The organism is Cupriavidus sp. HE11, assembly GCF_056097175.1.
In genome coordinates this window covers 514,382-738,310 of sequence record NZ_CP184464.1, presented here as the reverse complement: position 1 = coordinate 738,310, position 223,929 = coordinate 514,382, and the positions used below count along the sequence as shown (strand labels likewise).

The 223,929-nt window shown below is 63.4% G+C and carries 213 protein-coding genes and 14 tRNA genes (2 of these 227 only partly in view); 128 read left to right on the top strand and 99 right to left on the bottom strand.

Translation table 11 applies throughout. The features are described 5' to 3' along the window. The 3 genes in view from pdxJ to nagZ are tightly spaced (at most 6 nt apart) and all read left to right on the top strand, a layout consistent with a single transcriptional unit that may run on beyond the window. Positions 1-53: the 3' end of a pyridoxine 5'-phosphate synthase gene (pdxJ, locus tag ACOABP_RS03470; protein ID WP_474226983.1), read on the top strand. The gene continues 730 nt to the left of window position 1, outside the view; the window shows 53 of its 783 coding nt (coding positions 731-783); its start codon lies off the left edge, out of view; it ends in the stop codon at positions 51-53. Continuing rightward, complete coding sequence (gene acpS / locus ACOABP_RS03465; protein WP_474226982.1) at positions 50-478, top strand: holo-ACP synthase; 429 nt, start codon at positions 50-52, stop codon at positions 476-478. The genes pdxJ and acpS overlap by 4 nt, the downstream gene beginning before the upstream one ends. Before the next feature lie 6 nt (positions 479-484). After that, positions 485-1,534 (top strand): beta-N-acetylhexosaminidase, encoded by a 1,050-nt coding sequence (gene nagZ, locus ACOABP_RS03460; protein ID WP_474226981.1) that lies wholly within the window; start codon positions 485-487, stop codon positions 1,532-1,534. 94 nt (positions 1,535-1,628) lie between these two features. Here nagZ and efp read toward each other — a convergent pair whose 3' ends face one another. Next, positions 1,629-2,189: an elongation factor P gene (gene efp / locus ACOABP_RS03455; RefSeq protein ID WP_474226980.1), complete on the bottom strand. Its 561-nt coding sequence runs from the start codon at positions 2,187-2,189 to the stop codon at positions 1,629-1,631. Between the two features lie 131 nt (positions 2,190-2,320). Further along, positions 2,321-3,472 carry an elongation factor P maturation arginine rhamnosyltransferase EarP gene (gene earP, locus ACOABP_RS03450; protein WP_474226979.1) on the bottom strand — a complete coding sequence of 384 codons (1,152 nt, stop codon included), beginning with the start codon at positions 3,470-3,472 and terminating at the stop codon, positions 2,321-2,323. Positions 3,473-3,601: 129 nt separating this feature from the next. On the opposite strand from earP, the gene uvrC reads away from it, so the two are divergent. The 6 genes from uvrC (at position 3,602) to ACOABP_RS03420 (ending at position 8,688) form a co-directional block, all read left to right on the top strand. Further along, complete coding sequence (gene uvrC, locus ACOABP_RS03445; protein ID WP_474227765.1) at positions 3,602-5,716, top strand: excinuclease ABC subunit UvrC; 2,115 nt, start codon at positions 3,602-3,604, stop codon at positions 5,714-5,716. A gap of 137 nt (positions 5,717-5,853) precedes the next feature. Beyond that, positions 5,854-6,453: a CDP-diacylglycerol--glycerol-3-phosphate 3-phosphatidyltransferase gene (pgsA, locus tag ACOABP_RS03440; RefSeq protein ID WP_474226978.1), complete on the top strand. Its 600-nt coding sequence runs from the start codon at positions 5,854-5,856 to the stop codon at positions 6,451-6,453. A gap of 180 nt (positions 6,454-6,633) precedes the next feature. Next, positions 6,634-6,709: transfer RNA gene (locus ACOABP_RS03435), tRNA-Gly, on the top strand. Between the two features lie 84 nt (positions 6,710-6,793). Next, positions 6,794-6,869 (top strand) — tRNA-Gly (locus tag ACOABP_RS03430). Positions 6,870-6,981: 112 nt separating this feature from the next. Continuing rightward, positions 6,982-7,055, top strand: a tRNA-Cys gene (locus ACOABP_RS03425). Positions 7,056-7,443: 388 nt separating this feature from the next. Continuing rightward, complete coding sequence (locus ACOABP_RS03420) at positions 7,444-8,688, top strand: cation:proton antiporter domain-containing protein (RefSeq protein ID WP_474226977.1); 1,245 nt, start codon at positions 7,444-7,446, stop codon at positions 8,686-8,688. Here the strand turns inward: ACOABP_RS03420 and ACOABP_RS03415 are convergent. Further along, positions 8,685-9,605, bottom strand: coding sequence for a LysR family transcriptional regulator (locus ACOABP_RS03415; RefSeq protein ID WP_474226976.1), 921 nt, complete (start codon positions 9,603-9,605; stop codon positions 8,685-8,687). The genes ACOABP_RS03420 and ACOABP_RS03415 overlap by 4 nt on opposite strands. A 104-nt stretch (positions 9,606-9,709) precedes the next feature. Between ACOABP_RS03415 and ACOABP_RS03410 the strand changes: the two genes are divergently transcribed. Next, positions 9,710-10,801 (top strand): YeiH family protein, encoded by a 1,092-nt coding sequence (locus ACOABP_RS03410; RefSeq protein WP_474226975.1) that lies wholly within the window; start codon positions 9,710-9,712, stop codon positions 10,799-10,801. Between the two features lie 47 nt (positions 10,802-10,848). Here the strand turns inward: ACOABP_RS03410 and ACOABP_RS03405 are convergent. Next, a tRNA-Leu gene (locus ACOABP_RS03405) sits at positions 10,849-10,935 on the bottom strand. 180 nt (positions 10,936-11,115) lie between these two features. Between ACOABP_RS03405 and ACOABP_RS03400 the strand changes: the two genes are divergently transcribed. The 3 genes from ACOABP_RS03400 (at position 11,116) to ACOABP_RS03390 (ending at position 12,663) form a co-directional block, all read left to right on the top strand. Beyond that, positions 11,116-11,457, top strand: a complete 342-nt coding sequence (locus ACOABP_RS03400; protein WP_474226974.1) for a hypothetical protein — start codon at positions 11,116-11,118, stop codon at positions 11,455-11,457. Positions 11,458-11,773: 316 nt separating this feature from the next. Next, positions 11,774-12,040, top strand: coding sequence for a hypothetical protein (locus ACOABP_RS03395; RefSeq protein WP_474226973.1), 267 nt, complete (start codon positions 11,774-11,776; stop codon positions 12,038-12,040). 215 nt (positions 12,041-12,255) lie between these two features. Then, positions 12,256-12,663: a heme-binding protein gene (locus ACOABP_RS03390; RefSeq protein ID WP_066730950.1), complete on the top strand. Its 408-nt coding sequence runs from the start codon at positions 12,256-12,258 to the stop codon at positions 12,661-12,663. Between the two features lie 228 nt (positions 12,664-12,891). Here the strand turns inward: ACOABP_RS03390 and ACOABP_RS03385 are convergent, their stop codons facing one another. The 4 genes from ACOABP_RS03385 to ACOABP_RS03370 form a co-directional block, all read right to left on the bottom strand. Then, positions 12,892-13,239 carry a hemin uptake protein HemP gene (locus ACOABP_RS03385; protein WP_474226972.1) on the bottom strand — a complete coding sequence of 116 codons (348 nt, stop codon included), beginning with the start codon at positions 13,237-13,239 and terminating at the stop codon, positions 12,892-12,894. A gap of 285 nt (positions 13,240-13,524) precedes the next feature. After that, complete coding sequence (locus tag ACOABP_RS03380) at positions 13,525-13,938, bottom strand: ExbD/TolR family protein (protein WP_474226971.1); 414 nt, start codon at positions 13,936-13,938, stop codon at positions 13,525-13,527. Positions 13,939-13,971: 33 nt separating this feature from the next. Beyond that, the gene (locus tag ACOABP_RS03375; RefSeq protein WP_474226970.1) at positions 13,972-14,700 is read right to left on the bottom strand and encodes a MotA/TolQ/ExbB proton channel family protein; all 729 of its coding nucleotides are present in this window, start codon (positions 14,698-14,700) and stop codon (positions 13,972-13,974) included. Between the two features lie 50 nt (positions 14,701-14,750). Continuing rightward, a complete protein-coding gene (locus tag ACOABP_RS03370) occupies positions 14,751-15,407 on the bottom strand; it encodes an energy transducer TonB (protein WP_066730944.1) in 657 nt (218 codons plus the stop codon). A gap of 454 nt (positions 15,408-15,861) precedes the next feature. On the opposite strand from ACOABP_RS03370, the gene ACOABP_RS03365 reads away from it, so the two are divergent. Further along, positions 15,862-18,177 (top strand): AAA family ATPase, encoded by a 2,316-nt coding sequence (locus ACOABP_RS03365; RefSeq protein WP_474226969.1) that lies wholly within the window; start codon positions 15,862-15,864, stop codon positions 18,175-18,177. Here the strand turns inward: ACOABP_RS03365 and murI are convergent. The 4 genes from murI to ACOABP_RS03345 form a co-directional block, all read right to left on the bottom strand. Then, positions 18,167-18,988, bottom strand: coding sequence for a glutamate racemase (murI, locus tag ACOABP_RS03360; RefSeq protein WP_474226968.1), 822 nt, complete (start codon positions 18,986-18,988; stop codon positions 18,167-18,169). The genes ACOABP_RS03365 and murI overlap by 11 nt on opposite strands. Positions 18,989-19,061: 73 nt before the next feature. Beyond that, positions 19,062-20,585, bottom strand: a complete 1,524-nt coding sequence (locus tag ACOABP_RS03355) for a fumarate hydratase (protein WP_474226967.1) — start codon at positions 20,583-20,585, stop codon at positions 19,062-19,064. A 143-nt stretch (positions 20,586-20,728) separates the two neighbouring features. Continuing rightward, positions 20,729-21,298, bottom strand: a complete 570-nt coding sequence (locus tag ACOABP_RS03350) for a TIGR00645 family protein (protein ID WP_474226966.1) — start codon at positions 21,296-21,298, stop codon at positions 20,729-20,731. 122 nt (positions 21,299-21,420) lie between these two features. Continuing rightward, a complete protein-coding gene (locus ACOABP_RS03345; protein ID WP_474226965.1) occupies positions 21,421-22,314 on the bottom strand; it encodes a DMT family transporter in 894 nt (297 codons plus the stop codon). Between the two features lie 399 nt (positions 22,315-22,713). Between ACOABP_RS03345 and acs the strand changes: the two genes are divergently transcribed. Then, the gene (gene acs, locus ACOABP_RS03340; RefSeq protein WP_474226964.1) at positions 22,714-24,696 is read left to right on the top strand and encodes an acetate--CoA ligase; all 1,983 of its coding nucleotides are present in this window, start codon (positions 22,714-22,716) and stop codon (positions 24,694-24,696) included. Positions 24,697-24,812: 116 nt separating this feature from the next. Beyond that, positions 24,813-26,864: a sodium:solute symporter family protein gene (locus tag ACOABP_RS03335; protein ID WP_474226963.1), complete on the top strand. Its 2,052-nt coding sequence runs from the start codon at positions 24,813-24,815 to the stop codon at positions 26,862-26,864. Between the two features lie 2,592 nt (positions 26,865-29,456). Here the strand turns inward: ACOABP_RS03335 and ACOABP_RS03330 are convergent. The 3 genes from ACOABP_RS03330 to ACOABP_RS03320 form a co-directional block, all read right to left on the bottom strand. Next, positions 29,457-29,819 (bottom strand): hypothetical protein, encoded by a 363-nt coding sequence (locus tag ACOABP_RS03330; protein ID WP_474226962.1) that lies wholly within the window; start codon positions 29,817-29,819, stop codon positions 29,457-29,459. A gap of 104 nt (positions 29,820-29,923) precedes the next feature. Continuing rightward, a complete protein-coding gene (locus ACOABP_RS03325) occupies positions 29,924-30,217 on the bottom strand; it encodes an excisionase (RefSeq protein ID WP_474226961.1) in 294 nt (97 codons plus the stop codon). 9 nt (positions 30,218-30,226) lie between these two features. Then, positions 30,227-30,448, bottom strand: a complete 222-nt coding sequence (locus ACOABP_RS03320; protein ID WP_474226960.1) for an excisionase — start codon at positions 30,446-30,448, stop codon at positions 30,227-30,229. Between the two features lie 208 nt (positions 30,449-30,656). On the opposite strand from ACOABP_RS03320, the gene ACOABP_RS03315 reads away from it, so the two are divergent. After that, a complete protein-coding gene (locus ACOABP_RS03315) occupies positions 30,657-31,373 on the top strand; it encodes a hypothetical protein (protein WP_474226959.1) in 717 nt (238 codons plus the stop codon). A gap of 1,434 nt (positions 31,374-32,807) precedes the next feature. Here ACOABP_RS03315 and ACOABP_RS03310 read toward each other — a convergent pair. From ACOABP_RS03310 to ACOABP_RS03290, 5 genes are all read right to left on the bottom strand, one after another. Further along, positions 32,808-33,011 carry a helix-turn-helix transcriptional regulator gene (locus ACOABP_RS03310; protein ID WP_474226958.1) on the bottom strand — a complete coding sequence of 68 codons (204 nt, stop codon included), beginning with the start codon at positions 33,009-33,011 and terminating at the stop codon, positions 32,808-32,810. Further along, complete coding sequence (locus ACOABP_RS03305) at positions 33,004-33,333, bottom strand: hypothetical protein (protein WP_474226957.1); 330 nt, start codon at positions 33,331-33,333, stop codon at positions 33,004-33,006. Before ACOABP_RS03305 ends, ACOABP_RS03310 begins: the two co-directional genes overlap by 8 nt. Beyond that, positions 33,323-33,805, bottom strand: coding sequence for a hypothetical protein (locus tag ACOABP_RS03300; protein WP_474226956.1), 483 nt, complete (start codon positions 33,803-33,805; stop codon positions 33,323-33,325). Before ACOABP_RS03300 ends, ACOABP_RS03305 begins: the two co-directional genes overlap by 11 nt. 544 nt (positions 33,806-34,349) lie before the next feature. Beyond that, positions 34,350-35,084 (bottom strand): hypothetical protein, encoded by a 735-nt coding sequence (locus ACOABP_RS03295; RefSeq protein ID WP_474226955.1) that lies wholly within the window; start codon positions 35,082-35,084, stop codon positions 34,350-34,352. A gap of 44 nt (positions 35,085-35,128) precedes the next feature. Further along, on the bottom strand, positions 35,129-35,734 hold the full coding sequence (locus ACOABP_RS03290) for a S24 family peptidase (protein WP_474226954.1): 606 nt from the start codon (positions 35,732-35,734) through the stop codon (positions 35,129-35,131). Positions 35,735-35,852: 118 nt separating this feature from the next. Between ACOABP_RS03290 and ACOABP_RS03285 the strand changes: the two genes are divergently transcribed. From ACOABP_RS03285 to ACOABP_RS03085, 41 genes are all read left to right on the top strand, one after another. Beyond that, positions 35,853-36,149 carry a helix-turn-helix domain-containing protein gene (locus ACOABP_RS03285; RefSeq protein WP_474226953.1) on the top strand — a complete coding sequence of 99 codons (297 nt, stop codon included), beginning with the start codon at positions 35,853-35,855 and terminating at the stop codon, positions 36,147-36,149. A 121-nt stretch (positions 36,150-36,270) separates the two neighbouring features. Continuing rightward, entirely contained in the window at positions 36,271-37,281 is a 1,011-nt protein-coding gene (locus ACOABP_RS03280) for a ParB N-terminal domain-containing protein (protein ID WP_474226952.1), read from the top strand. Further along, positions 37,278-38,825, top strand: coding sequence for a DEAD/DEAH box helicase (locus ACOABP_RS03275; protein ID WP_474226951.1), 1,548 nt, complete (start codon positions 37,278-37,280; stop codon positions 38,823-38,825). The genes ACOABP_RS03280 and ACOABP_RS03275 overlap by 4 nt, the downstream gene beginning before the upstream one ends. After that, positions 38,812-39,672 (top strand): toprim domain-containing protein, encoded by an 861-nt coding sequence (locus tag ACOABP_RS03270; protein WP_474226950.1) that lies wholly within the window; start codon positions 38,812-38,814, stop codon positions 39,670-39,672. The genes ACOABP_RS03275 and ACOABP_RS03270 overlap by 14 nt, the downstream gene beginning before the upstream one ends. Further along, positions 39,669-39,914, top strand: coding sequence for a hypothetical protein (locus ACOABP_RS03265; RefSeq protein ID WP_474226949.1), 246 nt, complete (start codon positions 39,669-39,671; stop codon positions 39,912-39,914). The genes ACOABP_RS03270 and ACOABP_RS03265 overlap by 4 nt, the downstream gene beginning before the upstream one ends. A gap of 161 nt (positions 39,915-40,075) precedes the next feature. Further along, complete coding sequence (locus ACOABP_RS03260) at positions 40,076-40,219, top strand: hypothetical protein (protein ID WP_474226948.1); 144 nt, start codon at positions 40,076-40,078, stop codon at positions 40,217-40,219. Continuing rightward, positions 40,216-40,521 (top strand): hypothetical protein, encoded by a 306-nt coding sequence (locus ACOABP_RS03255; protein ID WP_474226947.1) that lies wholly within the window; start codon positions 40,216-40,218, stop codon positions 40,519-40,521. The genes ACOABP_RS03260 and ACOABP_RS03255 overlap by 4 nt, the downstream gene beginning before the upstream one ends. Then, entirely contained in the window at positions 40,518-41,141 is a 624-nt protein-coding gene (locus ACOABP_RS03250) for a DNA-binding protein (protein ID WP_474226946.1), read from the top strand. Before ACOABP_RS03255 ends, ACOABP_RS03250 begins: the two co-directional genes overlap by 4 nt. Next, positions 41,138-41,338, top strand: coding sequence for a hypothetical protein (locus ACOABP_RS03245; protein ID WP_474226945.1), 201 nt, complete (start codon positions 41,138-41,140; stop codon positions 41,336-41,338). Before ACOABP_RS03250 ends, ACOABP_RS03245 begins: the two co-directional genes overlap by 4 nt. Then, positions 41,335-41,526: a hypothetical protein gene (locus tag ACOABP_RS03240; protein ID WP_474226944.1), complete on the top strand. Its 192-nt coding sequence runs from the start codon at positions 41,335-41,337 to the stop codon at positions 41,524-41,526. Before ACOABP_RS03245 ends, ACOABP_RS03240 begins: the two co-directional genes overlap by 4 nt. Before the next feature lie 283 nt (positions 41,527-41,809). Further along, positions 41,810-42,202: a ubiquitination-like system serine protease family protein gene (locus tag ACOABP_RS03235; protein ID WP_474226943.1), complete on the top strand. Its 393-nt coding sequence runs from the start codon at positions 41,810-41,812 to the stop codon at positions 42,200-42,202. Positions 42,203-42,204: 2 nt separating this feature from the next. Continuing rightward, positions 42,205-42,606, top strand: coding sequence for an HNH endonuclease (locus tag ACOABP_RS03230; RefSeq protein WP_474226942.1), 402 nt, complete (start codon positions 42,205-42,207; stop codon positions 42,604-42,606). Next, positions 42,603-42,857 (top strand): hypothetical protein, encoded by a 255-nt coding sequence (locus ACOABP_RS03225; RefSeq protein ID WP_474226941.1) that lies wholly within the window; start codon positions 42,603-42,605, stop codon positions 42,855-42,857. The genes ACOABP_RS03230 and ACOABP_RS03225 overlap by 4 nt, the downstream gene beginning before the upstream one ends. Before the next feature lie 265 nt (positions 42,858-43,122). Next, positions 43,123-43,602, top strand: coding sequence for a terminase small subunit (locus tag ACOABP_RS03220; protein ID WP_474226940.1), 480 nt, complete (start codon positions 43,123-43,125; stop codon positions 43,600-43,602). An 80-nt stretch (positions 43,603-43,682) separates the two neighbouring features. Then, entirely contained in the window at positions 43,683-44,192 is a 510-nt protein-coding gene (locus ACOABP_RS03215; protein WP_474226939.1) for an HNH endonuclease signature motif containing protein, read from the top strand. Further along, complete coding sequence (locus ACOABP_RS03210) at positions 44,185-45,876, top strand: terminase large subunit (protein ID WP_474226938.1); 1,692 nt, start codon at positions 44,185-44,187, stop codon at positions 45,874-45,876. The genes ACOABP_RS03215 and ACOABP_RS03210 overlap by 8 nt, the downstream gene beginning before the upstream one ends. Before the next feature lie 94 nt (positions 45,877-45,970). After that, a complete protein-coding gene (locus tag ACOABP_RS03205) occupies positions 45,971-47,194 on the top strand; it encodes a phage portal protein (RefSeq protein ID WP_474226937.1) in 1,224 nt (407 codons plus the stop codon). Further along, positions 47,172-48,008 (top strand): head maturation protease, ClpP-related, encoded by an 837-nt coding sequence (locus tag ACOABP_RS03200; protein WP_474226936.1) that lies wholly within the window; start codon positions 47,172-47,174, stop codon positions 48,006-48,008. Before ACOABP_RS03205 ends, ACOABP_RS03200 begins: the two co-directional genes overlap by 23 nt. A gap of 10 nt (positions 48,009-48,018) precedes the next feature. Next, complete coding sequence (locus ACOABP_RS03195) at positions 48,019-49,251, top strand: phage major capsid protein (protein ID WP_474226935.1); 1,233 nt, start codon at positions 48,019-48,021, stop codon at positions 49,249-49,251. 68 nt (positions 49,252-49,319) lie between these two features. Next, positions 49,320-49,604: a HeH/LEM domain-containing protein gene (locus ACOABP_RS03190; RefSeq protein WP_474226934.1), complete on the top strand. Its 285-nt coding sequence runs from the start codon at positions 49,320-49,322 to the stop codon at positions 49,602-49,604. A 3-nt stretch (positions 49,605-49,607) separates the two neighbouring features. Beyond that, entirely contained in the window at positions 49,608-49,952 is a 345-nt protein-coding gene (locus ACOABP_RS03185) for a head-tail connector protein (protein WP_474226933.1), read from the top strand. A 4-nt stretch (positions 49,953-49,956) separates the two neighbouring features. Then, positions 49,957-50,286, top strand: a complete 330-nt coding sequence (locus tag ACOABP_RS03180) for a phage head closure protein (RefSeq protein ID WP_474226932.1) — start codon at positions 49,957-49,959, stop codon at positions 50,284-50,286. Beyond that, entirely contained in the window at positions 50,276-50,626 is a 351-nt protein-coding gene (gp17, locus tag ACOABP_RS03175) for a tail completion protein gp17 (protein WP_474226931.1), read from the top strand. The genes ACOABP_RS03180 and gp17 overlap by 11 nt, the downstream gene beginning before the upstream one ends. Positions 50,627-50,680: 54 nt before the next feature. Continuing rightward, entirely contained in the window at positions 50,681-51,322 is a 642-nt protein-coding gene (locus tag ACOABP_RS03170; RefSeq protein ID WP_474226930.1) for a phage tail protein, read from the top strand. Positions 51,323-51,325: 3 nt separating this feature from the next. Continuing rightward, a complete protein-coding gene (locus ACOABP_RS03165) occupies positions 51,326-51,730 on the top strand; it encodes a hypothetical protein (protein ID WP_474226929.1) in 405 nt (134 codons plus the stop codon). Positions 51,731-51,774: 44 nt separating this feature from the next. Then, entirely contained in the window at positions 51,775-52,023 is a 249-nt protein-coding gene (locus tag ACOABP_RS03160; RefSeq protein ID WP_474226928.1) for a phage tail assembly protein T, read from the top strand. After that, positions 52,023-52,466, top strand: a complete 444-nt coding sequence (locus ACOABP_RS03155) for an HK97-gp10 family putative phage morphogenesis protein (protein WP_474226927.1) — start codon at positions 52,023-52,025, stop codon at positions 52,464-52,466. Before ACOABP_RS03160 ends, ACOABP_RS03155 begins: the two co-directional genes overlap by 1 nt. Then, positions 52,456-55,242, top strand: a complete 2,787-nt coding sequence (locus ACOABP_RS03150) for a phage tail tape measure protein (RefSeq protein ID WP_474226926.1) — start codon at positions 52,456-52,458, stop codon at positions 55,240-55,242. The genes ACOABP_RS03155 and ACOABP_RS03150 overlap by 11 nt, the downstream gene beginning before the upstream one ends. Further along, a complete protein-coding gene (locus ACOABP_RS03145) occupies positions 55,239-55,601 on the top strand; it encodes a hypothetical protein (protein ID WP_474226182.1) in 363 nt (120 codons plus the stop codon). The genes ACOABP_RS03150 and ACOABP_RS03145 overlap by 4 nt, the downstream gene beginning before the upstream one ends. Next, the gene (locus ACOABP_RS03140) at positions 55,601-56,077 is read left to right on the top strand and encodes a DUF1833 family protein (protein ID WP_474226925.1); all 477 of its coding nucleotides are present in this window, start codon (positions 55,601-55,603) and stop codon (positions 56,075-56,077) included. Before ACOABP_RS03145 ends, ACOABP_RS03140 begins: the two co-directional genes overlap by 1 nt. A 20-nt stretch (positions 56,078-56,097) precedes the next feature. After that, complete coding sequence (locus ACOABP_RS03135) at positions 56,098-56,460, top strand: hypothetical protein (RefSeq protein WP_474226924.1); 363 nt, start codon at positions 56,098-56,100, stop codon at positions 56,458-56,460. After that, complete coding sequence (locus ACOABP_RS03130; RefSeq protein WP_474226923.1) at positions 56,451-60,089, top strand: TipJ family phage tail tip protein; 3,639 nt, start codon at positions 56,451-56,453, stop codon at positions 60,087-60,089. The genes ACOABP_RS03135 and ACOABP_RS03130 overlap by 10 nt, the downstream gene beginning before the upstream one ends. Positions 60,090-60,148: 59 nt before the next feature. Next, entirely contained in the window at positions 60,149-61,183 is a 1,035-nt protein-coding gene (locus ACOABP_RS03125) for a hypothetical protein (protein ID WP_474226922.1), read from the top strand. A 13-nt stretch (positions 61,184-61,196) separates the two neighbouring features. After that, positions 61,197-61,385, top strand: coding sequence for a hypothetical protein (locus ACOABP_RS03120; RefSeq protein ID WP_474226921.1), 189 nt, complete (start codon positions 61,197-61,199; stop codon positions 61,383-61,385). A gap of 61 nt (positions 61,386-61,446) precedes the next feature. Beyond that, on the top strand, positions 61,447-61,980 hold the full coding sequence (locus ACOABP_RS03115) for a glycoside hydrolase family 19 protein (RefSeq protein WP_474226920.1): 534 nt from the start codon (positions 61,447-61,449) through the stop codon (positions 61,978-61,980). Positions 61,981-62,009: 29 nt separating this feature from the next. Next, positions 62,010-62,312: a hypothetical protein gene (locus tag ACOABP_RS03110; protein WP_474226919.1), complete on the top strand. Its 303-nt coding sequence runs from the start codon at positions 62,010-62,012 to the stop codon at positions 62,310-62,312. Position 62,313: 1 nt separating this feature from the next. Next, on the top strand, positions 62,314-62,577 hold the full coding sequence (locus ACOABP_RS03105) for a hypothetical protein (RefSeq protein ID WP_474226918.1): 264 nt from the start codon (positions 62,314-62,316) through the stop codon (positions 62,575-62,577). Further along, positions 62,564-63,016 carry a DUF2514 family protein gene (locus ACOABP_RS03100; RefSeq protein ID WP_474226917.1) on the top strand — a complete coding sequence of 151 codons (453 nt, stop codon included), beginning with the start codon at positions 62,564-62,566 and terminating at the stop codon, positions 63,014-63,016. The genes ACOABP_RS03105 and ACOABP_RS03100 overlap by 14 nt, the downstream gene beginning before the upstream one ends. A gap of 81 nt (positions 63,017-63,097) precedes the next feature. Next, positions 63,098-64,618, top strand: coding sequence for an IS21 family transposase (gene istA / locus ACOABP_RS03095; RefSeq protein WP_474224628.1), 1,521 nt, complete (start codon positions 63,098-63,100; stop codon positions 64,616-64,618). After that, the gene (gene istB, locus ACOABP_RS03090) at positions 64,608-65,396 is read left to right on the top strand and encodes an IS21-like element helper ATPase IstB (protein ID WP_066736875.1); all 789 of its coding nucleotides are present in this window, start codon (positions 64,608-64,610) and stop codon (positions 65,394-65,396) included. Before istA ends, istB begins: the two co-directional genes overlap by 11 nt. A gap of 69 nt (positions 65,397-65,465) precedes the next feature. After that, on the top strand, positions 65,466-65,540 hold the full coding sequence (locus tag ACOABP_RS03085) for a DUF2514 family protein (protein WP_474227764.1): 75 nt from the start codon (positions 65,466-65,468) through the stop codon (positions 65,538-65,540). A 167-nt stretch (positions 65,541-65,707) separates the two neighbouring features. On the opposite strand, the gene ACOABP_RS03080 is transcribed toward ACOABP_RS03085, so the two are convergent. The 7 genes from ACOABP_RS03080 to ACOABP_RS03050 all read right to left on the bottom strand — a co-directional run bounded on the left by ACOABP_RS03080 (position 65,708) and on the right by ACOABP_RS03050 (position 73,782). Further along, positions 65,708-66,298 carry a hypothetical protein gene (locus ACOABP_RS03080; RefSeq protein WP_474226916.1) on the bottom strand — a complete coding sequence of 197 codons (591 nt, stop codon included), beginning with the start codon at positions 66,296-66,298 and terminating at the stop codon, positions 65,708-65,710. 1,250 nt (positions 66,299-67,548) lie between these two features. Beyond that, on the bottom strand, positions 67,549-68,076 hold the full coding sequence (locus ACOABP_RS03075; protein ID WP_474226915.1) for a helix-turn-helix domain-containing protein: 528 nt from the start codon (positions 68,074-68,076) through the stop codon (positions 67,549-67,551). A 1,150-nt stretch (positions 68,077-69,226) separates the two neighbouring features. Continuing rightward, positions 69,227-70,024, bottom strand: coding sequence for a hypothetical protein (locus ACOABP_RS03070; RefSeq protein WP_474226914.1), 798 nt, complete (start codon positions 70,022-70,024; stop codon positions 69,227-69,229). Between the two features lie 179 nt (positions 70,025-70,203). Next, positions 70,204-70,428 carry a hypothetical protein gene (locus tag ACOABP_RS03065; protein WP_474226913.1) on the bottom strand — a complete coding sequence of 75 codons (225 nt, stop codon included), beginning with the start codon at positions 70,426-70,428 and terminating at the stop codon, positions 70,204-70,206. 580 nt (positions 70,429-71,008) lie between these two features. Next, complete coding sequence (locus ACOABP_RS03060; RefSeq protein WP_474226912.1) at positions 71,009-72,331, bottom strand: tyrosine-type recombinase/integrase; 1,323 nt, start codon at positions 72,329-72,331, stop codon at positions 71,009-71,011. Between the two features lie 240 nt (positions 72,332-72,571). Next, positions 72,572-72,662 (bottom strand) — tRNA-Ser (locus tag ACOABP_RS03055). 166 nt (positions 72,663-72,828) lie between these two features. Continuing rightward, positions 72,829-73,782 carry a hypothetical protein gene (locus ACOABP_RS03050; protein ID WP_474226911.1) on the bottom strand — a complete coding sequence of 318 codons (954 nt, stop codon included), beginning with the start codon at positions 73,780-73,782 and terminating at the stop codon, positions 72,829-72,831. A 130-nt stretch (positions 73,783-73,912) separates the two neighbouring features. Here ACOABP_RS03050 and ACOABP_RS03045 point away from each other — a divergent pair, with 130 nt between their 5' ends. Next, positions 73,913-74,038 carry a hypothetical protein gene (locus tag ACOABP_RS03045; RefSeq protein ID WP_474226910.1) on the top strand — a complete coding sequence of 42 codons (126 nt, stop codon included), beginning with the start codon at positions 73,913-73,915 and terminating at the stop codon, positions 74,036-74,038. 61 nt (positions 74,039-74,099) lie between these two features. On the opposite strand, the gene ACOABP_RS03040 is transcribed toward ACOABP_RS03045, so the two are convergent. From ACOABP_RS03040 to bcsB, 13 genes are all read right to left on the bottom strand, one after another. Further along, on the bottom strand, positions 74,100-74,816 hold the full coding sequence (locus ACOABP_RS03040) for a GGDEF domain-containing protein (RefSeq protein ID WP_474227763.1): 717 nt from the start codon (positions 74,814-74,816) through the stop codon (positions 74,100-74,102). A 32-nt stretch (positions 74,817-74,848) separates the two neighbouring features. Then, positions 74,849-75,238: a DUF1987 domain-containing protein gene (locus ACOABP_RS03035; RefSeq protein WP_474226909.1), complete on the bottom strand. Its 390-nt coding sequence runs from the start codon at positions 75,236-75,238 to the stop codon at positions 74,849-74,851. A 24-nt stretch (positions 75,239-75,262) separates the two neighbouring features. Next, complete coding sequence (locus ACOABP_RS03030) at positions 75,263-75,835, bottom strand: SiaB family protein kinase (protein ID WP_474226908.1); 573 nt, start codon at positions 75,833-75,835, stop codon at positions 75,263-75,265. A 30-nt stretch (positions 75,836-75,865) separates the two neighbouring features. Further along, positions 75,866-77,113, bottom strand: a complete 1,248-nt coding sequence (locus ACOABP_RS03025) for a SpoIIE family protein phosphatase (RefSeq protein WP_474226907.1) — start codon at positions 77,111-77,113, stop codon at positions 75,866-75,868. Positions 77,114-77,261: 148 nt separating this feature from the next. Then, complete coding sequence (gene bcsR, locus ACOABP_RS03020) at positions 77,262-77,510, bottom strand: BcsR/BcsP family cellulose biosynthesis protein (protein WP_474226906.1); 249 nt, start codon at positions 77,508-77,510, stop codon at positions 77,262-77,264. Beyond that, a complete protein-coding gene (bcsG, locus tag ACOABP_RS03015; RefSeq protein ID WP_474226905.1) occupies positions 77,507-79,063 on the bottom strand; it encodes a cellulose biosynthesis protein BcsG in 1,557 nt (518 codons plus the stop codon). Before bcsG ends, bcsR begins: the two co-directional genes overlap by 4 nt. Positions 79,064-79,073: 10 nt before the next feature. Continuing rightward, positions 79,074-81,659, bottom strand: a complete 2,586-nt coding sequence (bcsA, locus tag ACOABP_RS03010) for a UDP-forming cellulose synthase catalytic subunit (RefSeq protein ID WP_474226904.1) — start codon at positions 81,657-81,659, stop codon at positions 79,074-79,076. Next, positions 81,656-82,462, bottom strand: a complete 807-nt coding sequence (bcsQ, locus tag ACOABP_RS03005) for a cellulose biosynthesis protein BcsQ (protein WP_474226903.1) — start codon at positions 82,460-82,462, stop codon at positions 81,656-81,658. Before bcsQ ends, bcsA begins: the two co-directional genes overlap by 4 nt. An 8-nt stretch (positions 82,463-82,470) precedes the next feature. Beyond that, a complete protein-coding gene (locus tag ACOABP_RS03000; protein ID WP_101683087.1) occupies positions 82,471-82,668 on the bottom strand; it encodes a hypothetical protein in 198 nt (65 codons plus the stop codon). A 2-nt stretch (positions 82,669-82,670) separates the two neighbouring features. After that, positions 82,671-84,455, bottom strand: a complete 1,785-nt coding sequence (gene bcsE, locus ACOABP_RS02995; protein ID WP_474226902.1) for a cellulose biosynthesis protein BcsE — start codon at positions 84,453-84,455, stop codon at positions 82,671-82,673. An 8-nt stretch (positions 84,456-84,463) separates the two neighbouring features. Next, on the bottom strand, positions 84,464-88,258 hold the full coding sequence (locus tag ACOABP_RS02990; RefSeq protein ID WP_474226901.1) for a cellulose synthase subunit BcsC-related outer membrane protein: 3,795 nt from the start codon (positions 88,256-88,258) through the stop codon (positions 84,464-84,466). Continuing rightward, on the bottom strand, positions 88,240-89,418 hold the full coding sequence (bcsZ, locus tag ACOABP_RS02985; protein ID WP_474226900.1) for a cellulose synthase complex periplasmic endoglucanase BcsZ: 1,179 nt from the start codon (positions 89,416-89,418) through the stop codon (positions 88,240-88,242). Before bcsZ ends, ACOABP_RS02990 begins: the two co-directional genes overlap by 19 nt. Position 89,419: 1 nt before the next feature. Beyond that, a complete protein-coding gene (gene bcsB / locus ACOABP_RS02980) occupies positions 89,420-91,696 on the bottom strand; it encodes a cellulose biosynthesis cyclic di-GMP-binding regulatory protein BcsB (protein WP_474226899.1) in 2,277 nt (758 codons plus the stop codon). A 332-nt stretch (positions 91,697-92,028) separates the two neighbouring features. Between bcsB and ACOABP_RS02975 the strand changes: the two genes are divergently transcribed. After that, complete coding sequence (locus ACOABP_RS02975; protein WP_474226898.1) at positions 92,029-92,877, top strand: D-amino acid aminotransferase; 849 nt, start codon at positions 92,029-92,031, stop codon at positions 92,875-92,877. A gap of 72 nt (positions 92,878-92,949) precedes the next feature. After that, a complete protein-coding gene (locus ACOABP_RS02970) occupies positions 92,950-93,225 on the top strand; it encodes a hypothetical protein (protein WP_474226897.1) in 276 nt (91 codons plus the stop codon). 27 nt (positions 93,226-93,252) lie between these two features. On the opposite strand, the gene ACOABP_RS02965 is transcribed toward ACOABP_RS02970, so the two are convergent. From ACOABP_RS02965 to yfiR, 4 genes are all read right to left on the bottom strand, one after another. After that, a complete protein-coding gene (locus tag ACOABP_RS02965) occupies positions 93,253-95,799 on the bottom strand; it encodes an EAL domain-containing protein (RefSeq protein ID WP_474226896.1) in 2,547 nt (848 codons plus the stop codon). A 318-nt stretch (positions 95,800-96,117) separates the two neighbouring features. After that, the gene (gene yfiB / locus ACOABP_RS02960) at positions 96,118-96,633 is read right to left on the bottom strand and encodes an outer membrane lipoprotein YfiB (RefSeq protein ID WP_474226895.1); all 516 of its coding nucleotides are present in this window, start codon (positions 96,631-96,633) and stop codon (positions 96,118-96,120) included. An 11-nt stretch (positions 96,634-96,644) separates the two neighbouring features. Continuing rightward, complete coding sequence (gene dgcN, locus ACOABP_RS02955; protein ID WP_474227762.1) at positions 96,645-97,841, bottom strand: diguanylate cyclase DgcN/YfiN; 1,197 nt, start codon at positions 97,839-97,841, stop codon at positions 96,645-96,647. A 131-nt stretch (positions 97,842-97,972) separates the two neighbouring features. Continuing rightward, positions 97,973-98,608 (bottom strand): regulatory sequestration protein YfiR, encoded by a 636-nt coding sequence (gene yfiR / locus ACOABP_RS02950; protein WP_474226894.1) that lies wholly within the window; start codon positions 98,606-98,608, stop codon positions 97,973-97,975. 259 nt (positions 98,609-98,867) lie between these two features. On the opposite strand from yfiR, the gene ACOABP_RS02945 reads away from it, so the two are divergent. The 3 genes from ACOABP_RS02945 to ACOABP_RS02935 all read left to right on the top strand — a co-directional run bounded on the left by ACOABP_RS02945 (position 98,868) and on the right by ACOABP_RS02935 (position 99,996). Beyond that, on the top strand, positions 98,868-99,071 hold the full coding sequence (locus ACOABP_RS02945; protein ID WP_474226893.1) for a hypothetical protein: 204 nt from the start codon (positions 98,868-98,870) through the stop codon (positions 99,069-99,071). Positions 99,072-99,221: 150 nt separating this feature from the next. Then, positions 99,222-99,665 carry a YXWGXW repeat-containing protein gene (locus tag ACOABP_RS02940; protein WP_474226892.1) on the top strand — a complete coding sequence of 148 codons (444 nt, stop codon included), beginning with the start codon at positions 99,222-99,224 and terminating at the stop codon, positions 99,663-99,665. A 106-nt stretch (positions 99,666-99,771) separates the two neighbouring features. Then, positions 99,772-99,996 carry a hypothetical protein gene (locus tag ACOABP_RS02935; protein ID WP_066735801.1) on the top strand — a complete coding sequence of 75 codons (225 nt, stop codon included), beginning with the start codon at positions 99,772-99,774 and terminating at the stop codon, positions 99,994-99,996. Between the two features lie 106 nt (positions 99,997-100,102). Here the strand turns inward: ACOABP_RS02935 and ACOABP_RS02930 are convergent, their stop codons facing one another. The 3 genes from ACOABP_RS02930 to glpK all read right to left on the bottom strand — a co-directional run bounded on the left by ACOABP_RS02930 (position 100,103) and on the right by glpK (position 103,751). Continuing rightward, positions 100,103-100,486, bottom strand: a complete 384-nt coding sequence (locus ACOABP_RS02930; RefSeq protein WP_197497492.1) for a hypothetical protein — start codon at positions 100,484-100,486, stop codon at positions 100,103-100,105. Positions 100,487-100,595: 109 nt separating this feature from the next. Continuing rightward, positions 100,596-102,200 carry a glycerol-3-phosphate dehydrogenase/oxidase gene (locus tag ACOABP_RS02925; RefSeq protein WP_474226891.1) on the bottom strand — a complete coding sequence of 535 codons (1,605 nt, stop codon included), beginning with the start codon at positions 102,198-102,200 and terminating at the stop codon, positions 100,596-100,598. Between the two features lie 21 nt (positions 102,201-102,221). Next, complete coding sequence (glpK, locus tag ACOABP_RS02920; protein WP_474226890.1) at positions 102,222-103,751, bottom strand: glycerol kinase GlpK; 1,530 nt, start codon at positions 103,749-103,751, stop codon at positions 102,222-102,224. Between the two features lie 33 nt (positions 103,752-103,784). On the opposite strand from glpK, the gene ACOABP_RS02915 reads away from it, so the two are divergent. Together ACOABP_RS02915 and purU are read left to right on the top strand one after the other, a co-directional pair. Continuing rightward, on the top strand, positions 103,785-104,630 hold the full coding sequence (locus ACOABP_RS02915; RefSeq protein ID WP_474226889.1) for an NUDIX hydrolase: 846 nt from the start codon (positions 103,785-103,787) through the stop codon (positions 104,628-104,630). Positions 104,631-104,677: 47 nt separating this feature from the next. Next, on the top strand, positions 104,678-105,544 hold the full coding sequence (gene purU / locus ACOABP_RS02910; RefSeq protein ID WP_066735811.1) for a formyltetrahydrofolate deformylase: 867 nt from the start codon (positions 104,678-104,680) through the stop codon (positions 105,542-105,544). A gap of 72 nt (positions 105,545-105,616) precedes the next feature. Here purU and ACOABP_RS02905 read toward each other — a convergent pair whose 3' ends face one another. Further along, complete coding sequence (locus tag ACOABP_RS02905; protein WP_197497493.1) at positions 105,617-106,387, bottom strand: DeoR/GlpR family DNA-binding transcription regulator; 771 nt, start codon at positions 106,385-106,387, stop codon at positions 105,617-105,619. A 158-nt stretch (positions 106,388-106,545) separates the two neighbouring features. Between ACOABP_RS02905 and ACOABP_RS02900 the strand changes: the two genes are divergently transcribed. From ACOABP_RS02900 to ACOABP_RS02870, 7 genes are all read left to right on the top strand, one after another. After that, positions 106,546-107,664, top strand: a complete 1,119-nt coding sequence (locus ACOABP_RS02900; protein WP_474226888.1) for an ABC transporter ATP-binding protein — start codon at positions 106,546-106,548, stop codon at positions 107,662-107,664. Position 107,665: 1 nt separating this feature from the next. Further along, on the top strand, positions 107,666-108,766 hold the full coding sequence (locus tag ACOABP_RS02895; protein ID WP_474226887.1) for an ABC transporter ATP-binding protein: 1,101 nt from the start codon (positions 107,666-107,668) through the stop codon (positions 108,764-108,766). Beyond that, positions 108,763-109,647, top strand: coding sequence for a carbohydrate ABC transporter permease (locus tag ACOABP_RS02890; RefSeq protein ID WP_474226886.1), 885 nt, complete (start codon positions 108,763-108,765; stop codon positions 109,645-109,647). The genes ACOABP_RS02895 and ACOABP_RS02890 overlap by 4 nt, the downstream gene beginning before the upstream one ends. Then, positions 109,640-110,470, top strand: a complete 831-nt coding sequence (locus ACOABP_RS02885; RefSeq protein WP_066735817.1) for a carbohydrate ABC transporter permease — start codon at positions 109,640-109,642, stop codon at positions 110,468-110,470. Before ACOABP_RS02890 ends, ACOABP_RS02885 begins: the two co-directional genes overlap by 8 nt. 9 nt (positions 110,471-110,479) lie before the next feature. Further along, a complete protein-coding gene (locus tag ACOABP_RS02880) occupies positions 110,480-110,788 on the top strand; it encodes a DUF2160 domain-containing protein (protein WP_474226885.1) in 309 nt (102 codons plus the stop codon). 175 nt (positions 110,789-110,963) lie between these two features. After that, positions 110,964-112,694: an ABC transporter substrate-binding protein gene (locus tag ACOABP_RS02875; protein WP_474227761.1), complete on the top strand. Its 1,731-nt coding sequence runs from the start codon at positions 110,964-110,966 to the stop codon at positions 112,692-112,694. A gap of 182 nt (positions 112,695-112,876) precedes the next feature. Then, positions 112,877-114,157 carry an AAA family ATPase gene (locus ACOABP_RS02870; RefSeq protein WP_474226884.1) on the top strand — a complete coding sequence of 427 codons (1,281 nt, stop codon included), beginning with the start codon at positions 112,877-112,879 and terminating at the stop codon, positions 114,155-114,157. Here the strand turns inward: ACOABP_RS02870 and ACOABP_RS02865 are convergent. Both ACOABP_RS02865 and ACOABP_RS02860 read right to left on the bottom strand, forming a co-directional pair. Continuing rightward, positions 114,106-116,070 (bottom strand): diguanylate cyclase domain-containing protein, encoded by a 1,965-nt coding sequence (locus tag ACOABP_RS02865; RefSeq protein ID WP_474226883.1) that lies wholly within the window; start codon positions 116,068-116,070, stop codon positions 114,106-114,108. The genes ACOABP_RS02870 and ACOABP_RS02865 overlap by 52 nt on opposite strands. A gap of 263 nt (positions 116,071-116,333) precedes the next feature. Continuing rightward, a complete protein-coding gene (locus ACOABP_RS02860) occupies positions 116,334-117,194 on the bottom strand; it encodes a LysR family transcriptional regulator (protein ID WP_474226882.1) in 861 nt (286 codons plus the stop codon). An 86-nt stretch (positions 117,195-117,280) separates the two neighbouring features. Between ACOABP_RS02860 and ACOABP_RS02855 the strand changes: the two genes are divergently transcribed. Continuing rightward, the gene (locus tag ACOABP_RS02855; RefSeq protein WP_474226881.1) at positions 117,281-117,895 is read left to right on the top strand and encodes a cysteine hydrolase family protein; all 615 of its coding nucleotides are present in this window, start codon (positions 117,281-117,283) and stop codon (positions 117,893-117,895) included. Between the two features lie 163 nt (positions 117,896-118,058). Next, the gene (gene waaC / locus ACOABP_RS02850; protein WP_474226880.1) at positions 118,059-119,078 is read left to right on the top strand and encodes a lipopolysaccharide heptosyltransferase I; all 1,020 of its coding nucleotides are present in this window, start codon (positions 118,059-118,061) and stop codon (positions 119,076-119,078) included. Here waaC and ACOABP_RS02845 read toward each other — a convergent pair. The 6 genes from ACOABP_RS02845 to ACOABP_RS02820 form a co-directional block, all read right to left on the bottom strand. Beyond that, positions 119,051-119,764, bottom strand: coding sequence for a hypothetical protein (locus ACOABP_RS02845; protein WP_474226879.1), 714 nt, complete (start codon positions 119,762-119,764; stop codon positions 119,051-119,053). The two genes, waaC and ACOABP_RS02845, sit on opposite strands and share 28 nt — an antisense overlap. 120 nt (positions 119,765-119,884) lie before the next feature. Beyond that, a complete protein-coding gene (locus ACOABP_RS02840; protein WP_474226878.1) occupies positions 119,885-121,099 on the bottom strand; it encodes a c-type cytochrome in 1,215 nt (404 codons plus the stop codon). Positions 121,100-121,120: 21 nt separating this feature from the next. Further along, positions 121,121-121,903, bottom strand: a complete 783-nt coding sequence (locus tag ACOABP_RS02835) for an ABC transporter ATP-binding protein (protein ID WP_474226877.1) — start codon at positions 121,901-121,903, stop codon at positions 121,121-121,123. Further along, entirely contained in the window at positions 121,897-122,943 is a 1,047-nt protein-coding gene (locus ACOABP_RS02830) for an ABC transporter permease (protein ID WP_474226876.1), read from the bottom strand. The genes ACOABP_RS02835 and ACOABP_RS02830 overlap by 7 nt, the downstream gene beginning before the upstream one ends. Positions 122,944-122,958: 15 nt before the next feature. Continuing rightward, complete coding sequence (locus ACOABP_RS02825; RefSeq protein ID WP_474226875.1) at positions 122,959-123,981, bottom strand: ABC transporter substrate-binding protein; 1,023 nt, start codon at positions 123,979-123,981, stop codon at positions 122,959-122,961. Between the two features lie 36 nt (positions 123,982-124,017). Beyond that, positions 124,018-125,109: an LLM class flavin-dependent oxidoreductase gene (locus ACOABP_RS02820; protein ID WP_474226874.1), complete on the bottom strand. Its 1,092-nt coding sequence runs from the start codon at positions 125,107-125,109 to the stop codon at positions 124,018-124,020. A 202-nt stretch (positions 125,110-125,311) separates the two neighbouring features. On the opposite strand from ACOABP_RS02820, the gene ACOABP_RS02815 reads away from it, so the two are divergent. From ACOABP_RS02815 to ACOABP_RS02800, 4 genes are all read left to right on the top strand, one after another. Further along, the gene (locus ACOABP_RS02815) at positions 125,312-126,520 is read left to right on the top strand and encodes an acyl-CoA dehydrogenase family protein (protein ID WP_474226873.1); all 1,209 of its coding nucleotides are present in this window, start codon (positions 125,312-125,314) and stop codon (positions 126,518-126,520) included. A gap of 86 nt (positions 126,521-126,606) precedes the next feature. Beyond that, positions 126,607-127,221, top strand: coding sequence for a cysteine dioxygenase family protein (locus tag ACOABP_RS02810; protein WP_474226872.1), 615 nt, complete (start codon positions 126,607-126,609; stop codon positions 127,219-127,221). Continuing rightward, a complete protein-coding gene (locus tag ACOABP_RS02805) occupies positions 127,218-128,819 on the top strand; it encodes a rhodanese-related sulfurtransferase (protein ID WP_474226871.1) in 1,602 nt (533 codons plus the stop codon). Before ACOABP_RS02810 ends, ACOABP_RS02805 begins: the two co-directional genes overlap by 4 nt. A gap of 183 nt (positions 128,820-129,002) precedes the next feature. Then, positions 129,003-129,620 carry a DUF6932 family protein gene (locus tag ACOABP_RS02800; protein WP_474226870.1) on the top strand — a complete coding sequence of 206 codons (618 nt, stop codon included), beginning with the start codon at positions 129,003-129,005 and terminating at the stop codon, positions 129,618-129,620. A gap of 154 nt (positions 129,621-129,774) precedes the next feature. Here the strand turns inward: ACOABP_RS02800 and ACOABP_RS02795 are convergent, their stop codons facing one another. The 7 genes from ACOABP_RS02795 to ACOABP_RS02765 all read right to left on the bottom strand — a co-directional run bounded on the left by ACOABP_RS02795 (position 129,775) and on the right by ACOABP_RS02765 (position 135,126). Further along, complete coding sequence (locus tag ACOABP_RS02795) at positions 129,775-130,233, bottom strand: MEKHLA domain-containing protein (protein ID WP_474226869.1); 459 nt, start codon at positions 130,231-130,233, stop codon at positions 129,775-129,777. A gap of 24 nt (positions 130,234-130,257) precedes the next feature. Next, entirely contained in the window at positions 130,258-130,488 is a 231-nt protein-coding gene (locus ACOABP_RS02790; RefSeq protein WP_474226868.1) for a hypothetical protein, read from the bottom strand. Between the two features lie 28 nt (positions 130,489-130,516). Further along, positions 130,517-130,792: a DUF3562 domain-containing protein gene (locus ACOABP_RS02785; protein WP_474226867.1), complete on the bottom strand. Its 276-nt coding sequence runs from the start codon at positions 130,790-130,792 to the stop codon at positions 130,517-130,519. 193 nt (positions 130,793-130,985) lie between these two features. Beyond that, positions 130,986-131,351 (bottom strand): response regulator, encoded by a 366-nt coding sequence (locus ACOABP_RS02780; protein ID WP_474226866.1) that lies wholly within the window; start codon positions 131,349-131,351, stop codon positions 130,986-130,988. 36 nt (positions 131,352-131,387) lie between these two features. Then, the gene (locus ACOABP_RS02775; protein ID WP_474226865.1) at positions 131,388-131,927 is read right to left on the bottom strand and encodes a hypothetical protein; all 540 of its coding nucleotides are present in this window, start codon (positions 131,925-131,927) and stop codon (positions 131,388-131,390) included. Between the two features lie 8 nt (positions 131,928-131,935). Beyond that, positions 131,936-132,655 carry a methyl-accepting chemotaxis protein gene (locus ACOABP_RS02770; RefSeq protein ID WP_474226864.1) on the bottom strand — a complete coding sequence of 240 codons (720 nt, stop codon included), beginning with the start codon at positions 132,653-132,655 and terminating at the stop codon, positions 131,936-131,938. Between the two features lie 89 nt (positions 132,656-132,744). Next, entirely contained in the window at positions 132,745-135,126 is a 2,382-nt protein-coding gene (locus tag ACOABP_RS02765) for an ATP-binding protein (RefSeq protein WP_474226863.1), read from the bottom strand. Between the two features lie 231 nt (positions 135,127-135,357). On the opposite strand from ACOABP_RS02765, the gene ACOABP_RS02760 reads away from it, so the two are divergent. Further along, the gene (locus ACOABP_RS02760; protein WP_474227760.1) at positions 135,358-136,152 is read left to right on the top strand and encodes an AadA family aminoglycoside 3''-O-nucleotidyltransferase; all 795 of its coding nucleotides are present in this window, start codon (positions 135,358-135,360) and stop codon (positions 136,150-136,152) included. Between the two features lie 783 nt (positions 136,153-136,935). On the opposite strand, the gene ACOABP_RS02755 is transcribed toward ACOABP_RS02760, so the two are convergent. The 14 genes from ACOABP_RS02755 to ACOABP_RS02690 form a co-directional block, all read right to left on the bottom strand. Beyond that, entirely contained in the window at positions 136,936-137,361 is a 426-nt protein-coding gene (locus tag ACOABP_RS02755; protein ID WP_474226862.1) for a response regulator, read from the bottom strand. 1 nt (position 137,362) lies between these two features. Continuing rightward, positions 137,363-138,091 carry a sensor histidine kinase gene (locus ACOABP_RS02750; RefSeq protein ID WP_474226861.1) on the bottom strand — a complete coding sequence of 243 codons (729 nt, stop codon included), beginning with the start codon at positions 138,089-138,091 and terminating at the stop codon, positions 137,363-137,365. After that, entirely contained in the window at positions 138,078-139,001 is a 924-nt protein-coding gene (locus ACOABP_RS02745) for a restriction endonuclease (protein ID WP_474226860.1), read from the bottom strand. Before ACOABP_RS02745 ends, ACOABP_RS02750 begins: the two co-directional genes overlap by 14 nt. Before the next feature lie 454 nt (positions 139,002-139,455). Further along, complete coding sequence (locus ACOABP_RS02740; RefSeq protein ID WP_474226859.1) at positions 139,456-140,616, bottom strand: IS30 family transposase; 1,161 nt, start codon at positions 140,614-140,616, stop codon at positions 139,456-139,458. Positions 140,617-140,838: 222 nt separating this feature from the next. Beyond that, positions 140,839-142,218: an SIR2 family protein gene (locus ACOABP_RS02735; protein ID WP_474226858.1), complete on the bottom strand. Its 1,380-nt coding sequence runs from the start codon at positions 142,216-142,218 to the stop codon at positions 140,839-140,841. A gap of 91 nt (positions 142,219-142,309) precedes the next feature. Further along, positions 142,310-142,558: a hypothetical protein gene (locus ACOABP_RS02730; RefSeq protein WP_474226857.1), complete on the bottom strand. Its 249-nt coding sequence runs from the start codon at positions 142,556-142,558 to the stop codon at positions 142,310-142,312. A gap of 196 nt (positions 142,559-142,754) precedes the next feature. Beyond that, a complete protein-coding gene (locus ACOABP_RS02725) occupies positions 142,755-145,556 on the bottom strand; it encodes a toprim domain-containing protein (RefSeq protein WP_474226856.1) in 2,802 nt (933 codons plus the stop codon). A gap of 8 nt (positions 145,557-145,564) precedes the next feature. Continuing rightward, positions 145,565-145,906 carry a DUF1484 family protein gene (locus ACOABP_RS02720; RefSeq protein ID WP_474226855.1) on the bottom strand — a complete coding sequence of 114 codons (342 nt, stop codon included), beginning with the start codon at positions 145,904-145,906 and terminating at the stop codon, positions 145,565-145,567. After that, a complete protein-coding gene (locus ACOABP_RS02715; protein ID WP_474226854.1) occupies positions 145,899-146,075 on the bottom strand; it encodes a hypothetical protein in 177 nt (58 codons plus the stop codon). Before ACOABP_RS02715 ends, ACOABP_RS02720 begins: the two co-directional genes overlap by 8 nt. 282 nt (positions 146,076-146,357) lie before the next feature. Next, on the bottom strand, positions 146,358-146,567 hold the full coding sequence (locus ACOABP_RS02710) for an ogr/Delta-like zinc finger family protein (protein WP_474226853.1): 210 nt from the start codon (positions 146,565-146,567) through the stop codon (positions 146,358-146,360). A 341-nt stretch (positions 146,568-146,908) separates the two neighbouring features. Continuing rightward, the gene (locus tag ACOABP_RS02705) at positions 146,909-147,643 is read right to left on the bottom strand and encodes a hypothetical protein (RefSeq protein ID WP_474226852.1); all 735 of its coding nucleotides are present in this window, start codon (positions 147,641-147,643) and stop codon (positions 146,909-146,911) included. A 10-nt stretch (positions 147,644-147,653) separates the two neighbouring features. Beyond that, entirely contained in the window at positions 147,654-147,827 is a 174-nt protein-coding gene (locus ACOABP_RS02700) for an AlpA family phage regulatory protein (protein WP_474227759.1), read from the bottom strand. A 504-nt stretch (positions 147,828-148,331) separates the two neighbouring features. Then, positions 148,332-148,835, bottom strand: a complete 504-nt coding sequence (locus ACOABP_RS02695; RefSeq protein ID WP_474226851.1) for a hypothetical protein — start codon at positions 148,833-148,835, stop codon at positions 148,332-148,334. Next, positions 148,832-149,119 carry a helix-turn-helix transcriptional regulator gene (locus tag ACOABP_RS02690; RefSeq protein WP_474226850.1) on the bottom strand — a complete coding sequence of 96 codons (288 nt, stop codon included), beginning with the start codon at positions 149,117-149,119 and terminating at the stop codon, positions 148,832-148,834. Before ACOABP_RS02690 ends, ACOABP_RS02695 begins: the two co-directional genes overlap by 4 nt. Positions 149,120-149,506: 387 nt before the next feature. On the opposite strand from ACOABP_RS02690, the gene ACOABP_RS02685 reads away from it, so the two are divergent. After that, positions 149,507-149,905, top strand: a complete 399-nt coding sequence (locus ACOABP_RS02685) for a hypothetical protein (RefSeq protein ID WP_474226849.1) — start codon at positions 149,507-149,509, stop codon at positions 149,903-149,905. A gap of 193 nt (positions 149,906-150,098) precedes the next feature. Here the strand turns inward: ACOABP_RS02685 and ACOABP_RS02680 are convergent, their stop codons facing one another. The 6 genes from ACOABP_RS02680 to ACOABP_RS02655 all read right to left on the bottom strand — a co-directional run bounded on the left by ACOABP_RS02680 (position 150,099) and on the right by ACOABP_RS02655 (position 154,502). Continuing rightward, the gene (locus ACOABP_RS02680) at positions 150,099-150,809 is read right to left on the bottom strand and encodes a hypothetical protein (protein ID WP_474226848.1); all 711 of its coding nucleotides are present in this window, start codon (positions 150,807-150,809) and stop codon (positions 150,099-150,101) included. After that, complete coding sequence (locus tag ACOABP_RS02675; RefSeq protein ID WP_474226847.1) at positions 150,809-152,065, bottom strand: tyrosine-type recombinase/integrase; 1,257 nt, start codon at positions 152,063-152,065, stop codon at positions 150,809-150,811. Before ACOABP_RS02675 ends, ACOABP_RS02680 begins: the two co-directional genes overlap by 1 nt. A gap of 169 nt (positions 152,066-152,234) precedes the next feature. Next, a tRNA-Val gene (locus tag ACOABP_RS02670) sits at positions 152,235-152,309 on the bottom strand. Positions 152,310-152,449: 140 nt separating this feature from the next. Continuing rightward, positions 152,450-153,187 (bottom strand): DNA polymerase III subunit epsilon, encoded by a 738-nt coding sequence (dnaQ, locus tag ACOABP_RS02665; protein ID WP_474226846.1) that lies wholly within the window; start codon positions 153,185-153,187, stop codon positions 152,450-152,452. Between the two features lie 49 nt (positions 153,188-153,236). After that, the gene (gene rnhA / locus ACOABP_RS02660) at positions 153,237-153,674 is read right to left on the bottom strand and encodes a ribonuclease HI (protein ID WP_215528077.1); all 438 of its coding nucleotides are present in this window, start codon (positions 153,672-153,674) and stop codon (positions 153,237-153,239) included. A gap of 27 nt (positions 153,675-153,701) precedes the next feature. Then, complete coding sequence (locus ACOABP_RS02655) at positions 153,702-154,502, bottom strand: class I SAM-dependent methyltransferase (RefSeq protein WP_474226845.1); 801 nt, start codon at positions 154,500-154,502, stop codon at positions 153,702-153,704. Positions 154,503-154,512: 10 nt separating this feature from the next. Here ACOABP_RS02655 and gloB point away from each other — a divergent pair, with 10 nt between their 5' ends. The 16 genes from gloB (at position 154,513) to ACOABP_RS02575 (ending at position 175,208) form a co-directional block, all read left to right on the top strand. After that, a complete protein-coding gene (gloB, locus tag ACOABP_RS02650) occupies positions 154,513-155,313 on the top strand; it encodes a hydroxyacylglutathione hydrolase (protein ID WP_474226844.1) in 801 nt (266 codons plus the stop codon). Positions 155,314-155,506: 193 nt separating this feature from the next. Next, positions 155,507-157,210, top strand: a complete 1,704-nt coding sequence (locus tag ACOABP_RS02645; protein ID WP_474226843.1) for a transglycosylase SLT domain-containing protein — start codon at positions 155,507-155,509, stop codon at positions 157,208-157,210. Between the two features lie 124 nt (positions 157,211-157,334). Further along, positions 157,335-158,294, top strand: a complete 960-nt coding sequence (locus ACOABP_RS02640) for a glycerophosphodiester phosphodiesterase family protein (RefSeq protein ID WP_474227758.1) — start codon at positions 157,335-157,337, stop codon at positions 158,292-158,294. Between the two features lie 85 nt (positions 158,295-158,379). After that, positions 158,380-160,269 (top strand): propionate--CoA ligase, encoded by a 1,890-nt coding sequence (locus ACOABP_RS02635; protein ID WP_474226842.1) that lies wholly within the window; start codon positions 158,380-158,382, stop codon positions 160,267-160,269. Positions 160,270-160,445: 176 nt separating this feature from the next. Further along, positions 160,446-162,821 carry a bifunctional salicylyl-CoA 5-hydroxylase/oxidoreductase gene (locus ACOABP_RS02630; protein WP_474226841.1) on the top strand — a complete coding sequence of 792 codons (2,376 nt, stop codon included), beginning with the start codon at positions 160,446-160,448 and terminating at the stop codon, positions 162,819-162,821. Positions 162,822-162,823: 2 nt separating this feature from the next. Further along, a complete protein-coding gene (locus tag ACOABP_RS02625) occupies positions 162,824-163,618 on the top strand; it encodes an SDR family NAD(P)-dependent oxidoreductase (protein WP_474226840.1) in 795 nt (264 codons plus the stop codon). A 149-nt stretch (positions 163,619-163,767) separates the two neighbouring features. Then, positions 163,768-164,619, top strand: coding sequence for an enoyl-CoA hydratase family protein (locus tag ACOABP_RS02620; protein WP_474226839.1), 852 nt, complete (start codon positions 163,768-163,770; stop codon positions 164,617-164,619). Between the two features lie 9 nt (positions 164,620-164,628). Next, positions 164,629-165,801, top strand: coding sequence for an acyl-CoA dehydrogenase family protein (locus tag ACOABP_RS02615; protein ID WP_474226838.1), 1,173 nt, complete (start codon positions 164,629-164,631; stop codon positions 165,799-165,801). 31 nt (positions 165,802-165,832) lie between these two features. Next, the gene (locus ACOABP_RS02610) at positions 165,833-167,536 is read left to right on the top strand and encodes an AMP-binding protein (RefSeq protein ID WP_474226837.1); all 1,704 of its coding nucleotides are present in this window, start codon (positions 165,833-165,835) and stop codon (positions 167,534-167,536) included. Further along, on the top strand, positions 167,533-167,964 hold the full coding sequence (locus ACOABP_RS02605) for an acyl-CoA thioesterase (RefSeq protein WP_474226836.1): 432 nt from the start codon (positions 167,533-167,535) through the stop codon (positions 167,962-167,964). Before ACOABP_RS02610 ends, ACOABP_RS02605 begins: the two co-directional genes overlap by 4 nt. 60 nt (positions 167,965-168,024) lie before the next feature. Continuing rightward, the gene (locus ACOABP_RS02600; protein WP_474226835.1) at positions 168,025-168,438 is read left to right on the top strand and encodes a RidA family protein; all 414 of its coding nucleotides are present in this window, start codon (positions 168,025-168,027) and stop codon (positions 168,436-168,438) included. Between the two features lie 330 nt (positions 168,439-168,768). Further along, positions 168,769-169,917, top strand: coding sequence for a glutamine-hydrolyzing carbamoyl-phosphate synthase small subunit (gene carA, locus ACOABP_RS02595; protein ID WP_474226834.1), 1,149 nt, complete (start codon positions 168,769-168,771; stop codon positions 169,915-169,917). Positions 169,918-169,964: 47 nt separating this feature from the next. Beyond that, positions 169,965-170,648 (top strand): leucine efflux protein LeuE, encoded by a 684-nt coding sequence (gene leuE, locus ACOABP_RS02590; RefSeq protein WP_474226833.1) that lies wholly within the window; start codon positions 169,965-169,967, stop codon positions 170,646-170,648. 68 nt (positions 170,649-170,716) lie between these two features. After that, complete coding sequence (gene carB, locus ACOABP_RS02585) at positions 170,717-173,965, top strand: carbamoyl-phosphate synthase large subunit (protein ID WP_474226832.1); 3,249 nt, start codon at positions 170,717-170,719, stop codon at positions 173,963-173,965. 247 nt (positions 173,966-174,212) lie between these two features. Continuing rightward, the gene (gene greA, locus ACOABP_RS02580; RefSeq protein WP_474226831.1) at positions 174,213-174,689 is read left to right on the top strand and encodes a transcription elongation factor GreA; all 477 of its coding nucleotides are present in this window, start codon (positions 174,213-174,215) and stop codon (positions 174,687-174,689) included. Between the two features lie 15 nt (positions 174,690-174,704). Further along, positions 174,705-175,208, top strand: coding sequence for a DUF4149 domain-containing protein (locus ACOABP_RS02575; protein WP_474226830.1), 504 nt, complete (start codon positions 174,705-174,707; stop codon positions 175,206-175,208). Positions 175,209-175,316: 108 nt separating this feature from the next. Here the strand turns inward: ACOABP_RS02575 and ACOABP_RS02570 are convergent, their stop codons facing one another. After that, a complete protein-coding gene (locus ACOABP_RS02570; protein ID WP_066735910.1) occupies positions 175,317-175,820 on the bottom strand; it encodes a YhbY family RNA-binding protein in 504 nt (167 codons plus the stop codon). Positions 175,821-175,980: 160 nt separating this feature from the next. On the opposite strand from ACOABP_RS02570, the gene ACOABP_RS02565 reads away from it, so the two are divergent. The 11 genes from ACOABP_RS02565 to phoR all read left to right on the top strand — a co-directional run bounded on the left by ACOABP_RS02565 (position 175,981) and on the right by phoR (position 188,287). Next, positions 175,981-176,652 (top strand): RlmE family RNA methyltransferase, encoded by a 672-nt coding sequence (locus ACOABP_RS02565; RefSeq protein ID WP_474226829.1) that lies wholly within the window; start codon positions 175,981-175,983, stop codon positions 176,650-176,652. Positions 176,653-176,859: 207 nt separating this feature from the next. Then, the gene (gene ftsH, locus ACOABP_RS02560) at positions 176,860-178,761 is read left to right on the top strand and encodes an ATP-dependent zinc metalloprotease FtsH (protein ID WP_474226828.1); all 1,902 of its coding nucleotides are present in this window, start codon (positions 176,860-176,862) and stop codon (positions 178,759-178,761) included. Between the two features lie 115 nt (positions 178,762-178,876). Next, positions 178,877-179,746, top strand: coding sequence for a dihydropteroate synthase (gene folP, locus ACOABP_RS02555; protein WP_474226827.1), 870 nt, complete (start codon positions 178,877-178,879; stop codon positions 179,744-179,746). Positions 179,747-179,750: 4 nt separating this feature from the next. Further along, positions 179,751-181,097, top strand: coding sequence for a phosphoglucosamine mutase (gene glmM, locus ACOABP_RS02550; protein ID WP_474226826.1), 1,347 nt, complete (start codon positions 179,751-179,753; stop codon positions 181,095-181,097). Between the two features lie 311 nt (positions 181,098-181,408). Then, positions 181,409-182,440 carry a phosphate ABC transporter substrate-binding protein PstS gene (gene pstS, locus ACOABP_RS02545; protein WP_474226825.1) on the top strand — a complete coding sequence of 344 codons (1,032 nt, stop codon included), beginning with the start codon at positions 181,409-181,411 and terminating at the stop codon, positions 182,438-182,440. A 143-nt stretch (positions 182,441-182,583) separates the two neighbouring features. Further along, entirely contained in the window at positions 182,584-183,549 is a 966-nt protein-coding gene (gene pstC / locus ACOABP_RS02540) for a phosphate ABC transporter permease PstC (protein WP_474226824.1), read from the top strand. After that, positions 183,546-184,448, top strand: coding sequence for a phosphate ABC transporter permease PstA (pstA, locus tag ACOABP_RS02535; RefSeq protein WP_474226823.1), 903 nt, complete (start codon positions 183,546-183,548; stop codon positions 184,446-184,448). Before pstC ends, pstA begins: the two co-directional genes overlap by 4 nt. 54 nt (positions 184,449-184,502) lie before the next feature. After that, positions 184,503-185,291: a phosphate ABC transporter ATP-binding protein PstB gene (gene pstB, locus ACOABP_RS02530; RefSeq protein ID WP_061959259.1), complete on the top strand. Its 789-nt coding sequence runs from the start codon at positions 184,503-184,505 to the stop codon at positions 185,289-185,291. 56 nt (positions 185,292-185,347) lie between these two features. Then, positions 185,348-186,052 carry a phosphate signaling complex protein PhoU gene (gene phoU / locus ACOABP_RS02525; protein ID WP_066735943.1) on the top strand — a complete coding sequence of 235 codons (705 nt, stop codon included), beginning with the start codon at positions 185,348-185,350 and terminating at the stop codon, positions 186,050-186,052. Positions 186,053-186,087: 35 nt separating this feature from the next. Beyond that, complete coding sequence (gene phoB / locus ACOABP_RS02520) at positions 186,088-186,795, top strand: phosphate regulon transcriptional regulator PhoB (RefSeq protein ID WP_066735924.1); 708 nt, start codon at positions 186,088-186,090, stop codon at positions 186,793-186,795. 139 nt (positions 186,796-186,934) lie between these two features. Beyond that, complete coding sequence (gene phoR / locus ACOABP_RS02515) at positions 186,935-188,287, top strand: phosphate regulon sensor histidine kinase PhoR (protein WP_474226822.1); 1,353 nt, start codon at positions 186,935-186,937, stop codon at positions 188,285-188,287. A 120-nt stretch (positions 188,288-188,407) separates the two neighbouring features. Here phoR and ppk1 read toward each other — a convergent pair whose 3' ends face one another. Further along, positions 188,408-190,528 (bottom strand): polyphosphate kinase 1, encoded by a 2,121-nt coding sequence (ppk1, locus tag ACOABP_RS02510; protein WP_474226821.1) that lies wholly within the window; start codon positions 190,526-190,528, stop codon positions 188,408-188,410. A 113-nt stretch (positions 190,529-190,641) separates the two neighbouring features. Here ppk1 and ppx point away from each other — a divergent pair, with 113 nt between their 5' ends. After that, positions 190,642-192,174 (top strand): exopolyphosphatase, encoded by a 1,533-nt coding sequence (gene ppx / locus ACOABP_RS02505; protein ID WP_474226820.1) that lies wholly within the window; start codon positions 190,642-190,644, stop codon positions 192,172-192,174. 221 nt (positions 192,175-192,395) lie between these two features. On the opposite strand, the gene ACOABP_RS02500 is transcribed toward ppx, so the two are convergent. The 3 genes from ACOABP_RS02500 to infA all read right to left on the bottom strand — a co-directional run bounded on the left by ACOABP_RS02500 (position 192,396) and on the right by infA (position 194,362). Beyond that, positions 192,396-193,247: a GNAT family N-acetyltransferase gene (locus ACOABP_RS02500; protein WP_474226819.1), complete on the bottom strand. Its 852-nt coding sequence runs from the start codon at positions 193,245-193,247 to the stop codon at positions 192,396-192,398. Between the two features lie 234 nt (positions 193,248-193,481). Further along, positions 193,482-193,958: a SixA phosphatase family protein gene (locus tag ACOABP_RS02495; RefSeq protein ID WP_474226818.1), complete on the bottom strand. Its 477-nt coding sequence runs from the start codon at positions 193,956-193,958 to the stop codon at positions 193,482-193,484. Between the two features lie 182 nt (positions 193,959-194,140). Then, positions 194,141-194,362 carry a translation initiation factor IF-1 gene (gene infA / locus ACOABP_RS02490; protein WP_008641674.1) on the bottom strand — a complete coding sequence of 74 codons (222 nt, stop codon included), beginning with the start codon at positions 194,360-194,362 and terminating at the stop codon, positions 194,141-194,143. A 665-nt stretch (positions 194,363-195,027) separates the two neighbouring features. Between infA and ACOABP_RS02485 the strand changes: the two genes are divergently transcribed. Further along, positions 195,028-195,273: a hypothetical protein gene (locus tag ACOABP_RS02485; RefSeq protein WP_474226817.1), complete on the top strand. Its 246-nt coding sequence runs from the start codon at positions 195,028-195,030 to the stop codon at positions 195,271-195,273. Between the two features lie 73 nt (positions 195,274-195,346). Here ACOABP_RS02485 and ACOABP_RS02480 read toward each other — a convergent pair. Next, a tRNA-Pro gene (locus ACOABP_RS02480) sits at positions 195,347-195,423 on the bottom strand. A 422-nt stretch (positions 195,424-195,845) separates the two neighbouring features. Here ACOABP_RS02480 and ACOABP_RS02475 point away from each other — a divergent pair. From ACOABP_RS02475 to hmpA, 4 genes are all read left to right on the top strand, one after another. Continuing rightward, positions 195,846-197,129, top strand: a complete 1,284-nt coding sequence (locus ACOABP_RS02475) for a GGDEF domain-containing protein (RefSeq protein ID WP_474227757.1) — start codon at positions 195,846-195,848, stop codon at positions 197,127-197,129. A 133-nt stretch (positions 197,130-197,262) separates the two neighbouring features. Beyond that, a complete protein-coding gene (locus ACOABP_RS02470; RefSeq protein ID WP_474226816.1) occupies positions 197,263-197,916 on the top strand; it encodes a class I SAM-dependent methyltransferase in 654 nt (217 codons plus the stop codon). A gap of 137 nt (positions 197,917-198,053) precedes the next feature. Next, a tRNA-Arg gene (locus ACOABP_RS02465) sits at positions 198,054-198,130 on the top strand. A gap of 369 nt (positions 198,131-198,499) precedes the next feature. Further along, complete coding sequence (hmpA, locus tag ACOABP_RS02460) at positions 198,500-199,711, top strand: NO-inducible flavohemoprotein (protein ID WP_474226815.1); 1,212 nt, start codon at positions 198,500-198,502, stop codon at positions 199,709-199,711. Positions 199,712-199,929: 218 nt separating this feature from the next. On the opposite strand, the gene ACOABP_RS02455 is transcribed toward hmpA, so the two are convergent. Beyond that, positions 199,930-201,579 carry a GMC family oxidoreductase gene (locus tag ACOABP_RS02455; RefSeq protein ID WP_474226814.1) on the bottom strand — a complete coding sequence of 550 codons (1,650 nt, stop codon included), beginning with the start codon at positions 201,577-201,579 and terminating at the stop codon, positions 199,930-199,932. 36 nt (positions 201,580-201,615) lie between these two features. Then, positions 201,616-203,598, bottom strand: coding sequence for an alkyl/aryl-sulfatase (locus ACOABP_RS02450; protein WP_474226813.1), 1,983 nt, complete (start codon positions 203,596-203,598; stop codon positions 201,616-201,618). A gap of 101 nt (positions 203,599-203,699) precedes the next feature. Between ACOABP_RS02450 and ACOABP_RS02445 the strand changes: the two genes are divergently transcribed. Beyond that, on the top strand, positions 203,700-204,599 hold the full coding sequence (locus ACOABP_RS02445; RefSeq protein WP_474226812.1) for a LysR family transcriptional regulator: 900 nt from the start codon (positions 203,700-203,702) through the stop codon (positions 204,597-204,599). 90 nt (positions 204,600-204,689) lie between these two features. Here ACOABP_RS02445 and fabI read toward each other — a convergent pair whose 3' ends face one another. Next, on the bottom strand, positions 204,690-205,472 hold the full coding sequence (gene fabI / locus ACOABP_RS02440) for an enoyl-ACP reductase FabI (protein WP_066734412.1): 783 nt from the start codon (positions 205,470-205,472) through the stop codon (positions 204,690-204,692). Between the two features lie 215 nt (positions 205,473-205,687). On the opposite strand from fabI, the gene ACOABP_RS02435 reads away from it, so the two are divergent. The 5 genes from ACOABP_RS02435 to ACOABP_RS02415 all read left to right on the top strand — a co-directional run bounded on the left by ACOABP_RS02435 (position 205,688) and on the right by ACOABP_RS02415 (position 212,462). Further along, complete coding sequence (locus ACOABP_RS02435) at positions 205,688-207,574, top strand: extracellular solute-binding protein (RefSeq protein ID WP_474226811.1); 1,887 nt, start codon at positions 205,688-205,690, stop codon at positions 207,572-207,574. Between the two features lie 34 nt (positions 207,575-207,608). Further along, positions 207,609-208,658: a microcin C ABC transporter permease YejB gene (locus ACOABP_RS02430; protein ID WP_066734400.1), complete on the top strand. Its 1,050-nt coding sequence runs from the start codon at positions 207,609-207,611 to the stop codon at positions 208,656-208,658. After that, positions 208,655-209,773, top strand: coding sequence for an ABC transporter permease (locus tag ACOABP_RS02425; protein ID WP_474226810.1), 1,119 nt, complete (start codon positions 208,655-208,657; stop codon positions 209,771-209,773). Before ACOABP_RS02430 ends, ACOABP_RS02425 begins: the two co-directional genes overlap by 4 nt. A 17-nt stretch (positions 209,774-209,790) precedes the next feature. Then, the gene (locus tag ACOABP_RS02420; protein ID WP_474227756.1) at positions 209,791-211,440 is read left to right on the top strand and encodes an ABC transporter ATP-binding protein; all 1,650 of its coding nucleotides are present in this window, start codon (positions 209,791-209,793) and stop codon (positions 211,438-211,440) included. Positions 211,441-211,787: 347 nt separating this feature from the next. Next, a complete protein-coding gene (locus ACOABP_RS02415; RefSeq protein WP_066734394.1) occupies positions 211,788-212,462 on the top strand; it encodes a C40 family peptidase in 675 nt (224 codons plus the stop codon). 200 nt (positions 212,463-212,662) lie between these two features. Here the strand turns inward: ACOABP_RS02415 and ACOABP_RS02410 are convergent, their stop codons facing one another. Beyond that, positions 212,663-213,613 (bottom strand): patatin-like phospholipase family protein, encoded by a 951-nt coding sequence (locus ACOABP_RS02410; RefSeq protein WP_474226809.1) that lies wholly within the window; start codon positions 213,611-213,613, stop codon positions 212,663-212,665. Positions 213,614-213,833: 220 nt separating this feature from the next. On the opposite strand from ACOABP_RS02410, the gene gltX reads away from it, so the two are divergent. The 7 genes from gltX (at position 213,834) to ACOABP_RS02375 (ending at position 216,313) form a co-directional block, all read left to right on the top strand. Then, the gene (gene gltX, locus ACOABP_RS02405) at positions 213,834-215,231 is read left to right on the top strand and encodes a glutamate--tRNA ligase (RefSeq protein ID WP_474226808.1); all 1,398 of its coding nucleotides are present in this window, start codon (positions 213,834-213,836) and stop codon (positions 215,229-215,231) included. Positions 215,232-215,438: 207 nt separating this feature from the next. Continuing rightward, positions 215,439-215,514, top strand: a tRNA-Ala gene (locus ACOABP_RS02400). An 8-nt stretch (positions 215,515-215,522) separates the two neighbouring features. Next, positions 215,523-215,598, top strand: a tRNA-Glu gene (locus ACOABP_RS02395). Between the two features lie 69 nt (positions 215,599-215,667). Continuing rightward, a tRNA-Asp gene (locus ACOABP_RS02390) sits at positions 215,668-215,744 on the top strand. A 167-nt stretch (positions 215,745-215,911) separates the two neighbouring features. Beyond that, positions 215,912-215,987, top strand: a tRNA-Ala gene (locus ACOABP_RS02385). A gap of 111 nt (positions 215,988-216,098) precedes the next feature. Then, positions 216,099-216,174 (top strand) — tRNA-Glu (locus tag ACOABP_RS02380). A 62-nt stretch (positions 216,175-216,236) separates the two neighbouring features. Then, a tRNA-Asp gene (locus ACOABP_RS02375) sits at positions 216,237-216,313 on the top strand. 362 nt (positions 216,314-216,675) lie between these two features. On the opposite strand, the gene ACOABP_RS02370 is transcribed toward ACOABP_RS02375, so the two are convergent. The 6 genes from ACOABP_RS02370 to trxA all read right to left on the bottom strand — a co-directional run bounded on the left by ACOABP_RS02370 (position 216,676) and on the right by trxA (position 223,229). Beyond that, positions 216,676-218,058, bottom strand: a complete 1,383-nt coding sequence (locus ACOABP_RS02370; protein ID WP_474226807.1) for an MATE family efflux transporter — start codon at positions 218,056-218,058, stop codon at positions 216,676-216,678. A gap of 84 nt (positions 218,059-218,142) precedes the next feature. After that, complete coding sequence (locus ACOABP_RS02365; RefSeq protein ID WP_474226806.1) at positions 218,143-219,927, bottom strand: ArnT family glycosyltransferase; 1,785 nt, start codon at positions 219,925-219,927, stop codon at positions 218,143-218,145. Positions 219,928-220,083: 156 nt separating this feature from the next. Next, positions 220,084-220,341, bottom strand: coding sequence for a type B 50S ribosomal protein L31 (locus ACOABP_RS02360; protein ID WP_061959698.1), 258 nt, complete (start codon positions 220,339-220,341; stop codon positions 220,084-220,086). A gap of 173 nt (positions 220,342-220,514) precedes the next feature. Continuing rightward, a complete protein-coding gene (locus tag ACOABP_RS02355; protein WP_474226805.1) occupies positions 220,515-221,360 on the bottom strand; it encodes a M90 family metallopeptidase in 846 nt (281 codons plus the stop codon). Positions 221,361-221,457: 97 nt separating this feature from the next. After that, on the bottom strand, positions 221,458-222,720 hold the full coding sequence (rho, locus tag ACOABP_RS02350) for a transcription termination factor Rho (RefSeq protein ID WP_066734373.1): 1,263 nt from the start codon (positions 222,718-222,720) through the stop codon (positions 221,458-221,460). Between the two features lie 182 nt (positions 222,721-222,902). After that, a complete protein-coding gene (gene trxA / locus ACOABP_RS02345) occupies positions 222,903-223,229 on the bottom strand; it encodes a thioredoxin TrxA (protein ID WP_066734371.1) in 327 nt (108 codons plus the stop codon). A 462-nt stretch (positions 223,230-223,691) separates the two neighbouring features. Here trxA and ACOABP_RS02340 point away from each other — a divergent pair, with 462 nt between their 5' ends. Then, positions 223,692-223,929: the 5' portion of a hypothetical protein gene (locus ACOABP_RS02340; protein ID WP_474226804.1), read on the top strand. The gene runs 32 nt beyond the window's last position; only the first 238 of its 270 coding nucleotides appear in the window; its start codon is at positions 223,692-223,694; its stop codon lies off the right edge, out of view.

Sequence of the window (223,929 nt, the reverse complement as noted above, 5' to 3'; positions counted from 1 at the left end):
TGGTGGCGGCGCGGCTGGGCACCCGTTATCCGGTGCCGGGGCGGGCCGCGTGATCTACGGCATCGGCACCGACATCATCCAGATTGATCGCGTGCAAGGCGTGATGGATCGCACGCGTGGGCGCTTTGCCGAAAAGGTACTGGGCCCGCGCGAACTCAAGATCTATCACGCGCGCAAGGCGCGCTCCGAAAAGCGCGGACTGGCGTTCCTGGCTACGCGTTTTGCCGCCAAGGAAGCCTTCTCGAAGGCGATTGGACTGGGCATGCGCTGGCCGATGACCTGGCGCGCGATGGAATTGCTGAATCTGCCGTCTGGCGAGCCCACCCCGCAATGCACGGGTGAACTTGCCGAGTGGGTTCGGGAACGCGGCCTGACCATTCGGGTCAGTGTCAGCGATGAGCATGAGTATGCGGTCGCCTTCGCGATCGCGGAGCGGACGGGCCAGCCCGGTCCGCTGCCTGAACCAGCCTCGAACTGAACCGATATGAACAATAAAGTGTCCGGCAAGCGTCCGGGTCCCGTGGTGCTCGACGTGGTGGGCAAGCAGCTCAATGCCGAAGACGAGCGCCGCATCGCGCATCCGCTGACCGGCGGTGTCATCCTGTTCGCGCGCAACTTCGAGTCGCGCGCTCAGCTGGTGACGCTGACCAGTGCAATCCGCGATGTTCGCGACGATGTACTGATCTGCATCGACCACGAAGGCGGCCGCGTGCAGCGCGCCAAGACCGATGGTTTCACGCACCTGCCCGCCATGGCGAAACTGGGCCAGCTGTGGGACCGCGATGTGATGGTGGCTACCAAGGCTGCCATCGCCTGCGGCTATGTGCTGGCAGCCGAACTGCGCGCCTGCGACATCGACCTGAGCTTTACGCCGGTGCTCGATCTGGACTTCGGCCGAAGCGGCGTGATTGGCGATCGCGCCTTCCACGCCGATCCGCGCGTGGTCACGATGCTGGCCAATCACCTGACGCATGGCCTGTTGCTGGCCGGTATGGCCAACTGTGGCAAGCATTTTCCGGGTCACGGCTATGTGGAAGCCGATTCCCATGTGGCAGTGCCCGTGGACGAACGCACGCTCGACGAGATCCTGGCGCACGACGCCCGCCCGTATGACTGGATGGCCCAGGCGCTGGCGTCGGTGATGCCGGCGCACGTGATCTACCCCAAGGTGGACCCGGCTCCGGCGGGCTTTTCGCGCTTCTGGCTCCAGGACATCCTGCGCGCCCAGCTTGGTTTCGAAGGCGTGATTTTCAGCGACGACCTCAGCATGGAAGGGGCCAGCGTTGCGGGCACCGTCACGCAGGGCGCCAAGGCTGCGCTCGACGCTGGTTGTGACATGGTCTTGATCTGCAACAACCCGGAGAAGGCCGACCAGCTGCTGGCCGAGCTAGGCACGTCGATCTCCAAGACGTCGCAGCGCCGTATCCGCAAGCTGTTTGGCCGCCGCAAGCCGCTGGACTGGAACAAGCTCGAGCAGGAGGGCGAATACCGTGCCGCGCTGCGCCTGCTGAAGGACCTTGATCTGGTCAAGTAAGGATCAGGCCGGCGGCTGGCAAGTCGCTGGCAGGCCACGGACGACAAAAAGGGCAGCCGAAGCTGCCCTTTTTTATCGCGTGGCGCCGTGAAGCTTAGTTGGCGCGGCTGCGGTATTCGCCGGTACGCGTGTCGATTTCGATCTTGTCGCCGATGTTGCAGAACAGCGGTACTTGCAGTTCGAAGCCGGTGTTGATCTTGGCGCCCTTGAGCACCTTGCCCGACGACGTGTCGCCCTTGACGGCCGGTTCCGTGTAGATGATCTCGCGGACCAGCGTCGTCGGCATTTCCACCGAGATGGCCTTTTCGTTGTAGAACACGACTTCAACAGCCATGCCGTCTTCGAGGTAGTTCAGCGCGTCGCCCATGCTGTCCTTCTCGACTTCGTACTGGTTGAATTCGGTGTCCATGAACACGTACATCGGGTCGGCGAAGTACGAGAACGTGCATTCGCGGCGCTCCAGCACCACGACTTCGAACTTGTCGTCGGCCTTGAAAACCGACTCGCCCGGGGCGTCCGTCAGCAGGTTCTTGTACTTCATCTTGACAACAGCGGCGTTACGGCCCGACTTGTTGTACTCGGCCTTTTGAACCACCATCGGGTCGGAACCGATCATGAACACGTTGCCGACGCGGAGTTCCTGTGCGATTTTCATCTGAACTGTCTTCCTGAAAAAAATGGTCCGGGCACTAGGTAGGGGTAGCCCGGAAATCGGTATGGCGAAGGCGCGCAGCCGGCAGCTTGTTCTTGGGCCTTGAAACTTGGCTCGCCATCAAAATCAACCGGCTATTTTACCTGATTTTCGCCAAAGGCCACGAGATTCGCTGCGAGGTCGCCCAAGTGCTGCAATTGCCGCTGCCAGCGGTCCATGCCTGCGGTCAGGGCCGGCAATTGTGCCTGTAACGCGGCCCAGTCGGGCGCCGTGCCGTAGCCGTTCCAGGCATGGGAAAACTCGACCAGGGCGGCGGAGGCCTCGGGTGCCACGCCGGCACGGGCGAACCTGGTCAGCCAGGCATCGAGCTTTGCGTGGTGCGCCTGGTCGTCCTGCGGGTAGATGTGCCAGACCATCGGCCGTGCGGCCCAGTGGGCGCGCACGCAGGAATCCTCGCCGCGCACGAAGTTGATGTCGCAGGCCCAGAGCAGTTCGTCGTAGTGTTCCTGGCGGACGAACGGAATGCCATGGACGATCAGATTGCCGCGATGGTGCGTGGTGCCTGGCGTGGGCGCCGCGCGCAGCCACTGGCCCACCTGCGTCGCCGCCAGCCCCTGCGGCACGAAGCACTCGATGGGCGTGGCGCCATCGCGCCATTGGTCAAGCAGAACCGGCGTGGCCGGATTCTCATAGGCAAAGAAGCTGACCTGCAGCGCCCCGGGCGTGGGCCGCACGCCAAGCCGGTGCCACAGCGTGGCCTGTGCGGCGGGGCTGCTGCGGAAGGCATCGCGCGAGGCGCCGATCATCGATTCGCGCAACAGGCCGCCGGTGCCGCGCGCGAAGCCCGGGAAGAAGAAATACTTGGTCAGCGGCAGGCGCGGATGGGGCGATGCCATTGCGTGGTGATCGGTGACCCAGTCCTCGGCGCTCAGGTACTCCAGGTTGATCCAGACAGGCTTGCGCGGGGCGGCCGACATGGCTGCCAGGAACGATTCGGGCGGGTGACAGGCGAATGCCTCGATCACCACGTCGTGCGGGGCCGGGGCATCGAAAGCGGCGTCGGGCCGTGGGTCCCAGCGCCGCACATCGACCCCTGCCAGACGCTGATGCGTGGCGGCGGGATCGATTTCCGGCGCGAGGCGGGCAAAGCTGGCAAGATCATCCACCCAGAGCCGGACCGCATGCCCGTGCTCCTGTGCCAGCTGGCGTGCCAGCCGCCAGCAAACGCCGATGTCCCCGAAGTTGTCGATGACCGTGCAGAAAATGTCCCAGGAACGGATTGGCATGATGGAGAAATGGCGAGGACGCCCGTCGGAAAAGTCTCGCGGACGAATTGCTCTAAACTTGCGATTCTAGGCCAGCGCCCTATGTGGGCGTACATACATGGCGCACCTTATTCGTCCAATCCGCCCGCGATGCCCGAGCAGGAACCCATCCCCCAGACCGACCCCGTGACCCTCGAACCCGAAGCCGCCCCCACGCAGGCGCAGGCTCCGGAGCCACCCGATGTGCCGGATTTCGATCCGCGCCCGATCCTGGCGCGGATGCCGGGGCTGCCCGGCGTCTACCGTTATTTCGATGCCGACGGCAACGTGCTCTATGTGGGCAAGGCCCGCGACCTGAAGAAGCGGGTGTCGAGCTACTTCAACAAGACGCAGCTGTCGCCGCGTATTGCCATGATGGTGGGCAAGATCGCGCGGATCGAGACCACCGTTGTACGGACCGAGGCGGAAGCACTGCTGCTTGAGAACAATCTCATCAAGGCGCTGGCGCCGCGCTACAACATCCTGTTTCGGGACGACAAGTCGTACCCATTCCTGAAGCTGACGGGCCACAAGTTCCCGCGCATGGCCTACTACCGGGGCGCGACCGACCGCAAGCACCAGTATTTCGGGCCGTTCCCGAGCGCCCATGCGGTGCGCGAGAGCATGCAGATCCTGCAGAAGGTGTTCCAGCTGCGCACCTGCGAGGACACGGTGTTCAACAACCGCACGCGGCCGTGCCTGCTGCATCAGATCCACCGCTGCACGGCGCCCTGTGTAAACGCGATCTCGCAGGAAGACTATGCGCGCGACGTGGGCAATGCGGCGAGCTTCCTGCAAGGCCGCGAAACCGAGGTGCTCGAGGGCCTGCAGCAGAAGATGGAATCGCACGCGGTGCAATTGCAGTTCGAGCAGGCGGCCGCCGTGCGCGACCAGATTGGCGCGCTGTCGACCGTGCTCAAGCGCCAAGCCGTGGAGGAAGTGGGCCAGGCGCGCGATATCGACGTGCTGGCCGTGGCCGTCCAGGGCGGGCGCGCCTGCGTGAACCTTGCGATGGTGCGCGGCGGGCGGCATCTGGGCGACAAGGCGTACTTCCCGGCCCATGCCGACGAGGCGGCGATGATCGTCGAGGAAAGCGACGACACCGGCGAGGTGGCGGAGGCATCCGAAGCGTCAGGTGCGTCCGAGGCCTCCGGTGATCAGGCCGCGGCCGAAACAGCAACTGCAGCCTCCAGCGCCCCCGTCACCCCCACCGGGCCGCTGTCCGTCGACCGCATTGCCGCGCGCGTGCTGTCCGCTTTCATGATCCAGCACTATCTCGATCAGGCGCCCCCGCCGATCATCGTGGTCAGCCATATGCCGGCCGACGGTGCAGTCGTCGAGGCGTTGTCGATGCAGGCCGGCCGCAAGGTGGCACTGGTGCGGCAGCCGCAGGGCCAGCGCAAGGTGTGGCTGGAGATGGCCGCACAGGGCGCGGACCTGGCGCTCGCCAGGCGCCTGGCCGAGCAGGGTAGCCAGGAGGCCCGTACGCGTGCGCTGGCCGAGACCATCGGCCTGGACATGGAAGACCTTGCCATGTTGCGCATCGAGTGTTTCGATATCAGCCACACGGCCGGCGAGGCCACGCAGGCGTCGTGCGTGGTGTTCCATCATCACGAAATGCAGAACAGCGAGTACCGGCGCTTCAATATCACCGATATCACGCCCGGCGACGACTATGCAGCCATGCGCCAGGTGCTGACGCGGCGTTACCAGAAGCTGGTCGAGCAGATCCAGGAAGATGGCGGCGATCCGGACGCTGCCGGCGCCGAGGGCGTGCCCCGCATGCCGCGCGTGGTGCTGATCGATGGCGGCAAGGGCCAGGTCGAGGTGGCGCGCCAGGTATTCGAGGAGCTTGGCCTCGACATTGGCCTGCTGGTGGGTGTCGCCAAGGGCGAGGGCCGCAAGGTGGGCCTGGAGACGCTGGTATTTGCCGATGGGCGCCCGTCGCTGGAACTGGGGCAGGGCAGTGCCGCCCTGATGCTGGTGGCGCAGATCCGTGACGAGGCGCACCGGTTCGCGATCACTGGCATGCGCGCCAAGCGGGCCAAGGCGCGCACCACGTCGCGGCTGGAAGAAATCGAAGGGGTGGGCGCCCGGCGCCGCCAGAAGCTGCTGACGCGATTTGGCGGCCTGCGCGGCGTGACGGCCGCCAGCGTCGACGAACTCGCCAGCGTGGAAGGCATTTCACGAACGCTGGCCGAGGAAATCTACCGGCAACTGCACTAAAGCCTGGCGTTTGCACGTATTGGGCGGCTTTCGGCCTGAAATTAACGGGCTCAGGCCGAAATCGGCGACAATCGCGCAATCCGCCTTGGCGACCACATCGCACACCAGCCAGTTTCTGGCGCACGAACGCACCGCCCATGCCACTGAACATTCCCATCCTGCTGACCTGGCTTCGCGTGGCCATGATCCCGCTTGTCGTCGGGGTCTACTACCTGCCCGAGGCCTGGTTGCCGATGCATACCAAGAACGTGACGGCGGCGTCGTTCTTCATCATCGCGGCGGTCACGGACTGGCTGGACGGCTTTCTGGCACGGCGCTGGAACCAGACATCGGCCTTCGGCGCCTTCCTGGACCCCGTGGCCGACAAGCTGATGGTGACCGCGGCCTTGTTGTCGCTGCTGGCGCTGGGGCGCGTGGCCGACCTGATTGCGCTGGTCATCATCGGTCGCGAGATCACGATTTCGGCGCTGCGTGAATGGATGGCGCAGATCGGGGCGTCGAAGAGCGTGGCCGTGAACTTCCTGGGCAAGCTGAAGACCACCGTGCAGATGATCGCCATCCCGTTGCTGCTGTTCAACGACACGCTGTTCGGCTTCGATGCGTCGCTGCTGGGCACGCTGATGATCTACGTGGCGGCCGTGCTGACGCTGTGGTCGATGATCTATTACATGAAGCTCGCGTGGCCCCAGATTCGCGAGCGCAGCGATGCGCTGAGCGGGGCACGCACACAAAAATGAAATTCCCTGCAAAAAGTTGTTGACGAGCCGGTTCCTCCTTTGCAATAATCTCGTTCTCGCTGCTGACGACGCAAACGAAAGCAGCAAGATAAGCGGTACTTAGCGCGAATTGCCAGCATAAAGCTGCGTAGTTAAAAGAAGTTGCGCGATAGTCTGCTTTTCGGTATGATGCAGGGCCCTGCGGGAGTAGCTCAGTTGGTAGAGCGCAACCTTGCCAAGGTTGAGGTCGCGAGTTCGAGACTCGTCTCCCGCTCCAGGTTAATGGCATCCGGTGGCATGATGATGTTCGGTCAGGTCGGCGGAGCGGCAGTGAAAGCTGCCACAGCAGTAAAAGTTGTACGCGGGAGTAGCTCAGTTGGTAGAGCGCAACCTTGCCAAGGTTGAGGTCGCGAGTTCGAGACTCGTCTCCCGCTCCAATCCCAAAGGGAAGCAACGCTTCCCTTTTTCTTTAGCGGGATTGCATCCCGTCGCAGTGTCGGCAGTCACGACGTTCGCGGCGAATCCGGATACAATCCAGCATCGTCACCTGGCGGGGTGGCAGAGTGGTTATGCAGCGGCCTGCAAAGCCGTGTACGCCGGTTCGATTCCGACCTCCGCCTCCAGTTTCAAGCCGACGGCGCCCATGTGGCGCCGTTGTGCTTTTCAGCGCCGGCATTCGCCGAACTTCCCCAGTTTTTTGCGATTGTTCTCATCCGGAGTGGGGTGCGTCGCGTGTTACATTACGTCAATGCCGTACGCATCCGGGACGGCGCCTGGCGTGGCAAGCCACCTCGCGTAGTCGTATTCCGATGCATTCCCTCCTGCCGCGGCGCATGGCGATTTTGTTATGCACCCGCGGTCTGCGGCCGCTCTTCCCGTACCACCAGCAACGTTCAGGGTCCTTTCTCTGTCCGCGACATGCCAATGCGCATGATGCGTCGGCGGATGGTGCGTGGGCGCTGCGGTGATTCATCCAGATTATCGAGACAACCGGAAAGGAACCCCAGACGCATGCATCACGCCACCCCGCTTATCAGCACCATCGTCGGCGGTATCGTGCTGGCATTCATTCTGGGTGCCATCGCCAACCGGTTCCGGCTGCCGCCGCTGATTGGCTACCTGTGTGCTGGCATCGTGGTGGGGCCGCATACGCCCGGCTACACGGCCGATCAGGCGCTGGCGCCGGAGTTGGCGGAGCTGGGCGTGATCCTGCTGATGTTTGGCGTGGGCCTGCATTTCTCGGTCAAGGACCTGATGGCGGTGAAGAAGATCGCGATTCCGGGCGCGATTGTGCAGATCGGTATTGCCACGGCGCTGGGTATGCTGGTGGCCTGGGGCTTCGACTGGCACTGGGGCCAGGGCCTTGTGTACGGCCTGGCGCTGTCGGTGGCGAGCACCGTGGTGCTGCTGCGGGCGCTGCAGGAGCGTGACCTGATCGAATCGCAACAGGGACGCATCGCGGTGGGCTGGCTGATCGTGGAAGACCTGGCGATGGTGCTGACACTGGTGCTGCTGCCGGCGATGGCCGGTCTGCTGGGAGGCGGCGCCGAAGGCGGGGCAGGCGCCGCATCGGCGCCGACCACGATGGATGTGCTGGTCGAGATCTTCTCGACGCTGGGCAAGGTCGCGGCGTTCGTGGCCGTGATGATGGTGATTGGCCGGCGCTTTATCCCGTGGATGCTCGAACGCATCGTGTGGACCGGCAGCCGGGAACTGTTCCGCCTGGGCGTGCTGGCCGTGGCACTCGGCGTGGCGTTCGGCGCCTATTCGCTGTTCGGCGTATCGTTCGCGCTCGGTGCGTTCTTCGCCGGGATGGTGATGGCCGAATCGGAATTCAGCCATCGTGCCGCCGAAGAATCGCTGCCGCTGCGCGACGCGTTCGCCGTGCTGTTTTTCGTCTCGGTAGGCATGTTGTTCGACCCGATGGTGCTGGTGAACGACCCCTGGGGCGTGCTGGCGACGCTGCTCATCATCCTGGTGGGCAAGTCGCTGGCGGCGCTTGGCATCGTGCGCGCATTTGGCCACAACAATCGCGTAGGCCTGACGATTGCCGTCAGCCTGGCGCAGATTGGCGAATTCTCGTTCATCCTGGCTAGCCTGGGCGTCTATCTCAATATCCTGCCCGAGCGCGGCCAGGCCCTGATCCTGGCTGGCGCGCTGTTGTCGATCCTGCTCAATCCCGTCATGTTCCATCTGCTCGACCGCTATACGGCGCGCGTGGATGGAGACGGGCAGCGTGACGCTCAGCCGGCCTAAGGCGGTGGCAGCACCGGCGCGGCGCCGCGCAGATATTCGCTAAAGGCCAGCAGGCCCTGCGTGGGAAACTTGTCCTGGTGGACGACCAGTTGCAAAGGACGGATCACACGCGGCAGGCCGTTGCGCAATGCCACCAGCAGGCCACGGTCGATTTCGTCGCGAACAACGTGAAGTGACAGGCAACTGACGCCAAAGCCGCTCATGACCGCGCGCTTGATAGCTTCCGCGTTGCCCAGTTCCAGCGCAAAACGTAGCGCGCCGATTTCCGGCACCAGGCGCGCCTCGATGATTTCGCGTGTGCCCGAGCCGGGCTCGCGCACGATCCAGTCGGCTTCGCGCAGCAGGCGGTGCAGCACTTCAGGGCGGTCTGTGGCTGTCGCCAGCGGATGCGACGGGCCGACGATCACCACCATTTCGTCGTCGCACCAATGCACGCTGCGCAGGTCGCGTTCGTGGCTGGTGCCTTCAATCAGCCCGATATCGACCTCGAACTTCAGCAGGGATTGCAGCACGTCGTGCGTATTGCCAATGCGAAGGTCAAGCGCGCAAGGGCCGGTCTGGGCATGACGAAAGCCCGCCAGCAGCGCGGGCAGGATATAGCTGCCGATCGTGTTGCTGGCGGCAATGCGCAATTGCACCCCCCCTTCGGAGGCAAATCGCTCCAGTTCGTGGGCCTGGTCCAGCAGGGACAGCGCTCGCGGAAAGAACTGGCGGCCGGTTTCGTTGATGGCTAACCGGCGCGCTACGCGGTCAAAAAGTGCGCCATTAAGCGCACGCTCCAGCTCCGCCAGCGACGCGCTGACTGCCGATTGCGACATCGCCAGCGACTCCGAGGCCGCAATCGTGCTGCCATGCTGGGCAACGGCAACGAACACCTGCAACTGGCGCAGGGTCAGGCGAAGCGGGCGTTGTTCCATGTCTTATCGATATATCTGATTACGCATAACGATATTACCCGTTTTACGGGTTAGCAGCCGGTGCGTACTCTGCAAGGCATTGAACAAAGACCAGTGTTGCTGCCATGTCTACGGCTCCTGCCCCGCATTCGATTTCTGTTGCCATTGCCCCGTCCACGCTGACGTTGTGGCGCAAACGCATCCTGACGCTTCTGCCGCTGGGCGCCATTGCCTGGCTGGCCCAGGTGCTGGCCGATCATCCGGCCATCTCGCAATATGGCTTGTCGGCCCTGACACTGGCGATGTTCGCCGGCATGATCGCCGCCAACACCATGCCCAAGCACTGGCTGACGCCGCTGGCCCCGGGCATGCAGTTCGCGCGCCATCACATGCTTCGCCTGGGCGTGGCGCTGTACGGCTTGCGCCTGACCTTCGGCGCCATTGCGGCGCTGGGCGTAGGCGGCATTGTGGTGCCCCTGCTGATGCTGGTGGCAACGCTGCTGTTCGGTACCTGGGTGGGTTCGTCGTTCTTCGGCCTGAGCCGGCGCGAAGCGATTCTGGTGAGCGCCGGTAGCGCGGTCTGCGGTGCCGCGGCGGCCATTGCGGTGTCTTCGGTGGTGCGCACCGACGATCGTCAAACCGCCGTTGCCGTGGCGACCGTCGTGCTGTTTGGCACAGCCGGCATGATGCTCTATCCGTGGATGTACGAGCTGGCTACGCAGCACTGGCATCTCGCGGTAAGCGAGCGCGCGTTCGGTATCTTCACGGGCGCCACGCTGCACGAAGTGGCCCAGGTGATCGCGTCGGGCAAGATGGTGAGCGATGCCACCGCCGATGCCGCAGTGGTAGCCAAGATGGTTCGTGTGCTGGCGCTGGGCCCGCTGCTGCTGATCATGGCTCTGTGGCCGCGCACGAGCTGGTCGCAGGAATCCGGTGCCTCGCGCAACCTGAAGGGTTTGCTGCGCTCGGTGCCCTGGTTTGCGGTGGGCTTTGTCGCGGTGATGGCGCTGAATTCGGCGGCGCTGGTGCCCAGCGACTGGAAGCCCGCGCTGACGGCGCTGGACAACTGGCTGCTGGCCTGCGCAATGCTCGCCATCGGCCTGCATACGCGGATTGGCGACCTGCTGCGCGCTGGCCGCAAGCCGCTGGCACTGGCTGGCCTGCTGTTCGTCTTCCTGATGGTGGTGGGCGCTGGCCTGTGCGCGGTTCTGGTGTGAACGGCAAGGGGCCCAGTAGCAAGGGATCCTGGATGAGGCGGAGAGGCTGGTGCGGCCGACGGGACTCGAACCCGTAAGCCTGGAAAGGCGGCAGATTTTAAGTCTGCTGAGTCTACCAATTTCTCCACGGCCGCACGGCAAGCCCGGTATTGTGGTGGCTTCGCCCGCAGGAAGCAAGCTGGACACGTACCTGCGATATGTGATCTGCCTGTTACCGACGGTAACAATGTCGATACCGCCGTTGCACCTGCAAGTTCGTGACCTCGTACAATAGTGAGTATCAGGATTCTTCCTAACTCATAGAGAGCACGATCATGAAACGTTGGTTGTTCGCAGCATTCGGCGTAGCCGCCGCGCTGGCGTCGGGCGCTGCAATGGCGCGGGTGAACGTCGACGTGGCGATCGGTGTTCCGGGCGTTGTCGTGGGTGGCCCGGCGTACTATCCGCCGGCACCTGCCTACTACGCGCCGCCCCCGCCGGTAGTGGTGGCCCCGGCTCCGGTTTATTACGGCCCGCCGCCGGTGGTGGTTCGTCCGGCTCCGGTCTACTACGGCTACGGCCCGCGCTATTACGGTGGCCCGCGTTACTACTACGGCCCGGGCTGGCATGGCCGCGGCTACTACGGTGGCGGTCACGGCCATGGACATCACCACTGACAGGTGTGCCTTTCCAAGGCCATTGAAAGGTGTTTGTTAGAAAAAGCCCCGGAATGGGGCTTTTTCTTTTGTCAGGCGCCGTATGGCGTTCATCCTGGCCATCTTTCCTGGAAAGACTTGGCGGAACATTGCGCATGTTGGTTCCCGCGCGAATTCGTCGCTCAAAGTTTTTGATGCGAACGCTCAAGCGATCTGGATATTCGGCTAGGGGTTTCCCCCTAAACTGCCTCACGTGACGCCGCTCCCACAGTAACGCTCCCAGCAGGTCACATGCTGATGGCGCGGCGCCCGTCGTCAAACAGAACAAGGGGATCACATGGCTCTCAAACAACGTCTGGCGGCTATGGCCGCAATCGGCGCGCTGGCCGCGCTCTCGACATCGGTTTTCGCTGCACCGGTCAAGTACGACATCTACAGCGGCGGCCAACGGGCTGTGGATACGCGTGATGTCTACACCGATGGCGCCCGTATCACCAACCGGGATGTCTACACCGATGGTGCGCGCGTGGCCGGCCCGCGCGATGTGTATTCGGATGGGGCGCGGGTGACTGACCGCCGCGACGCATTCAGCGACGGCGCCTGATCCGACAGCAGGCAACCCGACAGTCAGGCAAGGGCCCGCGGTATCGCCAACGATATCGCGGGCCTTTACGTTTTCGGCGTGCGGGCCCGCCGTAACATGACCGTCAAGCCTTGCGAAGGTGAAGCAGTTTCACCTCCGAAAGGCGCGGATTACGTCATTTCGCGGTGGAGCGGCGCGATATACTGCAGCCTCAACCCTGAACGATGGAGAGAGGTATGCAGCAAAAGACCGTACTGACGGCTGACGACGTGAAGAAGGTGCTGGTCGCCGCCGAGGCCGAAGCCACGGCAAACAACTGGGCTGTCACGATCGTGGTTGTCGACGACGGTGGTCATCCGCTTGGCTCGATTCGCCTGGATGGTGTCGCCCCGATCTCGGCCTACATCGCCACGGAAAAGGCGCGCACGGCGTCGCTGGGCCGTCGCGAATCGAAGATCTACGAAGACATGATCAACAACGGCCGCTACTCGTTCATGACGGCGCCGGTGCTGCAAGGCATGCTGGAAGGCGGCGTGCCCATCGTGGTGAACAACCAGGTGGTGGGTGCGGTTGGCGTGTCCGGCGTGAAGTCGACCGAAGACGCGCAGATTGCCCGCGCCGGCATCGCCGCACTGGGTATCTGACCCGTCGTTGCTCCAAGGCGCCAACGCGCCGACAGGAAGCAAAAAGCCCCGCAGGCGCAACGCCTGCGGGGCGGTATAAAAAGTGGCATGGCTGGCATCGGCCGTTCAGGCAAAGGGTCTGGAATGTTTGCCTGACAGGGGAATCCGATCGTCTGGCTACTGCCGAACACCCGTTGGACGGGTGGTCCCCACAAAAGTCTTTACAGAAGCATCCGGCTGCTTTTCCTGTTACTTGGTCAGGATCAGCTTGCCGTAGCGCGTGACGCGCAGCGTATAAACCTCGCCGTTATGCAGGATTGGCAGCGTCGTGGCGCCTTGCATGATCGCCTCGAGCGGCACGGCGGGGGTGTCGGTACTGCTGGCCGGCGCCTGGCGCATCAGCGCTTCCAGGCGGGCGGGCAGGGCGGCGACCGCCGACTTGACCGACTCCAGCGCGGACGAGGCCGTCGACGGAGCGCCGGACGACGCAGCTGCCGAGTCGCGGCGCGCCTGCGGGGCAACTTCCACGCGGCGCAGGGACAGGCGGCGGCGCGTGACTTCACGCGGTTGCGACAGCGGCAGGCTCAAGGTGCTCATGGTCTTCTCCGTTCGAAGTTCCGGTGTTCCGTCTGGCGACGGAAGGTGGATGTCTGCTCGATCCGCGTGTTGCGAATCACGATGAGACGATCTTAAATGAGAACCGTTATCATTACAAGCCTCTTCGCATGAAGTTACATCTGTGACGCAATCGTTGCCGGGATGGACAAGCGAGACAGGTCACGCCGCCCGATGCAATCGCGCTTCCCAGTGCAAAAAGGGCACCCGAAGGTGCCCTTTTTGCTGCCAAAACGAAGCGGTCGACAAGAACTGGCTGACGCCGGCTCAGTGCTTCGGTTCGGTGATGAAGCCGATCTTGCCCAGGCCGCCGTGCTGTGCGGCGGCCATGACTTCGGCCACGCGCTCGTAGCGCACGTCGCGGTCGGCGCGCAGGTGCAGTTCAGGCTGCGGCTGCAGTTGCGCTGCACTGGCAATGCGCTGTTCCAGCTGCGTCTGATCCACTTCTTCCTGGTTCCAGAACACCTTGCCCTGAGCATCGATGGAAACGTTGATGTTCTGCGGCTTGGAGTCGTTGGGCTGGTTGGTCGCACGCGGCAGGTCGATCTTGACCGCGTGGTTGATGACGGGAATCGTGATGATGAAGATGATCAGCAGCACCAGCATGACGTCCACCAGGGGGGTCATGTTGATTTCGCTCATCACCTCGTCATCGTCGCCGTCGAGGGTGCCGAATGCCATGATGCTTTCCTTCAGGCGCTTGCGGAGCAGCGCTTAGTTCTTGACGGCCAGGCGCATCGCATCGTCGCTGGCGCGATTGGCGGAGGTCGGACGCACGCGGGCGCCGGTCACGAAGTAGGCGTGCAGGTCGTGCGCGAAGCGGTTCAGCTTGCTGATCACGCCCTTGTTGCCGCGGCTCAGGGCGTTGTAGCCCAGCACGGCAGGAATGGCCACGGCCAGGCCGAAGGCAGTCATGATCAGGGCCTCGCCGACGGGGCCGGCCACCTTGTCGATGGTCGGCACGCCCGAGGCGCCGATGCCGATCAGGGCGTGATAGATGCCCCACACGGTGCCGAACAGACCCACGAACGGTGCCGTGGAACCCACCGAGGCCAGCACGGCCAGGCCCGACTGCATGCGGGCAACGGCTTCGTCGATCGAGCTCTTCAGCGAGCGGGTCAGCCAGTCGGAAATGTCCAGTGCGTCATGCAGTTGCGGCTGGCTGGCGCGATGGTGCTGGGCGGCTTCCTTGCCGGTGACGGCCAGCGTGCGGAACGGGTTGGCGTCGCTGGCGCCCAGCGTGTCGAGCGCGTGGTCGAAGTCGTCCGAGTGCCAGAAGCGCTTCTCCGCGCCATGCGCCATCTTCTTGAGGCGAACCAGATCCCACGCCTTGGTGAGAATCACGATCCACGACAGCAGCGACATGATCAGCAGAATGATGGCGGTCGCGCGCATGACGAAATCGCCTTGCGACCAGAGGTGTGAGAGTCCGAGGTCCTGCATGGTGGTTCCTGAAAGTGTCAGTGTTTAGGGTATCGGAAAATTCCGGGAAATCAGTTCAGCTCGAATTTGATCGGTTGCTGCGCGGTGGCGGCCATGGCGCGGCCGTTCTCCATGTACGGCTTGCAGCGGATCGCCTTGGCGGCGGTCAGCGCGGCATCGTCAAGGCGATCGGACCCGCTGGTCTTCGACACCACGGCCTTCACGACCTTGCCGGTATCGTCGAAATTCAGACGGATCACGGCGGTACCGGTCTCGCCCATGCGTTGCGACTGGCGCGGATACACCGGCGCGGGTTGCGAACATGCCATTTCACCAATGCCGACCGCGCGCGGTGCCGCATTCGTGGCGGCCGGCGGCGGCGCGGGCGGCTCAGGTGCCGGCGGGGCAGGCGGAGCAGGCGGCGCCTCGATGGCGTTCGGTGTCGGCGGCAGGTTGGCGACCGGTGCCGGCGTCGGTTGAGGCTTGGGGGGCGTCGGACGCGGCGTTACTACTTTGACCTGCTTGGGCGGCGTAGGTTGTGCCTTGGGAGGTTCGGGGGCGGGCGGCTCGGGCTTCGGCTGCTCCATCGGGATGATGCGGGCGATGATTTCAGGGGCGATGACGGCTTCCGTCATCTTGCGGGCCAGCCCGCTCTGGATCAAATACAGCAGTCCGACGTGGAACAGCAGGACCGCAACGGTGATCTTCAAAAATCGTTGATCGAACATGAGAGGAACGACAGGTGTCCGGCCTCGCGGCGCAATCACTTGCGGTAGAACAGGATCAGCGAGATTCCACATCCAACCAGCAGGCTCAATAGCAATTCCATGATGATAACGCTCCAAAGAAACACAGCCGTCTAGAAACCGGTTACAGGGGGAGCGCCACTCTTGGGCAGCGTATCAGCGGGATAGTATAAACGATAATGATTCTTATTTGTTGCACATTGTGCAATGCGTGAGGATATTCTGCGCCTGCTTCATTGCGGAGTTCGCAGCAATCCGGCGAGGATGTCGATCCGGCGTTACGTGGGGCAGAGCGCGCGCCGGCATGCCGCCAATGCCCCACCCGCGGAAATCCGCGCTACGATTATTAGGAATCCCCAGTTAGCGGCAGACACGGCACAGGCCAGGCGATCCCCGCGGTCCGGACGCCCCGCGCCTCGTGCGAAGGGAACCAGCCATGGATTTCACCCGTTTTGCTGAAGACGACCGCATGATGGACGACCGCAGCACGCTGCTGCGCGCATCGTCCGGCACGGTGGGCACTTCGGCGCTCGACTGGATGTGCGCCCAGTTTGCGCTGCGCGTGGTCTGCGCGCTCGGGCCGCGCTTCAATCTGCGCAGCAATATCAATGACGTGCTGACCGTCAGCGCGCAGGAAATGGTGTGGCCGTACGGCGTGGTGCTGCGCGTGCAGCGCTTCCTGTCCGCGCGTTGCGCCGACATGCCTGTATGGAAGGGCGCCTCGCGCCTGTCGCCCGAGGAATTCCTGGAGCGCCACGGCCAGTGGAACAGTGCTTTCGACGAAAGCGCGCTGTTTTACTATCTGGACGAATACGTCAAGCATCACGCCAAGGACATGTTCGCGGTATTTGCCGCATCGTCGGCCGCGATTGCGGCGCGGCTGGATGGCGAGCGCGTGCTGCTGGTGCGCAATATCGACATGCTCAGCCATGTGCTGAACCTGCCCGAGCACGAGCGCAAGCTGCTGCTCTACGCGGCGCTTGCCAAGTACAAGCGTGACCTGCGCGCGGTGATGGTCGATTGCAAGGTTGCGCACAGCCAGGAAGCGTTTCAGATCCTGGCCGGCCTGACCGCCGCCAACCCTGGCGATATCGCGGCGTCGCTGCGGCCGGGATCGCGCCTGGAGACGCTGAACCTGATCGAGCAGCCGCTGCCGGAAAACAGTGTGACGGACCTGGGCGACCTGATGCGCCTGTCCGACCGCCTGCTGCACGTGCTGCTGGGCAACTACGCCAGCGAGGCCGAGATGATGGCGGTCTTCACGCGGCCCGCCGCGCCGCCCACGCTGGGCACCACCGACTATCCGCATGTCGAGACCGATGCCCGCTATCTGACGGCCTTGCTTGGCAACGCCACGCGCCAGAATGCCTCGGGCGTGAACGTGCTGATCTATGGGCCGCCCGGCACAGGCAAGACCGAGTTCGCGCGGCTGGTGGCGCGCGAAGCCGGTTGCGAACTGTATGAAGTGGACTGCTTCGACCGCGATGGCAACAGCCTGTCGGGCAAGGATCGATACCGGTCGTTGCAGGTGTCGCAGGCCTTCCTGCGCGGGCGGCCGCGCACGGCGCTGCTGTTCGACGAGGTCGAGGACGTGTTCCCTGGCAGTGCGCGCGAACTGATGAGCCTGTTCGGTCAGGAAGACACGCGTGCTTCCGTCAACGGCAAGGCGTGGGTCAACCAGACGCTGGAGCAGAACCCGGTGCCGGTGATCTGGATTTCGAATTCGATCCGGCAGATCGACCCGGCCTATCTGCGGCGCTTCCAGTTCCATCTCGAACTGAAGATTCCGCCACCTCAGGTGCGCGAGAACATTATCCGCAAGCACCTTGGAAACCTGGCGGTCAGCGATGCGTTCGTGGCGACGCTGGCGGCGCGAAAGACGCTGACGCCGGCACAGGTGCAATCGGCCGCGCGATTCGTCGAACTTGCGCGGCCCGATGTCGATGAGCCGGTCGAGGCGCTGATCCTGCGCCAGCTCGAACATGCCGACCGCGCGATGGGCCTGCGTCCAGAGGCCGAGGCACGCCCGGTGGTGACCCACTACCGGCTGGACAACCTGAATCTGGAAACGCGCTACGCGGTGGACAAGATCGTGCAGGCGCTGGGTGCGCGTCAGCGGGGCACGCTGTGTTTCTACGGGCCGCCCGGTACCGGCAAGACCGCGCTGGCCGAGCATATCGCGGCGGCGCTGGACCTGCCGCTGATGATCCGGCGGGCCTCTGACCTGATGAGCAAGTACGTGGGCGAGACCGAGCAGCAGATCGCGGCCATGTTCGCGCGGGCCGAGGAGGATGGCGCGGTCCTGCTGCTCGACGAGGCTGACAGCTTCATGCAGAGTCGCCAGCAGGCGGTACGCAACTACGAGGTGTCGGAGGTCAACGAAATGCTGCAGGGGATGGAGCGCTTCAACGGCATCTTTGTCTGCACCACGAACCTGTTCGACCGCATCGACGAGGCTGCGCTGCGGCGCTTTTCGTTCAAGATCCGCTTCCTGCCGCTCAAGCCAGCGCAGCGCGAGACGATGTTCGTCGACGAGGCGCTCGATGGCGATGCCGGGCGCATGACGGATGCGATCCGGCGCGATCTCGACGGCATGGATTGCCTGACACCTGGCGATTTCGCCACGGTGAAGCACCAGTCAGTGGTGCTGGGCGAGGCGCTGACGCCCGACGAGTTCCTGGCCCAGTTGCGCCAGGAACATTCCGTGAAGCCCGAGGTGCGGCATCACAAGCCGGTGGGGTTTATTCAGTAGCGTCGATGGCGGGCGCCGGCTCGATGACCACCGTCTCGGCGCCGGCCTCCACCTGTAGCAGCGCCCACGCCATCTCGCGCAGATGGGCGGCGTCCTTGGTCGACAGGTAGCGCACGGCCGGCGCGGCATCGGGGCTGGCCGCCAGGTCGAACTCGGCAAGCTTGCGGGCCAGCTGGCGTGCGATGGCCGTGCCGGTGTCGATCAGCGTCAGGCGGCTGCCGACCATGTCGCGGATCGTGTCCGACAGGAAAGGGTAGTGCGTGCAGCCCAGCACCAGGGTATCGGCCCCGGCGTCGAGCATCGGACGCAGGTAGGCGTCGAGCTTCTCGCGAATCGCCGGACCCGACACGTCGCCCTGTTCGATCAGCGAAACCAGCCCGTGACCGGCCGCGCACAGGTACCGGCTTTCGTGCGACAGCGCTGTCAGCAACCGGTTGAACTTGGCGCTCTTGAGCGTGTTGGCGGTGGCCAGTACGCCCACCACCTTGCTCTGGCTCAGCGATGCCGCGGGTTTGAGCCCAGGCTCCACGCCGATGATCGGCACGGCCAGGCGCTCGCGCAGCGTCTGCACGGCATGCATGGTTGCCGTGTTGCAGGCGATCACCAGCGCCTTGCAGCCCTGCGCCACCAGCCATTCGCAGACCTGCAGCGTGCGGGCCTCGACAAATCGCTCGGGCTTGTCACCGTACGGTGCGTAGCGCGAATCGGCAAAGTAGATCAGCGACTCGTGCGGCAGCATGGCGCGCACTTCGCGCAGGACCGACAGGCCGCCAAGGCCGGAATCGAAGATGCCGATGGGGGAGGGGTTCACGCCTTTGACTCGGGAATGAAAAAAGCCGGACAGCAATTGTCCGGCTTTGCACTGCAATTGACCAGTCTGGCGATCAGGCTGCCGCGACCGGAATCTTGCCGATCTTGGCCTGCCACTCGGCGGGGCCGGTCTTGTGGACCGACGTGCCCGAGCTGTCCACGGCCACCGTCACCGGCATGTCCTTGACGTCGAACTCGTAGATCGCTTCCATGCCCAGGTCTTCGAAGGCCAGCACCTTAGCGCCGCGAATCGCCTTCGACACCAGGTAGGCGGCACCGCCCACGGCCATCAGGTAGGCCGACTTGTGCTTCTGGATCGATTCGATCGCCACCGGACCGCGCTCGGCCTTGCCGATCATGGCGATCAGGCCGGTTTGCGACAGCATCGTCTCGGTGAACTTGTCCATGCGGGTGGCCGTCGTCGGGCCGGCCGGGCCAACCACTTCGTCGCGCACTGGATCCACGGGGCCGACGTAGTAGATCACGCGGTTCGTGAAGTCCAGCGGCAACTGCTCGCCGTTTGCCAGCATGTCGGCGATACGCTTGTGCGCGGCGTCGCGGCCCGTCAGCATCTTGCCGTTGAGCAGCAGCGTCTGGCCCGGCTTCCACGATGCCACTTCTTCCGGCGTCAGCGTGTTCAGGTCGACGCGCTTCGACGTCTCGGTGTTCGGTGCCCACTCCACCTTCGGCCAGGCCGACAGGTCAGGTGCTTCCAGCTTGGCCGGGCCGCTGCCGTCCAGCGTGAAGTGCACGTGGCGGGTGGCCGCGCAGTTCGGGATCATTGCCACGGGCTTCGACGCGGCGTGCGTCGGCGATGCCATGATCTTGACGTCCAGCACGGTCGCCAGGCCGCCCAGGCCCTGCGCGCCAATGCCCAGCGCGTTGACCTTCTCGTACAGCTCGACGCGCATTTCCTCGATCCAGTCCTTCGGGCCGCGGGCGATGATGTCCTGGATGTCGATGGATTCCATCAGCGATTCCTTGGCCATCACCATCGCCTTCTCGGCGGTGCCGCCAATGCCGATGCCGAGCATGCCCGGCGGGCACCAGCCGGCGCCCATCGTCGGCACGGTCTTCAGTACCCAGTCGACGATCGAGTCGGACGGGTTCAGCATCACGAACTTCGACTTGTTTTCCGAGCCACCGCCCTTGGCGGCTACCTGGATGTCGACGGTGTTGCCCGGCACCACTTCGTAGTGGATCACGGCCGGGGTGTTGTCCTTGGTGTTCTTGCGGGCGCCTTCGGGCGGGCTGACGATCGACGCGCGCAGCACGTTGTCGGGGTGCGTGTAACCGCGGCGCACGCCTTCGTTGATCATCTCGGTCAGGCCCATGGTGGCGCCGTCCCAGCGCACGTCCATCCCCACCTTGACGAAGATCGTGACAATGCCGGTGTCCTGGCACAGCGGGCGCTTGCCTTCGGCGCACATGCGGCTGTTGGTCAGGATCTGGGCAATCGCGTCCTTGGCGGCCGGACTCTGTTCCAGCTCGTAGGCACGGCCCAGGCTGGTGATGTAGTCCATCGGGTGGTAATAGCTGATGTACTGCAGCGAGTCGGCGACGCTCTGGATGAGGTCTTCTTGCTTGATGACTGTCATTTTGTGGGGGGAGGGCAGCGGTGAAACACAGCCCGGGATGATACACCCTGGCGGCGACGGCTGTACGGGATGCATACAGCCGTCGACACCTTTGGTCGGGTATTGCTGCGAGGCGGATGAATCACCTCGGCGGGGCGGCGTATTCAGTGTGCCTGCTGCGCCGCACCATCGGCGTCATGGCCGGCTGCGGGGTGCGGATGCGACACCATGCGGTCCACCCAGGCCATGGCCAGGGCCGATGCCAGGAACGCCACATGGATGATCACCTGCCACATGATCGTGTGCGTGCTGCGCTGCTCGGCGTCGATAAAGGTCTTCAGCAGATGGATCGACGAGATGCCGATCAGCGCCATCGAAAGCTTGACCTTCAGAACGCCGGCGTTCACGTGGTCCAGCCATTCGGGCTCGTCCGGGTGGTTGTCGATGCCCAGGCGCGAGACGAATGTCTCGTAGCCGCCCACGATCACCATGATCAGCAGGTTCGAGATCATCACCACGTCGATCAGGCCCAGCACCACCAGCATGATCTTGGTTTCGTCATAGGTGGTGACGTGCGCCAGCAGGTGCCAGACCTCGGCCAGAAAGTGGTAGACGTAGACGCCCTGGGCGACGATCAGGCCAAGGTACAGCGGCAGTTGCAGCCAGCGCGAGGCAAAGATGATGCGGGGAATCGGACGAAGCGGGGCGGAGCGTAGCGGGGTGTGTTGGGCCATGGGCGATGCCGGGAGAAGATGTAAATATCAGCAGACAATCGAAGCGGGGGTCGATTGTACCGTGCGGCCCATGACACCTGACATCGCGGCCAGGTAACGTTTGGTTAGTGCTGCGGGCCGGATCAGCGCGATTGGCTGTCCAGCGCGCGGCGCGCGATCGGCCCCGGCCAGCTGGCGAGCACAATGCCGCCCAGCACGCAGGCCAGCGCCACGCCATGGGCCCAGCCGGGCCGCTCGCCGAGCACCACGATGCCGTAGACGGCGGCCGCCACCGGCAGCACCGAGGTAAAGACCCCGGCCAGCTGGGCGGGCACATGGCGAATGCCCTTCATCCACAGCCAGAACGAGAACACGCTGGCCGACAGCGCGTACCAGACCAGCATGGCCCAGGTGGTGCCGTCCACGCTGCCGAAGTCGAAGGTCAACAGCGGCACGATGCCCAGCGGCAGCATCAGCGCGCCGCCGATCAGGTGGGTGTAGGCACAGATTTCGATGGCCGCCAGCGTTTGCGACAGGCGCCGCGACAGGATCACGTAGATCGATTCGCAGACTACGGCGCCCAGGATCATCAGGTTGCCGGCCAGTGCGTCGCCGCCGCCCAGGCCCGCGTCGGCCTGGCCGCCATGGCCGCCGCCACGGGAGATATTGAGCACGGCGATGCCTGCGACGGCCAGCAGCACCGAAAACACCGTGCGCCGTGACAACCGCTCGCGCAGCCACAGCCACGACAGGATGGCTACCGTCGCCGGGATGGTGCTGGTGATCACGCCGGCGGCCATCGCGCTGGTCAGCCGCACGCCGCCGAGCATGAGCAGCGTGAACATGAAGGTGCCGAAGAAGGCCATCAGGAACAGGTTCAGCCATTCGCCGCGCGACACCGCGCGCATACGGGCCGGCCGATACCACGGCGACAGGCACGCGATGGCGATCAGGAATCGCATCAGCGCGAACAGCAGCACGGGCACATGGGCAATGATCGATTTGCCAAGCCCGACATTGCTGCCGACAAGGGCCATGGCGGCGATCAACAGGAGGGCGTGGATGGGCAAGTTCGTCCGATGTCGTCCGATGGGGAGCGTCGCGCCCGGCATGCCGGGCGGCCGCCGTCGCATGCCACTGGCGGGACGCGATGGCCCGGCCTGTGCAAGCCAATTGAAAGGGCGTGCGCCGCGTTCGGGTATTTGGGTCCGGCGCATTATAGCTGTGCTAACTTAGTAGAGCCGACTGCACTTGTGCCCCCAGTCTCCCGTGCCTTGCCATACCTGCTGCGCCGCAGCATCGCCAGCGCGATGGATGCCCGCCAGCATCCGCCCGATCGTCAGACTTCGGTAGCCGGGTCTGAATAGTCAGGTTTAAGTAAGGCGCCGGGCGTACCTTGCACCCAAAGCAGTCAAAGCCAAACCAGGAGACAACCCATGTCCGCCATCGAGTCGGTAATGCAGGAGCATCGCGTTTTCAATCCCCCGGAGTCGTTCGCGAAGAACGCCGCGATTCCGAGCATGGAGGCGTACAACGCCCTGTGCGCCGAGGCCGAACGCGACTACGAAGGCTTCTGGGCGCGCCACGCCCGCGAGCTGCTGCACTGGCACAAGCCGTTCACCAAGGTGCTCGACGAGAGCGACGCGCCGTTCTACAAGTGGTTCGAGGACGGCCAGCTCAATGCGTCGTACAACTGCCTTGAGCGCAATATCGAGAAGGGCAATGGCGACAAGACGGCCATTGTCTTCGAAGCCGATGACGGCGCGGTCTCGCGCGTCAGCTACAAGGAATTGCTGGCAAAGGTCAGCCGCTTCGCCAACGGGCTGAAGGCGCTGGGCGTCAAGAAGGGCGACCGCGTGGTCATCTACATGCCGATGTCCGTCGAAGGCGTGGTGGCCATGCAGGCCTGTGCGCGTATCGGCGCCACGCATTCGGTGGTGTTCGGCGGTTTCTCGGCCAAGTCGCTGCAGGAACGCCTGGTGGACGTGGGCGCCGTGGCGCTGATCACGGCCGACGAACAGATGCGCGGCGGCAAGGCGCTGCCGCTCAAGGCCATTGCCGACGAGGCGCTGGCGCTGGGCGGCTGCGATGCGGTCAAGCACGTGGTGGTCTATCGCCGTACCGGCGGCAAGGTGGCCTGGACCGAGGGCCGCGACCGCTATATGGAAGATGTGTCGGCCGGCCAGCCGGATCATTGCGAACCCGAACCGGTAGGTGCCGAACATCCGCTGTTCGTGCTCTATACCTCCGGCTCCACCGGCAAGCCGAAGGGCGTGCAGCACAGCACCGGCGGCTACTTGCTCTGGGCGCTGATGACGATGCGCTGGACCTTCGACGTCAAGCCGGAAGACATGTTCTGGTGTACCGCCGATATCGGCTGGGTCACCGGCCACACCTATATTGCCTACGGCCCGCTGGCCGCCGGCGCCACGCAGGTCGTGTTCGAAGGCGTGCCGACGTTCCCGAACGCGGGCCGCTTCTGGGACATGATCCAGCGCCACAAGGTCAGCATCTTCTACACGGCGCCCACCGCGATCCGCTCGCTGATCAAGGCGGCCGAGGCCGACGAGAAGATCCACCCGAAGCAGTACGACCTGTCCAGCCTGCGCCTGCTGGGTACCGTGGGCGAGCCGATCAACCCCGAAGCGTGGATGTGGTACTACAAGAACATCGGCCAGGAACGCTGCCCGATCGTCGACACGTTCTGGCAGACCGAAACCGGCGGCCATGTGATCACGCCGCTGCCGGGCGCCACGCCGCTGGTGCCGGGTTCGTGCACGCTGCCGCTGCCGGGCATCATGGCGGCGATCGTCGATGAAACGGGCCAGGACGTGCCGAACGGCAGTGGCGGCATCCTGGTGATCAAGCGTCCGTGGCCGGCCATGATCCGCACGATCTGGGGCGATCCGGAGCGCTTCAAGAAGAGCTACTTCCCCGAGGAACTGGGCGGTACGCTGTACCTGGCCGGCGATGGCTCGATCCGCGACAAGGACACGGGCTACTTCACGATCATGGGCCGTATCGACGACGTGCTGAACGTGTCGGGCCACCGCATGGGCACGATGGAGATCGAATCGGCGCTGGTGTCGAACCCGCTGGTGGCGGAAGCCGCGGTGGTGGGGCGGCCGGACGATACGACCGGCGAGGCCATCTGCGCGTTCGTGGTGCTCAAGCGCTCGCGTCCGACCGGCGACGAGGCCACGAAGATCGCCGCCGATCTGCGCAACTGGGTGGGCAAGGAGATCGGCCCGATCGCCAAGCCCAAGGACATCCGCTTTGGCGACAACCTGCCCAAGACGCGCTCGGGCAAGATCATGCGCCGCCTGCTGCGGTCGCTGGCCAAGGGCGAGGAAATCACGCAGGACACCTCGACGCTGGAGAACCCGGCCATCCTGGATCAACTGAAGCAGGCGCAGTAACGCCGCCGGTTCATGCACGCTATCTGGCTGCGTGACCCACGTTGTGCCCGCCCCGGCTTCGCCCGGGGCGGGCACAATGCTTTTTTTCACACCGATTTCCACCTATCGTTGCGCTGATGCCAGACACCCAGTCGCGCTTTCGCCGCCGGCTGATGCTGTACTACGGCCTTTTTACGCTCGGACTGCTCGGCTTCGTCGGCATGATGGGCCTGCTCGAGCATTCGAATGCCGATGCGCTCTGGCTGGGCTACGTCTTCCTGTTCGTGACGATCGCGATCTATGCGTGTATCGGACTGATCTGCCGCACATCGGATCTCAACGAATACTACGTGGCCGGGCGGCGCGTGCCCGCCATGTTCAACGGCATGGCCATCGCGGCGGACTGGATGAGCGCCGCCTCGTTCATCGGCCTGGCCGGCATCATCTTCGCGTCGGGCTACGAAGGCCTGGCCTATGTGATGGGCTGGACCGGCGGCTATTGCCTGGTGGCGTTCCTGCTGGCGCCGTACCTCCGCAAATATGGCGGATATACGATTCCCGATTTTCTGGCGGCACGCTACGGCAACGGCAAGCCGGGTGGCAATATTCCCGTGCGGGCGATTGCCGTTCTGGCGGCATCGCTATGTTCGTTCGTCTACCTGGTCGCCCAGATCCAGGGGGTGGGACTGATCGTCACGCGCTTTATCGGCGTGGAATTCGCGGTGGGCGTGTTCTTCGGGCTGGCCGGCATCCTTGTGTGCTCGTTCCTGGGCGGCATGCGCGCGGTGACGTGGACGCAGGTGGCCCAGTACATCATGCTGATCGTGGCTTTCCTGCTGGCGGTGTCGCTGATCGCCTGGAAGCATCATCACCAGGTATTGCCGCAGGTTGGCTACGGTGGGCTGCTCCAGCAGATAGACGCCGCCGAGAAGCAGCTTGATCGCGATCCGGCGGAGCAGCAGGTGCGCGAGATATTCCGCCAGCAGGCCATCGACCTGCAGGATCGCATTGCGCGGCTGCCGATGTCGTTCAACGAGGAGCGGCAGTTGCTTGATGCGCGCCTGCTTGAGCTGCGCGCCCGTAATGCGCCGCTGCGCGAAATCAAGACGGTGGAGCGTGAACGGCAGGCGTTCCCGGCTGATGCGACGGCCGCGTTGCAGCAGTGGACGCAGCAGCGCGAGGAAGCCCTGGCGCGCAGCCAGCCGTCCACGCCATCGACCGAGCCTTATCCCGCGGCGTCGGAGCAGGAGCGCAAGACGCGCCGGCTCAACTTCGTGCTGCTGGTGTTCTGTCTGATGGTCGGTACGGCCAGCCTGCCGCATATCCTGACGCGGCTCTACACGACGCCATCGGTCAAGGAAAGCCGCAATTCCGTGGCGTGGGCGGTGTTTTGCATCGCGCTGCTATATGTGTCGGCGCCAACGCTGGCGGCACTGGTCAAGGTCGAGTTTTTTCAGCATCTGGTGGGCACGCCATACGCGGAACTGCCGCAGTGGGTGGTGCAATGGCGCAAGGTCGACCCGCCGGTCTTCGGCATCCGGGACATGAACGGGGACGGCATCGTGCAATGGGCCGAAATCCTGATCCAGCCCGACATGATCGTGCTGGCCGCGCCCGAAATCGCCGGGCTGCCCTATGTGATCTCGGGCCTGGTCGCCGCCGGCGCACTGGCCGCGGCCCTTTCGACGGCTGACGGGCTGCTGCTGACCATCGCCAACGCGCTGTCGCACGACGTGTACTACCACATGATCGACCGCCAGGCGACCCACCAGCGCCGCGTGACCACGGCCAAGGTGGTGTTGCTGGGCGTGGCACTGTTCGCGTCGTACGTCACATCGCTGCGGCCCGGCAATATCCTGTTCCTGGTGGGCGCGGCCTTCTCGCTGGCGGCATCGAGCTTCTTCCCGGTGCTGGTGCTGGCCATTTTCTGGCGCCGCACCACGGCCGCCGGCGCCGTCGCCGGCATGGCCACCGGCCTGGGCGTGGCGGTGTACTACATCTTCGTGAACTACCCGTTCTTCACCCGCATGACCGGGATCTTCGGCAACCGATGGTTCGGCGTCGATCCAATCGCCTCGGGGGCGTTCGGCGTACCCGCAGGATTCGCGGCCGCCATTCTGGTCAGCCTGATCACGCCAAGGAATGCTCCAGTGATCGATCGGCTGGTGAATTATTTGAGGAAGGGGTAGGGCGGGGGCGGGGTCTTCAGCGTGCTGCGCCATGGCATGCTGATCGCCCAATTCGCACCGGCCGAGCTTTCCACGGGAAGGCGTGTCGGCCCGACGAGATCATGGCGACGCTGGAGGTATGGAGGAGATGCGTCGCCTTCCATGGGCTCGGCGAACCGGTCCACGCGTCGCAGACGTCCTATTCGCGTGGCGTCCGCGATGCTCGTCAGATCCTGACGGAAAAGCCTGAAATGCGCGACGCGGCCCGGTCCGGTGGCTGCGAGAACAGCACTGGCACGAAGCCGACATGGCTGTCGTCTGCGATCTGCACAAATCCGTCAAGCTGCTTCGATTGCCCCAGCGGCCGTGCCTGAACGAGGCCGTCGACGCCCCCATGGTCGCGAGAGAGCCGAAATGAGCACGCAATTCCCGACCGAGCGCCAGTGCCCGAAAGCCAAATCGACCTAGTCGAAAGGCGGATTTCCATTTTTGGGAAAACTTGGTATCTTGCAGACTGTAAGAGAAGTACAGATCGGCTACATAACGCCGACCCGGGTCGCATTGCATGTTGTTCCTCTCAATCAGTATGCGTGCACAAATGGCCACTATCTTCAATTTCTTCCGCCGTCTCCCAGTGTGGGTCCTTTTTCTCGCACTCGCGCTTATTTTCGCGCTTGTCTATTCCCTGGATCGTATCGACGATGTTCGCCGCTGCGATAGTCCGGACTCTTACAAGGATTGGCCTGCTCAGCAGGCCGCAGCGAAGGCTTGCCTCACTTCGTTCTGGGCGCGGTTCCGCTGAAGTTTTGGCGATACCTCACCTGGATTGGCGGGAGACGTCGAAAGCACGCGACAGGTGTAGCGCTTGGCCTGTTGCGCTTCTCGAATTCAGGCGGCAGGGGCGTTCGCCGCTGCAGAAATACGGACGAAATAGTCTCTCCCTGGCCTTTCGATATTTTGTGTCGAAACTAAGCCTCATTCTGATACGCCGCAGAATTGCCTCCAAAGCCCGCCAAGCGAAAGCCCTGCGGGCTTTTTCATGTAGCTGACCGCGCTTCTGTCGCGGATAGAGTCATATCTTGACGAAGTAGATGACCTTCGCCGCTATCCATGCGAAAGGGGAATAAGCAGCAAGACATACGGTCACGATCGCTGCTGGTCGTATTGCCTGGGCCTCGGATTTCCATTGGTGGTTGGCTAAGACGTTCATTTAAGCCGGCGACTGCACTGCCTTTGATTTCGTCTTCCCGTTTGTCTCCTCCCGGTATTGTCTTGGGTTTGGATATGCCGGCCGCTGGCCGCAGTACCTGTTTCTTCTTCACACTTGCGGATCCCACCATGATGCCTCCCATCACCAGCCCGCCCACGTAGTGCCGGGAGCACCAACGGATTGAGACCCAGCGGTGCAATGGACAGTGCATTGGCCCACCTGCGCACCGTGATCAAGTCACTGGCCTATGGATTTCGTACTGGCAGCCCACCGAGCAGGACATCCATGAACTTCCTGGCTGATAGGCCTAGTCGGCGTGGACGGACGAACTTGGACGTCTACGGAGGAATCACCGTTGAAAGGTGAAAAAACATGGAAGTGGAAGCAAAAAAGCCGTCCCATTGGACGGCTTTGGATTGCTGCGGACGGTGTTCTGGCGGAAAGAGGGGGGATTCGCCTACACATGCGCAGGCCGCGGATTCGCTTGCAAGCGAATCATCTTCGAATCCCCCGCGCAAGCCAAACTATTGGCTTGCTTCTCTCCGGAAACGACGATGCCCGCTGGCGCGGGCATCGAAATTCTGGCGGAGAGAGGGGGATTCGCCTACACATGCGCAGGCCGCGGATTCGCTTGCAAGCGAATCCCTTCGAATCCCCCGCGCAAGCCAAACTATTGGCTTGCTTCTCTCCGGAAACGACGATGCCCGCTGGTGCGGGCATCGAAATTCTGGCGGAGAGAGGGTCCTCGGAAACCCAATGTAGACGCGCGATTCCTCCAAATCGAAATCTTTCAGGAATTTGTACCCCGCTTTGTACCCCGACTCTGGCGGACGGGCTTGATGCGGAGGGTTCTAGAGCATCGTATCGCGGGTAGAGCTGCCAGGGCTTTTGCGAAGCCGCACAGCACCTTCGAGAACCGCAGCGATGGCACCCTTGGCTCCTCTCATTGAGAACCGATAGACTTGGAAGCGCCCGCTGTCTAACGCCACGGCGATTCCCAAAGGGGTTGCCGACTCGACGATTCCGTCCATCAGGTCCGGATTGTGAAGAAGGTAGCGATACATTGGTAGGCCGGAGGGCGCAGATCCCTGTACCGGCCCGTCACAGCTGATGTCCACTGAGGCGGATCCTCGAGAGGACGAAAGCAGGGCGGGCGCGGTCGTTGTGCCGTCACAGCGGGTGGCAGTCACAAGAATCCAGCGGCATAGACCACTCCCCGGGTGACAACTCTTCATTAAAAATCCGCCACTCTCGTTGGTCACGCCAGCGTAAAGCTGTCCGTCGTCGGTTGAACCGGTAAACCAGTCCCCGATCGTGGCCGAAGTGGCCTCGTAGGGCGCCAGCAGTAGTAAAGTTGCAAGTAGGAGGACTGAAATCTTCTTCATGGCAGCAGGTAGATCTGCTTAGTTGCACCCATACGGCCCGCACTGTCGGCTGAAGCTGCGTCCGCGCGAATCGCTCCCATACGTGCTGCTGTACCCGTTCCCGTAGCTCTGGGTAGTGCTGTTCCAACTATTGCCGTTGGCGGCATTGCCATGGGTGTAGGTGCTATTGCCCACATGCTGGGACGTCTGGTTCCATGACGAGCCGGTCTGGGAGTTGTATCCGTTCACCGTCGTGGTGTTGCCCATGCGATTGACCTGGTACGAATTGCCTGAACTGTCGTTGCAGGTGTACATGTTCTGCGAGCCAAAGCAAGCCGCGGATGCTTGCGACGTCGCAATGAGTGCCGCCGCCGCGAGCGCGGCGCGAATGGTTGTCCCCATGATTCTTCTCCCGGAAATCTTCTTGTAAGTCGAGTTCGAATGTCTCGACATCACAAGTTCAGCGCCTGGCTCACCGTCGGACAATACCCCTTGTGTGGGGTGGGCTAAGCTCCAGACCGTTTCCTTGGGAACGGCTGTTCTATGATCGGGATCTTTGCCCGCTCCTCTTCTTCGAGCCTTAGGCGTTCCACAAGTGGCAATCTCGTGCCGCCCCGGGGCTGAGCCGGAGGGTCATATGCGTAGTCGAAGTACTTCGTGTCGTCTTCGAGGTAGTAGTAACTCCCGACCTTTACTGGAGGCGGATATAGTTTTCCTTCTCTGATCCAGCGGCGAGCGATATGTTTGCTGGGAGGCGGATCGAAGTAGCGTTCCAGCCATAGATCCAGGCGGACTTTCACGCTCGAAACCTATTTGAAGATGCGGTCGACGAGTCGGGGGCGACGCGGGGTGTAGTTGTCATCGATGTACTCGGCGTTCTGCTCGACGTAGTAAGCGCGACCGACCTTCACGGGAGGCGGGTAGATCTTTCCCTGTCCAACCCACCGCCGAGCGGTCACAAGGGAAGGGGGTGGATCGAAGTTCAATGCCAGCCATTTTTCGAGACTTACCTTGGGCGGTTTGGTCGCCATCAGATTTCCTCTAAACGTGAACCCCACGAAATGAGCGCTGGCGCTCTGGTGGTACTGCCGACTGGTTTGTGGCGAGTTTGCCATCGTAGCCGACAACTCCGCTCCCAGCGAGGCTGATGGTCCGAAATCGAAAACGTAGCATAGTGGTAAAGCATGCTTAACCGCATTTCCAGTAGAGTGCCGTTTTTCACTGATCCGGCCTCTTGGTATGCCCATACGGTCCGCAGGCAGCTTTTTCGCGCAGTTGATCCCCGCGATTCTTTCCGACCTGAAGCGGATTGCGGGTCGGTCGAACGGGGAGGTTACCGTCGATGACTTGCAGTCTGAAGCGTGGCTGGCGGCCGAGGAGATCGGTAGCCAAGGGACTGCCAGACCAGATCCTACGGACAAGTCATTCCACAAACAGATTCTCTCTCGCCTGTACAACCGGTTCGTGAAGTTTGCGGACAAGCGACTGCGCTTTGCAGTACGGCTCGATGAGGAACGTGAGGATGAGGAGGGTGAGTCGCGAGCAAGCCCCGTTGCCGCAGCTCTCGCAGCCCCGGAGGAATACAAGCCAAGCCGAGCTATCGAAGCGCGTGAGAGCGAACATGAGCGTGACCTCGAACTGCGAAGACGATTCGCCGAAGCTGTGGCATACGTGAGATTGTTCTCCAATTTGAAGAGTGATCAATCGGCAGTTTGTGACCACCTATCAGTGACCGCAGGCACCCTGCGATCTCGTTTGCGTCGAGCGGAAGAGGCGCTGACATCTCAACCATCTCTTTTTGATGGTGTCGTGGAAATTGCCGAGGATTTCATGCCACCTCGTGTCGCATCCATGTACACGCGCACTCGCGCGAAAGATGCAATACGGCAGTTCAACTGTGTTCAAGCGAGACTGTTTGCTCGCGCTTATGTCCCTATTCGGAAGATCCTGCGTTGACGGAAGCCGACCTGGCTGATTAGGCTCCATTAGATTCAGATTGAGCAGAAGCTTCCATGCCTTCAACGGGCGATGCGCATTCATCGTTTTACGTGGATGATCAGTGTCACTTCGCTTTTCGAAAAGTCCCGCTACGAGATATAGACGTAGGTGATGTGGAATCAGAGCCAACAATGGTCGGGACTGCCTCGAGCCCACGACAGAGTATGTACGGTTCCGAACTGAAGCGGGCAGGATCAATGCTCGAGCATCGCGTGAATTTCATCGGATCGTGAGGAAGAATGATGGCTCGGCTGACAACACAAGAGATCCTTGCTCGTTCTGGTTTCGCCACTAGTCCTCTCGGACCAGGTGAAATAAATCTAACCACGAACGCTCACACTATCAGTGCAAATGCAGTGGATCCGCAGGTTATCGCGGCGATCAAGGCCGCACCACTTAGAGATCTCTTTCCTGTTTCCGGTATCGTCCCATTCGGAGAGGTAATACTTCGCGCGAAGAGCGTCGTGTTCAATCCAAAAAGCTCTTTGGAGTGGTACGTCAACGACGCGGGAGAGGCTGCATTTGTGGCCATCGCGGCTGAAGAGCTTGTGCTAAATGGCGCCAATCAGCTCTCGGAAATCCCAAAGCTGATACTGAGACCACGCGTCACCCGTAAAGAGCTTAATGGGGCCGACGGGGGCGTGGGGCGTACCGGATGGACTTCACCATTTGAAGACGGCACAGAGGGTGGCCCCGGAGACCCAGGCGAAACAGGTCGTCCCGGGAAGACGTATCGCTATCCGATTGTTTTTCTTTTTTATCAGCGAATTATCTTGAATACGGCCAATCCTGCCGTCGTGCCTGTGATCCGCGTCGAAGGAGAAGGGGTAGAAGGCGGGAATGGCGGGAGAGGCGGGCCTGGCGGGCCGGGTGGGCCAGGTGCTAGAGGTCCCGCTGAAGAGCTTAATTGTTTCATGTTTGTTTGCATCTGCGAACACGAGGCTGGTGACGGTGGAGTCGGAGGCCCGGGAGGATCCGGTGGAAAAGGGGGCGACGCCGGTCGGGGAGGAGACGGAGCAACGCTATTCTTCGTGGGCCCGAATACGGGACTTTCAAGTGTGCAGCGCTTTGATATCTACCAGCCATCGGCCAAAGCGGGATCGCCAGGGCAGCCCGGCGTGCCAGGTCCCGGAGGTCGCCCAGGCGGAGGAGGTACAAAAACTTCGTGGTGTCTCAGCGGCGGACTGCATGGAGTGCCCGGACCGGGGCCGACAGTTCCCGACCTCGGACGGGGAAGTACGCGCCCCGACGGCGTCTACGGCAGCGTACTTATCGCAATGCGGGATAACGCAGACCTATTTTAGTGAGGGCGACAATATGGAGATCCGGCAAAGAACGTCGGAGACTCCGGGCCTGAACTCTGAACGCGCAAATACGCGTTGTCGGAAACCATTAATCAGAGGCTCTGGTTGCCGCGATCTGCTTATCGATCCATGCCTGGACCTCAGCCTCGACCCATCCGCTGGCCGTGCCCATCTTGATAGGCGATGGGAATGTGCCAGCCTGGATCCGTGCGTAGATGCCACTGCGGCTCAGGCCCACCAGATCACGGACGGCTGGCAGACGAAGGATGCGCCTTTGGGTTTGTTCAACCATGGGGCGCCTCCGCTTGCCGGTTGATCTCGTCAAAGAGTTCTTCCATCTTTTGATCGAGCATTTCGTTAGCCGCATGAGCCAACGATTGGAGGGCGAACAAGCCTGTCCGGCTGATCTGTGGCTCGGGGCCTGTACTGTTGCGCAGGACGTCTTCATTGATGCCCATTGCCAGGAGCGTTGCAGTTCCGGAAGACACGTCGCGTGCCAAGTCGAGTGTCTTGAGCATGCGCACAACCTGTCCCGTCGGCAGCCGACCGGCACGGGCTGCCGCCATTGCATCGTCCGAGCAGAAGCTATAGCGCTTCGAAAGTTCAGCAGCCATGGCGCACCTCCTCGAAAAGTCCGGTGCAAACCTGGCCTAGGTCAGTAACCGCGTTCTCCAGCGTTGCGCCCAGTCGCGGGACGAGCTCCAGCGCCAGTGCGTGGAATTGCTCGAAGTCGTGAGCGTCCTCGCACTTCTTGCCGGCCCACTGCAGCGTGTGGAGGAGGCAGGTGACTTTGTTCACGTCGAGCGCGGCGGACGGCTGGTCGCGGGTCGATCCTTTCGCCTGTTCCTGCTCCCAAACCTGGTATGCCTGCATGTCGGCCGCATTAAGTTCGCTGCGTTCCGCGCAATGACGCAGGGCACTCAGGATGCGACGACGCTCGTCAGGCCTGATTTGGTTGAGCAGGATGAGTGTGCTGGCGACGGAGGCGTAGATGTGCTGGCCGTTGCTGTCCCGCAGGTCGATCGCGACAGAGGCGCCGGCTTGCGAGCCGATGTTGTCTCCGATCCAAGTGAGTGATCTGCTCATCTGGTCCCTCCTATCGTCGTCAGGTGGTTGCTTCTGAGGACGGCAAAACCATGTGCACGCTCTCCAAGCGATTGGCATAGAGCACGAGCAGCACTCCAGGCGCGGCTTTTTGATGCCGTGCTCGTTCCGCGATGTTCCGTAAAATTGGTAAAAGTGCTTCCCGTGAGCTTCTCGTAAGCGACCGGCGTCCAGAATGATGTGATAGCGACATTCGACTTGTTTGTCGCGGCCGCATTTGCTATTGTTTTCGATGTGGGTCCTCCCACCGGCCGTTCATCGGCAGTGTCTTTCGGCATGGTTTCACCCCGTGCTAGAAGGTTAGTGGTCGGCAGTGCGAATGCCGTCCTCCGAAGAAGCCGCAGCCAGTGCTAACTGCTGCGGCTTTTTCGTTTTCGAGTACTACGGCGACTAGGTTAGAAATATCTAACCGGCGTGTCAAGAAATATCTAACTCTTGATCGGCGGCGTGAAGGAAGAATAGCGATACGGCGAGGAGCTTGTAACGGCTGAGCTGAGGGGAATGCGCACCGTGCTGAGCACAGTGCTTACTCAGCGCTGTGGGGTGCGTCTTGTTTGGCCCAGTCTCGGCACCAGCGTTCTATGACGGGTTGACTCTCGAGCAAAGGAAATTTGTCGAGCATGTCGCGAGCAAAGGCGGCGGTGCTCGCATAGAGCCATTTCTTTTGCTGCCAATTGTTCCAGAGTAGAAGAACCTCATTCTTGGCTTGCTGCTTTGGATCCTTTAGTTTCCGAGTCTCCGCCATAGATTTGGCCTTATCGGTCTTCTCTCGGCGTGTGATTTGCAATTGCCGCGTCATCCCATTCATGTGTTCAACATCGCAAGCGACGTTCGCCACAATCGCAAGATCGTTCGCAGCTGCAATGACGTCGCCCTCAGCAAGCTTCGTCAGGGCGATATCAAGGTGATTGAGTCCGAAAGCAATCATGATCCTTGACCACAAATCCTCGTCCAATGGCGTGACGAGCAGATCGGGCAGAGCTTCCATGTTTGCGCCGCCTTCTATCAGAAGCCAATCAGATAGGACGACCGAAGCTGCGAAACGCTCGTTGCTTTCCCGGTCTGCGACAGCTCGTTTCAACTCTTGGTTGGCGTAATCAGCCAGATCCTGAAGGTCGAGCCATGCGCCGCCGAGATCATCGCTATGAATATTTCGGCGATAGTAAAACCACAACCGGAAGGCGAGGTGGGCGAGGTCTTTGCCGCCGACACTTAACTCTGGAAAGCCGGTGTTTTGACGAATATTGGTGAACTTGGCCAAGCTGATCTCACCATTGACTCAGTTTCAGGACCGGATGCAGACAGCTATTGGGCGGTACGGGTTACAACGCCCGTTAGTCGGTGCATCGACGTGATATCACCTTCGGAAATAGTTGTAGGCGGGAAGTTACTGGTGATATCGCCAAACGTCACTTCGCCGTCGCGTTCCCAGAGGAACTCAAGGAGTGCTTGGGTGCCGTCAGAGAACTTGGCCAAAACGTCATCGCCAGGAGCGACTTTCGCTGTTGGCTCCAGGATGAGAACCTCGCCGCTGCGAAAGCGGGGGCGAAGCTCGCCTCCGCGAACTTGAAGTGCATACGCTTTCGAGTCGGTCGTCGGGAATGACACGAAACCGTCCGCGTCACCTGCCGTCGTAACGACAGCTCCAAGCACACCGCGCTCAGCCGAGATAGCACCGACTACAGGTATTGAAGGGAATGTAGTAAGCGCCGTGGCTTGGATGCCCTGTGAGAAAGGTTGGTCCAACCAACCCTGTGGGACGCCTGTGCGCTCTTCGAGCGTTCTGGCCGCCCTTTCTCCCAAGCTCCGTCCACCGTTGTAGGTATCAGACAAATACTGCGACATCTGGGAGCGGGTGTAGCCGTAGCGCTGAGCAAACTCCGCAATAGACGATGCCTTGAGTTGGTCCATCAGCTCCCGTAGACGTGCGCGGCGGGCAGCGAATCGATCTTCCATAGGTTGCCTTTAGAAATTTCTAACAGCATACGAAAGATTTTTCTTGACGTAAAGCGTTAGATTTATCTAACCTATGGATATGGAACTCGCGATATTTCTAAGCAGATTGCCTCGGCCGGAGCGGGATGGGTTTGCCGCAGCTTGCGGTAGCACCTTCGCGCGCTTGCGCCAGATTGCCTATGGCAACGAGGCTGCAAGCCCGCAGCTTTGCGTCGCAATTGACCGGGAAAGTATGGGAGAGGTCGCTTACCACGAAGTGAATAGCGTCTGGTTGCGGCGTGGTGGCCAGAACGATGGTCGACGCCGAATCCAGATGGATTGGCGTTACATCGAAGAAAAGGTTGCGAAATCGCTGGGGCAGGAGCCATGAATCACCTTGCTTTTCTTCATAAGCGGTGCATTAAGCGGCTCTCTATGTGGGCATATTGTCGTGGCTGGATTTCCGCTGCGGTGGTCGCGCGACTCTTCGCTATGTTCAACCTCGCCGAAGCATGAACTCCACCATTTCGATCGACCCTGAGTTTCGCGACATGATCCCGCCGCTCGCCGCGGAGGAGTATGCCCAGCTCGAACAGAATTTGCTGCGCGACGGTTGCCGCGATCCCCTGTCGATGTGGCATGACGTGCTGTTGGACGGCCACAACCGCTACGAGATATGTACGAGGCACGATGTCCCGTTCGAGACTGTTCAGATAGAGGGGCTAGCGACGCTCGAAGACGCGCTGTTGTGGGTCGTTCGCAATCAGCTGGGCCGCCGCAACCTCACGGACTTCGTCCGCGCAGAACTGGCGCTGAAGAGCAAGGAAGCGCTTGCTGCTATCGCATTGGCGAACTACGAGGCGTCGCTTGCAAAGCCCGGCCAGCAAGTCGGTGCTGACGTTGCTCAGGCGCGTCCGAATTCAGACGCGCCTATGAAGATGCGAACGGACGAGGAAGTGGCGAAGTTGGCGGGGGTTGGGCGAGACACTATTCGCAAGGTCGAGAAGATCCAGCAGGACGCTGTGCCGGCGGTCGTGGAGGCGGCACGCAGCGGTGCAGTTTCGATCAATGCGGCGGCCAAAGTGGCTGCATTGCCGGCCGAGCGGCAACAGCTGATCGCTTCTTCGGGGCCGCAAGCTATCAAGCAAGCCGCTTCCGAGCAGCGTCCGGCAGACCGTGCTGCTTCTGCGAAGACGGCGCCGGCCGAACCGGCCACCGATCTTTCTGCAGTCAACGACCGCCTGGAGGCGTTGGAAGAGCAGCTTGGCGAATCGCTGTCGCAGATATCGGCACTGCGTACGGAAAACGAGTCGCTACAGCGCATTGTAGCTGCCGAAGATCGGGTCGTCGCGGCGTTGGCTGAGATTCAAACCGCCCGCGATGAAGCTGCGCAAGCCATTGCACAGAAAGAGGCTGAGATCTCATCGCTGCGAGACCGGCTGGCAGGCCTGATGAATGAGAAGAACGAGGCTGTGCGGATGGTCAAGTCTCTGCAGCGCAAGCAGGGGAGGGCTGCGGCATGAGCTACGGCCTTTTCGAGGATGCGATCACCTACGCCAATCCAAGCTTCCCACCTCCGCGTGAGTTCCAGTCTCAGGCACATGAACGGCTGCGAGACGGCCGCCGTGCGGGCCACAAGAATCAGCTTGTGATGGCACCTACCGGTGCGGGCAAGACATACCTCGGCCTGCGGGTCGCCCATGAGGCATTGGTCAAAGGTAAGCGCGCCATCTTTGTCTGTGATCGGACCACGTTGATCGATCAGACGAGCCAAGCAGCGGATCGCTACGGCCTTAGTGCTCACGGTGTCATCCAGGCTCAGCACTGGCGCTATGCGCCGGATATGCCATTCCAGATAGCCAGCGCGCAAACACTTGCGCGCCGCCAGTGGCCGGACGCTGACGTGATCATTATTGATGAAGCACACACCCAGCTTCGCGCCTGGACTGAACATATTCCTTCGTCCCGCGCGTCCGTGATTGGATTGTCCGCTACCCCGTTCTCGAAAGGTTTGGGCCGGCTGTTCTCGAATCTCGTGAACGCGACGACCATGCACGATCTCACCGAGGCCGGCGTGTTGGTGCCGATGCGCGTCTTCAGTTGCAAGAAGGCGGACATGGCAGGCGCTGCGACGGCCGGAGGCGAGTGGACCGACCAAGCAGCCGAAGAGCGTGGCATGGAGATCGTCGGCGATGTGGTCACTGAATGGATCAAGTTCGGCCAAGGTCGGAAAACGATCGTGTTTGGCGCAACCATCAAGCACTGCGAAGAGATCTGCCGCCAGTTCGTCGATGCGGGAGTGATGGCTGCCGTCTTCACGTCGGAAACCACGCCGGCTGAGCGCCAGATGCTATTGGCCGAGTACCAGAAGGCGGACTCGGCGTTGCGCGTGCTGATCAGTGTTGAGGCGTTGGCCAAGGGCTTTGACGTTCCCGATGTGGGATGCGTCGTCGATTGCCGGCCCCTCCGCAAGTCGCTGAGCACTGCTATCCAGATGTGGGGCCGCGGACTGCGCTCGTCGCCTGACACGGGTAAGGAGGATTGCTTGCTGCTCGACCACAGCGGCAATATCCAGCGCTTCCTCGATGACTTCACGGACATCTTTTACAACGGCCTTGACGCACTGGATGCTGGCGAAAAGCTGGATAAGACCATTCGGCAAGAGCCCAAAGAGAAGGAGGTCTGTGCGTGTCCGTCCTGTGGCTACAAGCCGTTCGGCCGGCGCTGCATGTCCTGTGGTTTCGAGCCGAAGTCCTCTTCGCTGATCGAAACGGTGCCTGGCGCCATGCAGGAGGTCATGCTTGGCAAGAAGAAGCTCGCGGACAACAAGCCCCATCTCTACGCGCAGTTGGTGACCTATGCCCGCGCACATAGCACCCCCGACAAGCAGAAGGGGCGGGCGGCCCATCTGTTCAAGGACATCACCGGTGAGTGGCCGCCCGCCCATCTTTCATTTGATGCCACGCCAAACGTGCCGATCGAGCGCAACATCGCGAACAAGATCGAATCCCTGAAGCTGGCTTTCCTCAAAGGAAGGTCGAAGGAGCGTGTCGGTGCAACGGTTTAGCGACTTCGCGGCGGCGCATGGGGTCCTAGTTGGCGAACTCTTCGCCAGCGACCGTATTCGCCGGTGCGCGACGGTGGAGCACCCGCGCAAGAAGAATGGCTCCTACTTTTGGGACGGCCGGCGTGGCTGGGTGCTTGCGTGGGATGGCGAAGGCGAGGTGCGCTGGTACAACGACCCGGACGCCAAGCCGTGGACCGATGCTGAGAAGCGCGTCTTCGCCCAGAAGCGCGCCGCTGAACGGGCTCGCATAGTCGAGCGACGGAAGCAAGCCGCGCGGCGTGCCGAGGACATGGTTCGGAGCGCGATCCCTGGAAAGCACGGCTACTTGGCGCTTAAAGGGCTTCATGCGTGCAGCGGCCTGGTGCTGCCGGATGAGTCGTTGATCGTGCCGATGCGGAACGTCTCGACCAATGCTATGCAGGGCGTACAAGTGATTCGATGGCTCGCGAACGAGCGGGTTTGGGAAAAGAGGATGCTGCCCGGCACGGTTGCCAAGGGCGCAGTCCTACATGTTGGGCCGCCCCGCCCCAGCGAGACGATTCTCTGCGAGGGTTATGCGACCGGACTGTCGATCGATGCCGCTGCGCGCCAGATGCGCATCAACGCCGCAATCCTCGTTTGCTTCTCCGCTGGAAACCTGAGTTACGTCGCCTCTATGGTCAAGGGGCGCAAATACGCCTTTGCCGACAACGATGCATCGGGGACCGGAGAACGGTCTGCGAAGGATGCAGGCCTAGCCTACTGCATGAGCGAGGTTGTCGGGGAGGACGCCAACGATCTCCATGCTCGTGCAGGGCTGATGGCTGTGTGCCAGAAGCTTATGGCGGTGCGGAGGACGCTCAAATGAACGTCTTGACGTATCTGCAGCGGAAATACGGGATGGAGCGGCCTACGGTCCTTCTCGCGCGTGAGGCGGCCATTCTGGCGATCCCATATCCGCTTCGTCCAGGCTGGCTCGATGAGCACGGGTCGCGCGAGATCACCCGGGACCAAATCACTCTTTTGATTCGTTCCCTGACTGGCAAGGACGGCTACTACGTCGCTCGTGCCTTGAATGCGCTTTCCGAGGCGAGAGGAGGGCGGCGCTAGGCATACGGCGGCAAAGCACCGTGCTGGACGGGCGAAAGCATACACCAGCGGCACGGGAAGAACCGGTACTGGGGGGAGATCTGAAACACCGGTGTGGGCGGCGAGGTTAGCACCCTAGATCGTAAGGCTGACGGGTTATGCGGCTCCGGACGGAGAAGTATATGAAGGCCAAAGCTAAGGAAGGCTTTGGTCTTGCTCACCAGACAGAGATGCATGTGGGTTGTGGTGTTGAAGTTGAACTACTGAGTATCTGGTGGGTACGCGAGGCGTCCGCCGCAGATTTGATGAAAAGGAGCAGGGAATGAAGGTCACGATCACAGAAGCGATGGTTGACGCGGCGATCGCTGCTGGCAGCAGGCGTGGTGTGCTGGCCCGGGGAGATAGCGAAGCAGTGCGCGCGATGCTACAGGCGGCGCTATCGCTGGCCGGTCGCGGAGAACTCGGCGTTGCGTTTCCGCTGGAAGTGGTGGGGCCTGTGCGCACTCGGCTCCGGGCCAGGTTCGTCCGCATGGGTGAGCAGCGCGGCTACATGACCGTGGAGACGAAGGATGGCCAACTGCTGAACATCCACGCCAACGAAGTGTTTAACCGTCGGGGTGATCGATGAACGAAGCCGAACCGCTTTTCACCAGCGTGGACAGTGCGCTGCGCTTCGCATTCTCGTACTCGACGCAGCAGTACAGCCCGACGCCGATGGCGCGGGCGATGCGTGGCGGCAACGTTGGTACGGGCAAGGGGCTGGTGGGGGTGGACGGGGCGGCCCAGGCGGGGATGATCCGGGCGGAACTGAAGGCGATCAGCGAGCTGGACCGGTCGCTGCTGATTGCCCAGTTCGCGCCGGTGGAGTTGCCCTGCGCCTGCACCAGGGCATGCTGCTCGGGCAACCGGCCCAACGTGGAGTGGGCGGACGCGGTGAGCTACCTGACGGAGCACACCACCTATCTGTTCGCCGGCCACCTGTCCAGCTACAGACTTAGACGGACGCTGGTCGAGCGACATTTCGGCGCGCACCGGGACATCCACGGGAAGAAGAAGACGATCGAGCGGCTGGCGCAGGAGTGCGACATCCACCGCCAGACCGTCTCGGCGCACCACCAGAAGCTGATGGCGTACTTCCGAGGGACCAAGGGCGTGAACGGGGCGGTGGGCGCCCAGGCGGTGGCGCTGCAGCGGGCGGACGAGCAGTTGCGCGACCGTGGCTTTGTGGGGATGGAGGAGGCGGCATGAGCTACAAGCAGCAGAGGGAAGAAATCGCCGATCTGATCCTCGGCCATGCCGAAGGGCTGAAGGTCTCGACGCCCCTGGAGGTGAGGCAGGGGATCGGCACCGACACGGAATACACCTTCGAGGTCAGCAACTGCGCGGAGCGGTACGGTGTCGTGATCATCCTTTCGAAGCTACGTGCGGCAAAGGAGACGGCATGAGCCACGACCTCACGGCAACGGCGGAGAAGATCGCCCGGGCGCTGCTGGGCGATGCACGAAAGGTAGATTGCGACATCATCGAAAGCCACATCCGCGAGCTGCTCGCCGAGATGGGCGAGGTTGCCATCCAGCCTGGCAACTGGGATGCCTACGTCCGCGCAGCCGCTGAGATTGGGAAGGTGGCATGATGGCAAAAGGAAAGTTCGATTTTGAGGTTCGTGAGCGACCGATTTGCAACTCCTCTTGACCTTTCGACATTTTGTGTCGAAAATAGGGCTCATTCTGATACACCGCAGAATTGCCTCTAAAGCCCGCTAAGCGAAAAGCCAGCGGGCTTTTTTGCGTTGGTGCATCGGGTTTGTGGTGCCCGAGTTCTGCTGTCCCGTCTGTCTCCTCCCGGTAGTTGCCTCGGGTTTGGGTATGCCGGCCGCTGGCCGCCGTACCCGTTTCTTCTTCCATGCTGGTGGTCCCATGAATCGAGCCTACACCGTTGAGTTCAAGGCCGAAGATGGTGCAACGCACCCGCATACCAAGGTCTGCTTCACATGCCCAGGATGTGGGATGGACCACGGGGTGAACGTCTCCCTTGGTGCGCCGTATCCGTGCTGGACATGGAACGGCTCGCTTGGGTTGCCCACCTTCAGCCCGTCCATCCTCGCGCAATGGCCGTCATTGAGCCGAGAGGGGCGCGAGAAGCGCCAGGCGTTCTACGAAAAGCACGGTCGCTATCCCACCGCTGAGGAGCAGCCGTACGATAAATCGAACGTCTGTCATAGCTTCGTGCGAGAGGGTCGCATTGAGTTCCTAAGTGACTGCACGCACCACCTCGCAGGCCAGACCGTCGATCTACCTGCGCAGGAGTGACTATGGATGCCAAGAGGCGCGGGAAGCTGGCCATGCTTGGCGGGCGCGTAGCTGTGGCGGGCGGCCGTACTCAAACTGTGCAGCCTGGCTCGTGGCGCACCAGTGGCCAGACCAGTGGTCAGCGTGGCTACGACTATCGCTGGCAGAAGGCGCGCGCGGCATACCTCCGGCTCCATCCGTACTGCGTGTACTGCATGCGCGAGGCGCGCATCGAGGCCACTGGCTTGGCCGAGGTGATACTCGAGTGCGCGGCGCGTGCTCTGATCGTGCCGCATGGCAACGTGGTCGACCACATCGTCCCGCACCGTGGCGACCAGGCTCTGTTCTGGAATGAGTCGAACTGGCAGACGCTGTGCCAAGCGCACCACAGCCGCGACAAGCAGCGGCAGGAGAACGCGACATGATGCAGCCTATTCTGACGGACCACACGACGATGGTGCTCGGCGCACCAGCCGACTGGGATCGCACGAAGCATGGTGAATGCATCGGCCTGCCCGTACATCGGGACGAAGCGAATGGCCGCTGGCTCTCGTGGTACCAGCCGACCGAGCAGGACATCGCCAACATCCTCGCGGGGCTGCCTATCCGGCTGTCGATCTTCGGATCCGGCCATCCACCGGTCGCGATCGCCGTGACCGCAGGCGTCGACGGCTGAAATGTGATGCGTGAGGCGCGACACGTGCGTGAAAAGCGGCTTTTGCGCCACGTGTGGCGATAGGGAGGGGCGGGTCGAAAGTTCAGGTGATCTATACGGCCTAGACCACCCGTTCCCTCACGCGCAGAAAATTTCCCCTCCCATGGAATTTGTTAATGGGCTTAACACGGCTACCGCGTTAAGAAATAGGCGCAAACCGTTGAGCGCAAACGGTAAACGTCCTGCGCGATGTTTAACTTTTGACCTGCGTTGAGCGGGATTTCACATGGCTCTTACCGGCAAGAAGCAGAAGTTTGCCGCGGCTAAGGGCCGGGGCATGTCCAACAAGGACGCCGCAATCGAGGCGGGCTACAGCCCCGCGTCGGCGGGCGCGGCGGGCTCGCGCTTGGCGAAGGATCCAGACGTGTTGGCGCACCTGGAGCGGAAGAAGCGCGTCAAGAAAGTTCCCCCTGAGCCGGGGCAGGTCGATCCAGAGGTGAAAAAGGCTGCTGCGGCTGCTGGCTTTGATGTTGCAAAACCATTCAGCAACAGAGATGCGCTGGAATTTCTAATCGGCGTCTACAACGATCCGATTTACGAGCCTCGACTCCAGATAGATGCCGCGAAGGCGGTCGTGCCGTACCAGCACGCGAGGAAGGGCGACGGCGGCAAGAAGGATGCGCAGGTCGAGGCAGCCAAGAAGGCGGCTGGCAAATTCAGTTCTCTGGCCCCGCCTCTAAAGGTGGTTGGCGGCGGCCGGAAATAGCTCGAAGCAGAAAGAAACGAGCCCACTCAGCGTTGACGCGCTGCGTGGGCTCTTGCCATTTCAGACTATCAGGAGTCTTCATGGCCAAGACCGATATTACCGTAGACCGTGTCCGAGAGGTTCTGTCATACGAGCCGGCGACGGGCGTTTTCACGTGGCTAAGAACCCAAAGCAATCGCGCGGTCGCGGGATCAAAGGCGGGAACGAACCGCGGAGGCGGGTACCGGCGAATCATGGTCGATGGGGTGCGTGTCTACGAGCACCACCTGGCTTGGCTTCTATGTTACGGCCACTGGCCGACTGCCACGGTGGACCACATAGATGGGAACCCGTCGAACAACGCTATTGCGAATCTGCGGGTAGGCAGCCATGCGGAAAACTGTCAGAACCTTGGGCTAAGGAAGACCAACACCAGCGGGCACACAGGAGTTTCCTGGCACCGTCGAACGAGTAGGTGGTGCGCCTACATCTTCAAGGACTGCAAGAAGATTCATTTGGGGCTTTTCGATACGAAAGCGGATGCGGCTGCGGCATATGCCAGAGCAAAGGCGGAGCTGCACACGTTCCAACCGGTTCTGCGTGATGCCTGAATGGAAAACTTCGTGCCCCGATTGGGGTGATCGGATCAAGCGAGGGGAGTCGATTATCCCTCCGCCGATCTTCCCGGATCAGGCCGAACAGGCGCTTGCGATCTTCAAACAGTTGAAGATCGTTGATGCGCCGGGTTCTCCGACCTTCGGTGAGGCTGGAGCGCAGTGGGTATTTGATCTTGTGGCGTCTGTGTTTGGCGCCTACGACGCCGAAAGCGGTCGCCGCCTGATCACGGAATGGTTTGTCTGCATCCCGAAGAAGAACTCGAAATCGAGTTTGGCCGCAGGGATCATGATGACGGCGATGATCCTGAATTGGCGGGTATCTGCTGAGTACGCGATCTTGGCGCCGACGATCGAGGTGGCGAACAATAGCTTCGCGCCAAGTCGCGACATGGTGAAGCATGAGGATGAGCTAGACGACCTCTTCCAGGTGCAGACGCACGTTAAGACGATCACCCACCGCACCAGCGGTGCGACGCTGAAGGTTGTGGCGGCCGACGCTAACACCGTAGGCGGCAAGAAAAGCGTCGGTACCCTGATCGACGAGCTTCACCTGTTCGGGTCGCAGTCGTCGGCAGAGCAGATGTTCCGAGAGGCTATCGGCGGGCTGGCGTCGAGGCCAGAGGGCTTCGTCATTTACCTGACAACCCAGTCGGCTGATCCGCCGGCGGGCGTCTTTAAGCAGAAGCTGCAGTACGCGCGAGACGTCCGTGACGGGAAGATCGAGGACAAGAGCTTCGTCCCGATCATCTTCGAACACCCACCAGAGCTGGTGGCTCGCGGTGAGCACCTGGAGGTTGGAAACCTCGCCATGGTCAACCCGAACCTAGGGTATTCGGTAGACCAGGCATTCCTTGAGCGGGAATACCGAAAGGCGAAGGAGGAGGGCGAGGCCTCGTTCCGTGGCTTCCTCTGTAAGCACGCGAACGTCGAGATTGGCCTGAATCTTCGTTCCGACCGATGGGCAGGCGCTGACTTCTGGCAAGCCCAGGCAATGCCAGCGCTATCGCTGGAGGAGCTTCTGGCGCGCTGTGAGGTCGTGGACATCGGAATCGATGGCGGTGGGCTCGATGACTTGCTTGGCTTTGCCGCTGCGGGCCGGGAGAAAGACACAGGAAACTGGCTGTCATGGGGGAAGGCGTGGGCACATCCAGCCGTGCTTGAGCGTCGAAAAAGTGAAGCGTCCCGCTTGAGAGATTTTGAGCGGGACGGTGACCTTGTGATCGTCGAGCGCATCGGGCAGGACGTCGAGCAGCTGGCCGAGATCGCTTTTCGGATCTATCAGTCCGGACTTCTGGACAGGATCGGCGTTGACCCTAGCGGTATCGGCGCCATCCTGGATGCGATCCTCGATGCGGGCGTGCCGGAGTTGGATGGCGAAGATAAGCCGATGATCGTTGGTATTTCGCAGGGGTGGAAGCTCGGCGGAACGATCAAGACGACGGAGCGGAAGCTAGCAGAAGGCGGCTTGTGGCATTCGGGGCGCCCCATGATGGCTTGGTCGGTAGGGAATGCGCGTGTTGAGCCGCGAGGCAATGCCATCCTGATCACGAAGCAGGCCAGCGGCACGGCCAAGATCGACCCGTTGATGGCGTTGTTCAATGCCATCTCACTGTTGTCGCTCAATCCAGAGGCGAAGAAGTCCTCTGTCTACGAAAAACGCGGTATTCGATTCCTCTGAGGTGGCGATGGGCTTTGGGAACTTATTCCGACGCGGAGCAGCGCCGGAGGCCGGTGCTCGTCCTGTGGAGTCGGCCACCCGTGCGGAGCCGACGATGTCCGCGGTCGGTTCTGGCATTCGCGCCGAGTTGGCTGCGGGAATGACGTTCAACGGTCTCGACGATCCAGCACTGCTCGAGTACATCCGTCATGGTCAGAATGGCCTGGGCGATCTTCGTGCGAAGCGCCTGCGAAATATGGCGGTCCTGCGCAGCGTAACGCTGATCTCTGGCGCAATCGGGAGGTTGCCGCTTAACTTGCAATACAACGGGCCAGAGCGCCTGGTGGCAAAAGACCACCCGGCCTACCGGTTGCTGAAGATCAAGCCGAACGACTGGCAGACGCCGAAGGAATTCAAGAGCCTGCTCCAGCTGCATACGCTGGTGGACGGCCAGGCGTTCGCAAGAATCATCTGGTCAGGCTCTCGGCCAATTCGAATGATTCCGCTGCCGCGTGGCTCCGTGAAGCCAAAGCTGACCAGCGACTGGACGATGGTCTACGACTACACGCGGGCAGACGGAGGTGTCGTCGAGCTCCCCGCGCGTGAGATTTTCCATATCCGCGACCTGTCGCTGGATGGGGTGGACGGCCTGTCTCGCATGCGGCTGGCGCGTGAGGCGCTTGATCTGGCAAGCGAGGCCGAGCGCGCAGCGTCAAGGACGTTTCAGACCGGCGTGATGGCTGGTGGCGCGGTGGAGGTTCCAAAGGAACTGTCCGAAAACGCCTACCAGCGCATGAAGCAGTCCATGGATGAGAACTACTCCGGCTCAGAAAACGCCGGGAAGTGGATGCTCCTGGAGGAGGGTGCCAAGGCCAACAAGTGGTCTAGCACCGCCTCCGAATCCCAGCAAATCGAGAACCGCGACCACCAGATCGAGGAGGTCGCTCGGATGTATGGCGTTCCACGCCCGCTCCTGATGATGGACGACACGAGTTGGGGAAGCGGCATTGCCCAGCTTGGCATCTTCTTCGTTCAGTACACGCTGGCGGACTGGTTCACGGCGTGGGAGGAGGCGTGCGGGCGCGCCTTGCTGTCGGAGCGCGAGTTGGACGGCATGCAGTTCAAGTTCAACGAAGGAGCGCTCCTACGCGGCACCCTGAAAGATCAGGCTGATTTCTTCGCAAAGGCGCTCGGCGCTGGCGGACAGGCGCCATGGATGACCCAGAACGAAGTTCGGGACTACTCCGATCTTCCTGAATCCAACGATCCCCAAACCAACCAGCTTCGCAACCCGATGACCCAGTCAAGGACAAGCAATGAGCCTGCTGCAACTGCCTGAGATCCGGGCCGACCATCGCCTGACTGGTGCGCAATTCGATCTGCGTCCGGATGCAGTCGAGCGTTGGCAGCCCGACGTGCGCGCCGCGAAGAGCGACGAAGAGGCCTCCATTTCCATCTACGACTCGATCGGCGAGAACTGGGAAGGCACCGGCATTACCGCGAAGCGGATCAGCGCAGCGCTGCGAAACATCGGCGCGCGCGACGTCACCGTCAATGTGAACTCGCCTGGTGGTGACTTCTTCGAGGGGGTGGCGATCTATAACCTCCTGCGAGAGCACAAAGCCAAGGTCAGCGTACGCGTGATGGGCGTTGCTGCGTCCGCGGCGTCGGTCATTGCCATGTCGGGTGACGAGATCCTGATGGGGGAGGGTGCCTTCCTCATGATCCACAACGCGTGGGCTGTGGCCATCGGTAATCGTCATGACATGGCGGCAACGGCCTCCATTCTGGAGCCGTTCGACGCTGCGATGGCGAAGGTGTACTCGCAGCGTGCCGGTATTACCCAGGCCGAAGCCGCGACCATGATGGACAAGGAGAGCTGGATTGGCGCGGATGAAGCCGTCGAGCTCGGATTCGCGACTGGCCTTGTCGACAGTGCGGAAATATCTCGTAGCACGAACGCGTCAGGTGAGCGTCGAGCCATGGCAATGATCGAGGCATCCATGGCAAAGGCTGGCTATTCGCGGTCGGCACGTCGGGATGCATTTAAAGCCCTTTTCTCTGGCAAGCCGGGCGCTGCCGGAGATCCTGCCACGCCGCGCGCTGGCGCCAGCGACATCGATTGGGTCGCAAAAAACCTCCTGAACTTTTAAGGAAATCGAAATGAGCAAAGTAATGCAAGTGCCGCGCGGCATCATGGCTGTTCGTGCCGAAGGTTCCGTGACGCCTGAGATCAAGGCGCTCGTGGATAGCGTCAACAAGGCGTTCGAGGCCTTCAAGGCAGAGCACACCAAGCAGCTCGACGCCATCAAGGCTGGTCTGCCTACTTCGGACATCACGGCGAAGGTCGAGAAGATCGATTCGCACGTGGCCGAACTGCAGAAGTCGGTTGACGATGCAACGGTAAAGATGGCGGCCGCGCAGATGGGTGCGGGCGGGAAGCAGCTGGCCGATGCGGAGTACTCAGACGCCTTCCGGGCTCACTTCAAGAAGGGCGATGTTCAGGCGGCCCTGAATAAGGGCGCAGACGCCGAAGGCGGATACACGGCGCCTGTTGAGTGGGACCGTACCATTACCGACAAGTTGGTGCTCGTATCGCAGATGCGCCAGCTTGCAACGGTGACGCCTGTGTCTGGCGCCGGCTTGACGAAGCTCTTCAACCTGGGCGGGACGGCCTCGGGCTGGGTCGGTGAAGCGGATCCGCGCCCGCAGACCGGTACCGGGACGTTCGCACCGCTCGGCTTTGGCTGGGGCGAAATCTACGCCAACCCTGCAGCGACGCAGCAGATCCTCGACGATTCGGCCATCGATCTCGAATCGTGGCTTGCTGGTGAAGTCGAAACCGAGTTCTCGAAGCAAGAGGGTGCTGCCTTCTTCTCGGGCAACGGCTCGAACAAGCCGTTCGGCATCCTGACTTACGTTACGGGCGCAGCAAACGCCGCCAAGCACCCGTTCGGCGCGATCAAGGTGGTGAACAGCGGGGCCGCAGCGGCTCTGGCCGCTGACGGCATCATCGACCTGATCTACGACCTGCCGTCGGCGTTCACCGGCAACGCTCGCTTCTCCATGAACCGCAAGACGCAAGGCGCGGTCCGAAAACTGAAGGATGGCCAAGGTAACTACCTGTGGCAGCCGTCCTATGTGGCGGGTCAGCCGGCCACTGTGGCTGGCTTCCCGGTCACGGAAGTGCCGGATATGCCTGACGTTGCTGCGAACTCGACGCCGATTCTGTTCGGCGACTTCAAGCGCACGTACACGGTGTACGACCGCGTCGGCGTTCGTGTGCTGCGTGACCCGTTCACCGCCAAGCCGTACGTGCTGTTCTACACCACGAAGCGGGTGGGTGGCGGAGTGCATAACCCCGAGCCGATGCGCGCCCTGAAGGTTTCGGCCTAATCGCTAGGGCGGCCACAAGGAGGGGCGGCCAGCACGGCGCCCCGTCGTTTCATTCATAGGAGGCTGAAATGCCGCAACTGATCAAAGCATTTCTGGGTGTTCTCGACGGCGAGATCTATCCCCGTGAGTTCGAGCCGGGTGATGAATGCCCGCCAGAGCTGATTGCCGGGGCGCAGTCTGTAGGTGCGTTGGGCGACGAAGATGGCGGTGGCCAGCCTGGCATGACCGCCGCGCAAATCCGTGCGGCGCTAGACGAGAAGGGCATTGCGTACAAAAGCAACGCGAGCAAGGCGGAACTGGCAGCGCTGCTGGACCAGTCCGGAAGCGACACGAACGGCGCCGCAGCGGAGTGAGCCATGGCCCTGGTAACCCTTGATCTGGCGATCGGGCACTGCAGGGCGAACCCCGGAGAAGAGGACGAACTGATCCAGATTTACCTGGATGGGGCGGAGCAATCCGCTGTCGACTACCTCAATCGCCAAGTATTCCGGGACCAGGAATCTATGGATGCGGCTGTGGCAGCGGGTACGGCCGGGGACTCTCCTATGGTAGTCAACTCGGCCATAAAGGTAGCGATCCTGAAGACAACGGCAGAGGTGTATACCAACCGGGAAGACTCAGTGGTTGGCGCCACGGTTGTGGAACTGCCGATGTCTGCCAAGGCGTTCTTGAGGCCGCATCGAATCGTGCCGGGGGTGTGACATCGTGCGTGCCGGAAGACTCAACAGGCTGGTAACGATTCAGCGGCCGGACGCGTCCGACGACGCTATCGGGCAACCCATTCCCGTCTGGACGGATGTAGCGAAAGTGTGGGCCGACATAGTCCACAAGAATGGCGTCGAAGTGATTCGCGCCGATTCGCCGACCTCCATCGTGCAGGCGAGCATCCGTATCCGGTACCGGTTAGGTCTCGATGCGGGAATGCGCGTGTTATGCGATGAGGCCGTCTACGCGATCACTGCAGTGATGCCGGACCGCGCGCGGCGACAGTATGTGGACCTGGTCTGCGAGACAGGAGCATCTGATGGCAGCTAACTCGGCGGAAGCGGTGGTGGAGGCAGCTCTGAAGAATATCGGGGTTAAGGTCTATCCGGATGTGGCCCCGAATAACGCACCGCGGCCCTATGTCACCTACCAGGCTGTCGGCGGCCAAGACAACAACGACTTGAGCGGACCGACGGACCTTCGGAATCAGAGAATGATGATGAAGGTGTGGTCTGCAACGAGGGCGGCCACAACGGCCACAATGGACGCGGTTTTTGACGGCCTGGTTGCCGTCGGTGCCATCCCAATCGGCGCGCCGGCCAGCGTGCACGAAAAGGATACGAATCTGTACGGCAGCAGGCTCGATTTCAGTATCTGGTACCGGCCCTGATGCACGTTTCACCCGCCCGCTCTGCGCGGGCTTTTTCATTTCTGAGAGGTCAAAATGCCATCTACCGCAATCTCCGCGCAGGGATCGAAACTCGAAATCTCCAGCACCGCCGGCGCGGCTAAGACAATCACCGGCATCGCGCTGGGCTTCCCGACGATTCTTACCATGGCCGCGCATGGCATGGTGAACGGCGACGTCGTAACGCTCGCGGGTCTGACGGGCGCGGACGCCGCGCTGCTGAACGGGCAGACGGTTGTGGCGAAGAACCGGACGCCCAACACCATCGCCGTGGACATCGACACCACTGGCAAGACGGTCACGGCGGCTGGCACGGCTACCCCGTTGGGCTGGACGAAGATCGAGAACCTGGTGTCATTCAAGGGCTTCGATGGCCAGTCCGGTGAGCTCGACGCGACCGACATGGACTCCACGGCGAAGGAATTCATTCTCGGTCTGCAGGACTGGGGCAACTTCAGCTTCGACGTCAACAAGGACTTCAACGACGCCGGCCAATTGGCTTTGGACGCCGCCAAGCGCGCCAGCGCTAAGAAGTCGTTCCGGCTCACGCTGCCGAACCTCAAGACGAAGACCTGGGACGGGTACGTGAAAAACACGCCCCTGGAAGGTGGTGTGGACGCGATCCTGAAAGCCACTGGAGTAACCATCCGGATCACCGGTGACGTGACGGACGCATAAGACATGACGATTCTCTCGAAAGCAGCAATTCTGGCCGCAGTGGACCTGATGACGAAAGACGTTCCGGTCCCTGAGTGGGGCGGCACTGTGCGCGTTGCGGTGATGTCCGGGAAGGCTCGTGACGATTTTCTGGCCCATGGGGATGGCAAGGACGAGCCCTACAGCCTGTTCTGCGCTCGGATCTTGTGCGCGACAGTCGTTGATGAAAGCGGAAAGCCGATCTTCGAGCAGGCCGACATTGAGCCACTGCGGGCGAAAAGTCAGACTGCCACCAACCGCGTTGTGTCCGCTTCGCTGTTGCTGAATGGACTTGGGGCCGAAGCTATCAAGGACTCGGAAAAAAACTCCGACGCCGCCCCGAGCGGCGATTCTGGTTCCGGCTCGCCCTCGCCCTCGGAAAATCCGTAGAACAGGCGCAAGCCGAGATCTCGAGCGCGGAGTTCGTGGAGTGGATGGCCTACTACGAGATGGAACCGTGGGGAAGCCACTATGACGATCTCCGCGCCGGGTCTGTGGCGGCGGTAGTCGCAAATATCCACCGCGATAGAGATAAACACCCTGAAGCGTTTGGCTACCTTGATTTCGCGCCGTGGAACGACCAGTGTCGCGAGGAGCGCTCAACGGAGCCAGTGTTCCTGGCGGATCCGGAAGCACAGTCCAACCTCATCGAACAGATGATGTTCGCTCCGAAGAGGCAGTGATGGCTAAGCCGAGAGCAGTCACGGTCGAGAACGCGGAGGCTCTAAAGGGTCCGCTGGACGTGTTGGACGAAATCGCCAGCGAATCGGTCCTTCGCCAGGCTGCCGTGGCCGGGGCGCGCGTAATTCACGCGGAAGTGAAGCTGCGCGCACCGGTTTCGGAGATCGTCTACGAAGGCCGCAAGCGGAAGAACCCTCCGGGCTTCCTGCGCGATCACATCATCGTCGCCTATGACGACGAGCAGTCCATTCCTGGACGGCTGGCGTCATATCTGGTGACGTGGTCAAAGGAAGCCTTCTATGGGTACTTCGTGGAGTATGGAACGTCGACGATGGCGGCCCAGCCGTTCCTGCGGCCGGGGTTCGAAACAAAGCGTAAAGCCGCCGCAGCTGCTGTCGGTGAAGTGATTCAGCGGAAGGCAACGGAGCTATCCAGTGTCAAATGAAACCGTAGTTCGCGTCACTGCAGACGCCACCGGGTACAGGGCGGAACTGGATAAGGCGCGCAGCAGCGCTGATGCTTTTATCGCCAAACAGGAGGAGGCCGCGCGCCGGACCAAGGCGGCGCAGGATGCGGTTGCTGAGGCGGCTCGGAACGGTTCTGACGCCAGCGCGCGAGCCATCAAGTCGCTCGTCGACCAGGCGGCGCGGATGGCCGAATCGGCCGGCAAGACCCGTACTCAGCTCCTGGAAGAGAAGGCGGCACGGCTGGGCGTCACGGATTCGATTTCCGACTACATCAGCAAGCTGAAGGAAGTCGAGCGCAACGCAAGCGGTGGCAAGAAGGTGCAGGAATCCCTGGAGAATGTTGGAATCTCCGCGCGGCAGACGGCCGCGGCGATGCGTATGGTGCCGGCCCAGATGACCGACATCGTCACGCAGCTGGCCGGCGGCCAGAGCCCAATGCTCATCCTGACGCAGCAGGGCGGCCAGCTTAAGGACATGTTCGGCGGGATTGGGCCAGCGGTGCGTGCCGTCGGCACCTATGTTGCTGGTCTCATCAACCCGCTTTCGCTTTCGGCAGTCGCTGCGGCTGCGCTTGCCTATGCGTTTTCGCGGGGGGAGAGCGAGTCGAAGGCGTTCAATCAGTCCTTGATCACCACCGGCTACTATGCCGGCGTGTCGGCGGACCAGATGTCGACAATGGCGGCCGCCGTGAGCAAGAGTATTGGCACCCAGGGAAAGGCTGCTGAGGTCCTGGCGCAAATCGCGTCGACGGGCAAGATTGCCGGTGACCAGATGGTCGCCATCGGGTTGGCGGCCGAGTCGATGGAGAAGGCGACCGGGACGGCGGTCAGCAAGACGATTGAGCAATTCGTGTCGTTGGCGGACGAGCCGGTGAAGGCGTCAGTCAAGCTGAACGAGCAGTATCACTACCTGACAGCAGCGGTCTACGACCAGATCGTTGCTTTGGAGGAGCAGGGCAAGAAGGATCAGGCCGCTGCGCTTGCCCAGCAGACGTATGCGGAGCAGATGAAGGCGCGCGCGGACAAGGTGATCTCGAACCTTGGCTTCATGGAGCGAGCCTGGAACTCGGTCACCGGCGCGGCGAAGAGCGCGTGGGACGCAATGCTGGGCATCGGCCGAGCGGCAACGCTGGACGACATTCGCGGCGCGATCACTCGCACCCAGCAAGAGATCGCGAAGCTGGAAACGTCGCCGACTTCCCAGCCTGGCGGCAGCAACTTCAACCGGGCGGCGCTCACGCGGCTTCGTCAGAACCTGGAGCAATTGCAGGCGCAAGCGAAGACGCTGGAAGCCTCGAACGGCCAGGACGTGGCCAGCGGGGAGCAGCAGCGCCAGCAGGACGCCATCATCGCGGCCAAGGCACGGCTGGATGCACAGGCGAAGGCCACTCGCTCGCGTGCTCAAATGCGCAAGGAGGAAATCGACCAGCTGAAGGTAGACGCGGCGACGGTCGGTATGGCTGCGGACGAGTACAACAAGCGCGCTGCAGCGATCGAGGAAAAGTACAAGGACCCTAAGACGGCCAAGCCGAAGGCCTATCAAGACGACGCTGCAACCAAGTTTCTGCAGCAGTTGCGGGACCAAGACGCCGCCACGCGAGCAGCGTTGGACTCGTCGCAGAAGTTGACGGCGGCTGAAAAGCAGCAAGCAGAGTTCCAGCAGAAGATCGCCGACCTGAAGGGAAAAACGATCCTGACCGCCGAGCAGAAGAGCCTGCTGGCGAGCCAGGATGCAATCAAGCAGCAGTTGGCGATCAACGTCGAGAATGAGCGGGCGCTGAAGCTGAAGGAGGACATCTCCAAGCTGGAGGAACGCTCGGCGGCCGTCAATGCCCAGATCGGAACCTACCAGAAGTCACAGGGTGAGCAGTACCAACGGCAACTTGAGGCGCTTGGGCGGGGGACTGAGGCGCAACGCCAGGCGGAAGCTGTCAAGTCGATCTACACGCAGTACGAAAGCCTTCAGCTTCAACTGGAGAAGGCCACGCCAGCGGTGGCCAGGAAGTCGGACGCTTACCGAAAGGCGCAGGAAGACATTCGGGACGGCCTGAATCAGTCGCTGCAAGCCTACGACGACTATTACTCGGCGCTCCGGGATAAGCAGTCGAACTGGGTGAACGGCGCAGCTGAGGCGCTGGCCAACTATGCAGATTCGACGCGAAACGTGATGGCGCAGGCCAGCAGTTCTGCTACGAACGCATTCAAACGCATGGAAGATGGAATCACCAGCTTCGTGACGACCGGGAAGTTGAACTTCGGCGACTTCGCACAATCTGTGATCGCCGATCTGGTGAGGATCCAAACGCGAGCCGCACTGTCCGGGATCTTCGGGCAGTTGGCCGGGATGATTGGGAATATTGCCGGCGGCGCGTTGTTCGGCGGCGCACAGGGCAGCACGGACATGGCCGGAACGCCCGTCGACATGAGCAGCCCGGTTGGTGTCTCAATCGATGGTGCGCGGGCTGCTGGTGGTCCCGTTGGTGCTGGCGGCACTTACCTGGTTGGCGAGCGGGGTCCTGAATTGTTCGTGCCGTCGTCGTCCGGATCGGTCGTTTCCAACAGTGCCATGAGCGCGGTAGGGGCGGGCGGCGGGAACGTCAGGGTTGAGATCGTGAATCAGGGTTCACAGCAGTCTCAAGTGAAGAGCGCCACGCCGCAGTTTGATGCCCAGGGCATGGTGCTGAAGATTGTGCTGGACGACCTGCAGAAGGGCGGGCCGGTTCGCTCTGCCATTCAAAACTTGCCTCGATCATGACGACACCGACGTTCCCAAGCTATATGCCGGCGCCGATGGTGTCCGGGTTCCAGCAGAGCCCGGACTTCGGCATGTTGGTGACGCAAATGGATTCCGGTCCGGACAAGCAGCGCCCTCGAAACTCCCGAGCGATCATCCAGCGGACGGTGCAGTTCATCGTGGGAAGCCTATCGTTTCGCAACAGCTTCGAAAGCTGGGTTCGGGACGACTTGTCTGGCGGGTCCCTGTGGTTCAACTGGCCGGACCCCCTCAGTGCGACCACGAAGCTGGCGCGCATCGTCGGCGGAAAGGTCGAGTATGCAACCGCTGATTCCCGGCAGAGCTGGATCATCAAGTTTACGCTGGAGACATACGGCTAATGGCGCGCATCTACTCACCGCAATACAGGGAGACGATCAATGCCCTGTCCGCGCCGGAGTCGCCACTACTGTTGCTGCAGATTGATCACCCAGCGCTCGGGGCACCGATCAGGGTTGTCAACGACACGCAGGACGTCACAAGCAATGGGAATCTTTACCAGGCGCTGGCATTCACTTGCACTGTGCCGGACGACCAGCAGGGGCAGTTGCCCCAGGGGCGGCTCGAAGTGGATAACGTGGGGCGCGACCTGGTCCAGTGGCTGGAGGTTAGCCAAGGGGGCCTTGGCGCCACAGCCACGCTATCGGAGATCCTGCGCAGTAATCCGAACTTGGTCGAGTGGAGCATGACGCTGGATATGACGGGCATCAGCGCGACACCGCAAAAGGTGTCAGCCGCGCTGAGCTATCTCGACATGCTTAACCAGCAGGCCGTGGCGGTCCAATACCGCCCGGACACCGCACCGGGGCTGTTCTGATGCATTGGAGTGATGCCTACATGTTCCGCCCCTATGTGGTGGGGCAGTTCGACTGCGGGGATCTGGCTCGCCTGGTGCTGGCGGAAGTATTCGGACGTCATGTCGCCATCCCGTCCGCCCGCGGCGCGGGCCCATTTGCCGATTCCGCGCTGGTGACACAGTGCTGCGACGAGATTGGCGAGCGGACTGCCAAGCCGGCCGATGGTGACGCAGTTGTGATGATTGCGCGCGGCCGGCTCGCACATGTCGGCGTCTATTACGAAATCAACGGGGTGGCGTGGGTGCTGCATAACTCGCGCGAGGCCCGGCAGGTAGTTCGCCACCGCATCCGGGAACTACCCGGCACCGGCCTTATTCTTGACGGGTTCTACAAATGGAAGTGATCGAACATCGCGCGCCGTCGCTGGTGCACCTTCCGCACCCGATGACATCGGAGGGGCGCCGCGTCCACGTAGCCGGTTTCCTCGAGGGGGAGACCGTTGGTGAATATCTGAAGCGACAAGGCGCCGAGTTGCCCCATGGCGCGGTTTCTCTGTGGTGCAACGACATTCCGGTACCGTCGGAAAACTGGGGACTGCTGATGCCGCGTCAGGGCGACCGTTTGGTCATCCGTGCAGCGGTCGAGGGCGGTGGGGGCGCCGGCAAGGTGCTGCGTACCGTAGCGATGATCGCCGTGGTCGTGGCATCGATCTACACTGGGCAGCTGTATGGCGTGCAGTTGGCGGCCACTCTCAGTACTACTACTGCCACTGGTACGGCATTAGTTTCGGCGGCCGCGATGATCGGCGGCTCGCTGATAGTCAATGCACTGTTGCCACCGCCGAAAGCTACGCTATCGTCGTCGGCGTACCAGTCCAATAGCCAGACGCCGACCTACGCGCTCAACGGTGGCCGTAATTCCGCTCGGTTGTACGAGCCGCTTCTGCTTTGCGTGGGCTACAACAAGGTCGTTCCGGATATGGCCAGTACTCCCTACGCGGTCTTCGAGGGGAATGACCAGTACTTGTACCAGGCGTTCAACTTCGGTTTGTCTGACGTGACGCTGAGCGACTTCAAGATCGGCGACACGCCGCTCAGTAGCTATGCTGGCGTCAGCATTCAGACAAGTGGGCCCGATGGCAAGCTATCTATGATTCACGGGAACGTGGACAGCTTGGGAGTCCAGGAGTTGAGTTCGGTCGCCAGTTGGGCCCAACGGTCGACCTCGGTTGATACCGTGGCGATCGCACTCGATATTGTGACGACGCTGTACTTCGTCAACGACAAGGGGGGGATGGATCCGCGCTCCGCGACTTTCGAGATGCAATACGCTCCGACTGGATCGGGCGCTTGGGTGCCGTTCGCCAATGGTTCGTACACGATTACTGGCGCGTCTCAGACGCCGGACCGATTCACATTCCAGATCGATGTGCCGAAAGGCCAATACGATGTGCGAGTGCGGAAGCTCACGCCAGATGTTGCGACCACGCAAGAGTCAAATTCAGTCAGCTGGTCGCAAATGCGCAGTTTCCAGGCGGATACCGCTGACTACACCGGACAGGTACGCGTCGGCCTGAAGATCCGCGCTTCGGCGCAGCTGAATGGCACAGTGGACACGCTGTCGGCGAAGGCGCAGGCCGTATGCCCAGTGTGGACCGGCGTGGGCTGGGTCACTCAGGCGACGAGCAACCCTGCATGGTGGTTCCTGTGGTGGGCGCGCGGAAAGTTCATCAACGGCAAGCGCGTGTATGGCGCGGGGCTGCCGGATAGCCGTATCGACATCGAGGGCATCAAGGAGTTTGGTGCTTATTGCGATGCGAAGGGATTGACGTGCAACTTCGTCCAAGGCGCCGCCACTAGTATTGCCACGATGCTCGACCAGATCGCGCTTTGCGGTGATGGCTCTGCCACGTGGATGACTGGCAAGTTGGGGGTGGTATGGGACGCACCGGGCCAGCAGCCGGTGATGCAGTTCGGTCCATTCAATATCAAACGAGACAGCTTCCAGGTCGAGTACAACACCCAGAAGCTGGCCGACGAGATCGTCGTCAGTTTCACCAATCCGGACAAGGACTGGGCGACGGACCAGGTGCGGGCGAAGGCGCCGAACGTGACAGCGCCGTCCAACCCTGTGACGCTGGATTTCACTGGTTGCACCAGCGCGGCGTTGGCCGGCCGGAAGGCCAATCTGATGGCCGCGGCACAGTATTACCGGCGTCGCAAGGTCACCTGGGTATCTGATCTTGAGGGTTTCGTCGCGCAGCGGGGCGACGTGGTGGTGCTGTCGCACGACATGACGGCATGGAGTTACGCAGGGCGCCTAGTGGGTGGCGATCGCACTACGCTGCAGCTTGATCGGGCAGTTCCGCTGAACGCGACGCCAGGCTATGTCGGGATCCGATTCCCGGATGGAACGTATCAGGTGTTTGGAGTGCAGGGCGGTAGCGGGGAAGTGACCACGCTCACGCTCACGGCGCCGGTCCCGGCGGCGTTTCCGGTGCCATCGGAGAACCCGGACATGCTGCCGTACGACTGGGCTTTTTTCTTCGATCCACGGGCGACGCCCGGGAAGCTCGTCAAGATCATCGCCGTTATCCCCCAAGCTGGTGGCGACGAAGTGCAGATCATCGCCACCGACGAAGAGCCGCTTTACTATGCGGCAGCTTCGGGCGCGTATGACTACATGCCGCCGAAGATCTACAGCCATCTAGATGGCAACGTTTTGTCGATCAGCTTCAGGGAGCAACTGCTGGACGGCATCACCGGGCGGACTCGCGTAACTGCTTCCTGGGTCACCGGAATGCAGAGTTCGGCGGACGTGACGTTGACGATCAATGGTGGTTCGCCGCAAAAGTACAGTGCGACGAATAACAGTCTGGAGATCGAGGCCTATACGAACGACATCGTGGCGGTGATGGTCAACCCGACTCCGCTCGTGCAGCTGCGTAGCCCACCGGTTGGAAAGGGCGATCGCTATGTCGTGCAGGGCTTGATCGCGCCTTTGCCGCAGCCCGAGAATGTTACGACGGTATTTCGGGATCAGCTCACGCACATCACCTGGAGTCCTGTCGTAGACATCAGGTCGCCAGGGTATGAAGTTCGCATTGGGTCATCCTGGCAAAGCGCGGCGGTGGTGACCACAACACCAGTTCCCGATGTTGTGGCAGTTGGAGATGGCACGTACTGGGTAGCGTCAAGGTATGTAACCCCCAGCGGCTCGACGCTTTACTCTCCAGCATCATCCATCGTCATCGAAGGTGCCACGCTAGTGCGCAATGTCCTGGTGACGCGGGACGAAGCGCCGACTTGGCCTGGGGCATTGACCGGAGGTGCCGCCGTCAACAAGGGAAGTCTTGTTTTGGCGGGTTCGGGCAACATCTTGGCGGAGATAGATGTGCTGCCGGTGGTGAATGTCCTCCAGTACGGCGGAATCGCATCGTCAGGGAGCTATACGCTGCCAGCAAGCCACGAGGTGAACGTTGGCCGAGTGGCGCCATGTCAGTTGATCCTCAAGATGTCGGTCCATGGTGTGCGCTCGACCGATAACGTTCTGACGTTGGCGAACATCTTCGATAACCTCGACGTGCTGGGTGAGGCGCTGGGCGCAGCGGTCACAGCAAGAGCCCAGATCGCGATTGCGCAGGCCGATGGGGTATTCGGAGCGTGGCGAGACTTCGTGCCGGGTGTCTACAGCGGGCAGTACTTCACGGCGCGTGTGTTGCTCACGTCGAGCGATCCCGAGATTCATCCGGAGATAGATCAGTTCAGTTTCACTGTGGACATGCCGGACCGTATCGACACGGGTACGAACATCGCTGTCGGCACGAGCGGTCTCCATATTGGCTTCACTGATCCTTTCAATGCTGGGCCGAACGGTGAGAGCCAGCCGCACGTCCAGGTGACGCTGTTGAATGCGCAGGCTGGAGACCGCGTCGTCATTACGGGAATCGGGCTGACCGGCTTCGACGTGCAAGTCATGAATGGCGCGACAGCAGTTGCCCGAAACATCAACTGGTCCGCACAGGGTTACTGACCCACGCAATCGTCCACTCATGGCCACCGTTCGGTGGCCTTTTTCTTTTTGGGGAAACCATGTCGCAAGACAGTATCAGCATCCCGACTACCGGAACCCTGTCCGGGCTGCAGCTCGTGCTGGACATCAATGCCGCGCTCGCGAATCTGGCGAGCCTGGCATCGGGGACAACCGATCCAGCCGGGTTGCCTGGCGGCGTGCTTCCATACTCGCTGTGGATGGACACCTCCGCCACGCCGCCCGTTATTCGACAGCGCAACGCGGCCGGCACGGGGTGGTCTGCGCTGTCGGTACAGTCGGCGACGCAGGCCCAGCATGCTGCGCAACTTGCGCAAGTGATTGCTGGTTCGGGCCCGCAATGCGCGCTTTCCTATACGAACACCAGTACGCTCACGCTTTCGCGCGTCCGTTCAGGGCTGGTTTATAGCCCGGGGTATGGCATCGTCACCGTGCCGAGCGGCGGAGTGACTTTGGCTGCGTCAGGCCTGACGGCCAGCACGCTGCACTACATCTATCTGAACCCGAATTCCGGAGTCCCGTCGCTGGTAGCCTCGACCACGGGGCACGTGACCGACCCGACGGGTGTCGAGGTGCAGAGCGGAAACAACTCGCTCGTGCTGGTGGGTATGGTCTATGCATTGACTGCAACGACATTTGAGCCGACTGTGCGGTCATGGGTCAACGACCCTGGCTACTCAGCGGTGACGAATCTGCAGTCGAACTCAGGATCAAACTCCTTGACGCCCACGAACGTCAATTCGAACCTGAGTACGCCATTCTTGCTATGGGCAAAGGAAATTCCCCAGCTTTCCTTGACGGCGCTCATGGCTGTAAGTACGGCAAATTACACGGTTGCAAGCAATATCGCCGTGGATGGTGCGGTAGTAACGGGACCATTGGCCTCAGTCGCACCAACCCTCGCCGGCCAGCCGGTCAGCGGCACCGTCTCGATACCGGTATCGGGTCTTTCTGAGGGGCGGCACACGGCAAATATGTTCGGATTCGTATCTGGCGCCGTTACGGGTACTTGGTACGGCACCGCCGGTGCATCAAGCGGTACTGGGGTGACGGTCAATATTCCTTCGCGCAAATAACGAGAGGTGCACCATGACACAAAAAGCAATCGGACCGACTTTCCCCGCTGAAATCGAGGCCGCAGGCTTGCAGGGCTTGCCATTCTCATGGGACTTCAACGGGAATGTCTATTTCACCTACCCCGCTATGACGATAGGACAGATCAGTGCTGTTACCGCTGTTGTCGATGCACACGACCCGACAAAGACCGCCCTCGACTAGTTAGCGCTTTATCGGATTCCACAGCCCGCCTCACGCGGGCTTTTTCATTTCTGGAGCATTCATGGACCTGCAGACCTTCCGGGTCGCCGCCGGCCTGTCGTCGGCGCTCGCGGCGCGCTGGTGGCCACACGTCGAGCCAGCTCTGTTCGAGCGGGGCATTTTGCTGCCCGCGCGTGCGGCCGCATGGATCGCTCAGGTGGGCCACGAGTCCCTCGGATTCACTTGCACGCGCGAGATCTGGGGGCCAACGTCGGTGCAGTTACGGTACGAAACCCGTGGCGACCTGGGCAACACCCAACCGGGGGACGGCAAGCGTTTCATGGGCCGAGGCCTAATCCAGATCACTGGCCGTGCCAATTACCGAGCATGCGCGCAGGCGTTGGGCATAGAACTGGAAGCGGCCCCAGCCATGTTGGAGACGGATGGGCTCGCGGCGCGCTCGGCGGCGTGGTTCTGGTACAGCCGCAACTTGAACGCGCTGGCCGATTCCGGCGACTTTGTAACGCTGACCCGGCGCATCAACGGGGGCACGAACGGACTCGCCGACCGACAGGACCGGTGGGCGCGTGCGAAGAGCGCGATGGGAATTCAATAATGCCGCGGCAGCGGTGACCGGGGTCATCAATGAATGAAGAAGCAATCGTGGTAGCGAAGGTCGGCGGTGCGGCGGCACTGGGCGCGGCAATCGCATTGAAGTTCATTCCGGGGAACTGGTGGCAGCGCGGCGTCTCCTTTCTGGGGAGTATGGGTGTCGGTTGCCTGGTTGGCGGCGCGGCAGTGGAACGCTTCGGCCTGGTGCCAGGCAGCTACACCCACATGCTTGCAGTGGCCGCTTCAGCGGTGTTCGGGTTGGCGATCGTCAACAACGGGATGCAGCAGATCCCCGAGTGGATGAACGCGGTCCGTCGCCGCTTCATCGGGAGCTGAGATGCAGACGATCAACCTGATGGCGAACGCCATCATCTTTGCCGGTTCGATCTGGGCAGTACTCACGCAGAAGGTTCCGAACCGGACGGGCGGGGCGCTGATCCTGTTGCTGGTGAACTTTGCAGCCTTCGGCAACATGGTGTCGCCGTGGTCGTGCCACAGTGATCCGGAGGTGGCACTGAATGCCGCCGTGGCGTTGGGAGTGCTCTGGGGCGTATGGAGGCTGGAGCTGCGTCATCACTGGAGATGCCATGAGTCTTCTTGATCCGCGCGTTTGGTTGGCAGTGATTCTTGGATTGGCCCTGGCCTACGGCGTCGGCCGGTGGCAGCAATCCGGCCATGACAAGGAGGTCTACGCTGCCGAGCGCACGAAGGCGGCATTGTCAGCTGCCGTCGACCAGGTGAAGGCCGTCGACCGTGCGCGCACCGAAGAACAACGCCGCACAGCGGCACAAACGGAGATCGCGAATGTTGCGAAACAGGATGCGGACACGGCACGCGTTGATGCCCGCGCTGCTGGCGATGCTGCTGACCGGCTGCGGCAACGTGTCGACCAGCTACTTGCAGCCGCCCGAGCCACCAAGGATCCCAGCGCTGCCGGCGGTGGCCAGGACAAGCCAGGTGGAGACCCCCTCGATGTGCTCGTCGACGTGCTCGGACGGTCTGACAAGACTTCGGGAATGTTGATTTGCACTGAGAACTGACCCACCTGACCCGGTAATTTGCATCGAATGTTGACCCACGTGTAGAACACTGTCCTGCTCGGCAACGGGCGGGAGTTCGGAGTGATCGACGTGGCCATTTTGAGCATCATTCGACGCTGGCACCTGCGCGACCAGATCCCGCTTCGCGAGATCGCCAGGCGCCTTGGTATTTCCCGCAACACTGTTAGGCGTTACCTGCGTGCAGACGTCACGGTGCCTGCCTATCCGACGCGACACAGCCCCAGCAAGCTCGACGGCTACGCCGCCAAGCTGTCGGCCTGGCTTAAGACCGAAGCCAACAAGCCGCGCAAGCAACGGCGTACTCTCAAGCAAATCCACGCTGACTTGTGTGCACTCGGATTCACCGGATCCTATGACCGCGTGGCGGCTTTCGCACGCCGCTGGCGCCAGGAGCTACAGCAGCAATCGAAGGCCGCGAGCAAAGGCACGTTCATTCCTTTGCGTTTTGCCGAGGGCGAAGCCTTTCAGTTCGACTGGAGCGAGGACTGGGCAGTCATTGCCGGCGAGCGTACAAAGCTGCAAGTCGCGCAATTCAAGCTCAGCCATAGCCGGGCATTTTTCCTACGCGCATATCTCCTGCAGACTCACGAGATGCTGTTCGATGCCCATCAGCACGCCTTTACTGCCTGGGGTGGCATCCCGCGGCGCGGCATCTACGACAACATGAAGACGGCGGTGGATCGGGTTCGGCGCGGCAAGCTGCGCGACGTGAACCTGCGCTTCAGCACCATGGTCAGCCATTACCTGTTCGATGCCGAGTTTTGCAATCCGGCCTCTGGCTGGGAGAAGGGGCAGATAGAGAAGAACGTCCAGGACAGCCGCCATCGCATCTGGCAGCGGATCCCGTCATTTGGCTCGCTCGACGCGCTCAACGACTGGTTGGCCGATCAGTGCGTGCTGCTTTGGCAACAGACCCGTCACCCCGAGCTCGACATGACGATATGGGAAGCGTGGTCTCAGGAACGCCCCCATCTCATGCCCGTAGGTCAGGCGTTTGATGGCTTCGTGGAGCACACCAAGCGCGTCTCGCCGACCTGCCTCGTACACTTTGATCGCAACCGTTACAGCGTGCCAGCCTCATATGCCAATCGGCCCATCAGCTTGCGTGTTTATGCCTCGCGCCTGGTGTTCGTTGCCGAAGGGCATGTCATTGCCGAGCACGTACGCTGCATCAGTCGAAGCCACGGCCATGGCAGCACGATCTATGACTGGCGTCACTATCTGGCCGTTCTGCAGCGCAAGCCCGGTGCACTACGCAACGGCGCGCCATTCGCCGAGCTTCCCGATGGATTCAAGCGTCTGCAGCGCATCTTGCTGAAGCGAACCGGTGGCGATCGCGAGATGGTGGAGGTGTTGGCGCTGGTCCTGTTGCACGATGAGCAGGCAGTGCTGATGGCCGTTGAGCTTGCGCTGGAGACCGGCGCGCCTTCCAAGCAGACAGTCCTCAATATTCTTAGCCGTCTGCTGCAGGGCGAGCCCATTTCGCCCATTACCGCCCCGCAGGCGCTGGCATTACGCGTCGAGCCCGAGGCCAATGTTGGCCGCTACGACACGCTGCGGGAGGTCAATCATGCAGCATGAGGTCATGGTGGAGATGCTCAAGGCGCTGAAGCTTCATGGCATGGCGCAGGCGCTTGGCGATCTGGCGGAACAGGACTCACCCGCTTACCAGGCTGCGGTGTCCATTCTGTCGCGGCTGCTCAAGGCCGAACTCTCGGAGCGCGAGGTCAGGTCCCTGGCCTACCAGATGAAGGTGGCCAAGTTTCCGGCGTATCGGGATCTGGTCGGCTTCGATTTCAGTTGCAGTGAAGTGAACGAGGCTCTTGTGCGGCAACTCCATCGATGCGAGTTCCTCGAGTCGGCCCACAACGTCGTCTTGGTAGGTGGACCGGGTACGGGCAAAACGCACATTGGGACCGCCATCGGCGTGCAAGCTGTGGAGCATCACCATCGCCGGGTCAGGTTCTTCTCGACGGTCGAACTGGTCAACCTGCTGGAGCTAGAGAAGTCGACCGGCAAACCAGGCCACATGGCCACGCGACTTATGTACACGGATCTGGTGATCCTGGACGAATTGGGCTATCTACCATTCAGCCAGGCTGGAGGCGCCATGCTGTTTCACCTTATCAGCAAGCTATACGAGCGCACCAGTGTGATCATCACGACAAACCTGAGCTTTGGCGAGTGGTCGGCCGTGTTCGGTGACGCCAAGATGACCACCGCCTTACTGGACCGCCTCACACATCACTGCCACATCGTGGAGACAGGCAACGACAGCTACCGCTTCAAGCACAGCACCACTCAACCCAAGAAGGAGAAACGGACCGCCAAGCAAACACCGCCTCAAGACGAAGCATGAACCCAGGGTGGGTCAATTTTCGATGCAAATGCTGGGTCCGTTTTCCGTGCAAATCAACATTCGGGAATCTTGGCTGACTACGCCGACCAGCTCAAGGTAGCGGGGTTGGCGTGCGAGCGCTCGTACGACGCGCTCACGCCGTGACCCACTAAAGAAAAAACGCCACGGCCGAGTGGTCGTGGCGCGAAGTGAATGAAAGAAGTAGTGCCGGTTTCCCGGCAAGGCAGAGAATGGCACGCGGCGTCCGGCGGTGCCATCACCCGAACGGGTCAATTCTTACGTGGAAACGCTATAAAACCGTGGTTAGCACTTCAAGTGTCCCAGCCGTCTGCCTCTAGTCCTTTAATGATCACGTCATAAAAGGAAACGCCAAGCCGCGCAAACTCAATGAGGGTTGGATTTCCTATGGGTTTCCCATCGTGTTCCACGGGAACGTCATACGTCCGCCCATGGTTGGCGACTGGCAAAGGCGCTATCTCTGCGGGCGCAAACGTCACCGTCGCCCCTAATGGGGCATCTAGGCTCACCGCATTGCCGTCAATCTTGATATTCCGAAGGTAAACCATGCCCCCGTTCACAGGAGCGCTTATTTGGATTCCGCCAGGTACGTGTTGGGTCACGTCATTGAGGCCATGCTCGTCCGCGTGTCTAGCATGGAAGATGTACTGGATGAGCGGATCCTTTTTTCTTGCCGCTTGCACTCGTTTTGCCCAAGGGGAATTGTAGAACTTGGGATCGCCTTTCAGCGAGGCTTCGGTCTTGAACCAGAATCTGGCGAGCCGACCGATGCAGTCTTTCCAGGCCTCATCAAGGAGAGGCAGTGATGCCGCGCTTTCCATTCGAGATACAGATTCGCGTGCCTTCTGTAGTTCTTGCTTGGCGGCGTTGAGGCGTTGACCCAATGGGTATCTCTGTAAAGGTTTAGGGGGAGTTAGAGGGAGAGAGTCGCAAGCGAAGCTAGCGGTTGCGGGGGTGAATGTTGAACGGCAAGCTTAACGTTTCATCGTCAACCTCGACGTTAAATTTGTAGTTCACTCGTATGCTCGTCGACGTGGTCCCGTCGACCGGAGACGGCAGCTGCCCGTGTGCGTGGGCCATATTCGTGAGCAATGGCTTGCGCTTCTTCAGGAGTCATCGTCGATCCCATCCCCTTATCTGGCTGCATTGAGGAAAACTCGCTGCCACAGTTCGGTCAGTGGCAGGGAAAGGCCTTGATCAGTTCTCCTAGCAGTATGGTGCTAGTCGGAACATTCCGATTCTCTTTGGTAACAGCGACCTGACGCAGCATTTCTCGGGCATTCTCAGCCAGCAAGTCGGGGACTGCGGGGGCGCAGTAGATGCGCTCCTGGTTCTTTGCAGTCAGGGTGATATTTCCTGACCAGTATGCCTCTAGTACGCCTGTAAGGTAGAGCATCAGTGCCGAGCGGGCCTCGCCGGCAGGATGTCCTTGATCTGCCAGGCCTTGCCCTCGCAGCACTGCCACATGGAATGCTCGGTGTAGAGGCGATGCCATGATGGGAAATAGCCTTTGAGGCGCGAGCCTATGTTGCCTTGCTTCATACCCTGATAGGGCCCGGCAGTCCGTGGCTAAACAGCGGTGCCGGCACGAGGCTTCCGCTTGGGAGCTGAACGCTTCTTTGGTGAGGATTGCTCAATGGATGGCGTCGGTCCGGGGTCCGGATCAGAGACCTCAACCAGTGGCATTACAGTTGAGGGAAGATTCATTCTGACCAAGCTGCTCTGGCAAACTTCTCGCCAATAGGGCCACGCATGCAAGAGGCCGTGGCGTTGTACCCATGCCTTACGCCGGGCCTCGTCAGGCTGGGCCGCGCGATTGATGGCGTAGACAATGGCAATCGAGGCCTGCACTTCCGCTGCTACTTCGACCTCGCTTTCGTCATCTGGAATTGAGGCCTGACCTTCAGGCACCTTGACGTATCTGAATCCAAATCGGCAAGTCACCACCAATTCCTCGGAGTGGTTCTGCTGGGGGTCGCTGACAGTTCTCTCTTGCCCCGTTCCATCGTGAGCCATGAACTGGCCGATCAGACGTACCCCGCCAGTGCTGGGGTCGAAGCCAGGTGAGACGGTAGCCTGTAGTTCCGAAACGTAGATGCTCTTTAGGTTGAATGGGTGCGCCACGCTACTGACCTCAGTTGCAGAGAAGTTCTGGCTCTTCTTCGGTGGCTACTGCAACCGTTTGCCAAATTCCTGGTTTGCTAGTCGGCCTAGCAGGTTCGCGCAGGGCTATCACCGTTGCTAGTTGCGGCCGGTTTGTGGACGTCCACTGTCCATTCTTGTGAAAGAACGTATGGCGACAAAAGTCGTCAAGATCCTCTTGGCGAGATGCAACTTTGAGGCGATCTTTGTTGAGGTTGACAACGGTCATGATCGCTTTGCTGAACGGCTCGAAACCGGCGCTCACAGTTACATCGAAGGCTTCAGCGATGGCGCGCAGAGTCTTGAGCGTCCAAGAGTCGTAGTCAGTGTCCTCAAGAACAGAAATTCGCTCTTGTTTCATTCCGGCGCGCCGTGCCAGTTCTTCTTGAGTCCAACCTCGTTGTTCTCGCAGGGCCTTGATCTGCGCAGCGAGCCTCATGTTCACTGCTTCATTAACATAGGCGTGCGCATATTCCTTGCCTCCGAACTCTTCGGCAAGTGTCCTAGCTAACTCGCTCATGGTCGCACCTCTTGTCTTCCTGATCCTGAAGGATGTGGTCTTTCCGCGTTACGGCTTGCGCAGCAACATCAGCCGGCCGGAGTTTTCCCCCAACCTCGCGCGCTCCTACAAGTAACGTGAACTCCGCTCCAACCTTAAGTGGTCCGTCGCATAAATGCGGGCGCAACTGGACGGAACCTTTAACTCTAAGCTTGTAGATGCCTGCGGCATCGCTTCCGGTGAGTACGTGCGGGACGAGCTCGGTACCGTGAGTCGCGAGCATGTCGAGCTTGGCATTGAGCTTCCCACGCTGCGCAGGCTGGAGTGTTCGTGACCATGCCTTTACCTCGTTGACCCCTTGCTGGTTCTTGTAGTCGTAGAGCTTAAACGCCATCGTATAATAATAATATTATCCTTGCCAGTGATTCTTTGCTTGGGCGTGTCTTAGCGCACAAGGTCTCGCTCGAGGGGAGCTTATTGTCTGGCTGCGCGCCACAGCACCCCCAAGAAGTAGGGGCAGTCTTCCGTCATCCCTAACTGGGACCGGTAGCCACCGCCAATCCGTCGGGATGCGAACGAGGCAACAACCCGCCGGCGAAGGGCAAAGAGGAGTCCAGTGTCGTGGGAGCATGGCTTGGGGGAGCTCACGTCGTGATAGCTCGATTTCTGACCGATTACGCTTGAATTACGCTTTTGTATCTGAGATGCCTTATCTTTGGGTATGTTCGAGCCCCCTCCCTCGCACCAATACTTCCATAATAATCAAGGGTTTAGCCTGTTGATTCTGGTCGGAATCGAGCCCGTTTTTGCCAGTTCGACTACACGCGGGCGATCATCGTCCAGGCAGCGTGCTCCCATCTGCTTTGCCATCCACATCGGGTGCTCTCCCATCGACAGCACCACCGACGCGTACGCGCACCGCCTCCCGGCGGGCAGTGGACGAAAAAAACGGCCATCGCAGGGTTGTGCGTGGTCGCCTGAAAGGGATCAGAAAGATTTGCCTTCGCGACGGATTCTGCCGAATGGTGGACCAGCCACAGCCGTCCGGCGAGCTAGGTGTCTGTCCTCCGTCCTTGCAGGGCAGGGGAAGTAGATCATTTCCATCGCACGAAGGTGCTTGTCCTCGGCTCGCTACCAGGTCTCCGGCCCGAAGCATTTGTTCAGGCAGTTGCTATGGCTTCGTGCCAGTGAAGATGAACGCCATGGTTTTGTCCGATCTAAGCGCTGCGCCGGTGAACCGGTTAGTGGCCGAGTCAAAGTAGCCGATGCCTGCAAATGTCAGGGTGCCAACGGCGCAAACGTTATTTGCAACAAACGTAATTGAAAGATCGTAGATGTTGCCTTTCGCATGGGGGATCACGGTTCCCGTGAACTGGCAGCCGCCACTGCTCCTGCTGATGGCGCCATTTGAAGTGATCACGATGGTCGCAGCTTCCGTGCCGCCAATTCCTGCGATGCCGGTATAGGTGCCCGCAATGGCCGTCAGGCTAGGTGTTTGCTCGTACGCCGAGTTGTATGTCGTGGTGAACGATACTGACTGGTTCAATTGAGGGTACGTATCCGACCCGTTCAAGGTCTGCTTGGCGACGTAGCTTCCGGATACCGTGACGGCATTGACGCCGAGGCCTTCCAGATTGAAATCCACGCCTCCGGCAGAGGAGAAGCTGCCGTTCATCGAAGTGCCACTGCCCTCGATAACGCCAGCAACGGGCGACGAGTTGTTCTGCCCAGTGTAGAAGGCCCAGAACGTATCATTGTCCAGAACGGCTATGGTGAGTGAACGGCTGCTGCTTGTACTGCCGTTCCACAATCCCTCCGCCGTTCCGACTGGCGTGGGCGTGGGCGTTGGCGCCGGGGCTGGTGCAGCCCCACTGCTACTACTTCCGCCGCTGTCACCGCCGCCGCATGCCGTAAGCGCAATCGCACAAAAGGCTGACGCCACGACAAATCCGAATGAAGTGCGGTTCATAGTTACCTCCCGCATTTTTGTTGGGGCAGAGACGCGATCGCTGTATTGCAGTTTAGATCGTTTGTATTTTTTTCCAATATTGCGGTGCGACCCACGATTGCGTGGGTGTTTTTTCAACTTGTTGCTGCCGCATCGGCCGGCTATGAAGGCTCGGTTTCACATCTCGGGGAGGCCAGGCACTACGCGCCAACGCCGATCGACCCCATCAGCCCCGCCACATTCCCCACCAGCAACACCTTCTCCTGCATGCCCGACAGAAGCTTCTCGCGGACCTCGTCGAGCAGTCGCGCCATACCCAGAAGTACGTGATGGGCCATCTCGAGGAAGACACGACGTCGCCGGCATCCATTGCGGCGTAGGCCGAGATTGCTTTGCTTTTCGGCGGCCTTGACCAGGGCCAGCACGTCGATCGTGCGGGACTTGTGCCGCTTGGGTACCGATCAAGCGTTCCGATCTTTCCATACATCGGCCAAGGGAGTCAGTAACCGGACCGCAAGTTCGATTCTTGCTTCCGTGCCCGTGTTCGGGAGGCTGGCCTCGTAGTTCCGCGCATCGATCAGAAGATAGGAGGCGAGATCGTACATCTCGGTGTACGTGGGTAGATTTGCTGCCTTCAAAACTGCGTCAGCGCCGGCAATGGCGTCAAGTATTTCTTGCTTACGAGGCTCGCCCATTTCGACCACCCACGGTTGTTCTACGAGCAATCAGCTTAGATACGTAGAATCATTTTTCAAGAGGGAGATGTGCAAGAGCGCCCCCGCGACGGGATGCCACCAAAGCCGGGGCTATTCTGGATTTGCGTTTATGCCGCGGGGGCGAGGGCGGCTGCCCGGTCAAGCGCCCGACGCTGCAAGTGGATTTGCCAGCTTTTGCCAGAAATCCGCATGCTTGAGCCAGATTGCTGGGGTTCGAGTACCCTCCGCTGCGTCGGATGCACCAGTCTTGCAACTTGCCCCACAGAGGAAGTGGGCGGGCCGGCCAGCCCTATGGCAAGCTTGCAGCAATTGTCTCCAGGCGATCTGAATACCACTGAAGCATGTTTCGACGCTCTTGGAGGTACTCGGCGCGGTTGTATGCCGCTTCGACTTTGTCGCCAATCTCGTGAGCCAAAGCGCGCTCGATTACTGCTGTCCGATAACCTGCTTCATTGAGGATGGTCGAGCCAAGCGCGCGGAAACCATGCCCGGTCATGCGACCGCGATATCCCATTGACCACAGTGCGTAGAGCATGCCGTTTTCGCTCAAGGGCTTGTCTCGCTTGCGCTCATGCGGAAACAGATATTCGCAGTTGCCAGTGAGTGGTCGAAGCTCGTTGAGAACCGCAACAGCCTGACTGCTAAGCGGTACGTCGTGCGCCTTCTTCGCTTTCATCCGTTCAGCGGGAACTCTCCAAATAGGCTCTTCGCCATCGAGGCCATGAAACTCTGCCCAAGTGGCGCCGCGGATTTCCGTTGTACGCGCCAGCGTTAGCATCATGAGACGAAGCGCCAGGCGGACTACGATGCCGGGGTATGCACCCATGACGCGCAATAGAGCCGGCAACTCTTCCTTGCCGATGCAGGCGAATGATTCGCTCGGATTGAGCTTCAGGGCTTGAGCACGAAGCTTCGTAAATTCCTTGGAGACCAGAGGTACGGGATCGCGGTCAACATACTCGCGCAGCGCTGCAAACTGGAAAACTCCGGCCAGGCGTTGGCGGACCCGACGGGCTGTTTCGGCCTTGCCTTCTGTGAGCAAAGCCTGCAGGACGTCAAGAATGTCGGCCGTACCCACAGAGCGGATGGGGTGGGACCCAATTGCTGGGTAGACGTGGTCGCGGAGGGACTGATGGTTTTGATGGGCATGCTTCACCGACCATCCTGTCCGATAGGATTCAAGCCATTCCTCAGAGACGACTCTGACAGTCCGCTTCGCATCGTCGGTCGCAATCTTTTTGGAAATTGCCTCGGCCCTGCGCGCCCGACGGGCGTCGCTGGCCGCCGCCTTTGCCCGTTCAGCCTCTAATCTCAGGCGTGCCGACTCTGCTTGGCGATGAGCCGCGGGGTCTGTGCCGCGACTCAGCATCTCGCGCAGTTCGTCGCGACGCTCTCGCGCTTCGGAGAGTCGCATCGTTACTCGGTCGGTGCCCTTGCTTCGGTACACGCCCAGTTGGGTCAACTTTTCCTTACCGTCAAGGATGTACCGGACCCGCCAATACATCGAGCCGTCCGCATTGACGAGTAGGAAGAGGCCTCGCTCGTCATACACCTTGCGGGCCTTTTCCCCAGGTTTCTCGTTTTTCAGCTGAACTTCAGTGAGCCTCGGCATCTATCCAATCCCCTGGGGTACATCAGATTTCGAAGGTGCCAAGGGGTACCCCGGCGCTGATCGACGACCGAGTATATATCGCGGTGTACCCCGATAAGTACCCCGGCTTTCGGTAGGCTGTGGACGGACGAACTTGGACGCCTACGGATGAGTAACCGTAGAAAAGTTGAGGAAAAACAAGGGATTGGAAACAAAAAAGCCGCCCAGTTGGACGGCTTTGGATTGCTGCGGACGGTATTCTGGCGGAGAGAGGGGGATTCGAACCCCCGATAGGCTATTAACCTATACACGCTTTCCAGGCGTGCGACTTAAACCACTCATCCATCTCTCCGGGAAGTCCGCGATTATAGCAGAGCCGGTGAAGCTGTCCAGCAGCGATGCGTACCGTGCTGCCGAGGCGCGGCGAATTGCGTTGGCAGACCATCACGGGCCTGCTTTACCCAAAAAAATGCCCGCTGCGCGGGGCGAGCGGGCCGGGTGAAGTGTCATGGGGTCAATCATGACTGAGAGCGATTGTCTTCTAATGTATCTTTCGCGTCTTCCCTACGGTGGTGGGGCGTGTGAGTGCTAACGTCCGCCGACGCATCCGGTTCGCCGGGGCGGTCTGATGGCACGTTTGTCATCTTCGCGGGTCCGGGCCGTGGCGCGGGTGCCCCGGCGTGCCGGGCAGAAGCCACTGATGCGCTTCGCCCCGACTCGAACGCGCTGATGATGACCGAGTTCATCGCCGACATGGCGCCCGCCACGCCCAGGACCGTCGTGCAGGCCGCGATCCAGATATTCCATCGCAGCAATTTCGATTCCTTGCGGATTTCCACGACGTCCTCGCGTATCGCCGTCACCTGGGCGGTGAAATGTTGCTTCATGTCGTCAATGCGGGTGTCCATTCGACGCATATTGACGTCCATCATTTCGCGGAAATTATTCAGATCGACAGTCATCCGCTGGTCCATGCCCTTCAACAACTCGTCGGCCCGTCGATTCGACTCTTCAGTTCGTCTTTCGGCTTCTTTTCTGTTCCGCTCGCTTTCCCTCTTGAACTGTTCGCTCCGCGCCTCGCATTCGCGCTTGAGTTGTTCGCTCCGCGCCTCGCTTTCCCGCTTGAACTGTTCGCTACGTTCCTTGCATTCCTTCCGAAATTCCTCGTCCCGCTTCTCGCGCTCCAGCCTGCGCTGTTCGTCCCGCTTCTCGCACTCCAGCCTGCGCTGTTCGTCCCGCCTCTCGCACTCCAGCCTGCGCTGTTCGTCCCGCCTCTCGCACTCCTGCCTGTGCTGTTCGTCCCGTTTCTCGCACTCCTTCCTGTGCTGTGCCGCCCGTTCGTCGCTTTTGGCGAACATGCGATTCATCCGTTCGTCGAAACGGCGCAGGTTGGCGTCAAACTCGCCGCGCAGGATTCCGCTATCGCGTTGGGTGCGGTGTCTTTTCGAGCGTGACCGATGTCTTTGCTGCATGCCTGGGGCCTCCGGTTGAAAAATGTTCAACCTCGACTGTCAGGCATCGGGCCGGGAATCGCTATAAGACAGTTCGCAAAGTGCGGTCGTGGCGCCTACCATGCAAGAACATTCATCCACGGAGGTTCGCATGTCGAAGGAATGCCGGGGTATTGCCATGCCCACACTGATTGCCTTTGCCGTGGCCGGCATGGCGCTGACCGCGTCGCTGCTGCTGGCGTATTACGCCACGCATCCGGAGCGGATCAGGCAATAGGAAATCACGCGGAAGGTATCGGGGGTATCGGGCGGCGGCGCGGCGGGGGCGGTGGAGCCGCTTACGTCATGATGGCGCGGGTCACGCGGTTGCGGCCGCTGCGCTTGGCTTCGTACAGGGCCTCGTCGGCGCGGCCGTAGGCGTGCTCGAAAGTGCGGCCCTGAGCTGACCAGCTTACGCCAAAGCTGGCCGTCACCTGGCGGTTCACGGGCGACGGAAAGTCGTGGCTGGCGATGGCGCAGCGCATCCGCTCGGCCAGGTCCAGCGCCTCGTCCATCGAGAAATCTGGCAGCAACGCGGCGAATTCCTCGCCGCCCACGCGGCCGATTGCGCCTTCGGCCCGGACCGTGTCTTTCAGGCAGGCCGTGACGCCACAGATCACCGTGTCTCCGGCCGGATGGCCGAAATCGTCGTTGAGCCGCTTGAAATAGTCGATATCGAGCACGATCAGCGCCAGGCTGCCGCGGGCCAGCGCGGCTGTGGCGCGATCGATCACGGCACCACGGTTCAGGGCGCCGGTCAGCGTATCGTGCGTGGCGCGATACTCCAGTTCCTGGGCCAGCTCCTGCAGCCGGTGGTTCAGCCGGTTCATTTCCAGCTCTTCGCGGTCGCTGCGGCGGATCAGGCGGCGGGTCTCGCGCATCAGCCGTTCGTAATAGCTGATCAGCTGACCGAGCGTATGGCGATAGGCGTCCTCCCCGGCGTCGACATCGCAGAACACGGCCTTGGCATGGGCCAGGGCGCTGTTCTCCGATTCGAACAGGTCGGGTTCCGACATGGCGGCGGCGGGGGGCATGTCGCGCGGCGCGTTCAACTGCTGGTGGTCACTTCGTCGATGAAGTCGATGGCGGGGAAGTCGTCGTGCAGCTCCTGGCCAAACTCCAGGATGGTGTCGTCGTCTTCGTCGTGGAACCAGTGCAGCGTCACGTGGTTGCCGCGTTCGGCCGCATCATTGAGCGCGTCGAACATGCTGAACAGCATCTTGGTGCTCGAGCTGTTGAAGTACGTCAGGGCCACGTTCACGGTCACGTCAGTGTCGTCGCAGTCGGCCAGGTACTTGCGCAGGCGGCTGATTGCCTCGCCGTAGAACACGGCGGCATTCTCGGGGTAGGACTCGCCCTTGAGCGAGAGCGTGTGTCGCGCGAAGTCGAAGCTCACTTCGGGCGAGCTTGGCGTGGCGGCGATAAACAGGTTTTCCATGGCGGTTCGGTGCGATCGGTCGGGTCAGATGGTGGCGACGAGCTGGAACATCGTCGAGACCGGGTCCGTGTCGATCGGCTGAAAGTTGTACTCCAGGGGCGCGCTCGCATCGCGCGCCATCGTCAGGATGCCAAGCCCGGCACCCTTGCTGCCTTCGGGGGCGTCGGCGCGCAGCGTTTCCTTGTAGGCCCGCTTGATTTCTTCCAGGGTCATGGTCCGCACCTTCTCCAGCGTGCCGCGCAGCTGGTCCACGCGCGCCGAGGATACCGGATTCGAACACATCAGGCGGTAGTGCTCGTCCACCATGCTGATGCAGACCGAGCCGTGGCGCAGTTGCCCGTCCGGCTGCGACGGCGACGTGAGCGAGTCGGACGAATAGTGAACGATGTTCTGCGCCATCTCCACGAACGACGAGAACAGCTTGCGCCGCGTGGTGCCGTCCACGCCGCTCACGGTAAGCTGCAGTCGCACCGCATCGGACATGGCGGCGATGATGTTCTGCGAAAAGTAGCCGACGTAGTAGAAAATCACGTTACGTTCCCGAGCCATCTGGAAGAACGGCTCATATTCCTTGTCAATCGATTGTGCGGCGGTCATGGGCAAGCGGTTGGGTGCGCAGGTCGAATGTCATTGCGCACGGAAGCAGAAGAATGTCAGGTCGTCGCGGCGGCGCTGTTCGCCTTGCCACACGCGATGCACGTCAAGCACGGCGTCGCTGATCTGTGCCGCCGACGCGTCGCGCCGGGCGCAGATTGCCTCGCGCATGCGGCGCTTGCCGAATGCGATTTCCTTGGGGCCGCCGATCTGGTCGATCAGTCCGTCGGTGGTCACGAATACCAGTGTGCCGGCCTGCGTCTGCACGGCGCTGTTGTGCCAGGCATAGTCCATGGCCGTGTCGACGTAGCCCACGCCCATGCGCGCGCCATTGATCATGGCGCCTTCGGCGTCGCCGGGCTGCAGCACGAACAGCGACGACTTCGCGCCGGCAAACGTCAGCTGCCGCGTGGCGTTGTCGAACCAGAAGAACGCGGCATCGAGGCCATCGTCCGATTCCGAGGCATCGGGCATCTGGCGCGGCTCGCGGTCGTTCTGGGCCAGCATCTGCTTGATGCCGCGGTTCACGGCCATCAGCAGCGCGCCGGGGTCGCGCGGCCCCAGTTGTTCCAGCGCCTGGGTCAGCAGCGATGACGCGATCAGCGTCATGAAGGCGCCTGGCACGCCGTGGCCGGTGCAGTCGGCCAGCGCGGCGAACCAGCCGTCCCTGAAGGCGGCAAAGTGGTAGAAGTCGCCGCCCACCACGTCACGCGGCTCCCAGACCAGGGCGGCGTCGGCCAGCGTGGCGGTGAGTGTTTCGCGCGACGTGCGCAGCATGGCCCGCTGGATCGTGCTGGCGTAGTCGATGCTGTGCATGATCTGGCGGTTGCGCTCGGCCTGCATGTCGGCCACCACGCGCATCAGCTGCAGGCCGTGGCCCAGCCCGATGTACTGGCCCGCGCGCGCCACGATAAAGCCATCGGCCAGCGCCTTCTCGCCGTATTCCACCGTGCGGAACGTCAGTGCATCGATGCTCATCTCGGCGTCGACGATGAGCGGCTCCTTGTCCATGAACGCGATGCAGCTCTTGCGGTTGTAGAGCTCGCGGTGATACGGCTTGCTCATCTGCGACAGGAAGATCGACCGGTTGATCAGGCCGATGGGCCTGCCTTGCTCGGTGACGGGCAGGCAGGCCAGTTCCCGGTGCATCGCAAAGACCTCCAGCACGTCCTGGTTCGTATGGTCAGTGGTGACCGACGGCGTGGCGACGGCCAGATCCTCCGCGCATGGCTGCCGGAAGCGCGGTCGCGCAGCGGGAGAATCCACCAGGATGCCGGACATGACGAGGCGAGCAGGGAATTGGAAAATGGCCCAGAGTCTAGGCGGCCTTTATGTCGAATCCATGACGAAAAGCCTTGAAAATCAAGGCTTAAGGCCCTACTCGCGAGGGGTGGCGGCATTAGCGGTTTAAGCGGTGCCAGATCCGGCATCAAGTGCCGTCGTTTTGCGATGCGGAAAGTGTGCCGGTTGGCGGATGGCGCGGCGACGATGTCAGCCCCATGACGCGCGCCAGCAGCGGCCAGCGTTGCGCGGCCTCGGCAGTCTCCACTTCGCCCTGCTGGTCGAAGTAGTGGCGGCCGTCGAAGCCGTCCACCTTCTGGGCCAGCGCGTCGATGTCGTTGTAGGCGATGGCCGCCTTGCGCGACGTGATGGGCTTGGTAATCGGGCGGGCGCTCATTTCTGCTCCACCCAGACACCGTCAGGCGTATGCACCACGTAGCCGTCGGTGCGCTTCATCGTGATCGTTCCTTCGTTCTCGCCCACCATCTGGGTTTGCGGCAGATCGTCGGAATAGTGCGACAGCCCCGGCGCGCCCTGGCGGAACGGGCTGTCGGCGACGAGGTTGAACACCAGCTGCGACAAGCCCAGGAAGCTCATCGGCGCGTCGATGGTCACGGGCTGGGGTGTCTCGGTGCCGGGCAGGCCCACCAGCTTGACGCCGACCGGCACGTGGATGATGTTCGGCGTAGGAATCTCACGCAGGCCCGAAATCTGGTTCTTGTCGCCGCGCAGCGCCGCGCCGTGCTCGGGCACGAATACCACCACGGCCTTGCGGCCGGATTTGGCGATGGTGTCGATGATCCGGTCCACGTCGTCCAGCAGCGCCTTGAGCCGCAGCGGATACGATTCCAGGCTGGTCAGCCGCTTGCCCGGCAGCCGGTTGCCGTCGTGCAGCGTCACGGTGTTGTAGTACAGCGCCACCGGCTTCTTGTCCTGCGCCAGGCGTTGCCTGTACCAGTGGTCGAACGTGTCGAAGTCGCCCAGCACCGGCGAATCGTCGAACGCGCGCATCGCCACCGGTACCCCGTCAGTGGCTTCGGGCTGCACGCCCGGCACGCCGATTTCCTTGTCCACGAAGCCGCGGAAATTGTCGAAGCGGCCGTCGTGGTTCATCAGCACGTGCGGCGTAAAGCCGGCCTGCGCCAGGTCGGCGAAGACGTGGCATTCGGCAGGGGCGGGATCGTACAGGTTCTTGTGCGGCTCCTGCCCGCACGCGCCGCGCAGCACACGGATCGCGGCGGGGCCGCTGTAGCTGGCGGCCGAGCTGAAGTTCTTGAGCAGGTAGTCGAAGCGCGACAGCAGCGGGTGGTTCAGGCTCTTCGCCACATCCAGGTCATCCCATGACAGCGAGCAGATATGCAGCACGATCACGTCGAATTGCGCGTCGGGGCTGGCGGTCAACGGCGCCACGGTGGCCGTGCGTTGCGCCTCCTGCTCGCGGAACGCGGTCAGGATGGCGTCGTAGTTGTTGGTGGCGTTGATGTCCGCGCGCGGGCTGTCGGCGGCCTGTGCCACGGCCGCGCCCCGGCCCGGCAGCGTCACGCCCAGGCCGTACCAGAAGGGCATCGCGAACAGCGCGATCAGCACGAACGTAGTGGTCCGCAGCCACCGGTTGACCAGCAGGAAGATCGCCAGCACCAGCAGCATGGCCACCACCATCTGGATCGTCACAAGCCGCTGCAGCAGCTCCATCAGGTAGGCTGGCGTGAACGCGCTGATGTTCGAGAACTGCGAGATGACGCGCTCGAACGGCGGCAGCGTCGATTCACGCCATGCCAGTGCCGCCCCTACGCCGATGGCCAGCACCTGCCGGATCACCCGCAGCGGGCGCGACTCCATCGGCATGACCAGCAGCAGCGCGAAAACGATGTTCAGGATCCATATCGGCTTCATCTGCCCGGTGTGGAACAGGTAGAGCTTGGCGAGGAAGTAGAGGTTCCAGAGTCCCATGTTGTCTCGATCAGGGCTGGCGCGAGCGGCGTCGCGCCATGACCAGGTCCACTGCATCCATCAGGGCGTCATAGAGCCGCAGCAGGCCCTGGTAGCCCATCTCCATGACTTCCTTGAGGCTGCGCAGCGGCGCGTCCACGCGCTCGTCGTCCAGCCAGTCGACCCAGGCGTCGGCGCGGCCGAACGTGCACTGGATCAATTGCGTCTCGCGCGCCATGGTCAGGTCTTCCATGCGCACGCCGAGATGGCGGTTCACGTTGCGCGTGACCACGGCCGGAAAGTGATACGTGCGTGGTCCGCGCGACAGGCACACGCCCACGCGCGCGCCTTCCTGCAGCGGCACGTCGATCGGCAGCACCACGCCCAGCCCGCCAATCGAGTAGTTCTCCGTCTTGCAGGCCAGCGTGCGGCCGTCGGGCAGCAGCAGCGTCGCGGGCACGCGCATCGGGATGCGGTGCGAAACGCGCACCTGGCGTGCCTCGCGTGCCACGCCGATGGCCGCGCCCAGCATCATCAGGTTGAACAGCGCCCACGCCATGTTCATCAGCACCGTGGCCGGCTCCTCGGTGCCCCAGAACAGCAGCCGCGCAATGCCCGCGCCAAGCCCGATCACGTTCAGGGCCAGCAGGAACAGGTAGGGCTTGGAGATGGTCCAGTCCAGGTAGTCGTCGGCAATCTGGCCGCCCTTGGCGGTCACGTTGAACTTGCCCGCGCGGGGGTTGATGAAGGCCACGGTCGTGGGCAGTACGATGTACCACGCCAGCACCGACTCGTAGACCTCGGCCCAGAACGAATGGCGGTAGCGCCCCTGCAGCCGCGAGTTGGTGATGTTGGCGATCAGCAGGTAAGGCAGCACATAGGCCATGATCAGCAGCGCCGACGTGTTGATCACATGCAGGCCGAAGTACAGGTACGCGATCGGCATCGTCAGGAAGATCAGCCGGGGGATGCCGTAGAAGAAGTGCAGCATGGCGTTGCTGTAGCACAGACGCTGGAAGAACTTCAGGCCGCGGCCCAGCATAGGGTTGTCCAGCCGGAAGATCTGCGCCATGCCGCGTGCCCAGCGGATGCGCTGGCCGATATGGCCGGACAGGCTTTCCGTGGCAAGCCCCGCCGCCTGCACGGTGCGCAGGTACGCGCTGTTGTAGCCGCGCCGGTGCAGCTTCAGCGCCGTGTGCGCGTCTTCGGTCACGGTCTCCACGGCAATGCCGCCGATTTCCAGCAGCGGCGCGCGCTTGATCACCGCGCAAGACCCGCAGAAGAACGTGGCGTTCCAGAAATCGTTGCCGTCCTGGATCAGCCCGTAGAACAGGCTGCCTTCATTGGGCACGCGGCGGAACGTGTCGAAGTTGCGCTCGAACGGATCGGGCGAAAAGAAGTGATGAGGCGTCTGCACCAGCGCGCACTTGGGGTCGGACAGGAATTCGCCCATCGTCATCTGCAGGAACGAGCGCGTGGGGATGTGATCGCAGTCGAAGATGGCAATGTAGTCGCCGTCGGTCTTCGGCAGCGCCGCATTGATGTTGCCGGCCTTGGCGTGGCGGTTGTCGGTGCGGGTCAGGTAGCCGACGCCAGCGGCCTCGGCAAACTCCCGGATATGCGGGCGGCGGCCATCGTCGAGGATGTAGACCCGCAGCTTGTCTGCCGGCCAGTCCATGCTGCGCGCAGCGTAGACGGTGGGCTGGATCACGCTCAGCGACTCGTTGTAGGTCGGGATAAAGACGTCCACGGTCGGCCATTGCCCGGGGTCGGCCGGCAGCGCCTTGGGCTTGCGGTGCAGCGGCCAGGCCGTCTGCAGATAGCCCAGCGCCAGCACGATCCACGTATAGATTTCGGCCGCGTACAGCACGTAGCCTACCGCGGCCTCGATGGCGCTGGCGAACTGCAACGTCTGGGTCGATCGCCACCAGATATAGCGGCCCGCCATCAGCGTGGAAATGGCGATCATCGTGATCGTGGCAAGGTGCCCCGGTATGCGTCGCACCACGCTCAACACTAGCCAGACCACCGCGAACAGCAGCACCTGGTCTTCGAAGCGCAGCGGCGTGGTGCTGACGGCGAGAACGGTGATGGCGGCCAGTACCAGCGACACCGGCAGCACGAACGGGATGCGGCCCACGCGCGCCGACACCGCCTCCGTGACATACGCTACGCGATTCCAGTCAGGGCGCGGCAGGTGCGTCAGCACCTTGTGCCGCAACCGCGACGTGGCATGCCACACCGGCTCCAGCACGCGATCCATCCACCGGCGCAGCCAGCCGGTGCGTTCAGGCTGCACCGCAGCGCGCTGCTTGCGCGGGTCTGCGGCAAGCCGCACGCGTGGCTTGGGCGGGCGGACGAACAGGCGCCAGGCCCAGGTGCCGGCCGACGGGCGCTTGCCAATGCCCAGGCGCGCCACCGAGCGCCGGTAGATCAGCGTGGCCCACTCCGCGGGAATGTCGGGCTTGCCGGGGCGTGGCGGACGGAAGAACAGACGCAGCAGCCAGTCGCCGGCATGGGGCACCGGACTGGTGCTGGTGCCTACGCCCAGATCGCGCGCCAGCCGCTGGCGGGCCGACGCCATCCACTGCCACGTCCGGGCCATGCGCGTGCTCATGCCGGGCTCCCTGTCAGTGCTCTCGATTCGATCCACGCCGACAGCCACGACGCCAGCCCGTTCAGGTCGTGCGCGGCCTGCGAATGCGGCGTGCTGCGGCTGAAGCACTCGCTGCGCGCCAGTGCTTCGGGCACGCTGCTGTCTTCATGCACGTGGTAGGGCAGCATGGCCAGGCCCAGCGTTGCCTGCAGCATGGCGACGATATCGACGTGCAACTGCCGCGCCGGCTGCAGCCGCGTCGCCAGATAGCGTACGGTCTTGCCACGCGCGGCCAGGCTGTCGGTCAGGCGACGCAGCGTCAGGCAGGTTTCAGGCTGGGCCGGCACCAGTACCAGCACCAGGTCGGCTGCATCGATGGCCTGGTCGGCATACGCCGAAGGCCAGGGGGCGGTGTCGATCAGCACGGCGCTGCGCGACGGCAGGTCCACCTGTGCGACCTGGCGCGCCAGCCAGTTGGCGGCCAGCCGTTCGATGGCCCCCAGTTCGGCGCTGTCGCCCCATGGCACAAACAGCACGCCATCGTCGCTGCGCTGTCCGCTGGCTGCCCATGCCGACGGCGACGCATCGTGCAGATGGGTGCCGATGCCATTGGCCGGGATATCGCGCAGGCCGAAGTGGAAGCCCAGCACGTTGCGCGGGTCGCATTCCACTGCCAGCACGGCATGCTTGCGCCACGTCAGCAGCGACGCCAGTTCGGCGGTCAGCGTGCTGCGGCCGGCCCCGCCCGTGGTGGAGACGATGGCGATGGTGGCGGCTTCGGCCTGAACCGGCGCAGGCGTCGACGCGCTGATGGGTGTGCTCATCGGCGTGCTCATCGGCGTCCCCCGCCAGACTGACGCTTGCCGCGGATCACCAGCGCATCGAGTTGCGGCGGCAGCCGTACGGCGCGGCGCGGCCGTGGTGCGGTCCAGCGCGGCAGCCAGCGCAGCAGGTCGAAGCGCCAGGTCAGCCAGGCCAGCGGCGCGGCCAGGATCAATCCCCAGATGAAGTAGCCAAGAAAGGTTGCCATGATCAGCCCTGACGTTTGAGGGGCACCGGATGATGCTCGGGCAGCGCGCGTGGTGCCGCACTCGGGCCGGCGCGTCGCGGCGCCATCAGGGGCAGCGTGACTGGTGCCGCTTCCGGTGCGGGTGCGATGGCAGGGGCCGCGGCGTCCACGGGTGCCGCATTTTCCGGAACCGGTTGCGGCGGCAGCCATGTGCTGTAGTCGGGCGGCGGAATCTCGGCGATCTCGGCCTCGAACCGCGCCAGCTCGGCGGCAATCGATTCGTTGTCGCCGCTGCGCAGGTCGCCCTGGAACAGGTCGGCCATCGGGCGCCTGAACACGCGCTGGCAGACCGCGTCCACATCGTCCATGCGGCAGGCGAAGAAGAATGCATAGAGACTGTCGCTGCCGGCCGTGCACAGGTCGCCTGCGCGGCTCATCTGGCAGGCGCGCAGCGCGTCGATATGGGCCACTTCGGGCAGCAGCGGCAACTGCAGCAGTACATGCGGCAGGCGGATCATGCGGCTACGCTCGACAGCATCGCGTACCAGCGCAATGAAGGTGGATGCCGTGACATAGCCGCTGGCCGTGGTGGTCAACACGGCCGACAGGGCGTTGTGGTAGTCCGCCAGGATCGGCCGCGAGAACACCTGGCCCTGCAGCCCGTCGATCATGGCCTGCATGCGGGCGAACGGCGTGCGCTGCGCAACCACGGCGTTGGCGCCCAGGTTCAGCATCAGCAGCTCGTAGTGCTGGCGCATGGCCTCGCGATCCTCGCGAATCACGATCTTGAGCGCACGTCCGGCACTGCGGCGCAGCCGGTGGACCTGGCCGGCCAGGGTCTCCAGGTCGCGCATGCCGGCATAGTGCAGGATCACCGTGGCGGCTACCGACTTGCTGGCAGTGGCGACGGCGGCCTCGTTGCTGTCCACTACGCGCCAGTCCTCGGGGATGTAACGCTCGCGCAGTACCGCCTCGCGGCTGGCGATCACCCGCTGCTCGTCGGGTGCCAGCATGCCGGCTTCCTCGATCGCGTCGCTATAGGTGTCCGATGCCACCATCAGGCGATGCTCGTTGGGCGCGAAACGCAGTCGCAGCACCTCGCCGGCCACCACGGCCTGGTTGTCGCGCCAGAAGGCCACCTCCCAGGTGTACTGGCCCTGCTGCTGCGACAGTTGCACCGCGCCGGCAAAGCGACCGTGAAAACCGTGCAGGTCCGGTGCCGGATGTCCGTCATCGGCGGCCGGCGGTGCCAGCACCAGCAGCAGTGCGCAGCGTTCGCCCGCGCACCATTCGCTGAGCCGCACGCCGTCAAGTGCCAGCGCCGTTGCGTCGTGCCAGGTGAAGAATGCTTCCGCGCCCTCCAGCAGGAAGGTCGTGCCGCGCGCACCGCACTGCTCGACGAGTGCGTCCAGCGCTTCGATCAGCGCGTCGATGCCGGTGCGCCCGGCGGCCGGCCGCAAGGCGCACAGGTTGGCCCGCGCGTGGAGCGCGCGGTTCACCTCGATATCGAGGCCATGCTCGCGCAGCGCAGCGGCGATGTTGTCGGCGTCGCGCGTGGACAGCACGCAGGCGGGGCCGCGCAGTGCGGTGGCGGCGGTTTGCCAGAACAGCGCATCGCGTGCCGGCGACGGGCGGGCATAGACCACGTGCGCACGGCCTGGCGCCAGCGTGGCAAGGGCCGGAGCCAGGCCTTCGATGGCAAGCGTTGCGCGCGCGTGCAGCCGCGCGGTCAGCGGCGTGCGCTGCGGTGCAGTGCGGGTTGGGGCGGAGGTGCGTACGGCGTCGTTCATCGCGGGTCCCTGGCTCATGGTGCCGCTCAATAGGCCGAATATGGCCGCACGGGCGTTGGCGGGAACGGCACCGGCAGCTGTCGCTTGTCGAACAGATAGCGCAGCCAGGCCATGGCGCGATTCGGCGCGTAGTCACGCGAGCGGTCGATCGAGAATCCGGCGCCAACCACCCAGTGCGGCGCAAACGTGTATTCGACCGTCGCGCCAAGCGTGTAGCTGAAGCCGCCGCCCGATCCACCGCCGTAGGTGGCGTTGCCGCTCAGTGCCTGCAGGTCCGGCCGCGTCGGGAAGAACGGGGCGGCGTCTTCATAGGTCCACGACCATCCGGCGGAGCCCAGCAGGCGCCACGACCACTTGGCGTAGCGGCCGGTCCAGTCCAGTGGCACGCCGATCGAAATATAGCGCTGCGGGCTGTAGTAGCCCCCATGTCCAAACGTGTAGAAGCGCTGGTTGTCCGAGTAGTGCCACCAGTTGAAGACAAGACCGCTCGTCACACGCTGGTCGCGCTTTGCGTAGACCGGCACGTCGAATCCTGTCCGCAGCGTCACTTCGCGGTTGTTCTTGACGTTGTCACCAGTGTAGAGGCCGGCGCCGACGTCGGCAAACAGCCCCAGGCGGCCCACGTCGCGCGCATATCGCAAGTGGACGCCATTGCGCACGATGCCACCCCAGTGCTCGCCCGTGACCGGATCGCGCGCGCCAGCGTACGAGATCAGCGAACTTGTCTGCGCGCGGCGCGACACATCGACGGTCACCGACTGCACCCCCAGGTCGGCCCGATACCGCAGGCCGCCCACCACCGTGGTCTCCAGGAAGCCGAGCGGCGTGGTGCCGATATCGGCGCGCCAGCTGTTATAGGCGCCGTCGTATTCGTAGCCGGCGGCCAGGGCCACGCCCTTGTCGGTCTGGCCGATGTTGCCCAGCCCGGCATTGCCGAGCGCGGGAATCTTGCCGAACTCCAGGCTGCTTGCCGGTGCCCCGCCGCGCAGCGTGCCGGCATCGAGCAGCACCGTGTCTGCATGGAAGAAGGCGTGGCCAGTGTAGCCGTGCGGAATGCGCACATAGAGCGGAATCTCGGTGGCGTGCAACCGCGAGATGCCGTCGTCGCCCGACTTGTTCGACTGCATGACGGCGGTAGCCACTTCGCCCTGGCGGCGCGCCTCCAGGCCGGCCAGCGCGCGCTGGGCCGGGGTGCCGTCGGGGCCGGGCAGCACGCTTTCGCGCTGCTCCAGCGGCAGGGCCGCTCGATAAATGCCGGCGGCTTCGTCGAAATCGCCGCGCGACTGCGCAATGCGGCCGCGTTGCATGGTGATGTCGGCGCGGTTCGGAAAACGCGCATCCAGGTCGTCCACCACTTGCGCCGCTTCGTCCTCATGCCGCATCGCGGTGAAGCGGCGCGCCACCGACAGCCGGGTATCGATATCGTCTTCCGGTGTTTCTGCCAGCACCGTGCGCACGATATCGAGCGCCTGGCCTGTCTGGCCCATCAGTTCGTACTGGCGTGCCAGCGTGAGCTGGGCACCGGCATCGTGCGGCCGCGTAGCCAGCACCTGGCGCGCGGCTTCTGCCGCACCCTTGTAGTCGCCAGCGGCCTGCCGCAGGTCCGCCAGCTCCAGCAGCCAGCGCCGGTCGGTCTGCTGTTCGGCCGGCACGGTGTACAGCACCTGTTGGGCGCGCCGCAGGTCGCCTGCCGCGATCTGGCGATCGGTCTCGCGCAGCGCCAGCCGCAGCGACTGGTCGGCAAAATCCGCGCGCTGTTCGGCGGTAATACCGGGCAGGGCGGTCGATTCGGCGATCCATTGACGCAGGGCTTCGTCGCGGTCGGCGGCCGCCAGCAGTTCGCCGTAGCGCAGGCGGATATCGAGATTGGGTTCCTGCGGATGGGCGGCCAGCCAGTCGCTGACCAGGCGCAGGCCCTTGTCGGTTTCGCCCAGCGCAATCCATTCGCGGCCGATCGACGCCAGCATATGTGGATCGTCGCTGGCTTCGACGGCCGCCTGGTCCAGCAGTCGGCGCGCTTCGTCGTCACGGCCTTCGGCCACGCGCTGGCGCGCATCGCGCAGCATCTGCTGGGCGGCCAGGTTGTGGGCCAGATTGCGCATGCCTTCGGAGCGGCCGGCTTCGGGCACGGCGGCCAGCGTCGCGGCTGCCCCGTCGATATCGTCGACACTGTTCAGATAGAGCGCGCTGGCATAGCGCATCTCGTTGCCGGGCGCGGCGCGCATGCCATCGTCCATGACGCTGCGGCCCAGCGCAGGCAGGGCCAGGTCACGATAGACGCGCGCCAGCGTGAAGCGCATCCACGGGTCGTCGGGCCGCAGGCGGATTGCCTCTTCCAGGTCGCGGATGGCCGGGCTGCGCTTCTGCCGGGCCAGCGACTGGTCCGCGCGTACCGACAGCAGGTCGGCCCGCATGGCGCGCAGCTCGGCTTCCGACCCTTTCATGCGCGACGCCTGGCTGGCGATCAGCGGCTCCACTTCGGTATCGCGGCCTTCCTTCTGCAGGATACCCACCAGCGTGCGCAGCGCGCTGATGTCTGGCTTGGGCCGCGCCAGCATCTGCCGCAGCAGCGTCTCGGCTTCGCGATTCTTGTTCTGGGCGACGAGCGCTTCGGCCAGGATGTTCTGTGCATCCTCGTTGCCCGGCTGCTGGGCCAGCGCCTGGCGTGCGAGCTGTTCGGCCTCGGTGGGCTTGCCCTGGCGGTTGGCCTCGCGCGCCTTGGCCACCGTGCCCCAGAACGTGGCGGTAGCAATCAGGCTGCGCCATTTGTTGCTGGGATCGATCTGGTTGGCGCGCGTGAACAGTTCGCGGGCCTCGTCGTGCCGGCCTTCGCGCAGGCGCACCAGCCCCAGGCCGCCCACCACTTCGGCATCGTTACGGCGCTTCTGGTAGGCCTGCTGCAGCGCGATGTCGGCGTCCTTGAGCTGGCCGCGCTCCAGTTGCGCCAGTCCGCGTTGTCGTGCCCGGTAGGCGGGGTCGGCTTCCAGCTGCTTCTGCGCCGCCACCTTCTTGCCCAGCGCGGCAACTGTGTCCTGCGCGGCCTTGTCGTCGGGCGCTTCCTTCAGATAGCGCTCGAACCAGACGTAGTAGGCGGGATCCTGGTTGACGCGGTACAGCGTGCGCCGCCAGATATCGAGTGCCGTGGTGCGGTCGCCTTCGGGCCGTTGCGTCACTTCGTACAGCAGGGCGATGCCTTCCTGCCGGGTGGCCTCGCGGTCGGTCAGCAGGTCGCCCAGCGCAAGCTTGAGCTGCATGTCGTCCGGGTTGGCGCGCGAGCGCTGGCGCAGTTCGGCGATGGCCCGCGTGCGTCCGTCCGGCGTGCCAGCCAGGATGCGATAGTAGTCGCGCGCCAGGCTGCCGGCCGGGGCGCCGCGCGGGAACAGCTTCTGCAGCCGCTGCACCGCCTCGTTGTCCTGTCCGCTGCGCGATAGCAGCCGGACATTCGCCATCTCGCGCTTGTCGCGCGTGGCGATGCGGTATGCGTCTTCGAGTTCCTGCGTGGCGGGGCTGTCGGGCGCCACGGCGCGCAGCTTCTTGAGCTGTTTCTCGGCCTCCGCAGGCCGGTTCGAGCGGATTTCTATCAGGCCCAGCAGCTTCAGGGCCTCGGGCTGGTTCGGGTCGATCAGCAGGGCTTTGTCCAGGACGCCGCGCGCCATGTCAGTCCGGTTCCGGGCCTCCCACATCCTTGCGGACGCCAGCAGCTGCGCCATCTGTGGAGAAGGCGCGGCGCGCGAGGCGGGGACGGGGTCTGCGGCAAGGGCAGGCATGGCGGAACTGGCCAGCAACAGCGCCAGCGTGGAGGCTAGCGCGTTGCGGGGCATGTGGATTTCCAGGCCGGCACCAGCGTGCCGTCCGCTTCGAAGCGGAAGTGTCCGTCAAGATGGCCCAGGCCGAACAGCGCCAGCACCTGGCTGTAGTAGCCGAGCGGCGTCTGCGTGCCCAGCGTGCGCACGCGGCCCGCCTGCGCGCTTGCCGCATCGCCCAGGCCCAGGGCGGCCAGGTAGGGGGCCACGGCGGCCGAGAAGCCCGCGTTGCCGGCGTTGGGGCCGAACGTGCCAGCCTGTGTGTCGACGTGCTCGGGCGGGTGGCCGTGGGTGACCACATAGTCGGCCATCGGGCGGAAGGCGTGCAGGACAGAGGTTCGAGACGGATCTCGGGCGGCGGTCATGCCGGCCCACAGGTAGACGCGGATCGCGTTGTACGAGCCGTCGGCCTTCGTCTCGGTGTCGGGCTGGAAGCCATGGCCCTTCCGGTAGACGACCCAGTCCGGCGAGAACCCCTTCGGGGCCGTATCGACGATCAGCCGCGCCGAGGTATCGGCCAGCGTCTTCCAGCCGCCGTCTTCGGCGCCTAGCACGGCCGCCAGCCGGCGCATCACGGGTAGCGGCACATAGCTCGGGTTCAGTCGCCAGGTGTCGGGCGCGGGATGAAATCCGGCCGGGCCGGGCAGCAGCGTCCGGCCCAGGCCCGGCAGCACGGCCGTTTCCTCGCGTAACACGCGCCGCGCCACCACGGTGCCCAGCGCGGTGTAGCGCCGCTCGTTCCAGAGCCGGCCGGCTTCCAGCAGCGCGTAGGCGATCCACAGGTCGGCGTCCGATGCCGGATTCGGGTCGATCACGCCCCAGGTGCCGGCGGGCTCTCCCTCGGTGCGCTTGCCCCAGACCCAGGCAGGCAGATGAGTCGTCAGGTCGCCCTGGGCGAGGTTGTTCTCGGTCCAGGCCAGCAGCTTGTCGAAGGTGGCGCGGTCGTTGGCAACCAGCGCGAAGAACAGCCCGTAGGATTGTCCTTCGGACACCGTGACCTGCTGGCTGGTGCTGGCATCGATCACGCGACCGTCCTGGCTGATCGTGTCGCGGCGGAAGGCGTCCCAGTCCGCCCACGGGCATTGGGCCGCCATGGCGGACAAGGCCGCGCCGCCCATCGCGCAAGCAATGGCGCAGCGCAGGGATACGCGTCGCAGCCAGGCCCGTGCCGGCCGCATGTCAGCCTCCGTTGCGGCGTGCCGCCAGACGGCTCAGCGCCCAGAACAACGTCAGCGCCACCAGAAGGCCGGCCAGGATGCCCGCAATCGCCAGCAGGGCAGGGTGCGCCGACATCTGCATCCACAGGCGCGCGTACCAGGGCAGGTTGCCGACATAGTAGGTCTCGCCCAGGCGCAGGCCCTCCAGGTCGCGCTGGCGGATCACGGTCAGGTCGCCACGGATCTGTGCCACCTTGCCCGGGTCCTCCAGCACGTCGAGCACATCGCGTACGCGGTCGTCGGTCGAGGCGGTCAGTGCCACCACGCTGCGGCGTTCGGCATAGGGCGATTCGAAGCCGATCAGTGCCGCCAGCGGGCCATCGGCAGTCAGGATCGCGCGTCCGGCCGGCGAGATGTTCTCGGCGTCCAGGCCGCTCAGCCAGTTCGACCAGGCGTGCGAACGCTGGTCGCGCAAGGCGATCTCGGTCTTGCCGCGCTCGATCAGCAGCGGCAGCGACTTGCCCCATTGCTGCAGTACCTGCGCGGCGCTGCCGGTACCGATAATCACCAGGTCGCGATCCTTGACCGAGTCGATGGCCTTGGCCGGCGTCACGGTCACGCGCAGCGACGGCAGTCCGGTCCACTTGCCCATATGGCCCAGTACGGTCAGCAGGGCTTCCTGGTCGATGGTGCCCGGCGCGTCGGGAATCACCACGGCGGTATCGGCCAGGTCGGCCATCCGCGTGAACGGGTAGCCGCTATTGGCGAAGAACGCCAGGTTCGGAAGCCGCGCGTAGTGCAGGAAGCCGCTGAAGTCGATCGACGAGTCGGGGTCCACCGCGGCGCGTGCCACGTTGGCGGCGCTGGACGAACAGAGCCCGGTCTTCTGCGAATCGATGTGGAAGCGGAACTGCATCTGGTTGTTGCTGCCTACGCGGAACGCCGGGATCAGGATCTCGTTGCTGACGCTGGCGCTGCCGCCGGACAGCAGCGGCACGCTGACCAGGTTCTCGTCGGTCTGCGCGGTCAGCGGCTTGAGCCGGTACGACCGCACGAGCTGGTCGTTCACGTCGATGCTGAGTACCGAGTCGTTGTAGGTGGAAGGCGCCGTGTAGCGGTATTTCATGTTCATCGGCACCGCGCGGTCATTCCAGCCGAACAGGTCGGCGGGCACCTTCAGGTTCACGCGGATCGCATCGGGGCTGGCGCCCGACACCTGCAGCTGCTGCGGATCGGTTACCAGTTCGCGGAACATCACCGGGCGATCCACCGGCGCCCAGGCCGGCGCGTCATAGGGCCGGCGCGGCTTGCCCAGGTCCACGGTCTTCACCATGGCGCTGGCGCCGGCCATGCCGGCCTTGCCCAATACCACCGCGTTGGCGGCCACTTCCAGTTCCTGGGGCGTGCGGCCGGCCAGCACCAGCAGCTTGCGCGCCGGGTTGGCGGGGTTCGGCACCACGCTGACGGTGGGGCCTTCGATCTTGTCGATGCGGATGCCGTCAGGCTGGGCGTTGGGCAGCACCAGCGCGATGGCGTGGGCGTCGGCCGGCGCGGTGCGCGTCACCGGGAAGCGCAGTTCGCGATAGCTTGCCAGCGCGCCCAGCCACGAAGCCACCACCCCCGCGGCGCGCAGCGTCACCGGATCGGCATTGGCCGGCAGTACGAAGGGCACGGTCACGCGACGGTTGTCGCGGCGGTCGAAGAATGGCGCGGGCAGCAGGGCCAGGTTGTCGGGCAGCGTGACGGTGGACTTGGTCAGCGTCAACGTGCTGGTGGGGCTGATATCGGTCCACAGGCTGGAGTGGTACGGGTCCTCGCAATGATCGAGCGTGTAGTGCGCGATCATCTGCACGTTGATGCGGTTGAAGTCGGTAAAGAAGCGCGGATCGAGGTCGATTTCGCGGGAAATCTGCTGGCCCGCATGCTGCTGGTCGAGCGGCAGCGTGGCCACCACTTCGTCATTGAGCCGGATCTTCAGGTGCGAGAGCGGATAGACCAGCGACGGCGAGTATGTAAAGACGAGCTTCAGCTTTGCTGCCGTCACCACCTCGTCGAGCCTGACCCCCACGTTGACGGTACGGTCGGGATCGACGCCGCGTAGGGGAATGGTGTAGTTGGCGCCCATCTGGGCGAAGGTCAGCGTTTGCGTCCGGCCGGGCGGCGGTGGCGCGGCATCCGTTGCTGCCGCTGGTGCGGCCGGTGTTGCCGGTGTTGCCGGTGCTGCCGGTGCTGCAGCCTGGGCGGCGGCTTCCTGGGGAAGTACGGTCGGAAGGAAGGCCAACAGGAAGGCCATTGGCATCACGGCCCTCCGCATGCAGCCACTTAGCAGGCCTGACACGAGTTCCGTCATATCGGGGCGCCCTGTGAATGTCGCGCAGCAAAAACTGCATTCGAGGAATACTGCGTGGCGAATATAGCACGCCACTTTCGGCCTGCAGCAAGGGTTTGCAGGAAGGGGCGACTGAATTAAGAAAGATTCAATTCATACGGCCGACAGTATCTAAAAACTTTTAATTGCTTCCTGCGGCGACCTCGCGAACGCCCGTGTAGGACCATGCCGAATTTGCATAAAGGCAGCGTCGGCCATGTGAAAAAATGCCGTTATTCCTCCTTTATTCAAAGAGAATCACCATGTCCGAAGCCGTCGTCCTGCTCAACGGGGATCTGCTCCCGCTGTCCGAAGCCCGCATTCCAGTACTCGATCGCGGGTTTATCTTTGGCGACGGCATCTATGAAGTGATTCCGATGTACAACGGCAAGCCGTTTCGCGGCGCGCAACACCTGGCGCGCCTGGCGCGGAGCCTGGCCGCGATCGGCATTCCGAACCCCTATGCCGAATCGGAATGGCTGGCGCAGATCGAGCGCGTGGTGCAGGCCAATGGCATGTCTGACCAGATGATCTACATGCAGGTCACGCGCGGTGTGGCAAAGCGCGCACATGCATTCCCGAAGGAAGTCACCCCGACCGTACTCATCATGACCAACCCGATGGCGCTCCCGCCGACGGCGTCGGTGGAGCAGGGCGTGGCCTGCGTGACGATGGAAGACCGTCGCTGGCTGAACTGCCAGATCAAGTCGACGTCGCTGCTGGGCAATGTGCTGGCCGCCCAGGTGGCCGCCGAAGCGGGCGTGACCGAGGCCATCCAGTTCCGCGATGGCATGCTGACCGAGGCATCCGCGTCCAACGTCTGGGTCGTGAAGCAGGGCCGTGTGGCCGCGCCTCCCAAGGACAACCTGATTCTGGAAGGTATCCGCTACGGCCTGATGGAAGAATTGTGTGCTGCAATGGACATTTCGTTCGAAGCCCGCCGCATCACCCGTGACGAGGTGTTTGGTGCGGACGAAGTGATGATCTCGTCGGCCAGCAAGGAACTGCTGCCGGTGGTGACGATCGACGGCAAGGCCATCGGCCCGGGCAAGCCCGGCCCGGTCTTCCAGCGCCTGTATGCCGCGTACCAGGCGGCCAAGGCGGCGCTGTAATCACATTCGCGCTGGCGCCGTGGGTGCGTGCTAGGATGGCCGCTGCGGGAGACCCCCGATAGGAGGCTGCTCATGGCCAAGCGCGAACGCAGCCGGCGCGTCATCAAGGAAGAGGTGAGCCGGCGGATTCAAAACATCGACGAGATCGCGGACGACGGCGCAAGGGTTCGGGTGCCTGACCCGGTGCCGCACGATCGCGATGCCAGTGGGCGCAACTGGGACATGGCCCGCTTTGGCAATGCGCGTGGCTACGAGGCGTCGATTCGCGCGGTGGTCGACGAGGTACGCGACGAGTTCGATCTGGTCGACGATCCCGCCAGCACGGTGCCGAACCCGTTCGGCGACTGAGGCGCCCCGGCGGTCCCCTGACTCACCTCAGGACGGCAGGCCGGTCGTGACCGGCTGGGGCTGCCATCCCTCGATGGCCTTGGCCGGCAATGGCTGGGCAAACAGGAATCCCTGCCCGACGTGGCACCCCTGGTCGAGCAGGAACTGGCGCTGATACGTACTGGTCACCCCTTCGGCCACGACATTCAGCTGCCGCGCACGGCCGATGCGGATCACGGCCTCCACCAGCGTGCGCGTGGCCTCGCTGGTTTCCAGATCCAGCAGGAAGCTGCGGTCCAGCTTGATTTCCTCCACCGGCAGGCGCGTGAGCTGGCTCAGGCTCGAAAACCCCGTTCCAAAATCGTCGATCGACAGCCGTACGCCCAGCCTGCGCAGTGCGCCAATGGTGGCTTCGGCCTCCGGCGTCTGTTCCAGAAAGACGCCTTCCGTGATTTCGATGGTCAGGGCGCCCGGCGGCAGGCCGTTCGACTCTAGCGCCTGGGCAACCAGATCGGGCAGGCCCGGGTCCCGGATGCAGATGGGCGACAGGTTGACCGACACCGCCGGCACGGCCGCGCCGGCGTCGCGCCAGCGCGCCAGCTGGGTGCAGGCTTCGCGCACGGCCCAGTAGCCGAGCGCCACGATCAGCCCCGATTCCTCTGCCAGCGGCACGAAGACCGACGGCGACACATCGCCGCGGCGCGGGTGCGGCCAGCGGGCCAGCGCTTCCACTGCCCAGAGGTTGCCGGTGCCCAGATGAATCTGCGGCTGGTAATGCATGCGCAGGCGACCATCGGCGATGGCTTCGCGCAACTCGCCTTCGAGCGTGCGGCGGTCGCCCAGGCGGCGGGCCAGCGCGGCATCGTAGAGGCAAACCTGTTTGCCGGGGTCCTGCAGCCGCTGGCGCTTGGCCTGGTAGACGGCCAGGTCGGCATGATGCAGCAGCGTTTCGCGGTCACGGGCCTGCTCGGTCAGCAGGCTGATGCCGATGCTGGCCGATGGCGACAGGCTGAGCCCGTGGCCGATAGCGACCGGCGCGCCCAGCGCCTGCAGCAGGTGCCGGGCGGCCGCCAGCGCTGTCTCGCAGGTGTGGTCCGGCAGCAGCACTGCGAATTCGTCGCCGGAGAGGCGGCCGACCATCGCATCGGCATGTTGATCCTGCGCCGTATGCTGCAGCCGCGTCGCCACCTCGATCAGGAACCGGTCTCCCGCCACATGGCCCTGGATATCGTTGACACGCTTGAAGTCATTGAGATCGATAAACAGCAGCGCCAGCGGCGTGCCGTCGGCATTGGCGCGGGCCACGGCGTCGTCGGTGCGCGCCAGCAGCAGCTGGCGATTGGGCAGTCCGGTCAGGGCGTCGTAGTAGGCGAGCCGGTGGATGCGTTCCTGCGCCAGGTCGCGCGACAGCGCCAGCGCGCACAGATCGGCGGCCACCGCCACCAGGTTTTCGTGAAAGGCATCGGGCAGCCGCGGCTCTGTAAAGCACAGGCCGAAGGTGCCCAGCACCCGGCCATCGGCGGCCCGTACCGGCGTGGACCAGCTTGCGGCCAGCCCGGCGGCCTGCGCCACGTCGCGCAATGTTTCCCAGCGCGGATCGCGGGAAATGTCGCCAACCGCCACGGGCTTGCCCAGAAAGGCGGCGGCGCCGCACGAGCCCGATTGCAGGCCGATCGGCATATTGTCCAGGGCCGCTACGGCGGCTGCGGCGGCGGACGGCATCGCCACATGCTTCAGGCGCCCGTCCGCCACGCGCATCACGGCGGCAATGGCGCCCGGCGCCATGCGCTCCACGCGGCGGCACAGGTCGGCCATGATGTCGGCGGTGGGCAGGTCGCGCGCCAGCGCTTCCAGCGTGCGATGCTGGATCGATTCGCGCACCTTGGTGGCGGTGATGTCGGTCAGTACGCTGACCGTGTTCGTCATGACGGCGGTCGGCGGCGGGGCCATGATCGGACTGACGGCCACCGACAGCCAGCGCGGCTGGCCGGCCTTGTCGGCCACCAGCGATTCATGCTGGAGCGGCTTGCCCTGCGCCAGCGGCGCCAGCAGGGCGCCAATCACGTCGGCACGCGCGTTGAGCGGTTTCAGCAGTTCATGCCAGAGCCGGCCCACCGCCTGATGCCGGGCATAGCCCAGCAGGCGCGCGAAACCGCCATTGACGTGGCAGATGATGCCGCGCCCGTCGGTGATCATGACCGGGTTCTCGGCGTGGTCCAGGCACAACGACAACATGCGCAATCCGGCCGGGCTCAGCGTTTCGCCACGCTCGTCCTGGTGATCGCACAGGAAGGCGGCGAACTGTACTTCCGATCCGGCGTCGCCATCCAGCGGCGCGAAGGCCGTTGTATGGATCCATACATGACGCTCGGTGTTGTCGGGCCGGGGGATGGCGATCTGGCGCGCGGCCTCGGTCTTGCCAGTGCCCGGCGCGCTGAGCGTGCCGAGCGACAGGGTGCTGGCGCATTGTCCGAGCACCGCCGATCGCTGGATACCCCACAACGCCTCGGCAGCGGCGTTGAACAGGGTGACCTGGTTGCGCGCGTTGACCGCGACCACGGCATCGATCGCCTGTTCCAGCGCCTGGGTACGCATCTGTCTGACTTTCTCGTTATCTTTGGGAATTCGCGGCGCGCTACCGGCAAGCTCCCTCGATTGCCGTCCCTCCGCGCGCACCCCGGGAGTGTAAGGCCGAATCCCTACTGCCGAAGGGCAGGGTTTGCCCGGTCTTTTGTAGAAATTGCAACGGCGCCAACCCCGCGCCGGGCGTGAGCGTTGCCGGGGGAGCGGGCCCGGCGTGCCGCCCGATGGGCGCGCGGGACGGGATTAGAGGGTTTGTTCGGTATCCGCGATATCCCAGTATCCCGGTATCCCGGTATCCCGGTATCCCGGTATCCCGGTTTCGGAGGGAGGCTAGTCCACCGACACGATGATGGCGACGCGCCGGTTCTCGGCGCGCCCGGCCGCGCTGCGGTTATCGGCGACCGGATGGCCCTTGCCCAGCCCACGCACTTCCAGGTGGTCGCGCGGAAAGCCGCAGGCCGCCAGCACGCGGGCCACGGCCTCGGCGCGGCGCCGGGACAGCAGCAGGTTGTATTCGACGGTGCCGGCGTCGTCCGTATGACCGTCGATGCGCAGCGATTCGATGCCGGCTTCGTGCAGCATGCGTCCCATGCGCTGCAGTGCTTCCTGGCGCTCGGGCGTGATCACGTCCTCGTCAAATCCGAACAGCACCTTGTGCGGCAGCCCCAGTTCCCAGCCGCTGTCGGTCAGCGCGAATCCCTGGCTTTTCAGGACCGCCACCTGGGCGGGGGTGAGCTTGCCCGGTGGGGGAGGACTGGCGCAGCCGGCAAGTACCAGGCACGCCGCCAGCATCGCCGCTGCGGCGTGGCGCAGGTACAGGCGGCGGGCGGCGTCGAACTCCGGCATACCGGGGGCAGCTAAACGTGGGATTCCGGTGGGGCGGCCTCGGCGCTGCGCCAGGTGGCGCCAGACTGGCGCTTGGCGCCGTACATCGCGGCGTCGGCCGCATGCAGCAGCGCCGTGCCGTTGCGGGCGTGGAGCGGGTACACGGCCACGCCGATGCTGAGCGGTGCCACGATCGAGCCGCCGTCGGGCAGGCCCATCGGGCTGGTCATGGCGTCGAGGATGCCTTCGGCGATATGCACGGCGTCGTCGGGTTGGCGCAGCGCGCCGATCAGCACCGCGAATTCGTCGCCGCCCAGGCGGGCCACGCAGTCGCTGTCGCGCAGGCAGGTGCGGATGCGCTGGGCAATGCCGATCAGCACGGCGTCGCCGGCGGCGTGGCCGTGGCGGTCGTTGATGCCCTTGAAGTCGTCACTGTCCAGATAGAGCACGGCGGCGTACTGGTTGCGGGCCGCCGCTGCGCGCACGGCCAGGTCGAGCGCCTCGGTGAAAGCGGCGCGGTTGAGCAATCCTGTCAGGCTGTCATGTGTCGCGCGGTGCGCCAGCGAACGGTTCTCGTGCTGCAGCTGCTTCTGCCAGGCCTCCAGTTCGTCCAGCAGCACATTGAAATCCTCGGACAGCGCGTTGAGTTCCTCGATGCGGGCCGGCGGCATGCGCTGGCCGAACGCGCGCTCGGATCGCACGGCGTGGGTCACGTGCATCAGGTTTCGTAGCGGATCGACGATATTGGCCAGCATCCGGCTGGTCATATAGTGCGCGCCCACGGCCGTCAGCAGCAGGCAGGCCAACAGCCCCAGCGCCCCCTGCAGCAGGAAATGGAGCAGGGCGACGGGGTCGCCGGTCACGCGCACGCTGCCCACCTGCTGGGATTCGTGGATGACCGGCTGATTCACCGGCCCGGACGTCAGCAGGTCCCCGGCCAGCGCGCGCAGGCCCGGGAACCGGTCCTGGCCGGGCCGCTGCCACGTCGCCAGCGGCTGGTCGTCGCGATCGAAGACCGCGACGGCGGCCAGGTCCTCTGCGGCGGCGATGGCCGACAACGTATCGGCGGCGGCCGCTTCGTCGCGGAACACCACCGGAGCCTCGACCGTGTAGGCAATGGATCGTGCCACCAGCCGCAGGTTGTGATCGGCATAGGCGCGCAGCGCCGTCAGGCCCAGGAACGTCAGGGAAATGCCGGCAGTGAGCACGGCGATAAGCGCCACGCCCATGTGGATGCGGCGCAGCGCGCGATACAGCGTCGGCCGCGGGTGGACGCCAGGCGCTGGCCGGTCAGGCTGGCCGGCCTGGGCAGGCTGGGCCGCCTGCGGGGGGCGGGCGGAGGGGCGGCGGCCGGGCAGGTTCATGATGCCGGCACCTTGCGGCGTCCCAGTTGCAGGACGCCCGGATGCACATGGATGCCGCTGCGGGCGATGGCATCGAGATTGATACGGAACGATACCTGGTGCTCGCGGATGCTCAGGCAGAACATGCTGCCGCCCTCACACTCGAAGTCCTCTTCGGTCATTACCAGCACGGGCTTGCCGATGAAGTAGGCCGTCAGCGCCCGGCGGCGGGCGTCGTTCATCGCCCCCAGGTACAGGGCGTCGCATTCGGAGGCCAGGGATTCCGGCAGCGTATCGACCCGGCGGGCCTCCACGAGCCGGCCGGTGGACAGCGTGCCGCCTTCCATCAGCTTGCCGGCATAGCGCGCCGAACTGTCGATGCACAGCCGCACGGTTTCACGCTCGCCCGGCCAGCGCGCGTAGCTGAGCAGGCTCATGACCACGCGGGCGACGGCGTCGGGGCGCGAAACCGGCGCGGCCGGCACCGCTGGCGCGGACTGGCTGGCAGGCCCGGACGGGGCCATCGCCGGCAGGGGGCCGGATGCGGGGCCTGGCGGCGCCGACGCCTGGGCGGGCAGCGGCTGATAAACAGCCACCAGCAACGCCAGCAGCGCCAGGAACGCCGGCGGGGCCAGGCGTACACGGCGGCGCACGGCGCAGGAACGGGAAGATGGGCGTAACGCGGAGCGCGGCAATTGGGCGGCGGGCGAAGGTACGGTCGGACCGGCGGAACTGGCGGGTAGGAGACTCCATGAAGGTTTCGGCAGGATCTGCAAAAACTGTAGCCACAAACGCCTGCGTCCGCATCGGGGCCAGATGCCCTGGGCCGGGCGGCGGGATGGATGTGCTAGAGTTTTTGGCAACGCGCGCCTGCCAGCGTCTTGTCCTGTCGTGTTCGAACGGAGATACATCATGACGAGTGAAACCAGACCGCAACTGAAGGCATTTGTGCAAACCGCGCCCCAGGCCGGGCGCTATGTGTGGGTTATCGCGCTGGTGGACTTCGGCGCGCAGCAGATCCGGCGCGCCATGGTGTCGGACGACACCTTCACCACCGCCGACGCCGCCCGCGTGGCCGGCGAGGCCGAGCTGAAAGCGATGGCCGCCGATCACTGAGTCGGGCCGCCGCCTCCCCGGCACCCCAATCCCCCGGGCGGTAACGCCCAGACACGCTTTCTTACATCACACCGGACGGACGGTGGGTACACTGCTGCCCATTCGCGCACATTTTGTCTACGGTGTTTTTTAGAAAAAGAGGGGGTCACCTTGAATCGCCACGTTTTCCTGCGCGCCGCCGCCGGCGCCGCATTGCTCTGGTCGGCCGCGGCCTTCGCGCCCGCCGCGCTGGCCCAGGTCAATATCAATATCGGCATCGGTACGCCGCCGCCGGCGCCGATCTACGAGGCCGTGCCGGCGCCACGCGTTGGCTATGTCTGGGCACCGGGGTACTGGGTCTGGGATGACCACTATCGCAAGCACGCGTGGAAGCAGGGCCATTGGGTGTCCGCGCGGCCGGGCTATGTCTATGAGCAGCCGCGCTGGGTGCGGGCCAGCAACGGCTGGGTGATGCAGCCCGAGCGCTGGAACCGCGGTCCCGACTACGACCGCTATCACGGTCACGGGCACGATGACTACGACGGCGACCGCCCGCGTGGCGGCCCGCGCGGCTACCACTGCCCGCCGGGACACGCCAAGAAGGGCGAGTGCTAAGTCGCTGACTGCCGCGCCCGATGCCGTCGATCTCACGATGCGGTGCCGGGCGGTGGCAAGGCCATGCTAGGATTTCCGGGCTCAGCCGATCATCCGGAGACTCAACATGGCCAAGCAGGTCTTCTCACGCTCGCAGTACCTCGACATTCTGAATGACAGTCTGCGCCGGCATCCGGGTTTCCAGCCCGGCATGGCATTCGTGTTCCTGCCGCCGGGCGCCCACGCCAGCCAGGCGTCGGGCGTGGGATGCACCGGGCCGCTCGAGGCGTTGCCGGTCTATTGCGAGATCGAACGCGTGGCGTCCGGGCTGATCGAGGTGAAGGACCAGTAAGGTGGCGTTCGGCCAGGCGCGGGGCGGCTAGAGGTTACGGCACCAGCCCCCGGCCGTTGGCCCCGGCAATAAAAAAGCACCCCGCGGGGTGCTTTTTCGTTTGGCTTCAGCCTTCGTCTTCCTCGTCGTCGAGGAATTCGCGACGCAGCATCCAGTTCTTGATGGCTTCGTCGCAGACCTTCTTGAGCCGGCTCTTCTCGGGCAGCTTGTCGAACATCTGGAAGTTGACCAGCGCCATGCCGGCATCGGTGATGTAGAACAGGCGGTCCGGCTCGTCGTAGTGGACGAGGCGTCCGTCGATGCCCGACTCCTCGCTGTCGGCGGGCACGTCCTCCAGCTCCACGACGCGGCACGAGAAGCGCGGGTTGTGGGTGTGGGTCAGGTACTCGAATTCGTCGTGACTGACTTCACCGCCCTTGCTGGCGGTGATGGCGAAGCCCCAGATGAACCGGGGCATCGGCAGATCGGACAGATCATCAATCTCGTCCATGTCATCCATGTCGTCCATGGTGTTCTCCCTGATGCAATAGCCGGCATTATCGCCGAAGTCGCGCACCAAGGCAGCCCATTTGCTGCCTTTCAGGGGAATCCAGGGCGATTCAGGCGATCATGTAACCGCGAGCGAGCGCGCCAAAGTCCTCCAGTTCCCTGGCCTGCCAGGCGGCATCGTGGCCCAGTTCCTCGGCAAGGATCTCCGCCACGCGCGGCGCCCCGGCCAGTGCAGCACCGGCGTCGAGAAACAGCGCACGATTGCGCCGGCCCAGCACGTCTTCCACGCGGCGCGCCAGTTCGTGGCGGGCCGCGAAGCGGACGTGGGCCTCGGTCAGGCCCGAGGCCGCCACAACCATGGTGTCCGCGCCCGGCAGCGCATGCACCAGCGGCAGGTCCGCGCCGTAGTAGCGGTCGGGCGAGCCGGAGTTGGCGGGTGGCAGGTCGGCCGGCATGCCCACCGCGCCATGCAGCGGCAGGTCGGCGGTGCGGCAGGGCGCGGCGCGCAGCATCTGGCGCTGGATCGCGGTCTCGATCACGTCCTCGGCCATCTTGCGGTAGGTGGTCCACTTGCCGCCGGTGACCGTGATCAGGCCAGCCTTCGACACCACGATCGTGTGCTCGCGCGACAGCGACGCCGTGGACGATTCGCCGGTGGCCTTGACCAGCGGGCGCAGCCCGGCCCAGACGCTGGTGACATCGGCGCGCGACGGATCGCGCGCCAGGTAGCGTGCCGCGGTTTCCAGGATGAAGTCGATATCGTCGCCAGTGGCGCGCGGCTCCAGCGGCAGGTCCTTGCGCGGGGTATCGGTGGTGCCGACGATCACATGCCCGTTCCAGGGCACCAGGAACAGCACGCGGCCATCGTCGGTCTTGGGGATCAGGATGGCGCGGTCGCCGGGCAGGAAGCTGCGCGGGATGGTCAGGTGCACGCCCTGGCTGGGCGCCACCATCGTGCGGGCCTGGACGTCCTCCATCTGCCGTACCGCATCGACCCATACGCCGGTGGCGTTGATCACGCAGTCGGCGCACAGGTGGAAGGTGCCGGAGCCCAGCGCGTCTTCGGCAGTAACGCCGGTGATCACGCCGTTGCGCTGGGTCAGGCCCGAGACGCGCATGTAGTTCACCGCCGTACCGCCTACGTCGAACAGCGTGCGCATCAGTGCCATGGCCAGGCGCGCGTCGTCGAACTGGCCATCGAAATACAGGTTGCCGCCGCGCAGCGGACGGCCGCCCACGTGTTCGGCCAGGGTGGGTGCGGCTTCCAGCGTTTCGCGGTGGCTCAGCCAGCGGCTGCCTGACAGGTTCAGCCCGCCGGCCAGCATGTCGTAGACCTTCAGGCCGATGCCGTAGAACGGCTGGTCGAACATCTGGTAGGCCGGCACCACGAATCCGAGCGGCCACACCACGTGCGGTGCGTTGCGGGCCAGCAGGCCGCGTTCGTGCAGCGCCTCGCGCACCAGGCTGATATTGCCCTGGGCCAGGTAGCGTACGCCGCCGTGTACGAGTTTGGTGGCCTTGCTCGACGTGCCCTTGGCAAAGTCGGCTGCCTCCAGCAGCAGCGTGCGGTAGCCGCGCGCGGCGGCATCGAGCGCGGTGCCCAGGCCCGTGGCGCCGCCGCCGATGACGATGACGTCCCAGCGGGCCGTGCGCGACAGCGTATCGAGCAGTTCGGGGCGGGTGGGCGGCTGGACCGCAGGTACGGAGATTGGCATGTGTTCTTCAGGCAATCGGATTCAATGTGTGGTGTCTTCGCGGGCCCAGTCACGCGCGCGGTCCACCGCGCGATGCCAGCGGGCGATGCGGTGTGCGCGTTCGTCGGCCGACAACTTCGGCTCGAAGCGTTGCTCCACCTGCCACTGGCGGGTAATTTCCTCGGGATCGGTCCAGTAGCCGGTAGCCAGCCCGGCCAGGTAGGCCGCGCCCAGCGCGGTGGTCTCGGTCACGCGCGGCCGCACGACCGGCGTGCCGAGCAGGTCGGCCTGCATCTGCATCAGCAGGTCGCTGCGCGACGCACCGCCGTCCACGCGCAGTTCGGCCAGCGAGATGCCGGCGTCCTTCTGCATGGCATCGAGCACGTCCACGCTCTGCAGCGCGATCGACTCCAGCGCGGCGCGGGCGATATGCGGGCCGCCGGTGCCGCGCGTGATGCCCACCATCGTGCCGCGAGCAAAGGGGTCCCAGTGTGGCGCGCCCAGGCCGGCAAACGCGGGCACCAGCACCACGCCGCCGGTGTCCTCGCACTGGCGCGCGAGCGGGTCCACCTCGGGGGCGCTGTGGATCAGCCTGAGCCCGTCGCGCAGCCACTGGATCGTGGCGCCGCCCATGAACACGCCGCCTTCCAGGCAGTACTGGGTGTCCTGGCCGATCTGCCAGCCGATGGTGGTAATCAGCCGGTTGCGCGACGTCACCGGCTTGTCGCCCGTATTCATCAGGATGAAGCAGCCGGTGCCGTAGGTGTTCTTGGCCATGCCGGGGCGCAGGCAGGCCTGGCCGAACGTGGCCGCCTGCTGGTCGCCGGCGATCCCGGCGATGGGCACCTCCACGCCGAACAGGCGCCCCGACGTGCGCGCCACCTCGCCGCTGGACGGGGCTACCTCGGGCAGCAGGCTGCGCGGGATATCGAGGATGCCCAGCAGTTCGTCGTCCCAGCGGAAATCGTGGATATTGAACAGCAGCGTGCGCGACGCGTTGGACACATCGGTCACATGGCGCGCGCCGTCGGTCAGTTGCCAGATCAGCCAGCTGTCCACCGTGCCGAACGCCAGCTCGCCGCGCTCGGCGCGCTCGCGGGCGCCGTCGTAGTGGTCCAGCATCCAGCGCAGCTTGGTGCCCGAGAAGTAGGCGTCGATGATCAGGCCGGTCTTCTGCTGGAAGGTGCCGCCATGGCCGGCCGCCTGCAGCTCTTCGCACATCGGTGCGGTGCGGCGGTCCTGCCAGACCAGCGCGCGGCCCACGGGCTCGCCGGTCTTGCGGTCCCACAGCACCGTGGTTTCGCGCTGGTTGGTAATGCCGATGGCGCGCAGCTGCGAACCGCTGACGTTGGCATCGCCCAGCACCTCGTGGGCCACGGCCAGCTGCGACTGCCAGATTTCGTAGGGGTCGTGCTCGACGTGCCCGGGATGCGGATAATATTGCCGGAATTCGCGCTGGGCGATCCGAACCACATTGCCGGCGTGATCGAACAGGATGGCGCGCGAGCTGCTGGTACCCTGGTCCAGGGCCAGTACGTACTGCGGCGATTGCGTGGAATGCGTGGGTGTCATGCGGTCCATCCGTAACGGTGAATGTGTTTTCCCATGTCCGATATCGTTAGCGTAGTCGTTGCCGGCGTTGCCGCGCGCAGCCCCTTCGATCCCGCCGCGCACCTGCGGCTGCTGGCAGATGGTGTGCAGGTGGGCTGGTTGCCGCGGCACCATGCCGCCATCCTGCGCGCCATGGGCGATGTGCTGGGGCCGGAAAACGGGGCGGAAAGCGGCCGGGAGCCAGGGCAGGGCGCCGTGACGCTGCTGCCCGGCTGCACCACGCCGGCCGCGCGCAATGCCGCGCTGGCGACGCTGGCCCGGCAGCTGGCCGATGCGGGCCACGTGCGCGGCTGGCGCAACGAGCTGTTTGCCGTCACGCCGGCGCTCGACGCGGTGCCGTTCGCGGTGATCGAGCGGGCCGCCGCCCGCTTCCTTGGGCTGCTGACCTTTGCGTCGCACATGAACGGCATCGTGGCCGGGCAACGGGCGCTGTGGATCTCGCGGCGCAGTGCGGCCAAGTCGGTGGACCCAGGCATGTGGGACAACCTCGTGGCCGGCGGCATGCCGGCGGGCAGCGATCCGCTGGAGACGCTGGTGCGCGAATGCGACGAGGAATCGGGCATTCCGCCCGCGCTGGCAGGCCAGGCCGAGGCCCACGGAGTGATCGATGTGCTGCGTGAAATCCCCGAGGGCGTGCAGTGGGAACGCGTGTATGTATATGACCTGGTGGTGCCGGCCGACTTCGTGCCGCATAACCGCGACGGCGAAGTGGCCGAGCATCGCCATATCGATCCGGAGGCATTGCTTGCTATCATGGCGGGTCGTGCCATGACCGTCGACGCCACGCTGGTGACGCTGGATGCCCTCCGCAGACGCGGCTGGGCCGCCGTCCAGCCCTGAACACCAGGCATCGCGGCCAGGGCTTGCCTAACCCCGATTTGCCCAAGATGAGCACCACCGGATTTATCCTGACGCTTTCCTGCCCGGACCAGCCGGGCATCGTGCATGCCGTTTCCGGCCTGCTGTTCCAGCACGGCTGCAATATTGTCGATTCTGACCAGTACGGCGATGCGTTCACCGGCCGCTTCTTCATGCGCGTGCACTTCAGCACCGCCGCCGGCGGCCCGGAACTGGCCGAGCTGCGCGCCGCCTTCGCGCCCGTGGGCGACCAGTTCGGCATGCAGTGGGAAGTGTTCGACGCCACCGTGAAGCCGCGCGTGATGATCATGGTGTCGAAGATCGGCCACTGCCTGAACGACCTGCTGTTCCGCGCCAAGGCTGGCGGCCTGCCGGTCGAGATTGCCGCGATCGTGTCGAACCACCGCGATTTCTACCAGCTGGCCGCGTCGTACGACGTACCGTTCTTCCACCTGCCGCTGATGAATGCGTCGGCCGAGCAGAAGGCCGCGCAGGAAGCGCGCGTCTTTGAAGTGGTGCGCGACCAGAACATCGACCTCGTGGTGCTGGCGCGCTACATGCAGGTGTTGTCCGACGACCTGTGCCGCAAGCTGCAGGGCCGCGCGATCAACATCCACCACTCGTTCCTGCCCAGCTTCAAGGGTGCCAAGCCTTACTACCAGGCGCATGACCGCGGCGTGAAGCTGATCGGCGCGACCGCGCACTACGTGACGGCCGACCTGGACGAAGGCCCGATCATCGAGCAGGAAATCGAGCGCGTGGATCACAGCATGGACCCCGAGCAGCTGACCGCCGTCGGCCGCGACGTCGAGTGCGTGGCGCTGGCCCGTGCGGTCAAGTGGCACGCCGAGCATCGTATCCTGGTGAACGGCCACAAGACGGTCGTCTTCAAGTAAGCCCCGGCGCTGCCATCAGGCAGCCGCCCTCTTCCGCCAGCGGAAGGGGGCTGCGGGCAACCCGGGCGGATCTCACTCCCCATCCGCGACCACACATTTCACTCCGCTTTCCGCCAGCATCGTGTCGAACGGCGCGCGTAGCGGCTCGTCCGTAAACAGCCGGTCGATACTGGTCAGGGGCGCCAGCTCCACCATGGCACGGCGGTTGAACTTGCTGGCATCCGCTGCCAGCCATATCTCGCGCGAGTGTTCCATGATCGTGCGCGCCACCTTCACTTCCCGGAAATCGTAGTCGCGCAGCGTGCCGTCGGTCTCGATGCCCGAGATGCCGATCAGGCCGATATCCACCTTGAACTGACGGATGAATTCCACCGTGGCCTCGCCGATGATGCCGCGGTCCCGCGAGCGCAGTACCCCACCCGCCACGATGACTTCGCAATCGGGGTTGTCGGCCAGGATATTGGCGACATGCAGGTTGTTGGTAATCACGCGCAGGCCGCGATGATGGATCAGCGCCCGCGCGACTTCTTCCACCGTGGTACCGATGTTCAGGATCAGCGAGCAGCCTTCGGGTACTGCTGCCGCCACGGCGCGCGCAATGCGCACCTTGCCGTCGGCGTTGAGCGCCTGCCTCTGCCGGTAGGCAATGTTCTCGGTGGTCGACCCCTCCATGCGAACCCCGCCATGAAAGCGGGCCAGCATGCCGTTTTCGGCCAGCAGGTTCACGTCGCGCCGCACGGTCTGCAAGGTCACGCCGAACTTGCGCGCGAGTTCGTCGATGGAGGCAAAGCCCTGGGTGCGGACTTCCTCGAGAAGGGCGGTCTGGCGGGGATTAAGCGTCATGTCCGGCATTCTAGTTCAAACAGAAACGAAAACAAATGACGCGCTGCAGTATTGTTTTATGTTCGTTTTTGAGCTAAAACGAGCGGGTTGACTTGAAAAGTGCGCCTTGGCCGCGGTTTTCGGAGTGGCTGAGCAAGCACAGGAACATTGGAGACTGGATGCAGCTGAGCCTGGAAGGCATTGCGCAGCAAATGGGGTCGCAAGCCTATCTTTACCCGATGACGCTGGCCCCCGTGCCTGGCGCCGTCACCATCCTGCTGGGGACCACCCAGGCCGGCAAGACATCGCTGATGCGGGTCATGGCGGGGCTCGACAAGCCCGCGGCCGGCCGCGTGCGGGTCGATGGCGTGGACGTGACCGGCGTGCCGGTGCGCGAACGCAACGTGTCGATGGTGTACCAGCAGTTCATCAACTACCCGTCGCTGACCGTCTTCGACAACATCGCATCGCCGTTGCGGCTGCGGCGCGACGGCCGCGAGGCCATCGACGCCCGCGTGCGCAGCCTGGCGGGCCGGCTGCATATCGACCATTTGCTGGAACGCTACCCGTCGGAACTGTCCGGCGGCCAGCAGCAGCGCGTGGCCCTGGCGCGTGCCCTGGCCAAGAATGCACCGCTGATGCTGCTGGACGAGCCGCTGGTCAACCTGGACTACAAGCTGCGCGAGGAACTGCGCGAAGAGCTGACCCACCTGTTCGCGCAGGGCGATGCCACGGTGATCTACGCCACCACGGAGCCCGCCGAGGCGCTGCTGCTGGGCGGCTACACTGCCGTGCTCGATGCCGGTGAACTGCTGCAGTACGGCCCGACCCCCGAAGTCTTCCACTATCCGGCCTCGCTGCGGGTGGCGCGTGCCTTCAGCGATCCGCCGATGAACCTGGTGGAAGGCGTGCTGGAGGCCGGACGCGTGACGCTGCCCGGCCAGATCGCGATTCCGCTGCCCGAGGTCAATGCGCCGGGCGGTCCGGTGACGGTGGGCGTGCGCGCCGCCGCGCTGCGCCTGAAGCCGGTGCCCGGGGCAGTGGAAGTGCCGGGCAAGGTGGCCCTGGCCGAGCTGTCGGGCTCCGATACCTTCGTGCACGTCGATACGGCAGCCGGCAACCTCGTGGCCCAGTTCGCCGGGGTGCTCGACCTGCAGCTGGGCGCGCCGTTGTCGCTCCATATCGAACCGGGCCAGCTGTACCTGTTCAATGCCGCCGGCGACCGCATCCACGCGCCGCGCCGCCCGGGCGCCCTGGCCGATGTGGTCAGCGCGCCCGTAACCGAGTCGGGAGCCTGACATGGCGCGCATCGATCTCGACCTCGCCCATTCCTATGTGGCCGATCCGCAGAAGGACGAAGACTACGCGCTGCTGCCGCTGAACTTCACCTTCGAGGACGGGGGCGCCTATGCGTTGCTGGGCCCGTCCGGCTGCGGCAAGACTACGCTGCTGAATTGCATCTCGGGGCTGCTGCGCCCGTCGCAGGGCACTATCCGCTTTGACGGCAACGACGTCACCGACGCCTCGCCGCAGGCGCGCAATATCGCGCAGGTGTTCCAGTTTCCGGTGATCTACGACACGATGACGGTCGGAGAGAACCTCGCCTTCCCGTTGCGCAATCGCGGGGTGAGCGCGGCGCAGGTCAAGGAACGCGTCGGCAAAGTGGCCGAAATGCTAGACCTGTCGGCCTCGCTCGACCGCCGCGCCAGCGGGCTGGCCGCCGATGCCAAGCAGAAGATCTCGCTCGGGCGCGGGCTGGTGCGCCAGGACGTGTCGGCCATCCTGTTCGATGAACCGCTGACCGTGATCGATCCGCACTTGAAATGGCAACTGCGGCGCAAGCTCAAGGAAATCCATCACGAATTCCGGCTGACGCTGATCTACGTGACGCACGACCAGACCGAGGCGCTGACCTTTGCCGACCAGGTGGTGGTGATGTCGCGTGGCAAGGCCGTGCAGGTGGGATCTGCGGATGCGCTGTTCGAGCGGCCCGCGCACACCTTCGTGGGGCACTTCATCGGCTCGCCGGGCATGAACTTCCTGCCGGGCCAGTGGCGCGACGGCGCAGTGGAGGTGGCAGGGCGCCGCTACCTGCCCGAACTGCCGCCGCAGACGCTGTCGGCGCTGCAGTCCGCCGGCAACTTCAAGATCGGCGTGCGGCCCGAATACCTGCACCTGGCGCCCGAGGGCGACCCGCAGGCCCTGCCGGTGCGCGTGGAGCGCGCGCAGGACATCGGCACCTACTGGCTGATGACCTCGACGGTCAATCATGGCGAAGATGCCACGATCCGGGCCCGGCTGGGCACCGAGGCCGCCGCGCTGCGGCCCGGCGAAACCGCGTGGCTGTCGGTGTTCAACCGCCACACCTGCTTCTACATCAACGAGGAACTGGTCCCATGAAGCCCGTCAACCAGAAAGCCTGGCTGCTGGTACTGCCCGTGGTGATCTGCGTGGCGTTTTCGGCCATCCTGCCGCTGATGACCATCGTCAACTACTCGGTGCAGGACATCATCTCGCCCGAACGCCGCGTGTTCGTGGGCACCGAATGGTTTGCCACGGTGCTGCGCGATGGGGAACTGCACGATGCGCTGCTGCGCCAGCTTGGTTTTTCGCTGGCCGTGCTGTGCGTGGAGATCCCGATCGGCATCCTGCTGGCGCTGGCCATGCCGGCCAGGGGCTGGCAGGCATCGGCCGCGCTGGTCATCATCGCGCTGTCGCTGCTGATTCCGTGGAACGTGGTGGGCACGATCTGGCAGATCTTTGGCCGCACCGATATCGGCCTGCTGGGGGCGGCGCTCGACGGCATGGGCTTCGCCTACAACTACACCGGGAGCGCCCTGGATGCCTGGGTGACCGTGCTGGTCATGGACGTCTGGCACTGGACACCGCTTGTGGCGCTGCTCTGCTACGCGGGCCTGCGCGCGATTCCCGATGCCTACTATCAGGCGGCGCAAATCGATGGTGCATCCCGCTTTGCCGTTTTCCGCTTCATCCAGCTGCCCAAACTGCGCGGCGTGCTGATGATTGCGGTGCTGCTGCGCTTCATGGACAGCTTCATGATCTACACCGAACCGTTCGTGCTGACCGGTGGCGGACCCGGCAACGCCACCACGTTCCTGTCGCAGTACCTGACCCAGAAGGCGGTGGGGCAGTTCGACCTGGGGCCGGCGGCCGCGTTCTCGATCGTCTACTTCCTGATCATCCTGCTGACCTGTTTCGTGCTTTATAACTGGATGCAGCGCGCCGGCACGGCCGGCACCGAGGAGGTTCCCAATGGCTGACCGCAAGCTTCCCGGCCAGCGCCCGGGCTGGTGGCGTCCGGTCTTCCTGACGCTGTACCTGCTGTTCGCCATCGTGCCGATCTACTGGATGGTGAACATGTCGTTCAAGACCAACGAGGAGATCGTGTCGTCGCTGTCGCTGTGGCCGGCGGCCGTCACGCTGGAACACTACGTGACGATCTTCACCGATGCGTCGTGGTATTCCGGCTATATCAATTCGCTGATCTACGTTGTACTGAACACGGTGATCTCGATCTCCGTGGCGCTGCCGGCCGCCTACGCGTTCTCGCGCTACCAGTTCATTGGCGACAAGCACGTGTTCTTCTGGCTGCTGACCAACCGCATGACACCCCCGGCCGTGTTTTTGCTGCCGTTTTTTCAGCTTTATACGACGATCGGGCTGATGGACACGCACCTTGGCGTGGCGCTGGCCCACCTGGTATTCAACGTGCCGCTGGCCGTGTGGATCCTGGAAGGCTTCATGTCCGGCGTGCCGCGCGAGATCGACGAGACAGCCTATGTGGATGGCTATTCGTTTCCACGCTTCTTCCTGACCATCTTCCTGCCGCTGATCAAGGCCGGCGTGGGCGTGGCCGCGTTCTTCTGCTTCATGTTCAGCTGGGTGGAACTGCTGCTGGCGCGCACGCTGACATCGGTCAATGCCAAGCCGATCGTGGCGACGATGACGCGCACGGTGTCGGCGTCGGGCATGGACTGGGGCGTGCTGGCCGCGGCCGGCGTGCTGACCATCGTGCCCGGCGCGATCGTGATCTGGTTCGTACGGCACTACATCGCGAAGGGCTTCGCGATGGGCCGCGTATAAGGAGCCGCGATGCTGAACTGGATGGTATGGACTACCCCGGTAGCGGTATTTTTTACCCTGGTGGTGGTGATGCTGGTGGGTATGACGATCTGGGAGGTGCGCGCGCCAACCGTGGAGCGCAAGGGTTTTCTGCCGATAGCCACCACGCGGGGCGATCGCCTGTTCATCGGACTGATGTTCGCCGCGTGGATCAACCTGGCGTGGGTGGGCCTGGGCGAGAAGATGCAAGCCTGGTTCCAGCTGGCGGAGGAGCCGTCGGTATGGATCAGTGCGGCAATTTCGGCCGTGGTGCTGCTGGTCGTCATGCGCCGGGGCTGAGGCGCCAGCAAGACGGTCGCGGAGAAAGTCGCACAGAGGGTTGCGCAGAAGGTCGCAGGAATTTTCAACTGGTGTTGCTGTTCATGGGCTGCGAGATCTTGTCCCTTCCCCGGGGCCGCAACCCTGTGACAGAACCGGGGAAGGGTACCTGAGGAGACAACGAATGAAAGAGCGCGTGAAGTTGGGGATGTCGGCCCTGGCCTTTGCGGCCGCACTGACATGCGGGCATGCCGCGTGGGCCGACGAGGCTGCGGCGAAGAAGTGGATCGATAGCGAATTCCAGCCGTCGTCGCTGGCCAAGGACAAGCAGCAGGCCGAGATGAAGTGGTTCATCGATGCCGCCGCCAAGCTCAAGGCCAAGGGCGTGACGCAGATCAACGTGGTGTCGGAAACGATCACCACGCACGAGTACGAATCGAAGACGCTGGCCAAGGCCTTCGAGGAAATCACCGGCATCAAGGTCAACCATGACCTGATCCAGGAAGGCGACGTCGTCGAGAAGCTGCAGACGTCGATGCAGTCGGGCAAGTCGATCTACGACGGCTGGATCTCGGATTCCGACCTGATCGGCACGCACTATCGCTACGGCGCCATCCTGCCGCTGTCCGACTACATGAACGGCACCGGCAAGGAATTCACCAATCCGGGCATCGACGTCAAGGACTTCATCGGCACCAAGTTCACCACGGCGCCGGACGGCAAGCTGTACCAGTTGCCCGACCAGCAGTTTGCCAACCTGTACTGGTTCCGCGCCGATTGGTTCGCACGCAAGGACCTGCAGGACAAGTTCAAGGCCAAGTACGGCTATGACCTGGGCGTGCCGACGAACTGGTCGGCCTACGAGGACATCGCCAACTTCTTCACCAACGACGTGAAGGAACTGGACGGCAAGAAGGTCTTCGGCCACATGGACTACGGCAAGAAGGACCCGTCGCTGGGCTGGCGTTTTACCGATGCATGGCTGTCGATGGCCGGCTCGGCCGACAAGGGCCTGCCCAACGGCATGCCGGTGGACGAGTGGGGCATCCGCGTGGCGGAAGACAAATGCACGCCGGTAGGCGCCTCGGTGTCGCGCGGTGGCGCCACCAACAGCCCGGCCGCCGTCTATGCGCTGACCAAGTACATCGACTGGATGAAGAAGTACGCGCCGCCGCAGGCCATGGGCATGACGTTCTCCGAAGCCGGTCCGGTGCCCGCGCAGGGCCAGGTCGCGCAGCAGATCTTCTGGTACACGGCCTTCACCGCCGACATGACCAAGAAGGGGCTGCCGGTGGTCAATGCCGATGGATCGCCGAAGTGGCGCATGGCGCCGTCGCCGTACGGCCCGTACTGGAAGCAGGGCATGCAGAACGGCTACCAGGACGTGGGCTCGTGGACGTTCTTCAAGAACACCGACCCGAACCGTCTGGCCGCGGCGTGGCTCTACGCCCAGTTCGTGACGTCGAAGACGGTGTCGCTGAAGAAGTCGCTGACCGGCCTGACCTTTATCCGCGACAGCGACATCCACCACGAGTACCTGACCAAGAACGCGGCCAAGTACGGTGGCCTGATCGAGTTCTACCGCAGCCCGGCCCGCGTGGCCTGGACGCCGACCGGCAACAACGTGCCTGACTATCCGAAGCTGGCGCAGCTCTGGTGGAAGAACGTGGCCACGGCGGTGACGGGCGAGAAGACCCCGCAGGCTGCCATGGACAACCTGGCCGAGGAAATGGACCAGGTGATGGGCCGGCTGCAGCGTGCCGGCATGGCCCAGTGCGCGCCGAAGCTGAACCCGAAGAGCGATCCGACGAAGTGGCTGTCGTCGGAACACGCGCCGTGGAAGAAGCTCGACAACGAAAAGCCGAAGGGCGAAACCATCGCCTACGACAAACTGCTGCAGGCGTGGAAGGAGGGGCGAGTCCGCTGATCCTTCCCTGAACGGGGTGTTCAGCCTGCAGTGTGAAGCGGTGGCGCGTGTTGCGTCACCGCTTCATTTTTTTGTGGATCTGTTAAGGATTGGAACATTGCTGGTGCAGTCGGGGGTAAGGGGTGGACGGCGGGGATGGGGTCCATAGAATCGTTCGCGGATATTGATGAACGAGGAGCGATATGGATTTGTCGGAACATTTCGAACGCCCCAGGCTTGCTGCGGATATTGCACAGAAGCTGGTGCATGGGCCGGCCAGCAAGGTCATCGCGCTGATAGGGTCGCGTGGCATCGGCAAGAGTACGTTCCTGCGGCAAGAGGTGGTGCCGGCCATCCGCAAGCTCGGCGCCCTGGTGGTGATGGCGGATCTGTGGGGCGAGACCGAAAAGGACCCTGCCGACATGGTGATCGGTGCGGTCCAGAAAGCGCTGGATGCCCATGAGAGCATCGCGGCAAGGTTTGCGCACGCGGTGGGACTCAAGGGTGTCGGGTTTGGAGGCCTGTCGCTGGCCTTCGATCATGGCGAAGCGCGCGAGAAGCGGGGCGGACTGTGGGTCTACCGCTCAATGGAGGCGCTGTCGGCCCGGATGCGCCGTCCGATCATCCTGATCATCGACGAAGCGCAGCAGATGCTGGCAACCGAGCGAGGGGACAGCATGCTGTACACGCTGAAAGCCACGCGAGACCTGCTCAACAACGAACGGGGATTGTATGGCGTACGGACCGTGTTCACAGGCTCCGATCGCACGAAGCTGCTGATGATGCTGGGCGGACGGCACACGATGTACAGCGCGTCGCAGTTTGCGTTTCCGGAACTCGGCGCGGACTTCCTGCAGTGGGTGCGACGCAAGTATGAACTGCCGCCTTCGGTCGACGATGCGCTGCTCGAAAGGATGTTTCAACGTGCGGAAAGTCGTCCGGAAGTACTGATGGATGCCGCGTTGCGGATCGCGCTTTACGGCCAGTTCGAGGGTGTGAGCGTCAGGCACGCATTCGAACGGGCCGTTGACCTACGGTTGGCCAGAGTCCACCAGCCTTTCCTGAAAGCAATGGATCCTCTGGACCCGATCGACGATGCGGTGCTGCGCGTGGTGGCCGCCAATCCGTCCACGATTGCCGGGTTCGACAGCCGGACGATGGGGCTGTACCGGACGGTTGTCCAGGAACTGGACCCTGACTGGAACCGGGCGCCGAAGCGGCGCGATATCGAACAGTCCCTGAAGCGGCTCACTGCCCTGAAACTGATGTGGGGCTCGGTACTGGGCATCCATATGCTGGCGGACCCGACGCTGGCGGGTGCCATGCGGCGGGCGGGGCTGCTGGATATCGTGCCCGGGATCCCGGGCAGGCAATGGCCGGATGCCGACGAGGACATGGACGCGTTTATCGTTCCGCCGTCCGGGGCGGCGTCTCAGACCTCCGAAGACGCATCCTCGGGCCGCCTGGCCCCCGTCGACGCATAGCAGGCCTTGCCATGCCGCTTGGCATCGTACAGGGCCATGTCGGCGCGCATGAACAGTTCGCTGACCGACGTGCCCTGGTCCGGACGATGCATCGCGCTGCCTACGCTGGCCGTGGAGACCAGGCGGTGGCCGTCGATGTCGAACGGTCGCATGGCCGCGTGCACCACCGTGTGGGCGATGCGCTCGACCGTGTTGGGGTTGCCCACGTTGTCGAGCACGATGGCGAATTCGTCGCCGCCGATCCGCGCAACGGCGTCGCCTGCGCGTACGCATGCACGCAGGCGCTCCGCGAAGGCGACCAGCAGCTGGTCGCCGATGGGGTGCCCGTAGGTGTCGTTGACCGCCTTGAAGTCGTCGAGGTCAACCAGCAGCAGCGCGGTGCGGAAGCCACCAGCATCGGCGCGCGCCATGGTTTCCTGCAGGCGGCGGTCGAAGCCCTTGCGGTTCAGCAGGCCCGTCAGGTGGTCGGACAGCGTCTGGGCTTCCAGCGAGCGCAGCTTCTGGCGTTCGCCGGTAATGTCGCGCGCGAACATGTGCAGCCCGGTGACGGCATCCTTGGCGTCGTTCCAGGCGGGCTGGAAGGTCATCTCCCACGCGCGCCCCTCGGCATTCTCGCGGCTATACGTGACGGATTCTCCGGCGCACGCCTGTTCCAGGTACGGCTTGTTGGCCACGTACTCGGGCGTGCCCCAGAGTTCGCGCAGCGAGAGGCCGGTGATCTGGTTGGCCGGGAGGCCGAAATGGCGTGCGTAGGCTTGGTTGACGAACACGAAGCGCTCCTCGGCGTCGACAAAGGCCACCAGGTCTGGCACGTGGTTGGCGATGGCCTCCAGCCGCTTCTCGCTGGCCGCTGCATTGCCGGTGGCAGCCTTCAGCGCGGCTTCGCGTTCGATCAGCTGGGTCATCACTTCCGAGAACGTGCCAGCCAGTTCGCCGATTTCATCATCGCGGCGCACAGGCAACTCGGCCATGGCGGCCGGCTGTTCGCAAAGACGGCGCACGGTGCGGTGCAGATGCTCAAGCGGCGCCAGCAGGTGCCGGATGACGGCCCACATCAGGATTGCGGCGGCCAGCAGCGTCACGATGCCCAGGATGACGGCACGGTGGCGCACTTCGACCAGCGGCGCGTAGGCTTCGGCGGCAGGCAGGACCGATATCACTTCCCAGCCGTTCGACTCCAGCAGGAAGCGCGCCACCACGGGCTGTTCGGGCCATATCGACTCGAACTCCGATTCGGGGGCTTCGGCCCCGCACGACTCCCCGACGGCCTGGGCCGGAGTGAGTACCTTTGCCGCGTCGGGGTGCATCGCGTAACGCGGATTCGGGCCGGCCGACACCAGGCAATAGAAGCCGGTGACGCCCACGCGGTGCTGCGCCAGCTCGCGCAGGAAATTCTCTGCGGAAAGATTGAGCACGCCGCCCACCACGCCGCGCAGTTGACCGTGGCTGTCATACATCGGCACGGCCAGGATCACGCCGGGGGCGCTCGTGTGCTTGCCTTGCAGCAGGTCGGAGACGGCAAAGTCTGCGCCGTTGACGATGGCCTTGAAGTAGTCGCGATCGCCTACGGTCATCTTCACGCCATCGGGTACGGCGGTGCTGAAGACGAGGGTGCCATCGGTCGAGGCCAGGAAGGTCGCATTGAAGTGCTCGGGCATGTCCACCGTATCGATGGCCATCTGGCGCAACTGACCAGCCGGACGATCGAGCACAGGCGCGAGCGTTCGCGCGAGCCGCCGCAGCACGATGGCGCGCGACTCGAGCTTCTCGTCGAGTTGATCGGCAACCAGCTTGACCAGGGTGTCCTGCTGGGCCTGAACGACTTCCTTCAGGCGGGTGTATGCGTAGACCTGGGAAAACCCGACCCGCACCACAAATACCAGCGTGACAACCGTCGCGGCCGCGATCGCCATTCGATACTTCAATGAGTGCCGCATGAATCTCTTTTTGTTCTGCGCACTGACCCGTTTTCCGGTTGCCTGGGCTTCAATGCAACGACCCTGCCCATCTGTTGGATGCATCTTGACGATGCAGCGTTGGCAGCCGGTTCAAAGCGTAGCAGAACCGCCAAATTTTTCGGCGAGAGCAACGCTGGAAACGCGTGTGCTATCCCACATGAGGTGGCGTATGCGGCGCGTCGTGGCGACGGCGCGACACCGGGGCGCATTCTTGTGGCTCAAGGGCAGGCCGTCAGGGCTTCGGCCAGCCAGTCGATGACGGGCCGGAATCGCGATGCGCCCCGAAACTCGGGCGGGTAGGCAAGCCAGATTTCGCGGATCACTTCGGGAACCGGGCGGACCAGCGAGAGGCCCGGTTCGCCAGCCGCAAGATAGTGAGGCAGCAGGGCAACGCCCAGCCCGGCGCGTACGCCTTCGCGCACGGCCACGAAACTGTTGGACTGGAACGAGAAGCGCCGCCCCTGAAGCTGCGGCCACTCGACCTCCGGCAGCGAAAAGCCTTCGTCGAGCAGTCCGCACAGCGGCGTATCTCGCGATTCCGCCGTGGTGGCTGACATGGCGGCGGGCGCATATAGCCCGAAGTGGATCGTGCCGGCGCGCTGCGCGACCAGCGAATCTTCCTGCGGGCGCGCCAGGCGCACCGCGATATGGGCCCGGCGCCGGGCCAGGCTGGTGACGCGGTTATCCACTTCGAGCCGTACCTCCACGTCGGGATTGCCGGAGTAGAAGGCGGGAAGCCGTGGTGTGAGGAAATGGCTGCCCAGTGAGGCCGTTGCGGCCACCCGCACGATGCCGGATACGCCTGGGCTGGCGCCTTCGATCTCGCGCAGCAGCCGGTCGGCGGACTGTTCCATCTCGCGTGCGGCGGCTAGCGCATTGCGTCCGGCGGCCGTCAGGACGAAGGTGCCGTCGGTGCGCGTCGCCACGGGTTTGCCCAGCGCGGTCTCCAGACGCCGGATGCGCCGGATGGCTGTGGCGTGCGTGATATCGAGTTCCCGGGCGCAGGCCGAATAGCTTCCGACCCGCATCAGCGTGGACAAGGTCAGCAGGTCGTCCCAGGTAATTGTGCTTTTTTGCACAGTAAATGTGATCTGGTGGCTAATTGGCGTACAGGTTACCGATCTCTACGATGCCTGCATAGCCACTTTTATCCGACGGAGCCCCCATGACCGTAACGCCTGCCGCCAAGCCCTTTACCTTGCTCGACGCCGCTGGTGCCAGCCGCCAGCCTTCCGCCTGGTCGGATGCCGTGCTGGTGCTGGTGGATCACCAGCGCGAGTACGTCGATGGCAAGCTGCCCCTGACCGGCATGCCGGCAGCGGTGGCGGAGTGTGCCGCGCTGCTGTCGCTGGCGCGCCGGCACGGTACGCCCGTGATCCACGTGGTACACCATGGCAAGCCCGGGGGGGCATTCGATCCATCGGGTCCGTTTGCGGAGATCATTGAAGGCGTGACGCCGGTTGACGGCGAGCGGACGGTCATCAAGAACCTGCCGAACAGCTTTGCGGGCACCGACCTCGCAGCGCAACTCGAAGCGCTTGGCCGCAAGGAACTGATCGTGGCCGGCTTCCAGACCCATATGTGCATCAGCGCGACAGTGCGTTCGGCACTCGACCACGGCTATCGCGTCACACTGGTCGCCGCGGCCTGCGCCACGCGCGACTTGCCCGATCCACTGGGTGGAGAGCCGTTGCGGGCCGCCGAACTGCATCGGGTCACGCTGGCCGCGCTGAACGACCGGTTTGCGACGGTGGTGGCGGACGCTTCCGCGTGGCAATGACACTGACCGACGCAACGTGAGGGTTGCCGGGGTGGGTGACGAATTTAAGATGTGTGCAATCAATTACATATTCGTCACGCGCTGGGGGCGGCGGTCTGGGGCATACTAGCGCCTTTCCGACGCGGCAAATCCGGCCGCGTTCGCTCAATCAAGCCGCCCCTGCATGAAGCGCATCCTGCTTATCAAGATCACGTCGCTTGGCGACATGGTGCACACCCTGCCGCTGCTGTATGACCTGCGCCGTGCCTATCCGGAGGCCAAAATCGACTGGATTGCCGACGCGTCGTGCGCGGATATCCCCAGTTGGGCGGTCGGCGTCGACCGCGTCATCGCGCCGCCCCTGCGTCAGTTCAAGAAGAACGGCCGCAAATGGCGCGACCTGCGCGGCATCATCGGTGCGCTGATGTCGTTGCGCCGCGAACGCTATGACGTGGCGATCGACGTTCATGGTGTCTACAAGAGCGCCATCGCCGCCCGGCTGGCACGGACAAAGCGACGCCTCGGCTATGCGGCCGAATTTCTCGGCGAAGAAAAGGCCGTGTTCGCCTACACCGAGATTTTCGGCCCCCATGGCGATGCCAACTGCCGCCAGAAGATGCGGATGGTGGTAGCCAACGCACTGGGCTACGACATCGAGCCGCACGAGACGGCCGAACTGCGGATACCGGCACCGGCCACGCCGTTGAACACCGACGGCGTGCCGCGTGCGCTGCTGTTCCACGCGACGTCGCTCGATATCAAGAAATGGCCACAGGCCAACTGGGTCGAGATCGGGCACCAGCTGGCCCGGCGCGGCTACCGCGTGCAGTTGCCGTGGGGCTCGCAGAAGGAGCAGCAGGAAGCCCAGGCACTGGCAGCGGCCATTCCCGGTGCGGAGGTCCTGCCGCGCATGTCGATCACCGAATGTGCCCAGCGCGTGGACGCTGCAGCGCTGGTCGTCGGCATGGACACGGGCTTTGTGCATCTTGCGGATGCGTTGGGCAAACCGACGGTCATGCTGTTCACTGCCACGTCGAGCCCCCATTTTGGCGTCAACAAGCCGGGCCAGTCGGTGTCGGTCGGCGATAACGGCGCACCGCCTTCGGTCGACGAAGTGCAGCGGGCCATCGACTACGTCACCCATGCCAGCCCTGTGCCCGTGGGCGGCGCACCGCTTCAGGCCGCCGGCAGCGCATCGACGTAACGCCAGTATTCGAAATCCACAATCGTCGTATTGCCGTTCATGGTGACCAGGTCAAGCATGAACGGCTGGCGCCGGATCAGCATGCATGTCAGGTAGCGCGACGCGCGGGTCAGCGCCGGCGGTGCGGCCGTGGCTTCGCCGTGACGCATTGCCAGGCGCAGGATATGCACCGGCACAAAGCGCTGCGGATCGTCCATGCGCGCCAGGGCTGCCCCACGATATAGCAGCGACGACTGCGCCAGACGGGCAAACCGGGTGCGCAGCTGCGCCAGCGTGGCCGGCGCCAGCGCCGCGCCGGTTCCCGTCAGCCCCACGGCGGTCAGGCCGCGTACGTTGGCACGCCAGAGTCCGCCTACCACCACCAGCGGGTCACGCTTTTCCGGCGGCGGCAGGCTCGACAGGTCTTCCGAAACGGCGAACATGTCGCCGTTGAGATCGTAGAGATGGCTGCGCAGTCCGAAACGCCGGTGGTACCCGATGATGCAATCGAGATCCTCGTCCAGGATGGGGCGCGCATCGCGCGGCAGATAGCGGGGCCTGACCTCGAACAGGCCGGCCGACGCGGCATAGTGTCCCGTCCAGGTTTTCAGCAGGCCCGCATCGGCTCCGTAGCCGTTTTCGGTATTGGCGGGTGACAGTTCCAGCGACATCGTATTCAAGGCGTAGCGTTTGGGGTAAGCGTTCAACGCTACGCGCCGTGCTGTTCGACGTCGTTAGGACATTTCTAATTGTTGGCGCGGAAATTTCTCGTCCTGACAGCGGATTGACGCTGCGCAATCCAGCACGCCTCTCGGCCGGCCCGCCAGTCAGTGGATCAGCCCGCCTTGCACAAAGCGCACGGGCTCCGCGTCCATCCGCAGCAGCAGCGCGGTCAGGCCATCGGGCGGCTGGCGCTGGCCGGTGCCGATGTCAGTGCCGGGGCTGCCCGGACCGTCTCGTGTCGACTGTCCCGCCGTGCAGACCAGACTGGCGTCGCTCCATCCGTTGTCCCCGGGCGTTGCCAGCGCCCGGAGCCAGCCGTCACGGTCGGCCAGCCATGTTGTGCCAGACAACCGTGCCGGGTCGACCCCCGCAATCCGCGCGAATGCCGGCCAGGCCTGCACGGATGCGGCCACGCAGCCGGCGCGGAAATCGGGAATCGCCGACGGCGGTCGGCCATCGCGCGTGACCAGCAGCGTCAGAAAGCGTGGATCGTCTAAGGGCAGCATTGCCGGTGAACCGTCGAATGCCGTCACGCGTACGCGCTGGTGCCCGCGCCAGTCGTCCAGCGCGCGCGGTGCGGCCTCGCCGCAGCGGACCATCACTTCGGGCAATCGCAACGGTACAGGCCAGCTTCCCTGCTCGGCGCCGCCCGTGCCGGCGGCCAGCGCCTTCAGATAATCGATCACGGCCCAAGCCTGCGCGTCGTCAAGTTGATTGCCGAAGGCAGGCATCGTCGTATGCCCGTTGCGGTCGCGCATGCCGGCCACGATGTGCCAGAACAGTTCGCCTTCGGCACGTCGACCCAGCAGCGGACTCAGGAAGGTGGGCGGCCAGCGTGACAGCATGGCCGCCAGCGGGCCTTCGCCCCGGCCGTCGGCGCCATGGCATGCCACGCAATGCCGGGCGTAGACCTGGGCGCCGTTTGCGATGGCGTCCACGGCGAATCGCGTGGGGCTCTGGTGGAAGCTTGTGGGTGCCGCAGGCGTGACCAGCAACGCTGGCGATGGCCAGGGTGCCGCCACCAGCGCCAGGGTGCCGATGCCCAGCCACGCCATGCGCCGCCTGCGCCAGCACAGCGCCACGGCCAGGCAGGCCAGCGCCAGCACGACGGCCAGTACGGACAAGCCAAACTGGCGCGCCAGCCCAAGGTCGATCAGCAGGGTTTCGCCGGCAATGCGGTGGGACCACGGCCAGGCAGGCTGGCCATGAAGATCGCCGGACCAGCCCAGCGCGTGCCAGACCTGCAGCAGCGCAAGCTGGGTCTCCTGTACCAGGCGCAGCAGCGCATGGAGCCATGCCTGGGGCGGCGGCGCGGTCATGGCGCGTGCCGGGGGAGAGCGTTACCAGCTGGCATCGAGACCCAGGTGCCGCAGTGCTTCGTGCCGCAGTTCGGTGAGTCGCGGATCGCCGCGATGCCGGGGGTAGGGCAGGTCGACCGGGATCTCGGCGGTGATGCGGGCCGGCCGCTGACTGAACACGATCACGCGTTGCGCCAGGAACAGCGCTTCTTCCACATCGTGCGTCACCAGCAGCGCCGAGAACCCCGCGCGTTGCCACAGCGCCACCAGATCGCTCTGCATGGCCAGGCGCGTCAGCGAATCGAGCTTGCCGAGTGGTTCGTCGAGCACCAGCAGCCGGGGATCGTTGACCAGCGCGCGGGCCAGCGCCACGCGCTGGGCCATGCCGCCCGACAGCTGGTGCGGAAACGCGCGGGCGAAGGCCTCCAGCCCCACGCGCTTGAGCGCGGCATCGACTCGATGGCCTTCGCGGCGCAGCAGCCCGCGGGCCTGCAGGCCCAGTGCGACGTTGTCGCGCACGCGGCGCCATGGGTAGAGCGTGGGGTCCTGGAAAACGACGATGCGCGATGGGTCAGGGCGGTCGATCGGCGCGTCGTCCTGCAGGATCTGGCCCTGCGACGGGCTGTCGAGCCCCGCCACCAGCCGCAGCAACGTGGACTTGCCGCAGCCACTGGGGCCGAGCAGCGCGACGAATTCGCCCGGCGCCACCTTCAGGTTGACGCTGTCGAGCACCGGCAACTGCTTGTCGCCATCGCCAAAGGCATGGCTGACGGCGCGGATATCGATCCGGGCGCCACGCGTGGATTCCGATGCGGCCACTACCATTTGACGGTTCCTTTCTGCCATGACAGTGCGCGGTCGCGCACGGCAAACAGCAATGTGATGACGCCCGAGAACAGCAGGGCCATGACGATCAGTGCGGCATACATGTTCACGTACGAGGCCCAGCCCTGTGCCCAGGTCAGGTACCAGCCCAGCCCCGACTTCACGCCCATCATTTCGGCCGTGACCAGCACCGAGAACGACGCGCCCAGCCCCATGAACAGCCCCACGAATACCTGGGGCAGTGCCGCCGGGATGGCGACGCGCAAGACCAGGAAGACCTCGGACGCGCCCATCGTGCGGGCCACGTCGTAATAGCTCTTGTTGACGCTGGCTACGCCGGACCAGGTCAGCACTGCCACCGGGAATGCCGTCGCCAGCGCGATCAGGAAGACGGCCGCCGAATAGCTTGACGGGAAGAAGTAGAACGTCAGCGGCAGCAGTGCGGTGGAGGGCAGCGGCCCCAGCACGCGCAGCACCGGATGCACCCAGTAGCCGATGCGGCGCGACCATCCGATCGACACGCCGATCAGGAAGCCGGCCACGCCGCCGTAGGCCACGCCGAAGCCGAGCAGCTTCAGCGTGTTCAGTGCGCTGTCGCCCAGGCGACGCCAGTCGTCGATATAGACCTCGATCAGCGCCTGCGGCGGGGCGAAGAAGGGCGTGGGCAGCAGCGCGGTCTTGGCGGTCAGGATTTCCCACGCGGCGAAGACCAGCGGCAGCGCCACCAGCCACGGCCCGGCATGCCGCAGTGTCTGCCGCACCCGGCGCAACGGAGCTGCGTAGCCGCCCGCCAGCGCCACCACCAGCAGCGCAGCGGCGGCCACCAGCACCGCGATGCCGAGTTCCTCGGTATAGGCCCAGTCCGAAAAGCCGGCCACCTTGTTCGGCCAGCGCCACGTGAGCGCGCCGAAGCCGCCCCATGCCAGCGCGGCAACGATGCCGATGGGCCAGACGCTCGACGGCGTGCGGGCCGCGTCGGCCGATCCGGCCGATCCGGCGAGTGGCAGGGGTGTATCAAGCGTTTGGTGCGAGGTTGCCATGTCGGCTCTCCCGGGTTAGCCAAGTACGTTGGCGTAGACGTGCTGCGCCAGCTTCTTCGTATCGGTCGATTTCTTGAGCACGCCAATGCGCTGGAAATCGCCGGCGTAGAACGCGATCTCCTCCTGCAGGTCCACGCCGGTCGGGTGATGGTTGTAGGTCAGCGACGCATAGAGCTTGCGCAGGTCCTCGGTGCTGATCTTGGGCGAGTACCTGGCGAAGACCTTGGCCGCCTCGTTCGGGTTCTCGTTGACGTAGTCGGTGGCCTGCACGATCGAGCGTGCCAGCGCGGACGCAGCGGGCCGGTCGTTGCGGACCAGTTCGCCTCGGGCGCCGATCACGCAGCAGACCTTGCGCGCGTACTCGCCGGTCAGGTTGGTCGCCAGTTCCACGTAGGCGCCGTTGGTGCGCTTCTCGAGCAGGTAGAGGTTGGGGTCGCCGTCGGCAATCGCCTGGATCTCGCCCTTGTCCACGGCCACGCCGAGCAGGTCGGCCGGGTACTGGCGCCAGGTGATGTCGCGATCCGGGTCGATGCCGTTCTTCGCCAGCAGGATCGTGAAGAAATGCTTGCCGGGCGCGGCCAGGTCGCTGACGCCCACGGTCTTGCCCTTGAGCGCCTGCAGGTTGGTCACGCCGGCGGCCTTGGCGCCCACCAGCCGCACGCAGCCGCCATGCGAGCTGCCGATGATCTTGACGTCGAAGCCGGCTTCGAGCGGCTTAAGCCAGCGGTGGATCATGCCCACGGCGGCATCGGCCTTGCCGGTGGCGATCGATTCCAGCAGCTGGTCGGTGGACCCGCTGTAGTTGATCAGGTCCACCTGCAGTCCGTTCTTCTCGAAGAAGCCCTTTTCCTGGGCCACCACGATCGGCGTCAGGCAGAACGAGTTCTGGTTCCACGCAAAGGTCAGCTTGCGCGGCGCGGACCAGGCCTGGCGGCCCAGGATCAGGGCCGGTGCGGCGATGGCCGCCGTGCCGGCGAGCCGCAGGACGCTGCGGCGGAGTGCATCAGGTTGATCAGGTTGGAAGGTGTTCTGGCTCATGATTTCCCGCTCCCCGTTGTTGTTGGTGTGGGTGGTTCAGGCGGCGCGACGGCGCTGTTCGGCATCGCGCTGTGCCACCAGCTCGCGCACGCGCGGAATCAGCTCGCGGCCATAGTCGACGGTGTCTTCGAACGGATCGAAGCCGCGGATCAGGAAGGTGGTGACGCCCAGGTCGTAGTACGCCAGCAGGCCATCGGCTACCTGTTCCGGCGTGCCGACCAGGCCCGTGGAGTTCGAGCGGCCGCCCGTTTCCCGCGCGATGGCCGTCCACAGGCGCTGGTCGACGCGGTCGCCTTGTTCGGCCGCGGCAAGCAGCCGGCGTGCGCCTTCGCTCTGCTGGGGGCCGCCTCGGCTGTAGCCGGCCTGCACGCGTAGTGCGCGGGTGCGTTCGAGGATGTCGCCGGCACGCTGCCACGCCTTTTCTTCGGTATCGGCCAGCACGGGCCGGAACGACACCGAGAAGTTGACCTCGCGGCCGTGCTTTGCCGCCTCGGCGCGCACGCGCGTGGTCAGCTCGCGCACCTGGTCGAGCGACTCGCCCCACAGCGCATAGACATCGGCATGCTTGCCGGCGACGGCAATGGCTGCCTCGGACGCGCCGCCGAAGTAGATCGGCACATGGGGCTGCTGTGCCGGCTTGACCTCGGAAAAGCCGCGTTCGAAGCGGTAGAACGTGCCCGCGTGGTCGAACGGCTGCGGCTCCGTCCAGATGCGCCGCAGGATGCCCAGGTATTCGTCGGTACGGGCATAGCGCTGGTCGTGGTCCAGATAGTCGCCGTCGCGCTTCTGTTCGTCGTCCGAGCCGCCCGAGATGAAGTGAACGCCGAGCCGGCCGCCGCTGAACTGGTCCAGCGTGGCGATCTGGCGCGCGGCGAGCGTGGGTGACGTGAAGCCGGGGCGGTGGGCCAGCATGAAGTGGATCCGCTCCGTCACCGCGGCTGCGTACGAGATGGTCAGCGTGGCGGACGGGCCGGTGGAGTGGTGCGGCACCAGGATGCGGTCGAACCCGGCCTGCTCGTGGGCCTGCGCAAACGTGCGCACATAGTCGCGATCGATCACGGGCCCGGCGGGCGGATGGATTTCCGATTGCTTCTGGCTCTGGATCATGCCGATGAAATTGACGCTCATGCGTGGCGCTCCTGGTTTGCCTGGATGGGGTACGGGTATGGACGAGAACCGTACGCCCCCGCGCCCGCAGACCCAACGAATAAAAACGCCGCTCCATATGCAGCAAAAACCGCCGCTCGATATGCGATATGCGTCGTTATCAACGTCCGGCATGCGGCGGTACGCTATGTGGCGCCTGATCCCATCCCCCCGAAGGAAATCCATGTCTTCGTCATCCCTGCATCGCCTGCCCACCCCGGCGGCACGGCTGGACGACGTGCTGGCCGAACTGGCCGCGCGCTTTGCCACCACCGCCGCCGTCCATGACACCGATGGCACGTTTGCGCACGACAATTTCGCGCTGCTGCACCGCTACGGCCTGATCGCGCAGGTAGTGCCGGCCGCGCATGGCGGCGCTGGCGCGGGGCTGGCCGAAGCGCGGCGCATCGTCGCGGGCGTGGCGGGTGGCGATGCGGCCACCGCGCTGGTGCTGACGATGACCTACCTGCAGCATCGGGCCATCGGCCGCGCCGATTCGCACTGGCCGGACGCGGTGCGCCAGCAGGTGTTCCGCAGTGCCGTGGAGCAGGGCGGCCTGATCAACTCGCTGCGCGTGGAGCCGGAGCTCGGTTCGCCGGCACGCGGCGGGCTGCCCGGCACGGTCGCCACGCGCGTGGGCGACCGCTGGCGGCTGCGCGGCCACAAGCTCTACACCACCGGCATCCCGGCCCTGCGCTGGCTGGCCGTATGGGCGCGCACGCACGAGCCCGAGCCGCGCGTGGGTATCTTCCTGGTGCCGAAGCCAGACGCCGATACGCCCGGCATCCGCGTGATCGAAAGCTGGAACCACCTCGGGCTGCGCGCGTCAGGCAGCCACGAGACCGTTTTCGAAGATGTCTGGATTCCGCTGGAAAACGCCGTGGACATCCGCCCGCCCGCGGCCTGGGCGCCGGCCGGCGGCAGCCAGGCGGATATCGACGCCAATGCCGATCAGCAGGCGTGGATGGTGGCGCTGCTGGGCAGTCTGTACGACGCCGTGGCACGTGCCGGCTTCGACTGGATCCGCCAGTTCGTGCGCGAGCGGGCACCGGGCAGCCTTGGCAAGCCGCTGGCGAGCCTGCCGCGCGTGCAGGAGGCGGTTGGCGAGATCGCCGCGCTGCTGCGCGTGAACCAGGTGCTGCTGGACGACATTGCCGCCCGCAGCGATGCCGGCGCGCCGCCGCTGCCGGCCGACAGCGGCCTGCTCAAGTACACCGTCACGTCGAACGCGATCCGCGCCGTGGAACTGGCGTTGCAATTGTCGGGCAATCACGGGCTGAGCCGGCACAACCCGCTGGAACGCCACTATCGCGACGTGCTCTGCAGCCGTATCCACACCCCGCAGAACGACGCCATCCTCACCGCCGCCGGACGCGTGGCGCTGGGCGCCTGAACCGGCGTGCCGACAACTGCCCGCCGTGCTATGGTTGTGTGCGATGTGCCGCAGCCTAGACGGCACACGTAATCTGGAGACAAGCCATGGCTGAGACGCTACCTGGCGCGCTGGCGCCGCTACGCGACTTCATCACCGCCTTTTCCGCCTTGCTGGACCAGCAGCCGGACGAGCCCCGTATTCTTGCAGAAGGCGGCCGGCTGCTCGCCAGGCTGGTGGCGCGCGACGACTGGCTGCCCGACAGCTATGCGCAGCCCCATCCCGAGTACTACCAGCAGATGCTGCTGCACTGCGACTCCGCCGAACGGTTCTCGATCGTCAGCTTTGTCTGGGGGCCCGGGCAACGCACGCCAATCCACGACCATACGGTGTGGGGCCTGATCGGCATGCTGCGCGGCGCCGAGTACGCGCAGTCGTATGCGATTGGCGGCGACGGCGTGCCGCGCCCGGAGGGCCAGCCGGTGCGCCTGGAACCGGGTCAGGTGGAGGCCGTGTCGCCCACGGTGGGCGATATCCACCGCGTTCACAATGCCTTCGACGACCGCGTATCGATCAGCATCCATGTCTACGGCGCCAATATTGGCGCGGTAAGCCGCCATGTCTATCCGGAGGCCGGCGGCACCAAGACGTTCATCTCCGGCTACTCCAATACCACCTTGCCCAACCCCTGGGACCGCTCGAAGGAATCCGTCGCATCATGACCGCAGCCAGCCATCCGTTTCCCGTCACGACCAGCCAGGCGGTGCGCCAGGCATTGCTGGACCGCACCGAGATCGCGCTGGTGGATGTGCGCGAGGAAGATCCGTTCGCGCAAGAGCATCCGCTGTGGGCGGCCAACTTTCCGCTGTCGAAGCTGGAACTGGAAGCGTGGACCCGCATTCCGCGACGCGACACCCGCATCGTGGTCTATGGCGAGCATGACGGCCAGGACCTGGCGCCGCGTGCTGCCGGCGTGCTGCGTTCGCTCGGCTATACCGATGTGTCGCTGCTCGACGGCGGTCTGGGCGCATGGATTGCCGGTGGTGGCGAAGTGTTTCGCGACGTCAACGTGCCCAGCAAGTCGTTCGGGGAAGTGGTGGAGGCCAGGCGGCACACGCCTTCACTGAGCGCCACCGAGGTGCAGGCGCTGATCGACCGCAAGGCCGATGTGGTGATCGTCGACGCACGCCGCTTCGACGAGTACCAGACCATGAACATACCCACGTCGACCAGCGTGCCCGGCGCGGAGCTGGTGCTGCGCGTGCGTGAGCTGGCGCCCGACCCTGGCACGCAGGTCATCGTCAATTGCGCGGGCCGTACGCGCAGCATTATCGGCACGCAGTCGCTGATCAATGCCGGCATTCCGAATCCGGTGGCAGCGCTGCGCAACGGCACGATCGGCTGGACCCTGGCGGGACAGACCTTGTCGCACGGTGCCAGCCGCCGGGCACCGGCCCAGGTGGGCGCCGGCAATCTGGAGCATGCCCGCACGGGTGCTCGCGCCATCGCCGACAAGGCAGGCGTGAAACGCATTGCGCTCGGGGCGCTGGCATCGCTGGACGCACCGGGGCGCACTGTGTACCGCTTCGACGTGCGCACGCCCGAGGAATATGCCGATGGTCATCTGCCCGGCTTTGCCAGTGCCCCGGGCGGCCAGCTGGTGCAGGAAACCGATCACAATGCGCCGGTGCGCGGCGCACGCATCGTGCTGGCGGATGACGACGATGTGCGCGCGAACATGAGCGCGTCGTGGTTGGCCCAGATGGGGTGGGATGTCTTCGTCGTGGAACCGGTTGGCGACGCCCAGCGCAGCGAGCGCGGAGCGCCTGCGGCGAATCGTCCCGCCACGCCGGAGGTGGCCACGGTCTCGCCAGCAACGCTGTCGAGCTGGCTGGAAGCCGGAGACGTCGCGGTGATCGACGTGACGGCCAGCGCCAACTACGTAAAGCGCCATATCCCCGGTGCGTGGTACGCGATCCGGGCGCAACTGGCCCAGGCACTGCGCCAGATTCCGCCGGCCCGCCGCTACGTACTGACGTGCGGGTCGAGCCTGCTGGCGCGGTTCGCGGCAGTGGACCTGCAGGCCCTGACAGCAGCGGACGTGTTTGTCCTGGAGGGCGGCAACGCGGCGTGGTTTGACGCAGGCCTGCCGGTGGAGCAAGGCGAGACACGCCTGGCCGTGCCGCGTTCGGACCGATACCGTCGTCCCTACGAGGGTACCGACAACGCGGCCGCAGCCATGCAGGCCTATCTCGACTGGGAATTCGGCCTGATCGCGCAACTCGATCGCGACGGCACGCATTTCTTCGAGGTGGCTTGAGCCAGTTCGCATTGCGCAAAGGCAAGGCCCCTGTGCAACGCAGGGTGCCATGCCCAAATGCAGCAGGAATGTTCCATTTGGGCACAGAAGTTTACGCCGATACGTGTGAAGATCCCCCATCGAAAACACGGCACCGCCTTTCTCATCCGACAGGCAGGGGCCGCAGCAACTGGGGGTCAATCCATGGATGTCGTACCGATACCCGCGTGGACCGAGGAGCGGGTGCTGCCGCCGGTGAATGGGCTCCATCCGGTGAGTATGGAACGGTCGCCTTACAACGTATCGCTGATTGCGTTGGTCGAGCGATTTGCCACGTCATTGCATCGCTGCAAGCTTTTGCAAGGACTGCTGGCGTTCAGGAAGGCGTTGCACGAAGCCGGCGTCCGCAGCGGTTTCCAATGGATCGACGGCAGTTTTTCCGAGGACATCGAAACGCTGGAGTGGCGCGTCCCGCGCGACATCGACGTCGTGACGTTCCTGGACGACCACGATCAGATGCTTGTGAAGCGGGTACCAAGGTATCTGCTTGACCAGCAGTTCGTGAAAAGGCGATTCATGGTGGACAGCTATTGGGTCGACTCCACCATTTCCATGCGGGACCTGATCTGCCTGTCGACCTATTGGTACAGCCTCTGGTCACATCGTCGAAGCTTGCAGTGGAAAGGCTTCCTGGAGATCGATCTTGATCCCGCCCTGGATGATTCGGCGCATGACGTCCTTGATGCGGCCGCGTGTCGGCTGACGCAGCGCGCGAATTCCGATACCGCTGAACTGCATTTCAAAGGACTGACAAATGACTGAATATCAGATCAACCGGCTGTATGCAGACCGAAACTTTCTCATGAGGATGATCAAGTCGCTGCCGGAGGGGATTACGCGCGTCAGTCTCGAGTATCGACTCAATCAGGTGCTTGAGGAGCTGGCAGTGGTCCAGGCCCAGGTGCCGGCGCCGCCCTCACAAATCCCGCGTCCGCGGAATGATCACGGCCTGCCCGTGTAGCACGCCGTCGGCATCGAATATCTGCCACAGCGTGGCTTCCTCGATCATGAAGCGGCGTCCCGACTTGGTGATGCGTACGCCCTTGTAGCCCGATTCGTAACCGTGCTGCTGCACCCGTTCAAGAAACCGCTGCCGTTCCTCTCGGTTCGGCGCCTCGGCCGATAGCCGCGAGGGCAGGCGTGTGATTTCGTCCCAGTCGTATTCGAAGCGCTCCTGGGCGGCCTTGTTGCCGTAGATGAAAACCGGGTCGGGCGCGATGTCATGGGCCAGGATGGCGAAGGGCGCCGTCTCGTAGAGCCATGCGGCGGCCTCGGCCATGGGCATTGGCTGTGGCACCAGTGGCTTGCCAAGCAGCCGTGCGTAGCTGCTGGCGAGCAGCGCGTAGAACGCGGGGTCGCTGTAACGGGGAAGCAAGGACGACAAACCTCCAGCCAGCTGTCAGGCAGCCCCGGATGCGCTGCTGAACTCCGCGAACACGCGTGCCTGGACGACCTCCATGACTTTCAGTTCTTGCGGATTGGCCGCATCGCTGGCGGTCACGCCGGTGGCATCCTTGGGCTTTGCGCCGATCGGATAGAAGACAAAGCTCGACCCGAAATCCTTGCCAGCTTCTTTCTTCAGGCTCCGGTTCAGGGCCTTGAGGTACTTCTTTTTCGTGGTCTTGGACATTGGCATGTTTTCTTGGTCGCTTCCTGGACTAGTGGTGAACGTGTTTGCCGCGGAGTGCCTGAACGGCCTTGCGCTCCGTCAGCACCAGCAGGTAATCGGGAAACTTCGCATCGATCAGCAAGCCGTCCCAGGCATGCCAGAACTCCCAGCGCACCTGTTCCACTGGCAACCCAAGCGAGCTGGCGATGCGGGCAATTGCATCTTCGCCCGCTGCCGGCCTGGCCTTGCGCACAGGACCTTCGTCGTTTGCCACGCGGTTCTGCGTTGGCAGGGATTCCTGGATAACGTCTTCAGAGTGATTCATCAGGCACTCCACTGGGGATCGGCGTGAAGCTATGGTAGTCGGCCCCTCTCCATCGAATCAACTTCTGATTGGGCTTGTCTCTAATGTTTATCCGAGCAACCCCGCGGGCACGTGCCGCAGCGCCCGCCGCTGGGATGCATGGAGGCCACAAAGCGGGTAGGAATGACCAAGAAAATACCGGGCAAGTGACCAGTCAGATGGCCAGCTTCCTGAGCCCTTCAAGCACCGCGGCACCCTTGAACGGCTTGACGATCCAGCCCTTGACGCCGGCGGCCTTGCCCCGGTCCTTCATGGCCTGGCTGCTTTCGGTGGTCAGCATCACCACGTTGACACTCTTGTTGGCCAGCTCGCCGCGAATTTTCTCGACCATGGTCAGGCCGTCCATGTTGGGCATGTTGACGTCGCTGATGATGAGGCGGATGCCCGGGTCGGCCTTGAGCCGTGACAGCCCGTCCTTGCCGTCGACGGCGGTTTGTACGTCCAGCCCGTTGGTGCGCAGAAAGCTTGCTACTTCGTCGCGCACCGCGCTCGAATCATCCACTACTAGAATTTTCGCCATTTTCTTCTCCTGCAGGTCAATCCATACCTAAAAGCTTCAGAACAATTCGAGCCCGCCTTCGCTGGTGTCTTCCTCGATTTCCTGTCCCAATTGAAAGTCGACGGATACGCGCGTGAACATGCACATCGTCACGCCAACCTGTACTGATGTACCGATCGCAACATCGAAGTTGGCGCGGTAGTCGGGGTGGAGGCTGTCCACGTGGCGCAGGCTCTGGCCGCCCAGCACATAGGGCGTCGACATGCCGAGGTCCGGAAAATGCCGGACGAGGTCCTGGTTGATCGCGCCACAGCAGAGGTTGCCCAGTTCCAGCAAGGCGTCGCGCAGATCGTTGGCGTTGCCGCGTGCAAAGTATCCGGCGGACGCGGCGTCGTCGCGGAAGCGCAGGAACAGCATGTACCGGAAGCCCATCGACGCGATCGTGAGCACGACGACCACATCGTCGTCCGCGACCGGGGCCGGCTGCGTTTCCAGGCGGGTGATCTTGCAGGCATCGTCGTCGGTCAATACCAGCCGGGATTCCACCGCGCGACGCAGCACGCGTTCCAGGCTGTGTCGCGCCTGCACGCTGATCATGGCGCCGTTCACTGGTATGCCGCCTCGAACTGCTCGGCCAGCAGGGCGACGCTGGCCAGCGATGCCGTTACCATCTTGCCGCCGGCCTGGATGTCCTGGAACGTGGCGGTGGTTGTCAGGTCGCTTTGATGCAGGCTGTCGCCATAGCTCTTGGATAGCGCCTCGGACCGCGCTGCCAGTGCGCGCACCTCGCTTGCCACCACGCCAAAGCCCCGGCCCGCCGCCCCGGCGCGCGCCGCCTCGATCGACGCGTTGAGCGAGACAATCACCACATGGCGAACAATCGACGACAGCTCCATGTTCTGCTCGTGCATCGCCCGGTTGCGCGCCATCAGCGAGATCATCTGCTCGTGCCAGCGTTCGAACGTGTCGGCGAGTCCGCGCAACCGCTTCGTTTCGTCGGCGATCTGGCGAGCCTGGCGTAGCGCATCGGCCCGCAGTTGGCGGCTGGCGGCGAGTTCCGTGCCAAGTTGGTCGATGGATGCCGTCTGCCCGGCCGCAGTTTCCTGCAGCCGCTGGATGTCCGAGGCCAGCGCGTCCTTGTCGCGCTCGTGTTGCGCGATGCGGTCGCGCAGTTCGGCCTGGGCCACGTCGCGCGACGCCAGCGCGCTGTCCTGCGTGGCCTGCGCCTGCGCTGCCATGCGTCCGGCGTTGTGGCGCCACGCCAGCCACGCCGGCACCGCCGTGATCGCCGCACCCAGCAATGCACCTACAAGATACTCACCCATACTGCCTGTTCCTTATCCGACGCTATCCAACCTTTTTCAGACCTGCCCAACTGCCCAATCCGATGCGGATTTCCGCCCGCGCGCTACAGCTACAGCGCCATCGGCGCGGGCGTTTCGGCCAGTACGGCCACGCTGTCCACGGCGAACCGCTCGGGCAGGCTGACCACGGTTTGGAACTGGCGGAAGGGGGCGCCCACATGGTTGTCGGTGAAGCGCAGTTCGATGCTGCCGCCGGAGCGCGACAGGAATTCCTGCGCCGCATCCATGCCGACGCCACGGCCCGAGATCGTGGTCACGCTTTCGGCCGTCGAGAACCCCGGGTGGAAGATGAAGTGCGCAATGGCATCGTCGCCAAGCACGGCATCGGCGTCGATCCAGCCACGTTCGATGGCCGTGGCGCGGATCCTGCCCAATGCCAGCCCCCGGCCATCGTCGGCAACGGTCATTTGCAACTGCTGCTGGTCGACGCCGGCTTCGATACGAATCGTGCCTGCCGCCGGCTTGCCAGCGGCCAGGCGCTCGTTGGCCGGCTCGATGCCATGGTCGATGGCGTTGCGCAGCAGGTGCGTGAACACGTTCTCCAACATGCCCGTGACTTCGGCACGCAGACGGTAGCCGTTGTCCTGGATGCTGACTTGCGGGGCTGCCTTGCCCAGTTCCGCGGCCAACGAGGGCAGGGCATCGACCACCGGCGATAGCACTTCGGCGAAACTGGTGGCGTCAAGCACGCGGAGGATGCGATGCACCGCTGCCCGCATCGATAGCAGTTCGGCCATGCTATCGGTGCGTGCGCCTTCGAGCAGACGCAGGCTTTCGCGGATGCGGGCCATCTCGGTGTCGGTCGGGCGGCCAGCGGCCAGTGCTACCGGCCCGCGTGCATCGCCATTGCCCCTGCGGCCAAGCTTGTCCTCGCTGATCGTTGTGTAGCGGGCCAGCGTGTCGCGCACCCGCGCCACGTCCTTTAGCAGCGCATCGGGATTCCACTCGCTGGCCTGGCGTTCCAGGTTGCGCAGCAGTTCCAGTCGCTGCTCGGCCTCGTGAACCACATCGGTCAGATGCTGAAGCTTGTAGGTTCGCGCATTGCCCTTGATCGTATGCATGTTGCGGAACAGGGCGGCAATGGCGGCATTGTCGGCTTCGGTGGACTGCCGGATAATGTGCTCGTTCTCGTGGACGAAGCCATGCGCCGTTTCCATGAACTTGTGGAACTTCTCCTCGCTCACGGCCAGGATCTCGCCGATGATCTCCAGGCTGCGGCGCTGCTCGCTGGCCTCGGCCGCCAGTTCGCGCAGCTGGGTCACGTCGCGCACACAGAGCATCAGCCTGATGATCGTGTCGGCATCGTCGGTGATGGCCGACCAGCTCAGGTCCAGCACCTTGATCTGGCCGGTGGGCAGCCGCTTCTCGATTTCGATGGGCAGCAGGTGTTCGTTGAAGACAAAGTTGATGCCGTCCTGACCCAGGCAGGCGTCGATGGCGGCATCCACCTGCGCCAGCGCGTCGGCACCCAGGCCGGTGTCGGTGAACACCAGGTCCATGAACCGGCGTCCGGCAATGTCGCCGGTTCCGAAAATCTGTTCCAGATACGCCGAGTATTCCGCATGCACCACGCCACCATCGACCACCGTCAGAATGCCCTGCTGCATGTTCTGCAGGATGGCCTGGATATCGGTGGTTTTCTGGCGCAGCAGCGATGCGTTCTCCTGAATCCGCTCGATCATCTGGTTAAACGCCACGATCGAATGACCAATTTCGTCCATGCGGCCCACCTCGATACGCCGCGTGAAGTCCTGGCTGGCGGCGATTTCGCTCATGGTGGTCTGCATGCGCGTGAGCGGGCGGGCAATCTGGCGATGCAGCAGCCAGCCGATCAGCGACAGCAACACCACGGCGGTGGCGCTGACCAGGCCGATGGTGCCGGCTGCGCTGGCGAGCTTGCTGTTCAGCGCGGCAATGGCATCGTCCTTCTCGCGATTCTTCTCCACGCGTAACGTATCGACGATTTTTTCCATCTCGTCGCGGTACCGGGCCACGTTGGCGAACAGAAAGGCCTGCGCGATCTCGTCGCGGCCGGCGGCCTTCATTTCAGCGGTTTCGCGGATGGCGTCGAAATAGTTGGTCAGGCTTTCGTTGGCCTGCGTCAGCAGACCCTTCTGCGCATGGGTGGCAGCGTTGTTGGCCTGCCTGGCTAGCGCGTCGCTCAGCGCCGTCTGCCTGGCCTTGAGGTCGTCCTGCGCCTGGGCCAGCAGGTTGGCGTCCGGTGCGTAGACCAGGGTCATGGTCGCCAGCTGGATATCCTTGACCAGCGATACGACATCGGCCGAAGCCAACGCGCTGGGCACGACGCCTTCGGTCACCTGTTTTACTTCAGAAGCGCTGGAACGTGTCTGCAGTACGGCGTAGCCACCAATCGCGGCCAACGCCAGACACATCAGGACGATCAGCAGCACTATGCGCTGACGAATGGTCATGGCAAAGCTCCCCGGCATTACGAGTGTCAAGCCCTTCAACGAAGGGGATCTGCCTTGTCTTTCGCGAGGCATGTTTTTCGGGGGTGATTATGGGGATTGCACTGTGACCTTGGGATGACATGTCATGGTCCTGCAGTGCCCCTCAGAGGTAGGGGGAGGTTTGGCGAATGCGTGACCTCTCCGTATGCTTGTCGGGTGAATCTGACATGGAAGGGTCTGTCGATGACGGAGATGGCGCGCCCGATGGTTCCCGCGGAGATTTCAGAGCAGGCCTTGCTGGCATGCGCAGTGATTGCGCGACACGTCGGCGGCACGCTGGTTGGTATCCAGCTGTTCGGCTCGGCTATCGATGGCGGTTTGAAGCCCCGCAGCGACATCGATCTGCTGGTGGTCGCGCGTGCGCGGCTTGGCGAATCGGCCAGACGCGCGCTGATGCTCGATCTGCTGACGATCTCCGTGCCGCCCGGCAGTGACGGACGCTGGCGCGCGCTGGAGGTCACCGTGGTGGCATATGAGGACGTCGTGCCATGGCGCTACCCGGCACGGCGCGAGGTTCAGTTTGGAGAATGGCTACGTGCGGATTTGCAGGCCGGCATCGTAGAGCCGCCAGTTGCCGACCACGACCTGGCGATCCTGCTGACCAAGGCTCGCCAGCACAGCGTGGCACTGGTGGGCCCGTCGGCGGAGACGCTTCTTGATCCGGTGCCCTCGCAAGACTTCAACCGCGCGCTGCGCGATACCGTGGCGCAGTGGAATACCGAAGCGGATTGGAAGGGCGATGAACGCAACGTCGTATTGGCGCTGGCTCGCATCTGGTACAGCGCGGCAACCGGAAAGATCGCACCCAAGGACGTGGCGGCCGCATGGGTGCTGGAACGGTTGCCTCATGCTTTCCGTCCGGTGCTGATTGCGGCGAGGGCAGGGTATCTGGACGGCGGGCAGCCATCGGCCCTGGCCAATGGCAGACAGGTGACGGCATTCATCCGCCTCGTGCGCGCCACTGTCGAGGAAATTCTCGCGGCGTAGGCACCGATCCACCTGATGGTTTGGGTGACGGGTGACAAGTAGCGCATGACCAGCACCAAAACAAAAAGCCCAGCATCGCTGCTGGGCTTTCTGATGAATCTGGTGGTGGTACAGCGACCAGATCGGAGCGTAAAAAACTATAAAAAACAGCAGGATGTGGAATTTCTAATGCCCAGCATACCCTGTTGCATACCCCGAAAAGAAAGGGTTCACCGAATGGCGCGGCACGCGTTGATCGGGTCGCCCACGCATGCTGTCGGTCGGCTCTGCTCAACCCGCTCCGGTCAGATAATCTCCGGCTTTGGCATCTGGAATGCCGATAAGCAGCCGTTGGCGACAACACCCCCTCGGCTAGAAGAGGGAGCGGTGTAGCTAGACTGCATGGAGTCGCCAAAAGACTGATCGTTCTCAGTCGGTCAGTCGTCCGCTAGGGGTCGGGTTGCGCCAGCACGCTTTTCGAATTCATCGTAGGAGAGCAGCCAGTGGTATTCCGTTTCCCGGAAGCGCCCCAATCGGCAGCGCGTATTCCCGACCCGTCCAGGACGCTCGCGTCCCTCAATTCGCCAACCGCGCCCGAAATGGCGACTGATAATCGCTGCCGACTTTTAATGGCCTCGCAGGCACCTCTAGCAGGTTGCTGAAATACCTTCTCCCGGCGCAGACGGTAGAGGTCTTTACACGGTGCGCCTCACCCATCAACTTTGTCAAATAAATCGATTGTTGGCGTTCTATGAGGTCGTCGGTTTTGCATCGAGGCTCGACAAACAGTATTTTAGCAACCTCTTAGGCCTGAGTTGGATCGTATGATAGGACATCGTCAATTAGGCTCTTGAAATCCCTTGGGCGCCCCTTCGTAGCGTAGTCAATACGGATTCGATCCGTTACAAGTCGCACTTCATCGAGGTCGTGCACCGAATATACAATCACCTGCCTATTTCTGTAGCCCAACGTGCGCGCATGCTCAGCAAAATATAAACCTGGGTACTTTTTGTACAAGTCCCCTTTATTGGCAAGCGCCGTGCTGTATTCACCTGAGGCGGGCACATTTAGATCGACTACAATCGCCCTAAAACTCTCCGCGCCAAGATTTTCGACTGCACTCTTTATATTCTTGGCAACCACGCAAGGATAGCCTTTTTCACTCAAGTATTCTGGCAGCCACGCAATATTATGCGGCTCATCATCGACAATCAATATTTTTTTACTCACATTAGCGTTCCGCGAGAAAGGCGTTTGGGATTCTAATTTCAAATTTGGCAAGTCTTTTATCATGAATAAAGCTTGCCGAAATTTTACCTTTAAATATCCGCTCGATGATTAATTTGCAGATGTGAAGACCCAGCCCGGAGCCCGCGGATGTCTTCTGCTCGGCATGCTTGCCGCGAACGCCGAGCTCGAAAATATTCTCGTCATTCGAGAACGGCGTGCTGCGCCCTGAAAAGTCAACGATAAGCTGTCCAGATTTCTTCTGAATCCAATGCCTTATCTCGATACTGGAATCCTCTTCACCGTATTTCGTATAATTATCGAACAAATTCATAAACACCTGCCGCAACAACTCTGGGTCACCGTGGACAGAATTTTGAATGTTCCGATCCTGCACCTCGAAGCGGATTTGATCATTTTCTGCTTGCTCTTGGAAAAACTGTGCCGCCTCGATCAGAAGCTGAGGTATCACGCAGATCTTCGTCGTCTTTGCCTTCGGCTCCGCGAAAGTCGCGGCCCCATATTGGGCAAAGTATGCGAGATTTCTAATCAATGAAACAGTATATTCCAACTGTGCGCGAGCGCTCTTCATTCGCTGCTCACGCCGATCCCCCTTGATAGTGCCATCAATCAGATTATCGAGAGTTCCGATAACACCGTTCAGCGGGTTGATAGCTTGGTGCGTCAAATTTTGAATCAATGCGACCGTTTGGGCGGAATCAATTGGTTGCATCGGTAGCCTCCAATACAATAGAGTGGGTATCAAGTCTCCGAAACTTTATGTGTCCCCAGGACCCCACGGTTTCCAAATCCTTCTCCAAGGTTTCAATGCCTCTCAACGGCACCCTGAGCTGCCGGGTATCTGGGATGCGCGCAATATCCAGAGTAGCCATGCTCGAGTGGCAGAATATCATCGACAACACAGCTCGCGCAGCGAATCTGTCCGCGCCCACCGCTGAAATTTCCTCGCCTCCTTGAAGCCAGGGGAATGAATCCACCTCCAACCTGAAGCGTTCTGTTGAAATACTTCCGCCGGATTCGATTTGCGTGAGTCGTGCGGCAATTAGCTCCGAAAGCGCGGACACGACGATTTGCTGCCTATCTAAAGGTCGACCAAATTCTATGTGCGCAGCCAAACTATTTGAATATTTGAGGAGGACCTTTGACAACTCCACAAACGCAAGGGCAGCCTGCTGCATGGAGTTATTGGATAGTCCATATTTCACTCTAATATCTTGATAAATGTCGAGTCGATTATTTAAATCTTGTCTCCCCCAAAATCTAATATGCGGGCGTCGTCGGCTGTCATTCCATCTATTTACCTCATCAATTGCCTGAGGCGATAAGGTGGATGTTGTTACAAAATGGAGCACGTCAGCAGAATTTGAATCCGCATAGGCGATTTTTTCCCATACCACAGGCCAGCTCACTGTGCTTTCATACTGCTTGCACTCTACATACCAGCTCGTGCGCATAGTGTGCCCAGAGAAGTCCTGATCGAACACGTCCCCTTGGATATCGCGTCCTCCGTCTCGACCGGGCGTTCGCCAGACGGCATTTCGGAGGCCGAGACGTTCAACCAAGTCGAGGGTCAAATTCTCGAACTCCGTTGGAGTTAAGTCCGATAGGGTGCGAATTGCCATTCAAAAACTCCGAAATTGGGCCTGACAGTATGTCCCTCTTTTCCCTCTTAAGACCACCCAATGGGACAGTGCCTCGGTTCACCCCAGTTTTGTGCGCCATTGCTACCACTGCGGGCTCGGCATAGCATAGCCTACTGTCGGCTACTCCTGTAGTTATCAGTTCCGACCAATGCCGCTGCCTTCTCCTCGGCGGCGTGCAGCGCCCGCTTGATCGGAGTGTCAATTCTGATAATCGACGCTCCGCGAGCTCGCACGACGGCATCCGCGCAGTTGGGATTCGAACGCCAACGTGTTGCTGCCCATGGTAGTTGCGATCAGAAAGCTGCCGTTGGTCCACGTCGGCTTCTGGCAGACATATATTGCTCGCCGAAAACCAGTCATTGAGCGGGTGCGCACGATACCTTGGCCATTCAAGCTGGATGTCGACCCCGAGCGGCGGCTCATGGCTGCGGATTCAACCGGTCAACGCAACAGCTTGATGGAATCGTTCAGCCGGTGTATCGAAGTTTAGTGTCTTGCGCGGGCGTTCGTTGAGCCGCCGGGCAATGGCATTGAGCTTGGCTTGCGAATAGACCGAGAGATCGGTTCCTTTCGGAAGGTACTGTCTCAAGAGCCCGTTCGTGTTTTCATTCGAACCGCGTTGCCAGGGATGCTGAGGGTCGCAGAAATAGACTTGAATATTTGTCGCCACAGTGAAGCGCTTGTGCCCGGCCATTTCTGTGCCCCGATCCCACGTCAGCGATTTGTAGAGCTCCTGCGGCAGCTTCCTGACGTGCTTGATCAGCGCGTTGACCACGGCCTCAGAATCCTTGCCAGCCGTCTTCACCAGCATCACGAACCGGCTCTGGCGTTCAACCAGCGTTGCGATTTGGCTGTTAGCGTCGCCGAATAGCAGGTCGCCCTCCCAGTGCCCTGGTATCGCACGATCTTCGGCCGTGGCAGGACGTTCACTGATCGAGACGGCGTCCGCGATGTTGGTGCGTCCCTCAGTCTTCATTGTGTACTGGCGCGACCGACGCATGACTCTCGAGCGCCGCAAATGCTCCAGCAACTCCTTCTTCAAAGCGCCACGCGCCTGAATGTAAAGGCTACGATAGATCGCCTCGTGTGACACCTGGTAGTCCTTGTTGACCGCATAGACATGCTTGAGCCAGCCCGCAATCTGCTCGGGAGACCACTGCAGCCTCAGCTTGCCGGCGACGACCCGCGCCAGCACCCGGTTCCTGACAAGCTTACAAAGCTTCGGGCGACGCGCTCGCTCCCAGGCCAGTGCGTCGGCCTGGCTCGCGCGATAGCTCTGCCGCCCCCCATTGCGCTCCAGCTCACGGCTAATGGTAGACGGAGCGCGATTCAGCCGCGATGCAATGGCCCGAATCGAAAGCCCTAACGCCAGCGAGCGCGATATCTCCTCACGCTCGGCAAACGTCAACGCTCGCGCGGCGCGATGGCGTTGTGCTGGTCGAATGCCTCCCGCGTCCGACAAGATCCTCTGGACTGAAGAGTGCCCGCGATCAAATAACCTGGCGATCTCATGAATCGTATCTCCCTTGCGCCAGCGATCCCACATGAGTGCCTTCTGCGTCTCGGAATAATAGATCCTCGGCCTCTGTTTCATTTGCAACACCTCCACTGCTCACACAGATTCTAGGTGTTGCATCGACCGGTTGAATCCGCAGCCGGTTTCGGTCCCTCTTGCTACCAGTGCAAGGATGGTGGGCGCCCGAGGCGCCTTCCGACCCGGTGCGGCGTGCCGACACTCTGACACAAGTTGGTGGCACGCCACGTTAGCGGCCGCTAGCTGCGGGGGGCTTCGATCTTACTCTTCGACTAGAGCGCCCTAGATTTCTTCGGTATCAACCTTGTACGGTTGACCAGCGATCACTTTCTTAAGCAAATCGATGAATGCGTCCGAATACTTGTGCGATTTGCTGGTCTCAGCAATGCCAAACTTCACATTGACATGGTACTTATTGTCGTAGCTTTTGACATTCACACCTGTCTCATCTTCGATTCTCTTGATCAGATCGTTAACACGTTTCCAACTTGGAAGGCCCAGCATCTTGTAGACCTCGCTGATCACGTATTTGTGCGTCAAATTGATCTTAGATGAATCACCAACCGAAGTGACACCAAATAAATTGGCAAAATTTTCGCCGGTCTCGACAGCGTGCTCGAGCATCTTGAAATCAATTTCGACTTGCTTTTTTGGAATGTCTGAGCGGACTAGGTCAACGGCGCGAGCCAGCAGTGCCCGCAAAAGCTTAGTGTCGATCTTGGCGAGATTGCCAGCCTGGCCAAATGCTTTGAAGACCCACTCAAATGAGTTCGCGGTAATGCTCTTGATTCGGATGTTGCGATCTGCGGTGACAGCCAAAACCTTGTCTCGCGGAGGGTACGAGGTTTCGTCCTGCGTCGGATCCCATTCCAAGATGTAGATATTTGGAACTAGCTCGTACTCTTGAGCTCTGATCATCCTGTCGACATCGGCAAGAATCTTCTTGATGTTGGGATCATTGGCTCGATACCCGATGAACACCAGCGGATGTTCAATGAAGTAAGTAAGAAGCTTGGCACTCAGATATTTGTGGTCTTCCTCAAAGCGCGCGTAGTCCGCTTCGTTAATAACGATGCTGTCGGGATCTGAAATGCAACCGTGAATCTTAAAGATCTCCCCGATGGCAAGGAACGGCTTGCGAAGAATCTGTTGGCTGATGACTCGCTCATAGTCGGGGAACAGGGGCTCAATCACCTCGTCGTAGTTCGTGGTGACGATGGCGTGAGCACTGATTGCCTTGAGGGCGGCAATCTCCGCATTAAGCTCAGCGGAACCATACGAACCTTTGGCGTCGGGGCCAAGATCAGCCAGGATTTTCCCAATCGTATGCTTGATGAAAATGTCGCTAGAGGCGCTCGCCGCGAAATACTCAGGCGGAAACTCCTTCTTGCCGGCGTTCCAGGCCCACTCATGGTAGAGCTGGGTGAGGACGGAGCCGATCTTCATCAGATCGTTGCCGTAAGCCTGCTTGTAGTACGCGAAGTCCTTGTCAACCTTGGGGCACTTCTCGGCAAGCATGCCGAGCAGTTCTTCCCAGTTCGGTCCTTTCGCATAGCGTTTCGTGAATCCGGAACCGATGAACAGGATTGGTTGGCAACTCGCGTCAGCGATGATCTTTGCAACGTCGGCTGTCACCTCTTCTTGGTACTGCTTGTAGTCCATCGGCATTGCAACCTCTCTCTTTTGTAACAGTGGGCCTGGTGAAAATTAACCCGTGGCAGTGTGGCAGAGCCCGTGAATCGCCCGTCAGCCCTTATAGATCAAGGGAGGCGCTCTCCGAAAGGCGCCACGAAATCGCGTGTGGCACTTCGGAGATTCTGTGGCTCAAAAAATAGGCAGCATCGAGAAACTGTGGCCCGTCGCCGCCTTGCCATTCCGCTGCTTTTCTTTCTTTCTCTTTGATTCTAAAAGAAAAAAGAAAAGAAGAGGGAGAAGGTAGCAAAAATACGCATTGTGGCAAAGCATGATCAAAGTGTGGCAAAACAACGTCTTCTTGTGGCACCTGTTTCCATGTAAATCAAAGACTTAGGGCGAGATTCCCACGGTGCCACGAGTATTTTCACATCGCGCGATACCCGACGGGCTAGGAGAATTCAACGTGCCTTGCTATCGGAAGCTCCGCATCCTTAGCGAAGGCCAGCAGCAGCCAAAACAAAAGCCCGCACATGGCGGGCCTTTGAATGGGGCTCAGCGGGCCGCTACGGCGGCATTCGACCCTCCTCGAGCTCGGGTATGGCTTCAAGGCCAAGGCGCTCGAGACTCGGCACGCAGATGGCGGTCATGTGGGCATGGCGTCGACCATGGATTCGCTTTTCTACGTCGTCAAGTAGCTTGCCGGCATGTTTGGGCACAACACCTGACTGCAGCAGCTGCTGCTTGAAGATTCGTGCGGTCTTGATAGGCAGCGCGTCGAACTTCTGCCGCAGGTGCGGCGCCGTCGAGATATGGTCCATGACGTGACTCGGTCGCACGAAAAGAGCCATGACCTTGCCTTCGTCGGTCTGCACGGTGTCCCAGCAGCGCGGGAATTCAAAGCGGCGTGCAGCGAGCTCGGAAAGCAAGACATCCATTACCCAGAACCACGGGAGGCGTGCGCCATCGGTTTCGGCAATGTGTGCGGTCATTTCCGCCAGGACGTCTTCCACAAATCCGCCCTGGTCGACATCAATGTCGGCGAACTCGGCCAACAACGCCCAGGCCGTCATGACTGCCGCGTAGTTCTCCATCATGCGCCGCGCGGTGGCGTCAGGCGATGCGACACCGCTGCGTTTCACACACTCGACGATGAAGGCTTCGTGAAGGTCTCTAATGCGTGCAGGCTCAATGGCCGCAAGAAACTGCAGCCATTCCCACACCGGAAACTGCGACGTGCTGTGCGGGACGATTGCTCCCTGCTTGGCCACCGATAGCGACGTGCGGCAGATTTTCGATTGCAGGCTGGCCACGTCCACTTCTTCACCGGCCAACAAGACGGGGGCACACATCAGGTATGGCGTGAGAGACGACCCCACACGTGTGAACTCGAAGCGGTACGTGGACTGCAGCAGCCCGTCGATGTCCGATAGAACCGCCTTCGGCAGCTTGGAAAATTCATCCCATCCCACAGGCTGCGTTGTCCATGAGACGGAGGCGCGGCGGCGGTGGTCCGTCTTCAGCATCTGGCCAGACAGAACCTGAAAGGCGAGTGTGCTTTGCAGGCTTTCCAGCAGCTTGGATTTCCCCGAGCCTTTTTCGGCTTGCATCTGCAGATGTGGGTAAAACCCGAGAACCGTCTTCAGATGCGCTCCAAGCGCCCAAACAAGCCCAATGGCGGCCGCATTGTCTCGGAATGTTGCCTGGTACGCCTTGATGACTGCGCGGGCGTTCTGGCGCGTTCCGCGCGGAAACGTCATGTTGTAGTACAGGCATTGTTTCTGCGGCTCAATGAAATAGCAGTCGCTGCCCTCCAGGGCGGCGAGCTCGCCCCCGCGCCACGCGAGACCGACAAAGTTGACAACATCCCGCGCACCAAGCTCGGCGGCACGCTCTAGGACGTTGACCATGCGCGCAAAATTCGCGGGCATCCAGATATGTCCGAATTTTCCCCGCCACCATTCGAGGTTGTAGAGCTTGTCATCGCCCACAACCTCGCGCTGCAGGGCTGCTCCATGGCGCGGCACCTGCGCACTGATGCCAAAGACCGTCTCAGGCTGGTTGTCCGGTGTGCCGTTGATGGTCGCCAGATGGCTTTGAATGCGTAGGCGGGAGAAGCCCGCGACGCGGAACGAACAAAGGTCGCCAACTTCTTCGGAGCGACGTGGTTGGCCATCGTCACCTTCACCTTCCTTGTACTTCTGCACGAATTGCGTGAAGTCTTCCTTGACACGGAAGCGCCAGTAGACCGCGAAGTCATGACTCGGCAGGAAAACACGGCGTGTCCCTTCAAGACGCTCGCCGCCTCCCGGCATGCCTGGTATCAGCCAGGGCTCAAGACGCTTTAGCCGCTTGGTCAGCTCATCGGCTCCATGCTGCTGCAGGACATCGTTGATATCCTGTCCTTCCTCCCAATCCTGCATGTCAACGAACATCGCACCGATGTCCGCCGCTGTCAGGGCTTCTGACAGTTTCCATGCGGCGGATAGGCCCGCGCGCTGGCCACTTCGCTCATTGACGGGATCGGTGTGATCGAGCGCAATCAAGACGCGCTTGCCGCGAAGAAAAGTCCAATCGATCTTGTCCACGTTGGTGGTGCCACGGATGGCAAACGCAGCAGTGCCATCGGCAAGATGGCACGACTCGACGGACAGTGCATTGATGGGGCTTTCGACAATAAACACCGTGTGCGCGCGCCGCAGTCGCACGGCGTCGCTCGTCCATCCGTGTCCGAGCTTTTCACCTTGGCATTGCGTCTTGACGTTGCCATTCAGCGCGGGGTCTGCGTACCGAAGATCCACAGCCACGACGCGACCTGTGCCCGACTCGAAAACGATGAACGCGGCCGCCGGCCCGCCGTGGCCGACTTCGCCGGCTGGAACCTTCCGGCTTTGCCATGTGTTCCATCCAACGGTGCCGGCCTTAATGGCGCGGCGCACGACCGCTTCATCGATGCCTCGGCCCGACAGATAGGAAACCGCAGGGCTCGTATCAGCGCGAGCTTTATCCGCGATGTATTCCTCAGTGCTTTTCTTCGCTGGAAGTCCGCGCGGCTCGGTACTGGGCATCGGCATCCCGTACCAGTCACCCAACAACTTGGCGGCGTCCATTGGGCCATCGATATCGGGGAGGCAATGTATGACGAGATCGATGCAGGAGCCGCCCGTCTCGGTAGACCAGTCCTTCCAAGAACGCCCATTGTCATAAATCGACAGAGAAGGGCTCTTGTCGGTGTGGTGAGGGCTGTGATAGTTGCCTTTGGCGCCGCTGCGCCGGAGGTCCAACCGGTCAGCCACGTCGTGCAAATCGATACTGCGCTTGAGTTCATCAAACCACGCGCGCAAGACGGGATTGGCCTGTGTATGCATGGGCGACCTCACAGCATGTCATGGACATGGCTCAGTGCTTCGTCCAGGCGATGTTTGAGAGGGCTCAGCAAGCAATGCAGGCTGTGATGAGCGGGGGATCGATCGCTCTCAAGGTCGAGAAAGCGCAGGATGCCTTCAAGGCCGGCGCTTACCCTCAGCAACTCATGGCAGCTGTCTTGTGCGGTTTCCCGAATGCTCTCGCTCAATGCATTGATTTGGGCAACGGCACTGGACAGCTCCGCTTTGGATCGACGGTTTGTAGGCCGGATCTGCGACACGAGCTGCGACAGCATATCGCGTTGGCGGAAGAAGGCGAGCTCGTTGCCCGTCAGACGCTGAGCCTTATGCATGGCGCACCTCCGCTTGGGCGATGGTAGCGACGGCGACCAGGGCGTCGCCAACGATGTCGAGTGATGCGCGCTCAGTCGGCGCGTCAACCGCGTCGCGCAGGGCAAGGCGAACAATGGCGAGGATTTGGGGGAATACGGTCTGCTCAGAGCGAGCGAATTCGTTAGCCATAGCGGCCTCCACACGTGTGTTGACGGAGGCCCGCCGCTCATTTCCACGTGAGGGGTGGCGGGCCCGACAGCGGGGGTGGAAAACCGGCACACACGGCAACCGGCCAGCCCGAAGGCTGCCCCGCCCGGCCCGCCATTGGAGAAGGCGCGCGAAGGCATACGGACGAAAAAATACCGCCTGATGGCGGCTGTCCGCCGTGTGTTGTTCGGGTTTCCACGCCCGGTCACCTTTGTTTCGGCGACGGTTGAATTCTTCATCATCTGCTTCAGGGTGTCAAGGTTGCTATCTCCCCGGCCTCGCCTGGGCGGAAAGTGGTTGAATCGCGGCTTGTTCGGGCGCCGGCACTGCGTTGGACGAGCGCCCTGCGAGCTGTCGGGCGATATCCGGGTCTGGGATGCTGCTTGGAGACAGGGTCCGGACCACTTCGACCAGGCTGACAAACGTGTGCCCGCAGTCGAGGTTTGTGCACTGGCAGTAAAGCTCCCGCGTCATGCGGGAAACCGGGCGGCTTGAGCGAATATTCGATTTCGAGCCGCAGTGAGGGCAGTCCATTCTCATAGGAAACAAGTGCTCCTTTGCGGGGCGGCGTCCAGCGGCCACCGCCCGTGCGCAGTGATGTCAGCAGTCGGTTGCGATGGTGTCGCCGTGTTTCGACGAGTACCGCTCAGTGTTTTCGGTCAGACGGGCACTGTCGGATCGGGAGAACATGTGTTCGCAGCGCAAGTTCTTGCAGCGATACAGTGCCTCGCGGTTTCCGCTGCTGCATTCAACGTAGCCTTCGGCGGGCGTTAGGGCACGGCACTTCGGACATTTTTCTGCTTGCATGTTTGACCTCAATTGGAAGTGCTGACGACCGCCTCGCGGAGCCGTGCTTTGCGTTGAGAGAATTCGGCTCGCAGCTTTTGTGCTGCCGCGTGGTAGGCGGGTTCAAAGTTGCTGCGTCCGGATGGCCGCTCAATGGTGGCACGGACATCGTCTTGCTCTGTCTCCGCTTGGTATTCGCTGACGCCATGATGGACGACCGCATAAGCGTCAGCCAGGGCGGCGTCAATTGCCGTCTTGTACCCCAGCTGCTCCCACTGCGCGCCTCCGGGCCGACGTGCCTGGCATGCATACGCATCTGCGAGCAAATGAATCGCATGGATGAAGGGCCGGAGCATTTGGCCAGAGGAGCTGAGTAGCTCTTTCGCGCGTTGATTCAGAACGCCGCAGTAGGCGTCTGCTTCCACGCGGTGTGCGATACGCGCTTCGAGAATCGCCTCATCAAGAGCGAGCTGGATCTCGGTGATGATGGAGCGGTAGTCCTCTGCGAGCGTGTATGCGGCCCGCTCCTTGCCCTTGAGGTCCCGGAGCTGCTTCATCGACGCGCCGGCATCGCGCATCAGTTCGGCCGCTTCATTGCGTGCAGCAAGTGCTTCAGCGTCGGCGGCGTCAGCGGCCTTCGTGTTCTTCTCCAGATCCGCTTTGATTCGGCTCACGTTATCTCGCGCGGAAATGAAAGCGGCCGCCACGTCGTGGTATTGGCTCAGAGCGACCTGCAGGTTCTCAACAAGTAGTGTTTCGGTCATGGTGATTTAGTTACGTCCGACGTGACGCAATGCGTGACTGCATCCATTGCCTGATCTCGGTGGAGAGCCAGGCGACGCTCTTGCCTGCCAAGGGCACGGGCTTTGGGAAGTCGCCGCGCCGCATCCTGTCGTAGATGGACGATGCAGGCAGGCCACACACAGCCACGACTTCAGGTAGTCGCATGAAGCGTTCTGCTTCCGCAGTCCCCGTGTCGCGCAGGACGAGACCGGGAACGGTGCATGCCGTGGAGATACCGGCTTGCGAACTCATCATCTGTCTTCCTCATCTAGGTTCAAAGGTACGAGCAACACGGTTCCGTATTGCTCGGCGTTACTCAATGCTGCACAGAGCGAACACAGTGTCCCGATAGCGCGCCGGGCATCGCAACGGCATCGTGTTGTGCCGTTGTCGTTAACAACAAGGTGGCGGGCGTAGTGGGGCGCGCAGCGCGCTGCTGCATTTGCGAGAGCATCGATGTGGATGTGCTGCGAACGTTTAGGACGCGCTCAGGACGCGTGCATCGTCACGACGGGATGGGGCGGGGCGGCGCACCCTCAGCGCGCGGTTGAGACCCCGCCTCACCCGCGCGCTTCATCGAGTGGTTTTTATGCACCTGCGATGAAGGCGCGGACCCGCGCTAGCACTGGCTTGCTGGTCCAATAGGGCCGTGCGAACAATTACGCAAAATTACGCACCTCCAGCATTGCTGTGTGGAAATGGCGGAGGCTTCCACGGCGGCATATAGGCCAGAGATGTCGGCAAACTATCGGTGATGACGTTGTGGGTAGCTTGCAACCACAGACTCTTGCTGGTGAGATGCGGAGCCGCCTGTGGATAACTGATGAGGACGTCGACCACGGCGTCGCTGAGCGCGTCGACAAGGGAGCCGCCAGTTGCTCCGCAGTACCACCGCTCGATGTGCCTGCGGACGATTGTTCCAATCGCCTCCGGGCCTGCGGCGCTTCGGTGCAGCGCGGGACTCGCTTGCATTAGTTGCAGTTGGTCCTGCACATGCTGAAGGAAGCCTTGAGTTTCTTGGCGATGAAGCCCGCCGAGGGCGACAAGCTGTCTTTGCAGCTCAGCATAGGGCATGCAGGCGCCGTTCGTTGCACACGCTTCTACGCGAGTGAGGTAGCGGGCGGCCGTCTGGGCCCCCGCAAGGCGCGCACGAGCATTGGGGGTGGCTGTCATTTGGCTTCCTTTGCATCAAAGTTTGCAGGGTCGGCAATCCAGACATGCACCGCCGAGAAATCGTAGAGAGTGCAGCGAGTGGTCAGCCGCAAAGGAGGGGGAGCCTTACCGTCGTTCACGAGCTGACGCCATTTCTCGCGGCTTACGCCGACGAACGGAGCGATGTCTTGCCATCGCCCGCGCCCAAGGCGCGGAAGCTGTTCGAGGCGCAGAGGGGGGTGGATTCGATCTTTGGGCGCGACGGCAGTGGTTCGCCGTGCAGATCGTTGTGTTTTGCTTGCCATCGGTAGCCTCATCTAGCCATCTGTTGCAGATGTGTTGTGATGGCGTGAGGGTACGCAACGGATTGGCCGTTGCTAATAGACGGCGCTATGCACAGATATGGTGTGCAATGCCTATCTTTGTTTTGCTAAGCATCCCTTGAGGCGTGGCTTAAATTTCCGTAGCGGTATCAAGTCGGAGGCAGCCGTTAGCTATAGGAGATGCTCGGCCCTGCAATGTAGAGGTATGTGAATTGAAAAATTTGACACCTTCTGCATTATTTACCAAACTTCTTTCTGCAGCTTTTGTTGAGAGCCGATCCGAACGGCCGCTTTTCGACGATGTCCATTGAACGGGGATTGTAATCAAGCCAGTCTTTCGACTGAGATTTGAGACCAAGGAGGCCGTAAATGGATTACGACTACAACAAGGTAGTGTCGCTGACTGCCGACCAGTTTGCGCAACTCGCGCAGAAACATAATCTTCCTGACTATACAAAATCTGATGCGCAAGATTTAAGGCGCATAGAGCGACTCTTGGATCTGTCCGAGGGAACCTTGGAGCGAAGAAATTTCTATTTAAAAAGGAAGGATTGTGGAACATGCGGTAAAACACTGACTTTTTATGATTTTATTTGGACATCACTTGTGGATGCCAGTCATCCTAAGTCGTTTGTAGTTCACACGTTAATAGGGTCGAAATTTGTAAGTAATCGTTCTCGACCGGTGCGCTGTAGTGCTTGCGCTACTATGAGCGAGCCGCTTGACTACATCACGCCTAATTACTGCTGTTGCGCCCCAGTAGATTGAGGAGAATTTTGAAGGCGGCGGGATATTTAGTTGAGTTTTGCAAATCGATAATATGTTTAAGAGAATCGACGTTTTCCAGAAAGCCCGCTAGGTTGGCGGGCTTTTTGTATGGACAAGCAGCTCGCCTCGTCTGGCCAGGCCTCCAGCGTCATGGCCATGCTTGGGTGTGTCAACTCGGCGGCACAGCTGGCGGCTACTCCCCCTCTCTGCTACGGAATTCGCGAACGAGCTCTGCAAGCGTTCCGTGAGAGAAAGGAAAGCCGCCTACTCGTAGCATGCGAGAAGCCGCTTCCTGAGCTGAAATAGTGGATGGTATGTTCTCTGCGATATATTTGAGAACCGCCTCGCGGTGTGGCCGAAAATTGGCTTCCCGACGTTTGCCTCCCTTGGATGCGTTGTGTCTTCGCTCTTCACGCTGCTGTAGCAATCCGGAACTCGCCCCTAGACAGAACTTCGCTTGCATGAGGAAGTGCAATGCCTCAGGGAGCTGCTTGCAGTCAATCTGCCCTTGTGCTGCATTCAAATTCAGCATGGCCGCCGCGATGTCTTCGAGGATTGATTCGTTGTAGACGCTACTGGGAGTGAGCTTCCGGATGAATGCGGAAGTCGCTGCGGCGCATGCTTCCGCCATGGCGCGAGCTTCCGGAGAAATTTCTGAAGCACTGTCCGATTCGTCTGCTAGCATCAAGCGATCCTGCACGCCGAACAAAACCATAAGGTTGCCATTCGGGCGAACGCCGAATCGCTTCTCGTAAGCCTCTTCCACTTCCGGAAAACCATCATCTATTGAGATGCCAAAGGCTTCTGCAAACATCGCTTCCAGTTGCAAATTTGTTTTCTCTATCTGCTCCTGCAGTAGCGTTACTGTGTCCATTGAATCGGCAGTCATGTCGTCGTTGTGCATTACGCCGCGACCTTTTCGTCAGTTGCCCGGCATGTGGCATGTTCATCGATGAAGTCGGCCCACCACTGCATTACGCGACGCCGCTCGGGCATGTATTTGGCGTGGTTGTATGCCGCAATCGTTTGGTTGGTCTCTTTGTGAGAAAGCTGCGCTTCTATAACGCGGGGATCGAAAAGGCCTGACTCGTTAAGCAGCGTCGATGCGAGGCCACGGAGCCCGTGGACCGTCTGTTGACCCTTAAAGCCTATCGAATGAAACACCTTGTTCATCGCCTCGCCAGTGACCGGCTTGAGGACGCTTACGGCACCTGGGAACAATAGGGCGAAGTGCCCCGTGTATTGCTTCAGGTCTTCGAGGAGGGCAATGGCTTGGCGCGATAGCGGCACCACGTGCGGTGTTCCGGAAAGCTTGTGCCACAGGCGACCTTTCATGCGGCCGGATGGCACACGCCACTCCGCATTCTCGAAATCGAACTCCGACCATTCTGCGTACCGCAGCTCTCCACCGCGAATAAAGGTCAAGACGGCCAGCTTCACGGCGGCGACGGTCTCAGGCCTTCCGGTGTATCGATCAATGCGCTGGAGGAGGTCGGGCAGCTGCACGTCCGTCACGTGCGGATAGTGCTGAACCGGTGGCCGGGGCTTCAATTGAGCGACCATGCCGGCAGAAGCGTCGGCCGTGGCGCGTCCGGTGCCTATGGCGTACTGGAAAATTTGGCCGGCGGTGACCAGGGCGCGGCGCGGCATTTCATAGGCGCCGCGCTTTTCGATCTTGCGTGCAACTGTGAGCAGGAATGCCGGTGTGATCGATGCAATGGGATGCTGGCCGAGGTCGGGGTAGAGGTCGCGCTCCAGCAGCTGTTTGGTCTTCTGAGCGTAGCCGGCGCTCCACGTATCGTTCCTGTGCTTCAGCCACTCTTCTGCAACGGCACGGAAGGTGTTGCGTGCGGCTTCGGAGACTGTGGCTCGGGCCACGTCGCGGGCAAGAGCTGGGTCTGTGCCATCGGTCAGCTGTGCGCGTGCCGCTTCGCGCCGCTCGCGAGCCGCGCTGAGGCCAACCGCTGGATAGTCGCCGAATGTGAGCAGGTTTTCGGATTTCGACCCGGGCTTCTGATACTTCATGCGCCATTTCTTGGCGCCGCTCGGGAGCAATTCCAGATAGAGGCCACCGCCGTCGCGGAGGCGGTTGCCTCCGTCAGGACTGTATTTGGCCTGGCGGCACTGGATGTCAGAGAGGGGAAGGATTCGCTTGGGCATGGTGTGAAAACTCCGTACCCTGAAAACTATACCCCCATACCCGCATACGTACCCCAAAAAGTGATGGTTGGTACTGGTCAACCATGGGCAACGACAGGCAACAAAAAACCCCGGAAGCCGCTTGGCGCCGGGGTTTTCAGGCAACGTAAGGTGTTGCTAACCATTGTACTGGTGGGTGGTACAGGGATTGAACCTGTGACCCCTGCCGTGTGAAGGCAGTGCTCTACCGCTGAGCTAACCACCCCTTGCTGCTTCGTCGCCGTTGTTGCTGGCGTCGTGCAGTGGAGAAACGAGATTATGCCGATGGGCCAGTATCTTGTAAAGCCCTTTTTTGAACTTTCTTTAAAAAAGTTGTGAGGGCTTCGGCACTGGCCGGTTTGGGCGCTATTGCACGGTGGCGTCGGCAGGCACTTCGGTGGGGACTTCGATTTTCCAGACGGTCTTGCCGCCGCTGGCCTTGTCCAGTTCCTTGAGCACGACCTCATGGGCCGAGACTTCGGTCTCGGTTGCCAGCAGCACGGGCAGGGTCAGGGCCGACAGGTCGGCCGTGGCGCGGGTTTCACCCTGGGCGGCGGCGCCGTCGAGCATGTCGATGACCAGCGAGTTCTGGCCGCGCGTCATGGCAAGGTAGACCTCGGCCAGCAGCTCGGCATCGAGCAATGCGCCGTGCAGCGTGCGGTGCGCGTTGCTGACGCCCAGGCGGTCGCACAGGGCATCGAGCGAGTTGCGCTTGCCCGGGAACATCTGGCGCGCTTCGCGCAAGGTGTCGATCACATTGGCCACGTGGTCGCGGAACGGGGGCAGTTTGTGGAGCTTGAACTCCATCTCCAGGAAGCCCATGTCGAACGCGGCGTTGTGGATGATCAGCTCGGCGTCGCGTACGAATTCCTGGATCTCGTGCATGACCTCGGCAAACTTTGGCTTGTCGGCCAGGAAGTCGGCGGTCAGGCCGTGGATGGCCACGGCGTCTTCGGGCACGTCGCGTTCCGGGTTGATGTAGAAGTGCAGGTTGCGGCCGGTCAGGCGGCGGTTCACCAGTTCCACGCAGCCGATTTCGATCAGGCGATCGCCGGTGGCGTGGTTCAGGCCGGTGGTTTCGGTATCGAGAACGATCTGTCGCATGGGGCAGGATTGTAATCGCTCGGCGTGGCCGCGCGACGGATTGCGAGGGTCAGGCGCCGATCGATTCCACGCCGCGGTTGGCCAGGCGGTCTGCGCGCTCGTTGCCCGGATGGCCGGCATGGCCGCGTACCCAGTGCCATTCGATCACGTGAGGTTGCCGGGCTTCGTCCAGGATCTGCCAGAGGTCGGCGTTCTTGACCGGCTTCTTGTCGGCCGTCATCCAGCCGCGCTTTTTCCAGCCGGTAATCCATTCGCTGATGCCCTTCTGCACATATTGCGAATCGGTATAGATATTGATGACGCAGGGCCGCTTGAGCGCGCGCAGCGCCTCGATCACGGCCATCAGCTCCATGCGGTTGTTGGTGGTGGGATTCTCGCCGCCGAAAAGCTCTTTCTCGTGGCCGCCAGAGACCAGCACGGCCCCCCAGCCGCCGGGGCCGGGGTTGCCTTTGCAGGCGCCGTCGGAATAAATCGTGACTTCTTGCATGGATGGAATTCAGGATGGCCCGGCGCTTCAGGCGCCGGGCGTGGTCTTGTGGTGTTTGCCGTGCGTGCCCGTGGGCGTGGCCACCGGGGCCGACACGGGCGCCAGGGCGGGTTTGGTTGTTTTCCAGGCCGGGCCCACCAGGCGGATATTCTTGACGCGCTTGACCGCCGAGATCATGTAGACCGAGCCGAAGATCGGCCACCAGCGGTCGCCGGCTTTCTCCATGAAGGCGGCGCGTTGCAGCCAGCGATCGGTGCGGTAGGGCGGGCAATAGCAGCCAAAGCGCCCGCGGATGATCTCGAAGCCCAGCAGCTTGAGCCAGTCCTTGATCCGCACGAAGCCGATGGTCTGCGCGTCGCTGGGCAGGAAGGGCGACGCGCCCAGCCGATTCAGGCCCTGGCGTGCGCCCCACAGGCTCATCGGGTTGAAGCAGGTGACGACCACGCGACCCTCGGGCATCAGCACGCGCGATACCTCGCGCAGCACTTCGTGCGGATCCTCGGAAAACTCCAGGATGTGGGGCAGCGTGAGCAGGTCGATGCTCTGCGTGTCAAACGGCAGTTCGTCGAACCGGCACAGCAGCTGGCGCGCGTCGGGGTGCGTCTCGCGCGGGCCGTGGGGGCCGGCGCGGTCGTCGAGCGCCAGCGCCGAGAACGGCATGCGGTTCTCGCGCAGCGTGTCGATATGGGGCAGCCCCAGCTGCACCGCGTGGTAGCCGAAGATATCCGTTACCGTCCGGTCATATTGCTGGGCCTCCCATTGGAGCATGTACTGCCCGGGCGGCGACGCCAGCCATTCTTCCCAATCTATAATCGGTCGGTTGGACATAGGAGCACGCATGTTGAAAGTGGAGCCAATCCCCGCCTTTCAGGACAACTATATCTGGGCCATCCACGACGGCAAAAGTGCCGCGGTGGTGGATCCAGGCGAGGCCGAGCCGGTCGAGCGCTTTCTGGCGCAACGCGGGCTGGCACTGGGCGCTATTGTAATCACCCATCACCATGGCGATCATCAGGGAGGCGTATCGGATTTGCTGGAAAGCCATCCGGCCGGCCCCGACGGCGCCCCGATGCCGGTGATCGGACCCGCCGGCGAACGCATCGGACATCGCACCCAGGCCGTGCGCGAGGGCGATACGGTGACGCTGGCACATCCAGCCGCCACCTTCCGTGTGCTGGACGTGCCGGGCCACACCGCCGGCCACGTGGCCTATGTGGGCGACCTGCCCGGTGCAGGCCATGTGGTGTTCTGCGGCGACACCCTGTTCGCCAGCGGGTGCGGGCGCCTGTTCGAGGGGTCGCCGGCGCAGATGCTGGCGTCGCTGGACAAGCTGGCCGCCTTGCCTGGCGATACCCGCGTGTACTGCGCCCACGAATACACGCGCAGCAATGTCCGCTTTGCGCAGGCCGTGGAGCCGGGCAACGCCGACCTGGCGGCGTGGTCGACCCGGGTGGACGCGCTGCGCCAGGCCGATACCCCGACGGTGCCCACCACGGTGGCCCATGAGCGGGCGGTCAATCCGTTCCTGCGGTCGCGCGAGCCGGCGGTGCGCCGGGCCGTGCAGGGGCAGGGCGGCGACGTCAGCAGCGATGCCGCGGCGTTCGGCGCGCTGCGCGGATGGAAAGACAACTTCCGCTAGTCACGCATCGCTAATACATTCCAGACGTTTGCAGGCGGGGGCGGCGGCCGTCAGGGCCGGTGGGAACGGGCCCTGCCACCATTTCTGGTATCGCAAGATGTCCAAATTGCATCTTCGGGAAAATCTCATTGACGCCAACCGGCCTTTTCCATAGGATCAGGCGAAATTTTTGGCGTCACTTTCAGAGAACTTAATGCGATTTGGTCGATTTCTGGCGGTAGTTGCGTGTGCGGCGCTGCTTGCAGCCTGCGCCAGCACACCCACTCCGCCTGCCGGCGAGATGGCCGGCACGCCGACCGCCCTGGAATCCGGTCCGCCCAAGGACCCGCTCAACACGCTGAACAGCACCGGCCGCGCCGGCTCGCTTTCCCGTTCCAACGTCGCCAACGTCGACCAGTCCAGCGTGGACTGGCTGCGCGGACCGTCCTCCGATATCTGGAGCCGCATCCGCAAGGGTTTTGCGATGCCGGACCTGGAAGGCACGCTGGTCGATGACCGCACGCAGTGGTACGCAGCCCGCCCCGACTACATGGAGCGGATGGTGGGCCGGTCGAGCCGCTACCTCTACCACATCGTGGAAGAGCTGGAGCGCCGCAACATGCCGACCGAGCTGGCGCTGCTTCCGTTCGTGGAAAGCGCGTTCAATCCCCAGGCGGAATCCACGGCCAAGGCGGCCGGGATGTGGCAGTTCATCCCCAGCACGGGCAAGACGTACAACCTCAAGCAGAACATGTTCCGCGACGAGCGGCGCGATGTGCTGGCGTCCACCGACGCCGCGCTCGACTACCTGTCGCGGCTTTATGACATGTTCGGCGACTGGCACCTGGCGCTGGCCGCGTACAACTGGGGCGAGGGCGCCGTGTCGCGGGCGATCGCGCGCAACCAGGCGCGCGGGCTGCCCACGGATTACGCCAGCCTGACCATGCCGAACGAGACGCGCTACTACGTGCCGAAGCTGCAGGCGGTGAAGAACATCATCGCCAACCCGGCTGCATATGGCGTGAAGCTGCCCGATATTCCCGATCATCCGTACTTCGTGACGGTGACCACGTCGCGCGATATCGACGTGGCGCTGGCGGCCAAGCTGGCCAACATGCCGCTGGACGAATTCAAGGCGCTGAATCCGTCGTTCAACCGTCCGGTGATCCTGGGGGCGGCCAACCCGCAGATCCTGCTGCCGTTCGATAATGCCGAGCGCTTCCAGTACAACCTCAATACATACCGGGGCGGCCTGTCCACGTGGACGGCCATGACGGTGGACAGCCGCGAGCGCGTGGAAGCGCTGGCCGCGCGGCTCAATGTCGATGTCGACACGCTGCGCGAGATCAACCGCATTCCCAAGGGCATGCGCCTGAAGGCGGGGTCGACGGTGATGATTCCGCGTACCGATCGCCACGACCAGGACATCAGCGCGTCGCTGGTGGACACCGCGATGCTGGCCGTCGAGCCCGATGTGCCCGACGCGCGCCGCGTGGTGGTCAAGGCGGGCCGCAAGGACACGGTGTCGTCGGTGGCTCACCGCTATGGCGTGTCGGTGCGGCAGGTGCAGTCCTGGAACAAGCTGTCGGGCAGCAAGCTCGTGGCCGGCCAGAGCCTGGTGCTGATGCTGCGTGCCAATTCGCCGGCGGCTGCACGGGCCGAGCGCGGCGACGATGGGGACGATACCCCGGCGCGTGGCAAGGCGGCACACGGCAAGACCGTTGCGGCAAAATCGGAGAAAGCCGAGAAGGCATCGGTCTCCAGGTCGTCGAAAGCCGAAAAGGCTGAGCCGCGCAAGCGCGTGGTGGTCGAGGCCGCGCCGCGCAAGGGCGCCAGCAAGTCGACCAGCAAGCCGGCACCGGCTGCGCCTGCCAAGCCGACGCCTTCGGCCAAGTCTGCGAAGGGTCATTCTCGCTGATCGGCGACAGCCGCCCCGCTGACGTCGCGGGGCCCTGTTGCCGACTGGCTGCCTGATTGACAGCCATCAACGACCCCACGGGTTCCGGGCGACCAAAGTGACGCTTTCCCTGTCACTTTCGCCCATGTCTCTTCTCCGAACCCTCTCCATCCTGCCGCTGGCTGCGGCATGCCTTGGTACCGCATGCGATACCGGGCACTCCGAATCAAATCCTGAATACACCGCCCCAAAACTGGTGGCCCATCGCGCCGGCACTGCGGATCGTCAGGAAAACACGCTGGTCGCCATCGAGTCGTCGCTAGCGCAGCGGGTTGACATGATCTGGCTGTCGGTCCAGTTGAGCGCCGATGGGGTACCTGTGCTGTACCGTCCGGCATCGCTAGGCGCGCTGACCAACGGCACGGGAAAGGTGGCCGACTGGTCCGCTGCCGCGCTTGGCCGGCTCAACGCGGGATGGCAATTTGTCCAGACCGCGCCCGATGGCAGCAAGCGATATCCCTATCGCGACCAGCCGGTAGGTATTCCGACGTTGCGCGATGCCTTGCGCGCCATTCCCGCCGCAGTGCCCGTCGTGCTCGACATGAAATCGATGCCGGCGGCGCCGCTGACTTTTGCTGTGGCCCAGGTGCTGACATCGGAAAATGCCTGGGATCGCGCGTTGATCTATTCGACCGAGGCGGATTTCCAGCAGACCTTTGCCGCGTGGCCCAGGGCGCGTCTGTTCGAGTCGCGCGATGCGACGCGCAACCGGCTTGTGACCGCCACGCTGGGCCAGGCTTGCGGCACGCCGCCGGCTTCCGGCATGTGGGCCGGTTTCGAGTTGCGCCGGGACGTGGAAGTGGTGGAGACATTCACTCTGGGGGAAGGGCGCTCGCCCGTAAGTGCCGTCTTTTGGACCCCGGAATCCGTGAGCTGCTACCGCGCCAGGGCGCAGGCCAACCTTGTGGCGTTCGGTGTCAACGATACGGCCGCCTACTGCGAGGCCAAACGGTTGGGCCTCGACGCCGTCATGGTAGATTCTCCAGAAAAGATGGCCGGTATCCGTGCCCAGGTGGTGCAGGACTCCGCGCGGTGCAAGCAGTAGGCGCCGCACGGCAGCCCATCCACCTCAGGCCGGCCGCAGCCATCCGCACCGCATTACGACAAACGACAAGCGGAGGAGACACATCATGACGGCAAGCCGTGCCCTGCACGCGCGTTCCCTGTCCGACAAGGCGGGATTCTGGGCCGAACAGGCCGCGCGCATCGACTGGGAAACCCCGTTCGAGCGCGTGCTCGACGACAGCCATCCGCCATTCGCGCGCTGGTTTGTCGGCGGGCGGACCAATCTCTGCCACAACGCCATCGATCGCCATCTGGCCGAGAGGGCCGACCAGCGTGCGTTGGTTTATGTGTCGACCGAGACCGATACGGAGCAGGTCTACACGTATCGCCAGCTGCACGACGAGGTGAACCGCATGGCCGCCACGCTGCAGGCCCTGGGCGTGCAACGTGGCGACCGGGTGCTGGTCTATATGCCGATGATCCCCGAGGCGATGTTCGCGATGCTGGCGTGTACCCGCATCGGGGCCGTGCATTCCGTGGTGTTCGGCGGGTTTGCATCGGTCAGCCTGACGGCGCGTATCGACGACGCAAAACCCAAGGTGATCGTCAGCGCCGACGCCGGATCGCGCGCGGGCAAGGTGGTGCCGTACAAGCCGCTGCTGGACGAGGCGATCCGGCTGGCCGGCCATCATCCGGACAAGGTGTTGCTGGTGGACCGCAAGTTGGCCGACATGCCGCGCACGGCCGGCCGCGACGAAGATTACGCCGCCTGGCGCGACAGGATGGCCGGCCAGCAGGTGCCCTGCGTTTGGCTGGAATCCAGCGAGCCGTCGTACGTGCTGTACACCTCGGGTACCACGGGCAAGCCCAAGGGCGTGCAGCGCGATACCGGCGGCTATGCGGTGGCGCTGGCTACGTCGATGGAATACATCTTCTGCGGCAAGCCCGGTGACACGATGTTCACGGCGTCAGACGTGGGCTGGGTCGTGGGGCACAGTTATATCGTCTACGCGCCGCTGCTGGCCGGCATGACGACGGTGATGTACGAAGGCACGCCGATCCGCCCGGACGGCGGCATTCTCTGGAAGATCGTGGAACGGCATGGCGTGAATATCATGTTCAGCGCGCCCACCGCCATCCGCGTGCTCAAGAAGCAGGACCCGGCGCTGCTGCGCCAGTACGACCTGTCCAGCCTGCGGCTGCTGTTCCTGGCGGGCGAGCCGCTCGATGAACCCACGGCGCGCTGGATCCAGGACGGCATCGGCAAGCCTGTGGTCGACAACTACTGGCAGACCGAATCGGGCTGGCCGATCATCGCGATCCAGCGCGGTGTCGAGGCATTGCCGGCCAAGCTGGGATCGCCCGGGGTGCCGGCCTATGGCTATGACCTGCGGATCGTGGACGAGGGAACCGGCGAGGAGTGCCCGCCGAACCAGAAGGGCGTGGTGGCCATCGACTACCCGCTGCCGCCCGGCTGCATGACCACGGTGTGGGGCGACAACGACCGGTTCGTGCGCACCTACTGGTCGGCGGTGCCGAACCGGCAGAGCTATTCGACGTTCGACTGGGGCGTGCGCGACGAGGACGGCTACGTTTTCATCCTCGGCCGGACTGACGATGTGATCAACGTTGCCGGCCATCGGCTGGGCACGCGCGAGATCGAGGAAAGCCTGTCGTCGCACCCGGGCGTGGCCGAGGTGGCCGTGGTGGGCGTGCAGGACGCGCTGAAAGGGCAGGTGGCGCTGGGCTTCTGCATCGCCCGAGATGCCAGCCGCACCGGTTCGGACGCCGATCGCCTGATCTTCGAGGGTGAACTGATGAAGACCGTGGAACAGCAACTGGGCGCGGTGGCGCGGCCGGCACGCGTGTTCTTTGTCAACGCGCTGCCGAAGACCCGCTCGGGCAAGCTGCTGCGCCGCGCCATCCAGGCCGTGGCCGAAGGGCGCGATCCGGGCGACCTGACAACGATCGAAGATCCGACCGCGCTGGATCAGGTGAAAGACGTCCTGAGCTGACTGATGTGCTGAAAGCTCCCCTTTCCTGCGTGTGCAGGAGAGGGGCAGCACCGGGCGCCGCCTAAAATTGTTCTTGCCAGTCATCGTCGAGCACCCTAATATTTTAAGGATAAAATATTTAACCCTGATGTAGAGCGCCTTCGGCCCCGTGCCGCAGGCGTGCAGGAGACTGACAGATGCGTGTCCTCTGTATTGGTGGCGGCCCGGCAGGGCTGTACTTTGGCCTGCTGATGAAGCTGCAGGATCCGTCCAACGAGGTGGTGGTGGTCGAGCGCAACCGACCCTACGACACGTTTGGCTGGGGCGTGGTGTTTTCCGATGCCACGCTCGAAAACCTGAAGCTGGCCGATCCGGTCAGCGCGGCCGAGATCAACGCGGCGTTCAACCACTGGGACGATATCGACATCCATATCGGTGGCCGCACGATCCGCTCGGGCGGGCACGGCTTCATCGGCATTGGCCGCAAGCGGCTGCTGAACATCCTGCAGGCCCGCTGCGAGGCGCTGGGTGTGAAGCTGGTATTCGAGACCGATGCCACCGACGACCAGGCGCTGGCGCAGCAGTACAACGCCGACCTGGTGATTGCCTCCGATGGCATCAACAGCCGCATTCGCACGCGCTACGCCGACACCTTTGCACCCGACATCGACACGCGCCAGTGCCGCTTTGTCTGGCTGGGCACGCACAAGCTGTTCGACGCGTTCACGTTCGCGTTCGAGAAGACCGAGCATGGCTGGTTCCAGGCCCATGCCTATCGCTTTGACGACGACACGTCGACCTTTATCGTCGAGGTCCCGGAGCCCGTGTGGCGCGCCGCCGGCATCGAGCAGATGAGCCAGGAAGAGGGCGTGGCCTATTGCGAGCGGCTGTTCGCCCGCCATCTGGACGGCCACCGGCTGATCAGCAATGCCACGCACCTGCGCGGCTCGGCGAACTGGATCCGCTTCCCGCGCGTGATCTGTCACCGCTGGGTGCACTGGAACACGCTGGCCGACGGCCGCCGCGTGCCGGTGGTGCTGATGGGCGATGCCGCGCATACCGCGCATTTCTCCATCGGGTCGGGCACCAAGCTGGCCCTGGAAGATGCGATCGACCTGGCGAACGAGATCGGCGCGCAACGCGGCGCCGGTGTGGATGGGTTGCCCGAGGCGCTGACGCGCTACGAGGCCACGCGCAGCGTCGAGGTGCTGAAGATCCAGAATGCCGCGCGCAATTCCACCGAGTGGTTCGAGAACGTCGAGCGCTATGCGGGCATGGCGCCCGAGCAGTTCGCGTACTCGCTGCTGACGCGTTCGCAGCGGATTTCGCACGAAAACCTGCGCGTGCGCGACGCGGGCTATGTCGACGGTTTCGAGCAATGGCTGGCCGCTCAGGCCGGTGTGCCGCAGGAGACGCTGAAGCTGCGCGCCGCGGATGGCGATGCGGGCCTGCCACCGATGTTCACGCCGTTCACGGTGCGCGGCGTCACGCTGAAGAACCGCGTGGTCGTCAGCCCGATGGCGATGTACTCGTCGGTCGATGGCGTGCCGGGGGACTTTCACCTGGTACATCTGGGCTCGCGGGCCATGGGTGGTGCCGGCATGGTGGTGGCCGAGATGACCTGCGTGTCGCCGGACGCCCGCATTACGCCGGGATGCCCGGGCCTGTGGAACGACACGCAGCGCGATGCGTGGAAGCGCATCGTCGACTTTGTGCATGCCAACAGCGACGCCCGCATCGCCATGCAACTGGGCCATGCCGGGCGCAAGGGCTCCACGCAGCTGGGCTGGGAGAAGATGGACTATCCGCTGGCCCAGGGCAACTGGCCGCTGGAATCGGCATCGCCGCTGCCGTACATGCCCGGTGTGTCGCAGGTGCCGCGCGAAATGACGCGCGCCGACATGGACCGTGTGCGCGACGACTTTGTCGCCAACGCCCGCCGTGCGGCGGAGGCCGGCTTCGACTGGCTGGAACTGCACTGCGCGCACGGCTACCTGCTGTCGAGCTTTATCTCGCCGCTGACCAATGTGCGCACCGATGACTACGGCGGCTCGCTTGCCAATCGGCTGCGCTTTCCGCTGGAAGTCTTTGCCGCGGTGCGTGCGGTCTGGCCGCAGGACAAACCGATGTCGGTGCGGATCTCGGCCCACGACTGGGTCGACGGTGGCATCACGGCTGACGATGCCGTGCAGATCGCCCGGGCCTTCAAGGCGGCCGGCGCCGACATGATCGACTGCTCGTCCGGGCAGGTCAGCCCCGACCAGGCGCCGGTCTACGGCCGGATGTACCAGACGCCGTTTGCCGACCGCATCCGCAACGAGGCGGGCATCCCGACGATTGCCGTCGGCGCCATCTTCGAGGCCGACCACGTCGATAGCATCGTGGCGGCAGGCCGCGCCGACCTGTGCGCGATTGCACGCCCGCACCTGGCCGATCCGGCGTGGACGCTGCACGAAGCCGCGCGTCTGGGCTACCGCGATGTCGCGTGGCCGAAGCAGTACGTGGCCGGCAAGCGGCAACTCGAAACCAACCTGGCGCGTGCGGCCGCGTACGCGCAGCAACCGGGGAAGTAATCATGGCGATGGCATTGCAAGGCCGCCATGCGCTGGTCACCGGCGGAGGGCGCGGCATCGGTGCCGCGATTGCCCGCAGGCTGCTGGAAGAAGGCGCCAGCGTGACGCTGGTGGGCCGCGACTGCACGGTGCTGGATGCGGCAATGCAGGCGCTGGAACCGCTGGCCGTGGACGGCGCGGCGCTGGGCGCGGCGGCGGCCGATATTACCGATGCCGACGAGGTGGCCGCGGCCTTCGCACAAGCCACCAGCGAGCGCGGCCCGATCACGCTGCTGATAAACAACGCGGGCCAGGCCCATAGCGCCCCGTTCGGCAAGACCGACCTGGCGCTGTGGCAGCGCATGCTCGATGTCAACCTGACGGGCACCTTCCTGTGTACCCAGGCGGCGCTGCCCGCGATGCTGGAGCAGGGCTGGGGGCGCATCGTCAACGTCGCGAGCACGGCAGGACTGATCGGCTACGGTTATGTCAGCGCCTATTGCGCGGCCAAGCACGGCGTGATCGGCCTGACCCGTGCGCTGGCGCTGGAGCTGGCGCCCAAGGGCATCACCGTGAACGCGGTGTGCCCCGGCTATACCGAGACCGACATCGTGCGCGATGCGGTAGCCAATATCGTCGGCAAGACCGGCCGCACCGAAGAACAGGCCCGCGCCGAACTGGCCGCCCGCAATCCGCAGCGCCGGCTGGTGCAGCCCGACGAGGTGGCCGACGCCGTGGCCTGGCTGTGCCGCCCATCGGCATCCGCGATCACCGGGCAGGCCGTGCCGGTGGCGGGCGGCGAGGTGATGGCGGGGTGATTGCGTGGTGATGGCGTGGTGAAGCACCGAATGTTTGCTCCCCTCTCCCGCTAGCGGGAGAGGGGCTGGGGGAGAGGGCGGGCCGCCTCTCCCCCGACCCCTCTCACGCCGTGAGAGAGGGGAGAACACAGACTGGAGACAGAGAAGAGATGACCGAAATTGCACTGGACATGCGTCACCACAAGCGCGCATTTGCCGATTACCAGCCGAAGCACTTCCTGTGGTCGGTGTCGGCCGACAGCAAGGTGGCGACGATCACGCTGAACCGGCCGGAGCGCAAGAATCCGCTGACTTTCGATTCCTATGCGGAGCTGCGCGACCTGTTCCGTGGGCTGTGCTACGCCACCGACATCAAGGCCGTAGTGATTACCGGCGCGGGCGGCAACTACTGCTCGGGCGGCGACGTCCACGAGATCATCGGGCCGCTGACGCGCATGTCGATGCCCGAGCTGCTCGACTTCACGCGCATGACGGGCGATCTGGTCAAGGCCATGCGCGCCTGCCCGCAGCCGGTGATCAGCGCCGTGGACGGCATCTGCGCCGGCGCGGGCGCGATGATGGCGCTGGCGTCGGACCTGCGACTGGGGACGCCGCAGGCCAAGACGGCTTTCCTGTTCGTCCGCGTGGGCCTGGCCGGCGCGGACATGGGCGCCTGCACGCTGCTGCCGCGCATGATCGGGCAGGGCCGCGCCAGCGAACTGCTGTACACGGGCCGCTCGATGACGGCGGAGGAAGGGCTCCAATGGGGCTTCTTCAATGCGCTGCATGCATCGGACGTGGTGCGGGAGCAAGCGCAGGCGCTGGCCGCCCAGATTGCTGCGGGCCCCACGTTCGCGCATGGCGTGACCAAGAAGCTGCTGCACCAGGAATGGAACATGGGCGTGGACGAGGCCATCGAGGCCGAAGCCGAGGCGCAGGCCATCTGCATGCAGACGCGCGACTTCCGGCGCGCCTACGATGCATTCGTGGCGAAGCAGAAGCCCGTGTTCGAAGGCGATTGAGGAGCCGGCATGAGCGACAAGACCTATCTCGACCTGCCGTTCTTCGACGACGCGCATCGCCAGCTTGAACGCAATCTCGATGGCTGGTGTGGCGAGCACCTGCGCGATATCGATCATCACGACGCCGATGCCGCGTGCCGGACGCTGGTGCGCCAGCTGGGCCACGCTGGCTGGCTGCGCTACTGCGTGCCGGCGGCCTACGGCGGCGCCTTGCCGGCGCTGGACTCGCGCGCGCTGTGCCTGCTGCGCGAAACGCTGGCCCGTCACGATGGCCTGGCCGATTTCGCCTTTGCGATGCAGGGCCTGGGTTCGGGCGCCATCACGCTGGCCGGCAGCGACGCGGTGCGCGAACGCTACCTGCCGCGCGTGGCCCGGGGCGAGGCGATTGCGGCCTTCGCGCTGTCGGAGCCTGAGGCCGGGTCCGATGTGGCGGCCATGCAATGCAGCGCGCGGCTGTCCGACGACGGCAGCTACTACGTGCTGGACGGCGCCAAGACCTGGATTTCGAATGGTGGCATTGCCGATTTCTACTGCGTGTTCGCGCGAACTGGCGAGGCGCCCGGCGCGCGTGGCATTACGGCATTCGTGGTCGATGCCGACGCGCCAGGGTTGTCCATCGCCGAACGGATCGATGTGATCGCCCCGCATCCGCTTGCCACGCTGCGTTTCGACAACTGCCGCGTGCCGGTGGGCAACCGGCTGGGCGAGGCGGGGCAGGGCTTCAAGGTGGCGATGATGACGCTGGACATCTTCCGCGCGTCGGTGGCGGCGGCCGCGCTGGGTTTTGGCCGCGCCGCGCTGGACGACGCGCTGGCGCGTGCCACGTCGCGGCCGATGTTCGGCGGCGTGCTGGCCGACCTGCAACTGACGCAGGCCGCCATTGGCGAAATGGCGACGGCCATCGACTCGGCCGCGTTGCTGACCTACCGCGCCGCCTGGCTGCGCGACGTGCGCCAGCAGCGCACCACGCGCGAGGCGGCCATGGCCAAGATGGTGGCTACCGAGAATGCGCAGCAGGTGATCGACCGCGCCGTGCAGATCTTTGGCGGCCTGGGCGTCAAGGTGGGCACGCGCGTGGAGAGCCTGTACCGCGAGATCCGCTCGCTGCGCATCTACGAAGGCGCCACCGAAGTGCAGAAACTGATCATCGCGCGCGAGACGCTTGCGGCGCGCCAGGCCTGACGCATCGAACCGAATCCAACAGGAGACAAGCATGGTCGCCCCCACCATCGTCCCGAATGCCGGCGCCAGTGCCGCCTCGGGCGCCGCCACGGCGCACGTCGACACATTCGCCAGGGACCGCCTGCCGCCGGCCGGCACGTGGCCGGTGTTCCAGTTCAACGACGACACGCGCTACCCGGCGCGGCTGAACGCGGCCGTGGAGCTGGTGGATCGTCATGTGTCGGCAGGCAACGGCCAGCGCGTGGCCGTGCGACACGAGCACGACGGAAGCATTGAAACGGTGACCTACGCGCAGTTGGCGGCGCTGGTCAGCCGCATCGCCCATGTGCTGGTGGAAGACATGAAGCTGGTGCCGGGCAACCGCGTGCTGCTGCGCGGGCCGAACAACCTGATGATGGCGGCCAGCTGGCTGGCAACGGTCAAGGCGGGGCTGATCGCTGTGCCGACGATGCCGCTGCTGCGGGCCAAGGAACTGCGCCAGATCATCGACAAGGCGCAGGTCTCGGCTGCGCTGTGCGACGCACGGTTGCGCGAGGAACTGGAAGCCAACCAGCGCGCCGACGGCGAGCACTACTGCCCGACGCTGACCACGGTGCGCTACTTCAACGGCACCGGTGCAGGGTCGCTGGAAGCCGCGATGGACGGCAAGCCGGATACCTTCGCGCCCTGCGACACCGCTGCCGACGACATCTGCCTGATCGCGTTCACGAGCGGCACCACGGGCCAGCCCAAAGGCACCGTGCACTTCCATCGCGATGTACTGGCGATGTGCGACCTGTTCCCGCGCCACGTGCTCAAGCCCACGCCGGACGATGTGTTCTGCGGCACGCCGCCCATCGCGTTCACGTTCGGGCTGGGCGGCATGCTGTGTTTCCCGCTGCGCATCGGCGCGAGTACGGCGCTGGCGGAGAAGCTCACGCCCGAGACGCTGCTCAAGCTGATCCAGGACCATCGCGCCACGGTGGTGTTCACGGCGCCAACCTTCTACCGCCAGATGGCCACACTGGCAAAGAACTTCGATATCGGCAGCCTTAAGAAGAGCGTGTCGGCTGGCGAGGCGCTGCCCGACGCCACGCGTCAGGCGTGGAAGGCAGCCACCGGCATCGAGATGACCGACGGGCTCGGCGGCACCGAGATGATGCATATCTTCGTTTCCAGTGCCGGCGCCGATGTGCGGCCCGGTGCGGTGGGCCGCGTGGTGCCGGGCTACGAGGCGCGCATCGTCGACGACAACATGCAGCCGGTGCCGCCCCGCACCGTGGGCAAGCTCGCCGTGCGCGGTCCCACCGGTTGCCGGTATCTCGACGACCCGCGCCAGGAAGCCTATGTGCGCGACGGCTGGAACCTGCCCGGCGACACCTTCATGTCCGACGAGGACGGCTACTACTTCTATCAGGCCCGCTCCGACGACATGATCATTTCGGCCGGGTACAACATCGCCGGACCCGAGGTGGAGGGCACGCTGATGAAGCATGAGTTCGTGGCCGAGTGCGGCGTGGTGGGCGCGGCCGACGCAGAGCGCGGCCAGGTGGTGACGGCCTACGTGGTGCTGCGCCCTGGCGTGGAAGCCGGCGAGATCACGCGTACCACCCTGCAGGACTACTGCAAGCGCGAGATCGCGCCCTACAAGTATCCGCGCCGCATCGAGTTCGTGGCCGCGCTGCCGCGCACCGAGACCGGCAAGCTGCAGCGCTTCAGGCTGCGCCAGATGGCGAACGAAGGCGGCCTGCCGTGAGCGAGGTATTCCGCAACCACGTGCGCATCCGCTTCAAGCATTGCGACGCTGCCGGCATCGTGTTCTATCCGCGCTACTTCGAGATGCTGAATGACTTTGTCGAGGACTGGTTCGCCGATGCGCTGGACTGGCCGTTCGACGTCATGCATGGAGTAGGGCACGCCGGCATTCCCACGGCCGAACTGCAGTGCCGCTTCGAGGCGCCGAGCCGCCTGGGCGAACTGCTGACCCGCGAACTGCGCGTCACGCATATCGGCCGCAGCAGCTTTGCCGTGGAGATCCGCTTTGCCGGCCCGGATGGCAACACGCGCATGGCCATCACCCAGCGGCTGGTCTGCGTGGATACGCGCGAGATGACCTCGCAGCCGCTGCCGGACCCCGTACGCACCGCGATGGGGCGCTACCTGGCGCCCGCCGCGCGGCCCTGAACAATCCGGACGATCCGGACGATCCGAACGAACTGACTGGCAACACCGAGAGGACAGAACATGCTGAAGACATTGCAACCGCCCGACTGGGCAGCGCCCAGGGGCTACGCCAACGGCATCATGGCCGAGATGCAGGTGGGCAGCCGCCTGATCTTCGTGGGTGGGCAGATTGGCTGGAACGGCCAGTGCGAATTCGAGACCGACGACTTCGCGTTGCAGGTGGCGCAGGCGCTGCGCAATATCGTAGCGGTGCTGGAGCAGGGTGGGGCACGGCCCGAGCACATCGCGCGCATGACCTGGTATGTGAAGGACAAGGCCGAATACGTGGGCGCCTACAAGGCCATCGGCCAGCACTATCGCGATATCGTCGGCCGGCATTTCCCGGCGATGACAGCCGTGGAGGTGGCCGATCTCATCGAGCCGCGTGCCAAGGTGGAAATCGAGGTCACGGCGGTGGTGCCGCCGGCGGTGTAAATCACCCGGCGAACCTGCGAAGCCCGGCCGTGCGGCGCCATGTCATTCCCATGACAGGTAAGCCGCACGCCGCTTCTGTCCATCGTAAGTTGTTGAATACTTGAGAAATTGGGTGCGGCGGGATATAATTCGAAAGTTTCGCTTTCAGAACCCTTCACCCTAGCGCCTACCGTATTCCACCTTCCGCCGCCCCCGATTGCGCGCGTTTTTCATGCACTGCAAAAAAGTGATGAAAAAGCCATGCGCCAGCCGGTCCCTTCAATGGGCCGCCCACGGGGCACGAGGCGTTGAGCAGGTCGGTCACGGGGTGAGTCCAGCAGGAGCCTACCCGTGTTACCGTCTTTTCCGTCCGCCATCCTCGCGCTTGCAGACGGCACGGTCTTTCGTGGCTATTCCATCGGCGCTTCCGGCCATACGATCGGCGAAGTGGTGTTCAACACCGCCATCACCGGTTATCAGGAAATCCTCACCGACCCGAGCTATTCCCGGCAGATCGTCACGCTGACGTATCCGCATATCGGCAATTACGGCGTCAATCCTGAGGATGTAGAAGCCACGAAAGTCCATGCCGCCGGCCTGATCATCAAGGATCTGCCGCTTCTGGCCTCCAACTTCCGCAAGGAACACACGCTCGCCCACTACCTGAAGCAGGAAAAGGTCGTGGCGATCGCCGGTATCGATACCCGCAAGCTGACCCGTATCCTCCGCGAGAAGGGCGCCCAGAACGGCTGCATCCTGGCAGGCGAGGACAACGTGCAGAAGGCCATCGACCTGGCGCGCTCGTTCCCGGGCCTGTCGGGCATGGACCTGGCAAAGGTCGTGTCCGTCAAGGAACCGTACGAGTGGACCCAGACCGAATGGAAGCTGGGCGAAGGCTACGGCAAGCAGGACAAGCCGCAGTTCCACGTGGTGGCCTATGACTACGGCGTCAAGTTCAACATCCTGCGCATGCTGGCCGAGCGCGGCTGCAAGGTGACGGTGCTGCCGGCGCAAGCCAGCGCGGCCGACGCCCTGGCGCTGAATCCGGACGGCATCTTCCTGTCGAACGGCCCTGGCGACCCCGAGCCGTGCGACTACGCCATCGCCGCCACGCGCGAGTTCATCGCCCGCGACATCCCCACGTTCGGCATCTGCCTGGGTCACCAGATCATGGCACTGGCCGTGGGCGCGAAGACGCTCAAGATGAGCACGGGCCACCATGGCGCGAACCATCCGGTCAAGGATCATGACGATGGTCGTGTGGTGATTACGTCGCAGAACCACGGTTTCGCCGTCGATGCGTCGACGCTGCCGGCCAACGCGCGTGTGACGCACACGTCGCTGTTCGACGGCACGCTGCAAGGCTTCGCGCTGACCGACAAGCCTGCCTTCTGCTTCCAGGGTCACCCGGAAGCGTCGCCGGGTCCGCATGACATCGCGTACCTGTTCGACCGCTTCACGAAGCTGATGCAGGACGCCCGTGCCAAGGCGGCTGCCTGACGCGGCGAGATGACGCTTTCGAGAGACCTGAACAGGACCTGCCCGCCATGACTGCTTTCATGCACGCCAGCTTCGGCATCACCGACTTCTGGACCTATGTGCTCGGCACGATCTTCATCGTGCTGCTGCCGGGGCCGAACTCGATGTATGTGTTGTCGGTGGCCGCCCAGCGCGGCGTGCGTGCCGGCTACAAGGGCGCGTGCGGCGTGTTCGTGGGCGATGCCATCCTGATGGTGCTGTCGGCCGCGGGCGTGGCCTCGCTGCTCAAGGCCAGCCCGGCGTTGTTCCACGTGATCAAGTACGTGGGCGCCGGCTACCTGGGCTGGATCGGCTTCCAGATGTTGCGCGGGGCAGTGCGCAACTGGTCGAAGCCGGCAAGCCCGGACAACGCGGCGGCGCAGGCAGCGACCGTGCCCGTGGACAGGTCTGCGAACCCGTTCACCAAGGCGCTGGTCATCAGCCTGCTGAACCCGAAGGCCATCCTGTTCTTTATCTCGTTCTTCATCCAGTTCGTGGATCCGCAGTTCGCGTATCCGGCGCTGTCGTTCGTGGCGCTGGGGCTGGTCTGCCAGATCTGCAGCTTCGCGTACCTGACGACGATCATCTTCGTGGGCGCGCGGCTGGCCGATGCATTCCGCCGCCGCCGGCGCCTGTCCGCAGGCATGTCGAGCGGGGTCGGCGCGATGTTCATCGGCTTCGGCGCCAAGCTGGCCACGGCCACCCTGGGCTGACGATCCAAAACCTGATATCCGGTACGGGCCGCGGGAACTTGCGGGCCGGCCAACAAAGAGAGCGTGCAATGCCAAAGCGCACAGACATCAAGAGCATCCTAATCATCGGCGCAGGCCCGATCATCATCGGCCAGGCGTGCGAATTCGACTACTCCGGCGCACAGGCCTGCAAGGCGCTGCGCGAAGAGGGCTTCAAGGTCATCCTGGTCAACTCGAACCCGGCGACCATCATGACGGACCCGAACACGGCCGACGTGACGTACATCGAGCCCATCACCTGGGAAGTGGTCGAGCGCATCATCGAGAAAGAGCGCCCGGACGCCATCCTGCCGACCATGGGCGGCCAGACCGCGCTGAACTGCGCACTGGACCTGCATCGCCATGGCGTGCTGGACAAGTACAAGGTGGAACTGATCGGCGCCTCGCCGGAAGCCATCGACAAGGCCGAAGACCGCCAGAAGTTCAAGGATGCGATGACCAAGATTGGCCTGGGTTCGGCCAAGTCGGGTATCGCCCATTCGATGGACGAGGCCGTGGCCGTGCAGTCGCGCATCGCCCAGGAAACCGGCACCGCCGGCTACCCGATCGTGATCCGTCCGTCGTTCACGCTGGGCGGCACCGGCGGCGGCATCGCCTACAACCGCGAAGAGTTCGAAGAGATCTGCAAGCGCGGCCTGGACCTGTCGCCCACGCGCGAACTGCTGATCGAGGAATCGCTGCTCGGCTGGAAGGAATACGAGATGGAAGTGGTCCGCGACAAGGCGGACAACTGCATCATCATCTGCTCGATCGAAAACCTGGACCCGATGGGCATCCACACTGGTGACTCGATCACCGTGGCCCCGGCCCAGACGCTGACCGACAAGGAATACCAGATCCTGCGTAACGCCTCGCTGGCCGTGCTGCGCGAGATCGGCGTGGACACCGGCGGTTCGAACGTGCAGTTCTCGATCAATCCGAAGGATGGCCGGATGATCGTGATCGAGATGAACCCGCGTGTGTCGCGTTCGTCGGCACTGGCCTCGAAGGCCACGGGCTTCCCGATCGCCAAGGTCGCGGCCAAGCTGGCCGTGGGCTACACGCTGGACGAGCTGAAGAACGAAATCACCGGCGGCCAGACCCCGGCGTCGTTCGAGCCGTCGATCGACTACGTGGTCACCAAGGTGCCGCGTTTCGCGTTCGAGAAATTCCCGGCTGCCGACAGCCACCTGACCACCCAGATGAAGTCGGTGGGCGAAGTGATGGCCATGGGCCGTACCTTCCAGGAATCGTTCCAGAAGGCCCTGCGTGGCCTGGAAGTGGGCGTGGACGGCCTGGACGAGAAGTCGACCGACCGCGACGAAGTGATCGAGGAAATCGGCGAAGCCGGCCCGGACCGTATCTGGTACGTGGGCGACGCGTTCCGCCTGGGCATGTCGCTGGAAGAGGTCTACGCCGAGACCGACATCGATCCGTGGTTCCTGGCCCAGATCGAAGACATCGTCAAGACCGAAGGCCTGGTGCGCAACCGCACGCTGGAAAGCCTGTCGGCTGTCGAGTTGCGCTTCCTGAAGCAAAAGGGCTTCTCGGACCGCCGCCTGGCCAGGCTGCTCAAGACCAACGCCAAGGCCGTGCGCGAGGCGCGTCTGGCACAGAACGTGCGCCCGGTCTACAAGCGCGTGGACACCTGCGCGGCCGAGTTCGCCACCAACACCGCCTACATGTACGGCACGTACGAAGCCGAGCATGGCGAGTGCGAGGCGGACCCGACGACGAACAAGAAGATCATGGTGCTGGGCGGTGGCCCGAACCGGATCGGCCAGGGTATCGAGTTCGACTACTGCTGCGTGCATGCCGCGCTGGCACTGCGCGAAGACGGGTACGAGACCATCATGGTCAACTGCAACCCGGAAACCGTGTCGACCGACTATGACACCTCGGACCGCCTGTACTTCGAGCCGCTGACGCTCGAAGACGTGCTGGAAATCGTCGACAAGGAAAAGCCGGTTGGCGTGATCGTCCAGTACGGCGGCCAGACCCCGCTGAAGCTTGCGCTGGACCTGGAAGCCAACGGCGTGCCCATCATCGGCACGAGCCCGGACATGATCGACGCCGCGGAAGACCGCGAGCGTTTCCAGAAGCTGCTGCAGGACCTGGGCCTGCGCCAGCCGCCGAACCGCACGGCCCGTGCCGAGGACGAAGCACTGCGCCTGGCCGAGGAAATCGGCTATCCGCTGGTGGTGCGTCCGTCGTACGTGCTGGGTGGCCGCGCCATGGAAATCGTGCACGAGCCGCGTGACCTCGAGCGCTACATGCGCGAGGCCGTGAAGGTGTCGAACGACTCGCCGGTGCTGCTGGACCGCTTCCTGAACGACGCGATCGAATGCGATGTGGACGCCCTGTGCGACGGCCAGCGCGTGTTCATCGGCGGCGTGATGGAGCACATCGAACAGGCAGGCGTCCACTCGGGCGACTCGGCCTGCTCGCTGCCGCCGTACTCGCTGTCGCAGGCTACCGTCGACGAACTGAAGCGCCAGACCGCAGCGATGGCCAAGGCGCTGAACGTGATTGGCCTGATGAACGTGCAGTTCGCCATCCAGCAGAAGAACGGCGAAGACATCGTCTACGTGCTGGAAGTGAACCCGCGTGCGTCGCGCACGGTGCCGTACGTGTCGAAGGCTACCGGCCTGTCGTTGGCGAAGATCGCCGCGCGCTGCATGGCCGGCCAGTCGCTGGACTCGCAAGGCATTGGCGCGGAAGTCGTGCCGCCGTACTTCAGCGTCAAGGAAGCCGTGTTCCCGTTCAACAAGTTCCCGGGCGTGGATCCGGTCCTCGGACCTGAAATGCGTTCCACCGGCGAAGTGATGGGCGTGGGCAAGGTGTTCGGCGAAGCGCTGTTCAAGAGTCAGCTGGCTGCCGGTTCGCGTCTGCCCGAGAAGGGCACCGTGCTGATCACGGTGAAGGACAGCGACAAGCCGCGCGCCGTGACAGTGGCCCGCATGCTGCACGACCTGGGCTACCCGATCGTCGCCACGCGCGGTACGGCTTCGGCCATCGAGGCTGCCGGCATCCCGGTCCGCGTGGTCAACAAGGTCAAGGACGGCCGTCCGCACATCGTGGACATGATCAAGAACGGCGAACTGGCCCTGGTCTTCACGACCGTGGACGAGACGCGCACGGCAATCGCCGATTCGCGGTCGATCCGTATCGCCGCGCTGGCTGCCCGCGTGCCGTACTACACCACCATCGCCGGCGCCAACGCCGCGGTGGAAGGCCTGAAGCACATGCAGAGCCTGGAGGTCTACGACCTGCAAGGCCTGCACAAGCAACTGGCCTGATCCAGGCCGGTCGAGTGCCGTCTATGCTGCGGTGCGGGGAAACGCCCCCGTGCCGCAGCGCTGCCGCCGGGTTGATACCGGCGGCGGTTCTGGCCTAAACTACGTCGAATTCGCTGATCGATCCGTGCCCTGGTGCCGGTTCGATCCCATCTGAAAGCCGCGGTCGAGCGGAAGTGCTGACCGGCAGAATTGCTGCCGGAGCATGGTTCCAGCTCCGCTGCGGCTCATTTTTTTGTTGAACGAGACAATGAGCACCATTCCGATTACCAAGCGTGGCGCCGAACTCCTGAAGGAAGAGCTGCAGCGCCTCAAGGCCGTCGAACGTCCTGCGGTGATCAACGCCATCTCCGAGGCACGTGCCCAGGGCGACCTGTCGGAAAACGCCGAGTACGACGCTGCCAAGGAAAAGCAGGCATTCATCGAAGGCCGTATTCAGGAAGTGGAGGCCAAGCTCTCCGCCGCCCAGGTTATCGACCCGACCCAGCTCGACACCGACGGTCGCATCGTGTTCGGTGCCACCGTGGACCTGGAAGACCTGGAATCGGGCAACGCCGTGAGCTACCAGATCGTCGGCGACGACGAAGCCGATCTGGACAGCGGCAAGATTTCGGTCAGCTCGCCAATCGCGCGCGCCCTGATCGGCAAGTTCGAGGGCGATGTCGCCACCGTGCTGGCCCCGGGCGGCGAACGCGAATACGAAGTCATCACCGTCCGTTACATCTGACGCGGCGGGGCACGGGTGTTCTCGTCTTCGTACTCGAATCTGCCGCCGCTGCCACACCGTATCTTCCTGCTGCTGACCGTGGTCTGGGCGGGGAGCCTGTGGACGGTCGGTTACATGGTGGCACCGACGCTGTTCGCCGTGCTGCCCAGCCGCGAGACGGCCGGCATGATTGCCGGACACCTGTTCCGCTATGAGGCCATCCTCGGCGTGACGATCGGCGTGCTGCAGCTGGTGTTGTGCAATGTGCTGATCCGCCGCGGCGCCGCGCGTTATCGGGCCCTGCGCTGGATCGTGCTGTCCATGCTCGTGTGCGTGCTGGCGGGTTATTTCGGCCTGCAGCCGTTCATGGAAGGGCTCAAGGTCAAGGCCCAGGCGATGAACCTGGGTGTGTCGGATTCGCCGTACAAGAGCCAGTTCGGCATGCTGCATGGCGTGTCGAGCGTGTTCTACCTGCTGCAGAGCCTGCTGGCCCTGGTGCTGGTCTGGCGCGCCAGCGCGCCGCGAGCGGCTGGAGAATAAGCGGCGGAAAGGCCCGGAAGACCCCGGAAAAGGAAAAAGGCGGCCATGGCCGCCTTTCTTGCTGGGTCATGGGAACCGATTGGCATGCAGCCAATCTGATCCTGCCGGTCAGCCCAGTGATTTCTTCTTCTGGCTGGACGGCCGTGCGCGAGCCCGCTTGACGTTGCCGGCCTGGGTCACGCGTTCATTGCCGAGCACCTTGACGGCGGTGCGGGGCGCGCGGCGCTGGGTCGAACCGGTGGCCTTGCGAACCATGACGGTACGCGGGGCGGCGCCGGTACCCAGGCGACGGCGGGCGGCACCCATGTCGTCCGGCTGGTTTTCCTTGAGGCGGGCAGGGCCCGGACGCCAGATGACCAGCAGCTTGCCGATATGCTGGATCGGCGCAGCGTCGAGTTCGTCGCAAATGGCCTCGTAGATGGCGATGCGCGTATCGCGCTCGTCACCGAACACCCGGATCTTGATCAGGTCATGTGCCGCGAGGCTGCGGTCGATTTCGGCCAGGACGGCGGGGGTCAGGCCTTCGGCGCCGATCATGACCACGGGGTTGAGGCCGTGGGCGCGCGAGCGCAGTTCGGAACGTTGGGCAGAGATCAGTTGTAGAGCGGGCATTGGAGCAGCAAATTTCGGATTGGCGCGTATTATCCGTCAACCATGCGAAAAAAGGTCGCCGGGAGGCGGCAAAGATCACCAAATCAGGAGAAAAACCTGCTTTCGGCCTTGAATTGTGGCCGTGCAGCCGGATTTCCCTGCAAGAAGGCAAGTCTCATTAATGGCCAAGGGCAAGAACAAGTTCAACCAGTCGTGGCTCCACGACCACATTAACGATCCCTACGTGAAGATGGCGCAGCGCGAGGGGTATCGCGCCCGTGCGGCCTACAAGCTCAAGGAAATCGACGACCAGGACAAGCTGATCCAGCCCGGCCAGGTCATTGTCGACCTGGGTGCCGCGCCGGGCAGCTGGAGCCAGTATGCCCGCAACAAGCTGGCGGCTTCGCCCCGCGCGATGGACGGCAAGATCGATGGCGCCGTGGTGGCCATCGACATCCTCCCGATGGAGCCGGTGGCCGACGTAATATTCATCCAGGGCGATTTCCGGGAGGAGGAAGTGTTCCGGGAACTGGAAAAGGTGGTGCTGGAGGCATCGGGCGGGTCGAGAATCGACCTTGTTATCTCGGACATGGCCCCCAATTTGTCCGGTGTGGCGTCGGCGGATTCGGCGCGGATCGAGTATTTGTGCGATCTGGCGCTGGAATTTTCCCAGGCCCACCTGAAGCCCGAGGGGTCGCTGCTGGTCAAGTGCTTCCACGGGTCCGGCTACAGCCAGATCGTTGAGAAGTTCAAGCGTCAGTTCAAGGTTGTCGCCAAGCGCAAGCCCAAGGCGTCGCGCGACAAGTCTTCAGAAACCTTCATTCTTGGGCGTTACCTGAAATCAGTGGACTGACAGGATGCATGACGGTGTACGACCACAACGGCCACCCCCACGAAAGCAGGGGTATCCGGGTTTGTTCCGGGCATCGCCCCGCTTGCCCGGAGCTGGCGGCTCGGGCACTATCAGGCTCATAGAATCAGATTTCCCTGTGGGGGCGGGCGCTGCATTACAATGCAATGCAGCTATCCGTTGGCAAGGCAATTGCAAAGGAGTTCGGCCTTGAATAACAACCTGTTTCAAAAGGCGGCAATCTGGCTCGTGATCGCGCTGGTATTGTTCACCGTCTTCAAGCAGTTTGACAAACCGCGTGCCCAGGACGGGGTCACCTATTCGCAGTTCATGGATGATGCCAAGAACGGCAAGGTGTCGCGCGTCGACGTGCAGGGCCGTAACCTGGTGGTCTCCCCGAAGGAAGGCGCCAAGTACACCATCATCTCGCCGGGTGATATCTGGATGGTCGGCGACCTGATGAAGTACGGCGTCCAGGTGACCGGCAAGGCCGACGACGAGCCGAACGTGCTGGTCCAGGCGTTGTACTACCTGGGACCGACGCTTCTGATCATCGTCTTCTGGTTCTACATGATGCGGCAGATGCAGGGCGGCGGGAAAGGCGGTGCCTTCTCGTTCGGCAAGTCCCGTGCGCGCCTGATCGACGAGAACCAGAACGCCGTGACCTTCGCCGATGTGGCCGGTTGCGACGAGTCCAAGGAGGAAGTGGTCGAACTGGTCGACTTCCTGAAGGATCCGCAGAAATTCCAGAAACTGGGCGGCCGTATTCCGCGCGGCGTGCTGCTGGTGGGCCCTCCGGGTACCGGCAAGACGTTGCTCGCGCGCGCCATCGCCGGCGAAGCCAAGGTGCCGTTCTTCAGCATCTCGGGTTCTGACTTCGTGGAAATGTTCGTCGGCGTGGGTGCTGCCCGCGTGCGCGACATGTTCGAGAACGCCAAGAAGCAGGCTCCCTGCATCGTGTTCATCGACGAAATCGACGCGGTCGGCCGCCATCGTGGCGCCGGCATGGGCGGCGGTAACGACGAGCGCGAGCAGACGCTGAACCAGATGCTGGTCGAGATGGACGGTTTCGAGGCCAACTCGGGCGTGATCGTGATCGCCGCGACCAACCGCGCCGATGTGCTGGACAAGGCACTGCTCCGTCCGGGTCGCTTTGACCGCCAGGTCTATGTGGGCCTGCCGGACATCCGTGGCCGCGAGCAGATCCTGAAGGTGCATATGCGCAAGGTGCCGATCGGCAACGACGTGGATGCATCGGTGATCGCACGCGGTACGCCAGGCTTCTCGGGCGCCGACCTGGCCAACCTGGTCAACGAGGCTGCGCTGTTTGCCGCCCGCCGCAACAAGCGTGTGGTGGACATGCAGGACTTCGAGGACGCCAAGGACAAGATCTACATGGGTCCGGAGCGCAAGTCGACGGTCATGCGCGAGGAAGAGCGCAAGGCCACGGCTTACCACGAGTCGGGCCACGCGGTGGTTGCCAAGCTGCTGCCGAAGGCCGATCCGGTCCACAAGGTTACGATCATGCCGCGTGGCTGGGCGCTGGGCGTGACCTGGCAGTTGCCGGAGCACGACAAGTACTCGAAGTACAAGGACAACATGCTTGAGGAAATCGCGATCCTGTTCGGCGGCCGCGCTGCCGAAGAGGTCTTCCTCAACGCCATGAGCACCGGTGCCTCGAACGACTTCGAACGTGCCACCAAGATCGCCCGCGACATGGTGACCCGCTTCGGCATGAGCGACTCGCTGGGTGCCATGGTCTACGTGGATACCGAGCAGGACGGCATGTTCGGCAAGCTGTCGTCGAAGACGGTGTCGGAAGCCACGCAGCAGAAGGTCGACGGGGAAATCCGCACCATCATCGACGAGCAATATGCGCTGGCCAAGCGCCTGCTCGAAGAGAATCGCGACAAGGTCGAAGCCATGACCAATGCGCTGATGGAGTGGGAAACGATCGACGCCGACCAGGTGAACGACATCATGGCCGGCAAGCCTCCGCGCCCGCCGCGTGGCCTGCAGGGTCCGAGCGGTGGCGGCAGCACGCCTCCGGGTGGTTCGCCCGTAGCCCCGACCAATGCGCCCGCCACGGCGCGCGTCGACGATACGGTGTAATCGGGCTGCACCGCCGCGTAACAGACCGTTTGCAACGGTTTCAAACGCGGCGGATTCTGATAGCCTCCGAAGCCGGTGCCTGGTGCGCCGGCTTTTTGTTTTTCAGGTGTACATCTTGTCGATCGAGTTCTTCCAGTGCGGGCGCTATCGATTTGCCCGCAGTCGCCGCCCGCTGGTAATGGGCATCCTTAACGTGACCCCCGATTCGTTCTCGGATGGCGGCCAGCACGCCTCGCGCGATACGGCGCTGCGCCATGCCGAGCAGATGATTGCCGAGGGTGTAGACATCATCGACATCGGCGGGGAGTCGAGCCGGCCCGGATCGGCGGCGTTGCCCCTGGATCAGGAACTTGACCGTGTCATGCCTATCGTCGAGGCGCTGGCCGGCTGCGGCAAGCCGTTGTCAATCGACACATACAAGCCCGAGGTGATGCGGGCCGCACTGGCGGGCGGAGCCGATTTGATCAACGATATCTGGGGCTTCCGCATGCCCGGCGCCGTCGAAGCGGTGTCGGCGGGGCAGGCGGCCCTGTGCGTCATGCATATGCAGCGCGATCCCCAGACCATGCAGGAAGATCCCCAGTACGTCGACGTGGTGGCGGAAGTCGTGGATTTCCTGCGCGAGCGGGTGTCAACCCTGCGTGCGGCGGGCGTGGACGATTCACGTATTTCGCTCGATCCGGGGTTTGGATTTGGCAAGACGCCGGATCATAATCTGCGCCTGCTCGGACAGATGCCGGAACTGGCGATCGACGGGCTGCCGGTGCTGGCCGGGCTATCGCGCAAGTCGACGCTCGGGGCCATCGTCGGCGGCAAGCCGCCACAGGGCCGCGTGGCGGCCAGTATCGCCGCGGCGGTCTGTGCCGCGGAGAAAGGCGCATATATCGTGCGCGTGCATGACGTAGAACAAACCGTGGACGCCCTCAAGGTCTGGTGGGCGATCCGCCATGAGTCAGTTGCCCCGCAGGGGCAGCAAGGAGAATGATCAGATGACACGCAAGTATTTCGGGACGGATGGCGTACGGGGCAGGGTAGGCGAGGCGCCGATTACGCCCGATTTTGTGATGCGGCTCGGCTATGCCGCAGGCAAGGTGCTGGCGCTGGGGCAGAAGACGTCGCAAGGCCGGCCGACCGTGCTGATCGGCAAGGACACGCGGATTTCGGGCTACATGCTCGAAGCCGCCCTTGAGGCCGGTTTCACGGCCGCAGGCGTCAACGTGCGCCTGACGGGCCCGCTGCCGACCCCCGCCATTGCCTACCTGACGCGCGCGCTGCGCCTGGCAGCCGGCGTGGTGATTTCGGCCAGCCACAATCCGTATTACGACAACGGCATCAAGTTCTTCTCGGCCTCGGGCGACAAGCTGCCCGATGAAGTCGAGGCAAAGATCGAGGCGCTGATGGAAGAGCCGATGATGTGCGTGCGCTCGGAGGATCTGGGTCGCGCCAAGCGCATCGACGACGCCGCCGGCCGCTACATCGAGTTCTGCAAGAGTACGTTCCCGTATGAGCAGGACCTGCACGGCCTGCGCGTGGTGGTGGACTGCGCGCACGGCGCGGCGTACCACATCGCCCCGCACGTGTTCCACGAACTTGGCGCCGAGGTCATTCCGATCGGCAATCAGCCCGATGGTCGCAATATCAACGCCGGTTATGGTGCAACCGCTCCGGAAAAGCTCGTGGAGGCCGTGCGCAGCCATCGTGCGGATGTCGGCCTGGCCTTCGACGGCGACGCCGACCGGCTGCAGGTGGTGGATGCACAGGGTCGTCTCTACAACGGTGACGAACTGCTGTACCTGATCGTGCGCGATCGCCAGGCGTCCGGCCAGAAGGTGGAAGGTGCAGTTGGCACGCTGATGACCAATATGGCCGTGGAACTGGCGCTCAAGCGCCTGGGCGTGGATTTCGTGCGCGCCAAGGTTGGTGACCGCTACGTGCTGGAAGAACTGAACAAACGCGGCTGGCAGCTTGGCGGCGAAGGTTCGGGTCACCTTTTGTGCCTGGATCGCCACACCACCGGCGACGGCATCGTGTCGGCACTGCAGGTGCTGGCCGCGCTGCGCCGCAGCGGCAAGACGCTGGCGGAACTGCTGGATGGTGTTCACCTGTTCCCGCAAACGCTGATCAACGTGCGTGTGGAAAAGGGCTTTGACTGGCAGAGCCACGCCGGCCTGAAGGCTGCCCGGGAGCAGGTCGAGCCCGAACTGGAAGGCCGGGGGCGCGTGCTGATCCGCGCATCGGGTACCGAGCCGGTGGTGCGCGTGATGGTCGAAGCCGAACAGGTGGAAACCGCCGAACGCGCCGCGCAGACGCTCGCCAACGCGTTGCGCGCCGCCTGACGATTGCCCTTGGGGACCGCAAGGACCCCAACGCACACCGCGACGCCACGGCCCTGGTCCGTGGCGTTTTCTATCCGAAATTTAGCAATTAACCGACATGCCGTTCACGATGGAGTGATGCAAACGTGGTCAGAATGGGAGTGGCGATTAAAGCACGGCGAGAAGACGGTTTCGTGACGGGTGGGGAATATCGGCCATTTGGCCGGGTCTTTGAAGAAGATTTCGAGATGTCATGGAACTGTCATACAAGCGGCATACAGTTCGCCTTGTCAAAAATTTGTCATTCCCAACCAATGTTCTCTGGAGGACATATGAAGCTGGTCAAGACTGCCGTAGCAGGCATCGTGTCGATTGTGGTGGCGGGTACTGCGTTCGCGGCGGAAATTACCGGTGCAGGCGCTTCTTTCCCGGCGCCCGTGTATTCCAAGTGGGCCGACGCCTACCAAAAAGCAACGGGTAACAAGGTCAACTATCAATCCATCGGTTCGTCGGGCGGCATCAAGCAGATCAACGCCAAGACGGTCGATTTCGGCGCTTCGGACGCTCCCCTGAAGGACGAGGAACTGGTCAAGGGCAATCTGATCCAGTTCCCGACCGTGATCGGCGGCGTGGTGCCCGTGATCAACCTGCAAGGCGTGAAGCCGGGCGAACTGACCATCACCGGCGACGTGCTGGCCAGCATCTACCTGGGCAAGATCAAGAAGTGGGACGATCCCGCGATCAAGGCCCTGAACCCGAAGGCCAAGCTGCCGAGCCAGGACATCCTGCCGGTGCGCCGCGCCGATGGCTCGGGTACGACGTTCATCTTCACGAACTACCTGTCGAAGGTCAGCAATGACTGGAAGAGCACGGTAGGCGAGGGCACGACCGTGAACTGGCCGGGTGGCGGCACGGGCGGCAAGGGCAACGAAGGCGTGGCCGCTTTCGTGCAGCGTCTGAATGGCGCCATCGGCTACGTCGAGTACGCCTACGCCAAGCAGAACAAGATGACGTACCTGACGATGAAGAACTCGTCGGGCGAAGTGGTGCAGCCGAGCGACGACGCCTTCAAGGCTGCTGCCGCCGGTGCCGACTGGAACAAGTCGTTCTACCAGATCCTGACGAACCAGCCGGGCAAGGCCGCATGGCCGATCGCTGGCGCCACGTTCATCCTGCTGCACAAGACGCAGGAAAAGCCGGCCCAGGGCCAGGAAGTCATGAAGTTCTTTGACTGGGCCTACAAGAGCGGCGGTGCAATGGCTTCGGACCTGGACTACGTGCCGCTGCCGGACGCCGTTGCCAACCAGATCCGCGCGACCTGGAAGCAGAGCATCAAGGACGGTTCGGGCAAGGCCCTGTACTAAGCCGCTGTACTAAGCTTTTGCTGTACTGAAGTACGGCCCGGCACGCAAGCCCGGTCCGCCTGAGCGCGGGGCGGGCACTGCGTGGCGGGGCCGCGGTGGCCGTGGCGCCACCGCGGCACTTGTTCCACCTACCGATTTCCATCATGGCGACTACGTCCGATCTTCCAGCCGTCCGGCCTCCCAGCCGCCTTGGCGACATCCTGTTCGGCGGCCTGACCCGCGGCGCCGCCATCGTCACCCTGCTGCTGCTGGGCGGCATCATCGTATCGCTCGCCATCAGCGCGTGGCCCTCGATCAAGCAGTACGGCTTTTCGTTCCTGTGGACCGCCGAATGGGATCCACCCGCCGACGTGTACGGCGCGCTCGTGCCGATCTACGGCACGCTGGTTACCTCGCTGGTCGCCCTCATCATCGCCGTGCCGGTCAGCTTCGGCATCGCACTGTTTCTTACCGAGCTGTCGCCCGTGTGGCTGCGCCGGCCGCTCGGTACCGCCATCGAGCTGCTCGCCGCCGTGCCGTCCATTGTCTACGGCATGTGGGGTCTGCTCGTGTTCGCGCCGATCTTCGGCGAATATTTCCAGAAGCCGCTCGCCAATACGGTGGGGCAGGTGCCGGTGATCGGCAAGCTGTTCCAGGGCGCGCCGCTGGGCATCGGCCTGCTGTGCGCGGGCGTGATCCTGGCGATCATGATCATCCCGTACATCGCCTCGGTGATGCGCGATGTGTTCGAAGTCACGCCGGTGCTGCTGAAGGAATCGGCGTACGGCATCGGCTGCACCACGTGGGAAGTGATGTGGCGCGTGGTGCTGCCCTATACGCGTGCCGGTGTGATCGGCGGCGTCATGCTCGGCCTGGGCCGCGCGCTGGGCGAGACCATGGCTGTCACGTTCGTGATCGGCAACACCAACCTGCTCGACAACGTGTCGCTGTTTTCGCCGGGCAACAGCATCACCTCGGCGCTGGCCAACGAATTCGCCGAAGCCGGTGCCGGCCTGCATACCGCCGCGCTGATGGAACTGGGCCTGATCCTGTTCTTCATCACGTTCGTGGTGCTGGCCCTGTCCAAGATCCTGCTGTTGCGCCTTGCAAAGAATGAGGGTGGCAAATGAACCAAGCCAGTCAAGCCGTGTCCACTTCGTCCATTCCCGCCGTCCGTCCCGATTCCGAAGCCGTCCGCACTCGGCTCCAGAGTTCGCGCCGACGCATCAATGCCTTTGCCCTGGCTGCCTCGCTGGGTGCCATGGCGTTCGGCCTGTTCTGGCTCGCGTGGATTCTCTGGACCACCATCTCGCTGGGCATTGGCGGCCTGTCGCTCGACCTGTTCACGCAGATGACGCCGGCCCCGAACACCGCCGGCGGTGGTCTTGCCAACGCCATTTTCGGCAGCTTCGTGCTGGTGGGCGTGGCAACGCTGGTCGGTACGCCGCTGGGCATCCTGGCCGGCATCTACCTGGCCGAGTATGGCCAGAAGTCGCCGCTGGCAAGCCTTATCCGCTTCATCAACGACATCCTGCTGTCGGCGCCGTCGATTGTGATCGGCCTGTTCGTCTACGCGCTGGTGGTGACCCGCATGGGCCACTTCTCGGGCTGGGCCGGCGTGTGCGCCCTGGCGCTGCTGCAGATTCCGATCGTGGTGCGCACCACCGAGAACATGCTGAACCTGGTGCCGAACGCACTGCGCGAGGCCGCGGTGGCCCTGGGTACGCCGAAGTGGAAGATGGTGATGTCGATCACGGTCAAGTCGTCGTATGCGGGCATCGTGACCGGCGTGCTGCTGGCCGTGGCCCGTATCGCCGGCGAAACCGCGCCGCTGCTGTTCACCGCGCTGTCCAACCAGTTCTGGAGCGCCGACCTGAACAAGCCGATGGCCAACCTGCCCGTGACGATTTTCCGCTTTGCCATGAGCCCGTTCACGGAATGGCAGCAACTGGCCTGGGCCGGCGTGTTCCTGATTACCATCGGAGTGCTTGCGCTGAATATCGTCGCACGCGTCCTGTTCAAGAAATAAGCGGCGCCACGCATCACGCCTGACCTGACTACCGAATTCAAGCGAGACATCAGCATGACCTCTACCGTCATCGATATTCCCGATACCGTGCGCGCCAAGATCGACGTGCGGAACCTGAACTTCTACTACAACCAGTTCCACGCGCTGAAGAACATCAACATGTCGATCCCGGACCGCAAGGTCACGGCGTTCATCGGCCCGTCGGGGTGCGGCAAGTCGACGCTGCTGCGCACGTTCAACAAGATGTTTGCGCTGTACCCCGAGCAACGTGCCGAGGGCGAGATCAACATGGACGGCGAGAACCTGCTGACGAGCAAGCAGGACATCTCCCTGCTGCGCGCCAAGGTGGGCATGGTGTTCCAGAAGCCGACACCGTTCCCGATGTCGATTTATGACAATATCGCGTTTGGGGTACGCCTGTTCGAGAAGCTGTCGCGCTCGGAAATGGACGACCGCGTGGAGTGGGCCCTGTCGAAGGCCGCGCTGTGGAACGAGGCCAAGGACAAGCTGCACCAGTCGGGCTACGGCCTGTCGGGCGGCCAGCAGCAGCGCCTGTGCATTGCGCGCGGCATCGCCATCCGCCCCGAAGTGCTGCTGCTGGACGAGCCGTGCTCGGCGCTGGACCCGATTTCCACGGGCCGCATCGAGGAACTGATCGCCGAGCTGAAGGACGAGTACACGGTGGTGATCGTGACCCACAACATGCAGCAGGCCGCGCGCTGCTCGGACTACACCGCCTACATGTACCTGGGCGAGCTGATCGAGTTCGGCGAGACCGAGAAGATCTTCATCAAGCCGCACCGCAAGGAAACCGAAGACTACATTACCGGCCGCTTCGGTTGATCCGCAACGGCTTTGCAGGACATATCCAGCATTCGGAAAGCGGCCAGGAGAACATCATGACTGACAAGCACCTGTCGACCCAGTTCGACGCCGACCTCAACGCGATCAACACCAAGCTGCTGCAGATGGGTGGCCTGGTGGAGTCGCAGATCGAGATGGCCATGCGCGCGCTGGCCGACTTCGATGGTGACCTGGCCGACCAGGTCATGGTCCGCGAGCAGCAGCTGAACGCGCTCGAAGTCGAGATCGATGCCGACTGTGGCAACATCATCGCGCGCCGCCAGCCCACCGCCCGCGACCTGCGCCTGGTGATGGCGATCTCGAAGACGATCACCAACCTCGAACGCGCCGGCGACGAGGCCGAGAAGATCGCCAAGCGGACCAAGCACATCATGGAAGATGCGGCCGCGCACAACATCAACTATGCCGAAGTGAAGCTGTCCGGCGAGATGGCCATCAACCTGCTGCGCCAGGCCCTGGACGCGTTCGCGCGCCTGGACACCGTGGCGGCTGCCCGCATCGTCAAGGACGACAAGGCCATCGACGAGGAATTCCGTGCCTTCGTGCGCAAGCTGATTACCTACATGATGGAAGACCCGCGCACGATCTCGGTGGCGCTGGACTTCCTGTTCATTGCCAAGGCCGTCGAGCGTATCGGCGACCACGCGAAGAACATTGCCGAATTCATCATCTACATCGTGAAGGGCACGGACGTACGCCATGCCTCACGCGAAGACATGGAGCGCGAAGCGTTGAGCTGAAAACGCGCCAGCACTGATAAGCGGAGAACTATTACATGCCGAGCAGTATTCTCGTTGTCGAAGACGAACCGGCGATCGCCGAACTGATCGCCGTCAATCTCCAGCACGCGGGGCACTATCCGATTCGTGCGTACAACGCCGAGCAGGCGCTGTCGCTGATGAGCGATGTCCTGCCGGACCTCGTGTTGCTGGACTGGATGCTCCCGGGCAAGTCGGGCGCGACCTTCGCCAAGGAGCTGCGGACCAACGACCGCACCAAGCAGATCCCGATCATCATGCTCACCGCCCGCAGCGAAGAGCAGGACAAGGTGATGGGCCTGGAAGCCGGTGCGGACGATTACGTGACCAAGCCCTTCTCGCCGAAGGAGTTGCTGGCCCGTATCAAGGCCGTGTTGCGCCGCCGTGCGCCGCAGTTGACCGACGACGTGGTTGCCATCAACGGCCTGCGGCTCGACCCGGCCACGCATCGCGTGACCGGCCAGGACGACAGTGGCCCGATCAAGCTGGACCTGGGCCCGACGGAATTCCGTCTGTTGCACTTCCTGATGACGCATCCGGAACGTGTGCATAGCCGGTCACAACTGTTGGACCAGGTCTGGGGCGACCACGTGTTCGTGGAAGAGCGTACGGTTGACGTGCACATCAAGCGACTGCGTGCCGCACTGACCCCTGGCGGATACAGCAACATGATCGAGACGGTTCGGGGCAGCGGCTATCGCCTGGCGCGGTCGCCCAGCCACTGACCGGACCCGGCCGGCGGCGGAGCAGCGGGGGCCGCGCCGGCCGATGTCGGATAATGCCGGCTAAATGCAACGCTGCGGTCGATGTTGTGGCAGACTCTGTCGCAGTGCGAACGCAGTCTGAACTTCTTCTACTCCTCGCATGAATGTCATCTGGGCCCGTTCCGCGGCCATCCTTGCCGGTCTCGTGCTGATTGCCGCAGGCCTGTATGCCGTAGCCGGCGCCGTGCCCGGCCTGCTTTTCCTATCCATTTCGCTGTTCCTGCTGCTGGGGTACTACCTGTTCCAGATCAACCGTCTGTGGCGGGTGCTCGACGCGCCGGCTTACGGTGAGATCCCCAGCGCACTTGGGCTGTGGGGCGAGGTGTATTACCGCCTGCACCGGCTGGTCAAGCGCTGGCGCACCCAGGTGCTGCAGGTGGAGCAGCAGCACACCCGGTTCATCCAGGCCATCCAGGCGTCGCCCTATGGGGTGCTGATGCTTGACGATGCCGACCAGATCGAATGGTGCAATGGCGTGGCCGAGCAGCACTTCGGGCTGAACGCCCGGCGCGACGTGCGCCAGCGCATCACGCACCTGATCCGCCGGCCCGAATTTGTCCACTACCTGACACGCGAGCGCTACGACGAACCGCTGGTGATGCGCGACATGGGCGAGCACAAGCGCGGCATCACATCCGTGCAGATCCTGCCCTATGGCGAAAACCGCAAGCTCGTGCTGACGCAGGACATTACCAAGGTTGAAAACACCGAGGCGATGCGGCGCGACTTCGTTGCCAATGTCTCGCACGAATTGAAGACGCCGCTGACAGTGCTGACCGGTTTCCTGGAGACGGTGCGCGACCTGCCGGTCTCGGAGGAAGACCGCAAGCGCTATATCGAACTGATGCTGGTGCAGTCGATGCGGATGCAACATATCGTCGAAGACCTGCTGGCGCTGGCGAAGCTGGAATCCGATGCGCAGCCGCCTTCGCACGACCGTGTCAACGTGCCTGCCCTGGCCGCGCACCTGGTGCACGATGCCGAGGCGTTGTCGCAAGGGCGGCACGACATCGAGACCGATATCGATACCGCCGTGGTGCTGCGCGGCGCGGAGGGCGAACTGCTGTCCGCGCTGGGCAACCTGGTGTCGAACGCGGTGCGCTACACGCCCGATGGCGGGCGCATTGCCATCCGCATGACCTTCACCGATGGGCACTCCGTGTTCTCGGTCAGCGACACGGGCCTGGGTATCGCGCCCGAGCATATCCCGCGCCTGACCGAGCGCTTCTACCGCGTGGATCGCAGCCGTTCGCGCGATACGGGCGGCACTGGCCTGGGCCTGGCTATTGTCAAGCACGTGTTGTCGCGCCACCATGCCGACCTGCGCGTGACCAGCGAGGTAGGCCGCGGCAGTACGTTCCGCATCGTCTTTCCCGTGGACCGCAGCGGCTACGAACCGGACGCCGCGCAGCCTCTGCCGCAACTGGGCGACACCTCGCGGCACGCGGCATAAGGGCCGGCAGGCCAGCGGGCCGGCGTGTTCGTCGGCCCCATGCACACCCTTCCGCACCACGTCAAAAAGGCCGCTCCCGGCAGGGTAGCGGCCTTTTGCCATTGCGGAGCCCGGTCGGGCTCAGGTGCCGAACTTCAGTAGCAGTTCGTGCTGGCTGACGCGCTGCAGCTTGGCCCGCGAAGGCCTGCGGACGTATTCGCCGTCGGGCTCCATGATCCAGGCAGAGGCGTTGTCGCGCAGATGCACCTGCAGCCCTTCCTTGATCACGCGCGCCTTGAGCGTGCGATCCAGGATGGGGAAGGCCACTTCGACGCGGCGGAACAGGTTGCGGTCCATCCAGTCGGCGCTGGACAGGTACAGCACGTCTTCGCCCGCCGCGTGGAAGTAATACACGCGGTGGTGCTCCAGGAAGCGGCCGACGATCGAGCGCACCGAAATGTTCTCCGACAGGCCCGGCACACCGGCGCGCAGGGCGCACACCCCGCGCACGATCAGGTCGATCTTCACGCCCGCGCGCGACGCCTTGTAAAGCTCGTCGATGATGGTCGGCTCCAGCAGCGCGTTCATCTTGGCGATGATGCGTGCCCGCTTGCCGGCACGCGCGTTGCGGGCCTCGGCGCGGATATGCTCCACCAGGTTGCTGTGCATCGTGAACGGCGACTGCCACAGGTGGTTCAGCCGGATCGTGCCGGCCGTGCCCGTCAGCAGCTGGAACACGTGGTGGACGTCCTCGCAGACCTGTTCATTGGTGGTAAGCAGGCCGAAGTCGGTGTACAGCCGGGCGGTGCGCGGATGATAGTTGCCGGTGCCCAGGTGGACATAGCGCCGCAGCACGGCATTCTTGGCCTTCGGGCTTGCGGGCTCGCGCCGCACGATCAGCAGCATCTTGGCGTGGCATTTGTGGCCCACCACGCCATACACCACATGGGCGCCGGCCGATTCCAGCCGTTCCGCCCAGTTGATGTTGGTTTCTTCGTCGAAGCGCGCCAGCAATTCCACCACCACGGTCACTTCCTTGCCGTTGCGGGCCGCCGTCATCAGCGCCTCCATCACGGCCGACTCGTTGCCGGTGCGATAGACGGTCTGCTTGATCGCCACTACGTTCGGGTCGTTGGCAGCCGCCTGCATCAGGTCCAGCACCGACGAGAAGCTCTCGTACGGATGATGCAGCAGCACATCGCGCTGGCGGATCACGTCGAACATGCTCGTGCCGGGCTGGAAGGCCTTGACCACGGCCGGCACATGCGGCGGGTACTTGAGGGCAGGGCGGTCCACCAGGTCGGGAATCTGCATCAGCCGCACCAGGTTCACCGGGCCGCCCACGCGATACAGGTCCTGTTCGGTCAGGCCCGATTCCAGCAGCAGGCGCCGCGCCAGGGCCGGGGGCGTGTCGGAAGACACTTCCAGGCGCACCATGTCGCCAAAGTGACGTGTGGGCAACTCGCCTTGCAGCGCTTCGCGCAGGTCGGTGATTTCGTCCTCGGACACGAACAGGTCGGAATTGCGCGTGACACGGAACTGGTAGCAGCCCTGTACCTCGATGGCCGGGAACAGTTCGTGGACAAACGCCTGCATGAACGACGAGAGCATCACAAAGCCGTACGGATAGCCCGACAGCTTCTCCGGCATGCGTACCACACGCGGCAGTGCGCGCGGGGCCTGGACGATGGCCAGGTCGGCGTCGCGGCCAAAGGCGTCCTTGCCGGACAGCTCGATCACGAAGTTCAGGCTCTTGTTGAGCACGCGCGGGAACGGATGTGCGGGGTCCAGCGCGATCGGCGTCAGGACCGGCCCCAGTTCGCGCACGAAGAAGTCGCGTGCCCAGTCCCGCTGGGCGTCCGTCCAGGTCCCGGTCAGGTGAAAAAACACCCCTTCTTTTTCCAGCGCGGGGAAAATGACGTTCTGCAGCATGTCATACTGCGAGGCCACGAGCCGCTGCGTGCGCTCCGTGACAAGCTGGTAGGTCTGCTGGAACGAGAGGCCATCGGGCGTCAGGCCCGATGCGTTGTCCCGCATCTGCTCCTTCAGACCGGCCATCCGGATCTCAAAAAACTCGTCCAGGTTGCTGGACACGATACAGATGAACTTCAGCCGTTCCAGCAACGGGACATTGGGGTCGGCGGCCTGCGCAAGCACGCGCGCGTTGAATTCCAGAATGCCCAGCTCGCGGTTCCAGAGCGAGCCAGGCGGCGTCGTCGACATGTCTATGACCTTATTTTGGCGATGAGGCGACTTTTTCATAGATCCGTGTCATTTTGATGACACTTTGATTTTGTCATGATGTAGACATGACAGGGACATAATCTTTCGGGTTTTGGCCCGCCCAGGGCCGATCCCCGCGTAATACTGACGCAATGACACAGAATCCCCGCTTGCTGGCCGCCGTAGACATGGGCTCCAACAGCTTCCGCCTGATGATCGGGCGGGTGGATGAAACGCCCACCGCCTCGGGCCCCGCCAGCCAGATCTTCCAGGTCGACGCGCTGCGCGAGCCCGTCAGGCTGGCTGCCGGCCTGACGCCGGACAAGTATCTGGACCAGCCGGCACGCCGCCGAGGCGTCGACGCGCTGCGCCGTTTTGGCGACCGCCTGCGCGACTTCGCACCCGAGCAGGTGCGCGCGGTGGCAACCAACACGCTGCGCGTGGCCAAGAATGCTTCGGACTTCCTGATCGAAGCCGAAGCCGCGCTGGGGTTCCCCATCGAAGTGATCGCCGGCCGCGAAGAAGCGCGCCTGATCTACCTGGGCGCTTCGCATGACGCGCCGGCCTGCCAGGGCAACCGGCTGGTCGTCGATATCGGCGGCGGCTCTACCGAATTCATCATTGGTAGCGGGTATCAGTCCAAGTTGATGGAAAGCCTGTACATCGGCTGCGTATCGCACAGCCGCCAGTTCTTTCCGAGCGGCAACGTCGACGAGTACGCGTTCAAGCAAGCCGAACTGGCCGCGCGCCGCGAAATCCAGGTGCTGGTGCGTCAGTACAAGGCGGCCGGCTGGCAGCAGGCCGTGGGGTCGTCCGGTACGGCGCGCGCGCTGGCTGAACTGATCGAGCTCAACGGCATGAACGACAGCACGTCCGAGCATGGCATCACGCGCGAGGGGCTGGAGCGCCTGAAGCGGGCGCTGGTCAAGGCCGAGAACACCAATCGCGTGAAGCTGACGGGCCTGAAGGCCGACCGGATTCCGGTGCTGCCTGGCGGCCTGTCGATCATGCTCGGCGTGTTTGACGAACTCGATATCGACCGCATGGACGTCACGGACGGCGCACTGCGCCTGGGCGTGCTGTACGACCTGCTGGGCCGCAGCCACCACGAGGACATGCGGACGGTGACCGTCGACCAGTTCATGCGCCGCTACGCCGTGGATCGTGCTCAGGCGACGCGCGTGGGGCAGGCAGCCCGTGATCTGCTGGCGCAGTTTCCCGAGCCGCGCAACGAGCGCCGCGAGGACAACCTGGCGCTGCTGGGCTGGGCGGCCAGCCTGCACGAGATTGGCATGACCATCTCGCACAGCGGCTATCACAAGCATTCGGCCTATATCGCCACGCATGCGGACATGCCCGGGTTCTCCAAGACCGACCAGGCACGCCTGGCGACGCTGCTGCTGGGCCATGCGGGCAAGTTGGGCAAGCTCTCCGGCAGCGGAAAATTCGTGGACTGGCGCATGTTGTTCAGCCTGCGGCTGGCGTTTGTGTTATGCCGCCGACGTGGCGACATGAAGCTGCCGCACATCCATGTCAGGCAGCGGTCGGACGAGCTGGATGAAGGCTTCGAGGTGCGCCTTCCGAAATCGTGGATCGACGCCAATCCGCTGGTGGAATACAGCCTGGCACAGGAAGCCGACGAATGGGAGCGGGTGGGCAAGCGCTACAAGGTCGTCTACGTCTGAAACGGCCTGAGGCGCGTCTGACGCCATCGGCCTGGGCAACGGGTAATGGGTCATTGCCAACCGGCAACCGGCAACCGGCAACCGGCAAACAACAAACAACAAACAACAAACAACAAACAGGCAACGAAAAACGGCGACTCCAATGAGTCGCCGTTTTTTTGCTTCCGGTTCCGGATCGATCAGCCGTTTCGTCCGGTGGGAGGGGGGCTGCTGATCAGCGGTCAGGCCGATTGAATGCCCAGGAAATGCCGGGCATAGCGCGAGTTCATGTCGCGCACGCGCAGCAGTGTCAGGAAATCGGCAACGTTGAAATCTGGATCCCAGGCCGGCAGGCCGCAGATCTTGGCGCCCAGGCGCAGATAGCCCTTGATCAGCGCGGGGGGCTCCACGTCTAGCGCCTGGTTCAGGTCGTCCACAGGCAGCGGCACGCGCGGGAAGGCGTGATATTCGATCGGTGCCAGCGACTTTTCGGCGAACTGACGATAGAGGCTGGCCGCGTAGTGGCCGCCATCGCTCATCGGCACGCTGGCGCAGCCCAGCATCGTTTCGAGATTGTAGCGCTGCAGGTATTCGCCCAGGCCGCCCCACAGGGCCATGATCACGCTGCCCGAGCGATAGTCGCGGTGTACGCACGAACGGCCCAGTTCCAGCATCTTCGGGCGCAGGTGCGCCAGGCGGACCAGGTCGAATTCGGATTCGGCATAGAGGCAGCCGATGCGTTTGGCCTGGTGCGGCGGCAGCACGCGGTAGGTGCCCACGACTTTGAGCGTTTCCTGGTCGCGCACGATCAGGTGGTCGCAGTAGGCGTCGAACATGTCGACGTCGGTCTCGTTGGCCGACGATTGCAGGCGCGCGCCCATTTCCTCGGCGAACACCTTGTAGCGCAGGCGTTGGGCCTCGGCTACTTCGTCTTGATGACGTGCCCACGCCACGCTGAAAGCAGGCGCCGGAGCTTGAGCTTGGGTTTGGAGTTGTGCTGGCTGACGAGGAAGACGCCTCCGCGCCGACTGGCCGGTCAGGCCAGTGGGCAAGGAGTCGAAGAGCGGCTGGGTAGGCGTCGGTAAGTCTCGCATCAGTGTGTCCTTTCGGTGACGAAACGGCTTCGAAACAATGTAGATAGGCCGGGTGACAGCGCCATGAACCGATGATGACGCTTCCGTGACTGACACATCGCTGTCGCTGGGCACAAGCCTTAACCATAGAGCAGGCCGCGGCTAGCGCACATCGTCGATCGTCCAAAAGAACAAACTGATGTCGAATTTGTGGCAGCAGAATCTTATTTCCGCCGCCGTTGTCCTAAAAATGGCTCAAAGGAGGTCGGGCTGGATGACCGCGCGCAGCACGACCTGGGCTTCGTTCTCGCGCGTGCGGCCGGCCAGCCACCAGATGCCGCTTTTCTTCACGCTCCACGGCAGTTCCTGGCCGGCCAGCAGCAGGCTGGCCAGTTGGCCGATCCACGGCTGGTGGCCGACCACTACGGTGTGGTCGTTGCCTTGCGGCCAGTCGATGGCGGCCAGCACGGCGCCCACGTCGGCGCCGGGCGCCAGGTCTTCCAGGATTTCGGCGTTGCCGGACAGCGCCGCCGCGGTTTCGCGCGTACGCAGGGCTGGGCTGCAGACCACGCGGTAGTCAGCGGGCAGTCGGGCGCGCAGCCAGTTGGCGCACGTCTCGGCCTGCTTGCGGCCGCGGCGGGTCAGCGGTCGCTGGAGATCCGCGCTGCGCGAGATGCTCAGCGCATCCGGCAGGTCTTCGGCTTCGGCGTGACGCCAGAGAATCAGGTTCATGTTCGGCAGGGGCTTCGTCGAGCCTTGAGTATGGTGACGCACGGCACGAGCCGCAAGTGCGCGACCGGGCCGCCAAAAACAAAACGGGCCATCCAGTGGGCAAGGCCCACGGATAGCCCGTCAGTGTCGGTAGCAGCGATGTCAGCCGCGTGACAGCGGCGCATCGGCTGCGCGCCGCGAACTCAGGACTTGTGGCGGAAGTTGATGCGGCCCTTGGTCAGGTCGTAAGGCGACATTTCCAGGGTGACGCGGTCGCCGGCCAGGATGCGGATGCGGTGCTTTTGCATCTTGCCCGAAGCGTATGCCCAGATTTCCACGCCGTTTTCCAGCGTCACGCGATAACGGTTGTCGGGCAGGGCTTCCGACACCACGCCGCCAAATTCAATGAGTTCTTCCTTAGCCAATCTGTTTTCCTTTGTGGCAGCCACGAAAGCTGCGTTAAGTTGGTGAGTATCCTGTGGGCGCCCGGTCGCGCGCATCCACGTCTTGCCGCCAAGGCGGCAGCCGCGCGATACGTCGTCGGGAAGCAAGCTGACCGGCCGGCAAACCATGGAAGCCAGGCGGGTCAGAGAATCGAGAAGGGGCGCGGATGACCCTGACGATTGCCTTGCCACTTGCGGTTGCGCGGGCGTCTGGCGCATCCGTGTACATCACGGGGACAGCGGGCAAGGTGTTTCCGGGGCCGGCAACGCATCCGCACCGTCATATCTGAACAATATGAGGGCGGGCCGGTGGTTTTCCAGTGCGCCAGGCGGCGCTTTCCCGGGTAACAGGGCATGCTCAGATACCCCGAACTGACGCGCGATTGTAGCACGATCACACCAGCTACGCAGGCGCAGCATGGGTGCCCGCGCTGTTGCGCAAACGCCATGTACAGGCGCCTGAAGCCATGCTGCGCTGCCGCACTGGTGCCCGTCTATGCATGACCACGCCCGTCCCGGGCGAGCAATCCGCCGCAAGGATGGAGTCCGCGAGGTGGTTTCCGTAACCTTTGTCCTGCAGAATGCCGCCGTCCCGATAAAGAAGGGGCGTATTCGCGACACAACAAAACTAGAAACGGGGAACGGCAATGTGCGCAATCTTTGCCCTGGTGGCATGCATTATCCTGGGCGCGCCGATCGAGCTGTACGGTCTGGGCGCCCTCTGTGCAGTATGGGACCTGTTCAGGGCGGCCGAGGCACGCAAGCAGCTACGTCTGCTCGAAGCGCACGTCGAGGAACTGGAAATGCCGGTGGTGCATGAGGCAAGCAGTGCGGGCGATCTGCACAATGACAGGAAAATACAGGAGCAGGGCGACCGTCGCGTCATTGCGTGATCGAACCAAAGAAAAAGGGCTCACGTCTTTCAACGCAAGCCCTTCATCCACTACCTAAAACTGCCTGCAAATATGGTCGGAGCGATAGGATTCGAACCTACGACCCTCTGATCCCAAATCAGATGCGCTACCAGGCTGCGCTACGCTCCGAAGCCGGCGATTCTATCGCGACACATGCGGCCAGGTCAAATGCGGCGTGCGGAGGATTGCAACGCGCGCAAGTGGCGGGCACGTACCCCGCTTCAGGCGGGATCGTATTTGGCTTGACTTGGTACGTCGCGCTGACATAATCCGCACACCGTATCGGTCCGACCCGGCGCTTCACGCCTGGCAATGCTGTGCCCACCCGGACCTGGTCCCGACTATCACAACTATGGCACGCCAGCCCCGCTAGCGACGCGGGCGCCAGAGCCGTGCCTGAGCCATGCTTCGCCCACGATGCCACGCATCGACGTGACGCGGAGCTGCCGGACCTGCGGAAACAATACAGGACGGCTGTTCGCAGGCCGCAAACAGAAGGCAGTCCGGTGCCATGCGGAGCACCGGCAATGCCTTTGTGAACGGGAATGAAGATGTTTCAGTCGCAGGTGGTGGTGCTGATCGCGGCCTTGTTCGTGCTGCAGATGGCGATCGTCTGTGCCGTGTTGCGGCGCTCCGCCGGTATGGAGCGCAGCGGGCTCACCTCGTGGGCTATCGGCGATCTGGCGGTAACCGTGGCGGCGGTCTTGCTGGCCATTCATGGATACCGTCCGGAGTGGCCGCTGGCTGCCTTGCCCGAACTGGCACTGACCGCCGGGTTGTCGATGATGGTCCACGGCACGCGGCACTTTGTTGGCAAGCCGGGGCGGGCCATTGTGCTGGCCGCGCTGAACCTGCCTGGACTGGCGATGCTGGCGGTGCTGGCATTGCACGCCGCCGGCGTATTGCCGGGCCCGGCGCCTGGCGCCGTGTCGCCCGGATTGTCGATGCTGGTGTCGCCCTCTGCCGTGGCCGGGCTGATGCTCGGCGCATCGGTGACCCAGATGCTGCTGTTGCTGGAGATGATCCGCGTGGTCGTGCCGCGTTTGCCCGCCAAGCGGGGTACCGGGCGCCTGGCCATCCTGTCGCTGACGCTCGTGGCGCTGGCCTGCACGGTGTTTGCGGGCGCGCAGGCCTGGGCGCCGCTGTCGACGCTGGTCGACGGCCATCCGCTGGTGACGCCCGACGAGCGCGACAACATTACGCTGTGCTTTGTCTTCGGCGTGGTTGGCCTGTCGGTCAGCTTCGCGCTGATGGCGCACGACCGCCTGCGGCGGATCATCGAACGCCGTGCGCGCCATGACGACCTGACCGACGTGCTGTCGCGCGGCGCGTTCTGGGAAGAGCTTGAACTCGCGTGCAAGCGGTCGGAGCGCCAGCGTACTGCCTTCACCGTGGCCTTCATTGACCTCGATCATTTCAAGGCCATCAACGACCTTTACGGACATCTGGCGGGGGACAGCGTCCTGCGCCATTTTGCTGGCCTGCTGCGCAAGGCCGCGCCCGCCCGTGCCGTGCTGGGCCGGCTGGGCGGCGAGGAATTCGCGATCGTCATGCCGGACACCACGCTGGAAACCGGCCGAGCCATCAGTGTCCGCCTGAGCGCGCTGGTGCGTTCCACGCCATGTCCGTCCGAGCCCGACGCCATTGCCTATACGGTCAGTATCGGCATGGCCGAACGTCAGGCCGGCGAGAATGCCGACGCGGTCATGCGGCGCGCCGACCGCGCGCTCTACGATGCCAAGCAGATGGGCCGCAACTGCGTGTCGTCGCACGATACGGCAGAGGGCGCCGGCATGCCGCGCCGCCCGCGCGTGCGCGAGCGCGAGTCGTCCTGAGCCGGCCATCCACGCCCTGTTTCGCCGGACCCCGGTTCTGATCGACTTCAGTTTCGTCAGAATCTGATTCAAGGACCGGCTTGCCGATGCTATAGATGTGCAGGTCACTGCAATGCGCTTTGCGCCAACATCCATGGACATCATCAGGCCGGAACACGCTGCCCAGCAGGCCAGGCAGATTCACCAGAACATACCGGGCGCGACATCGATCTCGATCCTGCGGCGCGTGCATGATTCCCGCTACGCCACCCGGTACTTCGTCGGCAACGGCCTGGACATCGGCGGCGGCATCGATTCCATTGCCCTGTTCGGGGACATGTTCCCCACGATGAAGCATGTCTTCGTCTTCGACATGCAGCACGGCGATGCCCAGTACCTGGAGCGAATAGAGGACGAGTCGTTCGACTTCGTCTACTCGTCCCACTGCCTGGAGCATATGGTGGATCCGGCCGTGGCGATCCGGCATTGGATACGGGCGGTGAAGCCCGGTGGACATCTCGTGATCCAGGTGCCGGACGAAGACCTGTACGAGCAGGGACACTGGCCGTCGCGGTTCAACAACGACCACAAGCACACGTTCACGATGTTCAAGGCGCAGTCGTGGTCGCCGGTGTCGATCAACGTCATCGACTTTGTACGGTCCGTATGCGACCAGGTGTCGCCGATCTCGATCTTCCGCGTCGACATCGGTGTGCGGCAAAGCCTGCTGAACCGCGACTTTGACCAGACCCGCACACCTACTGCAGAGTGTGCCATCGAGTTCATCCTGCAGAAGCATCCCGGGTAGCCCTCTGACCCGGCGTGTCCCGCGTGGTATTCCGTAACGACGGCCCGCATCAGGCCGTCGCGGGCGCGTTCCACTGGCGCAACCAGTGCGGTAGAATGCACGCCTTGCCGCAACGGCAAGGTCTTCAAGCGGGCCATCCGCCCTTAGCTCAGTTGGATAGAGCACTCGCCTTCTAAGCGAGCGGTCAGAGGTTCGAATCCTCTAGGGCGGGCCAATTCGCGGCACGCGATCTCCCCCTCATCCCCCTTATTTCCTTGGTCCACAGGTCCGTCGTACTGGCTCGGCACTTGTCAGCGCCGGACGCGGGCAACGCCCGAGCGCCCCGATAGTGACGCCTGCGTAGCTTTCGCGCCCCCAATTGCGTCTTGTCTTTGACAGTTTTCGATGACCGGCCGCCGATCAGGCGTCGGTGATTCCTACAATCTCATCAGAACAGCGTCGCTGGCGTGCGAAGGATCGCGAGGGGGCAGAAGAATGCCACCTGTCGCGAATGGACCGATTCCGGGCATCCGCTCGCTGTTCACCACAGGATATGGGCAAAACGCCATCGTGCATCAGGGGCGCCTCGACAGGAGTGAAAGACATGTTGACGCAACAGACCAAGGAGATTGTGAAGGCCACCGCGCCAGTCCTGGCGCAGCACGGTCTCGACATCATCAAGTGCTTCTACGGGCGTATGTTCGTGGCCCATCCCGAGCTGAAGAACGTCTTCAACATGGCGCACCAGGAACAGGGGCAGCAGCAACAGGCGCTTGCGCGTGCCGTCTACGCCTATGCGGAGAATATCGACGACCCCAGCAGCCTGATGGCCGTGCTTGGCAATATCGCCAACAAGCATGCCAGCCTGGGCGTCAGGCCCGAGCAATATCCGATCGTCGGCGAGCATTTGCTGGCCGCCATCAAGGAAGTACTAGGCAATGCGGCCACGGACGAGATCATTTCGGCTTGGGCCCAGGCCTACGGCAACCTGGCCGACGTGCTGATGGGCATGGAGAGCGGGCTCTACGAGGAGTCGGCGGGCCAGCCGGGCGGCTGGACGGGATGGCGCAGCTTCGTGGTGCGTGACAAGCGGCCCGAGAGCAGCGTGATTACATCTTTCGTGCTGGAGCCGGTGGACGGCGGTCCGGTGCTGAATTTCGAACCGGGCCAGTACATCAGCGTGGCGGTGGACGTGCCGGCACTGGGGCTGCAGCAGATCCGGCAGTACAGCCTGTCCGACATGCCCAACGCGCGAAGCTACCGTATCTCCGTCAAGCGCGAACGTGACGAGGGCAAGCCGGCTGGCTACGTGTCGAACCTGCTACACGACCATGTGGCCGTGGGCGACCAGATCAAGGTCGCGGCGCCGTATGGCACGTTCCATATCGATGTGCACGCAAAAACGCCAATCGTGCTGATCAGCGGCGGCGTGGGGCTGACACCCATGATCAGCATGCTCAAGCGCGCTATCCAGGACCCCGACCGGCAGGTGGTGTTCGTGCATGGCGCCCGCAACGGGGCGGTGCATGCGATGCGCGACCGCCTGCGCGAGACGGCCCGCACGCAGCCGAACTTCAAGCTGATCGTCTTCTACGACAGCCCCTTGCCCGACGATGTGGCGGGTCGTGACTACGACCATGCCGGGTTTGTCGATGTTGGCAAGATCCGGCAGGCCATTGTGCTGCCGGATGCCGACTACTACATCTGCGGCCCGATCCCGTTCATGCGCGTGCAGCACGATGCGCTGAAGCAACTGGGATTGCGCGAGGCACATATCCACTACGAGGTGTTCGGCCCCGACCTGTTTGCGGAGTAGCCGCAACGCGCGCGCCCAGGCACGGCCGCTGGTATGGCATTTGCGCGCCGGGGCGAACGCATGTCTTGCCAGGGGCGGTATGGCCTGCAGCGGCAAACTGCATTTGCCCGCATCGCGTCAGCCGCGCCTCTTTGCCGCGCCAGGCCTTCGGGGATGGAGAACCGGCATCACCGGGGCGGCCCCGACCGGCCCGCCCCGGGCTGTCGCAGCCTTGCCGGTCAGGCAGCCTTGCGCAGCAGGTCGGCGGCGCGCTCGGCGATCATGATGGTGGGCGCGTTGGTGTTGCCCCCGATCAGCGTCGGCATGATCGACGCATCCACCACGCGCAGGCCTTCCACGCCGTGCACGCGCAGTTGCGGGTCCACCACGGCCATTGCGTCGACGCCCATCTTGCAGGTGCCTACGGGATGGTAGATGGTGTCGGCATGGGCGCGTACGAAATCGCGGATTGCCGACTCGTCGCCCTCGCCGGGTCCGAGCAGCGCGGCCAGCGGATCGCTGCCGCCAGCTTCGGTCAGTGCCGACTGGGCGAAGATCCTCCGCATCAGCTTTACGCCGGCCACCATGCCGTCGAGGTCGGACGGCGCCGAGAGGAAGCGCGGATCGATTCGCGGTGCCTCGCGCATGTCCGGCGATGTCAGCGCCACCGTGCCGCGGCTTTCCGGGCGCAGCACGCAGGCATGGCAGGAATAGCCATGGCCGGGCCGGCCATTGCGCAGCACATTGGAATTGCCCAGCAGCGCGGGCGCGAAGTGCAGTTGCAGATCGGGTGCGTCCAGGCCCGGCCGTGTCTTGACGAACGCGCCGGCCTCGGCCACCGGCGACGCCAGCATGCCGGTGCGCCGCCAGCGGTAGCGCATGACCTCGCCGGCCATGCGCGCCACGCCGCGCAGCGAGTAGCCGTATAGATGCCACGATGTGACCGGCTTGCCGATGATGACGTCGAGGTGGTCCTGCAGGTTCTGCCCCACGCCGGGCAGTTCGTGGACCACCGCCACGCCCAGGCTGCGCAGGTGATCGCCCGGGCCGATGCCCGATGCCAGCAGTAGTTGCGGCGAATGGAACGCGCCGCCGCTGACGATCACCTCGCGCCGGGCCCGCAGCGTCTGGGTCTGGCCGTCACGCACCACTTCCACGCCCACGGCCCGCTTGCCTTCGAACACGATGCGCAGCGCCTGCGTGCCGGTCATCACGCAAAGGTTCTGGCGGCCGCCGTTGTGACCCGCATCGGCACGATTGCCGCGATGCAGGTAGGCGCGTGCCGCGTTCCAGCGCTCGCCATTGAACTGCGTGGCCTGGTACAGCCCCACGCCTTCCTGCTCGGCGCCGTTGAAGTCCTGGTTCAGCGGCAGGCCGGCTTGCGCCGCGGCCTGCACGAAGCGGCGCGAGAACGGGTTCGGCGTGCGCAGGTCGCTGACGTGCAGCGGGCCGCTGCCGCCGTGCCACGCGTCGTCGCGCCCGGCATTGCGCTGGTTGCATTCGCTGCGGCGGAAGTAGGGCAGCACGGTTTCGTAGTCCCAGCCCTCGCAGCCCAGTTCGGCCCAACGGTCGTAGTCGCTGCGATGGCCGCGTACGTAGAGCATGGCGTTGATCGACGAACTGCCGCCCAGCCCGCGCCCGCGCGGCTGGTACGACTCGCGGCCGTTCAGGCCGGCCTGCGGCACGGTACGGAAGCCGTAGTTGCGCGGGCCGGGCTGGGGCACCGTCCTTGCGATAGCCAGAGGGGTCCAGACGCTGGGGTGATGATCGTCCGGCCCGGATTCGAGCAGGGCCACGGTGACGCCCGGCTGGTCTGCCAGCCGTCCGGCCAGCGCGCAGCCGGCCGAGCCGGCGCCCACGATGATGTAGTCGAAGCTGGTGTCGCCCATGAATGCAGTCTCCTTGGCGTTGTTCTTGTGTCGTGCTTATTTCTGGAAGCCGTGCGGCGTCACGATATTGAAGTTCGGGTCGAACGTGTCGAGCATGCCGAACAAGCCTGCCACGGCTTGCGGATTGCCGTCTATCCGGACCGCGCCGGACTGCATGGCCTGCGGCAGCGTCAGCTGTTTCAGGCTGATCTGGTCCAGCGTGGCCTTGGTCAGCGTGACCGTGGCGGTGGGCTGCGCGTGCTGGGCTTCGGCCACGTAGGTCAGCGCGCTGTTGCGCAGCGTCATCGCATAACGCTGCTTCAGGTCGGTGAACTGCCAGTTCAGCGTCAGGGTCTTGCCGGCAGCCTTGTCGGCGTTCAGCCGGACGGCCAGGAAGTCGAAGAAGTTCGGCACGCTCAGCGCGCGGACCAGATCCGACGAACTGGTGGCGCTGCTGGACGGCCGGGCCACGCCATCGCGCAATTCCTGCGCGCCGGTCAGGTAGATATTGCGCCAGGTGGCGTTCTCGCTCTGGTAACCGAGCTGTTCCAGCGCGTCGGCCTGCAGCGCGCGGGCGGCGGCGTTCGACGGATCGGCAAACACCAGTTCGTTGCCGATCTGGCTGACCCAGCGGTACTCGCCACGCGCATAGGCGTCGCGCAGGCGGGCCAGCACCGCGTCGGGGCCGCCCATCCATTCGATGGTCTTCCTGGCGGCCTGTTCGGGCGGCAGCGGATTCAGGTGGGCCGGGTTGCCGTCATAGAAACCCAGGTAGCGCTGATACACGGCGCGAACGTTGTGGCTGACCGATCCGTAGTAGTCGCGCGCATACCATTTGCTGGCCAGCGGCTGGGGCAGGGTTTTTAGCTGATCGGCTATCTCCAGCGGCGTGTAGCCCTGGTTCATCAGGCGCAGTGCCTGGTCGTTCAGGTACGCGTACATGTCGCGCTGGTCGGATAGCATTTCGACGATGCGCTCGCGGCCCCAGGTGGGCCAGTGATGCTGGCCGATCAGGATGTCGGTGCGCTCGCCGTAGCGCAGCAGCGACTGCCCCAGGAAGTACGACCAGCCCTTGGCGTCGCGCACCTGCGCGCCGCGCAGCGTCAGCAGGTTGTGCTGGGTGCGCACCGCGTTCTCGGCGATGCACAGCGTGCGGAACTGCGGCAGGTAGAGGTTCATTTCCGCCGGCGCCTCGGTGCCCGGCGTCAGCTGGAATTCGAAGTCCACGCCGTCGATGCGCCGGGTTTCTATCGGCTTGGTAATCGACGATGTGGGCGCCAGCAGCGTCATGGTGCCGCGCGCGGTGGCCTTGCCCAGACCGGTGTCGACCTGGCCCGTGGCGCTTTTCGGCAACTGCGTGCCGTACATGTACTGCGCGCGGCGGCTCATGGCGCTGCCGGCCAGCACGTTCTCGCTGACCGCTTCGTCCATGAAGCCGCTGGGCGCCAGGATATCCACCTTGCCGCTCTTTACATCGGCTTCGTTGACGATGCCGCGCACGCCGCCAAAGTGGTCGACGTGGCTGTGGGTGTAGATCACGGCCACCACCGGCTTGCGGGGACGATGGGCGTAGTAGAGATCCAGTGCGGCGCGGGCGGTTTCGGCCGTCAGCAGCGTGTCGATGACGATCAACCCGGTATCGCCCTCGATGATGTTCATGTTGGCAAGATCGGCGCCGCGCACCTGGTACACGCGGTCCGTGACCTTGAACAGCCCCGCTTCGTTGTTCAGCTGCGCCAGCCGCCACAGGCTGGGATTGACCGTTTTCGGGGCGTCTGCCGCCGATTCGAACGCGTAGGCATTGAAATCCCACACCGGCTTGCCGTCCGCCGTCTTGATGACCGGTTCGGGAAAGCGTGCGACCAGCCCGCGCCGGGCGTCTTCGAAGTCGGCGCGATCCGAGAACGGCAGGCGGTGCAGCCATTCGGCATTCGATTGCTCGGTCAGCGGCGTGGCGGCGTTCGGGCCAGCCAGTGCGACCGGTGCGGCAGGCACGGTCAGGACGGCTGCGGCCAGCATGGCAGTGCGGGCAAGGCGCATGGGAAATCGACTCCTCGGTTGGGCAAGGCATCCATTGAAAGCGCGTCGCACCTATAATTCAATTGCAAATTTCGTATCGCAGCAATGCGTAGGGTGCATATATGAATCTGAAGCGGCTCGAACATCTGGTGGCGGTGGCGGAAGAGGGCTCGCTGGCCGCGGCGGCGCGGCGCGTGCATCTGAGTCAGCCGGCGCTGACGCGCAGCATCCAGGCGCTGGAGGAAGAGGCCGGCGCGGTGCTGTTCGACCGCGGCGCCCGGGGCGTGACGCTGACCACCGTGGGCCGCATGGTGACCGAGCGCGCCCGCCGCATCCTGTTCGAATCGGGCTGCCTGGCGCGCGATCTGGCGTTGGTGCGGCAGCACGAGATTGGCAGCGTGCAGATTGGGCTGGGCGCGTTTCCGGCGGCCATCCTGCTGCCGGAACTGCTTTGCCAGCTGCACCGGCAATGGCCGAAGCTGCGGATTACCACGGAGGTCAGCCATCCGGCCGCGTTGCTGGACGCCCTGCACGCCGAGCAGGTGGATTTCGTGGTGGTCGAGCAGAGCACGGTGCCGACCGCCGCCGAACTCGAAGTGATACGGCTGCCCGGTGGCCCCGGCGGGGTCTATGCCCGGGCCGGGCATCCGCTGGCGGCGGGGCCCGTAAGCCTGGCTGCGCTGCGCGAATCGGCGCTGGTGTCGGTGGTATTTCCACCAGAGACCCACGAACGGCTGCGCAAGGTGCTGCGCTGCAAGCCGGGCGAGGACCTGCCGTTCCAGGTGGAAAGCAACGATTTCCGCGCGCTCACGCACCTGGTGCGCCACGCCGATGCGCTGCTGCTGGCGCCGGCGCGGGCGGTGCGCGACGAACTGGTAGAGGCTGGACGGCTGGTGGCGCTGGATATTCCGGAACTGCCCGAGATCATGATGCAGTTTGCGATCGTGCGGCTGGCGCAGCGGACGCTGTCGCCGGCGGCGGAGCGGGCCGTGGCCGTGATCGAGGCGGTCGCGCGGGCCTGAAAACGGGCAGGGGGCAAACAAAAAGCGCCCCGAAGGGCGCTTTTCGATGTGGCGAACAGATTTGCCGCCAGCGGGGGGCAATCTGGCTGGTTACTCTTCGACAGCCGTGCCGACGATGTTGTAGCCGCCGTCGACGTAGGTGATTTCACCGGTCACGCCGCTGGACAGGTCCGACAGCAGGAAGGCGGCCACATTGCCCACTTCCTCGATCGTCACGTTGCGGCGCATCGGGGCCACGTCCTCGAAATGCTTGAGGAGCTTGCCGAAGTCCTTGATGCCCGACGCGGCCAGCGTCTTGATCGGGCCGGCCGAGATGCCGTTGGCACGAATGCCCTTCGGGCCCACGGCCGATGCCAGGTAGCGCACGCTGGCTTCCAGCGATGCCTTTGCCAGGCCCATCGTGTTGTAGTTCGGCACCACGCGCTCGGCGCCCAGGTACGTCAGCGTCAGCAGCGAAGCCTTGTCGTTCAGCAGCGGCAGAGCGGCCTTGGCCAGTGCCGGGAAGCTGTAGGCCGAGATGTCGTGCGCAATGCGGAAGCCTTCGCGCGACAGGCCTTCCAGGAAATCGCCGGCGATGGCTTCGCGCGGTGCAAAACCGATCGAATGCACCAGACCGTCGAATTTTTCCCAGCGCTGCCCCAAAGCGGCGAACGTGGCGGCGATCTGTTCATCGCTGCCGACGTCGCAGTCATAGATCATGTCGGAGCCGAATTCCTTGGCGAAGTCCGTGATGCGGTCCTTGAAACGCTCGCCTACATAGGTGAAAGCCAGCTCGGCGCCTTCGCGCTTGCAGGCCGACGCAATGCCGTAGGCGATGGAACGGTTCGAAAGCAAGCCCGTGATCAGGATCCGCTTACCTGCCAGAAATCCCATAAATTCTCCAGATTGTTTGTGGGGGACGGGCATGCTTCATGCACTGGCCCGTGTCCGGTGCACGGCAGGGAGGCAAATCCCCGCAGTTTGTTGCGCCGCGTAGAGGGAATGTCCGGATGGTTGGGCGCCACCCGAACGCATGTAAAATTGTCGCACAACTTCGCCCGGCCACAAGCCGTCGGGCCGTCTCGGGCATTGTGGAGGTCTGCAACCGGATGCTGATTCATGCACGTTGGCCGCGTCTGGCGGCAGGGCAGTGCTTCCGTCGACGCGCGGTAGTGCAATGGGCGCTGGCACTGTCGATCGTGCTGGGTTCGGGTTTTCCCGTATCGGGCTATTGCGCGCACGGCTTTGCACTCCATGGCGATCTCAAGTATCCGCCGAATTTTGGCCAGTTTGACTATGTCAACGCGGACGCGCCCCAGGGCGGCACGCTGACGCTGGCCAATCCCGACCGCCGAACCAGTTTCGACAAGTTCAACCCGTTCACGCTGAAGGGCACCTCCGCGCCTGGCCTGAGTTCGCTGATGTTCGAGACGCTGCTGATCAGCAGCGCCGACGAGACGGCCAGCGCCTACGGCCTGCTGGCCGACGACGTGACGGTGGCCCCTGACCAGCTGTCGGTCACGTTCCATATTCGCCCAGAAGCCCGTTTCGTCAACGGCGATCCGGTACTGGCCGCCGACGTCAAGTATTCCTACGACATGCTGATGAGCAAGTCCGCCAGCCCGGGCTACCGCAGCATGTGCACCGACGTGAAGGCGGTGGTGGTGACCGGCGAACGTTCGATTCGCTTCGACTTCAAGCAGCGCAACGCCGAATTGCCGCTGATCGTCGGCCAGCTGCCCGTGTTCTCGAAGAAATGGACCGCCAAGGTGCCGTTCGAGAAGCTGACGTTCGAGGAGCCGATCACCAGCGGCCCGTACAAGATCGAGCGCTACGACGCCGGTCGCGGCATCGTATTCCAGCGAGATCCGAACTACTGGGGCAAGAACCTGAACGTGCGGCGTGGCACGTTCAACTTCAACCGCGTGGTGTACCGGCTCTATAAGGACGAGACCGCCAAGCTGGAGGCGTTCAAGGCGGGCGAATTCGATGCCATCGTCGAATACCGATCGAAGAACTGGGCCAAGAGCTATGTCGGCACCAAGTTCCGCGACGGCGACCTGATCAAGACCGAATTCCCGCACCGCAACGGCGCCGGCATGCAGGGTTTCGTCATGAACATGCGCAAGCCGATGTTCCAGGACGTGCGCGTGCGCCAGGCGCTGATCCTGGCGCTGGACTTCGAATGGCTGAATCGCCAGTTGTTCTATGGGGCCTACAAGCGGCTCGATAGCTGGTTCTCCAATAGCGAACTTGCCGCCAGTACCACCTTCGACGGCAGGCCCGGGGCAGGGGAACTGAAGCTGCTGGAGCCGCTGCGTGCCCAGTTGCCGGCCGAGGTGTTTGGCGCCGACGTGGTGCAGCCGACCACCACCGCGCCCCGGTCGCTGCGCGACAACCTGCGCGATGCACGGCGCCTGCTGGCTCAGGCCGGCTGGACCTACGAGGATGGTGCGCTGCGCAACGCCAAGGGCGAGCCGATGGTGTTCGAATTCCTGGATGACGGTGGCGCCATGAGCCGCGTCATCACGGCCTACGTGCGCAACCTGGAAAAGCTGGGCATCGAGGTGCACCAGCGCACCACCGACTTTGCCCTGTACCAGAAGCGGCTGGAGGATTTCGATTTCGACATGGTGTCGATCCGCTTCCCGGATTCGCAGAGCCCCGGCAACGAGCTGCGCGACCGTTTCTCGGCCGAGGCCGCCGGCATGCCCGGATCCGACAACCTGTTCGGCCTGAAGTCGCCGGCCGTGGACAAGCTCGTGGACGCCGTACTGCACGCCGAAACCCGCGAGGAACTGGTCACGGCCGGGCGCGCGCTGGACCGCGTGCTGATGCATGGCTACTACATCGTGCCGAACTGGTACAGTGCTTTCCACCGTGTGTCGTACCGCAAGGAACTGGGGTATCCGACCCGCCTGCCGTACTACTACACCGCGGAAGGCTGGATTCTTTCGAGCTGGTGGCGCAAGGACCTGGCGCCGAAGACCCAGTAACCCAGTCTTCCAGTCATCCCCACTCGGACGGCCAATGCTTGCCTATCTGCTGAAGCGCATCCTGCTGATGATCCCGACGCTGGTCGGGGTGGTGACGCTCACCTTTGTCGTGATCCAGTTCGTGCCCGGCGGCCCGGTCGAGCAGATGATGCTCGAGATGAAGGGGCGTGGCGCCGGGGGAGAAGCCAGCGGCGGTGGCGCGGAATACCGTGGCCGGCGCGGCGTGGACCCCGACAAGATCAAGGAAATCCAGGCGCTGTACGGCTTCGACAAGCCGCCGCTTGAGCGCTACCTGATGATGCTCAAGCGCTTTGCCCAGTTCGACCTGGGCCAGAGCTACTTCCAGCACCGCAGCGTGTGGGAACTGGTCAAGTCGAAGATGCCCGTATCGATCAGCCTGGGGCTCTGGACATTCTTTCTGACTTATCTGATATCGGTGCCGCTCGGCATTTCCAAGGCGATCCGGGCGGGCAGCAGATTCGACGTCATCAGCAGCATGATCGTGCTGGTGGGCTATGCCATCCCGGGCTTCGTGCTGGGCGTGCTGCTGCTGGTGCTGTTCGGTGGCGGCACCTTCGTGCAGTGGTTCCCGCTGCGCGGGCTGACTTCCGACGACTGGGACCAGCTGTCGCTGATGGGCAAGGTCATGGACTACCTGTGGCACCTGGTGCTGCCGATCACGGCGTCGGTGGTGGGCAGCTTCGCCGTGGTGACGATGCTGACCAAGAACGCTTTCCTGGAGGAAATCCGCAAGCAATACGTGCTGACGGCGCGCGCCAAGGGTTTGTCCGAGCGCCGCGTGCTGTGGAAGCACGTGTTCCGCAACGCCCTGATCCCGCTGGTCACGGGCTTCCCGGCCGCCTTCATCGGCGCTTTCTTCACGGGATCGCTGCTGATCGAGACGTTGTTCTCGCTCGATGGCCTGGGCCTGCTGTCCTATGAGGCCGTGCTGCGCCGCGACTATCCGGTGGTGCTTGGCACGCTGTACCTGTTCACGCTGATCGGGCTGGTGACGCGCCTGATCTCGGACGTTTGCTATGTCATGGTGGATCCGCGGATTCATTTCGAGGGAATGCACCGATGAAAGCTGCTGCCAAGAACGGTCTGCCGCATTCGCTGTCGCCGCGCCAGCGGGCCTGGCAGCGCTTTCGCCGCAACCGGCTGGGCTACTGGAGCCTGGTCCTCTTCGTGATCATATTCGTCTTCAGCATGGGGGCCGAACTGCTGTCGAGCGACCGGCCGCTGGTGGTGCGCTACAAGGGCGAGTACTACTTCCCTATCGTCAAGACGTACCCCGAAACCGCATTCGACGGCGACTTCCCGACGCGGGCCGATTACCTGGACCCGTTTATCCGTGACCGGATCACGTCGAATGGCAATTTCGCCATCTATCCGCCGAATCGCTATTCCTACGATTCGATCAACTACTTCGCCAAGGAGCCGAACCCGGCGCCGCCGTCGGCCGACAACTGGCTGGGCACCGACGACCGCGGCCGCGACGTGCTGGCGCGCCTGCTGTACGGCTTCCGGGTGTCGGTGCTGTTCGGCATGGCCCTGACAGTCATCGGTGTGCTGATCGGCACGCTGACCGGGGCGCTGATGGGCTTCTTCGGCGGTCGTTTCGACCTGTTTTCGCAGCGCGCCATCGAGATCTGGAGCTCGATGCCCGAGCTTTACCTGCTGATCATCTTCGCGTCGATCTTCGAGCCGAGCCTGGCACTGCTGATCATCCTGCTGTCGCTGTTCGGCTGGATGGGCCTGTCCGACTACGTGCGTGCCGAGTTCTACCGCAACCGGTCGCTGGACTACGTCAAGGCCGCACGGGCCCTGGGGCTGTCGAACGTGCAGATCATGTGGCGTCATATCCTGCCGAACAGCCTGACGCCGGTGATCACGTTCCTGCCGTTCCGCATGAGCGCGGCCATCCTGGCGCTGACCAGCCTGGACTTCCTGGGCCTGGGCGTGCCGCCGACCACGCCGAGCCTGGGCGAACTGCTGGCCCAGGGCAAGGCCAATCTCGATGCCTGGTGGATTTCGCTGTCGACGTTCGCCGTGCTGGTGGTGACACTGCTGCTGCTGACGTTCATGGGCGATGCGTTGCGTGATGCATTCGATACGCGTCTGGGTCTCGCCCAGTTGCGCGGCCGGGTGGAACCGAAGGTGCCGGCCGGCGGCGCGGCAGCGGAGGCCACATCATGAACTCCGCGAATCCCGCCATGGCGGTGAATCCCGTGTTTCCGGACCCGGTGGACATTCCCGAGCCCGGTACCAAGCTGATGTGCGTGGATCACCTGTCGGTGACTTTCGGCGACGGCGAGCACGCCACGCGCGCGGTGCGCGACGTCAGTTTCGACCTGCGGGCCGGCGAGCGCTACGCGCTGGTGGGCGAGTCCGGCTCCGGCAAGACCGTGACGGCGCTGGCCATGCTGCGGCTGGTGGAAGACGCCCGCTACCAGGGCGCCATCCGCTTCGAGGGCAAGGACCTGCTGCAGGTATCCGATCGCGAGATGCGCGGCATCCGCGGATCGGAGATCGCGATGATCTTCCAGGAACCGATGACGGCGCTGAACCCGCTCTACACGATCGGCAACCAGATCGTGGAGACGCTGGCGCTGCATGAGGGCCTGGACCGGCGCACCGCACGCGACCGCGCCATTGCGCTGCTGGAGCGCACCGGCATCAGCGACGCGGCCAACCGCTTCAACAGTTTTCCGCACCAGTTGTCGGGCGGCCAGCGCCAGCGCGCAATGATCGCCATGGCGCTGGCCTGCCGCCCCAAGCTGCTGCTGGCCGACGAGCCGACGACCGCGCTCGACGTCACGATTCGCGCGCAGATCCTGGACCTGCTGCGCAGCCTGCAGGCCGAGTTCGGCATGGCCGTGATGCTGATCACGCACGATCTGAACATGGTGCGTGCATTCGCACAGCGCGTGGGCGTGATGGAAAAGGGCGTGCTGGTGGAAACCGGCGAAACCGCCGAGGTCTTCGCCAATCCGCATCATCCGTACACACGCAAGCTGATCGACAGCCGGCCGAAGCGCGAGGTATTGCCGCTGGTGCCGCTGGCGCCGGTGCTGCTGGAAACCGACGCGTTGTGCGTCAACTATCAGAAGAAGCGTGCCGGGATTGCCGGCTGGTTCGGCAAGGAGGCATTTGCCGCGGTCAGGGACGTCACGCTGCAACTGCGCGAGGGCGAGACCGTGGGCATCGTCGGCGAATCGGGGTCTGGCAAGACCACGCTGGCGCACGCGGTGCTGGCGCTGCAGCGCAAGAGCGGCGGGGCGATCCAGTTTCTGGGCCGCAGCTTCGATGCGTGTTCGCAAAAGGAACGCAGCGCGCTGCGCAAGCGCATGCAGGTGGTGTTCCAGGACCCGTTCGGCTCGCTGTCCCCGCGCATGACGATCGAGCAGATCGTGGGCGAAGGGCTGGCCCTGCATCAGCCCGGCCTGTCAAAAGACGCCATGCGCGAACGCGTGATCGAGGCGCTGCGTGAGGTCGGGCTCGACCGCACGGCGCTGGGCCGCTATCCGCACGAGTTCTCGGGTGGACAGCGCCAGCGCATCGCCATTGCCCGCGTGCTGATCCTGAAGCCCCAGGTGCTGGTGCTGGATGAGCCGACTTCTGCACTTGATGTGTCGATCCAGCAGCAGGTATTGGCGCTGCTGTCACAGCTGCAACATAAGTACAACCTCAGCTATCTGTTCATCAGCCACGATCTGGCTGTGATTCGTGCGATGGCGCACCGAGTCATCGTCATGAAAAACGGTGAAGTGGTGGAATCAGGCGAGACGGAAACCGTACTCGGTGCGCCGCAGCATCCGTATACAAGAAAGCTGATGGCCGCAGCCCAGTTGGGCGCGGCCTGAATGATGTGCATTGCAACACGCTTTGTCACGCCGAGGTAACACGGAATCTTTATAACGATTCCGAGAAACAGAATACGTTTTTTGCGCTAATTCATTGATTTGCTGGCGCTTTGCGGGAAAGTTGTAACCATCTTTGACACGTCAAGGGTGGGTACTTTACTATCCCGCGATGAGTTTTGTCGGGGGTGGTTCGTCCGCCGCATGCAGACCTTGGGGAAGGTCGATGTTGCACGCGGCAGGTGCAGTCGTGCTGGCGTACTTCTTGCGTACGTTCCGCCCTGATGTTTTCACGCTGTCCGGCTTTGTCTGATTTGCCGGTCAGATTTGTCCGATCATCAGGAGAACCAATGCAGACGGTACTTCATTCCCTGGCGCGCGCCGCTATCGGAATTGCCATTGCCTGCGGTGCGACTGTGTCGAATGGAGTGCTGGCGGATACGGTGTTCAAGGACCCGGACGCCCGGATCGAAGCCCGCGTTGACGCGGACGCGCATCCGGAAGGCAAGCGTGGCTTGCTGTCGTCGGTGATGAACTCCACCAGCAACGTTGCCAGCAAGGCTGGCGACCTGGTCATGAACGCGCTGGGCCTGATTGGCGTGCGTTATCGCTTCGGCGGTAACAGCCCCGAATCGGGTCTGGACTGCAGCGGCTTCGTCCGCTACGTGTTCAACGACACCTTCGGCTTCATGTTGCCGCGCCGTTCCGTCGAAATGAGCCAGGTGGGCACCACCGTGGCGGTCAACGAGCTGCGTCCGGGCGATCTCGTGTTCTTCAACACGATGCGCCATACGTTCTCGCACGTTGGCATCTATATCGGCGACAACAAGTTCGTGCATGCGCCGTCGACCGGCAGCAAGATCCGCGTTGACGACATGCGTGCGTCGTACTGGGTCACGCGCTACAACGGTGCCCGCCGGATTGACGATTCGGCCCGTGGCTCGGTCGAAAACACGGGCAGCATGATCGAGACGCTCAAGCGCTTCGATCCGAACGCCCAGGGCCGTACGATGTTTGGTGGTTGACGCATCGTTCGCGCAAACAAAAAAGGACTGCTTCGGCAGTCCTTTTTTGTTGCTCATCGCCAAAATGTCTTAATACAAATACCCTACCAAAGGGTGACGTCCTCTGTCATCAGGGTGACGATTTCTGTCAGGCCCGGCGGAAGATGTGACAAGACATGTGAAAACGGAGAAGCGGCGCCTTCCTCAATGTGCCCGGCGTCCTACTGGACGGCGATTGTGCCGGCCGGTGCGGGACGCAGCCGCGCCGCCGCAAGCCTCTCGCGCAGCGCGCCAATCACGGCCGAGGTGGCCTGCTCGCCAGCCAGGATGGCCCGGTTGCGCGACGTAAAGTCGCTGCCGCCCATGTCGGGCAGGTCGGGGCGGATCACGATGTCGGCGCGGGACAGCGCCATGCGGTTGATCGACTGGCCCATGATGGCGGTGGTCTGCAGCAGCACGCCACTCTGCCCATTGTTCTTCTGGCTCGACGGATCGGCGGAGATATTCACGGCGATCACGAACTCGGCGCCCATCTCGCGCGCCGCGTCCACCGGCACCGGTTCGACCAGGCCACCGTCAACGTAATCGTGGCCGGCAATCGACACCGGCTGGAAAACGCCCGGCACGCTGCTCGATGCGCGCACGGCCTGCCCGGTATTCCCGCGCCGGAACACGATGCGCTCGCCGGTCTTCAGGTCGGTGGCGACGATGCCCAGCGGCAGCTTCATGGCCTCGATCGGGCGGTTCTTGACCAGCCGGTTCACGTAGTTCTGCAGCGCCTCGCCCTTGAGCCAGCCGCCAAACTTGGTGCCGAAGGGCAGGGCCCAGTCGGCGATGGCGGCTTCGTCCATGGTCAGCGCCAGCTTGTTGAGCTGGAAGCCGTCCATGCCGGTGGCGTAGAGCGCCGCCACCACCGATCCCGCGCTGGTGCCGGTGACGATGTCGGCATGAATGCCCTGGGCCTCCAGTGCCTTGATGACGCCAATATGCGCAAAGCCGCGCGCGGCGCCGCCACCGAGCGCCAGGCCAATCCGGACCGGTCGGGGCGCCGTGGCGACAGGCGGTACGGCGGCCGTTGTCGGCGTGGGGGCCGGGGTGGTCGGCTTCGGGCCGAACGAGCAGGCTGCCAGCAGCATGGTCGCCGAGGCGCCAAGGAAATGTCGTCGTTGCATCGAGGGTGGAAATCTAATGCGGATGTGATGTGCCGGGCATCGGCAGGCCGCGCATCGCGTCACCGGATGCGCGCGGCCTGGATTCAGACCGGTGCCAAGCATAAATGATTCCGTGGCCAGACTGGAATCGGGCAGGGCGTATAATGCAGCGTCCAACGAAAGTTCAGCGAAATCCGGCCTGCGCGCACCCGTGCGTGGGCTTTTTTGTTTCTCCCCGACCATGACACAACGCGTCCGCACCCGCTTCGCGCCGAGCCCGACCGGCTTTATCCACCTTGGCAACATTCGCTCCGCGCTTTATCCGTGGGCGTTTGCCCGCCGCATGAAGGGCGACTTCATCCTGCGTATCGAGGATACCGACGTCGAGCGCTCTTCCGAGGAAGCGGTCGACGTGATCCTGGAAGGCATGGCCTGGCTCGACCTCGATATCGACGAGGGCCCGTTCTACCAGATGCAGCGCATGGACCGGTATCGTGAGGTCGTGCGCGAGATGCTGGACAACGGCATGGCCTACCACTGCTACATGAGCACCGAGGAACTCGACGCCCTGCGCGAGGCCCAGCGCGCGGCCGGCGAAAAGCCGCGCTACAACGGCTTCTGGCGTCCGGAGCCGGGCAAGGTGCTGCCCGAGCCGCCGGCTGGCGTGCAGCCCGTGGTGCGTTTCAAGAATCCGCTAGGCGGCAGCGTGGTATGGGACGACGCCGTGAAGGGCCGCATCGAGATTTCGAACGAGGAACTCGACGACCTGGTGATTGCCCGCCCGGACGGCACCCCGACGTACAACTTCTGCGTGGTGATCGACGACCTCGACATGAAGATCACGCACGTGATCCGTGGCGACGACCACGTCAACAACACGCCGCGCCAGATCAACATCATCCGCGCGCTGGGCGGTGAAGTGCCCGTGTACGCCCACCTGCCGACCGTGCTGAACGAGCAGGGCGAGAAGATGAGCAAGCGCCATGGCGCGATGCCCGTGACCGGCTATCGCGACGAAGGCTACCTGCCCGAGGCCGTGCTGAACTACCTGGCCCGCCTGGGCTGGTCGCATGGCGATGCCGAAATCTTCACGCGCGAGCAGTTCGTCGAGTGGTTCGACCTGGATCACCTGGGCAAGTCGCCGGCGCAGTACAACCCGGAAAAGCTGGCCTGGCTGAACAACCACTACATCAAGACCGGCGACAACGCGCGCCTGGCCGACCTGACGCGCCCGTTCATCGAGGCGCTGGGTGGCACGGTGGAAGGCGTGGACCTGGTGGGCGTGGTTGCGCTGGTGAAGGACCGCGCCAACACGCTCAAGGAGGTGGCGCAGACCGCGATGCTGTTCTATCGCGGCGAGCCGCAGGCCGACGCGGCGCTGAAGACCGAGCACCTTACCGACGAGATCCGCCCGGCCGTGCAGGCCCTGGCGACCCAACTGGCCGCGTTGCCCGAGTGGAAGCGCGAAGCCATCAACGCCGCGTTCAAGGCCGTGCTGGCCGAGTTCGGGCTGAAGATGCCCAAGCTGGCCATGCCGGTGCGCCTGCTGGTGGCAGGGCAGCTGCAGACGCCGAGCATCGATGCGGTGCTGGAGCTGTTCGGTCGCGAAACGGTACTGCGCCGCCTGGCCGCCGTATAAAAATGTGCAGAAATGTCTCGGCAGGGGCTTGCGCTCAGGCCGGGACTTCAGCATAATCTCGTTCTCCCTGCTGCACGACGCAAGTCAAGCAGCCCGGTTGAAAAATCGGAAAAAGGGGCTTGCAAAAAATGGTGATTGATTTATAATCGCCGCTTCGCCGGAAAGCAGTAAATCTGGCGGCAAGCAGTAGTAAATGGCAGTAACTATGGGGCTATAGCTCAGCTGGGAGAGCGCTTGCATGGCATGCAAGAGGTCAGCGGTTCGATCCCGCTTAGCTCCACCAAAGTTTCTGTCCCCTTCGTCTAGAGGCCTAGGACATCACCCTTTCACGGTGAGTACAGGGGTTCGAATCCCCTAGGGGACGCCAGACGTTGGATGTAATCATACGTCCAGTTGGCTGTCCGGAGCGAAGCTTCGGGTAGCAACCGCAAAAAACGGAGCGGTAGTTCAGTTGGTTAGAATACCGGCCTGTCACGCCGGGGGTCGCGGGTTCGAGCCCCGTCCGCTCCGCCAGACTGAGCCCGCTTGGGTGAAACCAAGCGGGTTTTTATTTGGGTGAGAGGTGATTATCTGATAATCACTTTTCGATTTACCCGAAGCGAATGTTGTCAGCTTCGAAAAATCAAATTATAATCGCGGCCTCGCAAGTCGTTGTGATTATAAGCAGTACAGGATTGTTCGGGGCTATAGCTCAGCTGGGAGAGCGCTTGCATGGCATGCAAGAGGTCAGCGGTTCGATCCCGCTTAGCTCCACCAAGAATTTCGAAGCAACTGATGTAGTAAAAAGTTGTTTCCAGTTGCGAAAAATCTGGTAGAATGCCGGACTTCGCAGCAAACGACGGAAGACGTTGCTTGCAACAGATTTCTGTCCCCTTCGTCTAGAGGCCTAGGACATCACCCTTTCACGGTGAGTACAGGGGTTCGAATCCCCTAGGGGACGCCAAACAGCCAGGCGTAATCAAACGCCTAGCGGTTAGCCGGAATTTCCGGGTAACAGCAGAAAACGGAGCGGTAGTTCAGTTGGTTAGAATACCGGCCTGTCACGCCGGGGGTCGCGGGTTCGAGCCCCGTCCGCTCCGCCAAATTTAAAAAAGCCTGCGCAAGCAGGCTTTTTTTTCGTCCATACAGAGCGGAGGGAGCTGCCTGCGCAGCTCCCGGCGGGGCGAGAAGGGATTCGCTTGCCAGCGAATCCGCGGCCTGCGGGATGTAGGCGAGCCCCGTCCGCTCCGCCAAATTTAAAAAAGCCTGCGCAAGCAGGCTTTTTTTTCGTCCATACGAAACGGAAGGAACTGCCTGCGCAGCTCCCGGTGGGGCGAGAAGGGATTCCGGTTGCAAACGAGTCCGCGGCATGCGGGTTGATTCCGTCCATTGCCAGCCCCCAAAAAGAAAGCCTGCTTATGCAGGCTTTCTTTTCTTGCGCTCACGGGTCCGGCAGGGATGGGTATTACGCCACCGTCGCCACCTCTCGTGCCTCCGTAGCCTTTACCCGGCTCACCTGCCTGAAATACCGTACCAGCAGCGTGCCGGCTATCGCCAGGCTGATGCTGTTGGCCATCCAGAAGCCCGCTGCGCCGCGCGTGAAGGCCGGCATGGCGTCGATCAGGCCGAAGCCGAGCACGTAGCCGCCGCCGAGGCCTACGCCCCATAGCGAGCCCGCATAGATCAGCGTCGGGATCAATGCGATCTTGTACGCGCGGAGGATGAACGCGCTCATCACCTGGATGGCGTCAAAGGCCTGGTAGAACGCCACGAACAGCATCAGCGGCAAGGCCTTGGCAACCACGGCCGGATCCTTGGCGTACGCGTGCAGTAGCGGTTCACGCAGCAGCCACAACAGCGCACCCGTGACCAGCGCCAGGCTGGCGCCAAAACGGATACCTCGCCAGCCGATGCGCCGCGCACCCAGCATGTCGCGCGCGCCAATGGCTTGTGCCACGAGCGTCGACGTGGCAATCGACAACGACAACGGCATCATGTACGCCACCGCGCTCAGGTTGGCGATGATCTGATGCCCCGCGAGTGTTTCCGTGCCCAGTCGCGTGATGAAGATCGACATCAGCGTGAACGAGGTGATCTCGATCAGGTAGGTCAGTCCCATCGGCACCCCGAGGCGCAGCAGCGGACGGATGCGATCCCAGCGCGGCCATTCCCAGCGCGTGAAGATGGCCAGCGGCTGGTAGGCGGCCCCAAGGCGCAGGATAGCCAGCCCGGACAGGCACCACGTCCACGTGATCAGCGTAGAGGCTAGCGCGCACCCGGGCCCGCCCATCGCCGGTACGCCAAAACCGCCGTGGATGAACCACGCATTGAGCGGCACCTTGAGCATCAGCCCGGCAATCTGCAGCACGGTGACCATGATCGGCCGCGACAGCGCATTGTTCAGCGCCATATAAATACGAAACGCCAGCCCAGCGGGCAAGCCGAACGCCACGATATGCAGATAGCGCGATGCCTTGTCCACCAGTTCGGGCGGGGCCTTGGCAAAGGCCAGCAGTGGGGCGGGGAACAGTAACAGCAGCATCCCGGGGATGGCTAGCGCCAGGCCAAGCCATGCGGCCTGGCGGACTTCGGCGCCAATCTCGGCGGTGCGTCCGGCGCCGTACAGCTGCCCGGCGACCGGCGCAAGCGCCTGGAGTACCCCCATCAGGCTGATATAGACCGTGACGTAGATGGAGCCGCCCAGGCCGACCGCAGCCAGATCGGTTGCCGAGGCCCGGCCGGCCATGATGGTGTCGGTGACGCCAAAGGCGATCACGGCCAGTTGTCCGACCAGTACCGGGGCGGCCAGGTGAACGATGCGACGAAGATCCTGCAGCGCGCTGCTCATCGTGGATGTTGGGTTGGAGGCGCACCCGGCGCGCGGGCCGGGGCAGCGTTCGCGGACGGCTGGCCGCCCGCGCGTTGGAAGGGGTTACTGCGGCGGCAGGCGGCGTCGCGACGGTGTCTGCGCGGGCTTGGCCTGCGAGGTGTCGACCAGCCGATACAGGCGGAACCGTTCATCGCGGTCAGCCGGGCGCCGGCCTTCCCAGATCAGGCGCCATTCGAAATGCGAGACATTGCTCGGCGCGCCGTAGTCCACGGCATCGTGGCGCAGCAGCACGTCGCAGCCGTCGCCGGGGCCGCCAAAGCGGATATGGCCGAAGTATGCAAACGAAGCGAGTTGCGCGTCGCCCATTCGGATCGGCTGCACGCACTCGTACGTGGGTGGCAGCGCCAGGGCGGCCGCCTTTGCCACGTCACGGTAGGTCTTGCCATAGTTGATCGACGGCAGCCATAGCGTCATCGCCATGACCCACATCAGCGTCGTGCCGGCGGCCGAGATTACCACCGGGCGCCAGATCTGCTTGGGCGCGCGCGACAGCCGCCAGCGCACGACCAGCACCCAGGCTACGGTGGCGGCCAGCGCGATGACAACGGCGCTGATCGTGAACGTGTGCTCGAAGCCGGGAATCTGCCGGAACACGTTGTTGGCGACCTTGGGCGGCCAGCCCGTGGTCTTGGCGATCCACATGAACCACACCGTGCCGCCGAAGATCGTGAAGAAGATGAGGGCGAACCAGTCCACCGCATTGATCGCTGCGCGCGGCAACGTGGGCAGTGCGAAGGCGGCCAGGATTGCCATCGGCGGCAGCAGCAGGATGAACTGAACGTCGCCTGGGCTGCGTTGCAGCACCAGCAGCAGGAACAGCATCGCCAGGATAGCCAGCGGCAGTGTGACGTGCGGGGCACGCCGCATGCCGCGCCACGACAGCCAGGCAAAGGCCGCGATCGGCCAGACCGGCCAGGCGAACAGCAGGAAGTTGCGCGCGATAAAGCCTGCGGTGGGCAGCGTCGGCAGGCCGTAGGTGTGGCGGTCGTAGCGGGCCCACTCGCGGATATACGTCACACCATCTTCGGTGGCGGCGGCACCCAGGTAGACCGCGGCCATCCATGCGGCCACCAGCGCCAGCGCGAGGGGTACGCCGATGATCAGCAGCCGCTTCGATGGCACCGGCTTCGAGACGGCGCCTGCGATCAGCGCCGCACCCATCAGCGCCGCAGCCAGAATCGGACCGCTGGCCAGGCACAGGGCCGCCAGCCCGACGCCAAACCAGAGACTGCCCTGCACGGGCTTGTCGAGGCTGCGCACCATGCCGTACAGCATGAAGGCGATAAAGCAGACCTGGCCGACCTGCGCGGTGGTTTCGTGACCGCGCATCGCCAGGCCCACGCAGGCCAGGAAAATCAGCAGAGCTCCGTCAGCCAGGGCGCGGCCGTACGATCGGGCGTCGGGCTGGCCGCCAAAGGCGAAGGCAAAAGGCTGCACTTCGTCGCGGCGACCCAGCAGGTAGGTCGAATACCAGATAAAGGCGCAGGTGGCGAAGTAGAACAGGGCCGTCGCCAGGCGGGATGCATCGGGCGCGCCCAGCCAGCCGCCAAACAGGCGGATCATCAGCCCGCCCACCCAGTACACCAGGGGGCCATCCTCGCTGAACGTGCGGCCCACGATATTGGGCATCAGCCAGTCCTGCAGGTTGCCCGAGCCGAGCTGCCACATCACGCCGAAACCCGCGGCATCCTCGTTCTTCCACGGATCGCGCCCGAACAGGCCGGTCAGTCCATAGATGATGCAGATCGCCAGCAGCAGGTAGCGCGGCAGCGCGCCGGTAGCGGCGGCGGTCAGGTGGACGGGAGAGGTCTTGGTGGCTTGGGACATCGGCAGTAAATCGGGGTCGCCCTGCTTGAGCGTGCGCGAAACGCTATTGTGGGCCACAAATGCAAAGAGGCAGCCGATGCTGCCTCTTTGTCAGGTTGCGCGTGCCAGCAGCATCTGCCCTGGTGCGCGCCGCAGTCGCTTGGTAGCGTCGGCCAATTACTTCTTGGCGGCCAGCTTGCTGCCGAACTTCTGACGGAACTTCTCGACGCGGCCGGCCGTGTCCATGATCTTCTGTTGGCCGGTGTAGAACGGATGCGATTCCGACGACACTTCGATCTTGGCCAGCGGGTAGGTCTTGCCTTCGTGTTCGATCGTGTCCTTGGTCTGGATCGTCGAGCGGGTCACGAACTTGAAGTCGTTCGACACGTCGTGGAACAGGACTTCGCGATAATTCGGGTGAATGCCTTCTTTCATGGTGCTTCCTTTCAGGTTGGGTAGCCAGTCCGCTCCGTGGTGCCGCAGCCTGCTTGCGACGAGCGAACCACTTGCCGATAACGGGCAAACCGGGATTATGGCAGAAAAACAAGGGGCTGGGCAATATCCGGGGCCCGATTTCGCATGCTTTGGAAGCACGACTTTTTGGTGGTCTATACGCCACTCGCCGCGGGGTCCTGCCGGTAGAACTGCCGAAGGACGTCATAGAGCACAGGCCAATGCTCGTGAAGGCCGCGTGGATCGACAAAAAATGACTCGGACGCCACCGCGAAGAACTCGCTTGGCGCCTCGCAGCCATACGGATCGATGACGCGCAGGCGTGGGGGCAGCCGTTCCGGGTGCTCCCAGGTGGCATCGGGCAGCGCTTCGCACGCATCAGCGAACGCATCGTATTCAGTGAGAAGGGTCTCAGCCCATTGCTCGGCATCGATGCCGGGATGCAGCACGCGCGAGAAGGGCGGCACGCCATCAGGCTCGCCGTCAAGCATGTCGAGCTTGTGGGCGAACTCATGGATGACCACGTTATACGAGTCCGAGCCGTTGTCGATGCCCGACCCGGGCATGTTCACGTCCTGCCAGGACAGGATCACGGGGCCGTGCTCCCAGGCTTCGCCGCTGGCTTCCTCCTCGACGCCGTGCACCAGGCCGATATCGTCCTCGACGGTCTTGCGGATCAGGAACTCGCCCGGATACAGCACGATGCCGTGCCAGCCGCGATACCACTCGATGCCGAGTTTCAGGATCGGCACGCAGGCCTGCACGGCCACGCCCACCACCATCTCGTCGGTCAGTTCCAGCTCATGCGCGGTCGAGTATTCCTTGCTGGCGATAAACAGCGTAGCCAGTTCTCGCAGGGTGGCCAGGTCGTCGGGGCCATAGCGCCGGACGAACGGCAGCGCCGCGACGGTGCGGTCCCACAGGTCGTCCGGGATGGCGTAGTGCGCTAGCTTGCGTTCGCGCGACCGGGCGCGCAGGTAGCTGGACAGTTTGCCGAACATGTTGAGCGCGGGATCGGTGCGGAATCGGTATGGGCGGAAAAGAAAAAAGGCGCACCCAAAGGGTACGCCTTTTCATGCCGGTGGCAACTGCCCGATGTCAGCCGCCGCGACGCATCATGTCGAAGAACTCTGCGTTGTTCTTCGTCGGCTTCATCTTGTCCAGGATGAATTCCATCGCCTGGACTTCGTCCATGTCCGAGATGAACTTGCGCAGGATCCAGATCTTCTGGAGGATTTCCGGCTTGATCAGCAGTTCCTCGCGGCGCGTGCCCGACTTGTTCAGGTTGATGGCCGGGTACACACGCTTTTCCGCCAGGCGGCGTTCCAGGTGCACTTCCATGTTGCCGGTGCCCTTGAACTCTTCGTAGATCACGTCGTCCATGCGGCTGCCGGTTTCGATCAGCGCCGTGGCGATGATGGTCAGCGAACCGCCTTCTTCTAGGTTACGCGCGGCACCGAAGAAACGCTTCGGGCGCTGCAGCGCGTTGGCGTCCACACCACCGGTCAGCACCTTGCCCGAGGCCGGCACCACCGTGTTGTAGGCGCGTGCCAGACGGGTGATCGAGTCCAGCAGGATCACCACGTCGCGCTTCAGTTCCACCAGGCGCTTGGCCTTCTCGATGACCATTTCGGCCACCTGCACGTGACGGATCGCCGGTTCGTCGAACGTCGACGCCACCACCTCGCCGCGCACCGAGCGCTGCATTTCGGTCACTTCTTCCGGGCGCTCGTCGATCAGCAGCACGAACAGGTCGGCTTCCGGATGGTTGTTGGCAATCGCGTGGGCGATATGCTGCAGCATCACGGTCTTGCCGGACTTCGGCGATGCCACCAGCAGCGCGCGCTGGCCGCGGCCGATCGGGGCGATCATGTCGATGATCCGGCCGGTGATGTTTTCTTCGGCGCGGATGTCGCGTTCGAGCGTGAGCGGCCGGTTCGGATGCAGCGGCGTCAGGTTCTCGAACATGATGCGGTTCTTCACCGCTTCGGGCGGCTGCCCGTTGACCTTGTCCACCTTGACCAGCGCAAAGTAGCGCTCGCCGTCCTTCGGCGTGCGCACTTCGCCTTCGATCGAGTCGCCGGTATGAAGGTTGAAGCGGCGGATCTGCGACGGGCTGATGTAGATGTCGTCCGTGCTGGCCAGGTACGACGTTTCCGGCGAGCGCAGGAAACCGAAGCCATCGGGCAGAACTTCCAGCGTGCCGTCTCCGTAGATGGTTTCGCCCATCTTGGCGCGCTTCTTCAGGATCGCAAACATCAGTTCCTGTTTGCGCATCCGTTGTGCATTGTCGATCTCGAGCGTAGCCGCCATTTCGAGAAGCGCAGACACGTGAAGCGATTTGAGTTCTGTCAGGTGCATAGACAAGGGGTACAGAAGGGGCCCGGACGGGCAAGACCTAAGGAGGGGGAAGGAATGAGCGAACGCTCGGGGAAGCTGTTGGGTCGCATCTTAGCACAAACCGGCCGGCGCGCCAGAGCTGGCGCACGCGAGGCCGGATCATGCCGGGCCGGCGCACAACGCGCCGGCCGGAGGTCGGTGGCTTAGACCTGTGCGTCCAGGAACGAAGTCAGCTGCGACTTCGACAGTGCGCCAACCTTCTGGGCCACGACTTCACCGTTCTTGAACAGGATCAGCGTCGGGATGCCGCGGATGCCGAACTTGGCCGGCACCTGCTGGTTTTCGTCCACGTTGATCTTGGCGATCTGCACGCGGTCGCCGTAGTCTTTCGCGACTTCGTCCAGGATCGGGGCAATCATCTTGCAGGGGCCGCACCACTCAGCCCAGAAGTCCAGCAGCACGGGCTTGTCGGACTTGAGCACGTCGGTGTCGAACGATGCGTCGCTCACATACTTGATTTGGTCGCTCATGGCGGGGAACCTCAGGTTTCGCTCAGTTTATGTTGAAGGCGGGCAACTGCCGTGGGGCTGAACCGCTACCTTACACGAGAACGTGCAGGGCCGCCGGACGGCAATGCGTGGCGACACGCGCCGCCATTGACGCCGATATGTTACCAGCTTGCCGGATTTCAAGTCCCGCAGTCATCCACCGCGCGCCGCGTGCCACAAGGCGTCCGCGGCGGTCACACCCACATTGTGCCGCGCCCGGGCTTCTGTTGCCGATGATAGTTTCAATCGACCCGAGAGGCTGGCTCAATCGGCATCCCTCATTGGAGGTATTTGTACCCGCCAATGCCCGGGAGGCTGGGGATTTCCCGTAGAAAATCGCCTCGGGCATGATCTAGAATGCACTTGGACGGATCGCATCCGCGACCGCGTAGAATGGCAGGCCGGATGCGCCAATCTTGCATCTTCCGACATAGGCCATCGATCATGACGCCCGATCCTCGCAAGCCCGATACCGATACCCCCGATGCGGACCACCTGAGCGAAGCGCTGGCACACCTGAACCGTGCCGTCGAATCCGAAAGCATCGCCTCCGGCGCCGCCAAGGGGCTGGTGTACAGCGTGATGGAAACGCTCGGCACGCTGATTGGCGATCCCGACCTTCCCGAGCATGCGCGCTCCGGCTACGAGGGGTTGCTGGAAACCGCACGCGAACTGCGTGCGC

What these genes read in the sequence shown, in the direction of transcription:
- nagZ (WP_474226981.1), top strand. Translation starts at nt 485, where the DNA reads ATGAACAATAAAGTGTCCGGCAAGCGTCCGGGTCCCGTGGTGCTCGAC.
- efp (WP_474226980.1), bottom strand. Translation starts at nt 2,189, where the DNA reads ATGAAAATCGCACAGGAACTCCGCGTCGGCAACGTGTTCATGATCGGT.
- earP (WP_474226979.1), bottom strand. Translation starts at nt 3,472, where the DNA reads ATGCCAATCCGTTCCTGGGACATTTTCTGCACGGTCATCGACAACTTC.
- uvrC (WP_474227765.1), top strand. Translation starts at nt 3,602, where the DNA reads ATGCCCGAGCAGGAACCCATCCCCCAGACCGACCCCGTGACCCTCGAA.
- pgsA (WP_474226978.1), top strand. Translation starts at nt 5,854, where the DNA reads ATGCCACTGAACATTCCCATCCTGCTGACCTGGCTTCGCGTGGCCATG.
- ACOABP_RS03420 (WP_474226977.1), top strand. Translation starts at nt 7,444, where the DNA reads ATGCATCACGCCACCCCGCTTATCAGCACCATCGTCGGCGGTATCGTG.
- ACOABP_RS03415 (WP_474226976.1), bottom strand. Translation starts at nt 9,605, where the DNA reads ATGGAACAACGCCCGCTTCGCCTGACCCTGCGCCAGTTGCAGGTGTTC.
- ACOABP_RS03410 (WP_474226975.1), top strand. Translation starts at nt 9,710, where the DNA reads ATGTCTACGGCTCCTGCCCCGCATTCGATTTCTGTTGCCATTGCCCCG.
- ACOABP_RS03400 (WP_474226974.1), top strand. Translation starts at nt 11,116, where the DNA reads ATGAAACGTTGGTTGTTCGCAGCATTCGGCGTAGCCGCCGCGCTGGCG.
- ACOABP_RS03395 (WP_474226973.1), top strand. Translation starts at nt 11,774, where the DNA reads ATGGCTCTCAAACAACGTCTGGCGGCTATGGCCGCAATCGGCGCGCTG.
- ACOABP_RS03390 (WP_066730950.1), top strand. Translation starts at nt 12,256, where the DNA reads ATGCAGCAAAAGACCGTACTGACGGCTGACGACGTGAAGAAGGTGCTG.
- ACOABP_RS03385 (WP_474226972.1), bottom strand. Translation starts at nt 13,239, where the DNA reads ATGAGCACCTTGAGCCTGCCGCTGTCGCAACCGCGTGAAGTCACGCGC.
- ACOABP_RS03380 (WP_474226971.1), bottom strand. Translation starts at nt 13,938, where the DNA reads ATGGCATTCGGCACCCTCGACGGCGACGATGACGAGGTGATGAGCGAA.
- ACOABP_RS03375 (WP_474226970.1), bottom strand. Translation starts at nt 14,700, where the DNA reads ATGCAGGACCTCGGACTCTCACACCTCTGGTCGCAAGGCGATTTCGTC.
- ACOABP_RS03370 (WP_066730944.1), bottom strand. Translation starts at nt 15,407, where the DNA reads ATGTTCGATCAACGATTTTTGAAGATCACCGTTGCGGTCCTGCTGTTC.
- ACOABP_RS03365 (WP_474226969.1), top strand. Translation starts at nt 15,862, where the DNA reads ATGGATTTCACCCGTTTTGCTGAAGACGACCGCATGATGGACGACCGC.
- ACOABP_RS03355 (WP_474226967.1), bottom strand. Translation starts at nt 20,585, where the DNA reads ATGACAGTCATCAAGCAAGAAGACCTCATCCAGAGCGTCGCCGACTCG.
- ACOABP_RS03350 (WP_474226966.1), bottom strand. Translation starts at nt 21,298, where the DNA reads ATGGCCCAACACACCCCGCTACGCTCCGCCCCGCTTCGTCCGATTCCC.
- ACOABP_RS03345 (WP_474226965.1), bottom strand. Translation starts at nt 22,314, where the DNA reads ATGGCCCTTGTCGGCAGCAATGTCGGGCTTGGCAAATCGATCATTGCC.
- acs (WP_474226964.1), top strand. Translation starts at nt 22,714, where the DNA reads ATGTCCGCCATCGAGTCGGTAATGCAGGAGCATCGCGTTTTCAATCCC.
- ACOABP_RS03335 (WP_474226963.1), top strand. Translation starts at nt 24,813, where the DNA reads ATGCCAGACACCCAGTCGCGCTTTCGCCGCCGGCTGATGCTGTACTAC.
- ACOABP_RS03330 (WP_474226962.1), bottom strand. Translation starts at nt 29,819, where the DNA reads ATGGGGACAACCATTCGCGCCGCGCTCGCGGCGGCGGCACTCATTGCG.
- ACOABP_RS03320 (WP_474226960.1), bottom strand. Translation starts at nt 30,448, where the DNA reads ATGGCGACCAAACCGCCCAAGGTAAGTCTCGAAAAATGGCTGGCATTG.
- ACOABP_RS03315 (WP_474226959.1), top strand. Translation starts at nt 30,657, where the DNA reads ATGCCCATACGGTCCGCAGGCAGCTTTTTCGCGCAGTTGATCCCCGCG.
- ACOABP_RS03310 (WP_474226958.1), bottom strand. Translation starts at nt 33,011, where the DNA reads ATGGTTGAACAAACCCAAAGGCGCATCCTTCGTCTGCCAGCCGTCCGT.
- ACOABP_RS03305 (WP_474226957.1), bottom strand. Translation starts at nt 33,333, where the DNA reads ATGGCTGCTGAACTTTCGAAGCGCTATAGCTTCTGCTCGGACGATGCA.
- ACOABP_RS03300 (WP_474226956.1), bottom strand. Translation starts at nt 33,805, where the DNA reads ATGAGCAGATCACTCACTTGGATCGGAGACAACATCGGCTCGCAAGCC.
- ACOABP_RS03290 (WP_474226954.1), bottom strand. Translation starts at nt 35,734, where the DNA reads ATGGACCAACTCAAGGCATCGTCTATTGCGGAGTTTGCTCAGCGCTAC.
- ACOABP_RS03285 (WP_474226953.1), top strand. Translation starts at nt 35,853, where the DNA reads ATGGATATGGAACTCGCGATATTTCTAAGCAGATTGCCTCGGCCGGAG.
- ACOABP_RS03280 (WP_474226952.1), top strand. Translation starts at nt 36,271, where the DNA reads ATGAACTCCACCATTTCGATCGACCCTGAGTTTCGCGACATGATCCCG.
- ACOABP_RS03275 (WP_474226951.1), top strand. Translation starts at nt 37,278, where the DNA reads ATGAGCTACGGCCTTTTCGAGGATGCGATCACCTACGCCAATCCAAGC.
- ACOABP_RS03265 (WP_474226949.1), top strand. Translation starts at nt 39,669, where the DNA reads ATGAACGTCTTGACGTATCTGCAGCGGAAATACGGGATGGAGCGGCCT.
- ACOABP_RS03260 (WP_474226948.1), top strand. Translation starts at nt 40,076, where the DNA reads ATGAAGGCCAAAGCTAAGGAAGGCTTTGGTCTTGCTCACCAGACAGAG.
- ACOABP_RS03255 (WP_474226947.1), top strand. Translation starts at nt 40,216, where the DNA reads ATGAAGGTCACGATCACAGAAGCGATGGTTGACGCGGCGATCGCTGCT.
- ACOABP_RS03250 (WP_474226946.1), top strand. Translation starts at nt 40,518, where the DNA reads ATGAACGAAGCCGAACCGCTTTTCACCAGCGTGGACAGTGCGCTGCGC.
- ACOABP_RS03245 (WP_474226945.1), top strand. Translation starts at nt 41,138, where the DNA reads ATGAGCTACAAGCAGCAGAGGGAAGAAATCGCCGATCTGATCCTCGGC.
- ACOABP_RS03240 (WP_474226944.1), top strand. Translation starts at nt 41,335, where the DNA reads ATGAGCCACGACCTCACGGCAACGGCGGAGAAGATCGCCCGGGCGCTG.
- ACOABP_RS03235 (WP_474226943.1), top strand. Translation starts at nt 41,810, where the DNA reads ATGAATCGAGCCTACACCGTTGAGTTCAAGGCCGAAGATGGTGCAACG.
- ACOABP_RS03230 (WP_474226942.1), top strand. Translation starts at nt 42,205, where the DNA reads ATGGATGCCAAGAGGCGCGGGAAGCTGGCCATGCTTGGCGGGCGCGTA.
- ACOABP_RS03225 (WP_474226941.1), top strand. Translation starts at nt 42,603, where the DNA reads ATGATGCAGCCTATTCTGACGGACCACACGACGATGGTGCTCGGCGCA.
- ACOABP_RS03220 (WP_474226940.1), top strand. Translation starts at nt 43,123, where the DNA reads ATGGCTCTTACCGGCAAGAAGCAGAAGTTTGCCGCGGCTAAGGGCCGG.
- ACOABP_RS03215 (WP_474226939.1), top strand. Translation starts at nt 43,683, where the DNA reads ATGGCCAAGACCGATATTACCGTAGACCGTGTCCGAGAGGTTCTGTCA.
- ACOABP_RS03210 (WP_474226938.1), top strand. Translation starts at nt 44,185, where the DNA reads ATGCCTGAATGGAAAACTTCGTGCCCCGATTGGGGTGATCGGATCAAG.
- ACOABP_RS03205 (WP_474226937.1), top strand. Translation starts at nt 45,971, where the DNA reads ATGTCCGCGGTCGGTTCTGGCATTCGCGCCGAGTTGGCTGCGGGAATG.
- ACOABP_RS03200 (WP_474226936.1), top strand. Translation starts at nt 47,172, where the DNA reads ATGAGCCTGCTGCAACTGCCTGAGATCCGGGCCGACCATCGCCTGACT.
- ACOABP_RS03195 (WP_474226935.1), top strand. Translation starts at nt 48,019, where the DNA reads ATGAGCAAAGTAATGCAAGTGCCGCGCGGCATCATGGCTGTTCGTGCC.
- ACOABP_RS03190 (WP_474226934.1), top strand. Translation starts at nt 49,320, where the DNA reads ATGCCGCAACTGATCAAAGCATTTCTGGGTGTTCTCGACGGCGAGATC.
- ACOABP_RS03185 (WP_474226933.1), top strand. Translation starts at nt 49,608, where the DNA reads ATGGCCCTGGTAACCCTTGATCTGGCGATCGGGCACTGCAGGGCGAAC.
- gp17 (WP_474226931.1), top strand. Translation starts at nt 50,276, where the DNA reads ATGGCAGCTAACTCGGCGGAAGCGGTGGTGGAGGCAGCTCTGAAGAAT.
- ACOABP_RS03170 (WP_474226930.1), top strand. Translation starts at nt 50,681, where the DNA reads ATGCCATCTACCGCAATCTCCGCGCAGGGATCGAAACTCGAAATCTCC.
- ACOABP_RS03165 (WP_474226929.1), top strand. Translation starts at nt 51,326, where the DNA reads ATGACGATTCTCTCGAAAGCAGCAATTCTGGCCGCAGTGGACCTGATG.
- ACOABP_RS03160 (WP_474226928.1), top strand. Translation starts at nt 51,775, where the DNA reads ATGGCCTACTACGAGATGGAACCGTGGGGAAGCCACTATGACGATCTC.
- ACOABP_RS03155 (WP_474226927.1), top strand. Translation starts at nt 52,023, where the DNA reads ATGGCTAAGCCGAGAGCAGTCACGGTCGAGAACGCGGAGGCTCTAAAG.
- ACOABP_RS03145 (WP_474226182.1), top strand. Translation starts at nt 55,239, where the DNA reads ATGACGACACCGACGTTCCCAAGCTATATGCCGGCGCCGATGGTGTCC.
- ACOABP_RS03140 (WP_474226925.1), top strand. Translation starts at nt 55,601, where the DNA reads ATGGCGCGCATCTACTCACCGCAATACAGGGAGACGATCAATGCCCTG.
- ACOABP_RS03135 (WP_474226924.1), top strand. Translation starts at nt 56,098, where the DNA reads ATGTTCCGCCCCTATGTGGTGGGGCAGTTCGACTGCGGGGATCTGGCT.
- ACOABP_RS03130 (WP_474226923.1), top strand. Translation starts at nt 56,451, where the DNA reads ATGGAAGTGATCGAACATCGCGCGCCGTCGCTGGTGCACCTTCCGCAC.
- ACOABP_RS03125 (WP_474226922.1), top strand. Translation starts at nt 60,149, where the DNA reads ATGTCGCAAGACAGTATCAGCATCCCGACTACCGGAACCCTGTCCGGG.
- ACOABP_RS03120 (WP_474226921.1), top strand. Translation starts at nt 61,197, where the DNA reads ATGACACAAAAAGCAATCGGACCGACTTTCCCCGCTGAAATCGAGGCC.
- ACOABP_RS03115 (WP_474226920.1), top strand. Translation starts at nt 61,447, where the DNA reads ATGGACCTGCAGACCTTCCGGGTCGCCGCCGGCCTGTCGTCGGCGCTC.
- ACOABP_RS03110 (WP_474226919.1), top strand. Translation starts at nt 62,010, where the DNA reads ATGAATGAAGAAGCAATCGTGGTAGCGAAGGTCGGCGGTGCGGCGGCA.
- ACOABP_RS03105 (WP_474226918.1), top strand. Translation starts at nt 62,314, where the DNA reads ATGCAGACGATCAACCTGATGGCGAACGCCATCATCTTTGCCGGTTCG.
- ACOABP_RS03100 (WP_474226917.1), top strand. Translation starts at nt 62,564, where the DNA reads ATGAGTCTTCTTGATCCGCGCGTTTGGTTGGCAGTGATTCTTGGATTG.
- istB (WP_066736875.1), top strand. Translation starts at nt 64,608, where the DNA reads ATGCAGCATGAGGTCATGGTGGAGATGCTCAAGGCGCTGAAGCTTCAT.
- ACOABP_RS03075 (WP_474226915.1), bottom strand. Translation starts at nt 68,076, where the DNA reads ATGAGCGAGTTAGCTAGGACACTTGCCGAAGAGTTCGGAGGCAAGGAA.
- ACOABP_RS03070 (WP_474226914.1), bottom strand. Translation starts at nt 70,024, where the DNA reads ATGAACCGCACTTCATTCGGATTTGTCGTGGCGTCAGCCTTTTGTGCG.
- ACOABP_RS03060 (WP_474226912.1), bottom strand. Translation starts at nt 72,331, where the DNA reads ATGCCGAGGCTCACTGAAGTTCAGCTGAAAAACGAGAAACCTGGGGAA.
- ACOABP_RS03050 (WP_474226911.1), bottom strand. Translation starts at nt 73,782, where the DNA reads ATGCAGCAAAGACATCGGTCACGCTCGAAAAGACACCGCACCCAACGC.
- ACOABP_RS03045 (WP_474226910.1), top strand. Translation starts at nt 73,913, where the DNA reads ATGTCGAAGGAATGCCGGGGTATTGCCATGCCCACACTGATTGCCTTT.
- ACOABP_RS03040 (WP_474227763.1), bottom strand. Translation starts at nt 74,816, where the DNA reads ATGTCGGAACCCGACCTGTTCGAATCGGAGAACAGCGCCCTGGCCCAT.
- ACOABP_RS03035 (WP_474226909.1), bottom strand. Translation starts at nt 75,238, where the DNA reads ATGGAAAACCTGTTTATCGCCGCCACGCCAAGCTCGCCCGAAGTGAGC.
- ACOABP_RS03030 (WP_474226908.1), bottom strand. Translation starts at nt 75,835, where the DNA reads ATGACCGCCGCACAATCGATTGACAAGGAATATGAGCCGTTCTTCCAG.
- ACOABP_RS03025 (WP_474226907.1), bottom strand. Translation starts at nt 77,113, where the DNA reads ATGTCCGGCATCCTGGTGGATTCTCCCGCTGCGCGACCGCGCTTCCGG.
- bcsR (WP_474226906.1), bottom strand. Translation starts at nt 77,510, where the DNA reads ATGAGCGCCCGCCCGATTACCAAGCCCATCACGTCGCGCAAGGCGGCC.
- bcsG (WP_474226905.1), bottom strand. Translation starts at nt 79,063, where the DNA reads ATGGGACTCTGGAACCTCTACTTCCTCGCCAAGCTCTACCTGTTCCAC.
- bcsA (WP_474226904.1), bottom strand. Translation starts at nt 81,659, where the DNA reads ATGAGCACGCGCATGGCCCGGACGTGGCAGTGGATGGCGTCGGCCCGC.
- bcsQ (WP_474226903.1), bottom strand. Translation starts at nt 82,462, where the DNA reads ATGAGCACACCCATCAGCGCGTCGACGCCTGCGCCGGTTCAGGCCGAA.
- ACOABP_RS03000 (WP_101683087.1), bottom strand. Translation starts at nt 82,668, where the DNA reads ATGGCAACCTTTCTTGGCTACTTCATCTGGGGATTGATCCTGGCCGCG.
- bcsE (WP_474226902.1), bottom strand. Translation starts at nt 84,455, where the DNA reads ATGAGCCAGGGACCCGCGATGAACGACGCCGTACGCACCTCCGCCCCA.
- ACOABP_RS02990 (WP_474226901.1), bottom strand. Translation starts at nt 88,258, where the DNA reads ATGCCCCGCAACGCGCTAGCCTCCACGCTGGCGCTGTTGCTGGCCAGT.
- bcsZ (WP_474226900.1), bottom strand. Translation starts at nt 89,418, where the DNA reads ATGCGGCCGGCACGGGCCTGGCTGCGACGCGTATCCCTGCGCTGCGCC.
- bcsB (WP_474226899.1), bottom strand. Translation starts at nt 91,696, where the DNA reads ATGCCAATGGCCTTCCTGTTGGCCTTCCTTCCGACCGTACTTCCCCAG.
- ACOABP_RS02975 (WP_474226898.1), top strand. Translation starts at nt 92,029, where the DNA reads ATGTCCGAAGCCGTCGTCCTGCTCAACGGGGATCTGCTCCCGCTGTCC.
- ACOABP_RS02970 (WP_474226897.1), top strand. Translation starts at nt 92,950, where the DNA reads ATGGCCAAGCGCGAACGCAGCCGGCGCGTCATCAAGGAAGAGGTGAGC.
- ACOABP_RS02965 (WP_474226896.1), bottom strand. Translation starts at nt 95,799, where the DNA reads ATGCGTACCCAGGCGCTGGAACAGGCGATCGATGCCGTGGTCGCGGTC.
- yfiB (WP_474226895.1), bottom strand. Translation starts at nt 96,633, where the DNA reads ATGCCGGAGTTCGACGCCGCCCGCCGCCTGTACCTGCGCCACGCCGCA.
- dgcN (WP_474227762.1), bottom strand. Translation starts at nt 97,841, where the DNA reads ATGGGCGTGGCGCTTATCGCCGTGCTCACTGCCGGCATTTCCCTGACG.
- ACOABP_RS02945 (WP_474226893.1), top strand. Translation starts at nt 98,868, where the DNA reads ATGACGAGTGAAACCAGACCGCAACTGAAGGCATTTGTGCAAACCGCG.
- ACOABP_RS02935 (WP_066735801.1), top strand. Translation starts at nt 99,772, where the DNA reads ATGGCCAAGCAGGTCTTCTCACGCTCGCAGTACCTCGACATTCTGAAT.
- ACOABP_RS02930 (WP_197497492.1), bottom strand. Translation starts at nt 100,486, where the DNA reads ATGGACGAGATTGATGATCTGTCCGATCTGCCGATGCCCCGGTTCATC.
- ACOABP_RS02925 (WP_474226891.1), bottom strand. Translation starts at nt 102,200, where the DNA reads ATGCCAATCTCCGTACCTGCGGTCCAGCCGCCCACCCGCCCCGAACTG.
- glpK (WP_474226890.1), bottom strand. Translation starts at nt 103,751, where the DNA reads ATGACACCCACGCATTCCACGCAATCGCCGCAGTACGTACTGGCCCTG.
- ACOABP_RS02915 (WP_474226889.1), top strand. Translation starts at nt 103,785, where the DNA reads ATGTCCGATATCGTTAGCGTAGTCGTTGCCGGCGTTGCCGCGCGCAGC.
- purU (WP_066735811.1), top strand. Translation starts at nt 104,678, where the DNA reads ATGAGCACCACCGGATTTATCCTGACGCTTTCCTGCCCGGACCAGCCG.
- ACOABP_RS02905 (WP_197497493.1), bottom strand. Translation starts at nt 106,387, where the DNA reads ATGACGCTTAATCCCCGCCAGACCGCCCTTCTCGAGGAAGTCCGCACC.
- ACOABP_RS02900 (WP_474226888.1), top strand. Translation starts at nt 106,546, where the DNA reads ATGCAGCTGAGCCTGGAAGGCATTGCGCAGCAAATGGGGTCGCAAGCC.
- ACOABP_RS02895 (WP_474226887.1), top strand. Translation starts at nt 107,666, where the DNA reads ATGGCGCGCATCGATCTCGACCTCGCCCATTCCTATGTGGCCGATCCG.
- ACOABP_RS02890 (WP_474226886.1), top strand. Translation starts at nt 108,763, where the DNA reads ATGAAGCCCGTCAACCAGAAAGCCTGGCTGCTGGTACTGCCCGTGGTG.
- ACOABP_RS02885 (WP_066735817.1), top strand. Translation starts at nt 109,640, where the DNA reads ATGGCTGACCGCAAGCTTCCCGGCCAGCGCCCGGGCTGGTGGCGTCCG.
- ACOABP_RS02880 (WP_474226885.1), top strand. Translation starts at nt 110,480, where the DNA reads ATGCTGAACTGGATGGTATGGACTACCCCGGTAGCGGTATTTTTTACC.
- ACOABP_RS02870 (WP_474226884.1), top strand. Translation starts at nt 112,877, where the DNA reads ATGGATTTGTCGGAACATTTCGAACGCCCCAGGCTTGCTGCGGATATT.
- ACOABP_RS02865 (WP_474226883.1), bottom strand. Translation starts at nt 116,070, where the DNA reads ATGGCGATCGCGGCCGCGACGGTTGTCACGCTGGTATTTGTGGTGCGG.
- ACOABP_RS02855 (WP_474226881.1), top strand. Translation starts at nt 117,281, where the DNA reads ATGACCGTAACGCCTGCCGCCAAGCCCTTTACCTTGCTCGACGCCGCT.
- waaC (WP_474226880.1), top strand. Translation starts at nt 118,059, where the DNA reads ATGAAGCGCATCCTGCTTATCAAGATCACGTCGCTTGGCGACATGGTG.
- ACOABP_RS02840 (WP_474226878.1), bottom strand. Translation starts at nt 121,099, where the DNA reads ATGACCGCGCCGCCGCCCCAGGCATGGCTCCATGCGCTGCTGCGCCTG.
- ACOABP_RS02835 (WP_474226877.1), bottom strand. Translation starts at nt 121,903, where the DNA reads ATGGTAGTGGCCGCATCGGAATCCACGCGTGGCGCCCGGATCGATATC.
- ACOABP_RS02830 (WP_474226876.1), bottom strand. Translation starts at nt 122,943, where the DNA reads ATGGCAACCTCGCACCAAACGCTTGATACACCCCTGCCACTCGCCGGA.
- ACOABP_RS02825 (WP_474226875.1), bottom strand. Translation starts at nt 123,981, where the DNA reads ATGAGCCAGAACACCTTCCAACCTGATCAACCTGATGCACTCCGCCGC.
- ACOABP_RS02820 (WP_474226874.1), bottom strand. Translation starts at nt 125,109, where the DNA reads ATGAGCGTCAATTTCATCGGCATGATCCAGAGCCAGAAGCAATCGGAA.
- ACOABP_RS02815 (WP_474226873.1), top strand. Translation starts at nt 125,312, where the DNA reads ATGTCTTCGTCATCCCTGCATCGCCTGCCCACCCCGGCGGCACGGCTG.
- ACOABP_RS02810 (WP_474226872.1), top strand. Translation starts at nt 126,607, where the DNA reads ATGGCTGAGACGCTACCTGGCGCGCTGGCGCCGCTACGCGACTTCATC.
- ACOABP_RS02805 (WP_474226871.1), top strand. Translation starts at nt 127,218, where the DNA reads ATGACCGCAGCCAGCCATCCGTTTCCCGTCACGACCAGCCAGGCGGTG.
- ACOABP_RS02800 (WP_474226870.1), top strand. Translation starts at nt 129,003, where the DNA reads ATGGATGTCGTACCGATACCCGCGTGGACCGAGGAGCGGGTGCTGCCG.
- ACOABP_RS02790 (WP_474226868.1), bottom strand. Translation starts at nt 130,488, where the DNA reads ATGTCCAAGACCACGAAAAAGAAGTACCTCAAGGCCCTGAACCGGAGC.
- ACOABP_RS02785 (WP_474226867.1), bottom strand. Translation starts at nt 130,792, where the DNA reads ATGAATCACTCTGAAGACGTTATCCAGGAATCCCTGCCAACGCAGAAC.
- ACOABP_RS02780 (WP_474226866.1), bottom strand. Translation starts at nt 131,351, where the DNA reads ATGGCGAAAATTCTAGTAGTGGATGATTCGAGCGCGGTGCGCGACGAA.
- ACOABP_RS02775 (WP_474226865.1), bottom strand. Translation starts at nt 131,927, where the DNA reads ATGATCAGCGTGCAGGCGCGACACAGCCTGGAACGCGTGCTGCGTCGC.
- ACOABP_RS02770 (WP_474226864.1), bottom strand. Translation starts at nt 132,655, where the DNA reads ATGGGTGAGTATCTTGTAGGTGCATTGCTGGGTGCGGCGATCACGGCG.
- ACOABP_RS02765 (WP_474226863.1), bottom strand. Translation starts at nt 135,126, where the DNA reads ATGACCATTCGTCAGCGCATAGTGCTGCTGATCGTCCTGATGTGTCTG.
- ACOABP_RS02760 (WP_474227760.1), top strand. Translation starts at nt 135,358, where the DNA reads ATGGCGCGCCCGATGGTTCCCGCGGAGATTTCAGAGCAGGCCTTGCTG.
- ACOABP_RS02750 (WP_474226861.1), bottom strand. Translation starts at nt 138,091, where the DNA reads ATGCAACCAATTGATTCCGCCCAAACGGTCGCATTGATTCAAAATTTG.
- ACOABP_RS02745 (WP_474226860.1), bottom strand. Translation starts at nt 139,001, where the DNA reads ATGGCAATTCGCACCCTATCGGACTTAACTCCAACGGAGTTCGAGAAT.
- ACOABP_RS02740 (WP_474226859.1), bottom strand. Translation starts at nt 140,616, where the DNA reads ATGAAACAGAGGCCGAGGATCTATTATTCCGAGACGCAGAAGGCACTC.
- ACOABP_RS02735 (WP_474226858.1), bottom strand. Translation starts at nt 142,218, where the DNA reads ATGGACTACAAGCAGTACCAAGAAGAGGTGACAGCCGACGTTGCAAAG.
- ACOABP_RS02725 (WP_474226856.1), bottom strand. Translation starts at nt 145,556, where the DNA reads ATGCATACACAGGCCAATCCCGTCTTGCGCGCGTGGTTTGATGAACTC.
- ACOABP_RS02720 (WP_474226855.1), bottom strand. Translation starts at nt 145,906, where the DNA reads ATGCATAAGGCTCAGCGTCTGACGGGCAACGAGCTCGCCTTCTTCCGC.
- ACOABP_RS02715 (WP_474226854.1), bottom strand. Translation starts at nt 146,075, where the DNA reads ATGGCTAACGAATTCGCTCGCTCTGAGCAGACCGTATTCCCCCAAATC.
- ACOABP_RS02710 (WP_474226853.1), bottom strand. Translation starts at nt 146,567, where the DNA reads ATGACGCGGGAGCTTTACTGCCAGTGCACAAACCTCGACTGCGGGCAC.
- ACOABP_RS02705 (WP_474226852.1), bottom strand. Translation starts at nt 147,643, where the DNA reads ATGACCGAAACACTACTTGTTGAGAACCTGCAGGTCGCTCTGAGCCAA.
- ACOABP_RS02700 (WP_474227759.1), bottom strand. Translation starts at nt 147,827, where the DNA reads ATGCGACTACCTGAAGTCGTGGCTGTGTGTGGCCTGCCTGCATCGTCC.
- ACOABP_RS02695 (WP_474226851.1), bottom strand. Translation starts at nt 148,835, where the DNA reads ATGACAGCCACCCCCAATGCTCGTGCGCGCCTTGCGGGGGCCCAGACG.
- ACOABP_RS02690 (WP_474226850.1), bottom strand. Translation starts at nt 149,119, where the DNA reads ATGGCAAGCAAAACACAACGATCTGCACGGCGAACCACTGCCGTCGCG.
- ACOABP_RS02685 (WP_474226849.1), top strand. Translation starts at nt 149,507, where the DNA reads ATGGATTACGACTACAACAAGGTAGTGTCGCTGACTGCCGACCAGTTT.
- ACOABP_RS02680 (WP_474226848.1), bottom strand. Translation starts at nt 150,809, where the DNA reads ATGCACAACGACGACATGACTGCCGATTCAATGGACACAGTAACGCTA.
- ACOABP_RS02675 (WP_474226847.1), bottom strand. Translation starts at nt 152,065, where the DNA reads ATGCCCAAGCGAATCCTTCCCCTCTCTGACATCCAGTGCCGCCAGGCC.
- dnaQ (WP_474226846.1), bottom strand. Translation starts at nt 153,187, where the DNA reads ATGCGACAGATCGTTCTCGATACCGAAACCACCGGCCTGAACCACGCC.
- rnhA (WP_215528077.1), bottom strand. Translation starts at nt 153,674, where the DNA reads ATGCAAGAAGTCACGATTTATTCCGACGGCGCCTGCAAAGGCAACCCC.
- ACOABP_RS02655 (WP_474226845.1), bottom strand. Translation starts at nt 154,502, where the DNA reads ATGTCCAACCGACCGATTATAGATTGGGAAGAATGGCTGGCGTCGCCG.
- gloB (WP_474226844.1), top strand. Translation starts at nt 154,513, where the DNA reads ATGTTGAAAGTGGAGCCAATCCCCGCCTTTCAGGACAACTATATCTGG.
- ACOABP_RS02645 (WP_474226843.1), top strand. Translation starts at nt 155,507, where the DNA reads ATGCGATTTGGTCGATTTCTGGCGGTAGTTGCGTGTGCGGCGCTGCTT.
- ACOABP_RS02640 (WP_474227758.1), top strand. Translation starts at nt 157,335, where the DNA reads ATGTCTCTTCTCCGAACCCTCTCCATCCTGCCGCTGGCTGCGGCATGC.
- ACOABP_RS02635 (WP_474226842.1), top strand. Translation starts at nt 158,380, where the DNA reads ATGACGGCAAGCCGTGCCCTGCACGCGCGTTCCCTGTCCGACAAGGCG.
- ACOABP_RS02630 (WP_474226841.1), top strand. Translation starts at nt 160,446, where the DNA reads ATGCGTGTCCTCTGTATTGGTGGCGGCCCGGCAGGGCTGTACTTTGGC.
- ACOABP_RS02625 (WP_474226840.1), top strand. Translation starts at nt 162,824, where the DNA reads ATGGCGATGGCATTGCAAGGCCGCCATGCGCTGGTCACCGGCGGAGGG.
- ACOABP_RS02620 (WP_474226839.1), top strand. Translation starts at nt 163,768, where the DNA reads ATGACCGAAATTGCACTGGACATGCGTCACCACAAGCGCGCATTTGCC.
- ACOABP_RS02615 (WP_474226838.1), top strand. Translation starts at nt 164,629, where the DNA reads ATGAGCGACAAGACCTATCTCGACCTGCCGTTCTTCGACGACGCGCAT.
- ACOABP_RS02610 (WP_474226837.1), top strand. Translation starts at nt 165,833, where the DNA reads ATGGTCGCCCCCACCATCGTCCCGAATGCCGGCGCCAGTGCCGCCTCG.
- ACOABP_RS02600 (WP_474226835.1), top strand. Translation starts at nt 168,025, where the DNA reads ATGCTGAAGACATTGCAACCGCCCGACTGGGCAGCGCCCAGGGGCTAC.
- leuE (WP_474226833.1), top strand. Translation starts at nt 169,965, where the DNA reads ATGACTGCTTTCATGCACGCCAGCTTCGGCATCACCGACTTCTGGACC.
- carB (WP_474226832.1), top strand. Translation starts at nt 170,717, where the DNA reads ATGCCAAAGCGCACAGACATCAAGAGCATCCTAATCATCGGCGCAGGC.
- greA (WP_474226831.1), top strand. Translation starts at nt 174,213, where the DNA reads ATGAGCACCATTCCGATTACCAAGCGTGGCGCCGAACTCCTGAAGGAA.
- ACOABP_RS02570 (WP_066735910.1), bottom strand. Translation starts at nt 175,820, where the DNA reads ATGCCCGCTCTACAACTGATCTCTGCCCAACGTTCCGAACTGCGCTCG.
- ACOABP_RS02565 (WP_474226829.1), top strand. Translation starts at nt 175,981, where the DNA reads ATGGCCAAGGGCAAGAACAAGTTCAACCAGTCGTGGCTCCACGACCAC.
- glmM (WP_474226826.1), top strand. Translation starts at nt 179,751, where the DNA reads ATGACACGCAAGTATTTCGGGACGGATGGCGTACGGGGCAGGGTAGGC.
- pstS (WP_474226825.1), top strand. Translation starts at nt 181,409, where the DNA reads ATGAAGCTGGTCAAGACTGCCGTAGCAGGCATCGTGTCGATTGTGGTG.
- pstC (WP_474226824.1), top strand. Translation starts at nt 182,584, where the DNA reads ATGGCGACTACGTCCGATCTTCCAGCCGTCCGGCCTCCCAGCCGCCTT.
- pstA (WP_474226823.1), top strand. Translation starts at nt 183,546, where the DNA reads ATGAACCAAGCCAGTCAAGCCGTGTCCACTTCGTCCATTCCCGCCGTC.
- pstB (WP_061959259.1), top strand. Translation starts at nt 184,503, where the DNA reads ATGACCTCTACCGTCATCGATATTCCCGATACCGTGCGCGCCAAGATC.
- phoU (WP_066735943.1), top strand. Translation starts at nt 185,348, where the DNA reads ATGACTGACAAGCACCTGTCGACCCAGTTCGACGCCGACCTCAACGCG.
- phoB (WP_066735924.1), top strand. Translation starts at nt 186,088, where the DNA reads ATGCCGAGCAGTATTCTCGTTGTCGAAGACGAACCGGCGATCGCCGAA.
- phoR (WP_474226822.1), top strand. Translation starts at nt 186,935, where the DNA reads ATGAATGTCATCTGGGCCCGTTCCGCGGCCATCCTTGCCGGTCTCGTG.
- ppk1 (WP_474226821.1), bottom strand. Translation starts at nt 190,528, where the DNA reads ATGAAAAAGTCGCCTCATCGCCAAAATAAGGTCATAGACATGTCGACG.
- ppx (WP_474226820.1), top strand. Translation starts at nt 190,642, where the DNA reads ATGACACAGAATCCCCGCTTGCTGGCCGCCGTAGACATGGGCTCCAAC.
- ACOABP_RS02500 (WP_474226819.1), bottom strand. Translation starts at nt 193,247, where the DNA reads ATGCGAGACTTACCGACGCCTACCCAGCCGCTCTTCGACTCCTTGCCC.
- ACOABP_RS02495 (WP_474226818.1), bottom strand. Translation starts at nt 193,958, where the DNA reads ATGAACCTGATTCTCTGGCGTCACGCCGAAGCCGAAGACCTGCCGGAT.
- ACOABP_RS02485 (WP_474226817.1), top strand. Translation starts at nt 195,028, where the DNA reads ATGTGCGCAATCTTTGCCCTGGTGGCATGCATTATCCTGGGCGCGCCG.
- ACOABP_RS02475 (WP_474227757.1), top strand. Translation starts at nt 195,846, where the DNA reads ATGTTTCAGTCGCAGGTGGTGGTGCTGATCGCGGCCTTGTTCGTGCTG.
- ACOABP_RS02470 (WP_474226816.1), top strand. Translation starts at nt 197,263, where the DNA reads ATGGACATCATCAGGCCGGAACACGCTGCCCAGCAGGCCAGGCAGATT.
- hmpA (WP_474226815.1), top strand. Translation starts at nt 198,500, where the DNA reads ATGTTGACGCAACAGACCAAGGAGATTGTGAAGGCCACCGCGCCAGTC.
- ACOABP_RS02455 (WP_474226814.1), bottom strand. Translation starts at nt 201,579, where the DNA reads ATGGGCGACACCAGCTTCGACTACATCATCGTGGGCGCCGGCTCGGCC.
- ACOABP_RS02450 (WP_474226813.1), bottom strand. Translation starts at nt 203,598, where the DNA reads ATGCGCCTTGCCCGCACTGCCATGCTGGCCGCAGCCGTCCTGACCGTG.
- ACOABP_RS02445 (WP_474226812.1), top strand. Translation starts at nt 203,700, where the DNA reads ATGAATCTGAAGCGGCTCGAACATCTGGTGGCGGTGGCGGAAGAGGGC.
- fabI (WP_066734412.1), bottom strand. Translation starts at nt 205,472, where the DNA reads ATGGGATTTCTGGCAGGTAAGCGGATCCTGATCACGGGCTTGCTTTCG.
- ACOABP_RS02435 (WP_474226811.1), top strand. Translation starts at nt 205,688, where the DNA reads ATGCTGATTCATGCACGTTGGCCGCGTCTGGCGGCAGGGCAGTGCTTC.
- ACOABP_RS02430 (WP_066734400.1), top strand. Translation starts at nt 207,609, where the DNA reads ATGCTTGCCTATCTGCTGAAGCGCATCCTGCTGATGATCCCGACGCTG.
- ACOABP_RS02425 (WP_474226810.1), top strand. Translation starts at nt 208,655, where the DNA reads ATGAAAGCTGCTGCCAAGAACGGTCTGCCGCATTCGCTGTCGCCGCGC.
- ACOABP_RS02420 (WP_474227756.1), top strand. Translation starts at nt 209,791, where the DNA reads ATGGCGGTGAATCCCGTGTTTCCGGACCCGGTGGACATTCCCGAGCCC.
- ACOABP_RS02415 (WP_066734394.1), top strand. Translation starts at nt 211,788, where the DNA reads ATGCAGACGGTACTTCATTCCCTGGCGCGCGCCGCTATCGGAATTGCC.
- ACOABP_RS02410 (WP_474226809.1), bottom strand. Translation starts at nt 213,613, where the DNA reads ATGCAACGACGACATTTCCTTGGCGCCTCGGCGACCATGCTGCTGGCA.
- gltX (WP_474226808.1), top strand. Translation starts at nt 213,834, where the DNA reads ATGACACAACGCGTCCGCACCCGCTTCGCGCCGAGCCCGACCGGCTTT.
- ACOABP_RS02370 (WP_474226807.1), bottom strand. Translation starts at nt 218,058, where the DNA reads ATGAGCAGCGCGCTGCAGGATCTTCGTCGCATCGTTCACCTGGCCGCC.
- ACOABP_RS02365 (WP_474226806.1), bottom strand. Translation starts at nt 219,927, where the DNA reads ATGTCCCAAGCCACCAAGACCTCTCCCGTCCACCTGACCGCCGCCGCT.
- ACOABP_RS02360 (WP_061959698.1), bottom strand. Translation starts at nt 220,341, where the DNA reads ATGAAAGAAGGCATTCACCCGAATTATCGCGAAGTCCTGTTCCACGAC.
- ACOABP_RS02355 (WP_474226805.1), bottom strand. Translation starts at nt 221,360, where the DNA reads ATGTTCGGCAAACTGTCCAGCTACCTGCGCGCCCGGTCGCGCGAACGC.
- rho (WP_066734373.1), bottom strand. Translation starts at nt 222,720, where the DNA reads ATGCACCTGACAGAACTCAAATCGCTTCACGTGTCTGCGCTTCTCGAA.
- trxA (WP_066734371.1), bottom strand. Translation starts at nt 223,229, where the DNA reads ATGAGCGACCAAATCAAGTATGTGAGCGACGCATCGTTCGACACCGAC.